Source organism: Paenibacillus vini, from assembly GCF_018403325.1.
In the GTDB taxonomy this organism is placed as follows: Bacteria; Bacillota; Bacilli; order Paenibacillales; family Paenibacillaceae; genus Fontibacillus; species Fontibacillus vini.
On sequence record NZ_BOSL01000008.1, the window covers coordinates 1 to 230,686 of the forward strand.

General features: G+C 46.1%; 224 protein-coding genes, 3 pseudogenes, 1 riboswitch and 2 other annotated features (1 of these 230 cut by a window edge). Of the genes and pseudogenes, 68 read left to right on the forward strand and 159 right to left on the reverse strand.

The features are described from left to right. Positions 1 to 147: 147 nt before the first annotated feature. A complete protein-coding gene (locus tag KJS57_RS13310) occupies positions 148 to 1,473 on the reverse strand; it encodes a phytoene desaturase family protein (protein WP_213655175.1) in 1,326 nt (441 codons plus the stop codon). A 226-nt stretch (positions 1,474 to 1,699) separates the two neighbouring features. Here KJS57_RS13310 and KJS57_RS13315 point away from each other — a divergent pair, with 226 nt between their 5' ends. The 3 genes from KJS57_RS13315 (at position 1,700) to KJS57_RS13325 (ending at position 4,282) form a co-directional block, all read left to right on the forward strand. Then, positions 1,700 to 2,122, forward strand: coding sequence for a cell wall hydrolase (locus tag KJS57_RS13315; protein WP_211020576.1), 423 nt, complete (start codon positions 1,700 to 1,702; stop codon positions 2,120 to 2,122). Positions 2,123 to 2,196: 74 nt separating this feature from the next. Further along, positions 2,197 to 2,649 (forward strand): spore coat protein GerQ, encoded by a 453-nt coding sequence (gene gerQ / locus KJS57_RS13320; RefSeq protein WP_211020575.1) that lies wholly within the window; start codon positions 2,197 to 2,199, stop codon positions 2,647 to 2,649. Positions 2,650 to 3,001: 352 nt separating this feature from the next. Continuing rightward, on the forward strand, positions 3,002 to 4,282 hold the full coding sequence (locus KJS57_RS13325) for a hemolysin family protein (RefSeq protein WP_213655176.1): 1,281 nt from the start codon (positions 3,002 to 3,004) through the stop codon (positions 4,280 to 4,282). A gap of 68 nt (positions 4,283 to 4,350) precedes the next feature. On the opposite strand, the gene KJS57_RS13330 is transcribed toward KJS57_RS13325, so the two are convergent. From KJS57_RS13330 to KJS57_RS13340, 3 genes are all read right to left on the reverse strand, one after another. After that, a complete protein-coding gene (locus KJS57_RS13330; RefSeq protein ID WP_213655177.1) occupies positions 4,351 to 5,211 on the reverse strand; it encodes a DUF4367 domain-containing protein in 861 nt (286 codons plus the stop codon). Continuing rightward, positions 5,162 to 5,770 (reverse strand): RNA polymerase sigma factor, encoded by a 609-nt coding sequence (locus KJS57_RS13335; RefSeq protein WP_213655178.1) that lies wholly within the window; start codon positions 5,768 to 5,770, stop codon positions 5,162 to 5,164. Before KJS57_RS13335 ends, KJS57_RS13330 begins: the two co-directional genes overlap by 50 nt. Positions 5,771 to 5,955: 185 nt before the next feature. Then, on the reverse strand, positions 5,956 to 6,534 hold the full coding sequence (locus tag KJS57_RS13340; RefSeq protein ID WP_213655179.1) for a TraR/DksA C4-type zinc finger protein: 579 nt from the start codon (positions 6,532 to 6,534) through the stop codon (positions 5,956 to 5,958). Between the two features lie 186 nt (positions 6,535 to 6,720). Between KJS57_RS13340 and KJS57_RS13345 the strand changes: the two genes are divergently transcribed. Both KJS57_RS13345 and KJS57_RS13350 read left to right on the forward strand, forming a co-directional pair. Next, positions 6,721 to 7,920, forward strand: a complete 1,200-nt coding sequence (locus KJS57_RS13345) for an MFS transporter (protein ID WP_213655180.1) — start codon at positions 6,721 to 6,723, stop codon at positions 7,918 to 7,920. Between the two features lie 38 nt (positions 7,921 to 7,958). Beyond that, on the forward strand, positions 7,959 to 8,165 hold the full coding sequence (locus KJS57_RS13350; protein WP_211020569.1) for a hypothetical protein: 207 nt from the start codon (positions 7,959 to 7,961) through the stop codon (positions 8,163 to 8,165). Positions 8,166 to 8,257: 92 nt separating this feature from the next. On the opposite strand, the gene KJS57_RS13355 is transcribed toward KJS57_RS13350, so the two are convergent. Continuing rightward, positions 8,258 to 9,490: an aminopeptidase gene (locus KJS57_RS13355; protein ID WP_213655181.1), complete on the reverse strand. Its 1,233-nt coding sequence runs from the start codon at positions 9,488 to 9,490 to the stop codon at positions 8,258 to 8,260. Between the two features lie 68 nt (positions 9,491 to 9,558). Then, complete coding sequence (locus KJS57_RS13360; protein WP_213655182.1) at positions 9,559 to 10,932, reverse strand: TrkH family potassium uptake protein; 1,374 nt, start codon at positions 10,930 to 10,932, stop codon at positions 9,559 to 9,561. Positions 10,933 to 11,094: 162 nt separating this feature from the next. On the opposite strand from KJS57_RS13360, the gene KJS57_RS13365 reads away from it, so the two are divergent. The 4 genes from KJS57_RS13365 (at position 11,095) to KJS57_RS13380 (ending at position 14,383) form a co-directional block, all read left to right on the forward strand. After that, positions 11,095 to 11,361: a hypothetical protein gene (locus tag KJS57_RS13365; protein ID WP_213655183.1), complete on the forward strand. Its 267-nt coding sequence runs from the start codon at positions 11,095 to 11,097 to the stop codon at positions 11,359 to 11,361. Between the two features lie 38 nt (positions 11,362 to 11,399). Continuing rightward, on the forward strand, positions 11,400 to 12,479 hold the full coding sequence (locus tag KJS57_RS13370) for an AI-2E family transporter (protein WP_244861543.1): 1,080 nt from the start codon (positions 11,400 to 11,402) through the stop codon (positions 12,477 to 12,479). A gap of 118 nt (positions 12,480 to 12,597) precedes the next feature. Next, positions 12,598 to 13,065: a hypothetical protein gene (locus KJS57_RS13375; protein ID WP_211020564.1), complete on the forward strand. Its 468-nt coding sequence runs from the start codon at positions 12,598 to 12,600 to the stop codon at positions 13,063 to 13,065. A 181-nt stretch (positions 13,066 to 13,246) separates the two neighbouring features. Then, the gene (locus KJS57_RS13380) at positions 13,247 to 14,383 is read left to right on the forward strand and encodes a zinc-dependent alcohol dehydrogenase (RefSeq protein WP_213655185.1); all 1,137 of its coding nucleotides are present in this window, start codon (positions 13,247 to 13,249) and stop codon (positions 14,381 to 14,383) included. A gap of 65 nt (positions 14,384 to 14,448) precedes the next feature. Here KJS57_RS13380 and KJS57_RS13385 read toward each other — a convergent pair whose 3' ends face one another. Together KJS57_RS13385 and KJS57_RS13390 are read right to left on the reverse strand one after the other, a co-directional pair. Continuing rightward, positions 14,449 to 14,778, reverse strand: coding sequence for a thioredoxin family protein (locus tag KJS57_RS13385; RefSeq protein ID WP_211020563.1), 330 nt, complete (start codon positions 14,776 to 14,778; stop codon positions 14,449 to 14,451). Beyond that, on the reverse strand, positions 14,768 to 15,151 hold the full coding sequence (locus KJS57_RS13390) for a MerR family transcriptional regulator (protein WP_211020562.1): 384 nt from the start codon (positions 15,149 to 15,151) through the stop codon (positions 14,768 to 14,770). The genes KJS57_RS13385 and KJS57_RS13390 overlap by 11 nt, the downstream gene beginning before the upstream one ends. 178 nt (positions 15,152 to 15,329) lie before the next feature. Here KJS57_RS13390 and KJS57_RS13395 point away from each other — a divergent pair, with 178 nt between their 5' ends. The 7 genes from KJS57_RS13395 to KJS57_RS13425 all read left to right on the forward strand — a co-directional run bounded on the left by KJS57_RS13395 (position 15,330) and on the right by KJS57_RS13425 (position 21,062). Beyond that, complete coding sequence (locus KJS57_RS13395) at positions 15,330 to 15,833, forward strand: hypothetical protein (protein ID WP_211020561.1); 504 nt, start codon at positions 15,330 to 15,332, stop codon at positions 15,831 to 15,833. Positions 15,834 to 15,888: 55 nt separating this feature from the next. After that, positions 15,889 to 16,668 carry a TIGR00266 family protein gene (locus KJS57_RS13400; RefSeq protein WP_211020560.1) on the forward strand — a complete coding sequence of 260 codons (780 nt, stop codon included), beginning with the start codon at positions 15,889 to 15,891 and terminating at the stop codon, positions 16,666 to 16,668. A gap of 93 nt (positions 16,669 to 16,761) precedes the next feature. Continuing rightward, entirely contained in the window at positions 16,762 to 17,199 is a 438-nt protein-coding gene (locus KJS57_RS13405; protein ID WP_213655186.1) for an Rrf2 family transcriptional regulator, read from the forward strand. A 197-nt stretch (positions 17,200 to 17,396) separates the two neighbouring features. Beyond that, positions 17,397 to 18,278: a VOC family protein gene (locus tag KJS57_RS13410; RefSeq protein ID WP_213655187.1), complete on the forward strand. Its 882-nt coding sequence runs from the start codon at positions 17,397 to 17,399 to the stop codon at positions 18,276 to 18,278. 3 nt (positions 18,279 to 18,281) lie between these two features. Further along, a complete protein-coding gene (locus tag KJS57_RS13415; RefSeq protein ID WP_213655188.1) occupies positions 18,282 to 18,920 on the forward strand; it encodes an NAD(P)-dependent oxidoreductase in 639 nt (212 codons plus the stop codon). A gap of 80 nt (positions 18,921 to 19,000) precedes the next feature. Next, on the forward strand, positions 19,001 to 19,555 hold the full coding sequence (locus tag KJS57_RS13420) for a GNAT family N-acetyltransferase (protein WP_213655189.1): 555 nt from the start codon (positions 19,001 to 19,003) through the stop codon (positions 19,553 to 19,555). A gap of 48 nt (positions 19,556 to 19,603) precedes the next feature. After that, positions 19,604 to 19,663: riboswitch (Fluoride riboswitch) on the forward strand. 70 nt (positions 19,664 to 19,733) lie between these two features. Beyond that, complete coding sequence (locus KJS57_RS13425) at positions 19,734 to 21,062, forward strand: voltage-gated chloride channel family protein (protein WP_213655190.1); 1,329 nt, start codon at positions 19,734 to 19,736, stop codon at positions 21,060 to 21,062. 55 nt (positions 21,063 to 21,117) lie between these two features. On the opposite strand, the pseudogene KJS57_RS26845 reads toward KJS57_RS13425, so the two are convergent. Further along, a pseudogene (locus tag KJS57_RS26845) lies at positions 21,118 to 21,246 on the reverse strand (DUF3231 family protein); the annotation flags it as partial. Positions 21,247 to 21,385: 139 nt separating this feature from the next. Between KJS57_RS26845 and KJS57_RS13430 the strand changes: the two are divergent. The 4 genes from KJS57_RS13430 to KJS57_RS13445 all read left to right on the forward strand — a co-directional run bounded on the left by KJS57_RS13430 (position 21,386) and on the right by KJS57_RS13445 (position 25,878). After that, positions 21,386 to 22,078 (forward strand): response regulator transcription factor, encoded by a 693-nt coding sequence (locus KJS57_RS13430; protein ID WP_211020554.1) that lies wholly within the window; start codon positions 21,386 to 21,388, stop codon positions 22,076 to 22,078. Further along, complete coding sequence (locus KJS57_RS13435) at positions 22,075 to 23,079, forward strand: sensor histidine kinase (RefSeq protein ID WP_213655191.1); 1,005 nt, start codon at positions 22,075 to 22,077, stop codon at positions 23,077 to 23,079. Before KJS57_RS13430 ends, KJS57_RS13435 begins: the two co-directional genes overlap by 4 nt. Positions 23,080 to 23,188: 109 nt before the next feature. Then, positions 23,189 to 23,944: an ABC transporter ATP-binding protein gene (locus tag KJS57_RS13440; protein WP_213655192.1), complete on the forward strand. Its 756-nt coding sequence runs from the start codon at positions 23,189 to 23,191 to the stop codon at positions 23,942 to 23,944. Beyond that, the gene (locus KJS57_RS13445) at positions 23,941 to 25,878 is read left to right on the forward strand and encodes an FtsX-like permease family protein (RefSeq protein ID WP_213655193.1); all 1,938 of its coding nucleotides are present in this window, start codon (positions 23,941 to 23,943) and stop codon (positions 25,876 to 25,878) included. The genes KJS57_RS13440 and KJS57_RS13445 overlap by 4 nt, the downstream gene beginning before the upstream one ends. A 62-nt stretch (positions 25,879 to 25,940) precedes the next feature. On the opposite strand, the gene sleB is transcribed toward KJS57_RS13445, so the two are convergent. Then, positions 25,941 to 26,588 (reverse strand): spore cortex-lytic enzyme, encoded by a 648-nt coding sequence (gene sleB / locus KJS57_RS13450; protein WP_213655194.1) that lies wholly within the window; start codon positions 26,586 to 26,588, stop codon positions 25,941 to 25,943. A 251-nt stretch (positions 26,589 to 26,839) separates the two neighbouring features. Between sleB and KJS57_RS13455 the strand changes: the two genes are divergently transcribed. The 4 genes from KJS57_RS13455 (at position 26,840) to KJS57_RS13470 (ending at position 32,246) form a co-directional block, all read left to right on the forward strand. After that, the gene (locus tag KJS57_RS13455) at positions 26,840 to 27,655 is read left to right on the forward strand and encodes a ZIP family metal transporter (protein ID WP_211020549.1); all 816 of its coding nucleotides are present in this window, start codon (positions 26,840 to 26,842) and stop codon (positions 27,653 to 27,655) included. Between the two features lie 142 nt (positions 27,656 to 27,797). Then, positions 27,798 to 29,354: an ABC-F family ATP-binding cassette domain-containing protein gene (locus tag KJS57_RS13460; RefSeq protein ID WP_213655195.1), complete on the forward strand. Its 1,557-nt coding sequence runs from the start codon at positions 27,798 to 27,800 to the stop codon at positions 29,352 to 29,354. Between the two features lie 165 nt (positions 29,355 to 29,519). After that, entirely contained in the window at positions 29,520 to 30,320 is an 801-nt protein-coding gene (locus tag KJS57_RS13465; RefSeq protein ID WP_213655196.1) for a VOC family protein, read from the forward strand. Positions 30,321 to 30,338: 18 nt separating this feature from the next. Beyond that, positions 30,339 to 32,246 carry an effector binding domain-containing protein gene (locus tag KJS57_RS13470; protein WP_213655197.1) on the forward strand — a complete coding sequence of 636 codons (1,908 nt, stop codon included), beginning with the start codon at positions 30,339 to 30,341 and terminating at the stop codon, positions 32,244 to 32,246. A gap of 82 nt (positions 32,247 to 32,328) precedes the next feature. Here the strand turns inward: KJS57_RS13470 and KJS57_RS13475 are convergent, their stop codons facing one another. After that, positions 32,329 to 32,748, reverse strand: coding sequence for a MerR family transcriptional regulator (locus tag KJS57_RS13475; protein ID WP_211020545.1), 420 nt, complete (start codon positions 32,746 to 32,748; stop codon positions 32,329 to 32,331). A gap of 190 nt (positions 32,749 to 32,938) precedes the next feature. Here KJS57_RS13475 and KJS57_RS13480 point away from each other — a divergent pair, with 190 nt between their 5' ends. The 8 genes from KJS57_RS13480 (at position 32,939) to xerS (ending at position 41,127) form a co-directional block, all read left to right on the forward strand. Further along, a complete protein-coding gene (locus KJS57_RS13480) occupies positions 32,939 to 33,979 on the forward strand; it encodes an NAD(P)-dependent alcohol dehydrogenase (RefSeq protein ID WP_211020544.1) in 1,041 nt (346 codons plus the stop codon). A gap of 20 nt (positions 33,980 to 33,999) precedes the next feature. Then, positions 34,000 to 34,566, forward strand: a complete 567-nt coding sequence (locus tag KJS57_RS13485; RefSeq protein ID WP_211020543.1) for a sugar O-acetyltransferase — start codon at positions 34,000 to 34,002, stop codon at positions 34,564 to 34,566. A gap of 50 nt (positions 34,567 to 34,616) precedes the next feature. Then, entirely contained in the window at positions 34,617 to 35,597 is a 981-nt protein-coding gene (locus tag KJS57_RS13490; RefSeq protein WP_211020542.1) for an aldo/keto reductase, read from the forward strand. A 33-nt stretch (positions 35,598 to 35,630) separates the two neighbouring features. Beyond that, positions 35,631 to 36,488, forward strand: coding sequence for an aldo/keto reductase (locus KJS57_RS13495; protein WP_211020541.1), 858 nt, complete (start codon positions 35,631 to 35,633; stop codon positions 36,486 to 36,488). Positions 36,489 to 36,768: 280 nt separating this feature from the next. After that, the gene (locus KJS57_RS13500) at positions 36,769 to 37,779 is read left to right on the forward strand and encodes a Gfo/Idh/MocA family protein (protein ID WP_211020540.1); all 1,011 of its coding nucleotides are present in this window, start codon (positions 36,769 to 36,771) and stop codon (positions 37,777 to 37,779) included. Further along, positions 37,776 to 38,714, forward strand: coding sequence for an AraC family transcriptional regulator (locus KJS57_RS13505; protein WP_211020539.1), 939 nt, complete (start codon positions 37,776 to 37,778; stop codon positions 38,712 to 38,714). The genes KJS57_RS13500 and KJS57_RS13505 overlap by 4 nt, the downstream gene beginning before the upstream one ends. 24 nt (positions 38,715 to 38,738) lie before the next feature. Continuing rightward, complete coding sequence (locus KJS57_RS13510) at positions 38,739 to 39,824, forward strand: Gfo/Idh/MocA family protein (RefSeq protein WP_211020538.1); 1,086 nt, start codon at positions 38,739 to 38,741, stop codon at positions 39,822 to 39,824. A gap of 232 nt (positions 39,825 to 40,056) precedes the next feature. Continuing rightward, complete coding sequence (xerS, locus tag KJS57_RS13515; protein WP_213655198.1) at positions 40,057 to 41,127, forward strand: tyrosine recombinase XerS; 1,071 nt, start codon at positions 40,057 to 40,059, stop codon at positions 41,125 to 41,127. A gap of 327 nt (positions 41,128 to 41,454) precedes the next feature. Here the strand turns inward: xerS and KJS57_RS13520 are convergent, their stop codons facing one another. Further along, the gene (locus KJS57_RS13520) at positions 41,455 to 41,811 is read right to left on the reverse strand and encodes an antibiotic biosynthesis monooxygenase family protein (protein WP_211020536.1); all 357 of its coding nucleotides are present in this window, start codon (positions 41,809 to 41,811) and stop codon (positions 41,455 to 41,457) included. Positions 41,812 to 42,070: 259 nt separating this feature from the next. Then, positions 42,071 to 42,817 (reverse strand): SDR family NAD(P)-dependent oxidoreductase, encoded by a 747-nt coding sequence (locus tag KJS57_RS13525; RefSeq protein WP_211020535.1) that lies wholly within the window; start codon positions 42,815 to 42,817, stop codon positions 42,071 to 42,073. A gap of 190 nt (positions 42,818 to 43,007) precedes the next feature. Here KJS57_RS13525 and KJS57_RS13530 point away from each other — a divergent pair, with 190 nt between their 5' ends. Beyond that, a complete protein-coding gene (locus KJS57_RS13530; RefSeq protein WP_211020534.1) occupies positions 43,008 to 43,355 on the forward strand; it encodes a winged helix-turn-helix transcriptional regulator in 348 nt (115 codons plus the stop codon). Positions 43,356 to 44,174: 819 nt separating this feature from the next. Here KJS57_RS13530 and KJS57_RS13535 read toward each other — a convergent pair. Together KJS57_RS13535 and KJS57_RS13540 are read right to left on the reverse strand one after the other, a co-directional pair. Beyond that, positions 44,175 to 44,627 carry a universal stress protein gene (locus KJS57_RS13535; protein ID WP_213655347.1) on the reverse strand — a complete coding sequence of 151 codons (453 nt, stop codon included), beginning with the start codon at positions 44,625 to 44,627 and terminating at the stop codon, positions 44,175 to 44,177. A gap of 189 nt (positions 44,628 to 44,816) precedes the next feature. Further along, positions 44,817 to 45,737 (reverse strand): alpha/beta hydrolase family protein, encoded by a 921-nt coding sequence (locus KJS57_RS13540; RefSeq protein WP_213655199.1) that lies wholly within the window; start codon positions 45,735 to 45,737, stop codon positions 44,817 to 44,819. Positions 45,738 to 45,807: 70 nt separating this feature from the next. Here KJS57_RS13540 and KJS57_RS13545 point away from each other — a divergent pair, with 70 nt between their 5' ends. Further along, positions 45,808 to 46,317 (forward strand): MarR family winged helix-turn-helix transcriptional regulator, encoded by a 510-nt coding sequence (locus tag KJS57_RS13545; RefSeq protein WP_244861531.1) that lies wholly within the window; start codon positions 45,808 to 45,810, stop codon positions 46,315 to 46,317. Positions 46,318 to 46,501: 184 nt separating this feature from the next. Here KJS57_RS13545 and KJS57_RS13550 read toward each other — a convergent pair whose 3' ends face one another. The 12 genes from KJS57_RS13550 to KJS57_RS13605 all read right to left on the reverse strand — a co-directional run bounded on the left by KJS57_RS13550 (position 46,502) and on the right by KJS57_RS13605 (position 60,490). Beyond that, the gene (locus tag KJS57_RS13550; protein WP_213655200.1) at positions 46,502 to 47,335 is read right to left on the reverse strand and encodes a uroporphyrinogen-III synthase; all 834 of its coding nucleotides are present in this window, start codon (positions 47,333 to 47,335) and stop codon (positions 46,502 to 46,504) included. Then, positions 47,328 to 47,693, reverse strand: a complete 366-nt coding sequence (locus tag KJS57_RS13555) for a nitrite reductase (NAD(P)H) small subunit (RefSeq protein WP_213655201.1) — start codon at positions 47,691 to 47,693, stop codon at positions 47,328 to 47,330. Before KJS57_RS13555 ends, KJS57_RS13550 begins: the two co-directional genes overlap by 8 nt. 19 nt (positions 47,694 to 47,712) lie before the next feature. Continuing rightward, positions 47,713 to 50,154 (reverse strand): nitrite reductase large subunit NirB, encoded by a 2,442-nt coding sequence (gene nirB / locus KJS57_RS13560; protein WP_213655202.1) that lies wholly within the window; start codon positions 50,152 to 50,154, stop codon positions 47,713 to 47,715. Positions 50,155 to 50,489: 335 nt separating this feature from the next. After that, positions 50,490 to 52,559 carry a serine hydrolase domain-containing protein gene (locus tag KJS57_RS13565; RefSeq protein WP_213655203.1) on the reverse strand — a complete coding sequence of 690 codons (2,070 nt, stop codon included), beginning with the start codon at positions 52,557 to 52,559 and terminating at the stop codon, positions 50,490 to 50,492. Between the two features lie 568 nt (positions 52,560 to 53,127). Next, the gene (locus KJS57_RS13570) at positions 53,128 to 53,523 is read right to left on the reverse strand and encodes a VOC family protein (RefSeq protein WP_213655204.1); all 396 of its coding nucleotides are present in this window, start codon (positions 53,521 to 53,523) and stop codon (positions 53,128 to 53,130) included. 29 nt (positions 53,524 to 53,552) lie between these two features. Next, positions 53,553 to 54,053, reverse strand: coding sequence for a DinB family protein (locus tag KJS57_RS13575; RefSeq protein ID WP_213655205.1), 501 nt, complete (start codon positions 54,051 to 54,053; stop codon positions 53,553 to 53,555). Positions 54,054 to 54,251: 198 nt separating this feature from the next. After that, a complete protein-coding gene (locus KJS57_RS13580; RefSeq protein ID WP_213655206.1) occupies positions 54,252 to 55,649 on the reverse strand; it encodes a catalase in 1,398 nt (465 codons plus the stop codon). A gap of 117 nt (positions 55,650 to 55,766) precedes the next feature. Further along, positions 55,767 to 56,633, reverse strand: a complete 867-nt coding sequence (locus tag KJS57_RS13585; protein ID WP_213655207.1) for a GNAT family N-acetyltransferase — start codon at positions 56,631 to 56,633, stop codon at positions 55,767 to 55,769. A 153-nt stretch (positions 56,634 to 56,786) separates the two neighbouring features. Continuing rightward, positions 56,787 to 57,021, reverse strand: a binding site (T-box leader). Between the two features lie 187 nt (positions 57,022 to 57,208). Next, the gene (locus KJS57_RS13590; protein ID WP_213655208.1) at positions 57,209 to 57,730 is read right to left on the reverse strand and encodes a TetR/AcrR family transcriptional regulator; all 522 of its coding nucleotides are present in this window, start codon (positions 57,728 to 57,730) and stop codon (positions 57,209 to 57,211) included. Between the two features lie 117 nt (positions 57,731 to 57,847). Continuing rightward, positions 57,848 to 58,414, reverse strand: coding sequence for an NAD(P)H-dependent oxidoreductase (locus KJS57_RS13595; protein ID WP_213655209.1), 567 nt, complete (start codon positions 58,412 to 58,414; stop codon positions 57,848 to 57,850). Positions 58,415 to 58,859: 445 nt separating this feature from the next. Then, a complete protein-coding gene (rarD, locus tag KJS57_RS13600) occupies positions 58,860 to 59,738 on the reverse strand; it encodes an EamA family transporter RarD (RefSeq protein ID WP_213655210.1) in 879 nt (292 codons plus the stop codon). 524 nt (positions 59,739 to 60,262) lie between these two features. Then, positions 60,263 to 60,490: a hypothetical protein gene (locus KJS57_RS13605; RefSeq protein ID WP_213655211.1), complete on the reverse strand. Its 228-nt coding sequence runs from the start codon at positions 60,488 to 60,490 to the stop codon at positions 60,263 to 60,265. 115 nt (positions 60,491 to 60,605) lie between these two features. Between KJS57_RS13605 and KJS57_RS13610 the strand changes: the two genes are divergently transcribed. Beyond that, positions 60,606 to 61,061 carry a hypothetical protein gene (locus KJS57_RS13610; protein ID WP_213655212.1) on the forward strand — a complete coding sequence of 152 codons (456 nt, stop codon included), beginning with the start codon at positions 60,606 to 60,608 and terminating at the stop codon, positions 61,059 to 61,061. A gap of 103 nt (positions 61,062 to 61,164) precedes the next feature. On the opposite strand, the pseudogene KJS57_RS13615 reads toward KJS57_RS13610, so the two are convergent. The 8 genes and pseudogenes from KJS57_RS13615 to KJS57_RS13650 form a co-directional block, all read right to left on the reverse strand. Continuing rightward, positions 61,165 to 62,075: pseudogene (locus KJS57_RS13615) on the reverse strand (suppressor of fused domain protein). A gap of 104 nt (positions 62,076 to 62,179) precedes the next feature. After that, the gene (gene gshAB / locus KJS57_RS13620; RefSeq protein ID WP_213655213.1) at positions 62,180 to 64,513 is read right to left on the reverse strand and encodes a bifunctional glutamate--cysteine ligase GshA/glutathione synthetase GshB; all 2,334 of its coding nucleotides are present in this window, start codon (positions 64,511 to 64,513) and stop codon (positions 62,180 to 62,182) included. Between the two features lie 88 nt (positions 64,514 to 64,601). Further along, positions 64,602 to 64,880: an ArsR/SmtB family transcription factor gene (locus KJS57_RS13625; RefSeq protein WP_213655349.1), complete on the reverse strand. Its 279-nt coding sequence runs from the start codon at positions 64,878 to 64,880 to the stop codon at positions 64,602 to 64,604. 118 nt (positions 64,881 to 64,998) lie between these two features. Continuing rightward, positions 64,999 to 65,418, reverse strand: coding sequence for an arsenate reductase (thioredoxin) (gene arsC / locus KJS57_RS13630; protein ID WP_213655214.1), 420 nt, complete (start codon positions 65,416 to 65,418; stop codon positions 64,999 to 65,001). Positions 65,419 to 65,424: 6 nt separating this feature from the next. Next, a complete protein-coding gene (gene arsB / locus KJS57_RS13635; protein WP_213655215.1) occupies positions 65,425 to 66,495 on the reverse strand; it encodes an ACR3 family arsenite efflux transporter in 1,071 nt (356 codons plus the stop codon). Between the two features lie 211 nt (positions 66,496 to 66,706). Next, the gene (locus tag KJS57_RS13640) at positions 66,707 to 67,027 is read right to left on the reverse strand and encodes an ArsR/SmtB family transcription factor (protein ID WP_211020508.1); all 321 of its coding nucleotides are present in this window, start codon (positions 67,025 to 67,027) and stop codon (positions 66,707 to 66,709) included. A 94-nt stretch (positions 67,028 to 67,121) separates the two neighbouring features. Beyond that, positions 67,122 to 67,343: an XRE family transcriptional regulator gene (locus KJS57_RS13645; protein WP_213655216.1), complete on the reverse strand. Its 222-nt coding sequence runs from the start codon at positions 67,341 to 67,343 to the stop codon at positions 67,122 to 67,124. Between the two features lie 158 nt (positions 67,344 to 67,501). Then, positions 67,502 to 68,134 carry a chloramphenicol acetyltransferase gene (locus KJS57_RS13650; RefSeq protein WP_213655217.1) on the reverse strand — a complete coding sequence of 211 codons (633 nt, stop codon included), beginning with the start codon at positions 68,132 to 68,134 and terminating at the stop codon, positions 67,502 to 67,504. Positions 68,135 to 68,314: 180 nt separating this feature from the next. On the opposite strand from KJS57_RS13650, the gene KJS57_RS13655 reads away from it, so the two are divergent. Then, the gene (locus KJS57_RS13655) at positions 68,315 to 69,385 is read left to right on the forward strand and encodes a hypothetical protein (protein WP_213655218.1); all 1,071 of its coding nucleotides are present in this window, start codon (positions 68,315 to 68,317) and stop codon (positions 69,383 to 69,385) included. Between the two features lie 60 nt (positions 69,386 to 69,445). Here the strand turns inward: KJS57_RS13655 and KJS57_RS13660 are convergent, their stop codons facing one another. The 21 genes from KJS57_RS13660 to KJS57_RS13760 form a co-directional block, all read right to left on the reverse strand. Further along, positions 69,446 to 69,850: a hypothetical protein gene (locus KJS57_RS13660; RefSeq protein ID WP_213655219.1), complete on the reverse strand. Its 405-nt coding sequence runs from the start codon at positions 69,848 to 69,850 to the stop codon at positions 69,446 to 69,448. A gap of 485 nt (positions 69,851 to 70,335) precedes the next feature. Then, on the reverse strand, positions 70,336 to 70,737 hold the full coding sequence (locus KJS57_RS13665) for a hypothetical protein (protein ID WP_213655220.1): 402 nt from the start codon (positions 70,735 to 70,737) through the stop codon (positions 70,336 to 70,338). Beyond that, positions 70,734 to 71,627 carry an ADP-ribosylglycohydrolase family protein gene (locus KJS57_RS13670; protein WP_213655221.1) on the reverse strand — a complete coding sequence of 298 codons (894 nt, stop codon included), beginning with the start codon at positions 71,625 to 71,627 and terminating at the stop codon, positions 70,734 to 70,736. The genes KJS57_RS13665 and KJS57_RS13670 overlap by 4 nt, the downstream gene beginning before the upstream one ends. 13 nt (positions 71,628 to 71,640) lie before the next feature. Further along, positions 71,641 to 72,225 (reverse strand): hypothetical protein, encoded by a 585-nt coding sequence (locus KJS57_RS13675; RefSeq protein ID WP_244861533.1) that lies wholly within the window; start codon positions 72,223 to 72,225, stop codon positions 71,641 to 71,643. Continuing rightward, positions 72,182 to 72,748: a hypothetical protein gene (locus KJS57_RS13680; protein WP_244861535.1), complete on the reverse strand. Its 567-nt coding sequence runs from the start codon at positions 72,746 to 72,748 to the stop codon at positions 72,182 to 72,184. The genes KJS57_RS13675 and KJS57_RS13680 overlap by 44 nt, the downstream gene beginning before the upstream one ends. Further along, a complete protein-coding gene (locus tag KJS57_RS13685; protein WP_213655222.1) occupies positions 72,745 to 73,128 on the reverse strand; it encodes an Imm10 family immunity protein in 384 nt (127 codons plus the stop codon). The genes KJS57_RS13680 and KJS57_RS13685 overlap by 4 nt, the downstream gene beginning before the upstream one ends. A gap of 39 nt (positions 73,129 to 73,167) precedes the next feature. Further along, on the reverse strand, positions 73,168 to 74,052 hold the full coding sequence (locus KJS57_RS13690; RefSeq protein ID WP_244861536.1) for a YwqG family protein: 885 nt from the start codon (positions 74,050 to 74,052) through the stop codon (positions 73,168 to 73,170). 372 nt (positions 74,053 to 74,424) lie between these two features. After that, entirely contained in the window at positions 74,425 to 75,183 is a 759-nt protein-coding gene (locus KJS57_RS13695; RefSeq protein ID WP_213655223.1) for an ABC transporter permease, read from the reverse strand. After that, positions 75,180 to 75,929, reverse strand: coding sequence for an ABC transporter permease (locus tag KJS57_RS13700; protein ID WP_213655224.1), 750 nt, complete (start codon positions 75,927 to 75,929; stop codon positions 75,180 to 75,182). Before KJS57_RS13700 ends, KJS57_RS13695 begins: the two co-directional genes overlap by 4 nt. Continuing rightward, positions 75,926 to 76,639 (reverse strand): ABC transporter ATP-binding protein, encoded by a 714-nt coding sequence (locus tag KJS57_RS13705; protein WP_213655225.1) that lies wholly within the window; start codon positions 76,637 to 76,639, stop codon positions 75,926 to 75,928. The genes KJS57_RS13700 and KJS57_RS13705 overlap by 4 nt, the downstream gene beginning before the upstream one ends. A gap of 92 nt (positions 76,640 to 76,731) precedes the next feature. Then, positions 76,732 to 77,742, reverse strand: coding sequence for a HAMP domain-containing sensor histidine kinase (locus KJS57_RS13710; RefSeq protein ID WP_213655226.1), 1,011 nt, complete (start codon positions 77,740 to 77,742; stop codon positions 76,732 to 76,734). Then, positions 77,739 to 78,416 (reverse strand): response regulator transcription factor, encoded by a 678-nt coding sequence (locus KJS57_RS13715; RefSeq protein ID WP_213655227.1) that lies wholly within the window; start codon positions 78,414 to 78,416, stop codon positions 77,739 to 77,741. The genes KJS57_RS13710 and KJS57_RS13715 overlap by 4 nt, the downstream gene beginning before the upstream one ends. Before the next feature lie 176 nt (positions 78,417 to 78,592). Beyond that, positions 78,593 to 78,964 carry a rhodanese-like domain-containing protein gene (locus tag KJS57_RS13720; protein ID WP_213655228.1) on the reverse strand — a complete coding sequence of 124 codons (372 nt, stop codon included), beginning with the start codon at positions 78,962 to 78,964 and terminating at the stop codon, positions 78,593 to 78,595. A gap of 13 nt (positions 78,965 to 78,977) precedes the next feature. Next, positions 78,978 to 79,286 (reverse strand): rhodanese-like domain-containing protein, encoded by a 309-nt coding sequence (locus tag KJS57_RS13725; protein ID WP_213655229.1) that lies wholly within the window; start codon positions 79,284 to 79,286, stop codon positions 78,978 to 78,980. Between the two features lie 45 nt (positions 79,287 to 79,331). Continuing rightward, on the reverse strand, positions 79,332 to 79,601 hold the full coding sequence (locus KJS57_RS13730) for a metal-sensitive transcriptional regulator (protein WP_213655230.1): 270 nt from the start codon (positions 79,599 to 79,601) through the stop codon (positions 79,332 to 79,334). A gap of 73 nt (positions 79,602 to 79,674) precedes the next feature. Further along, positions 79,675 to 80,475 (reverse strand): sulfite exporter TauE/SafE family protein, encoded by an 801-nt coding sequence (locus tag KJS57_RS13735; protein ID WP_213655231.1) that lies wholly within the window; start codon positions 80,473 to 80,475, stop codon positions 79,675 to 79,677. A gap of 44 nt (positions 80,476 to 80,519) precedes the next feature. Then, positions 80,520 to 80,747: a sulfurtransferase TusA family protein gene (locus tag KJS57_RS13740; protein WP_211020492.1), complete on the reverse strand. Its 228-nt coding sequence runs from the start codon at positions 80,745 to 80,747 to the stop codon at positions 80,520 to 80,522. Positions 80,748 to 80,766: 19 nt separating this feature from the next. Then, complete coding sequence (locus KJS57_RS13745) at positions 80,767 to 81,897, reverse strand: MBL fold metallo-hydrolase (protein WP_211020951.1); 1,131 nt, start codon at positions 81,895 to 81,897, stop codon at positions 80,767 to 80,769. A gap of 38 nt (positions 81,898 to 81,935) precedes the next feature. After that, entirely contained in the window at positions 81,936 to 82,331 is a 396-nt protein-coding gene (locus KJS57_RS13750; RefSeq protein WP_213655232.1) for a DsrE/DsrF/DrsH-like family protein, read from the reverse strand. 26 nt (positions 82,332 to 82,357) lie between these two features. Then, positions 82,358 to 82,921: a sulfurtransferase TusA family protein gene (locus KJS57_RS13755; protein ID WP_213655352.1), complete on the reverse strand. Its 564-nt coding sequence runs from the start codon at positions 82,919 to 82,921 to the stop codon at positions 82,358 to 82,360. A gap of 273 nt (positions 82,922 to 83,194) precedes the next feature. After that, entirely contained in the window at positions 83,195 to 83,638 is a 444-nt protein-coding gene (locus KJS57_RS13760) for a ferritin-like domain-containing protein (protein WP_211020490.1), read from the reverse strand. 403 nt (positions 83,639 to 84,041) lie between these two features. Between KJS57_RS13760 and xynA the strand changes: the two genes are divergently transcribed. After that, positions 84,042 to 84,674: an endo-1,4-beta-xylanase XynA gene (xynA, locus tag KJS57_RS13765; protein WP_211020489.1), complete on the forward strand. Its 633-nt coding sequence runs from the start codon at positions 84,042 to 84,044 to the stop codon at positions 84,672 to 84,674. Positions 84,675 to 84,802: 128 nt separating this feature from the next. Beyond that, positions 84,803 to 85,645, forward strand: coding sequence for a formylglycine-generating enzyme family protein (locus KJS57_RS13770; protein ID WP_213655233.1), 843 nt, complete (start codon positions 84,803 to 84,805; stop codon positions 85,643 to 85,645). Positions 85,646 to 85,821: 176 nt separating this feature from the next. Here KJS57_RS13770 and KJS57_RS13775 read toward each other — a convergent pair whose 3' ends face one another. From KJS57_RS13775 to KJS57_RS13790, 4 genes are all read right to left on the reverse strand, one after another. Then, positions 85,822 to 87,768, reverse strand: coding sequence for an ATP-dependent DNA helicase (locus tag KJS57_RS13775; RefSeq protein ID WP_213655234.1), 1,947 nt, complete (start codon positions 87,766 to 87,768; stop codon positions 85,822 to 85,824). A 182-nt stretch (positions 87,769 to 87,950) separates the two neighbouring features. Next, the gene (locus KJS57_RS13780) at positions 87,951 to 88,247 is read right to left on the reverse strand and encodes a putative quinol monooxygenase (protein ID WP_213655235.1); all 297 of its coding nucleotides are present in this window, start codon (positions 88,245 to 88,247) and stop codon (positions 87,951 to 87,953) included. Positions 88,248 to 88,260: 13 nt separating this feature from the next. Beyond that, on the reverse strand, positions 88,261 to 88,899 hold the full coding sequence (locus KJS57_RS13785; protein ID WP_211020485.1) for a nitroreductase family protein: 639 nt from the start codon (positions 88,897 to 88,899) through the stop codon (positions 88,261 to 88,263). Between the two features lie 41 nt (positions 88,900 to 88,940). Next, positions 88,941 to 89,324, reverse strand: coding sequence for a MarR family winged helix-turn-helix transcriptional regulator (locus KJS57_RS13790; protein ID WP_213655353.1), 384 nt, complete (start codon positions 89,322 to 89,324; stop codon positions 88,941 to 88,943). Positions 89,325 to 89,587: 263 nt separating this feature from the next. Between KJS57_RS13790 and KJS57_RS13795 the strand changes: the two genes are divergently transcribed. Beyond that, positions 89,588 to 90,343: a YheC/YheD family protein gene (locus KJS57_RS13795; protein ID WP_213655236.1), complete on the forward strand. Its 756-nt coding sequence runs from the start codon at positions 89,588 to 89,590 to the stop codon at positions 90,341 to 90,343. Positions 90,344 to 90,409: 66 nt separating this feature from the next. Here the strand turns inward: KJS57_RS13795 and KJS57_RS13800 are convergent, their stop codons facing one another. From KJS57_RS13800 to KJS57_RS13945, 30 genes are all read right to left on the reverse strand, one after another. Then, a complete protein-coding gene (locus tag KJS57_RS13800) occupies positions 90,410 to 91,063 on the reverse strand; it encodes a response regulator (RefSeq protein ID WP_211020483.1) in 654 nt (217 codons plus the stop codon). Further along, entirely contained in the window at positions 91,060 to 91,899 is an 840-nt protein-coding gene (locus KJS57_RS13805) for a sensor histidine kinase (RefSeq protein ID WP_211020482.1), read from the reverse strand. Before KJS57_RS13805 ends, KJS57_RS13800 begins: the two co-directional genes overlap by 4 nt. 87 nt (positions 91,900 to 91,986) lie before the next feature. Continuing rightward, a complete protein-coding gene (locus KJS57_RS13810; RefSeq protein WP_213655237.1) occupies positions 91,987 to 92,535 on the reverse strand; it encodes a TlpA family protein disulfide reductase in 549 nt (182 codons plus the stop codon). Beyond that, complete coding sequence (locus KJS57_RS13815; RefSeq protein ID WP_213655238.1) at positions 92,519 to 93,274, reverse strand: ABC transporter ATP-binding protein; 756 nt, start codon at positions 93,272 to 93,274, stop codon at positions 92,519 to 92,521. The genes KJS57_RS13810 and KJS57_RS13815 overlap by 17 nt, the downstream gene beginning before the upstream one ends. Next, positions 93,267 to 94,088 carry an ABC transporter permease gene (locus tag KJS57_RS13820; protein WP_213655239.1) on the reverse strand — a complete coding sequence of 274 codons (822 nt, stop codon included), beginning with the start codon at positions 94,086 to 94,088 and terminating at the stop codon, positions 93,267 to 93,269. The genes KJS57_RS13815 and KJS57_RS13820 overlap by 8 nt, the downstream gene beginning before the upstream one ends. Before the next feature lie 5 nt (positions 94,089 to 94,093). Next, a complete protein-coding gene (locus KJS57_RS13825) occupies positions 94,094 to 94,639 on the reverse strand; it encodes a nitrous oxide reductase accessory protein NosL (protein WP_213655240.1) in 546 nt (181 codons plus the stop codon). Continuing rightward, the gene (locus KJS57_RS13830; protein ID WP_244861537.1) at positions 94,636 to 96,066 is read right to left on the reverse strand and encodes a right-handed parallel beta-helix repeat-containing protein; all 1,431 of its coding nucleotides are present in this window, start codon (positions 96,064 to 96,066) and stop codon (positions 94,636 to 94,638) included. The genes KJS57_RS13825 and KJS57_RS13830 overlap by 4 nt, the downstream gene beginning before the upstream one ends. A gap of 220 nt (positions 96,067 to 96,286) precedes the next feature. Continuing rightward, the gene (locus tag KJS57_RS13835; protein ID WP_213655241.1) at positions 96,287 to 97,279 is read right to left on the reverse strand and encodes a BtrH N-terminal domain-containing protein; all 993 of its coding nucleotides are present in this window, start codon (positions 97,277 to 97,279) and stop codon (positions 96,287 to 96,289) included. Then, positions 97,276 to 97,845 (reverse strand): PadR family transcriptional regulator, encoded by a 570-nt coding sequence (locus KJS57_RS13840; RefSeq protein WP_213655242.1) that lies wholly within the window; start codon positions 97,843 to 97,845, stop codon positions 97,276 to 97,278. Before KJS57_RS13840 ends, KJS57_RS13835 begins: the two co-directional genes overlap by 4 nt. Before the next feature lie 128 nt (positions 97,846 to 97,973). Next, positions 97,974 to 99,299: an aminoglycoside phosphotransferase family protein gene (locus tag KJS57_RS13845; RefSeq protein WP_306434229.1), complete on the reverse strand. Its 1,326-nt coding sequence runs from the start codon at positions 99,297 to 99,299 to the stop codon at positions 97,974 to 97,976. Then, positions 99,230 to 100,387 carry an NAD(P)/FAD-dependent oxidoreductase gene (locus tag KJS57_RS13850; RefSeq protein WP_213655243.1) on the reverse strand — a complete coding sequence of 386 codons (1,158 nt, stop codon included), beginning with the start codon at positions 100,385 to 100,387 and terminating at the stop codon, positions 99,230 to 99,232. Before KJS57_RS13850 ends, KJS57_RS13845 begins: the two co-directional genes overlap by 70 nt. A gap of 5 nt (positions 100,388 to 100,392) precedes the next feature. Beyond that, positions 100,393 to 101,124 (reverse strand): methyltransferase domain-containing protein, encoded by a 732-nt coding sequence (locus KJS57_RS13855; RefSeq protein ID WP_213655244.1) that lies wholly within the window; start codon positions 101,122 to 101,124, stop codon positions 100,393 to 100,395. Beyond that, positions 101,114 to 102,268: a type III polyketide synthase gene (locus KJS57_RS13860; RefSeq protein ID WP_213655245.1), complete on the reverse strand. Its 1,155-nt coding sequence runs from the start codon at positions 102,266 to 102,268 to the stop codon at positions 101,114 to 101,116. Before KJS57_RS13860 ends, KJS57_RS13855 begins: the two co-directional genes overlap by 11 nt. Positions 102,269 to 102,448: 180 nt before the next feature. Continuing rightward, on the reverse strand, positions 102,449 to 102,907 hold the full coding sequence (locus tag KJS57_RS13865; RefSeq protein ID WP_213655246.1) for a DUF2269 family protein: 459 nt from the start codon (positions 102,905 to 102,907) through the stop codon (positions 102,449 to 102,451). Positions 102,908 to 103,141: 234 nt separating this feature from the next. Beyond that, a complete protein-coding gene (locus tag KJS57_RS13870; RefSeq protein WP_244861538.1) occupies positions 103,142 to 103,654 on the reverse strand; it encodes an NAD(P)-dependent oxidoreductase in 513 nt (170 codons plus the stop codon). A gap of 227 nt (positions 103,655 to 103,881) precedes the next feature. After that, complete coding sequence (locus KJS57_RS13875; protein ID WP_211020471.1) at positions 103,882 to 104,214, reverse strand: winged helix-turn-helix transcriptional regulator; 333 nt, start codon at positions 104,212 to 104,214, stop codon at positions 103,882 to 103,884. A gap of 104 nt (positions 104,215 to 104,318) precedes the next feature. Continuing rightward, on the reverse strand, positions 104,319 to 108,794 hold the full coding sequence (locus KJS57_RS13880; protein ID WP_213655247.1) for a beta-L-arabinofuranosidase domain-containing protein: 4,476 nt from the start codon (positions 108,792 to 108,794) through the stop codon (positions 104,319 to 104,321). Between the two features lie 111 nt (positions 108,795 to 108,905). Further along, complete coding sequence (locus KJS57_RS13885; RefSeq protein ID WP_213655248.1) at positions 108,906 to 112,196, reverse strand: family 43 glycosylhydrolase; 3,291 nt, start codon at positions 112,194 to 112,196, stop codon at positions 108,906 to 108,908. A gap of 91 nt (positions 112,197 to 112,287) precedes the next feature. Further along, on the reverse strand, positions 112,288 to 115,782 hold the full coding sequence (locus tag KJS57_RS26620; RefSeq protein ID WP_213655249.1) for a carbohydrate-binding protein: 3,495 nt from the start codon (positions 115,780 to 115,782) through the stop codon (positions 112,288 to 112,290). A gap of 140 nt (positions 115,783 to 115,922) precedes the next feature. Further along, a complete protein-coding gene (locus tag KJS57_RS13895; RefSeq protein ID WP_213655250.1) occupies positions 115,923 to 116,915 on the reverse strand; it encodes an S-layer homology domain-containing protein in 993 nt (330 codons plus the stop codon). 87 nt (positions 116,916 to 117,002) lie between these two features. Continuing rightward, positions 117,003 to 120,251 (reverse strand): family 43 glycosylhydrolase, encoded by a 3,249-nt coding sequence (locus KJS57_RS26705; protein WP_213655251.1) that lies wholly within the window; start codon positions 120,249 to 120,251, stop codon positions 117,003 to 117,005. Between the two features lie 348 nt (positions 120,252 to 120,599). Next, positions 120,600 to 122,882 (reverse strand): glycoside hydrolase family 3 N-terminal domain-containing protein, encoded by a 2,283-nt coding sequence (locus tag KJS57_RS13905; protein WP_213655252.1) that lies wholly within the window; start codon positions 122,880 to 122,882, stop codon positions 120,600 to 120,602. Between the two features lie 202 nt (positions 122,883 to 123,084). Beyond that, entirely contained in the window at positions 123,085 to 123,852 is a 768-nt protein-coding gene (locus KJS57_RS13910; protein WP_213655253.1) for an ABC transporter permease, read from the reverse strand. Then, the gene (locus KJS57_RS13915; RefSeq protein ID WP_213655254.1) at positions 123,853 to 124,614 is read right to left on the reverse strand and encodes an ABC transporter ATP-binding protein; all 762 of its coding nucleotides are present in this window, start codon (positions 124,612 to 124,614) and stop codon (positions 123,853 to 123,855) included. It abuts the gene before it with no gap. Between the two features lie 129 nt (positions 124,615 to 124,743). Beyond that, positions 124,744 to 125,097: a DUF1048 domain-containing protein gene (locus tag KJS57_RS13920; RefSeq protein WP_211020463.1), complete on the reverse strand. Its 354-nt coding sequence runs from the start codon at positions 125,095 to 125,097 to the stop codon at positions 124,744 to 124,746. 10 nt (positions 125,098 to 125,107) lie between these two features. Continuing rightward, on the reverse strand, positions 125,108 to 125,455 hold the full coding sequence (locus tag KJS57_RS13925; RefSeq protein WP_213655255.1) for a DUF1048 domain-containing protein: 348 nt from the start codon (positions 125,453 to 125,455) through the stop codon (positions 125,108 to 125,110). A gap of 2 nt (positions 125,456 to 125,457) precedes the next feature. After that, positions 125,458 to 125,760: a PadR family transcriptional regulator gene (locus KJS57_RS13930; RefSeq protein ID WP_280520384.1), complete on the reverse strand. Its 303-nt coding sequence runs from the start codon at positions 125,758 to 125,760 to the stop codon at positions 125,458 to 125,460. A 202-nt stretch (positions 125,761 to 125,962) separates the two neighbouring features. Further along, positions 125,963 to 126,859 (reverse strand): RCC1 domain-containing protein, encoded by an 897-nt coding sequence (locus KJS57_RS13935; protein WP_213655256.1) that lies wholly within the window; start codon positions 126,857 to 126,859, stop codon positions 125,963 to 125,965. A 48-nt stretch (positions 126,860 to 126,907) separates the two neighbouring features. Further along, on the reverse strand, positions 126,908 to 128,215 hold the full coding sequence (locus tag KJS57_RS13940; protein ID WP_213655257.1) for an MFS transporter: 1,308 nt from the start codon (positions 128,213 to 128,215) through the stop codon (positions 126,908 to 126,910). A gap of 244 nt (positions 128,216 to 128,459) precedes the next feature. Then, positions 128,460 to 129,278: a DUF2935 domain-containing protein gene (locus KJS57_RS13945; protein ID WP_280520380.1), complete on the reverse strand. Its 819-nt coding sequence runs from the start codon at positions 129,276 to 129,278 to the stop codon at positions 128,460 to 128,462. A gap of 199 nt (positions 129,279 to 129,477) precedes the next feature. Between KJS57_RS13945 and KJS57_RS13950 the strand changes: the two genes are divergently transcribed. The 4 genes from KJS57_RS13950 to KJS57_RS13970 all read left to right on the forward strand — a co-directional run bounded on the left by KJS57_RS13950 (position 129,478) and on the right by KJS57_RS13970 (position 132,818). Then, on the forward strand, positions 129,478 to 130,491 hold the full coding sequence (locus KJS57_RS13950; RefSeq protein WP_213655259.1) for a copper amine oxidase N-terminal domain-containing protein: 1,014 nt from the start codon (positions 129,478 to 129,480) through the stop codon (positions 130,489 to 130,491). Positions 130,492 to 130,837: 346 nt separating this feature from the next. Next, on the forward strand, positions 130,838 to 131,497 hold the full coding sequence (locus KJS57_RS13960) for a peptidylprolyl isomerase (RefSeq protein WP_211020456.1): 660 nt from the start codon (positions 130,838 to 130,840) through the stop codon (positions 131,495 to 131,497). 134 nt (positions 131,498 to 131,631) lie between these two features. Continuing rightward, positions 131,632 to 132,018, forward strand: a complete 387-nt coding sequence (locus KJS57_RS13965; protein ID WP_213655260.1) for a YmaF family protein — start codon at positions 131,632 to 131,634, stop codon at positions 132,016 to 132,018. A 146-nt stretch (positions 132,019 to 132,164) separates the two neighbouring features. Beyond that, positions 132,165 to 132,818 carry a glycosyltransferase gene (locus KJS57_RS13970; RefSeq protein WP_213655261.1) on the forward strand — a complete coding sequence of 218 codons (654 nt, stop codon included), beginning with the start codon at positions 132,165 to 132,167 and terminating at the stop codon, positions 132,816 to 132,818. A gap of 101 nt (positions 132,819 to 132,919) precedes the next feature. On the opposite strand, the gene KJS57_RS13975 is transcribed toward KJS57_RS13970, so the two are convergent. Together KJS57_RS13975 and KJS57_RS13980 are read right to left on the reverse strand one after the other, a co-directional pair. Then, positions 132,920 to 133,384, reverse strand: coding sequence for a DUF8821 family protein (locus KJS57_RS13975; protein ID WP_213655262.1), 465 nt, complete (start codon positions 133,382 to 133,384; stop codon positions 132,920 to 132,922). 23 nt (positions 133,385 to 133,407) lie between these two features. Further along, a complete protein-coding gene (locus KJS57_RS13980) occupies positions 133,408 to 133,887 on the reverse strand; it encodes a GyrI-like domain-containing protein (RefSeq protein WP_213655263.1) in 480 nt (159 codons plus the stop codon). Between the two features lie 108 nt (positions 133,888 to 133,995). Here KJS57_RS13980 and KJS57_RS13985 point away from each other — a divergent pair, with 108 nt between their 5' ends. After that, the gene (locus KJS57_RS13985) at positions 133,996 to 134,961 is read left to right on the forward strand and encodes a helix-turn-helix transcriptional regulator (protein ID WP_213655264.1); all 966 of its coding nucleotides are present in this window, start codon (positions 133,996 to 133,998) and stop codon (positions 134,959 to 134,961) included. A gap of 33 nt (positions 134,962 to 134,994) precedes the next feature. On the opposite strand, the pseudogene ppsA reads toward KJS57_RS13985, so the two are convergent. Beyond that, positions 134,995 to 137,597, reverse strand: a pseudogene (gene ppsA, locus KJS57_RS13990) (phosphoenolpyruvate synthase). Positions 137,598 to 137,793: 196 nt separating this feature from the next. Then, positions 137,794 to 138,423 (reverse strand): DUF8580 domain-containing lipoprotein, encoded by a 630-nt coding sequence (locus KJS57_RS13995; protein ID WP_213655265.1) that lies wholly within the window; start codon positions 138,421 to 138,423, stop codon positions 137,794 to 137,796. 290 nt (positions 138,424 to 138,713) lie between these two features. On the opposite strand from KJS57_RS13995, the gene KJS57_RS14000 reads away from it, so the two are divergent. Together KJS57_RS14000 and KJS57_RS14005 are read left to right on the forward strand one after the other, a co-directional pair. Beyond that, positions 138,714 to 139,811 carry a winged helix DNA-binding domain-containing protein gene (locus tag KJS57_RS14000; RefSeq protein ID WP_213655266.1) on the forward strand — a complete coding sequence of 366 codons (1,098 nt, stop codon included), beginning with the start codon at positions 138,714 to 138,716 and terminating at the stop codon, positions 139,809 to 139,811. A 164-nt stretch (positions 139,812 to 139,975) separates the two neighbouring features. After that, positions 139,976 to 140,722 carry an EcsC family protein gene (locus KJS57_RS14005; protein WP_213655267.1) on the forward strand — a complete coding sequence of 249 codons (747 nt, stop codon included), beginning with the start codon at positions 139,976 to 139,978 and terminating at the stop codon, positions 140,720 to 140,722. 52 nt (positions 140,723 to 140,774) lie between these two features. Here the strand turns inward: KJS57_RS14005 and KJS57_RS14010 are convergent, their stop codons facing one another. After that, the gene (locus tag KJS57_RS14010; RefSeq protein WP_213655268.1) at positions 140,775 to 141,278 is read right to left on the reverse strand and encodes a DinB family protein; all 504 of its coding nucleotides are present in this window, start codon (positions 141,276 to 141,278) and stop codon (positions 140,775 to 140,777) included. Between the two features lie 191 nt (positions 141,279 to 141,469). On the opposite strand from KJS57_RS14010, the gene KJS57_RS14015 reads away from it, so the two are divergent. Continuing rightward, positions 141,470 to 142,753, forward strand: coding sequence for a glycoside hydrolase family 27 protein (locus tag KJS57_RS14015; RefSeq protein ID WP_213655269.1), 1,284 nt, complete (start codon positions 141,470 to 141,472; stop codon positions 142,751 to 142,753). Between the two features lie 57 nt (positions 142,754 to 142,810). Then, positions 142,811 to 143,704, forward strand: coding sequence for an AraC family transcriptional regulator (locus KJS57_RS14020; protein ID WP_213655270.1), 894 nt, complete (start codon positions 142,811 to 142,813; stop codon positions 143,702 to 143,704). A gap of 12 nt (positions 143,705 to 143,716) precedes the next feature. Here KJS57_RS14020 and KJS57_RS14025 read toward each other — a convergent pair whose 3' ends face one another. Then, positions 143,717 to 145,972 carry an ATP-binding cassette domain-containing protein gene (locus KJS57_RS14025; RefSeq protein ID WP_213655271.1) on the reverse strand — a complete coding sequence of 752 codons (2,256 nt, stop codon included), beginning with the start codon at positions 145,970 to 145,972 and terminating at the stop codon, positions 143,717 to 143,719. A gap of 69 nt (positions 145,973 to 146,041) precedes the next feature. After that, on the reverse strand, positions 146,042 to 146,950 hold the full coding sequence (locus tag KJS57_RS14030) for an ArsR/SmtB family transcription factor (protein WP_213655272.1): 909 nt from the start codon (positions 146,948 to 146,950) through the stop codon (positions 146,042 to 146,044). A 183-nt stretch (positions 146,951 to 147,133) separates the two neighbouring features. Here KJS57_RS14030 and KJS57_RS14035 point away from each other — a divergent pair, with 183 nt between their 5' ends. After that, positions 147,134 to 148,633 carry a glycoside hydrolase family 43 protein gene (locus KJS57_RS14035; RefSeq protein WP_213655273.1) on the forward strand — a complete coding sequence of 500 codons (1,500 nt, stop codon included), beginning with the start codon at positions 147,134 to 147,136 and terminating at the stop codon, positions 148,631 to 148,633. A 92-nt stretch (positions 148,634 to 148,725) separates the two neighbouring features. On the opposite strand, the gene KJS57_RS14040 is transcribed toward KJS57_RS14035, so the two are convergent. The 16 genes from KJS57_RS14040 to KJS57_RS14115 form a co-directional block, all read right to left on the reverse strand. Then, entirely contained in the window at positions 148,726 to 149,331 is a 606-nt protein-coding gene (locus KJS57_RS14040) for a DUF1349 domain-containing protein (protein WP_213655274.1), read from the reverse strand. Between the two features lie 28 nt (positions 149,332 to 149,359). Then, a complete protein-coding gene (locus tag KJS57_RS14045; protein WP_213655356.1) occupies positions 149,360 to 150,559 on the reverse strand; it encodes an MFS transporter in 1,200 nt (399 codons plus the stop codon). A gap of 83 nt (positions 150,560 to 150,642) precedes the next feature. After that, complete coding sequence (locus tag KJS57_RS14050) at positions 150,643 to 151,671, reverse strand: ROK family protein (RefSeq protein ID WP_213655357.1); 1,029 nt, start codon at positions 151,669 to 151,671, stop codon at positions 150,643 to 150,645. 155 nt (positions 151,672 to 151,826) lie between these two features. Beyond that, the gene (locus tag KJS57_RS14055) at positions 151,827 to 152,306 is read right to left on the reverse strand and encodes a DinB family protein (RefSeq protein WP_213655275.1); all 480 of its coding nucleotides are present in this window, start codon (positions 152,304 to 152,306) and stop codon (positions 151,827 to 151,829) included. Positions 152,307 to 152,380: 74 nt separating this feature from the next. Beyond that, on the reverse strand, positions 152,381 to 153,937 hold the full coding sequence (locus tag KJS57_RS14060) for a hypothetical protein (protein WP_213655276.1): 1,557 nt from the start codon (positions 153,935 to 153,937) through the stop codon (positions 152,381 to 152,383). Between the two features lie 70 nt (positions 153,938 to 154,007). Then, the gene (locus KJS57_RS14065; protein WP_213655358.1) at positions 154,008 to 155,111 is read right to left on the reverse strand and encodes a metallophosphoesterase; all 1,104 of its coding nucleotides are present in this window, start codon (positions 155,109 to 155,111) and stop codon (positions 154,008 to 154,010) included. 95 nt (positions 155,112 to 155,206) lie between these two features. Beyond that, positions 155,207 to 155,914: a DNA alkylation repair protein gene (locus KJS57_RS14070; protein ID WP_213655277.1), complete on the reverse strand. Its 708-nt coding sequence runs from the start codon at positions 155,912 to 155,914 to the stop codon at positions 155,207 to 155,209. 107 nt (positions 155,915 to 156,021) lie between these two features. After that, entirely contained in the window at positions 156,022 to 156,816 is a 795-nt protein-coding gene (locus KJS57_RS14075; RefSeq protein WP_213655278.1) for an SDR family NAD(P)-dependent oxidoreductase, read from the reverse strand. Positions 156,817 to 156,950: 134 nt separating this feature from the next. After that, positions 156,951 to 157,961 (reverse strand): AraC family transcriptional regulator, encoded by a 1,011-nt coding sequence (locus KJS57_RS14080; protein ID WP_213655279.1) that lies wholly within the window; start codon positions 157,959 to 157,961, stop codon positions 156,951 to 156,953. 87 nt (positions 157,962 to 158,048) lie between these two features. Then, the gene (locus KJS57_RS14085; protein ID WP_213655280.1) at positions 158,049 to 158,573 is read right to left on the reverse strand and encodes a cysteine hydrolase family protein; all 525 of its coding nucleotides are present in this window, start codon (positions 158,571 to 158,573) and stop codon (positions 158,049 to 158,051) included. Between the two features lie 31 nt (positions 158,574 to 158,604). Then, positions 158,605 to 159,315: an alpha/beta hydrolase gene (locus KJS57_RS14090; RefSeq protein ID WP_213655281.1), complete on the reverse strand. Its 711-nt coding sequence runs from the start codon at positions 159,313 to 159,315 to the stop codon at positions 158,605 to 158,607. Between the two features lie 17 nt (positions 159,316 to 159,332). Then, positions 159,333 to 160,202 (reverse strand): SPL family radical SAM protein, encoded by an 870-nt coding sequence (locus KJS57_RS14095; RefSeq protein ID WP_213655282.1) that lies wholly within the window; start codon positions 160,200 to 160,202, stop codon positions 159,333 to 159,335. Between the two features lie 205 nt (positions 160,203 to 160,407). Beyond that, the gene (locus tag KJS57_RS14100) at positions 160,408 to 160,938 is read right to left on the reverse strand and encodes a DinB family protein (RefSeq protein WP_213655283.1); all 531 of its coding nucleotides are present in this window, start codon (positions 160,936 to 160,938) and stop codon (positions 160,408 to 160,410) included. A 69-nt stretch (positions 160,939 to 161,007) separates the two neighbouring features. Then, positions 161,008 to 161,955, reverse strand: a complete 948-nt coding sequence (locus KJS57_RS14105) for a helix-turn-helix transcriptional regulator (RefSeq protein WP_213655284.1) — start codon at positions 161,953 to 161,955, stop codon at positions 161,008 to 161,010. A gap of 20 nt (positions 161,956 to 161,975) precedes the next feature. Further along, on the reverse strand, positions 161,976 to 163,307 hold the full coding sequence (locus tag KJS57_RS14110; RefSeq protein WP_213655285.1) for a sensor histidine kinase: 1,332 nt from the start codon (positions 163,305 to 163,307) through the stop codon (positions 161,976 to 161,978). Position 163,308: 1 nt separating this feature from the next. Continuing rightward, the gene (locus KJS57_RS14115; protein WP_213655286.1) at positions 163,309 to 163,995 is read right to left on the reverse strand and encodes a response regulator transcription factor; all 687 of its coding nucleotides are present in this window, start codon (positions 163,993 to 163,995) and stop codon (positions 163,309 to 163,311) included. Positions 163,996 to 164,202: 207 nt separating this feature from the next. Between KJS57_RS14115 and KJS57_RS14120 the strand changes: the two genes are divergently transcribed. The 5 genes from KJS57_RS14120 to KJS57_RS14140 all read left to right on the forward strand — a co-directional run bounded on the left by KJS57_RS14120 (position 164,203) and on the right by KJS57_RS14140 (position 170,074). Continuing rightward, complete coding sequence (locus tag KJS57_RS14120; protein WP_213655287.1) at positions 164,203 to 165,237, forward strand: DJ-1/PfpI family protein; 1,035 nt, start codon at positions 164,203 to 164,205, stop codon at positions 165,235 to 165,237. Positions 165,238 to 165,271: 34 nt separating this feature from the next. Continuing rightward, on the forward strand, positions 165,272 to 165,898 hold the full coding sequence (locus tag KJS57_RS14125; protein WP_213655288.1) for a DUF2306 domain-containing protein: 627 nt from the start codon (positions 165,272 to 165,274) through the stop codon (positions 165,896 to 165,898). A gap of 183 nt (positions 165,899 to 166,081) precedes the next feature. Beyond that, positions 166,082 to 167,737, forward strand: coding sequence for a spore germination protein (locus KJS57_RS14130; RefSeq protein ID WP_213655289.1), 1,656 nt, complete (start codon positions 166,082 to 166,084; stop codon positions 167,735 to 167,737). 34 nt (positions 167,738 to 167,771) lie between these two features. Then, on the forward strand, positions 167,772 to 168,878 hold the full coding sequence (locus tag KJS57_RS14135) for a GerAB/ArcD/ProY family transporter (RefSeq protein ID WP_213655290.1): 1,107 nt from the start codon (positions 167,772 to 167,774) through the stop codon (positions 168,876 to 168,878). Beyond that, on the forward strand, positions 168,875 to 170,074 hold the full coding sequence (locus KJS57_RS14140) for a Ger(x)C family spore germination protein (RefSeq protein ID WP_213655291.1): 1,200 nt from the start codon (positions 168,875 to 168,877) through the stop codon (positions 170,072 to 170,074). The genes KJS57_RS14135 and KJS57_RS14140 overlap by 4 nt, the downstream gene beginning before the upstream one ends. Before the next feature lie 37 nt (positions 170,075 to 170,111). Here KJS57_RS14140 and KJS57_RS14145 read toward each other — a convergent pair whose 3' ends face one another. Next, positions 170,112 to 171,026 carry a tyrosine-type recombinase/integrase gene (locus KJS57_RS14145; protein WP_211020424.1) on the reverse strand — a complete coding sequence of 305 codons (915 nt, stop codon included), beginning with the start codon at positions 171,024 to 171,026 and terminating at the stop codon, positions 170,112 to 170,114. 234 nt (positions 171,027 to 171,260) lie between these two features. On the opposite strand from KJS57_RS14145, the gene KJS57_RS14150 reads away from it, so the two are divergent. Further along, positions 171,261 to 171,356: a winged helix-turn-helix transcriptional regulator gene (locus tag KJS57_RS14150; protein ID WP_306434230.1), complete on the forward strand. Its 96-nt coding sequence runs from the start codon at positions 171,261 to 171,263 to the stop codon at positions 171,354 to 171,356. 92 nt (positions 171,357 to 171,448) lie between these two features. Here KJS57_RS14150 and KJS57_RS14155 read toward each other — a convergent pair whose 3' ends face one another. The 3 genes from KJS57_RS14155 to KJS57_RS14165 all read right to left on the reverse strand — a co-directional run bounded on the left by KJS57_RS14155 (position 171,449) and on the right by KJS57_RS14165 (position 174,429). Then, positions 171,449 to 172,684 carry a hypothetical protein gene (locus KJS57_RS14155; protein WP_213655292.1) on the reverse strand — a complete coding sequence of 412 codons (1,236 nt, stop codon included), beginning with the start codon at positions 172,682 to 172,684 and terminating at the stop codon, positions 171,449 to 171,451. A gap of 471 nt (positions 172,685 to 173,155) precedes the next feature. Further along, the gene (locus KJS57_RS14160; protein ID WP_211020422.1) at positions 173,156 to 173,557 is read right to left on the reverse strand and encodes an Rrf2 family transcriptional regulator; all 402 of its coding nucleotides are present in this window, start codon (positions 173,555 to 173,557) and stop codon (positions 173,156 to 173,158) included. Positions 173,558 to 173,637: 80 nt separating this feature from the next. Next, positions 173,638 to 174,429 (reverse strand): AraC family transcriptional regulator, encoded by a 792-nt coding sequence (locus tag KJS57_RS14165; RefSeq protein WP_213655293.1) that lies wholly within the window; start codon positions 174,427 to 174,429, stop codon positions 173,638 to 173,640. A 345-nt stretch (positions 174,430 to 174,774) separates the two neighbouring features. Here KJS57_RS14165 and KJS57_RS14170 point away from each other — a divergent pair, with 345 nt between their 5' ends. Further along, positions 174,775 to 177,219 (forward strand): Ig-like domain-containing protein, encoded by a 2,445-nt coding sequence (locus tag KJS57_RS14170; RefSeq protein WP_213655294.1) that lies wholly within the window; start codon positions 174,775 to 174,777, stop codon positions 177,217 to 177,219. Between the two features lie 96 nt (positions 177,220 to 177,315). Here KJS57_RS14170 and KJS57_RS14175 read toward each other — a convergent pair whose 3' ends face one another. Then, positions 177,316 to 178,209 carry a hypothetical protein gene (locus KJS57_RS14175; protein WP_213655295.1) on the reverse strand — a complete coding sequence of 298 codons (894 nt, stop codon included), beginning with the start codon at positions 178,207 to 178,209 and terminating at the stop codon, positions 177,316 to 177,318. Positions 178,210 to 178,302: 93 nt separating this feature from the next. Then, entirely contained in the window at positions 178,303 to 179,082 is a 780-nt protein-coding gene (locus KJS57_RS14180; RefSeq protein WP_211020418.1) for a hypothetical protein, read from the reverse strand. 127 nt (positions 179,083 to 179,209) lie between these two features. Here KJS57_RS14180 and KJS57_RS14185 point away from each other — a divergent pair, with 127 nt between their 5' ends. Continuing rightward, on the forward strand, positions 179,210 to 179,869 hold the full coding sequence (locus tag KJS57_RS14185) for a hypothetical protein (protein WP_213655296.1): 660 nt from the start codon (positions 179,210 to 179,212) through the stop codon (positions 179,867 to 179,869). Positions 179,870 to 179,880: 11 nt separating this feature from the next. On the opposite strand, the gene KJS57_RS14190 is transcribed toward KJS57_RS14185, so the two are convergent. From KJS57_RS14190 to KJS57_RS14200, 3 genes are read right to left on the reverse strand one after another with little or no spacing between them, the layout of a single operon-like run. Further along, the gene (locus KJS57_RS14190; protein WP_213655297.1) at positions 179,881 to 181,080 is read right to left on the reverse strand and encodes a chromate transporter; all 1,200 of its coding nucleotides are present in this window, start codon (positions 181,078 to 181,080) and stop codon (positions 179,881 to 179,883) included. Between the two features lie 19 nt (positions 181,081 to 181,099). Next, positions 181,100 to 181,627 carry a spermidine/spermine N(1)-acetyltransferase gene (paiA, locus tag KJS57_RS14195; protein ID WP_213655298.1) on the reverse strand — a complete coding sequence of 176 codons (528 nt, stop codon included), beginning with the start codon at positions 181,625 to 181,627 and terminating at the stop codon, positions 181,100 to 181,102. A 34-nt stretch (positions 181,628 to 181,661) separates the two neighbouring features. Further along, entirely contained in the window at positions 181,662 to 182,114 is a 453-nt protein-coding gene (locus KJS57_RS14200; protein WP_213655299.1) for a MarR family winged helix-turn-helix transcriptional regulator, read from the reverse strand. A 188-nt stretch (positions 182,115 to 182,302) separates the two neighbouring features. Here KJS57_RS14200 and KJS57_RS14205 point away from each other — a divergent pair, with 188 nt between their 5' ends. Beyond that, a complete protein-coding gene (locus KJS57_RS14205; protein WP_211020413.1) occupies positions 182,303 to 183,175 on the forward strand; it encodes a YitT family protein in 873 nt (290 codons plus the stop codon). Between the two features lie 203 nt (positions 183,176 to 183,378). Next, complete coding sequence (locus tag KJS57_RS14210; RefSeq protein ID WP_213655300.1) at positions 183,379 to 184,788, forward strand: glycoside hydrolase family 1 protein; 1,410 nt, start codon at positions 183,379 to 183,381, stop codon at positions 184,786 to 184,788. Between the two features lie 79 nt (positions 184,789 to 184,867). On the opposite strand, the gene KJS57_RS14215 is transcribed toward KJS57_RS14210, so the two are convergent. Further along, on the reverse strand, positions 184,868 to 185,722 hold the full coding sequence (locus KJS57_RS14215; protein WP_244861539.1) for a copper amine oxidase N-terminal domain-containing protein: 855 nt from the start codon (positions 185,720 to 185,722) through the stop codon (positions 184,868 to 184,870). Between the two features lie 106 nt (positions 185,723 to 185,828). Here KJS57_RS14215 and KJS57_RS14220 point away from each other — a divergent pair, with 106 nt between their 5' ends. Beyond that, positions 185,829 to 185,990, forward strand: a complete 162-nt coding sequence (locus KJS57_RS14220; protein WP_213655301.1) for a hypothetical protein — start codon at positions 185,829 to 185,831, stop codon at positions 185,988 to 185,990. Between the two features lie 49 nt (positions 185,991 to 186,039). Here KJS57_RS14220 and KJS57_RS14225 read toward each other — a convergent pair whose 3' ends face one another. The 3 genes from KJS57_RS14225 to KJS57_RS14235 form a co-directional block, all read right to left on the reverse strand. Then, positions 186,040 to 187,707, reverse strand: coding sequence for a DUF6138 family protein (locus KJS57_RS14225; RefSeq protein WP_213655302.1), 1,668 nt, complete (start codon positions 187,705 to 187,707; stop codon positions 186,040 to 186,042). A 167-nt stretch (positions 187,708 to 187,874) separates the two neighbouring features. After that, a complete protein-coding gene (locus tag KJS57_RS14230) occupies positions 187,875 to 190,145 on the reverse strand; it encodes a hypothetical protein (protein WP_213655303.1) in 2,271 nt (756 codons plus the stop codon). A 78-nt stretch (positions 190,146 to 190,223) separates the two neighbouring features. Beyond that, entirely contained in the window at positions 190,224 to 191,021 is a 798-nt protein-coding gene (locus tag KJS57_RS14235) for a hypothetical protein (RefSeq protein ID WP_213655304.1), read from the reverse strand. Between the two features lie 112 nt (positions 191,022 to 191,133). Here KJS57_RS14235 and KJS57_RS14240 point away from each other — a divergent pair, with 112 nt between their 5' ends. After that, positions 191,134 to 191,799 carry a DUF2625 family protein gene (locus tag KJS57_RS14240; RefSeq protein WP_213655305.1) on the forward strand — a complete coding sequence of 222 codons (666 nt, stop codon included), beginning with the start codon at positions 191,134 to 191,136 and terminating at the stop codon, positions 191,797 to 191,799. 76 nt (positions 191,800 to 191,875) lie between these two features. Here the strand turns inward: KJS57_RS14240 and KJS57_RS14245 are convergent, their stop codons facing one another. The 8 genes from KJS57_RS14245 to KJS57_RS14280 all read right to left on the reverse strand — a co-directional run bounded on the left by KJS57_RS14245 (position 191,876) and on the right by KJS57_RS14280 (position 202,543). Continuing rightward, positions 191,876 to 194,695, reverse strand: coding sequence for a DUF8487 domain-containing protein (locus tag KJS57_RS14245; RefSeq protein ID WP_444544265.1), 2,820 nt, complete (start codon positions 194,693 to 194,695; stop codon positions 191,876 to 191,878). A 167-nt stretch (positions 194,696 to 194,862) separates the two neighbouring features. Next, positions 194,863 to 195,606, reverse strand: coding sequence for a class I SAM-dependent methyltransferase (locus KJS57_RS14250; RefSeq protein ID WP_213655307.1), 744 nt, complete (start codon positions 195,604 to 195,606; stop codon positions 194,863 to 194,865). Positions 195,607 to 195,609: 3 nt separating this feature from the next. Next, on the reverse strand, positions 195,610 to 196,512 hold the full coding sequence (locus KJS57_RS14255; RefSeq protein ID WP_213655308.1) for an NAD(P)/FAD-dependent oxidoreductase: 903 nt from the start codon (positions 196,510 to 196,512) through the stop codon (positions 195,610 to 195,612). A gap of 254 nt (positions 196,513 to 196,766) precedes the next feature. Continuing rightward, positions 196,767 to 197,588 carry a hypothetical protein gene (locus tag KJS57_RS14260; protein WP_213655309.1) on the reverse strand — a complete coding sequence of 274 codons (822 nt, stop codon included), beginning with the start codon at positions 197,586 to 197,588 and terminating at the stop codon, positions 196,767 to 196,769. Positions 197,589 to 197,616: 28 nt separating this feature from the next. Then, positions 197,617 to 198,273, reverse strand: coding sequence for a PspA/IM30 family protein (locus tag KJS57_RS14265; RefSeq protein WP_213655310.1), 657 nt, complete (start codon positions 198,271 to 198,273; stop codon positions 197,617 to 197,619). A 5-nt stretch (positions 198,274 to 198,278) separates the two neighbouring features. Next, on the reverse strand, positions 198,279 to 198,791 hold the full coding sequence (locus KJS57_RS14270) for a hypothetical protein (RefSeq protein WP_213655311.1): 513 nt from the start codon (positions 198,789 to 198,791) through the stop codon (positions 198,279 to 198,281). Positions 198,792 to 198,942: 151 nt separating this feature from the next. Continuing rightward, complete coding sequence (locus tag KJS57_RS14275) at positions 198,943 to 200,814, reverse strand: ABC transporter ATP-binding protein (RefSeq protein ID WP_213655312.1); 1,872 nt, start codon at positions 200,812 to 200,814, stop codon at positions 198,943 to 198,945. Continuing rightward, positions 200,807 to 202,543, reverse strand: a complete 1,737-nt coding sequence (locus tag KJS57_RS14280) for an ABC transporter ATP-binding protein (protein WP_213655313.1) — start codon at positions 202,541 to 202,543, stop codon at positions 200,807 to 200,809. Before KJS57_RS14280 ends, KJS57_RS14275 begins: the two co-directional genes overlap by 8 nt. 314 nt (positions 202,544 to 202,857) lie before the next feature. Between KJS57_RS14280 and KJS57_RS14285 the strand changes: the two genes are divergently transcribed. After that, positions 202,858 to 204,087 carry an NCS2 family permease gene (locus KJS57_RS14285; RefSeq protein WP_244861540.1) on the forward strand — a complete coding sequence of 410 codons (1,230 nt, stop codon included), beginning with the start codon at positions 202,858 to 202,860 and terminating at the stop codon, positions 204,085 to 204,087. 69 nt (positions 204,088 to 204,156) lie between these two features. Here KJS57_RS14285 and KJS57_RS14290 read toward each other — a convergent pair whose 3' ends face one another. The 5 genes from KJS57_RS14290 to KJS57_RS14310 form a co-directional block, all read right to left on the reverse strand. Further along, positions 204,157 to 204,642 (reverse strand): nitroreductase family protein, encoded by a 486-nt coding sequence (locus KJS57_RS14290; protein ID WP_211020394.1) that lies wholly within the window; start codon positions 204,640 to 204,642, stop codon positions 204,157 to 204,159. Then, positions 204,629 to 204,979 carry a hypothetical protein gene (locus KJS57_RS14295; RefSeq protein ID WP_211020393.1) on the reverse strand — a complete coding sequence of 117 codons (351 nt, stop codon included), beginning with the start codon at positions 204,977 to 204,979 and terminating at the stop codon, positions 204,629 to 204,631. The genes KJS57_RS14290 and KJS57_RS14295 overlap by 14 nt, the downstream gene beginning before the upstream one ends. Positions 204,980 to 205,140: 161 nt before the next feature. Beyond that, positions 205,141 to 205,590 (reverse strand): flavodoxin domain-containing protein, encoded by a 450-nt coding sequence (locus KJS57_RS14300; RefSeq protein WP_213655315.1) that lies wholly within the window; start codon positions 205,588 to 205,590, stop codon positions 205,141 to 205,143. 45 nt (positions 205,591 to 205,635) lie between these two features. Next, a complete protein-coding gene (locus KJS57_RS14305; RefSeq protein ID WP_373316823.1) occupies positions 205,636 to 206,130 on the reverse strand; it encodes a MarR family transcriptional regulator in 495 nt (164 codons plus the stop codon). A 176-nt stretch (positions 206,131 to 206,306) separates the two neighbouring features. Continuing rightward, the gene (locus KJS57_RS14310; RefSeq protein WP_213655316.1) at positions 206,307 to 207,785 is read right to left on the reverse strand and encodes an Lsa family ABC-F type ribosomal protection protein; all 1,479 of its coding nucleotides are present in this window, start codon (positions 207,783 to 207,785) and stop codon (positions 206,307 to 206,309) included. A gap of 359 nt (positions 207,786 to 208,144) precedes the next feature. Between KJS57_RS14310 and KJS57_RS14315 the strand changes: the two genes are divergently transcribed. The 4 genes from KJS57_RS14315 to KJS57_RS14330 are packed head-to-tail and all read left to right on the forward strand — an operon-like array spanning position 208,145 to position 212,118. Beyond that, positions 208,145 to 209,596, forward strand: coding sequence for a spore germination protein (locus KJS57_RS14315; protein WP_213655317.1), 1,452 nt, complete (start codon positions 208,145 to 208,147; stop codon positions 209,594 to 209,596). Then, on the forward strand, positions 209,593 to 210,741 hold the full coding sequence (locus KJS57_RS14320; RefSeq protein ID WP_213655318.1) for a Ger(x)C family spore germination protein: 1,149 nt from the start codon (positions 209,593 to 209,595) through the stop codon (positions 210,739 to 210,741). The genes KJS57_RS14315 and KJS57_RS14320 overlap by 4 nt, the downstream gene beginning before the upstream one ends. Positions 210,742 to 210,784: 43 nt before the next feature. After that, positions 210,785 to 210,973, forward strand: a complete 189-nt coding sequence (locus KJS57_RS14325) for a hypothetical protein (RefSeq protein ID WP_211020386.1) — start codon at positions 210,785 to 210,787, stop codon at positions 210,971 to 210,973. A gap of 44 nt (positions 210,974 to 211,017) precedes the next feature. Next, positions 211,018 to 212,118, forward strand: a complete 1,101-nt coding sequence (locus tag KJS57_RS14330; RefSeq protein WP_213655319.1) for a GerAB/ArcD/ProY family transporter — start codon at positions 211,018 to 211,020, stop codon at positions 212,116 to 212,118. On the opposite strand, the gene KJS57_RS14335 is transcribed toward KJS57_RS14330, so the two are convergent. The 13 genes from KJS57_RS14335 to KJS57_RS14395 all read right to left on the reverse strand — a co-directional run bounded on the left by KJS57_RS14335 (position 212,110) and on the right by KJS57_RS14395 (position 222,766). Beyond that, on the reverse strand, positions 212,110 to 212,646 hold the full coding sequence (locus KJS57_RS14335; protein ID WP_213655320.1) for a CueP family metal-binding protein: 537 nt from the start codon (positions 212,644 to 212,646) through the stop codon (positions 212,110 to 212,112). The two genes, KJS57_RS14330 and KJS57_RS14335, sit on opposite strands and share 9 nt — an antisense overlap. Before the next feature lie 114 nt (positions 212,647 to 212,760). Further along, positions 212,761 to 215,145: a polyprenyl synthetase family protein gene (locus tag KJS57_RS14340; protein ID WP_213655321.1), complete on the reverse strand. Its 2,385-nt coding sequence runs from the start codon at positions 215,143 to 215,145 to the stop codon at positions 212,761 to 212,763. 230 nt (positions 215,146 to 215,375) lie between these two features. Continuing rightward, a complete protein-coding gene (gene asd / locus KJS57_RS14345; protein ID WP_211020381.1) occupies positions 215,376 to 216,464 on the reverse strand; it encodes an aspartate-semialdehyde dehydrogenase in 1,089 nt (362 codons plus the stop codon). A gap of 111 nt (positions 216,465 to 216,575) precedes the next feature. Further along, positions 216,576 to 216,843: a binding site (T-box leader), on the reverse strand. An 84-nt stretch (positions 216,844 to 216,927) separates the two neighbouring features. Continuing rightward, on the reverse strand, positions 216,928 to 217,395 hold the full coding sequence (locus tag KJS57_RS14350; RefSeq protein WP_244861541.1) for a heme-degrading domain-containing protein: 468 nt from the start codon (positions 217,393 to 217,395) through the stop codon (positions 216,928 to 216,930). Positions 217,396 to 217,442: 47 nt separating this feature from the next. Further along, positions 217,443 to 217,946: a DinB family protein gene (locus KJS57_RS14355; RefSeq protein ID WP_213655323.1), complete on the reverse strand. Its 504-nt coding sequence runs from the start codon at positions 217,944 to 217,946 to the stop codon at positions 217,443 to 217,445. A 70-nt stretch (positions 217,947 to 218,016) separates the two neighbouring features. Further along, the gene (locus tag KJS57_RS14360) at positions 218,017 to 218,637 is read right to left on the reverse strand and encodes a class I SAM-dependent methyltransferase (RefSeq protein ID WP_213655324.1); all 621 of its coding nucleotides are present in this window, start codon (positions 218,635 to 218,637) and stop codon (positions 218,017 to 218,019) included. A 121-nt stretch (positions 218,638 to 218,758) separates the two neighbouring features. After that, complete coding sequence (locus KJS57_RS14365) at positions 218,759 to 219,538, reverse strand: TetR/AcrR family transcriptional regulator (protein ID WP_213655325.1); 780 nt, start codon at positions 219,536 to 219,538, stop codon at positions 218,759 to 218,761. 185 nt (positions 219,539 to 219,723) lie between these two features. Then, positions 219,724 to 219,906, reverse strand: coding sequence for a transcriptional regulator (locus KJS57_RS14370; protein ID WP_211020371.1), 183 nt, complete (start codon positions 219,904 to 219,906; stop codon positions 219,724 to 219,726). Positions 219,907 to 220,041: 135 nt separating this feature from the next. Continuing rightward, positions 220,042 to 220,587 carry a GNAT family N-acetyltransferase gene (locus KJS57_RS14375; protein WP_213655326.1) on the reverse strand — a complete coding sequence of 182 codons (546 nt, stop codon included), beginning with the start codon at positions 220,585 to 220,587 and terminating at the stop codon, positions 220,042 to 220,044. 47 nt (positions 220,588 to 220,634) lie between these two features. Further along, complete coding sequence (locus KJS57_RS14380; RefSeq protein ID WP_213655327.1) at positions 220,635 to 221,090, reverse strand: GNAT family N-acetyltransferase; 456 nt, start codon at positions 221,088 to 221,090, stop codon at positions 220,635 to 220,637. Between the two features lie 48 nt (positions 221,091 to 221,138). Further along, positions 221,139 to 221,609, reverse strand: coding sequence for a DMT family transporter (locus KJS57_RS14385; protein WP_213655328.1), 471 nt, complete (start codon positions 221,607 to 221,609; stop codon positions 221,139 to 221,141). 19 nt (positions 221,610 to 221,628) lie between these two features. Then, positions 221,629 to 222,327, reverse strand: coding sequence for a Crp/Fnr family transcriptional regulator (locus KJS57_RS14390; protein WP_213655329.1), 699 nt, complete (start codon positions 222,325 to 222,327; stop codon positions 221,629 to 221,631). Positions 222,328 to 222,340: 13 nt separating this feature from the next. Next, positions 222,341 to 222,766 (reverse strand): DMT family transporter, encoded by a 426-nt coding sequence (locus KJS57_RS14395; protein WP_211020361.1) that lies wholly within the window; start codon positions 222,764 to 222,766, stop codon positions 222,341 to 222,343. A 157-nt stretch (positions 222,767 to 222,923) separates the two neighbouring features. Between KJS57_RS14395 and KJS57_RS14400 the strand changes: the two genes are divergently transcribed. Beyond that, positions 222,924 to 223,373 (forward strand): MarR family winged helix-turn-helix transcriptional regulator, encoded by a 450-nt coding sequence (locus KJS57_RS14400; protein WP_213655330.1) that lies wholly within the window; start codon positions 222,924 to 222,926, stop codon positions 223,371 to 223,373. An 88-nt stretch (positions 223,374 to 223,461) separates the two neighbouring features. Here the strand turns inward: KJS57_RS14400 and KJS57_RS14405 are convergent, their stop codons facing one another. The 4 genes from KJS57_RS14405 to KJS57_RS14420 all read right to left on the reverse strand — a co-directional run bounded on the left by KJS57_RS14405 (position 223,462) and on the right by KJS57_RS14420 (position 227,623). After that, entirely contained in the window at positions 223,462 to 224,649 is a 1,188-nt protein-coding gene (locus tag KJS57_RS14405) for an aminotransferase class I/II-fold pyridoxal phosphate-dependent enzyme (RefSeq protein WP_213655331.1), read from the reverse strand. Further along, positions 224,639 to 225,601, reverse strand: coding sequence for a D-alanine--D-alanine ligase (locus KJS57_RS14410; protein WP_213655332.1), 963 nt, complete (start codon positions 225,599 to 225,601; stop codon positions 224,639 to 224,641). The genes KJS57_RS14405 and KJS57_RS14410 overlap by 11 nt, the downstream gene beginning before the upstream one ends. Positions 225,602 to 225,614: 13 nt before the next feature. After that, a complete protein-coding gene (locus tag KJS57_RS14415; protein ID WP_213655333.1) occupies positions 225,615 to 227,078 on the reverse strand; it encodes an aminotransferase-like domain-containing protein in 1,464 nt (487 codons plus the stop codon). A 140-nt stretch (positions 227,079 to 227,218) separates the two neighbouring features. Further along, complete coding sequence (locus KJS57_RS14420; protein WP_213655334.1) at positions 227,219 to 227,623, reverse strand: GNAT family N-acetyltransferase; 405 nt, start codon at positions 227,621 to 227,623, stop codon at positions 227,219 to 227,221. Positions 227,624 to 227,844: 221 nt separating this feature from the next. Here KJS57_RS14420 and KJS57_RS14425 point away from each other — a divergent pair, with 221 nt between their 5' ends. Then, on the forward strand, positions 227,845 to 228,555 hold the full coding sequence (locus KJS57_RS14425; RefSeq protein ID WP_213655335.1) for a TioE family transcriptional regulator: 711 nt from the start codon (positions 227,845 to 227,847) through the stop codon (positions 228,553 to 228,555). Between the two features lie 85 nt (positions 228,556 to 228,640). Here the strand turns inward: KJS57_RS14425 and KJS57_RS14430 are convergent, their stop codons facing one another. The 3 genes in view from KJS57_RS14430 to KJS57_RS14440 are tightly spaced (at most 59 nt apart) and all read right to left on the reverse strand, a layout consistent with a single transcriptional unit that may run on beyond the window. After that, positions 228,641 to 228,886, reverse strand: a complete 246-nt coding sequence (locus KJS57_RS14430; protein ID WP_213655336.1) for a glutaredoxin family protein — start codon at positions 228,884 to 228,886, stop codon at positions 228,641 to 228,643. 33 nt (positions 228,887 to 228,919) lie between these two features. After that, complete coding sequence (locus KJS57_RS14435) at positions 228,920 to 229,540, reverse strand: nitrite/sulfite reductase domain-containing protein (RefSeq protein ID WP_213655337.1); 621 nt, start codon at positions 229,538 to 229,540, stop codon at positions 228,920 to 228,922. Between the two features lie 59 nt (positions 229,541 to 229,599). Next, positions 229,600 to 230,686, reverse strand: partial view of a heavy metal translocating P-type ATPase gene (locus KJS57_RS14440; RefSeq protein WP_280520381.1) — the 3' end only. Its footprint extends 1,355 nt past the window's final position; 1,087 of the gene's 2,442 nt are visible here — the last part of the coding sequence; its start codon lies off the right edge, out of view; it ends in the stop codon at positions 229,600 to 229,602.

Genomic DNA, 230,686 nt, shown 5'->3' on the forward strand with positions numbered 1-230,686 from the left:
AAGTGAAAGTGACAAAAACACTGAGCCTGAACAATTTTATTGTCAGGCTAGCGTCTTTAGGCGCAGTTTGGCAACAGGGGGTTATACCCCAAGAGCAAACCACCCGTTGGACGGGTGGTTATGATTTGAAATATTATGATTGCTTCATCAATGCGTCAGTGCCTTAGTCTTCGCTTTATCGGACAGCATCATTTGAGCGGCGGCACGTCCGCTGGAGAAGGCTCGTTCAGCGAGCTCGCCTTTGCCTTCGCAGCCGTCCCCGCAGAAGAGGAACGGAACGCCCGGCAGTTTGCTTGGAAGCAGCTTGTTGGTGTGGATGTTCTTGACACTCGACACCATGGCTTTCTTGGAAACGCGTTTTACAGCCGTATGTTCCCGCCAATCCGGATAATAAGTATCGAATAGTGCTTCCATTTGCTGAGTTTTACTCTCCAGATATTCTTTCTTCTGATCCTCATCCTGGAAATCGTCGTTCAAATAGGCGATGCCTTGCAGAAGCTGTCCGCCGACCGGAACGACCGTATAGTCGGTAGCCGACACGTCGCTGATAAATACTTTGTTGTCCATATCGCTGATATAGTGGAATGGACGGGCTACTACTTTGGAGAAGCCTACGTCATAGACGAGGACCTCCGTGCATGAATTGTCCTTAAACGGTTCAAGAGCCCCGGCCCAAGGGGAGGATTCCAGCAATTTGTATACCTGTTGGACAGGCATTGCAAATATAACCTGATCATACTCCAGGGCTTCCCGGGTTTTGGTCTTCAAAATAAACTTCCCATTCTCCATTACAATCGATTCAACCGGTTCTTTAACCGCAATATCCCATTTCTCATTGTCATTGATCTTTTGAACCAGCTGTTCCGTAATCGTCGCCCAGCTGCCGAGAATATAGTTGACCGGTTTGCTGGAGAGAAACAGATTGTGGTAGTAATCGGCGATCACTTCACCTGACACCTTGCGAGCGTCATCCGGCGTAATAAAGAAGTTCGAGCTCACCAGATGCTCCCATAATTCCTTGACATCGGAGGAGGCATTGGATTTATCCAAATATTCTCCGAGTGTCCGGTAGTGCTTCAGTTGGTGAATGTTTCCGATTACTGCGGCAATTTCCGCTACGAATCTTACTTTTTCCATCGTGGTCAGCACATCGGTCTTCATAATATTCACGAAATCTAGAGGAGCGGGTGTCAAATTACCATGCTTGGCATATACGACCTTCCGTTTATCCACTTGCTTACTCTGGAATTTAAGCTCAAGCTCTTCCTCCATATGCTGCAAGGTATGTCTGTCGATGCCGTAAACCGCATGTGCCCCATAATTGAGCGTAAAACCGGATTTCTCATAAGTAAATGCGCGTCCGCCCAGCTGCGGACTGCGTTCAAACACCGTACCTTCGGTGTCCGGGCTGTCGGAAAGATATGCGGCAGCCGTCAAGCCGGCCAAACCGCCGCCAATGATTGCGATTTTCATGGGAGAACCTCCTAAAAGGAAAATCCTTATTCTTTATCAGTATATGCTATTCATGTAAGCGCGTCCATAGAAATGGTCACTAAATATTCAAAATTGCAACCGCCTTCATAGCCGGAATGCGATTTCTTCCTTGACAGCCTGGTCAAATTGATAAGTGTTTGCACCAATATAGGCATTAGCACATAGGATATAGCGTTGAGAAGAGAGGAAAGGGGGGAAACGGAATTTGGCTGTTATTAGAACTAATTCCGAGGATGTCAAACTTCTTGCACGGCTCATGCGGGCGGAAGCCGAGGGAGAAGGCGAGCAAGGCATGCTGATGGTCGGCAACGTCGGAGTCAACCGGATTCTCGGTGGTTGTCTTGATTTCAAGAACGTACGAAACATGAACGACATGGTGTTCCAATCGCCGGGCGGCTTTGAAGCTACGCAGAAGGGTTATTTTTATCAAAAGGCCCGGGACCGCGATATTCGACTGGCCCAGCGCGTAATCAACGGCGAAAAAATATGGCCTGCATCCAATGCTCTATGGTTCTTCAGACCGGCTGGGGATTGCCCTGACACCTGGTATGACCAGACCAACACCGGACGATGGAAGGCGCATTGCTTCTTTGCCCCGAGTGGGGAAGATTGCCCGGCCGTATATTGAGGAAACAGCGACGCTCCGCCCTTCAGGATATTCAAAGAACATAAGTAAGATCATTTTGAGGAGGAATTATTTCCATGTTTAATCAACCTTATCGGCCGGTCACATACACTATCGGAGGAGGAACTCCATCCGGGACTTATCCTTCAGGGACTTATCCATCGGGAACTGGAACCACGGGCGGCCAACCCCCTCAAGTTCCGAGCGGCAGTCCGATGACACCATCCGGAACCGTGGTGCCGGTACAATTCCCGACGAATGAGCAGTCGTTTATCGAGAACATACTTCGTTTGAACCTGGGCAAAGTTGGCACTTTCTACATGACATATGAGAACAATTCTGAGTGGAACGCTAAAATCTTCAAGGGCGTACTCGAAGCGGCCGGCCGTGACCACATCATTATCAGCGACCCTAATACGGGCGTGCGCACCATTCTGCTGATGGTCAACTTGGATTTTGCTACGTTCGATCAGCCGCTGGTGTATCAATACCCGGGCACGATCGGGAACCCGCCGACAACCCGGAGATAATTGTAATATGAAGGGGCCTCCTTACTGGAGGCCCTATTTCGCGTCAAATCAAAAAAAGTGCGTAACCCAGCCTGTTTCCTTGGCATATGCCGGGGTTTGACTGTGTAGTGTATAATTATATAATTAATAGTAATACACTCACCAAAGATGTTTCATTTGTTGAGGTTGTTTAGAGGCTTAATTATTGATCTGACAAGGAGATGAATCCATTGGGAAGTTGACGATATATTACGAAATCAGACATCAATATCATTTCAAACCGCGAAGGAGGTGCACCTATTCACCGCACTGATTGCGGCGAATAGGAAACGTATTGACTGACCCTTTACCGAGTCTTTTTTCTATAGGACTGATGCTGTTACTGGTCCTGCTGAACGGATTTTTCGTATCTGCTGAATTTGCAATCGTAAAAATCAGAAGCGGCCGAATCGATGCCTTAGTCGAAGAAGGACGAAAAAACGCTGTTATCGTGAAGAGCTTGCTGAATCACCTTGACGGTTACTTATCCGCTTGTCAGGTTGGAATCACTCTTTGTTCCCTTGGCCTGGGATGGCTTGGCGAACCGGTCGTAGCCCGGCTCCTGAATCCGTTGTTCGAGTTTGCGGGTTTTGGCGATAAACCGGTGCATATTGTATCGCTGTTTGTTTCCTTCTTGCTGATTGCCGTATTGCATATCGTTCTCGGCGAACTCGCGCCCAAAACGATTGCCGTACGCAAAGCGGAGCAAATTACTCTCTTGTCGGCAAGACCGATGAGGATGTTCTATAAGCTGATGTTCCCCTTCATATGGACGCTAAATCGACTGTCGTCCGGACTGCTGAGATTGTTCGGCATTGCTCCGGTGTCCGAGCAGGATTCCCTGCATACCGAGGAAGAAATCCGTGTAATGATGAAGGAGAGCACAGAAAGCGGCCTTATCGATAGTACGGAAATGTCGCTCGTTGACAATATTTTCGAATTCGCCGACACGACCGCGAGGGAGATTATGATCCCACGGACGGAAATGATCTGCCTTTATACTCAGAATTCATTGGACGAAAACCTGACGATCGCTTTGGAAGGCACCCGGACGAGGTATCCCGTTTGCAACAACGATAAGGACCATATTATTGGATTCATTCATATTAAAGATTTAATCCGTTCGAATACCTCGGATTACCTCGATCTATTGCGTCCCATCATGGCGGTGCCCGAATCGATCCAGATCAGCGATTTGATGAAGCGGATGCAGCGTGGGAAAACCCAAATCGCCATCTTGATCGATGAATACGGAGGCACTTCCGGCATGGTCACCCTGGAAGATATCGTCGAAGAGATCGTTGGCGAAATCCAGGATGAATTCGATGAGGAGCGACCGGGTATCGAGCAAGTGGATGAAAATGCCTATTCCATCGACGGGCTGATGCTGATCGAATCCGTCAACGACCGGTTCGGTTTTGAACTGGATTCCGACGATTACGACACGATCGGCGGTTGGCTGTATTCCCGAATTGAAATTCTTCCGCCGCAAGTCGGGCAAACCGTGGAATACGATGGCTATTTATATATTGTGGAAGAGACGGACAACAAGAGAATTTCACGCGTCAAGCTGCTGAAACAGCAGTTTATTCCGATCGAGGAAGCCGGCGCATAAACATAAAAGAACATGCAAGGCGGGCAGTCCTTTGAAGGACTGCCCGCCTTTTTGCAAACAATGTTTACTTATTGGTTCAACCCGTTAGCGATCGCAAGAATTTCTTCCTTGTCCACATTGCCGATCACATTAAAATATACATTTCCGAGCATCATATTGATTTCGCTCATAGTTCCGCTGCTGATATACGCTATATTTCCATTATCCAATTCAACCTCTTCGGTATTTTCTTTACTCATCGTTGAAAGGATTTCATTATTCATCAACAGATCAAACGTTAATCTGAGTATATTGCCATCTTCCGTTCGGTAGAGCAGGTGAGCGCTCTTTCCGAAGGTATTCGGGTCCTCCGGTGTTCCGGACGGAATGACGACCTCGAGCGTTTCTAAAGTGAATCTTTCCGGAATGTTCGTAATTCGGGGAAGAGAGAAGGCGAGTGTATCGCGGGCTTCCTCCATGTCCATTTTTACCGTTTCATAAGTCCCCGCATCGACAAGGTGTACCTCTTTGTTCATTTCTCTGAGCTCATCCTCAGTGAAATCTTCAGGCGGGGGAGGCGTTTTGGCCATTGATGGATCCGCTTGCGGCTGTCCATTGCCGAATACCATTTGCGACATCCCGCTGCCCAGATTTTTGAGCTCCTGAAAAATAGGGGAGATGGCCTTCGTTACTAAAGGAGGACTGAACAGTGCGGCCCCCAAAAGCATGGATGCAGCTACAATGCCGAACAACTGAGCTTTACGGCGTCTATTAAAACGAGTCCGTTTCCGGTTAAGCTTCTTCTGAACTTGTTCCCAGGATTTGCGGCGATCGGATTCGGAATAAGAGGGAAGCGACTCAATGGCGTTATCAAATGCATCATTAAATAGGGCTTCAAACTCATCGGGATACTTTTGATGTTCCATCTTCTCGTTTTTGATAGTCGCCACCCCACTCTCTGTATAGCATTTTCTTGATCCCTTCCCGGGTACGGAATAGACGCTGTCTGACGATATTCTCGCAAAGATCCAGCTGCTCTGCAATCTCCTTATAACTTAAGCCTTGCTTCCAACGCAATTCCATCAATTGGCGGTATTCCGGCTTTAACTTACTCAGATGAGAGAGGATAGCTTCCTCCATCATCTTGATTTCAACCGTCTGCTCCACGGATGGGACCATAGGACCAATAGGCTCTATATCCATATAAACACGTTCCACGTCCAAGTGGTTACGAAATTTTTTATTTTTTCTAAAATAATTAATCGTCGTGTTGCGTGCTACGGTTTTCATCCATGATTTCATTCCGCTGACACTTTCAAATTCAGGTTTTTTCGTGACAACTTTAATAAATGCCTCTTGAATTATATCCTCGGCAGCCTGATGATCCTTTACCAGGTAAAAAATCGCCCCATAAACGAGATCGTAAAATGCATAGTAGACATCTTCCTGAATGGTCTCAGACAGGTGATGATAGTCGGCTCCGAGCAGCCATTCTAACCGTTCCGGCATGGTTCTCCCCTCTCTAGCCGTTAAGGCGCATCGATCTAAAAAACCAATATCTTAGATTTTACTATAAGCCGAGCACGAAAGGAATGATTTTCCATGATAACGAGAAATAAGGGCGTCCCCCCGGAGGAGGACACCCTTGATATTTAACGTTCAATTATTAGTGCAGGAATAGAGCTTAAAGATGATCAGTCGTCTTCAACCGTCAAGGAATCGTAATCGGTAGGGTTACGTTTAGCGGCCATGGCGGGGGAATCGGAATTCCCGTACTTCTCCAAAGTATGCCAGGCTTCCGCATCATCGAAATTCCCGGCATCCCGCTGCCTGTTTTCCCCGGCTCCTTTAGGGGGCGGAGTGATGACATCCTCTTCTACAGGCCGATAGTCGGATACGTTCCGTTCCGGAGTATGCTCTACACAATAAGCGGTATAGGGTACCGCCTCCAGACGCTCGTAAGGAATGTCCCTGCCGCATACGGCGCATTGTCCGTAGCTGGAATCCTCGATCCGGTCCAATGCCGAATTTATTTCCTCAAGCCGTCTTTCCAAATTATCATCAACAGCCATATCGCGGCTTCGCTCAAATGTTTCCGTACCGACATCGGCAGGATGGTTGTCGTAAGCAGACAATTCTCCCGTCGAAACCCGCAGCGACTCTTCCTGACCTTGGGCATTGCCGTCCGCACTAAAATGTCTCTCGAGATCGCTCTTCTCATGTTGAAGAGATTCCTTTAATTTCGTCAGCTGTTCGTTTGTCAGATGGCTCATGAACTTTCCCTCCTTCTGAAAATAGGCCAAGTTCCTTAAATCGCCTATGTATGCTTTACCCCGGAATGAAGTGGGGTGACGCAATGTCGACTTTATCTTACAATGGAGTTAATACTTAAAACTGTAATTACTTCAAGTAAGGATGCTTGAATGAAAGACGCGTTTTGCATCATGAGAGGAGTTTTAATGAAGAGGTTGATGTGGTTCGGTTGCTGGGCCTATTTATTGATCGGACTGGCGCATGTGGTCGTAGGATCGATTATGCCCAATCTGCTTGAGCATTACGGCAAGGATTACAGCGCAGGAGGGACCCTGATTTTTGCGCAGTTTGCCGGCTTTTTGATCGGAGTGCTACTGTCTCCCTTGCTTATTGGAAAATTCGGCAAGCGAAACGGGCTGCTGATTGCCACAGGCATGTTATTGGTTGCCGAACTGGTATACACTCTGCTCCCGCCATGGGAATGGATGTACGCGGTAGGCGCGGTAGCCGGCTTCGGCTTCGGAATGATTGAGGCTGTCATCGGAACGCTTATTCTGGTAGCCGTTACGGAAGGAACGGCAGTGGCAATGAGTCGGCTTGAGGTTTTTTTCGGGGTTGGAGCGCTTATGATGCCGCTTGTAGCCGGGTGGCTCATCCGGGCGGAAATGTGGCGGTATTCCTTTCTGTTGGTCAGCACGCTCGCTTTCGTGATGCTGCTGGCGTGGGGGAAAGGAAATTTCAAAGAATTGAACGCCGTATTAAATGCCAGGGAAGAGAGACGCAAAGAAAAAGGAAGCCTGCTTCGCCAGTATAAAGGCAGCCGAGGGTTGATGCTCCTAGTTTTCATCCTGTTCTTCTTCCTCTATGTGGGGACAGAGATGAGCTTCGTCAATTTCCTTCCATCGATGCTGATTGAGAAGGTAGGGACGGATAAAGCAACGGCCGCGCTCAGCGTCACTTTGTTCTGGATCGCCATGACGGTGGGCAGACTGTTCGCGGGAATTATCGCGGAAAAAATATCCTACAGCAGATATGTCATTAGCGGGAGTTTGATCAGTTTCTTCCTGATTTCGTGCTTTGCGCTCGTTGGCGGATTAACCGGCCTCATTGCTTTGATTCTGCTGCTTGGATTGTTTATGTCCGGATTGTTCTCCATCGCTTTGGTGTTCGCCAACAAGATGCTGCCGGGTTCGGAGGAAGCGACACCGAGTCTACTGATCGCATCCGGCGGCATAGGGGGCGCGGTACTCCCGCTGTTGATGGGGAAGAGCATGGACCTGGGAGGAGCCGGCGCTTCGTCTTGGCTTCTCGCGGGGTTTATTGGGGCGCTGGTGATTTTCAGCACGGCTGCTGTACTGATCAAGCGGGTAAATTCGAATCCGCTGGGATTGCCGGAGAAGGAATAAAGGCAGGGATGAAATGAAATGAAGGGGGAGAAGCAGGAATGTGGCTGTATATCGTTATTGTGGCGCTTGTGGCTATTGCCGCGGCAGGTACGCTAATTATCGGAAATTCCAAGGAGAATCGAACTGGCAATCCCGACTATGACAAGCGGACGAAAAAGAATCTGATTAAACTGACGCTCATTTATGGCGGTTCTATTTTAATTATAGCTTTGCTCCTGGTTGGCTTATTGGATTTATCTTCATAAGCACAACTAAATGCTTCATCTGAACAAAAGAGCACCTCGCCAATTTCCGGCGGGGTGCTCTTATTTGTTAATAAACGATTAGTCAAAGCTTATTAAAACGCCCAGTTTCCTTTTTTGAAAATTTGCTCTTCCTTGCCGTCGCCCGTTACCCCGAAAATGTCCATTTCCGCGGAACCGACCATAAAGTCCTCGTGCGCAAAGCTGGCATTCAATCCATGCTTGTTCAATTCTTCGCGAGTCATGGACTTGCCGCCTTCCAGGTTAAAGGCGTAAGCATTGCCGATCGCCAGATGGTTGGATGCATTCTCATCGAACAAAGTATTGTAGAACAAGATGCCGGATTGCGAAATCGGCGATCCGTGCGGTACGAGGGCAACCTCGCCCAAATAATGCGAGCCTTCGTCCAGCTCAACGAGCTGTTTAAGGGTGGATTCTCCCACTTCTGCAGAGAAGTCAATGATACGGCCGTTTTCAAACGTAAGCTTGAACTTATCGATGATGTTTCCGTTATAGCTAAGCGGCTTCGTGCTGGATACGGTACCGTTGACACCGGTTTTTAGCGGAGCCGTAAACACTTCTTCGGTCGGGAGGTTCGCCAGGAACGTGTTGCCTTGGGCATTGATGCTCTCAGCGGCGACCCAGATATGCCCTTCAGGCAGTTCGATCGTCAAATCGGTTCCTGGTGCAAGATAATGAAGCTTCTTATACTTTTTGGAATTCAGGTATTCGGATTTCTCATTCAGATTTGCAATATGATCGCGCCATGCGCCGATCGGATCAGGCTGATCGATGCGTACGGTACGGAAAATCGCTTCCCACAGAGCATTCACCTGTTCGGCTTCCGGAAGATCCGGGAACACTTTGGCCGCCCAAGTTTTTGACGGAACGGCGACGATAGACCAGCTGAACTTATCCGACATTTGGAGCTCGCGATATTTGCTCATAGCTTTGCCGTATGTTTTCTGATGATTGGTGATCCGCTGCGGATCAATACCGGTCAGCAAGTCGGGGTCCGAGGAAATGACGTGAAGAACAGCCGCGCCGCCTTCTACATATTCGAGCATCTCTCCGGCGTACCATTTTGGATCATCCAGGAAGGATTCATCCGCCGCATGCTCATAACGCAACCGGGTGACGGTGTCATCGCTCCAGTTGACTTTTACAAATCTTGCTCCGGCTTCATAGGCTTGCTTAACGATCAAACGTACAAGTTCCACCGAATCTACTGTAGCGACTACGATCAGGTTTTGACCGGGCTGAACATTGGCGCCTACTTTAACGGCCAACTCAGCATATTTCTGTAGCTTTTCTTGAAAATCAGACATTGTCATACCTCCGTAATCTAAAAAATGGTTATTGATATATCATACTACGATTTTTTTAGACTATCCAATTAACCGATGGTTATTTTTCCTTCCGGATACTTGAACAGCTCTTTTTCCGATTTCGGTGCCAGGGCATACGCCAATGTAACCGGGCCGACCCGGCCCAGGAACATGACCAGGCAAAGCACGCCTTTGCTCGTGTCCGTCAGCCGCGGAGTCAGGTCAAGACTGAACCCTGCCGTTGCAAACGCCGAAGTGGTTTCGAAGAGCAGGGGGAGGAATTCTCTGTCCTCAATGGCAGACAGCACCATGGCCACGAAAATGACGAGAAACAAGGCGAGCCAGGTTTGTGTGATCGCACGCATAATCGCTCCCTTGGAAAGACGTCTGCGGAACAAGACGATATCTTCCCGGCCGCGGAGCATGGAATACATCGCACCGAGAAGTACGGCGAATACCGTTACTTTGATTCCCCCGCCAGTAGAGCCGGGAGCCGCTCCAATGAACATGAGCAGGATGAACATAAACTGGGTGGAATGCTGCATATCCGCCATACTAAGTGTACTCACGCCGCCTGATCTGGAACTGATCGAATGGAAGAAGGAGGTCATGATTTGATTCCCCCAGCCTAACGGCTTCAGCGTAGCTGGATTTCCCATTTCCAGGACGAACATCATCAGGGCCCCGCCAACGATCAGGAACGCGGACATGGTAAGGACGACTTTAGAATGAAGGGAGAGCTTCCGGGTACGGGAATAGTGCAGCAGATCTGATATCACGATAAACCCGATGCCGCCCAGAACGATCAGAATCATTAAGACGACGTTGACGAAAGGGTCGTTGGAATACTCGGAGAGCCCGCTGAATTCACCGTGAAGGGGTCCGAATAAATCAAAGCCCGCGTTATTAAAGATCGATATACTGTGGAAAATGCCGTAATACAACGCCTTGTGCCAAGGCATGTCCAGCATCCATCTGGCGGCCAGCAGGAGTGCGCCCGTTCCTTCGATCACAACGGCGTATGTAATGACCCGGCGGATCAGGGTAACTAGCCCTTCCATGGAGTTATAGTTCATCGCCTCCTGGAGCACCAGCTTCTCCCGCAGTGAAATTCGGCGGTTGAACGCCAGCGCGATCAGTGTGCCGAAGGTCATGAAGCCGAGCCCTCCGAGCTGGGTCAATGTCAGAATTACGATTTCACCGAAGAGGGAAAAATGGGTGCCCGTATCAACGACGGCAAGCCCGGTCACACAGGTAGCCGATGTTGCCATGAAGAAGGCGTCGATCAATTTCATCGGGCGCCCGTCGGCTGACGCCGGGCCAAGGGACAACAGAAATGTACCCAGAATAATGATGATGCCGAAGCCAAATGATAGTGTTTTTGCCGGAGTAAGCGGATTGGATTTCCTCTTCTTGCTGGTTTTACTGCGATGCTTTGACAATGATTATTCACCTCATACATGATCTTGCTATTGACGTAAAACATGGTACGATATTTCAATAAAGGTTGGCTACATCTTTCCTCAATAACAACCATTATAGTAGAAACCTTAAATTAGATCGACATTTAAAGAGAAATTACAGGAAAAGGAGTTATGGCTGATATGAAGTTGAACATTTTGCAAGCGGACATGCATAAAGATGATGAGGGAGCTTTTTTGGGTAAAACAATATTTGAAGTGGAGGGACATAAAGCCGCCTATGAAATCACGTTTTTCAGCAAAAAAGGCAAGGAATGGGACTACAGCCTGAATTATGCCCGGGAATCCGGGATTGAGGCGGAATTTATGGCTGTCGACGAATGGATCGAGCAGGACGATGACGAATTTGACGAACTGTTGGACGCTGCCCGGAACACGCTCGCAGAGTAAGGCAGACCTATATTTAAATAAAGGGGGGATCGCTATTGATGGAAAAACCATTCTACAGAAGATGCCTTGGAGCCATTATGGTCCTGACCATCATCTATTTGGTTCACAAGGTTCATTTTATTTTTAACCCGATCTCCACGCTCGTCCAGATTTTGATTGTGCCTTTGACGATTTCGGGCTTCTTATATTATTTGCTGAGGCCGATCGTCCAGTTTCTTGAAAGTAAAAAAATGAACCGGATCCTATCTATCTTGTTTATTTATTTGCTGTTTGCCGGAGTTGTCACTATATTTCTGATGGTCGTGTGGCCTCCGCTGCAGAAGCAGATCACGGAATTCATTAACAACGTGCCGCAGCTGATCGACGGTTTGCAAAGTCAGATGAACGAAATTCGAAACAATCGTTATTTTTCAATGTTTGACAATAAAGATACGCAGCTGATGGATAAAATTACGGAATACGTGAACGCGGGAATTGAAAGTGCTACCGGTTACATCTCGCATGTGTTCAACTTCCTGAATGATTTCTTCATCGTCGTCGGTACGGTTCCGATCATGTTGTACTATATGTTGAAGGAAGATCATCGGGTAACTCCGTCTCTGGTACGCATGGTACCGAAGAACTTCCGCCGTGAAGGGGAAATTACGATCCATGATATCGACACGATGCTGAAGGGCTTCATCGCCGGAAGAATGATCAGCGCCGTGGTGCTGGCCGTAATGAGTTTCCTCGGTTTTTGGCTGATCGGTCTGCCGTATCCTTTGCTATTGGCGATTGTCGGAGCATTGTTCAACTTTATCCCGTATTTCGGATCTCTGCTCGGAGCCATTCCTTGCGTAATCGTCGCGTTTACGGTATCTCCGTCCATGGTCCTGTGGGTCATCATTATCGTGTTTATCGCACAGCAGATTGAAGGAAACCTGATCTCTCCTTATATTTACGGAAAGACGATCAACATTCACCCGTTGACCACGATTGTTCTGCTCTTGATCGCCGGTGATTTCGGCGGAATTTTAGGCATGATCTTAGCGATTCCCGTATATATGATGCTTAAAATTATAGTGGTAAAGATATATCAGATTTATTTGTCCCAGAAGACCGAGGATTTAAACATATAATCCAAAATATTTCCATTTCTGATGGAATGGTGACGAATATCATATCACCAATTCCACTCCTTGAGTGATGATTAACCTAATAAATTGGTTAGTAAAAATTCTCGGGGGATGATAAGAAATGGCAGTAACCGCCAAAAACGGGAAGTATTTTTACGCATGGAGCAAAATACTTCCTGATGGATCCTTTTACCTGCCGGATCAAGCCCTGCAGGAGTATCACATCCAAACGAATTCGAACGTCATTCTCATGTCAGGGCGCAATACCGCGAAGGGATTCAGCGTCGTTTGCAAGGAACTGATCGACAATTCTCCTTTGGCGAAGGTGTTCGCAAGCTTGCCTCAGCTGCAAAGCTTCTCGATCCCAGCAGGGGAAACGCTTACCTTCAAAGAGCGGGTGTTCTGCTGGACCTATCTGGCCAGTGATCATTACATCCGTTTGCCTTTGCAGACATGGGAGCAATTCGGGGTACGTCCCGGGGAACAGCTTCTAAGCTTAAGAGCCACACATTTGGCTTTTAACAATCTGGCTGACGGGCCCTACATTGAACTGGCAAAGCAAGTAAAAGGAATGCCGACCTACGAGTAAGTGATAGATGGGATGAGGCTAAACCCATTGAAATAACTTAAAGGCTGCTTGCGATATGATCGCGGGGGCCTTTTTTATTTCTTTCTTGTACTTAGGTCGTTTCAATATGGTTTAGGGTAATAATAAATAATTCCCATGAAACCTGCGTACAATGAACGCGAATCAAGAAGGGAGCGAGTTCATGAAAGCGATAACCTATCAAGGCAAGAAGAGCATTCGCGTGAAAGAAGTGGAGGATGCCAGGCTTCAAAAGAAAGACGATATTGTTGTTCGAGTCTCCTCGACCGCCATTTGCGGTTCTGACCTGCATATTTATAACGGGGAAATTCTCGGCATGTACGATGATTACGTAATCGGCCATGAGCCGATGGGAATTGTAGAGGACGTAGGTCCTGAAGTGACACGAGTGAAGAAAGGAGATCGGGTCATTATTCCTTTCAACGTTGCTTGCGGGGAATGTTTTTTCTGCAAAAACCAACTTGAAAGTCAATGCGACAATGCGAATGAGAACCGGGATACCGGTGGATATTTCGGGTATTCGTCCCGTTATGGGGATTATGCCGGCGGCCAGGCGGAATTGATGCGCGTACCTTTTGGGAACTTTGTTCCTTTCGTCATTCCCGAGAATGCCGAAATGGAAGACGAGAAGCTGCTGTTCCTGTCCGACATCGTTCCAACGGCTTATTGGAGCGTAATCAACGGCGGTGTAAATGCCGGGGATACCGTCATCATTCTCGGCTGCGGCCCCGTCGGACTGCTTACGCAAAAATTCGCCTGGCAAAAAGGGGCGAAACGTGTAATCGCCGTCGATCATCTGGATTATCGCCTAGAACACGCCAAGCGGACCAACGGAGTGGAGATTTTCAATTTCGAGAAGGTCGATCATCTGGAAGAGCATTTAAAAGAGATCACGCGGGGCGGGGCAGATGTGGTCATTGACTGTGTGGGCCTCGACGCCAAGAAATCGGTGGCTGAAAAGGTCGAGACCGCGCTCATGCTTCAAGGCGGTTCGCTCAGCGCATTCAATCTGGCAACCAAGGTGGTCCGCAAAGGGGGGACCATTCAGGTGACGGGCGTATACGGCTTGAAATACAACCTGTTTCCTTTCGGCGATCTGTTCGAACGGAATATCAACATTAGAACCGGACAAGCGCCGGTGATTCATTTGATTCCCGAGCTGTATGAACAAATCCGGTCCGGCCGGTTTGATCCGACCGATATCATAACGCACCGTTTGCCGCTGGATCAGGGGGAACATGGTTATAAAATATTCAATGACAAGGAAGAAAACTGTATCAAGGTTGTTTTAAAGCCTTAGCTTAACCATCGAATATAGAACAACGGGCGGCCCATTAGGGACAGCCCGTTGTTTGCTTTAATCATTTAGGCATTAATGTGATATTTTTCGATGATTCTGTCATATGCTTCTCTAGGTCTTAATCCTACCAGCTTCTCTACGGGCTCACCGTGATGGAACATAATGACGGTCGGCAGAGACATGATCCCATAAGTCGAAGCCAGTTCCGGCGATTCATCGCAGTTTACTTTGACCAGGTTGAGGGCTCCCTTATAATCTTCATGCAGTTGATCCAAAAGCGGGCCGAGCACTTTGCAAGGCGGGCACCAAGGGGCATCGAAATCTACCAACGTAATACCTTGAGGCAGCAGCTCTTGACCGAACTCGGCAGGTGTGGACACTCTTTTAACGCTCATGATTCATTTCCTCCTTCAATTTCGGATTTTCCTCCAAAAGATAGGTAATCCGTTCTTCCAGGTTTGACTTTATCGACGACAACAGAGCAATTTGTTCTTCAATTTCTTTGAGTTTGGTGCGGTAGACGGGCATGATTTGTTCGCAAAACGCTTCCTTGCTGGCCATGACACAGTTCAGGAAGCCTGAAATCTGTTCGGTCGTCAACCCGAGCTGCAGATAAAACTGTATGGTCTTGACCGTATCGACCGATAATCCGCTATAGTCCCGGTATCCGTTATCCATTCGCCGTGAAGCAATCAAACCTTGCTGTTCATAGTATCGCAGCGAGCGGATGCTGGCTCCGGTTGCCTTGGATAATTCGCCGATTTTCATAAATGGGCTTCACCTGCCTTCAGTTACTGATTCTGTATTGTAATGCCATTATAAACCCTGACATTAGTGTGAGGGTCAATCCCATTTTTCTCCTGCTGCCGAACCGTGTATAATAAAGTGAAGTGAGCTCAGGTAATCAGTCAATCCATCCTGAAAACGGTAAGGAGGGAGTATCGGCTTGTTCGATCCAACGGTATTTGATAATTTAAAAGTCGTTCTTGAAGGCGCTGTCTATGATTCGGACCTGCATGGGCAGCTTCAGATCATTGGACGAAGCGACCGGGTCGAGTTGTCGGCCATGTCCCGTTATTACGCCATTCAGTTCTGTTTGCCGGGGAAACCGGAGACTTGGGCGGAACTCCGGCTATGGGCGGACACGGAAGATTTGGCCGGAGAAATTATGGAGCTGGATTCAGTGACGCTCGGCTGCCAGATGCAACCTGTCTTTTACAAGCACCTGAAGGATCCGGACAGCGAGTGTCCCGCCATCGAAAGGCTCACCACCGAGATATGGGGAAGCCATGTTCACCAGATCCAAAAGATCACTTCCGTTTACGGCGACAGCAACGCACCCCCGCTGAACGAAATAACGGTACAATTTCATAGAAGATTCGGGGAAGAGGTCATTCCCGATCTGCCTCAAATGTTAGAACATATGCTTTACATGCTGGAGCGGTTATAAGCACAATTATTTTACATAAATTAATATGATTAATTATTATTGGAGGCGGAACTGAATGAATGCTCATGAAATCGATTATCGGATTATCGGCGAGGAAATGCAGTGCGTGGAGGTCGCGCTTGATCAAGGGGAGAGCGTCGTAGCGGAAGCCGGGAGCTTCATGATGATGGATCCGGATATCCGGATGGAGACGATCTTTGGCGACGGAAGCAATCAAGGCGGCGGCTTAATGGGCAAATTGATGGGGGCCGGCAAACGCCTGATTACAGGTGAAGGGCTGTTTATGACGGTATTCACGAATGCCGGATATGGGCGGCAAAGCGTGACGTTCGCTTCTCCTTATCCCGGGAAAATCGTTCCGCTGGACCTGCAAATGCTCGGCGGTAAAATTATTTGCCAGAAGGACTCCTTCCTTTGCGCAGCCAAAGGCGTGTCGGTCGGTATCGAGTTCCAGCGCCGGCTTGGAACCGGATTTTTTGGCGGGGAAGGATTCATTATGCAAAAAATTGAGGGCGACGGTCTTGCATTCGTGCATTCCGGCGGTCTGGTCATCGAACGCGATCTTGCGCCGGGCGAAGTGCTTCGCCTGGATACCGGCTGTCTAGTGGCTATGACCGCTTCGGTCGATTACAACATCGAAATGGTCAAAGGCGTGAAATCCGCATTGTTCGGAGGAGAAGGCCTGTTCTTCGCAACGCTGCGCGGACCCGGCAAGGTATGGGTACAATCGCTTCCGTTCAGCCGTTTGGCTGACCGTGTTCTTTCCGCAGCGCGTGTCGGAGGCAAAGACGAAGGCAGCCTGCTTGGAGGCCTCGGTAATTTGTTCGAACGTTAAGAGACGTTCGGCAGCGATGCTGTGGCAATTGACGTTGACATTTCCCCCTTTGTGTAACTATTATTGTTACAGTGAGATAAGGGAGGGATAGCCATGACGATCAGTTCGCGTTTTTCCGTTGCCATTCATGTCTTGTCCCTGCTTGAACTGAACAAGGATGGCGTCAATACCTCAGAGTATATCGCTGACAGCGTAAATACAAACCCGGTGGTCATCCGCCGGATTATGGGCATGCTGAATAAGGCGGGGATGGTGAAGGTCCGCTCCGGTGTTGCCGGAACGAAGCTGCTCCGGCCGGTATCGGAAATTACTCTGCTGGATATATATCGCGCAGTTCAAGTTGTGGAAGAGGACGCGTTATTTTCTATTCATGATAAGCCAAATCCGAAATGTCCGGTCGGCCGTAATATTCAATCCTCGATCGAACCGATTTTCTCTTCGGCCCAGGCGGCATTGGAATTAACTTTAGAGCGGGTAACGCTTCAGGATATCGTAAATTCGATTCAGGAGACGGAAACCAAATGTGAATAATCAAAATGATTGATTTAAAATGCCCCTTTTAGGGGCATTTTTTTATATAGGCGGAAGCTGCTCATGGTTGACAGGATTCTTAACTGTAACTATACTAGTTACATCGACGTGCTGTAACCACTTAAGTTACACAAACGCGATTCAAAATAAAATATTCTGTTTGATTATAATTTTATGAAACTAAGGAGGATGAGGTCGTGCCCACATCTATTCATCCGGAAACTGTAATTGGCGCCGTGCGCTTGAAAATTACGAATATGGAGATTTCGCTCCGCTTCTATGAGGAAGTCATCGGCTTCCGTCTATTGAAGAAGGACGGCGCTGTCGCCGAGCTTACCGCTGATGGACATACTCCGTTACTTATCCTGGAGGAAAACAATCAATTCCGCCGGATGCCGGAGCGCTCCGTGTCGGGCCTATACCATTTTGCCATTCTGGTTCCCGATCGTATTAGTCTTGGAGCTGCACTGCGCAATATGGCCTACCACAAGATCCCGCTGGGTCAAGGCGATCATTTGGTCAGCGAAGCTCTCTACTTGAACGATCCCGACGGCAACGGCATCGAGGTGTATGCGGACCGTCCACGGGATACTTGGCAAAAAAATGAGCAAGGCGAAATTTTGATGACCACCGATCCGGTAGATATCGACGGGCTGTTGGCCGTTTCTGAAGGTGCGGAGTGGAACGGATTGCCGCCGGAAACCAAAATCGGACATGTGCATTTTCATGTCGGGGATTTGCAAGCCGCTAAGCATTTTTATTGCGATGTGCTCGGTTTCGACGTGATCGCCCGATACGGCAGCGCCGCGCTGTTCATATCCGCAGGAGGCTATCACCATCATATCGGCTTGAACCTGTGGGCCGGCGCCGGTGCTCCTCCTACCCCTGAAGATGCCGTCGGTCTGCGTTATTTTACGATAAATGTACCTGACCGGGACGCCTTGCTTGAGATTGAGCAGCGGCTCACCGCTGAAGGGACGGCATTTGAGCGTCAAGCCGACGGGAATGACATCTCATTGAGTGATCCCTTCGGAATCGGGATGAAAATTACAGTAACTAAGAATGAGAAGGGAGAATAAATCATGGCAAATATCGCAGTCATTGGAGCAACAGGTAAAGCAGGAAGCAGAATAGTGGAGGAAGCATTACAACGGGGTCATGAAGTGACCGCCATTGTGCGGAATGCCTCCAAACTGGATAACAAGCATGTTTCCGTCGTGGAAAAGGATATTTTCGATTTGAAGGCAGAGGACTTGCAGCAGTTTGATGTAGTAGTGAACGCGTTTGCCGCTCCTTTCGGCCAGGAGCAGCTGCATGTCGATGCCGGCAATGTCCTCATTGAAGCCTTGAAGGGGGCGAAGGCTACCCGATTGATCGTAGTTGGCGGTGCGGGAAGTTTGTATGTGGACGAGGCAAAGACGGTTCGGGTCATGGATACGCCGGATTTCCCCGCCCTATTTCTGCCGACGGCTTCAAATCAAGGCAAGAATCTGGACATACTGCTTGGAACCGAAGGAGTAAACTGGACGTTCCTGAGCCCTTCGGCAAACTTCGCGCTTGGTAAACGTACGGGATCCTATCAGACCGGAACAGACCAATTGCTGATCAATTCCAAAGGGGAGAGCTATGTCAGTTACGAGGACTTTGCAGTAGCTGTTGTAGACGAAATCGAGCATCCCCGTCATCTCAATCAGCGCTTTACCGTCGTGTCCGAATCGTAAGTTACTAGAAAACCCTTTCACTGCTTCGGCCTTTCGCCTATAATATAGAGTACTATTTCAGTACGAAAGGACCGAACGCCATGCAACTGTTCCCTCAATTGGAGACGGAAAGATTCATATTACGTAAGCTGACCTCCGCGGATGCCGGCGATTTGTTTCATTATTTCTCTAATGATGAAGTAACCAAGTACTATGATTTGAACAGTTTTGTGGAGTTACGTCAGGCGGAGGACCTGATCCAATCCTGGAACAGCCGATACTTGGAAAACAAGGGATTCCGTTGGGCCATCACGGTCAAGCCCGACAACAAGGTAATCGGGACTTGCGGATATCACAATTGGGCCAAGGAGCATTATAAAGCAGAGATCGGTTACGAGCTGAATCCTTCTTATTGGCGCCAAGGTGTCATGACCGAGGTGCTTCAAGAAATTTTGCGCTTCGGGTTCGAAGATCTCGGTCTTAACCGGATTGTAGCCTTCATCGACCCGGACAATATCCGGTCCCGGTATCTGCTTGAAAAAACAGGCTTTCATGAAGAGGGCTATTTAAAACAATGCTTCTATGAAAAGGATCAATTCGTGGATGCCGTAATATTTTCCCTGCTAAAGAGTCAATACTTAATTAACCGGGAATAGTACGAAATGAAGTTGACTGATATTTCCCGTTATATTAAAATGCATATATCCTTTATAGGCGATGGAGTTCGCCATAACCGCTGAGAAGCTGATGACTCCTACCAGAGAATTTGCAACACTTCCCTGGTAGGAGTCTGTTTTTTTGTTCCATTACGATCGGAGAGGAAGAGAGAAAGAGATGAACGAATTTAGACAAGCCTGGGCCAAATGGTCCGAAAAGTGGACTCTGCTGGCACTGGCCGGTACGCTGCTCAAGTGGATTATTCTAGGGAGCGGGGTAGGGATTCTTACCGGTACGGCTTCCGCGTTATTCTTAAAAAGCCTGGATGCCGTAACTAATCTTCGTTTAGAACATTCATGGCTCTTATTTCTCTTGCCTGCAGGCGGAGCATTGGTCAGTTATCTGTATTGGAAGTTCGGTAAAAACAGTTCCAAGGGGAACAATCTCATTCTGGAGCAGATTAACGACGGACAGGAGACGATACCGCTTCGGATGGCGCCGCTGGTCCTGTTTGGCACGTTGGTCACCCATTTGTTCGGCGGCTCCGCCGGGCGGGAAGGAACGGCGGTGCAAATGGGCGGAAGTTTGGCCGAATGGTTCGGGAAACTCCTGCGCGTCGGACCTGTCGACCGTAAAATCCTGTTGATCTGCGGAATCAGCGGCGGATTCGGATCGATATTCGGGACGCCTTTGGCCGGCACGGTGTTTGGTCTGGAAGTGCTGGCTATCGGCCTGATCAGCCACGAGGCGCTCATCCCCGCATTCGTAGCGAGCTTTGTCGGCAATCTCGTTACCTCCTCCTTCTGGGGCGTCTCGCATCTTCACTATTCCATCGGAGAGGTTCCCGCCTTGGATTGGCTCGTAGTGCTCAAGGTTGTGTTTGCATCTATCCTGTTCGGACTAACGAGTATTTTGTTTAGTGAATTAACTCATTTTTTGAAGAAATGGTACACCCGGCTATTTAAGAATCCCATGCTAAAAAGTGCTGTCGGGGGATTTATCATCATTGGACTTGTATATATGATCGGGAGTCGTGACTACCTTGGGTTGGGAATTCCGTTAATCCAAAGCTCCTTTACGGAAAACGTGTCCCCGTTCGCATTTTTATTTAAGCTGATCTTTACGTCTCTGACGCTGGGCGCCGGATTCCAAGGAGGCGAGGTTACGCCTTTATTTGCGATCGGAGCTACGCTCGGGAACGCGCTCTCCGGGTTCCTTCATTTATATGCTCCCTTTCTGGCGGGACTGGGTTTTATCGCGGTATTTAGCGGTGCGACCAACACGCCTATTGCCTGCTTTTTGATGGGGATTGAACTTTTTGGCTCTGAAGCAGCTATTTACTTATTTATAGCCAGTATCGTAAGCTACCTGTTTTCCGGGCACACGGGCATATATACATCGCAGCGGATCGGTATTTCCAAAAGCCACTTTATTTCGTTGCCAGGAGGAACTACATTGTCTAGCGTGAAAGGGATACGGAAAAAAATTAAGGACGGAGACCGTTAAGGTGGGGAATAATCGAGGCTAAATTTCGGATTGCGAAATGAAGTATAAATAAACGCCCCCGCTTCAACAACGGGGCCTTGTAACAGGAAACCATTCCCTTGGCCATCATGGAAGCTTCCCATACACTAAAGATCTCTCCATAATGCATGGGTTCATTTTTTGGATTGCCACTTAAAATTCCCATATCATCTCTCCTAAGTTTCGATTCATCCGATATTGTTACCCGAGTTCTTGAAACTCATCCTTTGGCTTTAATGGCATATCCCCTAATTATGCTATAATCTTAGATTGTACATATGAATTCATAAAGTGTGGTGACCGCCTTGTTTAAAATCATGCTCATTGAAGACGATATCACCTTGTTTCATGAGGTAAAAGAACGGCTCTCGCAGTGGTCCTACGACGTGCATGGAGTCCAGGACTTCAGTAAAGTTACCGAGGAATTTACGGAATTGCGGCCGGATCTGGTCATTATCGATATTCAACTGCCCAAATTTGACGGCTTTCACTGGTGCCGAATGATCCGTTCGCATTCCAATGTACCGATTATTTTCCTGTCGTCCCGGGATCATCCGACAGATATGGTGATGTCCATGCAGCTGGGTGCGGATGATTTTATCCAGAAGCCGTTTCACTTTGAAGTGCTGATCGCGAAAATTCAGGCGACTCTCCGCCGGGTTTATAACTACAACACGGAGCGCGTCGAGCTGCGAACCTGGCGCGGGGCGACTGTGGAATATGTGAAGAATACGATTACGAGTAGCGCGGGATCCGTGGAACTGACCAAAAATGAGATGTTCATCCTCAAACTGCTCATCGAGCGGAAAAACCAGATCGTAAGCCGGGAAGACCTGATCAAGAGTTTATGGGACAACGAGCATTTTGTCAGCGATAACACCCTGACCGTGAACGTCAACCGTCTCCGCAAAAAGCTGGAGAACCTTGGATTGGATCCCTATATCGAAACGAAGGTTGGCCAGGGGTATATGGCAACGGAGGAGGCGGCTCCTCTGTGATTGGGAAGTATTTGAGGGAACGACTGAGCTGGATCCTGCTGTTTCTGTGCCTGCAGCTGCTCATTCTGTTTGTCGCCGCTATCGATGCCACCATACCTTTTATGCCGATTCTATACATTGTCTTTTTGTCATTCCTAATTTTCATAGCATTCCTGGTGATCAGGTATCCACGGGAAACCCGGTTTTACGCCAGCCTGGAATCCTGGGACGACATGTATGATCTAGCCTCCGTCGCAGATCCGGAGAGTCCGTTCGAGACAATAACTACGGAGGTGCTCACCCGGCAGACGGAACGGTATAAGAAGGAAGCCTCGCTCTATATGATCGAATTGGAACAAGAGAAGGATGACCTTCTGTCCTGGATTCATGAAGTTAAAACCCCGCTGACCACGCTGAGGTTAATGATCGAACGGCTGGATAACGAGACTCTGAAATCGCAGATGATGTACGAGTGGCTGCGGATTCATTTGCTGCTGGACCAGCAACTGCACCAGAAACGGATATCTTTTATCAAGAATGATTTGTTTATTGAGCAGACGGCTCTCGAACCGATCATTTATACCGAGATCAAATCTCTGAAATCATGGTGTCTGCAAAAAAACATCGGCTTCGACGTCTCCCTACCCGCTGCGGAGGTGCTCACGGATGTGAAATGGTTGGGTTTTATTATCCGGCAGCTGCTGACGAATGCTGTTAAATACAGTGATGCTTCGGATATTGTAATCGAAAGCAGGGTTAAGGACGGACAAGTGCATCTTCGGATTCAAGATTTCGGGCGAGGGATTGACCCGAAGGATTTACCCCGTATTTTTGATAAAGGCTTTACTTCGACGACCTTACACAAGGACAGCGCAGCTACCGGAATGGGGCTGTATCTGGCACAAAAGGCCGCCGATTCCTTGCTGATCCGCATCGATGTTGTATCCAAGCCGGGTGAGGGCACGGTCTTCACGTTGTATTTTCCGAAAAAGAATGAATTTCTGAGCCTGACAGGCATGTGACAACAATGTCACATGCTTTTGTGCTTTGTTCGGGGAATCGAAGGAAAAGGGTCCGCCTTAGGCATTATGATAAATGCATGAGGTAAAGATAAGTTTAGGAGTGATTAAAGTGGCGATTTTGGAAGCTAGCAAAATTCATAAAAGTTATGGCAACAAGTTCAATAAACAGGAAGTACTTAAGGGAATCGATCTTCAGGTGGAAAAAGGGGAGTTCGTCAGCATCATGGGCGCTTCGGGCTCCGGGAAAACGACGCTTCTGAACGTGTTGTCTTCCATCGACAAGGTCAGTAACGGCAGCATCAAAATTGAAGGCAAGGAATTTACGGGGCTAAAAGAAAGAGAATTGGCCGAATTCCGGAAGCACCATTTGGGCTTTATTTTCCAAGAATACAATCTGCTCGATACGCTGACGGTCAAAGAAAACGTACTGCTGCCGCTATCGATCAAGAAAGTGTCCAAAAAAGAAGCCGATCAAAAGTTTCAAATGGTGGCCGCCGAGCTCGGCATCTTTGACCTAAAAGATAAATATCCGAACGAAATATCCGGCGGACAGAAACAGCGGACCTCGGCGGCCCGTGCGTTTATTCATGATCCGAGCATTATTTTTGCGGATGAGCCGACAGGGGCACTGGACTCCAAATCCGCTTCAGACCTGCTCAACAAGTTAAGCGATCTGAATCAGAAAATTTCATCGACCATCGTTATGGTTACGCACGATCCGGGTGCTGCGAGTTATTGCAGCAGAGTCGTCTTTATTAAAGACGGTCAAATCTATACCCAGTTAAATAAGGGCGAAGAATCCAGACAATCGTTCTTTAACGACATTATCAAGACTCAAGGCGTATTGGGCGGTGTTCAGGGATGAATATCAACTACCTGATTTACCGTAATTTGAAGAAGAATATCAAAAACTATTATCTGTATGTATTTGCGCTTATTTTTAGCGTGGCTCTGTATTTCGCCTTCGTGACTCTGCAATATGATCCGGCACTGGATGAAATGAAAGATACCGTGAAGGGGGCCGCGGGCATTGGTACCGCATCCGTCCTGCTCGTAGCGATCGTAGCTATTTTTCTTCTATATGCCAACACGATATTTATTAAGCGACGCAGTAAAGAAATCGGTCTGTTTCAATTAATTGGATTAACAAAAGGGAAAATATTCAGAATTCTAAGCAGTGAAAACCTGATCTTATACTTCGGCTCGATGCTGATAGGGATCTTCATCGGATTCTCCTGTTCGCGACTGCTGTTGATGGTTCTGTTCAAGGTGATCGATGTGGAAGCCCAAGCTTCCCTGAATTTTTCAACTCAGGCTTTGATTCAAACCGTGATTGTGTTTGCGGCCATTTACTTGCTTATTATGGTTATGAACTTCACGTTCATTAAGAGACAGAGTATTCTGTCCTTATTCCGCGTCGTATCAACTACCGAGAATAACGTCCGGAGAAAGCCCCTGATCGAAATCATTTTGGGTATACTCGGAATCGGACTTATTCTGTACGGGTATTACGTATCAACGAAGCTGTTCAGTGGGGATTTCTTGGAAATGACCGAGCTGTTTATGGCGATGATCCTGATTCTGGGTTCCGTCATTATCGGGACATACTTGTTCTACAAAGGCTCTGTCAGCTTTATTTTCAACGTGATCCGAAAGAGCAAGGGCGGTTATTTATCACTGGGCGAGGTGCTGTCACTCTCATCGATCATGTTTCGCATGAAATCAAACGCCTTGCTGCTAACGATTATCACAACCGTTTCGGCGCTAGCGATCGGATTGTTGTCTTTAAGCTATATTTCTTACTATTCGGCGGAAAAGTCCGCCGAGCAAAGTGTGCCGAACCACTTTTCCGTCCTGTATGAAGAGGATGCAGCGAAATTTACCGAGGCGCTTCAGAAAAACAATATCGGGTTCAAGGAAACCCGGCGGGAAGTCACGATGGTGGATATGGACGCTTCTAAAATTATCAGTTCCGATATTGGCAAACAAGACAACAACATCATAACCCTGGCCATCGTCAGCGATGCTACCGTTGAGGGAGTGGACGTCAGTCCGGGAGAGGCTCTGTTTGCCGGCACCAATGATGCCCTGACTCAATTTATGGGTCTACGCGATAAAGGCGAAATCGAGCTCCTGGGACAGACCGACTCGGTAAAGCTGAATCTGATCGGTACGGATAAAGAAGGTGTAGTGTCCTGGTATTATTCGGGCAGCTTGTCGGCGGCCATCGTGGACCAGACGGTCTATGAGCGGCTAGCAAAAGATTTCAATCCGGAGTTACAGAGAGATAGCCGGATGTATCTTGGGATCGATATCGTTGATTCCTCGAAGCTTACACAGGCCAACGAGCTTTACACGGAGATGGGATTCGCGGACAAACCCGGCTATTTGTCGCAGCCGCAGCTCGTTATGAATCAGAAGAGCAATATGGGCTTGATCATGTTTATCGTTGCCTTTCTGGGCTTGACCTTCCTGATCACCTCGGGCTGTATCCTGTATTTCAAACAAATGGATGAAGGGGAAGAGGAACGGCCGAATTATACGATCTTGCGGAAGCTCGGGTTTACACAAGGGAATTTACTACGCGGAATTCAGTTCAAGCAATTGTTCAATTTCGGTATTCCGCTGATCGTCGGGCTAAGTCACAGTTATTTTGCAGTAAAATCGGGATGGTTCTTCTTCGGTACGGAATTATGGATGCCCATGATTTTGGTAATGCTGCTGTATACGGCTTTGTATTCGATCTTTGCACTATTGTCGATCCTGTTCTATAAACGGGTCATTAAAGAATCGTTATAAAACCAAAGATAAAGATATAGATAAAGACAGGATCGCCAGTTCAGCGGTCCTGTCTTTGTATTTTAGCCGGCAAATATATGATTACCTATCTTGATCTTCTGTGGACGAGACCAAATCCATTCGCTTGTTGCGGTTTCCGGATTAAAATAATATAGCGATCCATACGTCGGGTCCCATCCTCGTACAGCATCCTGTGCTGCCAGATAGGCCGTTCTGTCGGGTGTCAAATAGTATTGTCCGTCATCCACGGCCGTGAACGCACGAGGCTGAAAAACAACATCCTTAATCGTGTCCGGGAATTGATCGGATTGGAGCCGATTCAAGACGACGGCACCGACAGCTACCTGTCCTTTGTAAGACTCTCCACGCGCCTCGCTATAGATCACTTTTGCCAGAATATCCATTTCACTCTGATTCAGTGAGTATTTTTTTAAGGCCTGCCAGGTTTGGGGACCGCTTACCCCGTCAACTTGCAGTCCATAAGTCTTCTGAAAATTTTGTACGGAGCTTTTGGTGGAGGTTCCGTAATAACCGGTAAGCTCCAGGTTGAATAAACCAAGCGCTTTAAGCCTGTATTGCAGATCCCATACATCGCCGCCGTTACTGCCCACATTTAATTTACCCGGAGCTGCCGCTTGCGTGGAGCCGCCGAACAATCCTATTGTAAATGTTGCAATAATAAGTATGATGAACGTACGGAAAATTTTCATTTGCGAATCACTTCCTTTCCTGACTGATTTTATGTTGGAAAAGGAGAGAGAGCAACCCACAACATTTGGCACTGTGGCAATTTGTGGAGTTTAAAATTACTAGGCACAGCTCAATACTAAAGCGAATATGGTAAAGTGGGCGCATAAAAAAGTAAATTAAGTAATTGACGGTTCTGCAGAATAAGCTAAGATGTTTACTGGGGGAAACAATTTTTTCTTACGTCATCTTTTCGGCAAAAGGAGTTGTTCAATTGCTAGATTTTTTTCAGAATCTTAATCCGATCTTACAAGCTTTACTGGCAACTTTGTTTACATGGGGAATGACAGCGCTGGGTGCCGCTCTCGTGTTTGCCACAAAAACCTTAAACCAGCGACTGTTGGATAGCATGCTGGGTTTCGCCGGCGGGGTCATGATTGCCGCCAGTTACTGGTCCTTATTGGCTCCCGCCATTGAGATGTCGGGGAACAATGCCATAGGTACCTGGTTTCCGGCAGCATTTGGATTTTTGTTAGGCGGCGTGTTTATCTGGGGAATCGATAAAATATTACCTCACCTTCATCCGAATACGTCGATCGGCAAAGCGGAAGGTTTACTTCCGAATAAAAGAAAGCGAAGCACCTTGCTGGTGCTTGCCATCACGCTTCATAATATTCCGGAGGGCTTGGCTGTAGGGATTGCCTTTGGCGCCCTTGCTAACGGCGGGACCGAAGGGGCGCTCATCGGAGCCGTGACTTTGGCGCTCGGAATTGGTATCCAGAACTTTCCTGAGGGAGTTGCCGTGTCCATGCCGCTGAGAGGCGAAGGAATGTCGCGCAGAAAGAGCTTTTTCTACGGACAATTCTCAGGCATGGTTGAACCGATCGCCGCGGTCATTGGGGCATTTGCCGTTGCTTTTGTCGAACCTTTATTGCCTTACGCGTTAAGCTTTGCAGCTGGGGCCATGATCTTCGTCGTAGTTGAAGAAGTAATTCCAAGCTCACAGGAAAAGGGCAATAAAGATCTGGCATCCATGAGCTTGATGTTCGGTTTTATTTTAATGATGATTCTCGATGTGGCTTTGGGATAGAGGTAAAAGCTCCGGTCATAGGGACGGGAGCTTCTATTTTTGTTGAACCTTTATACATTTCCTGTCGATGAGGACTTGTTGTATGCCGCGGATTACATATATAATATGACGAGTATATCTAAACAGAAAAGGTGTTAAATTCATGAGTATATTAAATGTAGAAAAACTTAGCCACGGTTTTGGGGACCGTGCGATTTTTAACGATGTATCTTTCCGTCTCCTTAAGGGGGAGCATATCGGTCTGATCGGGGCCAACGGTGAAGGGAAATCCACCTTCATGAACATCATTACCGGCAAGCTTCAGCCGGATGAAGGAAAAGTCGAATGGGCCAGACGTACCCGTGTCGGTTACTTGGATCAGCATGCGGTGCTTAGCAAAGGAATGACGATTCGGGATGTCCTGCGCGGCGCCTTCCAATACTTGTTCGATATGGAACAGGAAATGAACGACATGTACGGCAAAATGGGCGATGTAACACCGGAAGAACTGGAGCAGCTGCTGGAGGATGTTGGAACGATCCAGGATACGCTGACGAACCAAGACTTCTATTTGATCGATTCCAAGGTGGATGAAACTGCACGCGGTTTGGGTTTGACGGATATCGGACTCGACAAGGACGTCAACGATTTGAGCGGCGGGCAGCGGACGAAGGTACTGCTAGCGAAGCTGCTGCTTGAGAAGCCGGATATTCTGCTCCTCGATGAGCCCACCAACTATTTGGACGAGCAGCATATCGAATGGTTAAAACGGTATTTGCAGGAATATGAGAATGCCTTCATTCTGATCTCGCATGATATTCCGTTCCTTAATAGCGTAATTAACCTGATCTATCACATGGAAAATCAGGAACTGAACCGTTATGTAGGCGACTACGACTATTTCCAGCAGGTTTACGAAGCGAAGAAGCAGCAATTGGAATCCGCTTATAAACGTCAACAGCAGGAAATCGCGGATCTGAAGGACTTCGTGGCCCGGAATAAGGCGAGTGTGGCTACCCGTAACATGGCGATGTCCAGACAGAAGAAGCTCGATAAGATGGATGTCATTGAACTGGCCAAGGAAAAGCCGAAGCCGCAGTTCAATTTCAAGGACGGCAGAACATCCGGGAAGATGATCTTTGAAACGACGGATTTGGTCATCGGTTACGATTCGCCGTTGTCCCGCCCGCTGAGCCTCCGTATGGAACGCGGTCAGAAGATCGCGCTCGTCGGCGCAAACGGAATCGGTAAGACAACGCTCTTGCGCAGCATTTTGGGTCAAATCCAGCCTTTGGAAGGCTCTGTTCGTCTGGGTGAGAACCTGGAGATTGGGTATTTCGAGCAGGAAATGAAAGAAGCGAATTACAATACTTGCATCGAAGAAATTTGGACCGAGTTTCCATCCTTTACGCAATTTGAAGTACGGGCGGCGCTTGCCAAATGCGGTTTGACTACGAAGCATATCGAGAGTAAAGTTGCGGTATTAAGCGGGGGCGAGAAGGCAAAGGTACGTCTTTGCAAGCTCATCAACCGTGAATCCAATCTGCTCGTACTCGACGAGCCTACTAACCACTTGGATGTAGACGCCAAGGACGAACTGAAGCGTGCGCTCAAAGCATACAAGGGAAGCATTCTGCTCATCTCCCACGAACCGGAATTCTATCGTGATGTCGTGACGGAGACTTGGAACTGTGAGTCCTGGACAACAAAAGTGTTCTAATTGTAGATATAGATACAACGCGGCCGTTTAAGGGGTCGCGTTGTTTTTTTATAGTAGAACTCCTACCCGTTGAAGGAATTTCATGGAAAGTGTCAAATTCAATATATTAAAATCATTTCATTTATGAATTGGAACACATCATTTATTCGAATGGAGGAAATTCCTTTGTCTAATCATGAAAGCGTATTCCCGACGACCTCGTCGATTCCGCTTGAAAACCGGGTTGCCAGCGTATTTGTTCATGTCACGGATTTGCGTAAATCAGCGGAGTGGTACAGCAGTTTAATTGGACTGCCAATCAAGGAAGAGCGTTTGAACGGAGGCCCTGTATATTGGTTCGATTTTCAAGGCACGCACTTAATTCTTGATTCTAATGCAGCCAACCACCAAAACCCGGACTGGAATGAGGGAATGAAGCCACGGATGATGTTCCCGGCTCGGGATATTGATCAAGCGTACCGTTATATCCAGGACAGTGGGGAGACCTGTTTCGAACCGGAAAGACATGGAACGATGGCGTACTTCAATTTCCGGGATCCTGAAGGCAATTGTCATATGGCCTGCTGGACTGCGGTTCAAGAAGACGGTCCGGAGATTACGGCAAATAGTCCGATCATTCCGAGTATTGGCGGAGTTTTTGTCGATGTAAAAAATATGCCGGAAGCGGCGAAGTGGTATACCGACCTGCTCGGGGTGCCGTTGGATGAAGCGGCTGCATCACAGAATATTTACTCGGTGCCGGTTACTTCCGGAGCCGCTCTTTTACTGGACCAACACCGCCATTTAAACCAGGACTCGTTCACGGAGCTATTCTTTTTTGAAACGGAAGATTTCGAAGGCGCGCTTGAGTTTGTGCGAAATCATGGGTTTCAACTCGCAGGGGAGCCTAACTACTTCCCCGATCTGCGTGAATTTTCCCTGATCGATCCCGATGGAAATCGAATTGTGGTTGCTCAAATGAATTAAAGAGGAGAATCGGACAAGATGCCTAAGCAAATCAGCAGTTCATTGAGCGTGTTATCCGTATCGGATTTGGAACGCTCAAGAGCCTATTACCGGGATGTACTCGGCTTTGAAGTGACAGACTGGTGGGCACAGCGAGACGGCTTGACCGGCCTTGCGCTCAAGCTTCATCAAGCACCGGATCCTTCTCGGGTATTTCCAAACGCTCCAGAGCCCGGTTCGTCCATTGGCATCGATGTCTCCGCATATGTTGATAATTGGACCGGATTGGACAGCCTGTATCAAGAATTCAAATCCAAAGGGGCCATTATCGCCATGGAGCCTGTCGTCTATGCGGACGGCGGACCATGGAAAGAATTCGTAATTGAAGATCCGGACGGGTATCATTTGGCTTTCGGCGGGATCGACGGATCTCGTGAGCATGCCGATGATTTCCCGGAAGCGCTCGAAGATGGAGAAATGAACGTTGAAATCATAGAGAGGCCGGAAATGAAAGCGGCCGTGCTGCGTATTCCGAGGGACGGCCATCAAGTTCGCGAAGTCTGGAAGAAGGTAGATTCATTGCTGGAGCATCACCCCGCAGTAACCGACCGGGAGCATGGATACGTCTTTATTCCGGAATGGCAATGGTCCTCGGAAGTAACCACGTTATGGGTTGGCATGGCCGTAGAGCATTTTGACGGGTTGCCGGATGAGCTTGAGCAGATCACCATTCCCGCCAAACGCTTTGCCCGTCTGAGGGTTGATGGAGACCGGACCCGCATGGAACAAGCTTATGGGTATCTGTTCAAATGGTTTGAGCAAGGGCCTTACGAGAGGGACATGCAGGAAGGTTCCTTCGGGTATGAGATGAACCGGCTTCAGCCGATAAATCCCTTCGAAATTCCGGCGGACGAGATCAACTACTTTGATTACGATATTTACGCGCCGATTAAGGAAGATTCAAAGTTTCTTGCTTCGGATCGCTATCCCGGAGTCATCAATGTGGAGATTCGACAGGGGAGAACCCGCAAAATTATCGGAGTAAAAATGTTCGTTGATCGTAAACAGACGATTCCGGAGCAGGCGATTCCGAAAATGTGGGGGGAATTCATGCCGCGGATCGGGGAGATTACGGATGTTAGACAGCCGCTAAGCACGGTTGGATTGTACCTATATGAACCTCCTTTTGGACCGCATCAAGATTTCAGTTATGTTGCAGCAGTTGAAGTGGAGGGTGAGTCTCAAACTCCTGTACCGGAAGGCTTGACGGAACTATCTATTCCTGATCATGACTTTGTGGTGATCACTTATCGCGGAACTAGCGATGGACTTGGTCAGGTATGGGATTATTTCCATGGTTATTGGTTCCCGCAGCAGACGGAATATGATGCTGTTCATGATTTTGAATTTGAGTGTTATGATCAAAGCTACCTTGGAGCGGATAATGGAAACTCGGTGTTCGAGATGCATTTCCCGGTTCGCAAGCGGTTGGCGGATAAACGCCTGACAGATAAAACAGTCGTCGATGAAAAGGGCGGACATGTACTGCAGGATCTGCGGGGAGAGAATGTCAGAATGGTAAGCTTCCAGGATGCCGTTCTCCACGGGATCGATATGAGAAATGCCCGGTTAAAGCATGTGAATTTTGTGGGCTCGAATTGGGAGCATATTTACTTCTCAAACGTACACATCAACGAAACTCAGTTGGGCGGTACGATCTTCGAACATATCCGCCGGCCTGATGCTGTAAAAAGCCATCTTGACGGGGAGCCGGGTACCGAAGGTTGGGTAAATGTAGAGCCGGTCATTTTCCGCAACAGTGATCTAAGTACAGCGAAGTTTGAAAACTGCAATTTGAGTGATGTTGATATCCAAAACTGTCAACTTGATGGAATGCGGATTAATGGAATACCAGTTACAGCTCTTCTGGAGCATTATTTAAAATAGATGTTGCAGAACGAGTACAAATAAAACAAAAAACAAAACCACCTGTAATTCATATCGAACAATATGAACTACAGGTGGTTTTCTATTCGTGAGTAAGGGTGTTTCCAATGTTAATGTCTTTATGGATATTCTCCGTGCCGGCTTCCAGGGCCGTCTTGTAGTAAAAGCATTTATGATCGATTATTTCCATTGTTTTTCTTAGATCAGCTATCTGTGCTTCTACGACTGCTTTCCTTTCCAGGAACATTTCATATCTTTGTTGTAAGCTGGCGTCTCCCTCCGAACACCAATCAATAAAGTTTTTTATTTCCTTGATCGGCATCCCTGTGGATTTTAGACATTCAATAATTTTCAAAGCTTCGATATCGGATTGTTTAAACAACCGTATTCCACTGGAGGTCCGTTCTACAAAGGGGATTAGTCCTTCTTTATCATAGTAACGTAAGGTAAATGTCGTTAGATCCAATTCTTTTGCAACTTCGCTGATCGAATATGTTTTCATCGTGGTATCTCCTGGTTTTAGACTTAGAGCAAACTCTATACTATGAAAATTTATCACTGTATGATGTACAGCGTCAAATCTAAATTTAAATCAAGCACTTGACTTAGAGTTAACTATAAGGATTAACATAGTTCTGCAAGAGGGTTCTAGTACATTTTTGATACAACATTTATTCTAGGAGGTTTCTATTATGATAATTGCTAAAGCACGTGCTGTTGACGGTCCGGATCAGTCGTTCCGAGCTGCTGAGATTAAACGGCGGGATCTGGATTCGCAGGATGTTCTGATCGAAATTAAATATGCCGGTATTTGCCATTCTGATATCCACACCGCCCATGGCGAATGGGGGCCAGTGAATTACCCTCTCGTTCCTGGACATGAGATTGCGGGAATTGTTACGGCAGTCGGACCTCATGTTACAAAATACAAGATCGGTGATCGAGTAGGGGTTGGATGTATGGTGGACTCCTGCGGCGAGTGTGCGAATTGCCTAAAAGGGGAAGAACAGTACTGCCTCAAAGGAAATATACCAACTTACGCGGGTGTTGATAAATATGGCGAACCTACACAAGGCGGATACTCTACCCATATTGTCGTAACAGAGGATTTTGTAGTCAGAATTCCGGATTCTATAGGTCTCGACGCGGCGGCTCCGTTACTTTGCGCAGGGATTACGACTTATTCTCCGCTTCATCACTGGGGAGCCGGTCCGGGCAAAAAAGTGGCTGTTGTCGGCATGGGCGGACTTGGCCATATGGCAGTCCAAATTGCATATGCGATGGGGGCCGAGGTCACCGTTCTGTCTCAGACCCTGAACAAAAAGGAAGACGGTCTAAAACTAGGAGCAGACCACTACTATGCCACTAGCGAACAGGAAACTTTCGAGAAATTGGCCGGAAGCTTTGATCTAATAATAAATACGGTAAGTGCAAAGATTAATATGGATGCTTACTTAGGGCTGCTAGCGCTTGACGGTACGCTGGTAAACGTAGGGGCTCCTGCAGAAGCATTGTCACTGTACGCGATCAATCTGATCGGACATCGTCGTTCATTTGCTGGTTCCATGATCGGCGGCATTCGCGAGACCCAAGAAATGCTTGATTTTTGTGCAGAATACGATATTGTCCCTATGATTGAAGTGATATCCGCCGACCGGATCGACGAAGCATATAAACGCGTTTTAGCCTCCAATGTTAAATATAGATTCGTGATTGATATCAGCACGATGTGATTTTGAAAGGATGATCTTTCTTGGAGATGATAGATTTTATTAATTACTGTAGAGAAGGAAATCCTATTTCGGGCGAAGAAAAAGAATTGCATCGACTATTGGTTCAGTGTAGTTTTGAAGCTCAAAAGATCACGATGGCTCTGAACACATCTTTCCATTCACAAGAAGAAATAGTAACGATTTTTGGTGAGTTGACAGGTCGTCAAGTCGATCCGTCTTTTATGTGTTTCCCGCCGTTCTATACCGATTTCGGCAAAAATATCACAATTGGAAAAAACGTGTTTCTGAATACCGGGTGTTCCTTCCAGGATCGCGGCGGAATTGTCATAGGAGACGGTTCGTTGATCGGTATGAATGTCACGATTGCTACGTTAAATCACGGTTTAGATTTAGAAACTAGGAGTACAACTTTCCCGTCTCCAGTTACCATTGGCAAAAATGTCTGGATTGGGTCGAACGCTACAATTCTCCCTGGAGTAACGATCGGAGACAATTCCGTCGTTGCGGCAGGGGCTGTCGTAAATAAAAATGTTCCTGATAATAGTGTTGTTGCCGGCGTTCCGGCAAAAGTCATAAAGAATTTATAATGTTCGTTAATCCTAAGCTTCATATTTTCGTGGAAATGGAGGTTTGATGAATGGAGTATATCAAATTTGGAAACACGGGGATGGACGTCTCCAGAATTTGCCTTGGCTGCATGAGCTTTGGAGAGGTGTTGCCGGGAGGTCATCAATGGGTACTTGATGAGGCTCGAAGCCGCACGATTATTAAAAGGGCTCTTGAGCTCGGCATCAACTTTTTTGATACAGCGAATGTCTACGCAGGCGGAACCAGTGAAGAGATTACCGGAAGAGCTTTAAAGGAATATGCGAACAGGGATGAAATTGTTCTGGCTACGAAAGTCTGGGGGCGCATGCATGATGGCCCTAATGGTGCCGGTCTATCCAGAAAATCCATTATGAGCGAAATCGATAAGAGCTTAAAAAGACTGGGGACCGATTATGTGGACCTTTACATCATCCACAGATGGGATTATAGCACACCTATTGAAGAAACAATGGAAGCCTTGCACGATGTTGTGAAGGCCGGAAAAGCCAGATATATCGGTGCATCCGCCATGTATGCTTGGCAATTTCAAAAGGCATTGCATGTAGCTGAGAAAAATGGCTGGACACGATTTGTTTCCATGCAAAATCATCTTAATCTCATCTACCGTGAAGAGGAAAGAGAAATGATGCCGCTTTGCAAAGATCAGAAAATTGCAGTGACTCCTTATAGTCCTCTTGCCTCAGGAAGGCTGATCCGTGATTGGTCTGAAGCCACGCTTAGATCAGAAACCGACCAAATACAGAAATCCAAATATGAGGCGACTGCAGATGTGGATAGAGTAATCGTTGAACGAGTGGCATCCATAGCAAAAGAACGTAATGTTCCGCGTATTCATATCGCACTCGCATGGCTGTTACAGAAGGAAGCGGTTGCAGCTCCGATTATCGGGGCTACTAAAGTCGAACAGCTTGAAGATGCTATTGGAGCTCTAACGGTGAAATTAAGCCCTGACGAAATCGCATTTCTGGAAGAGCCTTATGTCCCACATCCTGTAGTGGGGGCACAGTAGAAGATCAACATGATAAATAAGGAGGATAAGCTGATGGAATATGTAACTTTGAACAACGGAATTAAAATGCCCATTTTAGGATATGGCGTTTACCAGATTCCTGATCAGGCGGAATGCGAAAGATGTGTACTTGACGCCATCAGCGTAGGGTACCGTTCCATTGATACCGCGCAGGCTTACGGAAATGAAGAAGCAGTAGGTCGAGCGATTAAGAAAAGTGGAGTATCCCGAGAAGAGTTCTTTATCACCACTAAAGTTTGGATATCCAATGCAGGATATGAAAAAGCAAAAGCTTCAATTGAGGAATCACTAAACAAACTTCAACTCGACTACTTAGATTTACTCCTGATTCATCAACCATTCAATGACTATTATGGAACGTACCGTGCGATGGAAGAATTCTATAAAGCGGGTAAAATTAAAGCGATCGGTGTCAGTAACTTCTACCCGGACCGGTATATCGACCTTGTTCAGTTTAGTGAAGTTGTTCCGGCTGTCAACCAGGTGGAAACCCATGTCTTCAATCAGCAGGTAAAAGCACATGAAATTATGAAGAAATACAATACGCAAATCGAATCCTGGGGCCCATTTGCTGAAGGTAAGAATGATTTGTTTATCAACCCTACCTTGCAAGAAGTGGGCGCCACATATAACAAATCGACGGCTCAAGTAGCCCTACGCTTCTTAATCCAAAGAGGTGTTGTAGTAATTCCAAAAACGGTCAACAAAAATCGTATGGAGGAAAACTTCAACGTTTTTGATTTTGAACTCACAGAGGAGGATTTGAACAAGATAGCAGCACTCGACACCGGAGAAAGTTCATTCTTCTCTCACTACGATCCGCAAACTGTTGAGTTTTTAACCGAGTACGGCAAGAAAGGTTTAGTTTAAGAATCATTAGTGCGAATGCTTTTAGTATAGTAGTACATCTTTTTGTTTGTATGTGCCTCCTATCCGTTAGCCGGAAAGGAGGCTTTTTTGTGGGTAAAATTGACTTTAAAATGAGTGATGCCCGATGAATTGTGGTGGTAAAAGTTATGACTCATGTGTTCTTTGAATGTCGTAATTTTATATAGATAGTTGTCGCATAAATTCACTATATTAATCGCAATGAATGTGTTACTTTAATCAACAGATGTCAGAATTTTATACAGATGAAGGAGGCAATGAAATGAGTACAAGAATCGGCAAAATCAGCTTCTGGCATGTTCATGCTTGGGAATATACCGAACAGGCGCTGGAGCACCCGGATACCGAAATGGCGGCTGTGTGGGATGAAGATCGTGTGCGGGGAGAAGCGGCGGCGGGGAAGCTGGGCGTTCCTTTTTACGAATCGCTCGACGACATGCTGTCTCAGGCCAATCTGGACGCTGTGATCGTGGATGCGCCAACAAACCGGCATAAAGAAGTGATATTAAAAGCTGCGCAAGCGGGTAAGCATATTTTCACGGAAAAGGTAATCGCGCCGACGGCGGATGAGGTTCAAGAAATCATGACTGCCGTGGAGGAGAACGGGGTTACTCTTACTGTGTCGCTCCCAAGGCTGAATGCGGGATCTACGCTTGCGATTGAGGATATTTTGGAAAAAGGGCTGCTCGGCCAAGTGACATACGCAAGAGTGCGTTTGGCCCATAACGGGGCGCTGGCGGGATGGCTGCCTGAGCATTTTTACAATAAAGAGCAGTGCGGCGGCGGAGCGATGATCGATCTTGGCTGCCATCCGATGTATTTAACAAGCTTGTTCCTCGGCGAGAAGGTTACCGGTGTCAGTGCCAACTTTGGCTATGTGACCGGCAAGGAAGTGGAGGATAACGCTATCGTGACGTTGTTTACCGGTTCAGGAGCAATTGGCGTCGTAGAAGCCGGCTTCGTGAACAGTCATTCACCTTTTACGATCGAGATTCACGGCACGGAAGGCACGCTGCTGTTCGGAACTCCGGAGGAGAAGCTTCTACTGAAGTCCAACAAGGATGAGAGTGGAGGAATAGGCTGGGTGGAATGGCCGCTGCGAAGCCATCGGGAAAGCGCTTTCGATCAATGGGTGGGCCATATCCAGAACGGCACGACAGCCCGTACGAATTTGCAAATCGCGGTGGAATTGACCCGTCTGATGGAAGCCGCTAATATTTCGGCCCGCGAAGGACGCGTGATTTCCTTGGAAGGAAGCGCTCAACATCCATGACCGGTCCTAGGGTGAAGCCGCCGTTTCCGTATGAAGTGATGTTTGAGAAGCAGGATTTGTTGGAGCGGCTAGATATCCAGATCGTCTGGGGCCACTACAAGATTAAAGTGCTGCGGTTTCATTTAACTTCGTTTGAGCCGGGACGAATCATCGATTTTCACAATCATTCCGAATTTGAGTTCCATTTCATCCCGAGGGGGAAGGGGCTTGTCATTCTTGAAGATCAGACGTATGCACTGTCGGAGGGGATGTTCTATCTGACCGGCCCTGGCGTTATGCACTATCAGGCTGCATCTTCGGAAGAAGCCATGGACGAGTTGTGCCTGCATGTCGACATCATCCCTTGGGAGCGGACGGAATGCGATCCGTGGGAAGCGGCGGAAGCGGAGGAATGCATCGGGAAGCTGTGCAGTCTGCCGCTTCGGCCGAAGAAAGACCAGCATGGTGCGATGGCGTGCTTCTTGGAAGCTTATCAGGTGTGCGATGGCAAGTACTCAGGATATTACACTTCGATAAAGCAACTGGTGCTCAGTATTCTGATGAAGGCGGTAAGGGCTTACGATGCCGGCGTTATCACCGCCGAAGCGCCCATCCGGAACATGATGACATACCGTTACCAATATGCGGTTCAGTACATGGAAGCCAATTCTTCGGCAAACTTGACCTTGGAAAATGTGGCGGAAAAGCTGAATATCAGCGCCAGACAGCTGCAGCGAACGTTCCAGCAGATGGATGCGAACAAGCCCTTCAGCAAATTGTTGGAGGAGATCCGGTTGAATGCGGTCTGCAGCCGGCTGGAAGAGAGTGATCTGTCCATCGAGCAAATCGCCCAGTCGGAAGGCTTCGCGAACGCCACTTATCTGCACGCTGTGTTTCGCCGACGAATCGGCATGACCCCGACAGAGTATAGAAAGACCAAATCGCTGGAGCGATGAATCATAATTTAGGAGGAATCATCTATGAGCAAGATGTATCGAATCGGAATTATCGGCTGCGGCGGAATCGCTAATGGGAAGCACTTACCAAGCTTAAAGAAACTCGGTAACGTGGAGCTTGTCGCCTTCTGTGACATCGTCCCGGAGCGCGCGGAGATAGCTGCAGCCGAGTACGGCTGTGAAGGTGCACAGGTCTACTCCGATTATCGTGAACTGCTGAAGGACGAATCGCTCGATATCGTCCATGTGTTGACCCCGAATGATATGCATGCGGAAATTACAATTGCCGCCCTGGAGGCCGATAAGCATGTCATGTGCGAGAAGCCGATGGCCAAGACGGCCGCCGATGCGCGCAGAATGGTTGAAGCCGCCAAACGTACGGGCAAAAAGCTGACCATCGGCTATAACAACCGGTTCCGTCCGGACAGCCTGCATTTGAAAAAGATTTGCGAATCCGGGGATCTCGGCCATATTTATTTTGCAAAGGCCCATGCCATACGCAGAAGAGCCGTACCGACCTGGGGCGTGTTCCTGGATGAGGAGAAGCAAGGAGGAGGTCCGCTCATCGACATCGGTACGCATGCCCTCGATTTGACGCTGTGGATGATGAACAACTACAAGCCGAAAGTAGTTCTGGGGACGAAATATCACGAGCTTTCACAAACGGAGAATGCAGCTAATGCCTGGGGGCCTTGGGACCCGGCGAAGTTTACGGTTGAGGATTCCGCTTTCGGTATGATCATCATGGAAAATGGGGCTACCGTCATGCTTGAATCGAGCTGGGCTCTGAACACGCTGGATGTGCATGAGGCAAAATGCACTTTGAGCGGCTCAAAAGCCGGAGCCGACATGAAGAACGGGCTGCGCATCAACGGTGAGGAGTTTGGACTTCTATACACCAAAGAGGCAGAGCTTGGAGCCGGCGGTGTTGCCTTTTATGAAGGGAAAGCCGAGAACGATGCGGATTTAGAAATGAAAAGCTGGATTGAAGCCGTGGATAATGATCTGGAACCAGTAGTCACACCTGAGCAAGCCTGCGTCGTCTCCGAAATTCTGGAGGCCATTTACGAATCGTCGAAGACGGGCAAAGCCGTATACATGAATTCGTGATTCACATTTAAGAGGCCGCTGATTAGCGGCTTCTTTTTTTACAATGAGATAAGAATGGAATCAACAGAATCCATGTAACTAATCGATATAACTTAATGAAAGATATATTGATGTCTGTAAACAGGGGGAAGCGGCTGGTCAGTTTTGGAGTTGATTCTTATAATTACGTAAAATAATAATTTGACGAAATAATAACAATGGATTAATCTAGAAACATGAGGTGAATGCTGAAATGGATAAAATCACGAGATCGCATTATATGAGCCGAATCGATGAGAAACTAATGGAACTGCCGTGGTACGTCACCGAATACATAGACACGCGCAAACGCAGATTATCACATACTACGTTGTTGAATTATTGCCACGACTACATTATATTTTTTGATTGGCTGGTGTCCGAGAAGTTTGCAGCTCCCACGCGTAAAGAAATCGAATTATCGATTCTGGAGAAACTGACCGTACGGGAAATCGAAAGTTTCTTGACGTTCCTTGAGTATCAATTAGGCAACACGAAATTGACAATCAACCGGAAACTGTCCGCTTTAAAGTCGTTATTCGATTATTTGCAAAATAAAGCTGAAACCTCAGATCTGAAACCATATCTCGAACGAAATGTGATGGCCAAAATCGAATTTAACGCAATAAAAGAAAGCCAGGAAACGATCGCCAATCGAATTGAAGGTAAAATCCTTCGGGCCGATGATTTTGAACTGTTCAGGCAATTTATCGCGCATGATTTCGGTGTTCAAAATCGGGATAACAAGCGTTTGTATCAATTCCATGAGTTTAATCGCGAACGCGATACAGCAATCGTATCTTTGATCTTGGGCTCCGGATTGCGTTTATCGGAGGTCTCCGGCATCAATATCGAGGATTTGGATATGAACAAAGGTTTAGTACGGGTCATCCGTAAAGGTAATAAGGAACAATATGTCTATTTTAGCGAACAAGCAAAAACGGACCTGGAGAATTACGTTCAGATCCGCAGTGACCGATATAAACCGGAAAAATCAGAAACTTACTTATTTATGGCAGCACCGATCGGACGCAAAGGCAAAAACCGGCGATTAACACCGAGATCGATTCAAAAGCTGATCGAAAAATACGCTAAAGCATACGGTAAACCGGCACTAACGGTTCACTCATTGAGACATTCTTTCGCTACACGTTACCATCAGGAAAACAACGATGTCCCGCGACTTAAAAATCAGTTAGGGCATTCATCAATCCAAACGACAATGATCTACACGCATTTAACAGATGAAGAGATGCAGAAAGCCGTAAACAATATGGATAAATAATGGACTGGGAACAAGACCGAAAATCTGCTGAAACCTTGTTCCTGTCTTGTTTTTATTATACTTATTCACAAAACCCGTATTTTGTACATATGTAGTAGCGAAAGAAATAACCTTGTGGCTGACACTTCTTCCAAGCATTAATACTATTCAATTTTTGCCTATAACTAAAACTAAAACGCGAGACAAAACTTCAAGTTTTGTCTCGCGATTGGCTTCATCTCATTACTATGCAAATCACGGTTGGTTGATCAGTACATGAGCTTCTCGTTTGCTGATTATTATGATCCGAGTACCACAAACTTGGAAATATTTGAAACATGTAGTCACCTACTTTAAGGATTGTTTTTTAGATACTCCAGTTAAGTTGCTTCCCCATTCAGCAACTGGGATTAACCAGCTAACCATTCTATCATTCAGCAATTCGGAGAGAACTCCTTCATACTCCTTGCGGTAGGGCTTAGGAAACTCTTCTTGCAGCCAGCTTTCTTGTGTGCCTTTCCATATCTCGTAAATGACGATGTCTTCCGATTGATCCATGTCATCATGAATAATGGCGTTCACAAAGTTAGTTTCATTTGACATAATGTCAACCAGTGAGGATAATTGCTTGCGAAAATCATCTTTCTTACCGGGTTTTACTTTGAAGCGTATGTTAAGGATAATTTGATTATTATTGTTTGTCATAGTTGATACACCTCTTCTTTAGTTTATTAGCACTGTTTTTGTTTCTTCGAAAATTCAATACATTTTGTATATTGTATCCATCGGTTAAACTGGTTATTATTCTGACTTTTCAATAAAGACACCTAAAATTAACCCATTCTCAATGACTATGAAGTCGTGACCAGAGATTGTTTGTGGGTTGTCAGAAGGTCCGAAATACCAGCTAAACTTTACTTGACCATGGTGTTCTTCTAAGGAACTTTCGTGGAATATCTCCGAACTAAACTTGTGCAGTTCCGCCATCCACGAACAATTCAATTCCATTTATATAGTTGCTTTCATTCGAGGCAAGAAACATTACAGCATTTGCAATTTCTTCAGATGTTCCCACTCTGCCTAGTGGAATTACGGTCTTGGCATGTTCAAGGACATTTTCGACCTCGGCTCCAAATAAGTAATTATAAGCCGGTGTATGAACGGATCCAGGACTAACGACGTTTACACGAATTTCAGTTCCTTTTAGATCAAGAATCCAGTTGCGAATTAACTGTCTTATTGCTGCCTTTGATGCGCCATAGACACTGAATGCTGGATCACCCACGGAACCAGCCGTGGACCCGGTTATGATAATCGAACCTACATTGTTCGGAAACAAGGGCAACGCCTTTTGAACCGTGAATATCGTTCCTTTTACGTTAACGTCGAATGTTTTGTAATAATGTTCTTCTGTAATCTCACCCAATGGAAGGAATGACCCAAGACCAGCATTTGCAAAGAGAATGTCCAAATGTCCTTTCTCTTGCTTCACTGCTTCGAACAGTCTGTCTAAATCCGCCAGATTGGAAACGTCACCTTGAATACCAGTTACATTATCTCCAATCAGCTTCACCGCTGAATCAAGTTCACTTTGTCTGCGTCCTGTAATAAAAACATGTGCACCTTCTTTTGCAAACTTCTGCGCTGTTGCAAGACCGATGCCGCTAGTACCCCCTGTTACAACCGCTACTTTTCCATTAAACTTTCCCATGTTATGACTCTCCTTGTAAGGTTAATTTTTGTTCTGAGTATATTATCTCTTGACTGCCGTTTTTTCAAAAAAACTGTTAATAACATCCCACAAATGATATTATGTATCAAAAGTAATAATTATAGAAGTACCCACTTTTTTGTTATATAGTAACTAAAAAGTAATAATTGACACTGGAGGAGTTTTCTACATGAAAGTTTATTATTGTAACCTTGAAGTTACATTGGAGGTAATTGGGGGGAAATGGAAAGGGCTAGTTTTATATTATTTGATACATGGTCCAAAACGAACGAGTGAGTTAAAGCGACTTGTACACAATATAACTCAAAAAATGCTTATCCAAACGCTTAGAGAATTAGAAGCTGATGGACTTGTAAGCAGAAAAATGTTTAATCAGGTCCCTCCGAAGGTCGAATATTCGACCACAGAGCTTGGGCAATCGCTTGAACCAATTCTAAGAGCGCTTTGTGAATGGGGTGACGGTTATGCCGATAAAACATTCACTGAAGGAGAAGTGCAAATTTTGAAAGTTGATTAAAAATCACTAGCATGCAAAGCGGATTTACGAATGTGACCGTTGAGCCGAAGGATGAATCTAGGACGTAATCATACAGGTCTTCTCCCTTCATCCCTTAACGTTTTGTGCATATTTGTTTCGACGTGGTCATTAATTAAGCAGACTTGTGTCTCACAAAAACGACATAAGTCTGCTTAATTACATTTAAAGATATACTGTTTTCGATTGATTATTCCAATATTGATAAGCAATTACTATTGAACAAAACGAATACTGTTGTTAAATTCATACGTCGAGACTTATTCTGATCTTGCCCTTATAGGGTTCATTAGGTCCTTTAGTTCTTCTCGGGTAGCCCCGAGTGATTGATTGATCCAAGTGATCGTGCCATACTTAGTTTCATGGTTAAGATCGCACTCAAAGCCAAACTTACTGTAAAATCGCTCCGAGCGGTTGATATGATCCCAGTCGACACTCGAAATCCAACCGGTGATAAACCGGATATTCATCTGGTCTACAAGCTTCAAAATGGCATTCATTGTGATTGATCCGTAGCCGCGACTAACTCTGTCACCTTCAATTCGTATGTCCGCAATCTCCATCCTAACGTATCATTCTCAAAGGAATGCAAAGCTGTATATAGATGTGCTGGCCGCCTCCTGCAGGACCGTTCGTACAGGTCGGAATTATCTGGAGAAGATCAGAATGCTCGAGACACTAAAATGGAGAATCACTCCCACTCCTGTTGCGTTGTTTCGAGTTTGCGCTGTCTCACTTACCTAAAGCAATCATGTTATTCCGTACAGGGGTCCCTTGACTTTTATATTGGGATCCAATTATCTAATCGGCTATGAATGCAAGTTCTTGTCCATTTCGGCTAACGATATAAGTTCTTGTCCTCAGCTCGGGACAAGAACTTATATCGTTAAAACAAAAAAGCCGCGATTTCCGCGACTCCTTAAGAGTATATGTTCTTGTCCTCCAACACCTCATTCCTTTTACGCCCCTTAGCCCACGGCTTCCGATAATAATAAGTTGCTGCTCGGTTTCCCTTGCATAATTCAATATTTCATATCCAGGATCTCCCTTAAGATGAACAGTTTCCGGGTTAATCCCCGCAGACTTTAATTTAGACTTGGCTTGGTGCAACTGTTCCAAACTCGCTTTTTCCATTTCGTTCAGTATGTCTTCCAAAAAATTCTCTGGTACATATGTCATTCCGTTCGACACATAATCCTGGCTGACATTAACCAAGGTAATGTTCTTGTCCTCAGCAGCTGTTTTAAGTCCAATATTTCGCCTTTTTAATACCTAGCAACCGTGATTAACCTCTCATCTTATCAATTTTCACATAACAATGTGAACGCACTAGGTGCGGGTTCTTTTGGGACTATGTTCTTATCCACCGACACACCTTTAGGGCCATTCTTTTGAGGAATGGCCCTTTCTTTTTGATTCGCTTTGATCACGCCTTTTAGGTTCTTACTTAGATTCGATGCGACCTAATGTATTGGCCCTCTCCTCCAGATCCTTCCGGGCTGCTAACCAGCTTGAATCGTCGAGATTGAGCGCATCGCGAAGGTAAGACCACGTGAGCTGCTGGAGCAAAGCAACTCGTTCGGGGTTCTCGTCCGTCGTCTCAGCGACGTTGTATCCGGAGATTCCGCCAAGTATATGCTCTGCCCCGAAGAGGATGAGCAGGCTCTTTCTGCCCGGGCTCAGGAAGTAGGGATCTGTGAACCAGTCCGGCCCCCGAGTGGACAGGTGAGATTGGTCATGATCTCCTGCGACCACGAGAGTCGGCGTCCTCATATCGGAAAAGCTCGGGTTCATAAATGGGAAGTGCTCTGCCGCGAACGGACTCAAGTCAGCTCCACCAAGGCCAGTCGTGGAAAGCAATATGCCCGCCTTGATCCGCGAATCGGACATGTCCTCTCCTGGTTCGCCATTGGTATCGAGAACTCGCGCGCCAAGCAGCATACTCACCGTTTGGCCTCCCCAGGAGTGTCCGGCTGCGGCGATGCGGCTGCGGTCGAGACGTCCGCTGAGGCCTGGAATGGATGCTTCAATAAGATCAAGTTGGTCAAGGATGTGCTTCAGGTCTTGGACGCGAAAACGCCAGATCAGTGGTGTACGGGGATCGTCAGGAGGAAGGTTCAGTGTCCTCGAGTCGAGATGGGTGGGTTGAATGACCACGAAGCCATGAGCAGCCCAGTAATCGACTAACGGACCGTAGCTGTCCATCGACCAACCAAATCCATGCGAGAAAATAATAATAGGCAATTGACTACCCGTCGCTGGCACTGATACCCGCACTTGCAAATCCTCCCCGCGGCCCGGGGCTGACAGCACTATCGGCTTTACTGAGAGGACTGGAGTAGACGTACTTACGTGCATTTTCATAATAGATATTCCTTTCTTGGTCTTCTCAATTTAAACACAGGTTGACGTGTCAACCTTTAGTGATGATATCATGTTGAAGTTGTCACGTCAACCGTGTTATTATATTCCCATGGATAAGAGCAAACTGAACGATGAAGAAATTCAATTATGGTATAAGTGGAAAGGATCCTTTCATAGCATCTTCGGCCGAGTAATTAAAGAGATGTCCGAGCGCACCGGACTATCCGAGGGTGATTATGGGGTATTGGATCGGTTAGACCTTTTGGGGAACGGCTGCCTTCGCCAACAAGAGCTGGCCGAATCTATGGACTGGGATAAGAGCCGATTGTCACATCATCTGACGCGTATGGAAAAACGAAGCCTTGTAATGAGGAAGCCATTAGACGCAGATCGAGGTGTTCAAGTCATTATCACCCCAATAGGAAAGTCAGCATTAGATGATGCCCGGCCCATTGTCTCTATGGCCATACGCAAACATTTCCTAGATCAGTTAACCGACTTAGACATTGAATCGATTATGAGGCTGGCGGAAAGAACAAAAAAAGGGCCTTCAGCGTCTAGTAATCCCTCGAAGCAGTGACCGCGCTTTTTGAAACAAATTTGTTGAACGTTAATTGAACTGGGCCCTGTCATCAAATAACGGAGGGGGCTTTTGCTTCAGCAAGCTTATAGAAAAAAAGCAAAGACTGTCACCACTCGCTAACACCCCGAGTGGGACAGCCCTTATATTACAACCTTAACTCCAGATATTATGTTCTCCGCTTTTAATCTGCCTTTACTCCACTTTGCTGAGCTTCATAATAATGCGAGATCTCCACAATTAAAGCACCCATTCGTTCTATCTCCGGCACGATAATCCGGCTGATCCCTCTATCTCGAAGCGCCTCAGCCGTTACTTTGCCGACAGCGGCAGCCAGCACATCCTGTTCAAAGACGGATTTCACCTCTTCCTCACGTCCATGTTCTCTCGCATAATCAAATAAATATCCGACTTGAACTCTTGTCGTAAAACAAACGGCATCCACTTCTCGCTGAATCAGTTCATTCATAAGCGATGCAAGCGTCTCCTGCTCAGGAGCATGATAACGATAAGGCAGTACAGCTTGAACATCCATGCTGCCTTTGCTTTGGATAAACTGATATAACTGCGACGACAACTCGCCATGAAGCTGAATCCACACCTTTTGATCGGTAAAATCAAACACCTCAAGCTTTTCGATCATACTGGCAACCGTTCCATCATCATCACAGACAACCGGATGAATACCGGATTTCTTTAAAAAGGCGTTTGTTTTATAACCGCGGCAGGCTATCTTAGTTTCTTTCAATCTCTCTTCGAATTCAGTTACGGCGTTAAGCCTCTCCGCAGCCTGAATCATGGCTTCAAATCCAATACCTGTCGTGAAAATAAACCAGTCTGCCCCCTGCCGGGTAAAACGCTTTACATCCTCTTCCACTTCAATCGGATCACAATCCGTTAGCCCCTGAAGTGAACGGATAAGGGGAATTCCACCTCTTCGTTCAATAATTTCAGCCATTTCTTCTGTTTTTTGCGACCCGGCAATGACAATTTTTTTGTTCTGAAGTTCTTTACTCATGGAACAGCCCTCCCTCTTTCGTAAGTAATCCAATCCGTACCTCGTTCCCGAGAACTTGAACCGGATAGGCCCGAACCTGTCCCGTATCGGGATCTAGCACTTGACCATCCGTCAACGAAATTTTCCAGTCACAGATCGGGTCGAACAGGACCTCTCCGGATATCATTCCTTCCGCAATTGTGCCTCCGCGCGGCCCAGGGCTTTTATTCTCAAGCGCATAGATTTGTCCGTCCGTTGTTTTGAATACCGCAATCACTTCCTTACCCAAGCGAACAACTCTTCCCAGTCTCTCCGGGAAATCATCCACATGGCCAACTAGGTAATACGTATATTCATTGCTGTTCAATATTGGTTCCATCTTGCAGCCCCTTCCTATTTCAGTCCTGGTTCGTGGAGACAGTGATTTCATCAAACATCCGTTCTCGCAAATTTGAATTGTTCAGGATTTCACTCCAAGGTTCCTTCACCTGAGCCAGGGCGACCTCCATTCGCTCAGCCAAAGCCCGGCGGTTATCCCGATCATGGACTACAGCTTCTGTGACGGACTCTAGTCCCACCCGTTCGATCCAATCCGAGGTCCGCTCCAGATATTTACCTGTCTCACGGTAGTACTGCATGAACGCGGAGACAATCTCCAGAAGTTCTTCATCTGTTCGCACCTTGCACAGCAGTTCAGCAAGTCGGGCTTTAATCCCGCCATTACCGCCAACATAAATTTCCCAAGCCCCCTCATTGCCGACGATCCCAATATCCTTGGTTGATGACTCCGCGCAGTTCCGCGGACAGCCGTTTACGGCAAGCTTGAACTTGGCTGGCATATCTAACCGCTCGAACTTCTTCTCAAGTAATATTCCCATTCCCATCGAATCTTTCGTGCCAAAACGGCAGAATTGTGATCCCACGCAGGTCTTGACCGTGCGCAGCGCCTTCGCATACGCATAACCGGAAGGCATGCCAAGGTCCTTCCAGATCTTCGGCAAGTCCTCCTTTTTGACCCCAAGCAAGTCAAGCCGTTGACCACCGGTTACCTTAACCAACTTGACATTGTATTTTACCGCTATATCAGCAATCAGTCTGAGATCCTCCGGAGTGGTTACCCCGCCGTACATCCGCGGCACAACGCCAAATGTTCCGTCCTTCTGGATGTTCGCATGCATACGTTCATTTACAAAACGTGAATCCTTCTCGTCCACATGCTCAGTCGGCCAGATCATACCCAAATAGTAATTCAGCGCCGGACGACATTTGGAGCAGCCCTCCGGGTTATCCCATTCCAGCGCATACCTTACTTCTTTAGAGGTGATCAGCCCCTTTTCTTTAATCGCCGTCACGACTTCATCTTTGCTCAATGTGGTACAGGAACAGATTGCTTCCTGTTTCGCTGCTGCTGAATCATATTTGTCCCCGAGCACATATTGCAGAATCTGCTCTACAACAGGCCGGCAGCCTCCACAAGAACGCGATGCGCTTGTCGCTACCTTGATCTCTTCCACTGTGGTTAATCCTTTTTCGTTAATGGCATCCACAATGTGTTTTTTCGTCACACCATTACAACCGCATACGATTTCCTCATCCGCCAGTTCTGCGGCCGTATTCCCGGTTTCGACCGAGGCTTGTCCCACAATCGCATCATGGATGGCTTCCGTCATAACCGTGCCCGTTCGAATCCACTGCTGCAGTCTGGAGGATTCCTTTCCGTCACCAATCAGAACACCGCCAACGATCCGTCCACCGCGCAGTAACACTTTTTTGTAAATACGTCGCCAGTCATCATGCATCCGCACAATGGACAGCCCTTCTGCATCCATAAACTCACCAGCGGAGAACACGTCTACACCAGATATTTTGAGCTGAGTAGATACCACAGATCCTTCATACGGCTTCGTATCCACTCCGCACAGATGCTTCGCAAGTACAGCCCCCTGTTCAAACAGCGGAGCTACGAGCCCATATGTAATGCCCCGATGCTCGTTACATTCTCCGACCGCATATACATCCGGTACCGAAGTACGCATATAATCATTCACGAGAATACCCTTATTTACAGCTATACCGCTTTCCTTAGCTAACGCAATATTCGGGCGAATTCCTACCGCCATGACTACGAATTCCGCATCCAATGTCGTTCCGTCGGAGAAACGAATGCCGCTGACTCGCTTGTCCCCCAGAAACTCCTCGGTCTGCTTGCCTGTAGCGAATTTCAAGCCTTGGCTTTCCAGCTCTGCCTGAAGCATCAGCGAGGCGGTATGGTCCAGCTGACGCTCCATGATCTCCTCAAACAGATGGACCACTGTCACATCCATTCCCAGTTTAAGCAGCCCCTTAGCTGCCTCTAGTCCAAGTAAGCCTCCGCCAATTACGGCAGCCTTCTTGTACTGATCAGCCGCACGCAGCATATTCTCGCAGTCCGCTATGTCCCTGAAACCTACAATTCCTTCTTTATCTGCTCCCGGAACCGGAAGGATAAACGGGTTGGAGCCGGTTGCAATGATCAGTGTGTCATACGGAACTTCCATACCGTTGTCTGCCTTCACGGTTTTTTGCTCCGTATCAATATGCGTTACAGTCGTTCCCGTATACAGCTCTATTCCGTTCTCAAGGTACCATTCCCTGTCGTTTAAAATGATGTCTTCTACCGCTTTACTCTTCTCTAGCACATACGATAATTGAATACGATTGTAGTTGGGATAAGGCTCGCTCCCAAAAACGGTGATCCTGTAAGCGCCGGGTGCCAGTTTTAATATCTGTTCCACCGTGTTGATCCCGGCCATCCCGTTACCAATCAAGACTAGATGCCGATGTTCTTGTGCTTCCACCATGCTGAAACCTCCTAAATATATAGTCCTATCCATGCAAAAGTGAACTTGTAACCTTCTAAACATCATACGTAGAAGCGAACCAGTTTTAGCAGATTTTCTCTGTTTCCATCATAAGAAAAAATGGGTGTGAAGGGAACTGTTTATTTTAATTTTTAACTAAATGATTCATCATATGGTCCCCCGACATCGACAAAATACTATTTTAATTAATAAATAGCTTACTCAACTTAATAATCGTATTAAGCGCGTGAAAATAACAAGCACACCGGTTAGCTTTGAGTAAGCTCAAATTAACGGTGTGCTTGTTAAAAAAACTTTGTAACGAATCCTATCTATTATTTCAACGAAATGTTAAATGTTGATCCCACATTGCCTGCAAATACGATTGTTCCGTTTTCTGGGAGAACAACTTCATTATTTCCGCTGATTACGGTGTAATTCACGCATGTTCCATTTTTGTCATACACCGCATAGGATCCTTGTTCTGGCATCGATACGATCATCTTCTTACCAGCTATTTCTTGAGGTATACTATACCATTTCGAGTATCCATCTGTTTGCACAGTAACCTTAGATTGTTTTCCTTTATAGAGAGGCACTACATTATCTTCACTTATATACAAACTTCCAGCCGATTCAAAGTATTCGATACCTTCTTGAGTATAAAAACGATACTCAGCACTATCCCGGCTTCCCGTTCCAGGGACTTGATGTTGACTCACTGCAGTATTCGGTCCTGTAATTTTCTTATCCCCCAAATAATCCGGCAATTCTTTGTTACGGGAAATCTTGAGGGTTGGATTTATCATGTAAACTAATGAGCTATACTTCTCGTTCACAGCGTAATAGGCTTTGCCTTCTCTTTTTGCCCATATATCTTCCGTCTCTTTAGAGAGAGGCTGACTCTCCAGCTTCTCGACTACGTACTGTGATATTGCCAGTTGCCCTAACCCCGGAACGGTTGCATATTCTCTACTCCACACGTAGGTGCGTCCATGATCGCTTACGATACTAACCTTTGAAGTTCCCTCTTGGTTAACAAAGGACCCCTCCGAAGTATATACAAATTTTTGCTCTGGATACCCTGGGACAAGCGGCACCGATAATGTTAGCTCTCCATCCTGTATAGCAATTTTAATCTGTTGGCCGGTTGAGCCATAATAGCCTGAGTATTTTGAAATATCGTCCGGCATGTCAGCCTTAACAGGAGTACCGAATGATTTCTCCGGTTTAATGTCTTTGATTGCGCCCTTCTCTTTCAAGGCCTGAAGAAGCAGCTCGTGTGCCAGAAGTTCGTTTGTCGAACTGCTTCCGCCTGATGACAAAACAGCAGCAGCCATGTTCTGCTCAGGGAGCACCACGAGTGAAGCATGATAAAGAATTGTGTCTCCGCCCTTGCTGAGGCCCTTTATTTTATAATCACTGAAAGGAAATAATCTAACACTATCCCAACCGAGTCCGTAGTCAATTATATTATCCGCTTCTTCTGGCCAGATTCCCTTCTTGAATTCCTCTTGCTCCATCGCCAGTACCGCGCTGTCCGAGAGAATATCTTCTCCTTGTCTCATAAAGATTTGCGCAAATTGTACCAAATCCTCTGCTGTGGAGTAGATCCCGCCTGTTCCAATCACATTAACGGTTTCATTTGGAAGCTGCTTTTGATAGGTTGGATAATAAAGTCCAGGAAAATCGCTTGCTTCCAATTCGTCTTGAGTAGTCTTCGTATGTTCCATATCCAGCGGTCCAATGATATGTTTTTGAAGGAATGCGGTAAATTTCATCCCACTGACTCTCTCTACAAGAATCTCGGCCAAAGTAAATCCATCGTTACAGTAAACCGAGTATGCCCCCGGATCGGCTTTCAAACTTTGTGTAGACAATTGCTCCAGCAGATTATCATGAGCGTAGGTGTCATTGTCATTGAACAGAAATGCATTACCCAGGCTTGACCCTTGAAGTCCGGAAGAATGATTCAGCAGCATACGCGGCGTAATTTGCTTATAGCGTTCATCTGCCATTGTGAAATCAGTTAAGTACTTTGCAACCGGGGTATCCAGATTGATTTTCCCTTCATCCACCAATTTCATGACCGCAACCGTCGTAAACATTTTACTCGTTGATCCTATCCCATACATGGTTTCCGAGGTCAAAGGGATTTTCCCTTCTTGGTCGTTTAATCCCGTCTGTCCTGACACTGTAATCTTGCCGTTGTCGATCAGGGCATACTGTACGCTGGTCGTACCATACTGCTCGGTCAGCAATGCCGCTTTCTCAGAGGCACTTGCCGCCTGTGTCTGACCAGAAGTTGAGGTTGCAACAGTCTCATTAGATGCCAGTGCCGCTGTCGGGACAACCGGTGTTAGTGCAACAGCAGCACTAAGAATCCAGACCAACCTTTTTTTCATGCAAAAACCTCCCTATTTTAGAAACTATGATGTATTACGATTCACCAGATAAAATGGTTCATATTTCCACAAAAAAAGCCTACTCCTCCACCCTACCAAGACGGTTTAAGCCTTGAACCTCTTATTTTTCAATTCGTTCCTCTCTTAGAATGGCCTACTCGACTTCCCTTCGATCTGACCGTTGACCGATGAGCATAGGCTTAAAAACGCCATTATTTCTAGGTAGTACGATGAATGGAGCAAACTTTTTCTCTAATTCCGCACTCCTGTCTTTGTAACCGAGCAAATATTCATCATACCCCGGCAGAAAATAGATTCGTTACCTTTTCTGTTTAGCATTTTCTGCTGATACAAGGTAATCGGTTCATGTTCTTGTCCACTACGTCAATCGGTTCTTGTCCTTCACTCGGGACAAGAACCGATTGACGTTAAAATAAAAAAGCCGCTAAAATAGCGACTTTCAATGAAACTATGTTCTTGTCCCCCGACAAGGTTCTTACCTTCCTCCTATCCGGCCCGTTATCATATGAAGGGCATATGATCAATCTGACCGGCTGCTCATCTTATCTTATGTTAATTGTTGCGCAATCTCCCAAATATGCCCGCCCGGATCGACGAAGCTTGCAGTCCGCACTCCCCATGGCCGGTTCATTGGACCGTTGAGTAGAGTAATACCGCGCGAATTAAGCTCGGCGCAGACAGCATCCACGTCGTCTATCCGAATGGTGAATTGAAACCGCGACCCATCCTTTTGATTTGCGACCTCTTCAGGAGCTATAAGACCCCGCGCAGCAGTAACTTCAAGCAAGTTAATACTCATGTTTGCGAAGTCAAACACAGCAGAGTTCTCATCCTCATAAGCGGCGGAAAGACCGAAGATCTCATGGTAAAAAGACTTCGCGGCGTGTAAATTCTCTACAAACAATGTTATGACGTTAATACTCATGGACCCTAGAGTAATCATCGCTTCACTTCCTCATGATTTTTGGAAATTCAGGTAAAGATCCCGCCTAATCGATCATCGGCAGGAGGCGGGAAACCCAGACTTCTCGCCATCGAGACGATTTGACCTTTGTGATGAAATTCGTGAGTCTCCACATGAGTTAAAAGTAGCAATGGAGTCGGTGCCTTCGGGTAACCTTGCCAGCTCTCGTCTTGCTCGACCGGTTCAGACCAACGATCGCTATATTCGTTTAAGAACCGTTCCACGATTTCATCCACTTCCGTAAATCGTTCACGGATGAATTTAACATCGGCGCGTTCAACCTCATGTACAGGAGTATCCCTATGTTCGTTTATCTTGTGAAACGCAAAAGATCCTAACCAGAACGTATAACTGTCAACAACATGAGCATAGGTTCGAATAATCGTTCCACGCCCGAAAACGGGAGCCTCCTGATTTAATATGTGGGGGGGCAGTTCTTCCAAGAACGCAAACAAGTTTTGTCTAGCGGATCTGATCAAATCGTATTGTTGCTGCAATATTTTCAACATCTGAAATCACTCCTATACGCTTCTCTATTTCATCATCGCTCGTAAAATTCCTGCCAGAAAAAAACAAAAAAGCCGCTAAATTAGCGACTATGATGGGGATAATGTTCTTGTCCCACAATGAATTGCGGAGGCGTAACAGTTATCATCTATTTTGATTGGTTGACCTCCTTCTCCTTCTACTTCATGTGATTTCGTGAATCATCCCTTGTTCGATGCGGCGATCTGAAGTGCTACCCTTTCGGCTAATGTTGCATCAGCCTGGTATAAATAGCCTAACACAACCCTCTGTATCTCTGGAGAAGCCGCCGATAAATCACCGGCGAGGTTCTGAACAAGATGATCCTGCTGAACCTGTGTGAGTGATTGGTAGAATTGTCCCGCTTGCGTGAAATTATCGGCCTTCGGTATTTCGGATCGAACGAGCCGGCCGGCAACATAGCGCCCTGCCCCGCTCGTTACCTGATCAGTCGGTGACCAGTTTGCTTGATGGTTAATCGGAATTTTGCGGAAATCCGATCCAAGGCGATGCCGCTGTGAATCCCAATAAATATTACTGCGGCCTTGCAGCATTTTATCATCGGACAGCTCGGCACCATCCAGAAGATTTGACGGGGAGAATGCCAGCTTCTCGACCTGCTCCTGATAATTAGTGGGGTTCTTATCCAATACGAGTCGACCAACTGGCAGCAGCGGGTATTGACGCACATCCCACACTTTCGTGTCATCCAGCGGATCGAACGACAGCGTTGCCTCATCCTGTGGGTTCATCAACTGCACATATAGCCCGTATTGGACGGGTGTGCCTTTAGCAATCGTGTCATACAGATCTTTACCCGAATAATCCGGGTTCTCGCAGGCCAAGCGAGCCGCTTCTTGCGCATCGATATATTGCTCCCCAGCCAACGGAATCCAGTGATATTTGACGTAGAAACGGGCGTTCTGTGCATTTTTCCAAACATAGGTGTTAACACTGTGTCCTGGCATATGGCGGAAACTTTTGAGCGTCCCTTCGTCCGAATATAGACGTACAACGAAATGGGTTGCCTCTGGTGCTGTAGCAATGAAACCCCAAAATCGATTCGGATCGATGAGATTGTTGACCGGTGATGGTAGAAAAGCATGAATTGACTCAGGGAACCGGATCGGGTCTCGTACGAGGAACACAGGGATATGATTACAGAGCAGATCAAAGACGCCATGCTCGGTATAAAATTTCGTCGAGAAACCACGCACATTACGGGATGTATCTGGTGTCCCTTTGTTACTGACCGCAAATGAGAAACGAACTGTAACAGGTACCCTTTGTCCCGGCTGCTGCAAAAAGCACAGGTTCGTATAATTGGCCATCGAGTGAAGGGTTTCAAAATAACCCAAGGCACCAAACCCCTTCACGTGGACCGGACGCTCTAAAATCTTTTCGTGGACAAAGGTTTCAAGCGTTTCATGCAGCATGCTGTCCTGTTCCAGAATCGGTCCCCGTTCCCCTACCGTCTGCGAATGGTGTTCCGGCGACTGCTTTGCATTCCATTGTGATTGAGCATTGCCTCCCTGCCAGCTTCGACCGTTTGCCTGATTGTTAGCTTTGTTACCGTCCATTGATCCGCCTCCCATACCTACATTCACGGGGATATATATGCATGGCTACGTACGGTTATGACAGCATGTCAAATTGTACCGAAATGAGTCAATGTGCATTCTGTCCGCATCATTCTACTATTCAAATTTTAGCTGGAGCGAATCGCAAATCGGCATATAGCCTATCTTTTGATAGATGCTATTTGATGTGGGATTTGCTAAGTCCGTATATAAGACGCACTTAGTAAATCCTCTATCCAATGCAAGTTGGCTTATTTGCGCCACAATTGAAGTAGCGTAACCCTTCCTGCGCTCATATGGAGGAGTATATACAAACGCAACGCCAATAGCCGTCTGCATTTCCCTTGTATATCCTGCCATAGAAACGGGTATCCCGTTGTCCTCTAAAATATAGAGTTTTTTCGATGCTATTCGGTAGAGGTATGGGTCTGCATGTTGCGGGATGGACATTTCTGTTTTGCCATAACTCCCCGCTGCATAAAATGCTTCAGCCCAGTATGGGAAAAAGTGAATATCCTTTTCATCCAGCAATCGAACGATACCAACCTTTGGAATGTCCGGGTTTACTGCCGTAAGTTCATATATACGTTGGCTCATGGTTGTTTTAAAGGTTATTCCCTTACGCAAGGTATAATCTTTGGCAAAATACTCTGCCAAGGTTTTTTCCGTTATCACACCTGGAATTTCACGGTCCTTCATCCGATCTATCAGACAGTTTATAGCTTCCGGGTTAATTATGTTGTCTGTTGCATAAAGCGTAATGTTGTGTGGCGGTGTCATTATGGCGGTAAGTTGTATGCCGTTTGCATCCGAAATAGTTGCCATAAGCCAATTTACAGGGTCACGCCAGTCTGTTTTGTCTTTTCCTTCATGCCCAATTATGATATTGCCAAGAGGAATCAAATTTTGTGCTTCATGACGCATCAGCACATCGTAGGTATCATTGTAAAATTCATGCACATTCGAATACAACTTGAATTGCATTGCAATATCACCCTTTCATTCTCTAGAGTTTACTTCTGAAATTTAACCAAGCCTGTTGAACTGCACTAATTCCTACCCAAAGATCAATTTTCTCATTCGATAACCCCCCAATTAAATATTACATTTATGAAGACGCAAAAAAGCCCCATCCCATTAAGGGACGGAGCTGCTCCGCGTTACCACCCTGATTGACGTTTATAATAAACGCCCTCTTAGCCATCGTCCAACAACGATGCTTCTTTGTAACGGTAGAATCCCGGGCCCATCTACTATAATTCGGGGGCCAGCTCTGAGGTGATTTTTTGATTCGGATATCCGCTGCCTCGCACCAACCGGCAGTTCTCTGAACGGCGTTTCCGGATCTACTTGTCCTCTTCATCGCATTTGGTAATTAATAATTAAGTTAAATATATAGATATGCGCAATATTCTATCAATAACTCAAATAACAACAGCTCCTAGGGTATATTGCTGCCGAATATAATTGAACCAGTTCTTTACCATAATCCGTATACCTAGAATTAATCGATCAATCACTAACTAGGAATTATTAATCATCTAAAACTAATTTCTGCCTCAACGTTTCATCAATTCCGGCATTTCGATAGCCACTGCGACATTGCACAGCATTCCACGGGCAAGGAACAGCATGGTGCGCTCTTCGGGGTTTGCTATGCCGGCGTTGTAAAAAGCCTTAAGGACCATCTCTCGTACTTGTTTAAACCCTTCACGCATCGCCTCTTGAATGGCTTCCTCCCGAATGCACTGCGCTTGTAACTGCAAAAACATCTCATTTTGGTGTTTCATCTGAATGCCCTCGTACTCTTGGATTAATAGCTGCTCAAGCGTTTCGGAAGGCGCCGTCTCCACTATTTTACGGAACGATTCAATGACCCGAGTCCAGGACACCTCAATCGCTGTCAACAGTAGCTGCTCCTTTGTCGCGAAGAATCGGAACACATAAGGCTGGGAGATGTTCGCCCTTTTCGCCACCTGTGCTGTCGTCGCCCGGTAATAGCCTAATTCCGAGAATACTTCGATCGCTGCGGAAACAATATCCGCTTTTCGATTGACCGCTGTAGTTTCGGATTTTCCCATTTTATGTTCCTCCCTGTCGAAGGTGAATTGGTCAATAAAAGACTATTATACTAAGGACGAAGAATCAATTCAACGTGCACAATTGGTGAAACTAGCGTCAGTCAATAATACTATTACTTACGCTTTACCTATTAACTCCTCGAGCTGCTTCAACCAAGCCGTTCGTGTCATCTCGTCCGAGCTCGGTACAGACTCGAAAAATATATGGTGCAAAACTTCTAAGCCGCAATATTCAAAGATGCCTTTATCGGAAGTTAATAGTAGCGCCTTATCCATGCCAATGGCTGCATACTGGTCATGCGATTTCCCTTGCGTGTTAATAATGGCGACTTTTTTGCCCTTCAGCAATCCCTTCTGCTCCCCATTCACGTAACGGTAGGCAAATCCGTAAGTAAAGACACGCTCAATATAGCCTTTGACGATAGCAGGTAATCCGGTCCACCATATTGGATAGATGAAAGTGATGACGTCCGCCCACTTCAAATATTCTTGCTCCTGTTCAATGTCCTCGCCGATTCCACCCAAAATTTCACTGCTACTGATGACGGCTTGAAACTCCATCGCGTACAAATCGCGCACGACCACTTCATGCCCTTTTTCCTGAAGGCTACGGACTGTGGTCTCTAGAATGGCATGGTTAAAGCTTTCTTTTCTCGGATGGGCATACACAATCAAATGGTTCATAGGGATGTCTCCTTTCAATTTGCAAGCTTAGTAAATTGGTTATTGATTGATCAATCACAATTATTGATAATGATAATCTGTAGTGAGCCTCAACCTTAATTTATGGTTAAAACACTTTTCTCCATTGATGCGTTCTTAACGGATAACATCAGTAAACCTGAGTCAGTGAAAAAAATGAATGGTCCACAACAAGGATCAAAGGGAATCGTTTGACCTTATTCAAGGTGAGGTAGTCTCTACAATCAGTTAGTGATTGATCAATCACTAACATGTTGATATTGTATGTTATCTTTTCCAATAATGCAACCCATATTCCATCAGAACGTATTTTCAAGTTAGCCATTTAGTTAGTTTGACCTCAAAAAGAAAACAGCCACCTCCTCCCCAGTGGGCGGAAATGGCTGATATGTCGATACTGACGAACTTGCTTACCTCTTGCTTACCCTCAGCTCGCCTTCGCGAGTTTCGTGGCGCGAACCGATGCCGCGGCGTATACGACAAGCGCTGTCCAGATAAGTGCAAAGCCGATGAGAAGAACCGGCGAGACCGATTCCTTGAACACGAAAACGCTCAGTAACAGCATGATCGTCGGCCCGATGTATTGTACGAAGCCGAGCGTGGACAGAGACATCCGGGCTGCCGCTCGCGCGAAGAAAAGCAGCGGCAGCGCTGTTACTACGCCTGATAGAAGCAGTTCAATGAATGTGGACGCAGGTAGCGTCCATGCCGTCGTCCTTCCCGCGGCGGCCAAGTAGATCCAGTAGCCGAGTGCAATTGGCAGGACTACAGCCGTCTCCGACAGCAAGCCTACAGAAGCGTCTTGTCCGATTTTCTTCTTCGCGAGGCCGTACAAGCCAAACGTTGCGGCTAGTGAGATCGAGATCCACGGGAATCTTCCGTAGTCGATGGCGATGATGAGCACCGCGGCGCCGGCGATGGCAATCGCGAGCCATTGGCCACGGTTTGGCTTCTCACGAAGGAAGACAACCGCAAGCAGCACGTTCAGTAACGGGTTCAAATAATAGCCGAGACTTGTCTCGACGACATGGTCGTTGTTGACAGCCCAAATGAAGATGAGCCAATTGGCAGCGATCAGCAGTCCGCTGGCGGTGAGCGACAGCAGGAGCGAGCGGCTAGACGCAATCCGCTTCATGTCACCCCAGCGTCGCTGGATTGCGACGAGAATCCCCATAAAGACGAACGACCAGACAACCCGATGCGACAGAATCTCGCCTGCTGGCACATCGTTAAACAACTTCCAATAAAGCGGGAGAATCCCCCACATGATATACGCGATAATAGCATTGATCAATCCGTTATTCATAATCACATTCCCTCTTCTCACTTCGATGTCTTAACGGATTATACGCCTCGATCATTGTCTAAGTAAAGAGATTCATATTTTTACCGGACAAATCCTACAGATTTTTTATTGGAATAACATCTATTAATAATGTTCAGGACTTTTATTACGAACCAAGGAATCTAAGTAATTCTTATATTGGTCCCAGTCCATAACGTCAGTGCTAATACCGAGTATTTGATAAATTAACATTCAACGGTCCATTAACTTTTTATCCATGGTGACAAAAAGATCCGTCCCCGCTGGTATAGCTCATATGCTCGATATCGTGTGCACTGCTTTTTATTGCACGTTTCTTATCTGTCTCCAATAACAGTTGGATGGTTAAATACCTGATCAAAGGTTAATTTGCTCAGGTAGACTTCATCAGTACGTTCGGGATGAAATATTTTACGATCATCCGTAGTAATAATTCGATAAGCTTCGACGTCCGATGCGAATTCACTTAACTGTCCATATCCCATTCGACGGCTAATATTTTTCAACTATTTATTCTTCTGCTTTGCAACTTGCATACCGCCGATGATCAGCATGATAATCCCAATTACTGCCAGAATAATCCGCACTAAGAATGGACTCAGTGAAAACAAAGTTTCACCTTGCAAATGCAATCCGAACAAACTTTCATCCAGCCCCACAATCGCCAATAGTGGATGGAGAAACAAACTCAGGATTAATAACACTGTCCCCCAAATAACAAAGCTATTGTTCATTGATTTTAAACCTCTTTTCCAATTAAGATAAATGAAGACAAGTTGTCTATTATTCTCTGTAATAAAATCCTTCCCCTAGGTGTCATATTATTTTTATATCGGAGGAGCCGTCGAGATGCTATCAGAAAAAGTAGTCAATTACTGTAAAAGCAAAAACTGGTGGTTTGAAGACATATTAGAAGAGTATAAAAATGCTTTAATAAAGTTAGGCATCGATTTGGAATCAGATTTTGCTGCATTCTATTTGCATGCAGAGGACGGGCCGACTTTCATTCATAGACGACGTGAAATCTATCAGATTTGTTGGTTTATGGTCAACTCTTCAGATTATAGGTTAGGCATGGAGCGAACTCACGCGGTTTTAAAATTACCTGAAGAATATATTCCTTTGGATAATTTTGAAGGGGAGTTCGGCTTTTTCTATAATAAGTACACAGACGAAGTGTTAGGCTTAGGATTGGGTCAGCAGTTAGAAGATTTTTTTGCCGGAAAATTGAATTCGCAATGGAAAAGCTTTAACTCTTTTCTAGAATGGTATTTCGAACTAACAGATTCGTCAGTGACAATATAGTATTGCGAATCAAGTCCAAGACTAACAAGGAAAAAGGCTCACTTTCAAAGTGGGCTTTTTTTCCTTGTTATTTTTAGAATTGTTAATCATATCGATCGTTTTTTTATCCGATTGTAGATACCACATTTCCATCTTGATCCTTGATGTATGTTTTGAGGACTCGTAGAATTATACTTTTATTAGAAGACAAAGTAAGTTCTCCTTCTTTCGACTGAAGTTTGTGTATCAGCTCGTTGACAACCGTTTCATCAAGTTTCACAGTGATCTTGTTCTCGTCTATTTCAAAACCGGTCGATGAAGCGGTCACTAAGGTTATGCATAACTCTCTGCTCATAAGAATCAAATCTTTACCTTTAAGCAAACGGCCGTGCAGCAGCTTTCCAATCGTACCGGCTTGCTTCGCTCCTAATGTGAGTACAGACGGCTTCTTACTGAAGATACCACTCTTCCCCGATTCCCATGCCAATTGATCCACAAATAAAAATCCGGTGCCCGATCCATCACGATCTATTCCTACTTGAACACTTTCCTAAACAGCTGGAACTTGGAGAACAGAATTACGGGATAAATCCGTAATATAACCCGGAAGTTCTTCTTCTGCGGCTTCAAGGCTCCCAAACATATAGGTCCATTTGCATCAAAAAAATCACCTGCAGAAAATATATTACCGCTGTTAAATACATATCGCGCCATATTTTGAAGCAGGTTTATCGCCCATGCCGGAGGCTCCTCCTCGTCCTTACCGCGGACAACGCGAAAAGTAAGTTCAAATCCATAACCGCTAAAGTTAAGATCTTTCGATTCCTTCTCATAGAGCTCGGAGAAACCAAAGGTTACAATATGCCAGTGCGGTAGAGGCTTTTCCGCTTTATAAGCACTTAGACCAGCTAAGGGATCTTGACCTCCAAGAAAATAAGGAAGTGAGTTAATATAATGCTTCGGTTTCTGTTCCCCGTATAGTTTTGTTACCGCTTCTTCAATTGCATCCCATCCTGTCGTGTTTTCTTCGCTCATGATTATCCCTCAATCTCGTCTTGTATTAAATCCACCTAAATCTATTATCTTAAAATTTAACAATATAAATAAAATAGCCACCGATTTAATGTCGGTGGCATAACTTACGATCTATTTCCGAAAAGCAAATCGAGTATTTTATCATCCGCTTTTCGATTAACACCTTGATGTGGGTAACAATGAATGTGAATGGCCGGATTAAAATTAATCTCGATGATGCTGTAATTCTGATCCGTTGCTTCAACGTTAATATCTTTTATCATCATGTCTACGCCACAAAATGTAGCACCGGAAGCCTTGGCGGCGAGAACTGCGATCCGCTTATAACTTGCATCGATTTCGTCCGTAAAATCAATGCTGTCCCCACCGGTACTAATATTGGAGTTTTCTCTTAAATACACGGTCTCTCCTTTGTCAGGAACCTCGACAATACTCTTGGATTGATTTTTTAGAAACATCTTCTCGGCTTCGCCTAACTGAATCTTTTCAAGTGGAGTTTTATAGCCCTTCCCTCTTAACGGATCTTTGTTCTTATCATGGATTAACTGCTCAATTGTATGGATTCCGTCACCAACGATGTTAGCAGGTACCCGATGTAGAATACCGACGACTTCATTACCCATGACCAGGAATCGATACTCCTTCCCCAGCACGAATTCTTCAAGCAGTACGGTTCGATCATGTTCAAACGCTATTTTAAATGCTTGCTCGAAATCTTCCTTAGTGAACTGGTTAGTGAAAATCGTGATGCCAAGTCCGAAGTTCGTCGACTTTGGTTTTATTACAATTTGTTTCTCCCGGTACAATTCATAATCATGAATTGCATCGTCAATATTTCGGTATGAAGTACCTTCAGGCACTTGAATCCCTTGCCCCCTCAAAACTTGTTTAGTAACGATTTTATTCTCCATAATCAGTACTGTACTGAACGAGTCTAACGATGTCTTGGTTGCTTGCTTAACGTACTCCTTATGGTCTCCTTTTTGCAGAAGGATGAAGTTTTCATCGCGATCCATGATCTCAAAACGGATTCCACGTTTGACCGCTGCTTTTAATAATAACTGTGTTGACAGTTCCAAGTCTTCAAATCCGGCAAACTTATATCCTGTTTCTATGCTTTGTTTTGCATATTCCTTAGCTTTAGTTAGATGATATTGTAAGAAATTTGACCCATTGATTTCAGATTTCAAGATAGACGCAAAACTAAGATCAGGATTGAATATAACTTTTCTTTGATCCTCGATCAAATCGATTTGTTGCTGACTTTCCGGAAATATCGTCTTCATCATTTCTTGCATGTTATTAAGGAGTTCCAGCGCCTTTTCCTGCATTGTTGCTGAAGAATCGCTCCCGCCCCATTTACCGTAAATCCCCTGGATCATAAGGGTATCCACATTGAGATTCGCCTGGAGTTGTTCTTCCTTGTTAAACGGCTCATCTTCTTTAAGCAACATATATATCAGGAATAAGTGAATGAATTTCATGGATTGAAGACTTATCCCATTTTTATAAAGTGGATTTAGATCGAACATGCGAAGTTCAAGATAATCAATTCCGTTTTCAAGAAGGCTTTGCAGTTGATTATCCCCTTTTGCCGACTTGATTCGAACGGGACTATAATACTCTTTCGCACTCAGCAGATCCTTGGATTGAACCAAATATTGCAGATCCTGAATATATTCATGAATGGAGTTAAATGAAACATAGTACGGTTTTTCGTTCCGATATCCGCACACACTGTTTCGAAGTGAATTCATATTAGGAAAAAAACGGCTCTCGGTATCTAAATGATCGCTTAAGGATACGCATTGTTCAATGTAAGACTTACTGAATACCGGGCTAGCGCCTGTTAGAAAAATGAGCAGCCAGCGGTATTTCAACGTATTTCTCGCTACTTTTAGATATAATTGATCTTTGAACGTCTTGAATTCATCATGGCTTTTGGATACTTCATATAACTTTCGTAGAAATCCATCATCAAACGAAAAATTGAAATGAATCCCGCTGAGCAATTGTCTTTTTCGGCCATATTTTTTAGCTAACTCGATTCGGTATTGGTCTTCGAACGGATCGTTCATATGAGCGATAGGAATTTCTTCTTCGCAAGGCAATGCCGGCGGATTGCTGCTGGGCCATAAATATTCATCCGTCAATTCCTGAGTCACAATATCTTGTAGCGCTTCAAGGAAAGAGAACGCTTCTTCTATAGTATTGAATGGCGGAGTAATCAGTTCAACTTGGCTTTCAGAAAAGTCGGTTTTGATGTAAGGATTTTCGTTTTTGTCGCCAAACACCGCAGGGTGAGGGGTTAAGGCAAGGTTGCCGTCTTGGTCAACTCTTACGTTCTCCTTTTCTAACCCAAATTGACCTTTAAGAATTTCACGATTCAAATGTTGTTCGATGATCAAGTTCACAAATTCCTGATTTAATGAAGCCATCTCCGGACCCTTCTTTCATACATTTTAAACAGCTTTTAGCATTTCATCGCATCAATTTTTTTTGATGTATATGTTAAAAAACAGAATATTATTGTTGTAAAAATACACAGCAGAGCTTTCCAGAAATTAAATTCTGGATTTCATTATTGTTTAATTTATAGTAATTCCACTTACCGATTCGATCCATTAAAATCAACTCTGCATCTAATAGTATTTTCAAATGGTAAGAAAGCTTAGATTGAGGCAAATCAAGAAGGTCAGTCAATTCACAAACGCAAACCTTCCCTTTTTTGTTTAATTCATGGATTATTTTTAACCGATTCTTATCGGAGAGAGCATTGAATTTTTGCTCGTATTTACTGAGCATTGCATCATCAATAGTTGAATGGTTCAATGATTTCACCTTCTCATACAAATCAATTTTATTTGATGGTAAAATTGTAGCATTTAAAAGCCGAGAAGCAAACTCTCGGCTTAGCATATATTTATTCTCCAGTTTCAGCGAACTTCTTGATGCGTTCTCCAATTTGATCCCGGACATTTTGAAATACAGCCCATTTTTCAGTATCCGTTCCTTGTGCTTTTGCCGGATCATCAAATCCCCAATGTTCACGACGCACGGTTGGAGGAGTAATTGGACATTTATCTGCCGCATCCCCACACAAGGTAACTACTAAATCTGCACTGTTTAGTATTGGGTGGTCGATTATATCGGATGTTTGTTGGGAAATATCTATCCCTACTTCATTCATAGCTTTGACGGCATTCGGATTCAGCCCATGGGCTTCAATGCCAGCGCTATAGACATTCCAGTTGTCTCCTAAGTGTTTTTTTGCCCATCCTTCGGCCATTTGGCTGCGGCATGAGTTTCCTGTGCATAAGAAATAAATCGTCTTTTTTTCCATTGTCATCTAGTCTCCTTTATTCTCTGATAATGATGAATCAAAATATTTTCTTTTGATATGTAGCGAAACATTAACCAGTGCGATTAAGACTGGAACTTCAACTAAGGGCCCAATAACCGCGGCAAATGCTACACCTGATTCCAATCCAAACACGCCAATCGTAACTGCAATTGCTAGTTCAAAGTTATTACTAGCTGCGGTAAATGACAGAGACGAAGCTACCGGATAAGATGTGCCTGATTTTTTTGATATCAAGAATGACAACAAAAACATCACGACAAAATATATGACCATGGGAATTGCTATTCTAACGACATCAAGTGGCAAGGTAATAATCAGATCGGCTTTAAGTGAAAACATTAAGACGATAGTAAATAACAATGCAATTAAGGCTAATGGGCTGATTTTTGGAATGAACACCTTCTCATACCACTCTTTTCCCTTGACTTTGATACCTATAATTCGCGACAACAATCCGGCAAGAAATGGAATACCCAGATAAACCAAAACACTTTCGGCTATTTGCCCCATGGATATATCCACTTCAGCGCCTTGAACACCAAACCACCCAGGTAGGACAGTAATAAAAACATAAGTAAATACAGAGTAAAACAAAATTTGAAAGATGGAATTAAAAGCGACAAGACCTGCAGTATATTCAGGATCCCCTTTTGCTAAGTCACTCCATACCAGTACCATTGCAATACATCTCGCAAGGCCGATCATGATCAATCCGATCATATATTCAGGCATATCACTCAAAAAAAGAATGGCTAACAAAAACATTAAAATCGGTCCAATAATCCAGTTTTGGACTAGGGACAGCAAAAGAACTTTCCAATCCTTGAAAACTCGCCCTAGTTTTTCGTACTTTACTTTAGCTAGGGGTGGATACATCATTACGATTAGTCCGATGGCTATTGGGATTGAGGTTGTTCCGACCTGCATTTTAGATAAAACTTCGGAGAAATTAGGAATTAAAGTACCCAGTATCAGGCCAACACCCATGGCTCCAAAAATCCAAAAAGTCAAATAACGATCCAGAAAGGATAACCTTTTTGTTGATCCTTGACTCATTTCGCTACGCTCCCCATCATTCAGTATCATTGTTGCATTATAATTAAATTATACATACATTATTATATAAGTAAATAATTATATGTTTATGTAACTTTCATCAACGATTCATCATTGCATCCTTAACGACATATAAGCCCCGTTCGAAAAACGACGGGGATCTTAGACGAGTAATTAAATTTTGGACCAATTTAACGCGTAAAAAGCAACATTAATCGCAAACTGATTCCTGATTATCAAGCCATTCAATTTTAGAAGATTGGGACGGTATGTGACTAAGAATTTCATTTACAAATGGCTTATCATCGATTGTTAAGGCATAGTAAGTCCACTTACCTCTTCGACTTTCACTCACCAGTCCCCCAGCTTTCATTTTACGAAGGTGCTGACTTATACTTGGTTGAGACATTTGCAGCATATCTACAATATTACAGACGCATAATTCTCTCTCTTTTAGTAACGAAAGAATGGTAAGTCTTGTTTTATCGCTAAGAAGTTTAAATGTCTCTGCCATAGTGTCCAATGTATCCATCTGGTCACCTCCAATTATGTAATTATATGCTTATATAATTGATTATAATATAACCTTATTATTTTATACAATTTCCCCAATTGAGTCATCGTTCTTATGCATTATCGTTCGGAATTAGCTCATAAAGGTCACGAATTTCACAACCAATGGAGTCGGCAATCGATATGGCCATTTTGAGCGGCATCACTCTTTTGTTTTCAATAAAGTCGTAAACTCGTTCCGGTTTTATTAGTAAGTCTTTTGCCAGACATTCCGCTGACTTTCCGGATTCCATTAATCGTTCATTCAGTAAGCAACGTCCAAGTTCGAATTTCATGAAGCGCTGACCTCCCATATAGGAAACTTAACCTAAAGCTTTGTCCATTGCCGGCATGAATATACTTCATAACTAACGATGAAGTTCCCCATACGTCTCTCCACCGTTTCTTAAATTGCAATCTTCTGTTTATTCACGAGTTACTACATACATAAAATTTAGCAATTATATAGCTGTTTCTGTATATGCTCAACAAATTTCCCTACATGAAAGCCATCTATAAAAGAGTGGTGCACTTGAATAGAAAATGGAAGTGATATTTTCCCGTCTTTCTCATAGAATTTCCCCCAATCAAACATAGGATTGGATTTATCACTTTTCCCTGCAAATGTATGAGAAAAATGTGTAAACTGGATCCATGGTAAGGATGAAAATTGGTATACATCATTTGCAACTGGTCCTGTAATATACTCCTTTTGATTTGCTATGGTTTCTTTTGCAAGTTCAATATAATCTTCTATGTCATCAATCATTGGAACATTTACGACCTTAAACAGTTCTGTTTCCGTATTTAAGTAAGTAAAAGAAGTGTGAATAGTATCATATATAACAACCTCATCATTTAGAAAACGATATCGAAATTCTTCAATATCACTGGCGCACTTCGTTACAGTATGTATAAAGGCCAAAGAAAAAGACCATTTATTCTCCTTTACCTTTTTTATGAAATCAGTAATGTCCAGTTCCAGACACACATTATATTGTGGTTGGAGTGCATTCCTAAATATCTCACAATGAAGTTTTCGTTTCCAAGTAGATGTATCGATTATTTTGTATAAGTTATCTGTCATAATGAATTCGCTCCCGTTTCTATAAACTTTATTCAAATTATATGTAAGCTATCTCTGCATATCAATAATGAACGTTACTTACACCAGAATGAATATAGTAGCAGGTCCGCGGCAGAGTTGATGTATAATTTCAATAGCGTGTTATTTGCTTCTATTTATCAATGAATCGAGGGATCAGATATGAAGCTTCAGTCGCTGTATGATGAATATATTAATATAAAATTCAATAGAAAATTAGCACCCGTTCACACGGACTGCTTCGAGTATGGCTTATGTGAAGATGAGAGTTCAGAGCTGTTCTTGATCGGCAATGAGAAAGAATCGTTTAGCGGGTGGATCTCTGAATTACAACCGAGGGACCCCAATTACACGGCAAATCCTGACTGGAAACCCGTACTAACGAAGAGCTTTACTCAGTTAAATGTATACGATGAGCTAATCTTCTACTACCTGTTGTTTACGATGAATGCGACAACGTCAATTATGAAGATCAACCCATACAATGCTATGAATGACTTTATGAAGAGTTATTCTTTTTTTCAGTTATCCCAATTGACTGGTGTCACCGCATTAAATGAAGAACAACAAGCTGAGCTTAGAGACTTTTTCTTCTTTTTCTATCTCTATACGCATCCGGTTAATGAGGAAACCCTCAACTCCTTTTCATTTCGTGAGCAGGGCTTAATTCATACGAGCACAGGGATCAGGGTGAAACACTATTTTTCTGAATTTCATGATTACTACCGAGACCATTTCGACAAGTATAAGGATCAGATCGGCATTTCCCCTCGGGAAATCGTTTTGTGCAAAAGTTTAACGATGGAGCTGCTACGAATTATCGAGGGAAAATCCAAGCTGGTCATGCCGCCGGAAGAAGGTTTGGAGGATGTATTACAGCTCATCAACAACGTTGATCAACTGATATATAAGAATCTGGATAATAAATCAGAGGTTTATAAAATAATGGAGGATTATTTATCTGTTAAGCGACCTAGCCCTTATCAAGATCATTGCTTTAGAATGCTGTTGCAGAATTATGTCACGTATATCCTTTTCTTTAACTTTGATGAACTTAATGAGCTGGTGGATTACTTCAACCATACTCCGTCCTTTTGCGAAAAAATCATCAATACCATTTTTACCGATGCCATCTTTATTCAGAAGATTCTACGGCAACGTCGTATCGGCATAACCAAGTATAAAAAGATAACTGATTATTTCAACGAGGAAGCAAAGAGTATTTATTTGTAGTCAGGCATGGCGGGACTCGTAAACCTCTTGGCCAAAATCCGAACAGAACTTCATAGTGCGCTACTGATAATAGATCTCTTTCTGCTTCCACATACCATTTTCGTATTCTATAACGGCTCTTAATTCCACGTTTACATGTTCTCCCCAATACCCCATTGTGATAGAGTTTTCAAGAATTGAAATCCACTCGAGCGTCACCATATATTTTTCTATTCCGTAATTACTTTTTTCATAAGTTTCCTTACAAAAAAGCTGCACTTCATTATCAAAATCGTCCAGTTTAGATAAAAAAGTTTCAAATATTTGGTGTGAGATACTTTGGATCCCGTCAACTTCTATAGACCAATCCGAAGTTGCGGATTCCAATACTATTACCTCTTTTGATTTATCGGCTTTTTCCCATTCCGCCAAAACTTCATTAATGGAGAATCTATTGAATTTAATCAACAGGTTTCGATTTGTCATTGTGCTGATGCCACTTCCTTTATCTTGACGACTTAAACTTCTCTTTATCTTATTGAACCATTAGGTTTAAACCGTCAATCCTCGGATATAGTTATGATTCAGAAAGTATTCATACGGGGAGATTTCTTTAATAAGTTTCGAAGGTTTATCATTACAATTCTTGCAGCCCGATCTATACCCTCCTGAACAACTACATCTGAGGATTTCGCTTTCATCATAATACGATCTAAACAAAACATCTTTACAGTGATCGCAAACAAGACCGACTGCATCCAAAAAACCACTCATTCCAGTTAATGATTTGATTTGAACCCTTGTAGAGGAGGTTTCTGGTTCATCTAGTTGTAATTGAAGTAAATGGATTAGCTCTGAGATTGGATCTTGGATCATAAATCCCCCACCACTTTTTATAACAGCTTCTGTAAATCATACTCTTTCAATTTTGATTCAACGTATTCCCAAGCACTCGAAAGGTCCCTAAATACCTAACCAATTTCATTTAAAGCTTTAGTACTGTTAATCCCTACAATTAGGGTTCTAATCGCTTCCTCAGATTTATCACCGACTATTAATGCAACGGGAAAGGGTTTATCTCTGTATTTGTAGCTGCCAATATAAAATACATCTTCCAGTTGATCTCCCCACTCGTAAGACAAATCACTTAAATCCAGTATTAGTCCGCCAGGATTCCAAGCTTCTAAAACTGCTTCACCCATGGCTCTCATATATTTTGCGTCTGAATTACCTGCCGAACCAAATCCATACTCCCCAATAAACTTAAGTATCATAATTTTGAGATAATTGACTTCATTAGAGCTACCAATATGAACTTCGTATTCAATTTCGCTCAAATCTTCTAACTTTTTTTGATTTGTGGATATATTCATGATACTCCTCCAAATGATGTCCTCATTTCATATAATTGCGAAATCGTTTCGTCAAGTCTGTCTTTAATGAGAATTGCATTAGCATATCGAGCTGGAACACCTTCGTAGCCGTAATAAATACCTGCCAACCCTCCGGCAATAGCACCAATGGTATCAGAGTCTCCCCCTAGATTTGCCGCCTTCTGCACGACTTCTTCGAAACTGGAAGTATGAAGCAGGATATGCAGCACCCACCGAAAAGTATGTACGATGAAACCGCTTGGCGGACAATCCGGCAGCGCTTCTAAATGTTCTTCGTATTCACTTCTTGCAACCTCTGCCTTTATTGACGTTCTTAAATCCTCCCCTTGCAGTAGACGGTGAGCGATTCGGTTGTACATGACGCAGACTCCGGCACATCTGGGATCATAATGCGTCATTCTGGACTGCATGGTCGTCACTCGTTCAACGTCAGCCAGCTCCTCATAAGCCAGCGCCACCGGCAGGCATCGCATGAGCGAGCCATTCCCGCCGCTTTGTCCCATGTCCATGTGAGCAATAAAAGCGGCTTCAAACCAGTCTCCTTGATATTTTTCAAAAACATGGCGAATGATGTTTCCGATATCTTTAGGCCGGGATTGGTACCATTCCATAAAATAATGCCCGATCGCTTCCCGAAGGTCCTCCGGATTTTCGAGGATCCCGTCGGCTACGCAAAGCGTCATCATCGTATCATCGGTTACTTCTCCCGGTTCCAGGTTCCATACCCCGCCGCCGATGATTTCCGTCAAATAGCCATACTGGGCCTTAATCTCCCATTCGTTCATAAATTCAGTTGTTCCGCCAAGCGCGTCTCCTACAGCGACACCATACATTCCGCCCTTGATGCGGTCCATCAACTTATTGTCCATTCCAATCCCTCCATCAACTTCCAATAACTTCAACACGGGCAAGAAGTACCCACTGATTTACTTCATCGTATCCGGAAACTTCGGCGATCACACGAGAGCGTGGATACATCAACTCAGCAGGGGTTACAGATTTCAGAGCGGATGTGTCCGTTATACCTACGGCCTGAGGTTCCAGTAAGTTAATCAAGGTACCTTGTGGAAAAAAGGCTTCTATACATCCTTCCACCCGAGTTCCAACCGGAAACAGACTCTGGGTTCGATGCCAGTCTTCCATACCGATTTGAAGCTGCTCGTTCCAAAGTTCCTCGAATTCCGCCTGGCTTATTTCCTTGTAATAGGATTCCTGCGCATCTAGTGGATGTTCTGCCAGCATGAAATGATAGTGATCATGTCTTCGATTCGATGTGATACAGCTATCGTCATCCTGATAAACCATCTGTCTGTATGCTACACCGTTGTCATCAATTTCAAAATACCAGGTTCCCATTCCAGGCTCCTGGATATCTTTTAAATATTTCAAAACAGTCACTCCAATCAGATGAGAAAATTCTGCTTCAGTAGGTGGAACTTTCAATCCTGAAATCTGAATGGATATCAAATTCCGCTGACCCCTTACTCTCTGTTTTTCGCAAAACAAACTCAAAGGTGGGTTCATAATATGAATCCTGCAAAGTTTCTCCGCCTAATATCTCTATGCTGTACCAGCCGTTTTCAATTTCAATCATTGGCTTATTGTATTGTCGGTAATGATTAAGTAAAGCGTTGACTCTTTCGTTCGTGAATTGTTCTAATATTCGCCAAGTAAATAGTATGAGGATGTTGTTTTCAACTTGAAGCGAATAGCCGTCTCGTCTGAATTGTAAACGACTGTCTTTTTTCAACAATTCCGGGGTATCCCCGGAAAGATTAAATATAATGGTATATGGATAGTTCTCAATCCCTACCATGGGAAGGATAATACCATCAAGCACAACCTGGTCGCCGCTCTCGTTAGTTGTAAACTCCATTGCTAAATCATCTGAAAGACTATGGGCTTGTTTCCAGCTTTCCAGCCGCAAAATATCTCCGACAATGAAATAATTGATAAGGTCATTCAGCACTTCGTTAAATTTGTAGATCATAATTTTACCTCAATTTCAATCTCTTGATCTGCATTCAACCTATTAAAATGACTTATTAAGGAGTTATATCCTTTTTCATCGATACCATATTCAATGTCTATTGAATCATTTACGCCATGTGATCTTGCGGTCTCTTCCGATAAAAAGATGGAAATTAATTTTCGACGAATTATGATCCTTAATATCCCCCCGTACTGGGATCTATTTTCACTATTAAGCGTAATATGAATTTTATTTAGGAGGGGGTTGTCCTCTATATATAAAGATTTTTGAAATAAAACATATTCTTTGGTTTCAAATTCATCATCTGCAAATCCAATTAGTATAGTCTCATCCTCAATACCACAATATACAAATGATGCTTTTAGTAAGATTGACATTTATTACTCCTTTCTCATTGATGAATTCCTGGTGACCCCTTAACTCGAATATAGGGAGCAATACGTGTTTGCAAAGTTGCCTGCGAGGAGATCCTCTTTTCGAATAAAAAACTGCAATTCTCCAGCGTCCCACCAGCAGAATCCCACGTCCTGATCGGAATCTAGCGCTAGCAATAACAACGTATCCTGCACTTCCTGCTTCGCTCGATCGGAATCTCCCTTGAAATGATCCGTGATCGTCTTCAACGCCGATTCCATGGAATAGTTATACTTTTGGCCGGTCAACAGATGAAGTGCCGCTTCGTATTCGCAATCTCCGTGCTGGGTTGAGGGATAACCGAACATCAGGGCCAGATCGTTTGAATTCTCATCGTTCAATTCGAAGCATAGCTCCTCATATAGTTCATAGTCATGCTCATCGTCTTCTATGATGTCATAATCTACATAACCATAATTAGGAGGTTCCATCGTGGATCTGGCACTTACCCGATAACCGGTAAACTCACCCTCAAGAGCTGTCTCTTCTGGTGAATGGTAACGTTTAGCTTCCTGAAGCTTCTCTTCCGGCAAAAATATTACCTTGTGCTCGATTCCATAGGCGGGTTCATCCACCCCTACGAAAAAGTACAGCATGCCTTTTGCTGGCAATAGTGTTGATACATCATGAGGTACCAATTCATTTAAACGAAGCTGAGCCAAGAACGTCATCGGAGTACCGTCAGAATTCACCGGCCATTCTACGATAGCAGGCAAATCCGGATCGCCTCCTATACGGGAAAGGCATGTTTCGTTGTAGGTTTCAATCTCTTTCTTGGATAAGCGAATACCTTGGCGTATAGACTCTTTAAAATAATCCATGGCATGTTCGAACTGGTATTCGTGAACGACCCGCTCAAGTTTATTCTGATGATTTTCAGTTAGCAATTCTTACACTCTCCTTTTACGACCCAATATAAAGTTTGTTTTCCGCAAAGACGGCTGAGTATCCTAATCGATACAACTCAAAATATGGTGCGAACGGATCTCCTTTGAGCCCATAACGATGCCATTGGAGATAATAGGAAATCCAGTAATCGCAGGCAATCGAGTAATACGCCTCGTCCAATATTTCGATGGATCCATGAGGCAGCATTTGAACCATTTCATAAATACGTAAACAAGAATCTTGCATAAGAAGGTTTATTCATATGTACCTCTCCTCTTTCGCTGATCGAGTCATTTCTAATCATATCCTAAGCAGGCATCATTTCTCAAATCAGCAAATAAAACAAAAAGAACCGCGTTGTTCGCGGCTCTTCAGGCATCTCGCCTCCGGTAAAATATACTAGCTACTATAATAAAGAGCAGGGTCCATAACATTAAAATACCTGTACCTTGCAACGCTGTAAGGACATTTACTTCTTCAGATGAAAGCGGCATATACATATAAGATCCTGCCGTATCCGGAAGATACCTTTTCAACCCAGGCAGAAGGTCTCTCGTCAAAGGACTGACCACAAAATAATAACCAAGCAATATCACTAAAGCAGGTGTAGTTCGTCTGATTAAAGCTCCCATAGCTGCACTGAGAAGTGTGGTTAAGGTTAGATAGCCTGTCGCACCTGCTATTGCTGCTAACATGGTGTCTATTTCAAGCCCTGTTGCTGTGTCTCTCATTCTTATAAAAGTATAAAACACACCGGATGCAGCGATTATAAACGCAGCGGGAATGGTTACGATTGCCAAGGCTAAATGCTTCAAGGATAATTGCAGCCCACGCCAAGGTACGGTAGTTAAAGTTGTTCGAATCTGTCCGCCGGTATACTCCGAACAAGCAGCTAAGATTCCCAGAATAATAAATCCTGCTTGAAGATATCCCATAGAAGCAAGACCTATATTCAATATACTTTGCGTCCCTGCTGTCTCTTGCAGACCAACCGAAGTAAATGCTGCGGCTAAAAATAAATTGAGAATGAAAGTGCCTATAAGCGTGAGCCACGTCAAAGGTAGTGTAATTAATTTGCCTAGTTCAGCACCAAGAATTAGAGTTATCTTTTTACTTGAAGGAACCCTCATGCCGCAACGTCCCTCCTATGAAATACAATAGCTGCAACAATGAAAAGGACAAATACCCAGGCAAACATGACTAAACCGCCTGTGAAGGGGGTGAGAAACCTGTCGCTAGTAAACATAAACATTTCAATACCAACCCGATCCGGTAAGTATAACGCCAACTTCGTAACCTTAGAAAGCAGGAAACTGAATGATACAACGGAGGTATTTATGATCAGCACAGCAAGTGGAATAATGCCGTTCCTAGTCAGAACAGTAATCCCAAATGCCAAAAGTGCGGTAAATGTCCAGTAACAAACTGCACCGATCAGTTTGGACACTTCAAATGCAGGGGTGTACTCACCAAGAACGAAATGAGTGGCTGAAATAGTGGTCATAATAGCAACAACACTAAGCAGTATGCTGGTCACGGTCACAGCGCAAGCTTTGGCCAGCAATAAATGAAACCTTGATGAAACAACCGTTAAGCTTGTTGTAATCTGTTGTCCTCCACCTGATTCACTGCTCTCTGTCAAATACTCACTGCTGACGGCAAGCACTCCGAGAATAATGACACCTTGCACACCAAGAGCTAATCCGATATATCCAACTTCCGATAGCCGTGTGCTGACTCCAGCAAGGATCTCTTCTTTTTGTGCCATACTTTCCAAGGCAGATATAGCCGCCGGGGCAATTGCTCCAATAAGATAGGCAAGCCAAATGCCCGGCAGAGAGAACAATTTAGATAGTTCCGCGTTGAACGCCCTCATACCGTGTCACCCGCTTTCTCAGATGTCAGGGCAAAAAAGGCTTCCTCCAGCGAAGAATGGTTACCTATTACTTGTTCCAGGGTTCCGTCGGCAACGATTTTTCCATGCTTAATAATCACCACGTCATCAACCGTCTCCGCAAGCTCTCCCATTAGATGACTGGATAGTAACACCGTATTCCCGGATTCGGCACGTTCACGTAAAAATGTCCGAATAAATCGAATTCCTTCCGGGTCGAGTCCATTTACGGGTTCATCTAAAACCAGTATTTGGGGATCACCCAGAAGCGCAGCCGCCATTCCAAGTCTCTTCCCCATACCCAGGGAATACTTCCCTACTTTTTGACCCGCTGCATCAGTAAGACCTACGATTTCCAAAACTTCCTCGACACGTGAGTTAGGCAAACCTGCGGCACGAGCAATCCATCGTAAATGAGCTCGTCCTGTCCGCTTACGATGTGCTCCTGATCCATCAAGTGAGGCGCCTACGGTAGCTAGAGGATTATGTAATTCTGCGAATGGCTTGCCATTAATGAGTGCACTCCCTGAGGTGGCGCGATCCAATCCAAGCAGGATGCGAAGCGTAGAGCTTTTACCTGCCCCATTCGGACCTAAAAAACCAGTCACTCTACCAGGTCTAGCCTTAAAGCTGATGCCCGATAAGATTTCATGAGTTCCGCGATGTTTGACCAAGTTATTAATTTCAAGCAACCATAACACTTCCTTTCTGTTATGGTTCCAATTATAGAGATGCAAAGTAACATTACAGCTATCCTGTCGTTTACTTCTGGTTTACCTTTAGGTTAAGCTCTGCCGATAGCTACGTTTGTGCCATCTTCATTGGATGTAAAGTCAGCATTCAGATTCATTTTATTTAACATATAATCGCAAGTTGATAAACCAATCCCCGCTCCACCCCCATGGGAAGATTTGTTCAGACCAGGACCTCGGTCCGCAATAATAACTAGTTCTCTTTTTACATCCACCGCAATGTGTGCGTATTTCCCCTCTGCTGCATGGCGAACAATATTCTGAAACAAATTATCCAGAACCCTTGTCATCCATTTCGGATCTGCTTCCCAATAAAAAGTTTCGTCAGCCGGTAAATCCACATCAAGCTGAATTCCATGTTCTTCAAATACGGGATACCACGCAGCAACGGCTGCCCTTACTAAACGTCCAATATCCGTTGAAACGGGCTCAAAAGGATGTTTCCCTGAGGTAAGCAAGGTATAGGAAAGTAGATCATCCATTAGGTCTCCGACCCTTGTGATCGTATGGTTGATCTCTGTTAATGAGTGTTGACCTTCTACACTTATGGGTTCTTTGTTTAATCTGGTGACATGTCCTCTCATAATAGTAAGCGGCGTTCGCAGGTCGTGAGATAAATTTGCAATGAGTCGATGTCTCAGTAATTCCTCTTCATATGCTTGCTTGCGGCTTCCCTCCAACTGCTGAATCATCCAATTAAAAGAGCTCCCTAACTGGTCTATCTCATCCATGCGATCCGCTTGAACAGATATGGGTTTAGGAAAGGAGTTAGTTATTGCTGAAGATGACATGACTTCCTGCAAACTGGCGAGACGCTTTTGAAGTTTCAAGAAAAACAGCCAAGATAAGACCACAAATGCAACAATAATAAAAACAAACAATAGAACAGTAACGTAAAACAAATGTAACGTATTTACATTATTTTCATGGATATCAGAAACCCCAAAAAATGCACTGATGAAAATAAGCAGAATAGGAGGAAGAAAGATAAATAGAAAATGTACTTTTAGGAAACGGTGAAATAAGGATCTGTTTTGCTTCATATTTTCACCCGATAGCCTATTCCCTTCAACGTTTCAATGATCTCCGGGGAATCGGGATGACGTTCCAGCTTTTGACGCAGCCGGTGGATGTGCACCATTAATGTCTTATCACCGGTTATGTATGCTTCTTCCCAAATGGCTTCATAGATTTGTTCTTTTGTTAAAACTTGATTCGGGTGGCGCAGGAAATACATTAGTATTTGATGCTGTTTCCCCGTCAATATAATTTCTTCTCCTGTCTCTTTGTCAAATATCATTTGACCTTCCGGATCTACTTCAATCTGATTTCCTAATGAAATTCGTTCGGAATGTGTACCACCTTTTCTACGGATTAATACTTCTAATCTTGCAACCAATTCATCCGTATGGAAGGGTTTCGTTACATAGTCATCAGCAAATTGTAATCCGTCTACCTTATCATCGATCGATGTTCGAGCAGATAACAGCAAGATAGGAACATCTGGAGCCGCCTTTTTTAAACGTTTTCCCACCGTAAAACCGTCTAATCCAGGTAACATGATATCCAAAATAACGACTTCATGACGATTTACTTCTCTTTCGGCACCTTCACCGGTAAGCAGCCATTGTACTGAAAACCCTCGCTGTTCCAATTCTTCTTTTAGCAGGCTGCCTATCTTCTCATTATCTTCAATATATAACACGCTTCTTTTCAAGTAACATCCCTCTCTCTAAATCGGGTTCTCTATTAGACAGAGTAACACATACAACTTAAAAAATGGTTTGCCTCTAAGATTATTTTAATTTGAGCCAACCTCAGCTTTATACAATAAAAAACCAATGAGCTTGAACTCATTGGTTTTAATTTGGATAGCATAATGCTTATAAGTGCTTATCTTTGAATCGAACCCTTCCATGACATAATTCCGCCTCGTAAATCTGCTACATTGGAATAACCATGTCGCCCAAGAACCTTTGCGGCCTGTTTGCTTCGCATGCCGCTCTGACAGTAGACCAAAACCGCCCGATCTTTGGGAATTTCGCTCATACGCTGCTGTAGCTGACTCAGTGGGATATTGACCGCGCCTTTAATATGACCGCGCTTATATTCATGAGCCTCCCGGACGTCGATCACCTTACTCCCCTTTGTTTCACTTTGAAACTGATCCGCAGTCAGGGTTCGCAAACCTTTCACTGGAGCAAACTGTTTATAGAGCATCCAAATTACAAATATCAATAGTACTGAATAAAGTAGATAATTCATTCTTCCTTCACCTCTAATCCCGAACCAATTTGTCAGTCCAGGCAAGGAGTCCTCCAGTCATATTGACGACTTTAAGTCCTTTATTACTTAATAGCTCGCATGCCATTCCGCTGCGATTTCCGCTTCGGCAAATTACGATAAATTCATGATCAGGATCCAGCTCGTCCAGTCTCATATCCAGTTGTCCTAAGGGGATATGTTTGGCTCCGGCAACATGACCTTCATTCCATTCGTCCTGTTCACGGACATCGAGAAGGTTCAATGCCTCACCCTTGTTGAGGCGACCCGCCACTTCTTCTGGTGTTGTTTCCTTGATAGTCATACTATATCCATCCTCCTGCTCATCTTATATATTTAATGCTATAAATTATCTGCTCTTAACAAGCAGTTCCACGGCTTCTTTGACTAGTTTAGCTGGATCAGGATTTCCGTTTGCTTGATCAGCCAAAATACATTGCTGGAGATTATCCGCCACGATTTGAGCAAGCGCTCTGTCGGAGGCGTTCCTGATGGCAGAGAGCTGGGCAACTACCTCCTTGCAGGGCTTACCTTCATCCATCAATCTAAGTACCCCTCGAACTTGTCCCTCTATTCTCCGTAAACGTGTTTTGATTTCATCCGGATAATTATATTCCATTGATACCATCTCCCCATTTTCGCAATACCTGTCTAGGGATAGTATAGAGTAAACAGATGAATTTTACACTTAGTCAGATAAACAGGATAGATGACCAGACCTTGATAGCTGTCAGGGCAATAAGGACAACCAGACCGTATCTCAGGAAAACCACATTCATTTTCGTGCTGATTTTAGATCCTAATGGAGCCCCGATCAAACTCCCGATGACGGTAAAAATCGTGGGCCAAATGGGGATGGCTCCCCCGGAAATTTTGCCTATCACACCGCCGGCAGCAGAAATAAATACTATAGCAAGCGATGAAGCAATTGTTGTACGTGTTGGAATATGGAGGACTGTCAGCATAATCGGTATAAGAATAAAAGCTCCCCCTGCGCCGACGATCCCGGATACAATTCCTACGAGAAATGCTGATATGACCGCAATAAAAGTGTTGAACTGAAGGTTTTCCCTAATTTCATCTGTTCCTTTACTTGGTATGAGCATCAGGATTACTGCAATTACGGCCAAAACCCCATATATCAAGTTAATAAGGTCCCCATCCAGCATACCCGACACAAACCCACCAATCAGGCTGCCTGTCAGGATACCGGCTCCCATATAAAGTACGAGTCTTTTATTAACTAAAGACAAAGACGTCTCTGTTTTGCTCTTTTTTCGGAATGCCAGTACTCCTGCAAGCGATGCGAAAAAAACCTGAATCATGCTGATTGACGAAACTTCGTGTGCGCTAAATTGAGCGGCGCCCAGCATAGGTGGTACATAAAGCAGCAGAGGAAAATTAATGATGGCTCCTCCAATTCCAAGCAATCCGGAAAAGAATGAACCGACCAAACCAAGCGCGATCATCGTGATCATTAGCAAGGTTTCCATCCTCCTCCTCCTTTCAGTTCAGCTCAGCTCGCTTTATTGGATTTCTAAACTTTTTTTACAAAGAACTTAAATACATTATTTTCTTCCTCATGTTTTAAGAGTTCATGCTTCGTTTGCTTCACCCATGCTTGAAAATCATTAACGGAGCCTTTATCTGTCGAATGAACTTCCATCACTTGACCTGGAAGGAGTCCGTCCAGCGCTTTTTTTGCTTTCACAATAGGCATCGGGCAGGCCATTCCTTTTGTATCTACTAAAATGTCTGTTTTCATAGTAATTCGGTTCCTCCTGTCATTTGTCGTGCACGGCGCAGCGATTAGGACCGATCTCCATCTCCCGCTGCTCCTCTTCGCTAGGCGTTATTTTTCCCATATTCGTTTGGCGTATTTCTTGATAAGCATTCGGCTGGGGCGGCAAGTTCTCGGTGACAGCGCTCCGAAAGTCCTTCTCTTGCTGAATATTCAATCCGGGATTATGAAGGAACAAATCGGATAGCTTGGCCATGACCCGGCCTCCTTCACCTAACTCAGTCACTTTACCGAAGTGGGCCGGCAAGACAATCAAATCCTGTGAAAGCTCTTTATACCGGTTATAGAGCGTATTTCGCAAATCTCCCACCCAATCCTCCGCCTTACCGGCCAAATCAGGACGTCCGATCGACTCAATGAAAAGGATATCCCCGGTTAGCAGATATTGATCATCTATAATAAAAGAGGTGCTTCCGATCGTATGCCCAGGCGAGTAAATCGGTTGGATTCGGAGTGTCGTAGACCCTATCGTGATGCCTTGGCCTTCTTCGAGCTTTTCATAATCGAATGTCACTTCAGTCGCATCTTTTGGCGGAAGCCAATAAGTTGCGCCGGATTGTTCCGCCAGTTTCCTTCCGCCGGAGATGTGGTCGGCATGCAAATGAGTATCCAGGGTATGTTTTATTTGTACCCCCTGCTCCTTGGCAAACTGCTCGAAAACATCCGTCATCCGAAGCGTATCAATAACCGCGGCTTCCCCTTTGGATAGGACCATGTATGACAGGCAACCTTTACCGATTCGGACGAACTGATACAAGGAGCCCCCGTCTTTTAAGTCGCCAATCTTGACAGGTTCCAAATATTCGCTCCATGCCTTCATTCCGCCTTCCAGATAATGCACATCGGTTCGGCCGGCATCAACAATTTGTTCAGCAACAAATTTGGAAGAGCCTTCTTTTGCACAGACAACGAGCAGCTTTTTCCCATCAGGTAGTTTATCAAGAGCTTCGTCCACGCCGTCCAGGAGATCAAAATATGGAATGTTGATTATCTCGACACTCTCACCTTCGATTTTCCAGTCGTTATAGTCATTTTCGTTGCGAACATCCAGAATAAAAATCTCTTCTTTCGCCAAAATGATCCGCGTCAGTTCCTTGGCCGTCATCATATTCATACGATTGGCATCTGTATTCAAGATGGTTCCTCCTTTAGTTAAAATGTCAGGCTGACGTTTGCATCCTTTGCAAAATCCAGGAAAGTGACGGCTCCGCCGACCTCGATTCCTTCAATAAAATCCTCTTTCTTCAGATTCATGACATCCATCGTCATTTGACAAGCAATGATCTTTACTCCCATCTCCTGAGCCATTTCTACTAGCTGGGGAATGGTCGGTATATTCGCTTTCTGAAAGCCTTCCGCCAAATGTTCGGCACCTGCCGGCAATGGTAATTGATGGTGCGCCTCCTTATGGATCAAATTCAAACCTTCAAATGTGAAGAAAATGGCTACTTCAGCATCCGTTGCCGCCGAAGCTGTCGCGATATTAAAAACTTTATAAGCATCAAACAAACCACCGTTACTTGCAATAATTGCTACCTTTGTATTCATATAAATGACCTCCATATTATTTAAATTTAATTTTGTGAATCGTAATTTATCGTGGACCCATTCCAACCCGACATGCCTGATTCCAAATTCTTCACATGCTTAAAGCCTTTTCCGGCAAGCAATTGGCATGCCATATCGCTGCGGTTTCCTGTGCGGCAGACAACAACAATTTCATCGTCCGGGTTAAGCTTGCTTATCCGGTGCTCTAGCTCACCTAAAGGAATAGATACGGCACCTGCAATTCGGTTGAATGCAAATTCAGCCGTTTCCCGTACATCAATTACGGTAACCTTTTCGTTTTCGCTCAACTTTTTTTGCAGCTCATCACTTGAAATGATTAAGGGGTATTTCTTTTCTTCATTCACTTCATTGGGGTTGGCTTTGCGAATGTAATGCTTTAGCACCTCACATTCTTCAACAGTACCGAGATAATGATGGCCTGTATTTTTGGCCCAACCTTGAATATCTGCAATTGAACCTTGATCGGTAGCTTGTACTTCTATGACTTGACCGGCATCAAGCTGATCGATTGCTTTTTTGGTTTTTACAATCGGCATGGGACAGGCAAGTCCTTTACAATCAAGTGTCATATCGGCTGTAATTTCCGGCAATATAAAGAACCTCCTTTTAAATGATGATGTCTTTCGTAAAGAATTTAAATTATATAATACGTATACCCCTATGGGTATAATACAAAGATAAAAAACTATTGTCAATCTAAGACCCCATAGCAAAAAATACCAACTTTAATTTCACTAAAGAGAAATTTAAAAACAGGTGGCGTTGAAAAAGACCTGCATTTGATTGCAGGTCTTTTGTTACAATTTAAAAAATGAGCTTGTTATTGAAGGAAACTTCATCAGCTACTTGAGATTTAATGTAATCAAATAATTGTATTTGGCAGCGTGCTTAAGCTCATCCAATATGATTCCGTATACCGTGTCTTTATAAATGCCGACAGGTAAACCAAACCAAATGTTTCGATACCGTTCCACTGCGCCCAGCTCGCCCATCAAAGCACGCTGTAGCCCTTCCTTATAAGATTGGACTTTCACATATTGCTCATTGCTAATGCCTGTAATTTCTTGTCCTGTGAGAGCCCGGTACATCTCCCTGAACATTTTATTATGGCCTCGCTCATCGTTACGAATGCTTTCGATAATAGCCACTTGTTCTTTGGTAGGAGCCAAATTGATCAATTCATCATAAAACAATTCATCGTTACGCTCCCCCTGTACCGCTTCCTTGATCATTTGTAATGCTTGCGGAAATCCGGTGTTCCAGATTGGAACGAATTCGGACCTCATATAATAGTATCTTCCCCAACCAGAAGGAAATGGATACAAGTTTAATACCTCCCAACATTTATTTGTTGGAAGTATATGCACATAAGCCCAGGTCGGTTCCTCAAACGACTATTTCAAGGCTGTAACAAGCCTCTCCTCTTCCCATATCGCTTCCAGACTTGAAAGCGAATTTCAAGTTCATAAATGTGTATTTATGTAAAATTTAGAAGGTAAAACCTTTAATTTGAGAAGTTAAAATGTATGCGTTTTCATTCTATAATTTTCTATGAAAGGAGGTAAAAGGAAAGATAGAATCATAGTTTCACAGAATTAGTTTGGGCCTCATGAAAACACATGCCAAGAAGGATCAGGTAGGTAAAAGGTAGGTAAAAAGTAGGGACAAAAAAATTCAGGAGGTAATGACATGATCAAGTTTAATAGGAAAGTCTTGACGCTAGTATTAACGGTTGCAATGAGTTTCAGTATGTTTGCAATAACCGCAAGTGCGAACACCTATTGGCAAAATTGGACCGACGGCGGCGGGACGGTAAATGCGGTCAACGGGTCCGGCGGCAATTACAGTGTTTCATGGCAAAATACCGGGAATTTTGTTGTCGGCAAAGGTTGGGCTACCGGATCTCCAACCAGAACCATTAACTACAATGCCGGTGTCTGGGCACCGTCAGGCAATGCGTATTTAACACTCTATGGGTGGACGAGAAACTCGCTCATCGAATACTACGTTGTCGATAGCTGGGGCACCTATAGACCTACCGGAACGTATAAAGGCACCGTGACTAGCGATGGAGGCACCTATGACATATATACCACGATGCGGTACAACGCTCCTTCTATTGACGGCACGCAAACCTTCCAACAGTTCTGGAGTGTAAGACAATCGAAAAGAGCGACCGGAAGTAACGTCGCCATCACTTTCAGCAACCATGTGAACGCCTGGAAGAGTAAAGGAATGAATTTGGGAAGCAGTTGGTCTTACCAAGTATTGGCGACTGAGGGATATCAGAGCAGCGGGAGTTCAAACGTAACGGTGTGGTAACGGGTTAATCTTTGATTTTGCTGGGGCCGTTCGGTCTCACGGCCAACGGCCTCCATTCATTTCAAAAGCCCCTCCCCTTCTTACTACCGGAATATTGCTGTTCCCATCATTTTAAAGGAGATCTGTCGATGAGAAAGCTACTCTTTTTACTGCTGATCGCTATAACGCTTGTTGCCACCGCTTGTTCCCAGGAAAAACAGGATAAGAACAATTCCCTAGTATTCGTCGAGGGCGGAACCTTCAAAAACACTAAGTCTAACTTCTATGGAAAAAGCATCAGTTTATCGAATTTTTATATCGGAAAATACGAGGTGACCCAAAAAGAATGGGTTGAGGTCATGGGAAGCAATCCATCCCAATTCATCGGCGATGATTTGCCGGTAGAAATGGTAAGTTGGTATGACGTTGTGGAGTACTGTAATGCGAGGAGCATAAAAGAAGGTTTAAAACCTTATTACAATATAGATAAGAGTACTAAAGACCCGAATAATATGAGTGAGAACGATAATATAAAATGGACCGTAACGATCAATGCGGAAGCTGATGGATACCGCTTGCCGACGGAAGCGGAATGGGAATATGCCGCAGCCGGAGGCCAAAGAAGCAAAAGTTACACTTACAGCGGAAGCAATAAGGCGGATGATGTGACATGGTTCTGGAGAAATACCGGTGATAAATACCTGAAGGGAGATTGGAATTGGCCCGTCATAGAAAACAACCATAACCAGACAAAATCCGTCGGGCTCAAGAAACCCAATGAATTAGGACTTTACGATATGTCAGGCAATGTCAGGGAGTGGTGTTGGAGCTGGTACGGAGAGAATTTGGATAATGACACCGGTTCCTTCCGAAGTGTTAAAGGCGGTGGTTGGATCGGCGACATCGGAAGCAGCGAGATATCATTTCGGGGCAAGTTTGAAGCAAACGGCTTTGGTCCCGATCAGGGCTTTCGCGTGAGCCGCAATGGGTAAACGGAAACGATGCAGTTCCAGATTGAATACTCGTTTTTGACCGCAGACGGATTGCACTAAAAGAAAAAGGCTCATGACGTTTAATGCCACGAACCTTTATGGAACCAATGATTTTGTATTCTGCTGATCACATCTATCGTTGTACTCTCAATTGCCGCCCTTCCGTGTTGCATGGATCATGACTTCAGCTCAACGCCCTTGGGAAGAACGGATTTCACTTTGTCCCTTACCTCAGGATTGGTCCGCAATTCTTCGCCCAGTAGTACGACGATACCGGAGTCGTCCCGCGAACGGATCAGACGGCCGATGCCTTGGCGAAGCCGCAACAGCATGTATGGCATGTCCACCTCATTAAAGGGGTCGGCAACAGCTTTTCGCCGGGCGTTAAATACTGGGTCATGCGGCGGGAATGGCAGCGACCAGATAATCACGTTCATAAGCGACGGCCCCGGAACATCGAGCCCCTCCCATAGGCTGACCGCGCACAAGACGCTTTCTTCCTCCTGCTGGAATGCCGAGATCAGATGGCTGATTTCTCCGTCGCCTTCATAATAGATCGACATCCCGCCCAGCTTCGGTTCGGCCTTCACGTGTTCCTTGAACAAACGAAGCTCTTCTCGGGTCCGGAAAAGAATGAGTGCTCTGCCACCCGTTTGCTGAAGAAGCCGTACCGCCTCCTTCATCTTCCCATCGAAGCCTTCGGAAAGAGGCCATGTCGGTGCCAGTACCTCCATTTGCTCCTGATAGGCATAAGGTGAATCCACTGAAAAGGACAGGAAGCTTTCAACGCCAAGACTGTCCGCCATATAACGGAAAGAGCTGTCCACCGACATGGTCGCCGAAGAAAAAATGACCGGCATTTTAAGATGAAAAACCTGCGTTTTCAACAACTCTTTAACCGTACCCGGCATGACAGAGAGCATAAGCCCTTCCGGGCTGTCCTCCACCCAACAGATCACCGTTGATTCCGATTGCTCAAACAGAAGGAGCGCTTTTTGCATCATTTCCATATGTTCCTCGACGATACGAAGCTGATAATGGTCCAGCGTATACAGCTCACCTTCAAAGACAAGCTCCTCTTCTATCGCCGAAAGCAAGTCACGGAACCGTCGCACTTCACTAAGCAGCGTTTCGTTCAAGATGATTTCTCTGCGGTCCGATCCCGCAACGGAATGATTGTATCGTCCGAACGCATGAAACATAACTTCGCTCTGCACGATTGAATCATCAATTAGCACGGCCAGGGATTCGCGGATTTCATTTTGCAGGAGGCGCGTAATTAATTCTTCAAAGGTCGCATGCTTCATTTTATAGCCGAACGCCTTCATGGCCGCCGATTCCAACAGATGACCCTCATCGAATACAACGGAGGAATGCTCCGGCAAGAGCGGCAGCTGTCCCTCCCGTTTGCGGCCATCATAGGTCCACACATGCTCCAGATAATAATCATGCGAGCAGATGATGACATCGGTAGAGCGCCGGTAATGATCTCGGGACAATGTCTGTCCGCAGCGGTGACGGCGGTCGCAGGTGAAGCAGTCCTGGAAGGAATCCCAATTGACCGTATTCCACTGTTCGTCGTTTAACTGCGGATAATTTCTTCGGTCTCCGTAAGCATGAAATGCCTGCATTGGTGCAGAGGAATAGACAAAACCGGGCAGGCTAGCCGCAATTTCTTCCCAATTCACATCCGCCTTGGCATGAATTCTCGCCTGATCCAGTTTCTTAAGGCACAGATATTGATCCGGAGATTTACCCAGCCGCGCATCGATGTTCAAATCCAGGTGTCTGGCCAGCTTCGCGATATCGCCCTCCGGTTTGACCAACTGCTCAATCAAAGACTCGTCCGCACAGGCAATGATCGCGGGCTTTCGCGTGTATCGTGCGTAACATACCGCATACAGAAGATACGCCAGCGTTTTCCCTGTGCCTACCCCCGCTTCGGCGAAAATCGTCTTTTTGTCGGCGAATGCTTTTTCCAATTGAAACGCCATATAGATCTGCTCATCCCGAACTTCAAAACCCGCTTCCGGCAACAGCTCGTAAAATACGTCCGCAATCCAGTCCGCAGCTTGCTGAATAAATGGTGTTCCGGGATCATAAGTAAATGGGTAAGATTCCACGTGTTTAACTACCTCTGCTTTCTTGCTCCTAAGGTTCAATTAGTTTCTAATACATAGTCTTTCGAATTTTCAAAATTCCAGCATATCATTGTCATTGATCTCGCGCAACACTGGCATAAAAAAAAGGCAACCGTTGCCGGCTGCCTCCCTTATTTTATTCAGCTATCCCTTTTGACCTTGTATTATTTACTGATGGGCTGACCTGCAAAAGCTTGAGCCTGTAACGGAGCTGTCAGGAATTGTGCTGCTGGAGCAACGAACGCCTGAAAATGGCTGCTTGCATTGTGAGCCGCTACTGCTTCTTGGTCTTTCCACTGTTCGATCATGAGATAGGTATCATCCTGATCCGTATCCTTCAGAAGCTTATACGATACATTCCCTGCTTCCGCGCGGGATGCTTCAATAAGTTCTTGTACGGACTCCAGAAATTCCGCTTCTACTTCGCGATTAACTTTCATTTCTGCATGAATAATAATCATCGTAGTTAGAGCCTCACTTCCACTGCGCAATTCGGTCAATAGGAAGACGACTGGTCTTGCGCGGCTCTTTAGCCGCTTTACCTACGGAAATGAGCATAACCGGTACATAGCGGTCCTTTTCCATACCAAAGGCTTCAGCAATACGGGATTTGTCATATCCGCCAATCGGGTTTGTATCATATCCGTGGGCACGAGCGGAAAGCATAAGCTGCATGGATACCAGGCCGCCGTCAATAAGAATCATTTCGCGAAAAGCCTGGGCCGGGATACGGCCGAAAAGATCAGTATAGTTAGCCATGATTTGTTCTTTAATCTCTTGTGGCATAAAGCCCTTTTCCACATCAGTACTCATAATATAGTCAGCATTGTCAAATGCGTTCATATCGCCGAACACAGCAATGACTGCAGATGAGGTTGTAACTTGGTTTTTGTTGCCTGGCGCAAGCTCTTCAAGCGTTGATTTACCTTCCGGGCTATCAATGACAAGGAATCTCCATGGTTGAAGATTAACGGACGACGGGGCCAAAGTCGCTTCTTCCAACATTTCGGTCATTTCCTCGCGGCTAATTTTGACCGATGGATCGTATACGCGCACAGAGTGCCGGGTAGAAATAATTTCTTTAAAATCATTGCTTAGGGTAGTTGCAGTCATGTTATTCTCTCCTAATCTCTATAGTTAATTGGTTTTACGGTTTATTTCATTTGTTGAATCTGGCTGTTCAGCTTCTGCAGACCTTGAATTAATCCAAGTCGTTCCGATTCCGTGAGGTCTGCCTGCAATTCCTCCAGAAACCGCTCTTTCTCCTCTTTAAACTTCACTACCTTACTCCTGCCTTCCTCGGTCAGCTGAACTAACGTAATCCGGTTGTCGCTCTCCGACCTAGTCCGCAGAAGAATCCCTTCCGCTTCCAATTGCTGAACATGGCGGGTCACTGCAGCTGGATCTATAGACACGGCTTTCTGCAGATCCGACTGGCTAATTTGGCCAACCGTCAGCTTGCAAAGGAGTTCGAGCCGGTTGGGACTAACTCCAGCACATCTTTCAAACCGGGTCGCAATATGCTTGTTTAAATGCATAAGCAAGTAAAGCAGATCATCCGTATGACATGTAGAGATGATATTAACCTCCTTCGACTCATTGACCCGTCAATGGTTGATGGGTCAATGATAAATCATTCTTTTCAGAAAATCAAGAACTTTTCTGGAAAAGTTCCTAATAATAATTTCTACTTTTTATATAAAAATGGTCGTAGGCTTATATACTGGTTCAATGCCATCAGGGTGACTCGTTCGATTTTTCGGCATATGCTAATCAAAAACAAGAGGTGATACTCTTCATAATGAAATACAAAAGCAGCACGATCAAGAGTAAGTGGACGAAAACCCAATGGTTGCTTAAAGATAGCTATATTAAAAAGTATATCCCCATCACCTTACCCTTTAACAAAAAAAATCTTTCCAGCATGCTTGCCGACCACACCACCGTCTTCTTTAAACCCACAAATGGATCGGGCGGAAATAACATTATTCGTATCAGTAAAACCGCCGGTGGCTACCAAACCCAGTTGAACACAACTAAAAGATCGTACTCAACTACAACGCAGTTGTATCGTGATCTGAACCGCTTTGCGGGGACCAGACCTTATCTTTTGCAAAAAGGAATTCGCTTAGCCAAAAGTAACGGAAAGCCATTCGATGTCCGGGTTATGGTTCAGAAAACCAAACAAGGAACTTGGACCAGCACCGCCCTCTTCACCAAAGTCGGCAATCCGAAAAAGGTAGCCACCAATTATAATCAAGGCGGCACTATCGGAACATTCCACAATACAATGAATGGTGCCAAATTCAGTTCCGCCTTCACTCCACAGCTCGAGTCGGATCTCAAAAGACTTGGCGTTGCCGTTGGCAAAAATTTTGATCGAAATTATAAAGGATTCAAAGAACTCGGTCTGGATGTGGCAATTGACTCCAAAGGTAAAGCCTGGATTCTGGAAGTGAACACTCGGCCGCAAATATACCCGCTTAAAGCATTAAAAGATAAGAGCATTTATAAAAAAATTCTGTCTTACGGGAAGCAATATGGACGTTATAAATAGCGAAAGCTATCCGGATTAGGAAATAGGAAGCCGCATTTTCCTGCGGCTTCCTGATAAGAAGTCTAACTATTCCTTTTTATCTCTACGGGAGAGGAGCCCCTGTTCAAACGCATAGCGTGTTAACTGGACTCTATTTTGAAGTTGCAGCTTTTGAAGTATGTTCTTCAAGTGATTTTTGACGGTATGCTCCGAAATCACCAGTTTTTCTGCAATTTCTTTATTGGTCAGGCCATCCGCAACATTACTTAATATTTCTTGTTCTCTAAACGTCAAAGATTCATCAACTTCTTTATTATTAGCAAGTGATACATCCTTTAAAATTTCAAAAGCAAGCTCCCGGCTTAAAGGAGTTTCTTCATTCACGATGGAGTTTAAGTACTTGATCCAGGTTGAGGGTGCCAGATTTTTGAGCAGATAACCTTGCGCTCCTCGTTTTAAAGCTTCCAAAAGATGAAACATGTCATCCGAAACGGTGATCATGACAATTTTCACGTAAGGAAAACGCAGCTTGATGCGCTGCGTTGTTTCCAACCCATCCATGTCAGGCATTTGAATATCCATTAATATCAAATCAGGCATCCATTGTTCCGTGAAATCTATAGCTTCTTGGCCGCTTGCGACAACGCCTACAATTTCATACCTGTCGTCCGTAGCAATGATTTCACATATTGCTTCCCTTGCATGGGCATGGTCATCAACGACTAATACTCGTGTCTTCAATCCTCCCCTCCTCCTTTTTGTATCTCAAGTGTTGTCAACGCATGATGATTAAAAATTCGAAGCTGCCATTTCATATCTTCTGCACGATCCTTCATAATGTTCAAACCGTAACTTTCTTTTGAATCTATAATTTCTTCTCGAAATCCATCTCCATTATCTTTAATGGTTACTACCCACCCCGCTTCATCTCCTTGTGCAACAATCCAGCCCTTCGATGCACGAGCGTGCTTCTGGATATTTACAACAGCTTCACGAATACAGGCTAATATTTCAATTTTTTCCTTCGGAGTCATAACATTCTCTTTAATGTTCCAATCTAATTCGATTGGAATAAGTACTTCATCAGCAATTTGCTTGACTTTATCTTCTAAAGTTTCCTTCAGAACAACTTCACTATTGGTATTGGTCGAATATTTAAGGTTCGCTATGGCTTGTCTTACATATCTGTTCACTTCATGAACAGTCTTTCGAACTGCATAGACTGCGTCTTCATGCTTATTTCGATCTGTTGTAAATTCAAGTTGATCAACCTTAACGGATAGTAAAAAAAGCGACTGGGCTATTCCGTCGTGAAGCTCTTTGGCCAGCTGTTCACGCGCCTGGAGCGCTGCCTTTTGTGCCCGCTCAGCCTGAAGTTCTTGTTGAATCTTTTCCAGTTGAGAGAACAATTGGTTGAGAAGAGTCACACTAACAAGGTATACTAAAATTGGCGTAAGCCAGTTCCCCAAATCCATGGAAATGTACGGCATTAGAAATTGGTGTCGGACATATTCCCATAATCCTACTATCAAAGTCGGTACGAATAAAATCATCCACTTGATTTGTTTATAAGTCACGCCCGAACACTCCTCAAACATCTAATCTATATTTATATTTATATCAAAGCATATCGTAATCTCAAGGAAAAGAGGATTAAATTAAATTTAATCCTCTTTTGCGGTTTCAAGATAATTATACAGTTGATTTTCGCTGCTTATTTCACCAATAATCGAGTGCGCGATGTTACCTTCCTTTTCAAGGATATAAGTAACCGGCAAGCCTGTAACTGCGTACATTCCTGATATTTTACCGGTAACGTCAATAATGACAGGGAAATCGAATTGATGCTGGGTCAAAAACTCATTCACGGTTCCTTTGGATTCCCCAACATTTACAAACAAGGTTACGACATCGGAATCGCTATCTTGGAATACACGATTAATGAGCGGCATTTCGTTCACGCAGGGTCCACACCAGGACGCCCAAAAATTGATCACAACGGACTTTCCGCGAAAATCTGAGAGTGTGACCTTTTCTCCAAGTGTATTTGTAGCTTGAAAATCAGGTGCGGTCGCTCCGATACTCAGACGTTCGGTTGATGCTTTGTCCTCATTCTTTTGACTTGTGGGTACAACAACCCAAATAACTGCTAATAATGCAAATAGGCCGATGAAAAAGGTCAATCCAAATCGAAAATTAATCTTCATTTTCATCTTTTACTTTCTCTTTCTTTGTGATGAGCTCCATACTATAATGAAATGCTTTATGTAAAGGAAATTCACCAAACAACTGACTATACTCCTCTACTGAACCCTCACCGCAGTTTTGTCCTTCATTCAAAAAGATGACATAGTCCGCCAGTTCTTCGGCAATATCCAGTTGGTGGGTGGAAAAGAGAACCGTCTGCCCTTCCGTTTTAACGACTTTCACAAGGTTCACAAATTCCTTCATCCAATAAGGGTCAAGGCCATTGGTCGGCTCGTCCATGATCAGCAATGCGGGCTTGGACAAAATCGCTTGGGCAAAGAGGACACGCTGCCGCATCCCTTTGGAAAATGTGCTGACGAGTTTGTTCTTTTTATCAGCCAAACCAACAAGGCTTAATACTTCATGCACTCTTTGTTCAGGCATTTCACGTAATGAGGCCCAGAAGGACAAAATCTCTTGGGCCGTCATTCCTTGCGGAAACTGAAAATCATCGGGCATATATCCAATTTGTTCAGCGAACTTCTTTCTGTCGTTCTTCCATTGTAACCCGCTAACGACGATATTTCCGGAGGTGGGCTGAAGAATCCCAGCAACCATGCGCAGAACGGTGCTTTTTCCCGCCCCATTACCGCCGCATAATCCAACAATACTACCTTTTTCAAGCTCAAAGGAAATATCCTGAACAATCTTTTGACTTTTAATTGTTTTATTAATATTTGATGCGATAACAAAGGGTTCAGGCACGGGGCCTCCTCCTTTCCCAGATCCAGCAAACACATGTTAAGCTAAAAAGCAACCAGATTAAGAAGAGAACGAAAAATGAAAAACTGCCGTTAGAACTGTGAATCCAGCTTACCCATTTGTAATATTCAGGTCCAAGAACAGCGCCGCCCCCAAGCTTGATCACAACAAACAGTCTTACGAATTCCGCCGGATTCAAGAACGTGAATATAATGAGAAGCGGTTTGATCCATAAGTATGGAAGCAGCCCCAGGACAGCGATTAATATCGTCGGCCAAGCAATGACCGTAAAGAACCAGATCATGACGGATATCGTCAATGCTTGCCAACGATTTTTTGCCAAAGAGCCGATCCATAGCGCGATCGTTAAGAATAGTAGAATCAGTCCGCATGAAAATGATAAAAAGAGCAGATATGTATTAATATCGAACATTTTACCAATCAATGCGGTAATTAATCCCATTAATCCATAACCAAAGGAAATGATAGTCAACAATACGACGGACAAACCGATGTACTTTCCCAACATAAAGGAAATCGTTCCAAGTGGATAGGTAGATAGCAACTGCCAGCTTCCCTCTTCTTTTTCGGCAGTTAATGAGAAGGATCCCAGAAATAGTGACATTAAGGGAAGTAAATATAATGTTAAACTTAACATCGAACCGGTAACACCGGAGTAGCCGCTGATCTCATTTTGAGAATTGACTAATAATAAACTCAGGCTGAACACGGAGAACAATATTAAGAATGAGTACGCCCAAGGGTTTCGAAATCCAATCTTGATTTCTTTTTTTGCAACCTGCAGCATATCCGACATGGCGATCAATGTCCTGATTTGTCTTCGCTCATATTACCATCATGGGTGTGGGAATGATCATGGCCTTCTCCGTCGCTATGCATGTCCATCATGTCATTACTTTGTTCCCATGTATGGTTAGCGAGTTCCTCCGAGCTCAGCATTTGGCCCACACCCTGCTCCTGAATAAATTGTTCCGCGGATTTTTGGTCTTTAAAACTTATAAGCCCATATGCCATAGGCGTACGAATGGAGGCGTCATAGACATAAGCTGCTTTGCCGTATTCGATCCATTCTTTATCATTGTAGTCACGGACATACGCCATTCCGATTTCACTGGTGCCATTTTTCGATTTCCATTCATTCATGCATCCGATATCGTCAAACTTGAGGCTCTTGCCTTCCTTCGTTACGATTTGGGTTGCAAAAGCATCATCCTTGACCTGCATGTTACAGATTACGCATACATCGACATCCTCATTGATAGCTTGAGGTTGATACGTTTTCTTTCCACAGCCGGTGATGGCAATTAAGACTAAAACTAAACTCAAAGCAAAGATTCCCTTTTTCATGTTTTTTGCCCCCTTGAATAGAGTATGGTTAATATGGATATCAACAACAGCATTGAAGAAACTATCATCAAGAAAACTTTATCTGGAAGCGGTTTGTCCTCAACGATAGAGTTCGATGTCAGTACGGGTTGATTCAGTTTCAGTCTCGGCGAACTGTCCGTGGTCCAGCTATGCTGATTATCTTGCTCATACATTCCGCTTAAGAAACTGATTCCAGGCGATTGAAAAAAAAGTTGAAAGGCCGGAGTTTCAGAAATTAAATTGCGGTAGAACGGGTTGATTGAATATTGGATATCGCTATTCCCATCATTGTTCATATCGAGAACCTGGGCAGTATCCCAAAAGTTTTGCTCAATTTGATTTGATTCGCTATCCATTGCTTCCGCCTCAATAACATTGGCAACAAAATCATTGTCATGAATGAAGTTTTTCTCTGCGTTTACAAATTGGATGCCTACAAAATTTCTGTAAATGGAGTTGTTTCTCAGTTCGTTTTGACTGGAACGTTCAAGATAGATTCCGACACGGTTCCCTTCAATATCATTCTTTTCAACGATAGATCTTTGAACGTCATAAAGCAGAATGCCTTGCGAATTTACATTGTTCCTTTGCTTGACGAAGGAGTTGTCCGAAACTACTACATCGCGTACACCCATAATCATTGCTCCGGTGACATTGTATTCGCCGATATTTCCGATAATTTTTGTTCCATCATTATACATGCAATGAATGCCATAACGTGATCCCAATATTTTGTTTTTAAAGATGTTCAAATCCTTGCTGTTATCCAGATAAATTCCGTCCCGCATATTCACGATCCTATTGTTTTCGATTCGGGTATCACTTGAGTTGAAAAGGTCAATTCCATTTCCCTTCTCTCCTAAGGTGGAAGGTCCTTGACTACTATCCCAAGAGATCAAGTTATCTTCCAATACGCCATCGACGGAATCGCGTAAAAGAATTCCATATCCGCGTGTTGTGATCTTTAAATTTCTTAAAACGACTCCATTTGCTTGAACAGAAACGGCTGTGGATTCTTCGCCTGATTGCTTTTGTAAGACTCGGATTCCCTGAACGGTTACCCCTTCAGCTTGTATGGTTATTGCAGGTTCAAGAGATTCGTTGATTAGCGAAACACCCTCCAAGGCCTGAATAGTTAATTTCTTATTAATCAAGATTGGTCCGGAAAACTCCGCATCCGATAACACAATGCTTTCCCCAGGCTTCGCCCTGTCGACAATTTCTTGAAGTGAAGGAATAGATCCTTCATCAGCATCTACTTCTGTTAAATCCCAAGATAGATTAATTAATATAGCTGCAAAAGCAATGCAAATGAATGGGCTCTTTCTTATAAATGTATATTTTAGGTTAGTGAAATGGATAGTTATCCTCCTTTCCAGTAGAGTATTTTTAATAATTCTCTCCACAAAAAGAATAAATCAAACCAATACGGTATGATATAGCTCATTCGAGTGATATTTTTCATAGATATTAAATTTATTGTGAATGTTATGTGACATGACTAACATGCGAAGTTACAAGCTTAATCATGCTCGCAAAAAAGAAAAAGCAACCGTTACCGGCTGCTATTTCAGTAATATCCCAGTTATTATTTTTTTGCAAAATACACGCAGTGGAATAGCTACTTTAACTGATTCTTGATAGTTGTTTCATCGCCTCATATTCCTTGCTTGATAATTCCATAAGAAGATCTGATGCCTGATTTAGGCATCTTATTTCTTGTCTTTCCCCAGCTTTTCTGATCAGTTCAGATACCTCCCCCCACATCGGTGCAATCTCGGAAAAGAGATCATATGCATTTTGTAGAGGAGCATAATCAAATATAGTCAAACACTCCTTTAAGAAGTCTCTGTACATATTTCTGAAGAGAGAACCCCCGGTTCCTCCGCGTTCCATTAAAGTAGCTGTTAGTACTAAATCATCTTCGATATTTTTACTTCTCACAAACCACTTATTTATCTCAACACTTGTTTTCTTAATACCTTTATAGCCCAAATTTTTGATAGGCGGGTTAATATAATCAATAGCGTTCTCTTGGATCGCTTTTATAATCACATTTCTTAAATCAGGTACGACCTCTATTTTCCGGATAGTATAAGATAGATTTTTTGACGACATTTGGCCTTTTTCATTTCTTGCTAATGCTAAATTCTCAAGACTTGTTTTTACCAAACCCTCCATTCCGCCCTGTTGTCTGGTGTCGACTAAATACGCATAATGATCGTCATATCCATACATAGCGACATAATGGCCGGCAAAATGCACCTTGTTCGTGAAATAATCCAAGTGGTAACAGTCAAGCTTTAATCCAACTATATTTCCTTGGTCTACGTTCTCCTTAACATTCTCCCATGCCTTTTTAGGGGATGAAGTCTCTTTTACTTCCATCTGAAGATTTAAGTGGTTGACAATATTACGGGTCAGCAGATCAGGCTTAATCCTTCCCCCGATAAACGGAAAGTCCATATTTTTCATGTCCCAATAGATAAAGCCCAACCCACCGCCAATTCCAAATAACATCACCTCAGACAGTTCAATTCCTAATCTTTTTAGCAAGGTTCCAGTAGCTGTGGTTTCACAGTGTTCACCGGAAAAAGGAGAAAAATTGTTTATGATCATTCATCCATTCTCCTATCATCATTTTTTTCTAATAAATCCTTGATTAAGACTTCCATAAACTCAATTTCATGTTTTATTAGTAAAAGAGGATGTCTGAATAATGCTTGAACGTGCAAAGGCAGTCTTACTCCGCCTTGGGATTCAAACTTTTCATTAATGTTGCTAGCCACATGAGTAAGGAAATTATTTCTCTTTTGAAGTGCTGTCACAACTTCATTAGTGGTCAAGAACGGAATGGCTGCAAGAGCTAAATCGAATTTATTATCTCTTTCACGTGAAGTAGATAAGTACTCCAAGGTAATTTGTTTAAGTAATGCCACACCATGATTGGTTACTTCAAATTTCTTTGGCATGGGCCCTTTTCCTTGTTTGGTTGTATCTAAATAGGAATTAACAAGTTGCTTGTTGCTTAATTTTTTTAGACCGACATAAATAGAAGTAGTACCCATATCTACCCATTCCCTGTAACCCCGTTCTTTGATTAACTGATTGATTTCATAACCGGAAGCCTCCTTCCGCTCACAGATAATCTGTAAAAGCATAAATTCAACATTAGTAATGTCCATAAAAGTATCCTTCCATAATTATCCTATATCGATATATTACACCGGTGTAATATTACAGTCAATAAAATCATACAAAAACAACGACAGCCACCAGGCTGCCGCTGCTACATGTTCTTATTAAGTATCAATCATTGTTCATTCCGCATCTCAAAGATTTTCTGCAAGGTAAGAAGATGCAGTGTTCTTTCGTCATTCGTTTCTTGAAGTTTGTTTCCCGATGCTGCGTCCATAAACCACTCTACAAGCCTGTATCCGAACATAAGTAAAATCATCTCATAAATGCAGTTATCCGCTATGTGTGAAATATCCGCATATTCCGAAAAGCCTTTGTAATACGCCGGGATACATCTATGGTAGTATTCAACCATGTGTTCAATATCCGCTTCGTCCGCGATAAGACTTGCCATATCTTCGCCTAGATAGCCCAAACCAGTAGTATCCCAATCGATGAGTGTAATTTTACCGTCCGAATAGATTAAGTTCGTTACCCAAAAATCTCTGTGGCACAGCACGATGGGTAACTTTTCTATACGATTGATTATTTCGTCTGCGCTTGCATCAATCTCGATGAGCATATTACATATGTGTTTCGGAATTTCACAATCGTCGGAGCGTATATAATCATACACTCTATTCCATGACCGATAATGAAAATAGAAGTTCTTCATATAATCCACTTTGCTCAGGTTGGTCATGTTCTGCAAAAAAGCAGGCTGTTCGGCATATAACTGACCTTGGAACCGTCCTAATCCCTCGGCTGCATGTTCATACATATCGCCAGTCAAGTCTAAGCCCGATATGCCCTCGATATATTCCATCCAAATCTGGGTTTCGTTTTCTTCTTCGCTCATTTCAGCATGATAACATTGAGGCCAACGGAACGATTCAGAGAACAGAGCACCGAAATTGGATATATAAAAATCATATTCCCTGCGCCAAGATTGGGGATCGCCGTAACGTTCCCACTTCTTTTGCGTTTTTACTACAATTTTATAGGGCAATGTCCCGCCGTCAGCGGTTTTTGCATTGCCTGATACAAGTTGTACATCACCCACTGTTCCGCCATGTAACTGTTTGGTCTGGAAATCAGCGTGAGCTATTTCTGTATTAAGCATTTTGCTTAATACCTGTGTTAGAGTTTCGGCTTTTATTTCGTTAATGATGAATTCCCCCGATCCATTTATCAATGTGAAATCTGCATGTGCCGTTAGCATGAATATGATCTGATTATATAAATCATAGCTGACATGCAGACCATGATGAAAGGCCGACAATGGTTTAAATCGTTTAATACCTTTTTCGTGAGCCCGTGATATAAAAAGGAAAGCTGTCGAGAAAATCTCGACAGCCTGACAACTCCGAAAACTTGATGTTATATTTTTCTTCATTCCAGCGGTTCCATCGGCTTCAATCTTGTCGCTCGGAATAAACCATTCTCCAGCAGTGGCGCCAATCGGGCCGCGCTTGGCACAAGCTGATGAACGACAGGCTTGCTCACAAGCCATTGCAGCAGGCTGCCCCATCTTAATGGACTGGCGAACTCCTGCTGGATCACTTCCGTATATCGTTGTTCCCATTCCAGAAGTGAAATGCTTCCCCGCAAATAACTGTCGGCGAGCGGAGCGCATAATGCAGCCGAGCGCAGCGCCATCGACATGCCGTCACCGCACAGCGGAGCGATCGTCGCGGCAGCGTCGCCTATTCGGGGAAGCCCGTTCCATGGCGATGGTTTATGCTGGAGATAGACGGGAGCAATGGCAGCTTGCGAATCGGGGACAGGAACTGCTGGCGCAAGCCGCTCGGCGAGTCTCCGGTTGCGCTGAATCGCTATTTCCAGAATTGACATCACCGATTTGCCCGTCTTCACAAATTCACTTCGGTTCAACAGCGCCGCAGCATTCACACGGCCATCCTCAACCGGACATAACCCTAAATAACCACCTTGGAAGAAGTACATTTCAATCACCGGCCCCATCCTTATACCGGTATAATGAGTTTTAACGCCAAGGTAAGCTTGCTGGATCGAAGCGGCTGCATCGGGACGATGTCCTGGATTCGCAACCCGAGAATTCGTTCCCCAAGCTGTAATGACAGCTCTGGCATGGAACAGGTTCGTATCCGATCCCCGTTTCGTTCGGACGATATAACCTTCTCCATGCTGTTCAATTCCAGTAACCGTGGTTGATAGGTGCAGCTGTGCTCCAGCCTGCAACGCGGCTGAATGCAACGTCTCATCCATTCTGTATCGGCTAAGACCCCAGGCAGCGCCAGGGATCGGAAACTCAAATTCACGGCCCTGCTCGAAGATAAGCTGTGCCCGTTCAATCCTCGTTGGATATAGAGATTTGAGCGGCTCGGTTAATCCTAAAGCGTTCAGCGTACTCTGCGCTTCGGGCGAGAGGAATTCCCCGCACACCTTATGACGCGGAAAATTTCGCCGGTCAATCAAGGCCGTCTCCCACTGTTTATCCGCGAGCGCCTTAGCGATACAGCTTCCCGAGATACCTCCCCCGAGAACGACGACATCTACAGAATGCTTCATTTCGATCAATCCCGTCCGCTTAAGAATGAATCAGGCTTACCGATTACGACGGCATAACGAAACAACGGCCGCCAGGAATACAACATCTGGTTGATTCCCATCGTTTGCTTAAGACGCTTCCAATCCTGAGAGCGGAAGCCTTTCGCCACGGACAAAGGTCCGTCGTTTAAAATATACTTGTTCGATGAGATAACCCGGGTCGCAAGCCATACCGCCGTCCAGGCGATCCAGTGCCGATGGATATCATTTACGACAACACCAAGCCGGGCCGCCCGCAACATGCTTGCAACAGCACGAGGCAGTTCTTCCTCCGAAAAATGATGCAAAAGCTGTGTGCCAGTCACGATATCCGTTCTCGCCTCAGGGAGTGTAAACAAATTGCCGCGAACGACCTGAACGCGAGGCTCATCCATATACACTTGACGCGCTTCTGCGCAGGCTTCTTCCGTCATATCGACCAGTGTAATCATCACCGTAACGCCTTGCTTCGATGCCCATTGCAGAACGCGCCGATTCACATCACCGGAGCCGGCACCGACGTCTGTAATGGACAGCTGCTTCGGTTCGCCCGCATCCCGCCACAGCTGTTTTACTCCATATAGTGTTGGCGCGCTGGCCGCGAACAGCCTATTTAAACGGCGAAGTTCGCGTAATGCCTCACGAAGCTCCTCCCCGCCGCTTGTGAAATCGTCCATGAGTTCAGCCGCCAATGCCCGCTGATGCAGCTTAGGAAACATATTCCGTATTCTCCGAACTGTGCTTGGATGCCACGCTGGAAGCAACGTAAGTAATTTGGATCATCTCCGCCGTCAAACCTGGTCCGAAGGCTAACGCAAGACCGGATGCACGCTCGGTACCTTGTTCCTGCAGCTGTTCCCTCATCTTCTTCAATACAAATAAAATCGTTGCGGATGACACATTTCCAATCTCTCGCAGGACACCGAGACTTGGCGCAACCTGTTCATCCCTTAGACCATAATTCGATTGCAACGCTTCAATAATGCCTTTGCCTCCCGGATGAATCGCCCATAATTCGGGTGGCTCGTCCCCACCGAGATGAGCTACTTCGGCTGGAACATGATTGCCAATCAATCTCGGAATATTCGGGGACAGATATAGGTCGAACCCATCATTCCCGATCTCCCAAATCATTTCATCGGCGCTTTCAGGAAGCAGCACCGAACGCTCATCACCCAGTTGGTAAACATGCTGATGCTGCGAAGAGGACGCGCCGATTACGCAAGCCGAAGCTCCATCGCCGAAGAAAGATGCTCCGAACAAAGCTTCCCGATCCCCGGAAGGCTGAATATGTAAGGTGCATAGTTCCACGCACACAATCAGTACGTTCGCCTTCGGATCTCCGGACACCAGCTGCTTCGACAAACATATCGCCTTCATCCCGGCTGCGCATCCGATGAAAGTAAGTGGAATTCGCATGACCGAAGGCACAAGCCCTAGCTCTCGAATCAAGGCCGCATCGATACCCGGAAGAAATTGCCCGGTGCAGCTAACCGTGATCAGATGTGTGATCTGCACTGGATCCATCTTTGCATCCGCTAAGGCCGCTCTCGCGGCAGTTGTAGCGAGAGGGACAGATTCCCGTTTATAAACTGCCATCCGTTCTGCTGTCGACGGTACCATCGAAGAATCTTCTTGGGGCAAATAACGGCATACCGATGCTTCCAGCAAAAGATCAGGCTCGCATGTATATCGGCTTTCAACACCGCACTGCTTGAATATTCTTCTGGCCCAACGGCCTGAATCCGGGTTATTACTCAGCGCGTCAACGATCCGTCGTGCCGTATCAGCCTGGTCCATCCGATAAGGCGGCAACGCGGTGCCGATTCCAGTGATAGCAATCATAGAACTTACATCTGCCATAGCAACATTACCTCCTTAAAATACATTAGCGGCTTTAACTTCAATTCAGTGGCACGTCAATTTTATTCCAAGCCGTTCTCATCAGCTTGCCCATCTTATGAACATGACAAAACCAAAACCAATAGCCCGTGCTGGGCACGGGCTCTATAGGCGGAATGATCTTGAATAACTTCGGCATCATTAAAATGGCTTGATGACCATAAGCAATAATATGGCAATCATCAGCAGCTGTGCTGCTGTCTCGACAGGTATAATCTTTTTTAGCACCAGTCCGAACTCGGTGGGTATTTCACGGCCCTTATCTTGAGTTTCAGATATAATCTTAACGATCTTTTTCATACGCGGCGCGATCCAGCCGTCGATGATGACGACCATAAGCAGCGATAAAAGAATTGATACATTTAACCACATTTGGGATAACCCCATCTTGGTGATGATCATAAGCCCAACCCCGGTTATACCAAGGACAACTCCGCCAATTTTAGGCAGGATCGCAAGTTTGGTCGTTATACCTAATGTAAATTGCATCTGGCCGACAGTTCTAGCGGATCTTCGAATAAAAGGCATCAGAAATGCGGGTCCAATGATAGCGATCGAAGCCGATATATGCAAAACGAGCAGTACACTAAACAAACCCATGATCCCCATTCTCCTTAGCGCACCGGAATATTATTTTGATAGGCTAGACCGACCCTTTTTCTTTTAAATGGTCCTCCGAGATCAATGTGGTCCAACATACACTTTGCGACATCATCATAAACAACATTTAACTCCTGAAATCGGCTGAACAGGTAGCCGGCTATTTCTGCCTCGGAATATTCCTTGATTACCTCAGGAACCGGAACGGGAAGGATTTCCGTTGTTACATGTAGATTAACTGGACCAGGAAGGATGCTCTATTGAATCGATCATGGTTCCCGGACACATCACGGACCAATCGAGTTCAGATCTTTGCAGCCTTTCGAAGTTCCGGTTATGATTTTTGTACTCGGGAGGGAAGCCGGGTAAATTGTTGCCGATCAGCTCCGTATGCGGAATATTCAAGAGACCGGCGCCCCCCATCATCCATACCCGGCCGGAGAAACTGCGCTGGGATTCGCATTGGCTTACAATATTATCGACGATACGGACAAACTCTTCTCCTTGGCCCGCATGACCGGCTGCATTAATAGCGGCGTCTTGATGCGCAAGTGCCTCACTGACGCTGACCGGATCCAAAATATCATCTTCAATCACTCTCACCCGACTTGAGGCGAGTTCTCCCAGTTGATCATAAAGCTTCTCGGCATTTCGCACGAAAGCGGTCATTTCATGTCCTCTATTTATTCCTTGTACCAGCACTCTTCTCCCTGTATTCCCCGTAGCTCCGAAAACAATAATTTTCATTGTTTTTCCTCCTCTTTAGTAGCCCCTAATATTTGGTTATTGCTAGCTTAGCACCGCTTTATAATGATGTTAAGAACCCACTAATAAGTGGGATACTTACTTAAAAGTAAGTTTTACGGGGCATAAGGGATGATCAGGAAAAAAAGGAAACCAAACAAAGCTGCCCGACATCTCCTGGCAGCTTGTTTGGTATTGTTTTAAATTCGTGAAGAGTTTACATACCAGCTTTAAGAGGCCGGCTCTTCATATTTCCGCTTATTGTGATTTTCTCCCCAAGCGCACATCACTTCAGCTACTGGAATTAAAGTTCTTCCATACTCACTGAGCGAATATTCGACTTTTGGAGGAATCGAAGGGTAGACTGTTCTATCAACAATGCCTTCCCGTTCCAAGTCCCGGAGATGTTGGGAAAGCATTTTTTGTGAAACATTAGGAATAAGCTTCTCAAGATCGTTGAATCGCTTCGTTGATTCTATTAAATTCCATAAAATCATGGGCTTCCATTTGCCGCCTAAAACATGGATGAGCGTCTCCACGGGACATTCACGCTGATGAATCATCGATAAATCATCCCCTAAGTTAAGATAGGTGCAATTCCTATAATTCACTTAACAAAATTTTACAATGGTTATACAGTCAATATAACCTAACGATCAACTGTAAATCAATCCAATATTTTGGTAGCGACGAACGCAAGATCCGTAATGTCGATCTTGTTGTCGCCGTTCAGATCGGCGATCTTCGCTTTCGCCCAATCCGGGCTGGCGGAATCCTTGCCGTAATGGTAAGCAACGATCGCAAGGTCGCCCACATTGATGACTCCGTCTTTGTTAAGGTCCGCGGATACTTCCTTAATGACTGCGGACTTGAAGATGTCAATTGCACGCAGCAGATCAGTGACGGCGCCGTCAACCTGAGACTGCGTCGCGCCCGAGTTGTCTTTAACCGCTTTGGCCGTGTTAATAACAATGCCGAAGGCATCTTTGGCCGCTTGCGGATATTGACCAGGCAGCGTGCCTACGACTGCGGCGTTATACAAGTTCTCTGCATTCGTAATCGCTCCGTTCAGCGCGGTCTTGTCAACGCCCGTATCTGCGCTTCCTACGGAAATGACCTTCCGGTCTGTACCCGCCTGGACCACGGCTCCCTCGGATGTTCCCAATTCCGCCCGGGTTACTGCAATCGCACCGCTTGTGTTCTGAACACCGGATTTCACCTTAAAAGTCAGATCCAGAACTGGCGTGCTCGCTCCTGAAATGCCTCCGATATTGGCGGAGATCAGTCGAAGTTCCCCGGCATTCGCCTTATCCTCTTTTACAACTTGGATGTTGTTGTTCGCACCTGCCGCAATTACATAGTCAAAAACTTTGGCGTCATAGGTCAGAGTGAAGTCCTGAGCATAAACACTTTGGGTTACGCTGTTCAGATGAACTGCTACTTTAAAGCTGCTACCGGCCTTCACACTGCTGTCTGCTGAAAGTGCAGCCGCGACTCCCTCTTGTGCTTCCTTATTGATGCTAACGGTATAAGCTTTTTCTGTGACTCCATCTTCAGCTACCACTCTAACGTTCAAAGTAGTCTTATCGGTTGGTAAAGATACTTTTCTCTCCGCGGTATCGTCAATTAATACATCATTAACATATACCAAAGCATTTGCGTTCTCAGGAGTGAATTTGACGAATGACTCGGCAGCATTTTTGGGAACAGAAACGGAATAATGGTTATCCTTTAATGTCGCCGGTGTTCCATCGGCTGTGACACTTTGGAGGTTCGTGCTATTGTTATAATCCTTCAAAATGGAAACTGTACCGAATAATCTGCCGACGTAGCTCGAGCCTCTATTGGCAAACTTTACGGTTACTTTAGATTTTCCCGCCAACAAATTTGCCGGGATTTGATATCTAACATCATAGAATTGATCAGGGGTTTTACCTTCTATGGTTTCTTCCTTAATAAGACTACCGTCCACATAAACATTAAAGGTTCTTCCTTTATCACCGCTATGGAATCTGGTAGCTATATAATTCGTTACGGAAGGATCGACGGCCATATCATAACTAAGCCAGGCGGCTCCGGATGTCCCGCTCCAAGCTTGCCGGTATTGTTCGCCCCCGAAGGAACCTCCTCCCGTATTTCCTTGCAGATTATGTGCCAATTCGTGCTGATCATTCGTAATTTGTACCTCATCGATCTTGGCAATCGCCTTTTTCGCGGCCGTCTTTTTATTCAAAATGTTTTTCTGGAAAGTCGGTGAATCCAATGCGGATAAATAGAAGTAAATCCCGTATCTTTCCTTGTACAAAGTATAGTAGGGCGTAAATTTCAAGTGGTTATCTTCATCTGTATTCCGCAGTGTGAATTCCAGTTTACCTTCCGTCTTAACCAAATTATTGTTAATATCACGGACCCAATCATTAACATTGCCATCCTTAATAAGGATGTAATCCTTGAAGGTAACGCCCGCAGGTAAATTTGCTTTCTGTGAAGCAAGATGCGGAATGGCGACCATTTGCTCTGTTCCAAGTCCCGCGCTTAAAACAAGAGGACCATAAGTAAATGCTGCCGCTTCAGGATTATCTTGAAGAGTTGAGACTTGGACTTCTAAAGGAAACGTCAATTCAACAACATCCCCTGTCTTCCATACTCGGTGGATATCCATATATCCTTCGGATGCTTCCGCACTCATTGTTTCTCCGTTGATCTTCATAGCTACTTTTTGGCCTTTTGCAACCCACTCCGGCGATTTGAATTTAATCGTAACGGCTTCGGAAGGTGCGGCATTAATTGTAAACGTTGCTTTGTCGCTTTGGGGAATATCCGTTGCCTGAGTCAATTGAAGACCCTTTTCGGTCCAGTTCAATTTCGAACTCAAGTACATGTTGACATAAAGTTCTTGTTCGGTGTGAAAATAGATACTGTCATCCAGTTTCGTAAAATTCTCCATCCCGCTTCCCGTATCGCACCAGAAACTATCGAACTCGGTAGAGAATACTTTAAAATAACCTGTACCCATCGGTTTAAAATACGTACTCATGCCGGTTTCCGGATTAATGGAGGACATAATCTCATTTTGCAATGTTTTCTCGTAATAATTTGCATATTTAATATCTCCGGTAAGTCTGAACAACTCTCTAGTCAGCTTTAACATGTTATAAGCGTTACAAGTTTCATCGTTAATGTTATTCCTGTAATTATCCAACTGCCCGGGTTCTCTAAAATGCTCATTTTCGCTATTTCCGCCGGTTACATAGGTATGGTCGTTGACCACCATATCCCAGAAATTCTCCGCTGCTTCAAGGTAGAACGATTCTGCCTCACCTAAAGTACGATAGCGATTCAGGGCGCCAATAAACTTAGGGATTTGTGTATTCGCGTGCTTATTCGCCAATACGTCTTGCCCATTGACAATGGACTTAAACAGGGAATCTTCGTCAAACATATGGGCTGCAGTTAAATGATTCTGATTAATGGAGTATTTATATAATTCATACAATGCGTCGTTTATACCGCCATATTCAATATTCAATACTCTTGTATGCGTTGAATCGTTCCATGTTTGAGTTCTGTTATACGACCAATCTCCCAATTTACTCGCAATATCCAAGGCGTCTCCATTTCCTTCGTATTTATAAACATCCACAAGCCCCATAATTATTTTATGCATGGTGTACCATGGTACCCAACTTTGTCCCTCGATCTTTCCTTCAATCACATCAAAATGGGTTTCCGGTGTTGCAAAAACATACCCGTTACTGCTTGCATTTTGACATGCTTTCAGCTCACTGATCACGTAATCAATTCTGCTCTTGATTTGTGCATGCTGTGCCGGATTCTCTTTCGTTTGTTTGTAGGCCTGTGATAGCGCTGTCAAATAATGTCCCAAGGTGTGCCCTCTAAGATAGCTCCAGTTGCCTTCCCAACCGTTGTAAAGCTCCGCTTTCTTAGGTAAACCCGCTACGGTTCTAAATCCCGACAAAAGACGGTCCGGATCAAGCTTTAATAAATACTCAACATCTTTATTGAAGGCATTCACATAAAACGGGTCGGTAACCTCTTCCTGATCCATGTCGAAATTTTTGATCTTGGCCGAATCACCTAAATATATACTTGTTTTTACGACAACAGAAAATGTTTTTGTTAAGGTGACTGAACCATACGTTACAGTGGCTTGTATAGTGACCGGAGTATCTACCCCTGGATCTGTAAGCACTCCTGTGTTTGATATCACGTCCGTATTCGATGAGTTCCACGAAATGGTACTTCCGTTTATGCCTTTAGTCGGGAAAGTAAGATTGCCCCTTGTTGTTTCCGGCAGAGAAATCGCATCCAAGTCTTGTTGTGCAATCCTCTTTTCGTCTATTATGCCGCCTTCCGCTTTATAAACGCCTCGGATAGCTTCATCTGTCGCTGCTACACTATATATTTTGAATTCGTCCACGTTCAGTTTGGAGTAGCCTCCGCCATATAGCGGAGAGTTGAATCCTAAATATTTGTGATCCGTATTATTTGCTGCAATGCTGCCGCCCTGTTTATTATATAAAACCTTTTGAGCTAGACCGTTACGATAAATCCCAACATTTTTTGTTGCATTGTCATAGGTGACCGCAATATGCGTCCACTCTCCAACGGGAAAGAAGGTACTTCGATCCCCTGTAACATACGATTCCTGTACGCCAGTTCCCGTTGAAAGCTTTAACGGAACTGTATCACTCAAGATGCTTAAATACCATCCCTCTCCCATCCAGTTTCCGCTCGGCTTGTTCCACATGATCATGTGTTCGCCTTTTAACGTAGAGTCGGGTTTCACCCAGAAAGAAACCGTCAGGTTCTGTGGTTGTAATGCTGCTGAAGTGCCTAAATCAATATAATTATTGGTTCCGTTTAGTTGTAATGCCTTACCGACCTTGCCATCCACATAATTTGCCGTCCCATTTAATATTCCTTGAATTCTGTTACTGGAGGAATCTGAAATATTATTTTCAAACTTTAATTCCAGCTGTTTTGAATCATCCAACCCTGCAGCATATGCCGGAATTGTGGAGCCTAAAAAACCGGACATCAGATTCGCCGCCAATGTTACCGATACGATATGAATTACCGTTTTTTTCCTCGACTCTTTTTTACCTTTTAGCCGTTTCATTGATATACATCTCTCCTTGCGTTTTATATGAGGAATTGAGCGTAATCAAAGCTGGTGTGAGAACGAGGGATGGCATGCAAAACACCCCATCCCTCCTCACTTATGGTAGTTTTAGTCGGTTATTTTAGTGGCAACATACGCCAAATCCGTAATGTCGATCTTCTGGTCGCCGTTCAGATCGGCGATCTTCGCTTTCTCCCAATCCGGGCTGGTGGAATCCTTGCCGTAATGGTAAGCAACGATCGCAAGGTCGCCCACATTGATGATTCCGTCTTTGTTCAGATCCGCGGATACTTCCTTGATTACTGCGGACTTGAAGGTATCGACCGCACGGAGCAGGTCGGTGACAGCGCTGTCGACTTGAGACTGCGTCGCACTCGAGTTGTCTTTAACCGCCTTGGCCGCGTTAATTGCAATGCCGAAGGCATCTTTAGCCGCTTGCGGATATTGACCAGGCAGTGTGCCTACGACTGCGGCGTCATACAAGTTCTGTGCATTCGTAATCGCGGCGTTCAGTGCCGTCTTGTCAACGCCCACATCGATGCTTCCTACGGAAATGACCTTCCGGTCCGTGGCCGCTTGAATCACGGCTCCTTCCGACGTTCCAAGCTCCGCCCGGGTTACGGCAATTGCACCGCTCGTGTTCTGAACCCCGGATTTCACCTTGAAGGTCAAATCCAGAACCGGCGTGCTATCTCCAGAGATGCCACCGATATTGGCGGAGATCAATCGGATTTCACCTTGGGTGTCTTTGTCCTCCGTGATCAGCTCCACATTATACGTTGCGGATGTTGCGCTCATATAGTCGAATACGCCGGCATCATAAGTCAACGTGATGTCCTGGGCATATATGCTTTCTTCCAGGTTGTTCAGGTTCACTCCGACGGTAAAGCTGCTTCCCGGCTTCACGCTGTCCGTTGCCGACAGGATAGCTGCAGGTTCCGTCGGTTCCGGCTCTTCCGTGGACGGCCAGACAGGATCCGCCGTGGAGGTGCTCGTCGTCAAATAAATCCGGTCGATCGTCAGTCCGTCTTCTCTGCCCCAGAAATTTAATTCATGCTCGCCGGCGTTGAAATTTAATGGACTTCCTCCAGGCACGACGGAGCCGCCGTTACTGAGATTCACCCATTTGAATTGTCCGCCGCTGATTCCCTCAATGCCGTTAGATGTAAATTTATACTGCTGATCCACTCCGACATGGAGAGAATCGGAATTGAAATCCACACTCTTGGCGAGGATCCAAAGCTGATAAGCCCCAGCTTTCGGGATATTGATCTTATATCCAAGCCTGGAGCCTGTTGCGAGGGTCGCTGCATCCGTTCCGGACATATTGAAGCCGGTATCGGGTCCGAAGAACATCGCCTTCGAGGACTGCCCGTCGACAAGCGACCAAGTGTGGCCATCAATGGTGCCGTGCACGTAAGCTTCCTCCGAGTTGTCCGCCGCTTTTTCGGCCTCAATGGCTACGAAAGCGGGAGTATCGACAGATACGCTAATTTGAGTTGTTGCAGCTTCACCCAATTCTCCCCGATAACTGACGACGACCTGGGTCGTTCCGCTGGCTTTTGCGGTGATTTTTCCGTTCGAAACTTCTGCGATATTCGGACTAGGGTTGTTGTAAGTTGCTTTTTGGGTTACGTCTTCCTTGTGCCCGTCAAGATACTCAGCGGTAATTTTAAAAGCAGCGGTTTGACCGGAATCCAAAGCAACTGAAGGATTATCAACGGTAATCTTCTTCACCGTCAGTTCGCTGTTCAAGTCTTTTACCAGCATATTTAGGGTATCTGTCTTTCCGCCATAGCTTACATGGATGCGGGTTGAACCATAGCCTACTCCCGTTACAATTCCTTTATTAATACTTACGATGCCGCTTTGGGCAGCCGTTGCAACAGCCTGAGCAGTAACGTCGGCACTTGTGCCATCGGTATATACTGCTGTAACTTTCATGCTCGCCTGGTTGGCGCCGGACACCGTGTCGATTTTATATTTATCGATGGATGCGTTGATCGCAGCGAGTTCGTGAGCAGCGCTCTTATGGCCGAACTGCCAATAATCTATCTTGAAGAGATTGCCTGTCGCTGCACCTTTGAACACTAAATAAACGTCATGGACCCCGGAAGCGCCGGATATACTTGTTGTTTTTGTCTGCCAGACCTGATCTCCGCCTGTGTTGGAAATAGGAAGCGTTCCGATCAATGTCCCTTCAGCACTATCAAGATGAAGTTCCAAGGTGCCGCCGTTAGAAGCGCTGGATACATTTGCAGAAAACAAACCGGCCCCGGTAGACCCAAAGTCCACATTTTTTACCTTTATATAGTCTCCGTTGTCAATTTGGTAAACGTTCATTCCATCTTGATGGGATGGCTCCGTTTTGATGCCCGATGCCCATGACATAGTTTCAGCTTCATTTCTGACATACGGATTTAAATTCATAAGCCCGGATGGACCCTGAGTTGTCATATTAATCGCCGGGAATGTGCCATCAGAATTAAAATTAAATTCCTCAACCGCTACGGAACGAGTGAAGCCTCCTCCTCCCGGTAATGCGCCATTATGATAAAAAAGATAAGAATGTCCTTTGAAATCTATGACTCCCGGATGGTTTGTAAAGCTTTTTCCTTGTGTAGTCATAATGACGCCTCTATAGGTCCAGGGCCCGGTAGGGCTATTGCTGGTAGAGTACGAAATAAATTCAGGTATACCTCCGGCAGCATATACCATGTAATATAGATCTCCGCGTTTATAGAGCCACGGCCCCTCTTCGTATAATGTCGGCCTGGAGGCATTCCCTGAACGTTCCCCAAACCCTTCTTTAGTCAAAGGTACCGTTACAATACCAACGTTTTGGTCATAGGAAATCATGTCGGGATTTAACTTTACATATTTTAATTCGGGATTTCCCCAATAAAGATAGGCCTGACCGTCGTCATCAATATAGGCAGCCGGGTCAATATCGCCCCAAGCGCTGGAGACTAACGGATGGCCAAGAGCATCTACAAACGGGCCGGTAGGACTGTCAGATACGGCCACCCCGATCGCCGGCCGCCCAAGCGAACTACTTGTAACAGTTGAGTAGAAATAGAACTTACCATTTCTTTCGATAGCGTGGCCCGCCCATGCGTCGCCTTTTGCCCAACTAAACGTTTTGTAAGACAAGGGCGATCCATGATCCGTCCAGTTGACCATGTCTTTTGAAGAATAAACTCTCCACTCATTCATCGTAAAATAGGTCGAGCCATCTTCATCGTGTCCGGTATATAGATAGACTGTATCACCAACCACTAATGGAGCAGGATCAGCGGTATAAATCGTTTGGACTACGGGGTTATCTGCAAAAGAAATTGTCGTGAACACCATCATGCTAATTAGAAAAGAAATGACGAGGCTAAAAGCCTTTTTCATTAACAAATCCCCTCCACATTACATTTGATCATTGGATGTAAGGAATATGGACAGGGATAACAATAATCCCCGTCCATTTCTTTACCTGTGTTTAGTCAGTTATTTTAGTGGCTACATACGCCAGATCCGTAATGTCGATCTTCTGGTCGCCGTTCAGATCGGCGATCTTCGCTTTCGCCCAATCCGGGCTGGTGGAATCCTTGCCGTAATGGTAAGCGACAATCGCAAGGTCGCCCACATTGATGATTCCGTCTTTGTTCAGATCCGCGGATACTTCCTTAATGACTGCGGACTTGAAGGTATCGACCGCACGGAGCAGGTCGGTGACGGCGCTGTCGACTTGAGACTGCGTCGCGCCCGAGTTGTCTTTAACCGCTTTGGCCGCGTTAATTGCAATGCCGAAGGCATCTTTAGCCGCTTGCGGATATTGACCAGGCAGGGTGCCTACGACTGCGGCGTCATACAAGTTCTGTGCATTCGTAATCGCGGCGTTCAGTGCCGTCTTGTCAACGCCCACATCGATGCTTCCTACGGAAATGACCTTCCGGTCCGTGGCCGCCTGGATCACGGCTCCCTCGGATGTGCCCAATTCCGCCCGGGTTACTGCAATCGCACCGCTCGTGTTCTGAACCCCGGATTTCACCTTGAAGGTCAGATCCAGAACCGGCGTGCTATCTCCCGAGATGCCTCCGATATTGGCGGAGATCAGTCTGACTTCACCTAAGGTGTCTTTGTCCTCTGTAATCAGCTCCACATTATACGTTGCGGATGTTGCGCTCATATAGTCGAATACGCCGGCATCATAGCTCAGAGTAATGTCCTGAGCATATATGCTTTCTTCCAGGTTGTTCAGGTTCACCCCGACGGTAAAGCTGCTTCCCGGCTTCACGCTGTCCGTTGCCGACAGTGTAGCCGCAGGTTCCGTCGGTTCCGGCTCTTCCGTGGACGGCCAGACAGGATCCGCCGTGGAGGTGCTCGTCGTCAAATAAATCCGGTCGATCGTCAGTCCGTCTTCCCTGCCCCAGAAATTTAATTCATGCTCGCCGGTGTTGAAATTTAATGGACTTCCCCCAGGCACGACGGAGCCGCCGTTACTGAGATTCACCCATTTGAATTGTCCGCCGCTGATTCCCTCAATCCCGTTGGAAGTGAATTTATACTGCTGATCCACTCCGACATGGAGAGAATCGGAATTGAAATCCACACTCTTGGCGAGGATCCAAAGCTGATAAGCCCCAGCTTTCGGGATATTGATCTTATATCCAAGCCTGGAGCCTGTTGCGAGGGTCGCTGCATCCGTTCCGGACATATTGAAGCCGGTATCGGGTCCGAAGAACATCGCCTTCGAGGACTGCCCGTCGACAAGCGACCAAGTGTGGCCTTCGATCGTGCCGTGCACGTAAGCTTTCTCCGTATTGTCCGCCGCTTTTTCGGCCTCAATGGCTACGAAAGCGGGAGTATCGACAGATACGCTAATTTGAGTTGTTGCAGCTTCACCCAATTCTCCCCGATAACTGACGACGACCTGGGTCGTTCCGCTGGCTTTTGCGGTGATTTTTCCGTTCGAAACTTCTGCGATATTCGGACTGGGGTTGTTGTAAGTTGCTTTTTGGGTTACGTCTTCCTTGTGTCCGTCTTGATACTCGGCGATGATTTTAAAAGTAGCCTTTTGGCCGGAATCCAGAGCAAATGAAGGATTGTCGACAGATATCTGTTTGACCGACAGTTCACTGTTCAGGTCTTTAACGAGTATATTTATCGAATCCGTCTTTCCGCCGAAGCTGATATCAACCGTTGTTGACCCATACCCCACTCCGGTGATTACTCCGTTCTTAATGTCGACAATACCGCTTTGGGCAGGTGTTGCGTTTGCCTGGGCAGTAACATCTTCACTTGTTCCATCGCTATAAACGGCTACAACCTCCAGTTTTGCCGTGTTGGTTCCGGAAACCAGATCGATTTTGTTTTTATCGACGGATGCATTGATGGCTACAAGATCGCGAACCGCATTCTTCTTTCCGAACTGCCAATAATCTACCTTGAAGAGGTTACCTGTAGATGCGCCTTTGTAAACCATGTATAAATCGTGAACTCCCGTTGCGCCGGAAATACTGGCTGTCTTCGTTTTCCAGGCGGTTTCGCCGCCCGTACTGGAAATCGACAGAACTCCTATCAGCGGACCATCCGCACGATCGATATGCAGTTCGATCGTCCCGCCGCTGGAATCGCTAGCCACATTTGCCGTAAATGTTCCTGCACCCTCCGTGCCAAAATCAACCTTGGAAACGGCCGCCCAGTCCCCATTGTTGATGCTGCTTACAGCCAGATTAATGCTGTTCACCATTCCTCCCGGCTGGGTCGTAGTTTCGGTGGATATTCCCCCGTTCCAACCGATCGTTTCTGCCTCAACTCTTTTATAAGGATCCAAATTTTTCAGTTGAGGAACCCCGGCGTAATCGCCCGTGATTGTTTCGATCACTCCGTTTGCATCAAAACTGACCTTATTAATATGTGCATTACGATACCCATGCGGCTGGCCGCCCAATTCCGGTACCAGACCGCTCTCCGCCATGGCCTTAGCCACGGTCTGGGCATGATAAGTCATGTACCATTGGCCGTTAAATTCAAACATGGCATGGTGATTGTTGCCTCCGACTCCGAAGAAAACAGCAGGATTCGGCAATATAGTTTTCACGTAGGTGAATGGACCGAGCGGATGATCACTCACCATGTATGCGATCGTTCCGGTTGGAATATCCGGCGGATGTTGACCGGAAAAGTTTGTGCTGTAGGAGTAGTAGTATTTTCCGTTGTACTTGTTAATTCCCGAATCTTCAAACAGCCATGGCGGATTAATCGGTTTAGCCTTCCCGCCGCTGGCTGCCAAATCCAGGCTGATCATGTCATCGCCTAGCTTTGCAACCCGCGCGGTTCCCGGGTCTTCATCCTTCCCGGCCGGAATTCCCCCGCCAAAATAAATGTATCCGCTTCCATCATCATCCATAAGCACGGCAGGGTCGAACAACCATGTAACGTTTTCTACGCCTGGAGTGCTTCTGCTGATCAGAGCTTTACCGATCGGATCCGTAAACGGTCCAATCGGACTGTCCGCGGTAAGAACACCGATCCCGTTTGCGCTATCCGCAAAGTACAGGAAAAACTTCTCTTTCCCGTTTATCGTTTTATGAGCGGCGGCAGGAGCCCATGAATTGTTTGCCCATTTGGCCGCCCCTTGCTGGCCCGCTACAGGAATTTCTCCGTGGTCTGTCCAGTTCACCATATCATCAGATGAAACCACCGTAATCTTGTTAATACGACTATATCCGTTATCCTTAATCGTTCCGTTCGCATTGTATTCAAAAATATCATTGGTCATGTAAATATAAACTCTGCCGTCATAAACCATGGCATAGGGATCAGCCCCAAACTTGTGCGAAAATAGCGGATTAGCGTTGCCAGGAGTCTTGGCAAAAGCCGGGGTAAGCGGAGTTCCTTCCGCCGCCTGAACCTTTGGATTTATCGGGCTTGACGCGATGGCAAGCGTTAGAACCATAATCATGGACAGCAGTTTACTCCATACTCGCATTTTATTAATTCCACCCTTTCATAAATAGGTTAAAAGACGCTTAACTTTTATGTAGGAGCTTCATGCTGCTTAGCTTGAACGTTGACACCTCATTTCCCGGCAGTTCAGTAGTCTGAACAACCTCATGAAAGGTTTGACGTTTAGATGTTCAATAACCGGTAAATAATGACGGCGGCCTCCGCCCGGATCGCTGTATCTTTAGGCATAATCATTCCGTTATAGCCCTCAATGATCCCTTTCTTGACCAATTGCGCTAAGGCATTTACCGCGTAAGCGGATACATCTCCGGAGTCACTGAAACTGCTCAAATCCGAGTCATTCTCATCGAGCATTCTTCCCGCAATTTTCATAGCGCGTTCGGCCGTCACCATCATATCTTGCCGGGAAATACTTTTCTTCGGCTCAAATTTGTCGTCGCCTGTCCCCAGAGCAATTCCGAGTTTTTTGGCGATCCCAACTTCCTTGTAATAATAGTCGTTCTGTTTGACATCTTTAAAGTTACCTGCGACTTCGGCATCCAACTCCAACGCCCTGACCAGCAAGCTAACGAAGTCCGCTCTGGTAATCTTCGCTCCCGGGCTAAAAGTGGTTGATGAAGATCCCTTGATGATTCCCGATGTGGCTAGAGCCTCGATCTCCATCCTTGCCCATTCATAGCCAGCAAGATCGTCGAAAGTCGTCTTGTTTTGGTAAACGGTTTCTTTCAATGCCGGGTCCAATGCCTTTACGGATACCAGTTTAATGCCGGCATCTCCCTTGGTTTTCCCTTTAAATTGAATAGAAGCTAAGGCTGTATTCCCTTGCTCGCCTGCCTTTTTTCCGATTTTCGTGAACGCGATCGTCACGGTTCCGTCTTCGGCCTTCGGAGTGATGAAGTAACCATCTAACTTCGACTCGGCTTTATCCAACTCAACGATTTTAGGGTCGAACTTGATGGAAGCTTCATAAGCATAGAGTCCATTCAGGTTATCTCCATTCAATGTTACCGTCAGAGTTTTGTCAGGAAGAGCTTGATCTGAGCTTTTCGTTAGTGAAAACCCAGTCTCCGCTTTTGTATATCCCTTAACGGGCATGAAAGCCGTTGTTATAACTGCAATAAAACAAATCAAGATGGTTAGTTTTCTTTTTCTCATAGGGCTCTCCTTATTTCAGCACGCCCCGTCCCTTCGCCACTCTTTGCGGAACAGGGCGTACTGAGAGAAAATTTTATAATGAATTAACTAATTCAGGATTTTGGTAGCTACGAACGCGAGGTCCGTAATGTCGATCTTCTGATCCCCGTTCAGATCGGCAATCTTCGCTTTCGTCCAATCCGGGCTGTTGGAATTCTTGCCGTAATGGTAAGCGACGATCGCAAGGTCACCCACATTGATGATTCCGTCTTTGTTCAGGTCCGCGGATACTTCCTTAATGACTGCGGACTTGAAGGTATCGACCGCACGGAGCAGATCGGTGACGGCGCCGTCAACCTGCGACTGGGTCGCACTCGAGTTGTCTTTAACCGCTTTGGCCGCGTTAATCGCAATGCCGAAGGCATCTTTAGCCGCTTGCGGATATTGACCAGGCAGTGTGCCGACGACTGAGGCGTCATACAAGTTCTGTGCATTCGTAATCGCAGTGTTCAGTGCCGTCTTGTCTACGCCCACATCAATGCTTCCTACGGAAATGACCTTCCGGTCCGTGGCCGCCTGGATCACGGCTCCTTCCGACGTTCCAAGCTCCGCCCGGGTCACGGCAATCGCTCCGCTCGTGTTCTGAACCCCGGATTTCACCTTGAAGGTCAGATCCAGAACCGGCGTGCTCGCTCCCGTGATGCCTCCGATATTGGCGGAGATCAATCGGACTTCACCCAAGGTGTCTTTCTCCTCTGTCATCAGCTCCACATTGTACGTTGCGGATGTTGCACTCATATAGTCAAATACGCCGGCATCATAAGTCAACGTGATGACTTGAGCATATATGCTTTCTTCCAGGTTGTTCAGGTTCACCCCGACGGTAAAGCTGCTTCCGGGCTTCACACTGTCCGTTGCCGACAGGACAACTGCAGGTTCCGTCGGTTCTGGCTCTTCCGTGGACGGCCAGACAGGATCCGCCGTGGAGGTGCTTGTTGTCAAATAAATCCGGTCAATCGCCAATCCGTCCTCCCTGCCCCAGAAATTTAATTCATGCTCGCCGGCCGTTAAATTCAATGGCGCTCCCCCAGGCACGACAGAACCGCCGTTACTGAGATTCACCCATTTGAATTGTCCGCCGCTGATTCCCTCAATCCCGTTGGAAGTGAATTTATACTGCTGATCCACTCCGACATGGAGAGAATCGGAATTGAAATCCACACTCTTGGCGAGGATCCAAAGCTGGTAAGCTCCTGCTTCCGGAATGTTGATCTTATATCCAAGCCTGGAGCCTGAGGCGAGGGTCGCAGCATCCGTTCCGGACATATTGAAGCCGGTATCGGGTCCAAACCACATCGCTTCTGTGGATTGTCCGTCGACAAGCGACCAGGTATGGCCGTCGATCGTACCGTGCACGTAAGCTTCCTCCGAGTTGTCCGCCGCTTTTTCGGCCTCAATCGCTACGAAGACCGGCGAACTGAAACGAAGAGTATAGACAGCTGCTTCAACTCCGTCCCTTAAGACTTTCACCCTCGCTTCTCCGGGGATTGTCGTAGCTTGGGTGATGTTCACCGTAGCCTTGGGATCGTTTGCCGCCGCGGAAACTTGAGGCGGAGAGGATCCTTCCGGAACATCTATATCATAGGAATATATATTTGGACTGAAGCCCTTCAAAGGAACGCCGTCCAGACGAAGTTCTTTTAAATTCGCATCATCATTAGGACCTTCCAACTTGTCGCCGATTAAAAAATAGTCAAAGTCAACATAACCGCCTGCGGTTTTTGTTGCATAATTGAATAAAGCGAATCGGTAGCCCATAAAATGCGGCAAGGTATATGACATTTGCAGTGTGTTCCCGATCGCCGCCCAGCGGTCTCCATCCAGACTGTAATAGAAGGACGCTTTGTCCGTCCGGTTCTTATAATCGAGCTCAGTCCGTAAATAGACGATGTCCTGATTGATCGGAATAATAGCCGCTTCTACAGCCGACCCGGAGCTTCCATTTACCATCACAATCGATTTTTCAGAACCTGACATTTTAACGCCGACATAACCGTAGTTTTTCTGGAATGCGGAAATTCCGGCCACGTCGCCGTCTTTCATATGGCTGACATCAATAGCGACGGTCCCTGAACTTTCCGGACCGAACGTTCTTTGAGTAAGCGTATTTCTGGCATCCAGGATGCCGGTGCTTGTTCTCCCCGTCGTTAATCTTAAATAGCCGGGACGGTCAGTCAGTGACCAATATCTGTTGTCGGGATTATGGTTCCATTGCCAAACGTAATCAAGGTTGGAGCCGTTATAGTCATTTTCTCCACCGGCTACCTCGGTATGATAGGCACCAACTCTCTCTGTACTCTGATCAAAGTTGTCGGAGGACACCCAGGATTTCGAAAGCTCTGCAGGAATCCCCGTATCATTAACATCACTGAAAACAGGCCAGTCATCCTCGCTCCAAGTCATGGGAACAATGTAAGGAATACGTCCTACCGAGCCATAATCCTGGAACAGCATTCCGTACCATTGCCCGTCAACCGCTTGAACTATGCCGCCTTGGGCCACGCCGGCTCCACTTGTGTTACTCCCGGATTTTAACGCAATTTTGCCTTCATAGGGACCGTCGATCTGATCCGCCTTGTGGACCAGTTGAGTCCGAATTCCCCCGGTCGGCCATGAAATATTAAAGATATAATACTTGCCGTTCACTTTATAAATGTGCGACCCTTCGGCACCTAAACCGCCCGAACCTCCGGGAGCGCTTGCATTTTGAATAATGACTTTGTTCATTCCTCCCGGTTTGACCGCCGTGGCATCCGAAGTAAGCTCGATAACCCGAATGGTTCCATTGCCGTAAACGAGATATACACGTCCGTCGTCGTCAAACAACAGGGACATATCATGATAGACCCCGCCGGCCAGCTCATACTTTTCCCAAGGGCCTTTTTCAATGTTGGTGGTTTGGAAGATATACGTCTTGCCGATATCATTGGAAGCAAATACGACATAAAACATGCCGTTATGATATCTGATATTACTGGCCCATGAGCCTTGCCCATATATGTTTTGCCCATTGGTAAGCGTCTGTTTGTCATTTGCTGCCAGGATGTCATATACATAATTGACGATTTCCCAGTTTACGAGATCCTTGGATTTCATAACGGGAACACCCGGATTCATATGCATCGTTGTACTGGTCATGTAATAGGTATCTTCAACCCTGATTACACTAACATCCGGAACATCCGCCCAAATAATCGGGTTCTTGGCGGTTTCACCCGCAGCATAGATAGATTTACCTGGTAGAAAGCTTATGAAGAAAGAACAAACCAAAACGAGTACCAAACACTTTTTATACATCGTATTTAATTCCTCCCATTCAGGCTTTGACCAATTACGACATAATTCCTATTTTTACTATAGTTACAAATGATAGCGCTTTAATTTTTGCGCGTAATAAATTTTCAAATGATATAAATTCCCCCCTCTTCGCCCGTAATATCCCTTCTGCTAACCTGTTCTCCTGAATTTCTGCACTCATTATAACTGCGTCTTTTCATAATCACGATGTAATTTCTTATGAAGAAAGTAGACTTTTTGGTGTTCAAGTTTACTTCTGAATTAAAAATAGGCCCCTGATCCTGGAAAGGAATCGAGAGGCCTGCTTATTAATAGATACATATGACTATCATCTTCTACCCGGAATATTTATTTAACGCTGACCAAGCTTTGAGCCGTTGTCACAGGCAATACGCCCCCGGCTTTTAATTGTCCAAGCAGTACTTTGATCCCGGCGGCCGTATTAGGTTCCTGCTTTCCGTAAACCGCGAGTCCCGACTGCACGTTCTGCAAAAAGATCATCTCATACGGGTTGCCAAGCGATAAAAGAGTGTATCGTTTATTACTCTTGTTTATCTCATTGATCAACGTTTGAACTTCGCTCCATCCGAATTGACTGGCCACGTTACGGAATTGGTAATTAGCCAGAATCACATAATCCGCCTGATTCACAGCTTTGAGCGCCTCCGTCGTTTTGCCTGGACCGAATACGGAAATATTCGTCTTAAGCGACAGGTTGCCTTGGGCTTGGATCAGCTGTTTCTCAAGCTGCTTGGCCTGCTCCTGCTCGGCTGCGACAATAACGACACGGTCCCCTTGATGAATCTGATCCGGAAGCGCACCATCACGGCTGGCCAATACGGTAACCGCTTCTTCTGCAATTTGTTGTTCCACCGCGCGATGCTCCTTGTTACCGATGACGCTGTTAAGTGTGTTCAACTTATGAGTCAGGCTTTCGCTGCGGTCAAACAAGCCATATTCCGATTTAAGTTCCAAGATTTTTTTCACCGAATTATGAATGGTTTCAGTCGGAATTGTTCCGTTCTTCACCGCGTTTACCAGTGTTTGATGTGCAGCTGCCGGATCTTGCGGCATAAGGATGATATCCACGCCTGCGGAGACCGCACGTTCCACCGCTTTATTCTCCCCAAAATGCTCTGCGATCGCATTCATAGTGAAAGCATCGGAAATGATGATGCCTTTATAGCCCAGCTCTTCCCGGAGCAGCCCGGTCAGCACCTTTTTTGATAACGTGGCAGGGATCGGTACGCTGCTTCCGTCCTTCAGTGAAGTAACATGCTCGTCGTCTATTGCAGGGAAAGCAATATGAGCAGTCATGATCATCTCCACGCCGTTCTCAATCGCAGCGCGAAACGGTTTCAGTTCGACCGCATCGAGGCGTTCACGGTTGTGGTTCAACACCGGCATTCCCAGATGAGAGTCTACTGTCGTATCACCATGCCCCGGAAAATGCTTCACTGCCGCGATGACTCCGGATTGACGCAGCCCTTTAATGGTGGCGGTTCCCAGCCGTGATACCAGATCCGCATCGGAACTGAACGAGCGCATCCCGATGATCGGATTGTCCGGGTTGCTGTTAATATCGAGAACCGGGGCAAAATTGACCTGCAGCCCGAGCGCCTTCAGTTCTTCTCCTGTTAGCTTTCCTGCAGCTTCAGCCAGTGCCGTGTCACCGGATGCGCCGAGCGCCATTTGACCCGGTAGATTCGTCCCGCCTGGGATTCGCTTAACAACGCCTCCCTCCTGGTCGATGCCGAGAAAGAGCGGAATGTCCCCTGCTTCCAGTTGCAGATTATGCGTTAGTGTTGTTACCTGTCGTGCGTCTACAATATTTTTGTCAAACAGAATAAGTCCGCCCAAATCCTGATCGTGGATGCTGCTTTTTATACCTTCATTGACGGTCGTTGTCACTTGACCATTCCATTGCCTAATATCAGGCATCAGCATTTGACCGACCTGCTCGCTGACCGTCATATAGGATATCAGCTTATCCCAATCGTGCGCCTGAACGGCTGATTCGCGCTCGAATCGAATCACCCGGGTCATAAATACGGAAAACTCCGCCCGTGTTACAGATTGATTCGGACGATAGCTGCCATCCGTATAACCGCCGATCAAACCGTTGGAGCTCATGATGAGAATAGGCTCTGCCGCCCAATGATCTTTCGTATCTTTCAAATTGACAGATTGATTGCCTGTCACAAGCGAATAAGCGCGTGTTAGGAATGCCGCCGTCTCCGCGCGGCTCATCGCTGTATCCGGATGAAAAGTGCCGTCCGGAAATCCGCTGGCCAGCCCGTGTTTCGCCGCAATAGCAATTTCACGATAAAAAGGATGGGTTGCCGGAACATCGGAATAATTGGAAGCTCCCGCACCGGATTGCAGCTCCTGAGGATACAGCTCCCGGACCATGAAAGTCACGGCCTGAGCTCTGGTTACCTGCTTCTCGGGCATAAACTTGCCATTGCCGTATCCGGCAACGGTACCTCTTTTGGCCATATAGTTGATGCTGTCCTCGGCCCATTTGGAATGCTGCAGATCGGAAAAACGTTCGCTCGCTGCCGCACTTCCTGCCGAAATAAGCATGGAACCGAGCACGGCACCTAAAATCGTCACCATTTTTACATTCATCAGTTGTACCTCACTTGTTGTTGTATGAAGGATTAGACGCTATGAATGTGCGATTTGTTGCTATTTCAGCTCTTCTCCAGATATCGCCAGTCACAAAACTACCGGAGAAATCGGTAAAAAAAAGAGCCTCCAACAGTGGTTTCACTCACGGTTATAGGCTCTGCGTTTTGCGTCCGGATGGAGGACGTTATGCCTGCAAACATTACACTTTCCGTTTAAAAGCGCGCATCGCAAACAGATATGACACAATCAGGATCCCAAAGCACCAGGCGAGCGCAATCCAAATCTCACTTCCGACAGGCTGCTTCGACAGAAGCGCGCGGATGGCTTCCACAATGGAGGTCACCGGCTGATTCTCGGCAAAAGCACGAACAACCGTTGGCATCGAGTCTGTCGGCACAAACGCCGAGCTGATAAATGGGAGGAAGATTAGCGGATAAGAAAAGGCGGTTGCACCTTCCACCGATTTGGCGGTCAATCCGACAATGGCCGCGACCCAAGTCAAAGCCAGCGTAAACAAGACGAGGATACCGACAACGGCAAGCCAAGACAGAACATCTGCAGATGAGCGAAAGCCCATAATGAGCGCTACAAGAATGATGATGACAACAGAAATGACGTTCGATACTACCGAGGTCAACACATGCCCCCACAGCACAGCGGAACGGGCAATCGGCATGGAATGGAACCGCTCAATGATGCCCCGTTGTTTATCCAAGAATAGTCGGTATGCCGTATAAGAAATTCCGCTTGCTATCGCAATTAGCAGGATCCCAGGCAATAGATAATTCACATAGTTATCCGTTCCGGTTTGGATTGCACCGCCAAACACATAGACGAACAACAGCATCATGGCAATCGGAGTGAAGCAGACGGTGATGATGGTATCCATACTGCGCATAATATGGCGCATGGAACGTCCAAGCATAACCCCCATATCGCTGAAAAAATGTTTCTTTACGGTTTCCATTTATTTGTCCTCCTTCTTGCCGATGATGGCAAGGAATATGTCTTCTAAACTTGGCTGTTTTTCCACATACTCCACCTTAGCGGGTGGAAACAGCTTTTTCAGATCGTCCAGCGTACCATTAGCAATAATTATACCTTCATGCAAAATGGCGATTCGATCTGCAAGTTGTTCGGCTTCATCCAAATACTGCGTGGTCAGGAATACCGTCGTTCCCCCATCAGCAAGCTCCTTAACAACCTTCCAAGCCTCAATTCGTACCTCAGGGTCAAGCCCGGTTGTTGGCTCATCAAGAAAAATAAGCTGCGGTTTTCCGATCAGGCTCATGGCAATGTCGAGTCTTCGACGCATCCCGCCCGAATAGGTGGACGCCCTGCGGTCGGCAGCGTCGGTTAAACCGAAGCGTTTTAGCAAATCATCAGCCACTTGACGCGGATTGGCGAGGTGTCGTAATTTGGCGATCATGATCAGATTCTCCCGCCCAGTCAAAATCTCGTCCACCGCGGCAAATTGTCCGGTCAGGCTGATCGACTGCCGTACGCCTTCCGGCTTTGACGCAACGTCAAAGCCGTTTACGATAGCGGTGCCTCCGTCTTGTTTGAGCAGCGTGCTGAGGATTCTCACAATCGTCGTCTTACCTGCACCGTTGGAGCCAAGCAAGGCGAAAATGCTGCCTTTTTCCACCTCTAACTCCACGCTCTTTAGGACTTCCTTGTCTTTATAAGATTTTTTTAGCCCTTTTACGGAAATCGCTGCATTGCCCATTCTTTTCTCCCCCTATAATTAACTATTTAGTGTGACTGGTAACCTGTATAACTTACTACCGGGTTAAAAATAAAACTGAATAGCGAAAGGGCAATCCACATTCGTAATCAGCTATTCAGTCGGTAGGTTCTACGGCTTTTGCTTATCTATATCCTTTTTTATAGCCTTGCTAACTGCCTGTTTGACAGATTCTTGATAAAGGTCCGTATAAGTTTTGGAGTCTTTGATTAATTCGTCGCAGAAAGCCGCTACATCTCTTCCCGTCACCTCGAGAACGCCTTTCTTCATGGCCGCGCCCTCTTCAAAAAGATCAACGATTCCCGTCAGTAAACCCGTACTTTCATTTAATTCAACAGGGCCGACCTTAAAGAGATATTTCTGAATCTCTTTATAAACGATCTGATAATCTTGCGGGAGAGCTTTAACACGGGCCATGTGCGCCCGCCATTCTTTTTTGCCTTGCATGATATCTTGCAGTTTCATTTTATCCCTCCTATTTACCTAGTTTTTTAGCGATCGTATTGTTGAGCTGCTCGCGCCACTTGTCGCGATAAGACTTTGCCCCTTCTTCGCCGGCCAATGCTGCACAGAAGCCATTGATATCGTCACCCAGCACCTCATGGATACTCTGACCCTCCGCCGCCGATTCTTCGAGAAGGCCAACCACTCCTGCAAGGATTGGCATGAGATTGCGACCTGTGAAATCCGAATGCATCCAAAGGTTGGCTTTGATTTTATCCCATGCCGCTTGATAATCAGCCGGCAATTTTTTGACTCGGGATTCAAAAGCTTTCATTTCTCGGGTCATATCGCTTCCGGTGATTTTCTCCCAAAGATTCATGCTCATTTCTCCTTTAACTCGTTAAGTTTTGATGATACAAACTCCCACTTTTCCCAGAACCTTTGCAGTTCCTCACGGCCGGCATCGTTAAGCGCGAAAAATTTTCGCGGAGGCCCCATATCGGAGGGTTTTTTGGTTATTTCTACAAGCTTGTTTTTTTCCAATCGGACCAAGATCGTGTACACCGTTCCCTCTACAACGTCCGGAAAGCCGAGAGCGTTCAACTGCCGTGTGATTTCGTAACCGTAGGTTTCGTTGCGGCTAATAATTTCTAGTACGCAGCCCTCAAGCACGCCTTTGAGCATTTCTGTTAAGTTTTCCAACACAACCACCACCTTGCTATTCTGTATAACCGATATTCAGTATTACTTACTACCACTACATAGTAACACGTATTAGTGGAGCGCACAATAGGTTTTGTAAAAAAAATGAAATTAAACCGATTGTAGAACTAAAAAGAGGGAAACCTGCTCAGATTGCAGATTTCCCTCGTATGTTTCTGTACCTCTAATTGCCTGGCAGCTGGATGCAATGCCAGCCGCTTACATCGCATTGGCCATATGCATTGTCACCCACAGCTACCAACGTACCGTCGGATTTAAGACCGAGAGTATGAGCGCAGCCTGCAGCTATCGCCACGATATCGTGCCAATCACTTACATTGCACTGGCCATATTCATTCAAACCTACTGCTTCTATCGTTCCGTCCGATTTAAGGCCAATGGTATGATAACTCCCCGCCGCTATACCAACAATACTGCGCCAATGGCTGACTTCGCCTTGACCATGCTTATTCAATCCTGCCGCTACCACCGTGCCGTCCGATTTAAGCCCAACCGTATGAAGGTACCCTGCCGACACCTCCACTATGGTTCGCCAGCCGTCAACATGGCATTGACCATATCGATTATTACCGGAAGCTATCACCGTCCCGTCCGATTGAAGACCGGCGGTATGCCAGTCGCCTGCCGTCACCGCTACCATATCGCGCCAACTGCTGACATTGCATTCATCTGCATTATTGCGGCCCACGGCAACCACCGTCCCATCCGCTTGAAGACCGACAGTATGACACCAACCTGCCGCCACCGATATCATATCCCGCCAGCTGTCTACGTTACATTGTCCATGCTTGTTCCACCCTACAGCCTTCACTGTTCCGTCGGATTTAAGACCGATAGTATGAGCATTGCCTGTGTTTGCAGCCATATGGACATTCCCTGCGGTTATAGCTATCATATCGCACCAGTCGGTGACATCGCATTGGCCATATTTATTATCCCCCGAAGCAATCACCGTTCCGTCCGATTTAAGTCCAACAGTATGACGACGGCCCGCCGCTATAGTATATTTGGGCCACCGTTTCAGTTGCGAAGCCGCAACTTTGGACGAAAAGTAGTCCATGCCTTACCTCCTTGTAAACCACTTAATAATTCGAGTCGCTCTTCTATATTATAATTGAGCTTGCTTTGCACTCTTCTGTTTATTAGGCCAAAACATTACCGGTATAAGCAACAAGGAGATAACGCTCCCGGCAAAGGAAAGCGTGGCATAGCTCGAATGAGCAACTACCAAACCCGATAGTGCTCCTCCCGATGCTCCGGCGAGAGCGATGAGAACGTCGACAGATCCTTGTACTTTTGCTCGGTTGGTTGGAGTAGTTGAATCCACGATTAAAGCGGTACCGCTGATTAAACCAAAATTCCAACCCAATCCCAATAGAGACAGAGCTAAAATCAATTGGACCATCGAATCTGCCGAAGCCAGCGCAGCCACAATTCCTGCCAGGAGCAACGTAACTCCTGAAGCGATCGCCATCGCGGTGCGCCCTATTTTATCTACAAGGACACCGGTAATCAGAGATGGAAGATACATCGCTCCGATATGAAAACCAATAACAAGCCCAACTTCGCTTAATCCATGTCCGTGGTGCTTCATATGTACAGGTGTCATTGTCATGATGGCTACCATCACAATTTGCGTTAATATCATGACTGTTGCCCCAATCAAGACTCCCCGTTTTCCCGACTCCATATCCACCGCTTCATTGGCTGAGGAATCAAATCGATCTCTTGCTCTCTGTTCCGCAATTGCATTTGCTATCAACAAAGGATCGGGGCGTAGAAAAACAAGTAGGACCATTCCCGAGAGCGCATATGCCGCTGCAGCCAATAAAAAAGGACCTGCCAAACTTGGCACTCCGATCGATAGCGCAAATTTTCCTGTGACATTCACTAAATTGGGACCTGCCACTGCACCGAATGTCGTGAACATCATAGCCATACTGGCCGCTGTTGCCCGCTGTTTGGCATTGGCCAAGTCCGTACCTGCATAACGAGCCTGTAAATTCGTTGCCGAGCCGGCTCCATAAATGAGTAGTGATATTAACAGCAGCGTAATACTGCCAGTTATTGCTGCTATTACGACTCCAATTGCGCCTAAAGCTCCGGCCAGAAATCCCAGCCCCAATCCAAAGCTGCGTCCAAAACGTTGAGAAAGCCGCCCAACCAGCAATGCTGCCCCTGCCGAACCTAAAGTAAACAAGGCAGTTGGAATACCTGTGAAGTTATCGGTTCCGAGCATATCCTGAGCCAATAGAGCACCTACGGTGATACCGGCCGCATGTCCGGCGCCTCCGAAAATTTGCGAAAGGATGACGGTGAACAAGGTTCTTCGGTATAATTTACGTTGCTTCTCCGGAGAATTCACATAGCTATACAAAGAGTCCGGCAGCTTGTTTGAATCTATTCTTGAAGTCATCTAATCACGACACCCCTCCACGATGGATGAAAACCACAGTTCCAAAAATATAATTAATTTAATGAAGAGATTAAATCCTATGTTCCTGTGTGTCAATGAATATCTGCGGAGGTAGCACCGCTCAGCTCACGCCCTGTCCTAACTAATCGTTATCTGGTTTGGTTCTAATCGTAAAATGAATAAAAGCCACCCGGAACGGGTGACTTCAACTTGACTTGCATACCTACCTTTTCGCTAGTCATTTTTAAAATAAAATCTCTCGCTTGTTCACCTTCATACCGGACAATGACCGCTCAAACATATCAAGAATAAACAGGAATCTTTCGGCTTCACGAAAAACATGGTCGGCTAACAAAGGATGAATAATACTCTTTATTCGGCACTCTTCAATCAAATCACGCGCTGTTTTCTTAAAATCACGCAATGATTTCACGGAAACCCGATTTTCATCAACAAATTGACTGAGAAGCGGATGCGTTTGCGACTGAGGACGCATTGAGCTTAAATCGATAGCCTGATACATTAGAGTGTCGAATTCCTGGCTAAATTCTCTTGCCTGCTCTACCAGTTTTCGTTCAGACGGATCAAGTAAATGACCAATAAATTTGGCGTGATCGGCCATGATTTTCAGGAAAAATACATTTTCATCGATGATGGCATCAGCCAATGGTTCAAGCCTTCCATTATTAAGTTCATCCAGGCGGTTCGTGAAGTACCTTGCTTCCCGGCTAATATGATCTACGAGTAAAGGGAAGTTGTTGCCTCCGGGAAGCTGGCAACGCAAGATCAGCCCAAGTACCTTTCTCTTAAACGCCCAGATCTGTGCTGCCGCATTGTGAACTTCCGAGTTGAATTGTCTGATGGTTTGAGGATCCGTATTCTCTGAATAAGCATGAGCTCTTCGTTCAATGTCTTCAAAGATTGCCTGAAATTGATTGGCCTCATTTATTAATTGAGTGTCTTCACATCTAAAACCCAAGCGAAGAAAGAATGAATGTTCCTTCATAATACGTGACCAAAATCGGATTTCATCTAAAGAGCGAATCACAAAAGGATCTGACAACCCTATCCCTCCCATTCAATTATTGACTCTTATCAGATATTATGGGAATGGCTTGTTCCAATATGATAACCCCTCCATCAGGATCATAAATATCAGGAGTTTGTTGGTCAGTCCCTTTATATTGGTTTAATTAATCTTGGATTGATATAATTAATAATTAAACTCATTAATAATAAATATTTGTTTAAGGAGTAGAGATATGTACAAAAAAATTAATTTCATAATAATCACTTTCATGGCTGCAGCTCTTTTCTCTACAGCTAATAATACGGCCCGCGCCAATGACCCCCTTAAATTATTCGTAAACACTAAAGAAATAGCATTGGATCAGAGACCTGGTATTCAACATGGGCGCACGCTGGTGCCGGTACGATTTATATCTGAGTATTTAGGTAATGAAGTCAAATGGGATTCGAAAAAGAAAGAAGTTACTATTGTTTACTCCAATGAACACACCAACTACTCGGTTTCCTTGCCAATTGGTCAAAAAACGGCAACTAAAACTACCAGCTCTTATTTGCACAACTACACGAAAGAAGACATAGTGCAACTTCAATCCGATGTACCTAGCCAGATTATTAACGGAAGAACGGTTGTCCCCTTAAGATTTGTAGGTGAACTGCTAGGTATTGATGTACGCTGGGATTCCAAAAACAAAGATATCTATGTATCCAGTTTAGGCGTGAATTTCATTCCATCTGATTTTGAGAAAGATGTTTATGATGAGGAATTGCGTAAGGTGAAAGATTTTGGTAAACCTACCGTCACTTATGAGAAATTTCTGGCCTTTGATGCGGATCATTTCAACTCCGCCGATCTTGATTATCTGTTTGCCAGAAAGCCTAGCGTTGACTTGTTCGGAGCCCCCGAAGCTTATCGCGATGGCTTCAATGAAATTGTAATCTCAGGCCCCATTCAACCTAATTATCTAACTATGATGATATATAAGGGTAAGGATCTGCCGAAATTAAGCTACCCTGAAGTTTCTGCCGAAAGCACGACTACTATTAAAGAGGGCATGACCTATGATGAAGTAGTCAACATCTTTGGCGGTCCTGGTGTACTATCTGGGAAAGGCACCCTTCGCGAGGAATACAAATGGAGTTCGTCCTTGGAAAAGGGTGAAGCCTACATTACATTTGTGAAAAAAGACGGGGCTCTATATGTAACTCCTTCCCCATTTAGATCGTATTCATGGGAAAACATATATTAAAGTTATATTAGTGAGAATCAGACTTTCGTTGCTGTTGTCCATACAAACCGGCCAATGCTGCGGCAATCGCCATAAAGATTGCACTGGATGCTACCCCGAATTGCAAGCCGTACAGTTCGACCACCACGCCTCCAATGACAGGTCCGATAATCTGCCCAGTGGCAAAGAAGGCCGTGGCAATGCTCAGACATGCCGCATATGCGTGGTGAGGGACATGCCTGCGAAGAAGCGAAGTCGTCATCAAGGGTGGGGTTAAAAAGGACGCATAAGAACAAGCTGGCATTTCTATTAGAAAATCGGTATTATAAAAAAATGATTTGTAAGATAAGGAGATGGACGAGCACTAATGAAAAAGACACAGGTTATACGATCGCTTATTCTGCTGATTTCCGCTGTATTGATCCTTGGCGGATGCGGCAAAACCAAAGAGACCCCGCAAGAATCGGAATCTGCGCCAGAGTCCGTGAAAGAAACCATGAGCTGGGACAGCCCTCCTGCCATGGAGATCGATACAAACAAATCCTACACAGCGAAATTCACGACAAATAAGGGAGACTTCACCATTGAGCTGTTTGCTAAAGATGCTCCTAAAACCGTGAATAACTTCGTTTTTCTTTCCCGGCAAGGCTTCTATAATGACGTCATCTTCCACCGGATTATCGAGTCCTTCATGATCCAAACCGGTGACCCTGAGGGAAATGGAAGCGGCGGCCCGGGATACAGCTTTGAAGATGAACAAACGGATTATGAATATGAACCTGGCATTGTTGCGATGGCTAACGCAGGGCCGGATACAAACGGCAGTCAATTCTTTATCTGTACGGGTGAAAATAGCGTCGGACTAAACAACACACCGAATTATACCATCTTCGGTAAAGTCACCGATGGTATGGATGTCGTTAAAAATATCGCTGCCACCCCCGTCGAACCAGGCGGCCCTATGGGTGAACTAAGCTCGCCGACTGAAACTGTTCAAATTAAAGAAATTCAGATCACAGAGCAATAAAAACCCAAATAGAACAACTCAATAAAGAGGCCTCGCATTCAGAATAATGCGAGGCCTCTTTATGTTCAGAACCACCTAATATTACTCAGCATAAAATTTAAGAACACAAATTTAATGAAGAAGGGAAGTTTGGAATGGAAATACCAGTTACAGGTTTTATCGTTCACTCCGAAGGTCCGGATTCGTCCCACTCTCATAAACTTTATATAACCTCCTGGGATGGCCGCCCCACTACGCATACGCATCATTTTTCTGGAAACACATCCTTTGATGTAGGACACAATCATCATTATGCCGGCATGACTGAACCCGCTCCATCAGGTGTCCAGCACGTGCACAATTACCGAACCGAAACGTCCTTTAACGATGGTCATACTCACACCATCATCGGAACGACAGGTCCGGCTATTCCCTTACAGTCAGGTGGTCATTATCATTACTTCCAAGGGTACACCACTATAAATGGAAGAACACCACACAGACATATGTATAATGGAACTACAGGTAATGAAGTGAATTAGGTAACTATAAGAAAGGCTCTTCCACTGTATTGCCGGAAGAGCCTTTCTATGATGTCTCTCTCTAAATACGGTTTGAATAATTTCAGGATCATCAACCATAATAAGACTGCCTAATTTATTCCAACCGTACAAAGGAGAAGAACAGTTTGAAAAATAAACAATTAGTGACGTTGATGTTAGCCGTGGCGCTTGTTTTTAGTGTGACGCCATTGGCAGTATTTGCACAAGCAAACAAGGCTGATAAAAAGGATACGGTTTGCCTGAGTCCCAAAATGGTGAAGCTCAGAAGCGACATGCAGAAGGTTTGGATTGACCATACGATTTGGACAAGAAGCTATATTGTCAGCGCCATCTCTGATCGTGCGGATCAGAAGGATGTGTTGGACCGGCTTCTGCGGAACCAGCAGGACATCGGCAATGTGTTCAAGCCTTATTATGGGGAAGCCTTCGGCAATAAGCTGGCCGATCTCCTGAGAGAACATATTCTGATTGCAGGCAAAATTGTTGCGGCTGCCAAGGCGGGCAATCAAGAGGAAGTTAAAAAGTTAGAGGTCGATTGGCATAAAAACGCGGATGAAATCGCCAAATTTCTAAGCGCAGCGAATCCGAACTGGCAGTTTAAAGAGCTGCAAGACATGCTGTACACGCACCTTCAGCTAATTACTGATATCGTCCTCAGCTGCCTCAAGGGAGATTGGAAGGCGGACATTGCAGCTACCGACAAAAATGAGATTCATATGATCCATTTTGCAGATATTTTGACAGAAGGCATTGTGAAACAGTTTCCCGATAAATTTTAGGAAACAACTTCTACCGTAATGATATACGCCAAAGCCTCGATCTGTTTGGATCGAGGCTTTGATAATATTATGTGTTTCTATGCTGCTTTGCGGGGACTATTCTAATACTCTTTTTTAATTACAAAGAACGAGCCCCGGATGGTTCCGGCCAATTTGGACTTCTGTCTGGCAAACTTAAACTTCCCTTCTAATTCCTGCGGTACCTCCATCCCCTCGGAAAGTTTAAAACCGACGGCCCGCTTCTTAGGGTCATCCACCGTATACATGACATTGAGCCCAAGCCCATCTTCATAAAAAACGTAGGAAAATTGAATGTTTTCCACTTGAAATTGCGACGTTTCCAAAGGTTTGGCCGCAAATTCAATACCACGCTCTTCATTCAATATCCGGTTCACATAATCCAGAGTCTCCTGGCTTTCCTCAGCCGGTACAACCGTAAATTCATGACTGTATTTGTTCATAAAGTAACGGGCTTCATTCGCTCGCATACCAGCAAGTGCCTCCGCTACAGGCGAAGATTCCAAACCTGCCGTGGACACATTTTTAAAATCAACGATATGTGGCATGTTCATTGCTCCTTTGGTTTCTTTTATTTCCCAACGACTGGAATCCATACCTCACCGATTACGCGGCCGTTTTCCTGCCCAATCTCCACCGTCGCATTCGGCCCGCCGACATAGGCGAAATCCGTCACTTCAGGCAAGACTTGACCAAAGGCAATCCCGGTAAGTGTGTTGCTTAACTCTTCAGCCGAATTCCCCTCCCCTTTTACAACCAGATAATCCCCTTTTGGAAACTGAATTACCCGGGTTGCCTCCGGTAACGTTGCATCTGTCATTACGCCGGCATAATACATCATCTTGTTATTCACGGCTTCGTTCACGGCAAAGATATAGTCGTTAGATGCTACACTCTTTAAAGTGTCGAGCCTTCCGTCTTGTTTCACGGTCTCCCAAAACTCCGCCTTTTCCTTGTTAATTCCGGCATAGTCGGTGTAATGGCTTTGAAGCTCCGTACCGATTCCCAAAACGATAAAGCTTTCTTTTTTCTCAAGGTTATAGTTCGCCATATTCAATCCCATCCTCTTATTATTTTTTCAAATGATTTGTGTTTCCACTTGATAGGTTTATAATAACTTTAAATCATGTCAAAAAATGATACTGTTTAGAGGTGCCCCATGAAAAAAGTTGAACGGATTAATATCATTATGCGATATATCAACAACCGCGCCCATTTTACCATTTCGGAAATTATGCGTGAATTTAACATTTCCCGCTCGACAGCGATTCGGGATATCCGGGAAATTGAAGCCATGGGGATGCCGCTTGTCGCTGAAGTCGGAAGAGATGGAGGTTATTTTGTCATGAATAACTCTGTTCTCCCTACGGTCCGTTTCACCGATAATGAGATTAAAGCTCTATTCATCGCCTTTATGGCCACAAGAAACCAGCAACTTCCTTATCTAAAGAGTCGCCAGTCTCTGGCGGAGAAATTACTGGGCCTCATTTCGGAAAACCAGCAGGATGACCTTGTTTTATTAAATCAGATATTGCTATTTGAAGGGACCAACCCCCATAACCCCGACCTGCTTGATCTTTCGGACCTGCCCCATCCGATCTTAGAAAGGCTCATCCAAATCCTGCTTTCGGACAGCTATTTACTCATCACCGTTAAAGAAGGAAAGGAAATGAAGACTTACCCTATCTATCTTTTGCACCTTTACCGTGAAAAAAGCTTCTGGCAAATTGAAGGTTATGATCTGGAGGAAGAGAAGAGGCGGATTATTTCCGTCGATAATCTCACCCAAATAGAACGATACCCTGCGAAAAAGAGAGTCAGTAAGAAAAAGATTCTGGAACAGCTAAGCAGCCAGGAAGAAATCATCAACCTTGTCCTTGAACTTGGTCCTAAGGCAATTGCCCAGTTCAAAAAGTATCATCCCTTACATCTATCTATTTCCTACACGAATCCATATCAAACCACTGCAAACCTGAAGACTTTTGTCCATGTCGATAATGCCGAAGAATTGGCCGAAATATCAAATTGGCTGCTCTTCCTGGGGGAGGATATTCAGGTCAAGGAGATGCCGGAAGAAGTCTTGGACCAAATACAGGGACGGATAATATTATTTCCCCTTACTTAATCCAAGTTTGAAGAAGGATACGTCGATCGTAATTCATTGTAAAATTTCAATGTACCCCTCCGTTCCATGCACGCGAATCCTTTGTCCGTCTTTGATCAGTGTGGTCGCGTTCTCCACTCCGACAACGGCGGGAATGCCATATTCACGTGCGATAACGGCTCCATGGGTCATCAGGCCGCCCACCTCGGTGACCAGACCTTTTATGGATACAAACAGTGGAGTCCAGCTAGGATCTGTAAAGGGGGTGACCAAGATATCTCCGTCTTCCAGATCGGCCTCTTCCATGTTTATGATGACGCACGCTCGACCCTCAATGACTCCGGAAGAAACAGCCAGACCTGCAATGGCTTCGGCGGGTAATGATCTCTTTTGTACTTGCCGGATATAATTTCGCCATCGGACGTGATAACGCGTGGGGGAGTCAGTTTTTCATATAGTTTGTACTCGTCTTTTCGTTTGCCGATTATCTTGTAATCCAGTTTATTGGTGCGTACGACCTCATGAAGCTCCTCAAAAGTCAGGTAGTAGATATCTTCCTTTTCCTGAATAACGCCAGCCTGCAGTAGTCGCTCGGCTTCTTGAAGTAAAGCACCCTTATAAACGAAATAGCGGCTGACATAGCCGTATTTGGGATACTCCCTGTAACCGATGAAATTCCGGATTCGATCGATCATTACTTTAGTCTCTTCTGCCTTTTGTTCGCCATCCGGCAACAACTTCAATCGATCCAATAACTCTTGTTCTTTTGCCAATGCTTCCTGCCGCCCTTGTTCAAATTTTCGGCTGCTGGCATTAGGTTCAAAGTTTTTGATGTTGCCAAGGATCAACGGGACAAGCGTGATTGGCCTTTCGCTCCATCGGGTTCTCGTAATATCGATTTCTCCGGTGCACCGCATTCCATATTTGCCTAGAAAATCATGGAACGCATCACGAGTCTCCTGTCCGCCCTTAAACTTCAACAGCCCATCCAAAAAATCATCTTCTTTTGCATGCTGCAAATAATCAATGATTTCCGGATACGGGCGAATCACATCCGCGACATCTAACAACGCCAAGCCCATTTCCGAAGTAATATTGTTCGGTACGGATTGAGAAATTGGATCTGCCGCATTCTTTTCACCGAGCCATTGGAACATGTTTTCATTGATCCATGACGAAGCCTCCATCCCAGACATAATCACAGCGGAACTTTGCGGATCAAATAAAATCTTCTTCAATTGCTCCACGATATCTTCCAGAATAAAATCAAACAAATCCGATCCCGATTTGACTTGAATGTTATGTTTTAACTCTTCAATCGAGGCTTGACTACGCTTAATCAAATCAGATACGATCGCCGGATTACTCTCGATTTGCGCCATCAACTCTGTATTATTCCTCCGCGGAACCGGTGCGGTTTGATCATCAGGCACCAATTTTATGAAATCCCGCTCTAATATAGTCATGAGGGCTCCACGGATAAGCGGATCGGATTGTCCGAGGGTATTTACTAAAGTTTCTCGTCCGACAGGTGAAGCCAGCATAGATGTAATGTCAACAAATAACCTGCCACCGGCTGTACGCATAGGCGCGTTAGTAATTAACTGGTAAAAGGATAATCCTAGTGGTTTCATGGGATCCGTCATCATCTGTTGATGAGCGACGGATATATAGACGTGATTGTCTTGATCATTACTTTGAGGGATGGGATATAGGGTTGTGATCGGGCGGCTCTGAACCATATAAAAAGTGCCATCGGCCAAACACCATTCAATATCTTGCGGCTGGCCGAAATAGTCTTCGACTTGCCTTCCGATGCTTGCCAGTCTTAAAATTTGCTCATCCGTAACAGCTTGCTTCTTTTGCAGATCAGGATCGATCTGCCTGGTTTCTGTTCCCCCTTCCTTCCGTCCAAAGATCGCCAATGTTTTGGTTGCGATTCGCTTCTCGACGATTTCACCTTCCCGTACTTTATAACCATCAGCGGATACCAAACCGGACACCAGCGCTTCCCCAAGCCCAAATCCGGCATCGATGGATAGCAGCTTCCGGTTTCCGCTCATCGGATCCGCGGTAAATATAATCCCCGAAGCCTGTGGGAAAACCATTCTTTGAACGATAACGGATAAATAAACATGTCTGTGGTCGAATCCGTTATGGATACGATAGATGACCGCGCGATCCGTAAATAGGGATGCCCAGCATTTGCTAATATGCCGTAAGACGTCATCGACGCCGATGATATTTAAATAGGTGTCTTGTTGACCTGCAAAGGAAGCATGCGGCAAATCTTCGGCAGTCGCACTGGAACGCACCGCATAAGCCTGTTCTTCATCAGTCCGGGTGAGATAATCAGTAACCGCTTCGACAACCTCGGAAGGAATTTCGGACTCCGTTATAGTCTGACGAATCTTTCCGCTGATTTCGCCGATTTGTTCCCGGTCTTCCGCTTTTAGCATGGTTAGTTGATCCAGCAAAGCATGATATGATTCGTTGTGTTCGATGGCTTTTTGAAACCCTGTAGTTGTCACACAAAACCCTTCGGGAACATGTATTCCTTCCATTTTTGATAATTCCCCTAAATTCAGCCCTTTTCCGCCAACAAGCCATAGCTGCTCCTTTCCTATTTCCTCAAAACCGAGAACCAATGAACTCATTCCACATCTCTCCTAACCAGTCATTTTGAAAAAAACATTTGACAAGAGTTTAGCGACATGATAAAGTTAAAGTATAAGATGAGATAATTATGTCTACATAATAAAGACAGTCGTGATCTGATTATAGCATCATGTCTGTTCATAGGCAATATAAAAGAACCTGATAATAATATCCAGGTTCTTTTTTTATTTCTGTCTACTTTTGTACCGTAGATAACGAAACAAGAACCGGACCGGCAAAATCCGATGCTTCCTCACCCTTTGGATTGCGGAGACGAAACAGGTAAGCGTCTCCCGATTCAGACTTCCACACCATGTAATCCCTAATCCCTTCCCCACTCGACACTTGAAGATAGACCTCGGCGTAACCCAATGGATGTTCAACAAGCTCGCCGCTATAATCGGATACTTCCCCGAACGCTTCCAATTCTTCATTTCCTGCTGTTTTAAGCTGCGTCAGATCATAATCCGCCGGAAGCGGTTCGATCTCGACATTGTATTCCGGATTGCTGGTAAGAAACAGACGTCCTTCGGAAGCGTCAAAATCAAACTTTTCGAATACGTATAAAGAAAAACCGTCCCCTTGTTGCAAGGCAGCCGTAAGCGGCTGATCCCCCTCACCCGTCATCAAATCAAAACTTTCGGTCTGTGGCCGCGTCGGCTCGGGAGCTTTGTTGTTCTCCGGCTCCGGAGTCGTGACCGTTTCATTAGCCGGTGTTACAGTTTCAGAACCGGCGGAAGGCTCGGTTGCTTCTGAGCAAGCGGTAAACGATAGAACCATAACTAAAATCGGGATTGTTATAAATGATACATATTTTCTATTCATATTTGGTCACACCTTTCTGTCGGCAATTCGATACACAAATTAATACTAGTGTTACCAGTTTATTACCCTTATGAAAAACTTAAGAACAATCATCATTATTAGGCCGTATTGCAATGAAGCGATGTCTGTTCTATGCCGAGTTCCATCGGTATATGAACTGGGAGATGCGCCGAGCTGCCGAATCCCCCTACATTCTCAGTAAATGCCCGACTGTGGTACAATGTTTTCAAAATACTTCCAGAAAGAAAAACACGATGACGGTATGAGGCGGAAATTATAGGAGGAACAACGTGATAAAATCAGAAATCGGTTATCGACGATTACAGAATCAGCGAATTGCTGGCGACAAGTGCGAGAAGCCGGATGATGTAGTACGCTATCTCGGCGCTATACAGGCTCAGGATTATCATCAAATGCTTTGGGCGATCGGCTGTCGAATGCAGCATGGAGTGGCCGCGGATATTGAGCGAAGTATTGAAGACCGCAATATTGTGCTGACCTGGCCGATGCGCGGAACGATTCACGCAGTACCTCCGGAATCCATAAGAGGGATGCTCCAGTTATTGACTCCGCGCATACTGGCAAGCGACAAGCGCAGGCTCAAAGAGTTGGAATTGACACCGGAAATTATCGAGCAAAGCAAGGAAATCCTGATCCATGCTTTGAAAGGGAATAAAAGAATCTCGCGTCCGGTCCTGATGGAACTGTTTGAGGAAGCGGGTATTCGTACGACGGGTCAACGGGGTTATCATCTGCTTTGGCATTCGGCGCAAATCGGTTTGATTTGTATGGGGCCGCGGGAAGGCAAGCAGCAGACATTCGTCCTTCTTGATGAATGGGTGCCGCCGGGAGATGACATTTCGCGGGAGGAAGTTTTGTCGCAGCTCACCAAACGATATTATATCTCGCATGGTCCCGCGAGCGTTCATGACTTCGCCTGGTGGACTGGATTAACACTAAGAGATGCCCGCAAGGGATTAGAATTGGCTGGGAATCAGTTCGAACCCGCGAAGATCGACGACCGGGAGCTTTGGTATCATTCGTCACTGTCAGCCGGCAACAAAGAGATCACCCCTGGTGTCTATCTGCTTCCGGGTTTTGATGAATACGTGCTCGGCTATAAGGACCGTTCCGATGTATTACGTGCAGAGTACGCAAAGTACATCATTCCCGGTGGGAACGGCGTATTCATGCCAACCATCGTCATCGATGGACAAGTTGCCGGCATATGGAAGCGCAAGATCAAAGCCAAAGGGCTGGACATCGTGCTGGAGTTATTTTCTGCACATGATGACCGCGAGAACGACCTGATGGCCGCCGCCTCAAAGTATGTTGAATTCATGGAACTTCCTCTGCTCTCTGTAGATATACAAGTTAAAATTCACTGATATCCTCCCTCCTTATGAATAAGTTATTATCGATTTCAGGAATTAGGAACCCAATTGCAGATGATACTGGACTTTAGTCGAGCTCTGATACCTGCCGCAGTCCGGTCCGGATCCTGGAGACCTTCGATACAATATAGCTAAGACTGCTGGAGGAGCGATTATTGATGAATTACGAACATAAAGTACGGAAAGAAGTTGCCGACTGGGAACAAAAAATGTTCAAATCTCCAGGATGGCTGGAAAAAACTTCGAAAACAATCAGCAACCAAATCAATCACTTAATTCCTGCCAAGGTGAACAACATCATTACGACCACCATACGATCGATTGTGCGCACGGCGCTATTCGGTGCGGAATATACGCCAAGCCGTCCAGTACACCGTACACTGAATTTGGAGACTTCCGATCAAGATGCGAAAGAGTTGTTTGCGCTGTATCAAAAAATCGCGGTCGCCGAAGGCGCAGGTACCGGTGCTGGCGGTATTATATTTAGCATGGTAGATTTCCCGGCTCTCATTGCGATCAAGATGAAATTTATGTTTGAGCTGGCGCATGTTTATGGTTATGACACCAATCATTTTTCCGAGCGGGTTTTCATTTTAAAGGTATTTCAAATGACATACTCAGGGCCGGAGAATCGAGCCAAGCTGCTCAGTTCCCTCAAGCATTGGCATATCGAGAAGGAACAATGGCTCTCCGACACTGAATACTATCGGGAAATGGATTGGGAGACTTTTCAGATCGAGTATCGTGACGCTTTGGACTTCCGGAAAATGCTGCAGATGATGCCCGGAATCGGCGCTTTCGCTGGCGCCTGGGCAAACTACACGATTCTTGAGGAGCTCCGTGAATACGCCATGAACGCTTATCGCCTACGCAGATTGCATGATGATTTCGAGGTAATGAGTTAAATTGAAATAACAAAGGCCGCCTCTTCACCAGAGACGGCTTGTTGTCATGTAACTATGAGAAGCTAACCATTTCATCGGCCGAGGGCCCATAGAAACCGGGTATCGGAATATCGAGAAGCCTCAGATAAACCCCGAGCTGTGCCCGGTGGTGGACCATGTGGCTTATTCCGAAGGAGCGAAGCGCATTCGCCCGCGGTTGACTCAGGATGACGTAATCGCCATTCCGCAGCGTCCATTTCTCGCTGAGTGTGATCTCGTCGCTTTCACCAAGCAGCTGTTGAAGCTTCACGACATTTGCGTCGAATTCCGCCAACAGATCTTCCCGTCTCGTCAATGCTTCCCGTTTCTGCGGCAGGGTCGAAAGATCTAATTCCGAGCTATCAAAAATTGCCACTTGCCAGTTCAACAGATTGACCAGATGGGTGGCCAGTCCGCTCAAAGCCATCGATTTCGGATGCGGCTTCCACGACATATGATCTTCGGGCAGAACCTCCAGGATGCGGCGCGTATTGGCCAGTTCATGCATGAAGTCTCCGAGTATCAGTTGTTTCCCCATAAATTACCTCTCCTCCCTTTTATGGTTAGCATACTATAAGCCTGGCCCAGTGAAAAGACTTGCCTACAACAGACTTCCTCAATAAGAGCAATATTTTACAACCTACGCAATACTTTATGATTGCCGCCATCATCGCGGTCTTTTAAGATAGAGCCAGAACCTACTTTAAGACGAAGGATGGGATGTATGACATGAATCATCATCTGTTTGCAACACACCCTCCAATGGGTTGGAATAGCTGGGATTGCTACGGTGCTGCCGTGCGTGAAGAAGAAATTAGAGGGAATGCTGAATATATGGCCAAACACCTCAAGGATTATGGATGGGATTACATAGTAGTAGATATCCAATGGTATGAACCGGGAGCAATATCCTCTCAATATCGCCCCTTCGTTCCTTTAGAAATGGATTCCTATTCCCGGTTAATGCCCGCCGTTAATCGGTTCCCCTCTGCTGCGGACGGCAAGGGATTCAAGCCTCTTGCGGATTACGTCCACAGTCTGGGCCTGAAATTCGGTATCCACATCATGCGAGGCATTCCCCGCCAGGCCGTTCATGCAGCTACGCCGATACTTGGTACTTCGGTCACGGCCCGGGACATTGCGCATCCGAATTCCATCTGTCCATGGAACACCGACATGTACGGGGTAGATGCGTCCAAGGAAGGTGCTCAAGCTTACTACAACTCCTTGTTCGAATTGTATGCTTCCTGGGGTGTTGATTTTGTGAAGGTAGATGATATAGCGGCATCTCGCCTATATCAGATTCATGTTCCTGAAATCGAAATGATCCGAAAAGCGATAGACCGCTGCGGAAGAGACATGGTCCTCAGTCTGTCACCTGGACCCGCACCGCTTGAACATGCGGAGGAATTGAAGGCCAACGCCAATATGTGGCGTATGACGGACGATTTCTGGGATCTTTGGCCTTTATTGCATGGTATGTTTGAGCGCTGCTACAAATGGGCCGAACATGTGGCACCCGGTCAATGGCCGGACTGCGATATGCTACCCCTCGGACATTTGGGTATCCGTTCCGTTGACGGAGGAGGCAGCGATCGTTGGACACGTTTCACAAAGGACGAGCAACTGACGATGATGACCTTATGGTCGATCTTCCGTTCCCCCCTCATGTTTGGCGGAGAAATGCGGGACAACGATGAATGGACGCTTTCTCTACTGACCAACCGTGACGTGCTGCATCTGCATAGAAACGGTTCCGGTGCTCATCAAGTATCACGGGAGACGGATAAGATCGTATGGAAGGCACAAGATGATAACGGAGCCGTTTATGCAGCTCTATTTAATGCGGGTGACGAGGAGGCCATCGTATCCGTTTCCATGGAGCAGCTTGGATTGACTCCTAGCCCTAGGGGAAAAGAACTCTGGACTGGCGAGGTTATAACTTTAACAGACGGGCAACTTTCCGCGAAGCTGCCTCCTCACGGCGCTGCCTTGTATAGACTTGAACCCTAATTTGAAATATTCTGTTTAAAGAAGATGTACTAAACCACTTAAGGAGGAGATCCAATTATGAGCAAACCCAAATCCAATACTCCAGACTATTCCACCATCGGATTCCGGTTCTCTGAAGCTTCTTCCATGGGTTTATACGAATTATTTGCCGTAGGCAGGGATTTGATATCCTCCCCCTCTTACCGATGGGAAGGCCAACAGCGGTCCGATGGACCGCTGTTTCTTTTCCAATATACAATATCCGGGAACGGGCGCCTTCGAATCGGCAGCAAGGAGCATCTTCTTTCAGCGGAAACCGCGTTTCTGGTAGAAATCCCGGGTGACCATTGTTATTACTTTGCGGAGAAGGATGAGCCATGGGAATTCATCTTTCTGCTGTTCCGTCCTAACGGCTTATCGGACCACTGGAATGCCATCAAGAGCCGATGCGGCACTATTGTCGCCATCCCGCGGGAGCATTCTGTCATCCGGACACTGGAACTGATCTACCTGGATGCCAGGGACGGACAACTCCCCGATGCTTTCCGGGCTTCCTCCTCCGTATATCGTTTTATGATGGAGTTAAGGCGCTTTGCCGACGAATTAGACGGAACCGGGACTCAGCCGGAAGCGATTCGTAAGGCCTTGGATTGGATGGAAAAGCACTACGCATCCGTATCCGGAATAGAAGCCATCGCGGAGGCTTCGGGATTGTCCAAGTTCCATTTCATCCGCCGGTTTACCTCTACGGTAGGAATAACCCCTCTTCAATACCTGACAAAAGTCCGCATCGGTCATGCGATCCGTCTGCTGCGCGAAACCGACCATAGCATAGAGGACATTGCATGTAATGTCGGTTTTTCCGGGGGCAGTTATTTTATTAAAGTTTTCCATGGTATTGTAGGGTGTTCCCCGGGAGAGTTCAGGAAAGAAAAAAGTCACTTGGCCTTTCACAGGCTTTTCTTCGATTGATTTGCGAGATGATTATGCCAAGTATTTCCCCGTAATCGACTGTTCCGCATGGATGATCTGCGAAGGGGTGCCTTCGAATACCACCTGCCCCCCTTTGCTTCCCCCGTCCGGCCCCATATCGATAATCCAATCCGCTTGGCAGATCACATCCAGGTTATGCTCAATTACGATGACCGTATTGCCTGCATCCACGAGACGGTTCATGATCTCCAGAAGGTGGCCGATATCCGACATATGCAGGCCGGTGGTCGGCTCGTCCATCACATAAATGCTGCCCTTCTTATGCAGCTCGCTGGCCAGCTTGATGCGTTGGCATTCCCCTCCCGATAACGTGCTGAGCGGCTGTCCAAGCGTAATATAGTTCAACCCCACATCACTCATGGCTTGGAGTTTACGCACAACCTCTTTGAGCTGGAAAAATTCCAACGCCTGCTCCACCGTCATCTCCAGTACTTCCGCAATGGACTTGCCGTTCAACTTGTACTCGAGCACCTCTTCCTTGAATCGTCTGCCTCCGCATACTTCACATGGCAGCTTCACGCTGTCGAGGAACGCAAGGTCCGTATATACGACGCCAAGCCCTTGGCAATTCTCGCAAGCCCCCTTGGAGTTGAAGCTGAACAAGCCTTGATTCACCTTGTTTGCGGCAGCAAACGCCTTACGTACGTCATCCATAATCCCTGTGTAGGTCGCAGGATTCGAACGTGTTGATACGCCCACTGCCGACTGATCGATGACGATCGCATCCGGATGGCTGCCGAGAAATACTTCGTTAATCAGCGTGCTCTTGCCTGAGCCGGCGACACCCGTCACGACGGTCAATACGCCGGTTGGAATATCTACACTCACATTCTGTAAATTGTGTAATGTGGCATCCTTGATGGACAGCTTGCCGGACGGCTGCCTGCAGTCTTCTTTCAACTGGATCGGCCGCTTCATATAGTTGCCTGTCAGCGTACCCGAATCCAGTAAGTCTTCGTAGCTTCCTTCAAACACAATAGTACCGCCGCGGCTGCCGGCGAGAGGCCCGACATCGACGATATGGTCCGCCACTTTGATTACATCCGGATCATGCTCGACGACAATTACGGTATTACCCTTGTCACGCAGCTTTTGCAGCAATTCATTTAACCGGTGCACATCGCGGGGATGCAATCCGACACTGGGTTCATCAAAGATGTAAGTGACATCCACCAGACTGCCGCTCAGGTGCTTCACCATCTTGACGCGCTGTGACTCGCCGCCGGACAAGGTGTCCGTCTCCCGGTCCAGCGTCAGGTAGTCGAGCCCGATATCGACCAAATGTTGCAGCCGTTCCCCCAGGGACTTAACGATTGGCGCAGCGACAGCGTCGTCAATCTCCCGAATGACGCGAAGCAGCTCGCCGATCTCCATGGACGCCATCTCCGCAATGTTCCGCCCATGGATTCTGCTGCTCAGCGCGGCCTGACTGAGTCTCGCGCCGCGGCAGCCCGAACAAGGTCCTTCGGAAATGTACGGTGCAACCGTTTTTTGCGTTCGCTCCGACTTCGCTTTTAAATCTTGCTTGATATATTTATTGGTGAATTTCTCAATAACGCCTTCTACCGTAATATTCGTGGCCTTACCGGCAAAATCCATCTTAACTTTTCTGGCTTTGGAGTATAACAGGTGATCCAATTCTTCATCCGTATAATCGCTGAGCTTCTTGTCGAGATCGAAGTCTCCCGACTGCACGATCATGTTCCACTCCCATCCGCTTACGGAATAGTCCGGCAGCATTAGAGCCCCATCATTCAGCGACTTGGACATGTCAACGGCCTTGCTCATATCAACGCCTAATTTGCGGCCGATTCCGTTACATTCGGGACACATGCCTTGAGGATCGTTAAATGAGAACATGTGCGCTTGTCCGACATAAGGTTTACCCACTCGGGAAAAGAGAAGCCGGAGAATAGGAGAAATATCGGTAATGGTGCCCATTGTGGAATGAGAGCCGCCGCCCAGGCGCTTCTGATCCACGATCACAGCCATGCTCAGGTTTTCGATCGCATCCGTATCCGGCTGCGGAACCCGAGGCAGGAATGTACGCACGAACATGCTGAAATTCTCATTCAGGAGTCGCGTTGATTCCGCGGCGATCGTATCGAATACGATCGAAGACTTGCCGGATCCTGATACTCCCGTAAAAATCGTGATTTTCCGTTTAGGAACTCGCAAGGATACATTCTTGAGATTGTTCTCCCGGGCACCCGAGATTACGATATACTCCTGATTGGATTGGCTCATGCTAACATCCTTCCGATTGGTTATTAACTACTTTACTTAACTACACCAATCCATAATATACCATAAATTTTATCCTTTTAGGTGCACTCGAATCAGAATATCCTGGTCATGATTTCCGAAACCGGCCCCATAAATACTCAAACCGCCTATATTGACGGCCTGCTCATCCACTGCGAAACGAAGCGTCCAGAACGGTTCCGATAACTTGATATCCGCTACAGTCACATCCGACATCCGTTCCCCATCTATAAAGGTTCCTGAAGCATCAATGCGGATCGTCTTCAATAACCCGTATTGATTTACATTTCTGTGCCACCACTTCGGCGTATATTTGCCGCGCGCCGCCCTTCCGAAGTCTGCCGGGCTTGTCCATGTTCCTAGGGATATGCCGTTAAACTCGAACCGAATATCCGAAGGCCAGTGATCTCTCAAGCCGGGCGCTTCCGAAGCAATTTCCATCGAGATTTCAATAGCGTCAGCGACTTCGTCAGGAAGCAAATAATTGGGCGTTTTGTACTCAACATAGCCTCTTCCGAACCACAGGATCGAAGCGTGAACCCGCTCAGGATCCAGAAAATAGCGCGGATCGTCCCAAACGCCGATTTCCTTCTCAAGCGTGCCTAGCCCGCAGGTAGGATGAACTTCAAAGGCGGTATAATGACCGACTGAAATGCTCTGTTCCCTGATCTTTGCGTTTCGGCCGGCAGTGGGCAGCTCGATTTCAATCGTTTTTTGCTTTAGAAAACACAATTTGTGCGTGCCTCCGTTTTGGCGAACCCTGCGGCTGCCAATGAGACCGGCGTCTTCGAGTTTTCGGATGTGCATGGTAACAATGGATGGGCTTAGCTCCAACTTTCCCGCAATCTCTTTCACATTCATTTCCCTATCGGCAATGAGGTTCATAATTTTCCATCGGACTTCGCTTGCCAGCGCCTCATATAAGGCCATGAATTGGGGGTCTCCGTTCGCTTTTATCATATTGACCATCAAACTCCTTAACGCGCATGCACATATTGAAATCACATATATATTAATTTAACTGATTTAATATAGAGCATCAACACTGGATTATTGAAATAATCAACCCGTTGGTGTTTAATTTTCTTATCTCACATGCAAACTGAATTCATATATATGTAATTTTAAAGAAGAGGTGTACAAATGAAGTACAATAACCCTGTCATTAAAGGCTTTTACCCTGACCCAAGTGTTTGCAAAGTAAACGATACCTATTATCTGGTTTGCAGTACTTTTCAGTATTTCCCCGGCGTACCGATTTTTGAAAGTAAAGACCTGTTGAACTGGACTCAAATCGGGCATTGCTTGACTCGAAAAAGCCAGATTCAGCTTGAGACGGTGGGCAGTTCCGGTGGCGTGTTTGCTCCTACCATCCGTTACAATAACGGTCGTTTCTACATGACGACAACCAATGATACGACCCGTCAGAACTTCTATGTCTGGACTGATAATATTTACGGCGAATGGTCGGATCCGATCCCTGTCGATCAGGGAGGAATCGATCCGGATTTATATTTTGAGGACGGCAGAACGTATTTCATGAGCAACGGAACAGACGATTTCGGAGTCAACGGAATCGTTCAGTGCGAAATCGAAATTGAAACCGGAAGCAAATTGACACCTAGCCGTTCCATATGGCAAGGAACCGGCGGGCGTTATTTGGAAAGCCCTCATATGTATAAAATCAACGGCCGATATTACCTGCTGGCAGCCGAAGGCGGCACCGAATACGGCCATATGGTGACTTATGCCCGGGGAGAATCTCTTTCCGGCCCGTTCGAACCTTATCCGAACAATCCCGTACTGACCAATCGTAATTTAGGCGGTTATGAGCTGCAAGGGGTTGGTCACAGTGATCTGATTCAGGACTACGAAGGGAATTGGTGGCTCCTTCATCTCGGCTTCCGGCAAACCGGCCAGTATCTTACGTATCATCACTTGGGTCGCGAGGTTTTCCTTACCCCGGTTACCTTCGGGGAAGATGGCTGGTTTACGGCAGGCCATAACGGCACTACATTGATGAGCTTCGAAACGGATCGGTTCCCTGACGGTATCATCCAACAGGAGAAGAAGTCTTTTACATTCGAGAACACGGATTGGAATCTGGACTGGTGCTATCTGCGTCATCCGGCTCCGGAAAACTATCTGCTCGAACCCGATAAAGTGACGCTGAAAGGAACCAAATTGACGCTGGATGTTCCTTTGTCCCCCACATTTATAGGGATTCGTCAAAAAGACTTCAACGCAGTCATTTCATGCGACATCAGCCTAAAGGGCGGCGAAGCCGGAATTACGGTCTATATGGACGAAAACCACCATTATGATTTGGCCTTGCACAACGGCCCACAAGGATACGAGGTCATCGAGCGGCTTAATGTAGGAGATATCAAATCCGTGGAAAGAGCGATCGACCTCGGACAGTGCAATCATGCCACATTGGTAATTAAATCAAACCCTACTCATTATCATTTCTATGTCCGAACGGATGATGGTACGGAGACCTTGCTCGGAGCTGCACAATCGAGATATCTCTCCTCGGAAGTTGCGGGCGGATTTACAGGGGTCCTTATCGGTTTGTATGCCACGGGAAAAGAACGAGATTGCCATGCGGCGTTCACACAATTTAGCATCGTGTATTCCTGATTCAATATTTAATGTGGTGAATTAACATCATTTATAATAAGCAGGTAAAGCAAAAAGCCGCGGATATCGCGGCTTTTGTTCGTCTTGTTCATTTATTCTTCTGTCGGATCGGTACGGAGGTCTTGATCCGGTTCTGTAAAATCCCAACGGGTAAAGGTAACCTCGAGTCCATCCCGGGTTGGAGAGCAGGCAAACGGTCCCGCCTGATTCCCTGCTGGATAAGGGAACCGGGCTACGCGAATGGTGCGCCAGGCATGAAGCCGCGTACGTGCGCGGATGATCACCGCGTCCTTCATAATCGAAGCGCGAAGCGTAACCTCTTCCCCGGCCCATTCCGGCACGGCGGCAAGCGACCAATCGGAATAACCGTCGGTTACGACGGCGGAAAGCTGCGGAATTCCGTCATTGATTTCAATGCCCGCTTTAATCCATTGGCCCGGGCCATGATACAAGAGGATGCCTGCCTGATCATACAACTCCGTGAAGGAAGAGAGTTGGAACGAGACTTCCACTGCCTTGTCTTTACTCCAATCCGCCAACAAAGCGGCCCCATCCTCATACTCAAAACCATAAAAAGTCTTTTTCCAGAAGTCTCTTCCCTTTTCGGGCACCACCTTCAAGAATTGATCTTCTATCCGGGCAGACAAGGGCTTATTGAGCCATTCCCCCGCCTCCCAATCCATTTTCTTAATCATCATAGTTTTGAACTCCTTAATCAAAGATAGATTAAATTAATTCCCCGCGCTTTTTCAAATAACGATATAAAATACAACCGCAGACGGAACATAAAAGAGCACATAAGGCAATAAATCCGTACCCCGCCTGCAGCCCTCGCAGCAATCCGTTGGCATTACCCACCCCATACATTTTTTTCACAATTTCGATGACAAATCCGATAACGTAGTTGCCGATCACACTGCCCAGTCCCATTAACGTGACCGTAAAAGTAATCGCGGTGTCGCTTCCGCGCGGGTAACGTTTTGCAATAAAGGCCATAACGGTCGGATAAATCATGGCAATCCCAATCCCTGCCGCCGCAAACAGGAAAGACCACGATTCTCCCCCGACAATAGCGGCAAATGTACAAAGCGCAGACAGGCCGGAGAATATAATTAGGGAAAACGTAAATCCGATTTTATCGGTTACAGGCCCCAAGAAGAGTCTGGCAAGAGCGAATAGAAGGAAAAAGGCGGACAGCATACCCGAGGCTTTTACGGTGTCCCAGTGGTATGCTTTTTCCAGGAAATTGACCAGCCAGCCCCCTACAGCCAATTCGGATACAACGCCAAACGAGAGAATGAGCACCATCCACCACAATGCAGGATCTCTCATCAATTCCTTTAGGGGAGTCCGGCTCTCATTCGCAAGATCATCTCCAGGAAAAGTACTGCGCAGGGCAGTCAGGATCGGAAGCAAAGATAATGAAAGCATGACCAGATACATTCCGCGCCAATCCAGCGCATGACCGAATACTTGAACCGACATGACTCCTGTTGCAATCAAAGGCGCGACCGTGGAACTTAATCCGTAGAAGGCATGAGATAAATTCATCATGGTTCCCGTATTCTTGACAAAGATCCGTGCTCCCAGAATAGCCAATGCAATTTCGAGCATCCCGTTTCCGATATACATCAAAAAATAGGAAGCGGAAAACAGCGGGTACGTATGCGATATGAAGATAAATACGCCTGAAATCAGCATGGAGGCAAAAGACAGAATACTTGCGGCTTTGATCCCCCATTTTCTAACCAATACAGCGGTAAACGAGCAGGCTATCAGATAACCCAATGCGTTCAAAGATAACAGACTGCCCAATTGCTCTTCATTTAAATGGAAATCAAATTGAATCCTTGGAATGGCAGGTCCTTTAATATTCTCCGAGATCCCAAAAATGATAAATCCCAGAAAGATGGTAGCCAGTTGCATAGCATAGATCTTATTAAATTTTTTGGATGTTTGCTTCAAACTGTAATCCTCCTAAATCAATCAGCGGGTTACAAAAATCTACACTATCTTCTCTCCACCAATTGCAAACGAAAAGTTAAACTTTCCAAAGTAATGGCTATAATTCCGGTTAAATACTCGTCTTGCGTATTGTTCTTTATTAAGAGACTCGGCATATGCTCTTCTGGAATATATTGAAGACAACCCTTTATCAATTCCTCCGACATGGAAGGATGCGTTAAATCCCCGGTGATGGCAACAGAAACCGGGTTGATGATCGTGATAATCGAACTTAACAGTTTGGCTGCCAATGCAATAAAGTCATCTTTATTATGCAGTCGTTCCAATTGCTCTTCCCGCGTAATTCCAAAGGGGAAATAGGAAATTTCGCCTGCAAAGTTGGTATTCCCGGTGACCATACGTCCGTTTACAATAAAACCTGCGCCGGGATAATGATTCTTGGGAAAAGTGACAATAGCAAACGTCTTATCTTCCTCAAAATTTTGCAGATTATAGAACCCATAAACCGTCAGATTCATGTCATTTTCTATAATGACGTCTATGTTGTATTTTTCTTCAAGCCGCGGACCCAAAGGTTCACCTGCCAGAGGAGCCACATCGCAAATTCCGATGATTCCTTGATGGGCAACTCCCGGGATACCAATCCCGATCGCTTTTATGTTGTGATATTTAACCGTGAATTCCTCGATCAACTGATCAATGGTTTCAACATCAATGAAATCCAAGCTTCTTGTCCCCTCTTCCATTTTCTCGCCAAGTAAATTGACGAGCGCATAAACTATTGAATGAAGGCCTCCTTCCGTTTTTACCAATAAACAAAGAACATACGCATAATCGGCGTTGAACATGTACTGTCTGGCCGGACGTCCGCCGCTCGATTCTTCCAGTTCTCTCTCCAGAACCTCCCCGCTTTGCACCAGTTCATTAAGGATCGTGCCGCAAGTAGCGACACTTAATCGCGTCATATTCGCAATGGAAGCCTTCGTCCCCGTACCAACGGCCTTCAATGTGTTCTTCACTAACTCAACATTGATCTTTTTCACTTGCAGCGTATTATGGGTTGTCGGATTCACGGCGGCATGTCCTTTCTTCACGAGTTATTAAAACACTTATAATAAGTGTGATTTTAAAGGAAAATGAGCAAATGTCAAGCAAAAATCCCCTTCGAAAAGGGGATTTTCATTGGAACTGTATGGAGCTAAATTTGTAAAGGCTGTCTCTTAGCTAACTAATTCCGGGATAATATGACTTTATAAAGTTTAATAACGCTGAGATGCATGCCTTCATGGTATAAATTGAAACTGAGGAATTGTTCGGGCGTTTCCAGAACCATTCCCGCAGATGTAGTATATGGCGGGACAATCTTGTCTTGCAAACGATGACCCAGAGCAGTTCGTATCCGCTCTTGCTGTTCTTTCAGCAGAGTCTCAAGCTCCGGCAATGTAGGCACTTGAAAGGATGCGGGCCAATTTAACGGTGAAGACCCGTTTTCGAATTGTTCGCTGAATCCATTCGGCAGTTGTTGCGGAAGATTCAATTGTTTAAATGCAAACCGTTCACATACGACATAAATGTGCCCTAAATTCCACCTTATATTATTTCGGAATCCTTCGGGGATCCGGTCTGCGAGTTCCTCCGTAACTCCCTCCATCAATTTTAAGGTTTGGCCTCTTACAAAGGCTAATTGATTGAACAAGAACTGCTCCATTACTATCACTCCTTATATTGGGTATAATCGGATCAATCTTTGATTCGTGGGATTCTTAATACTCACTTTAATCGTTATTCAATGATCTCAAACTCTCTCCAATTGTCCGATGCCAATTCACTTTTTTTGTCTACAAGCTTCAATCCCAATGCAGTTAAAACCTCTCTCAATGGATAGAAGGTTTGCCCTTTCCAATGTATTTGTTTTTTTGAGTCCAAGACATAGGATTTTTCTTGATTAGCGACGGTAATCTTTCCGTTCTCTTCAAGCATTGTTCCGCCCAGCAAAGTCATTAACTCGCCAACAGGGGTGTAAGTTGTCAGATTCGAAATTCTAAACGTTCCTTGACCGGAATATTGCATATAGTCTCCCTTGAAGCTGACAGGAATCGGATCATTCGTGGACAAATACCCGCTTAAAGAAAATGTATAGTAAGGCGTAAAATAAGCATCAACTACATTTCCGTAGTTCCAAGGTGTCTTGACTTCGGGATCAATGGTTCTATACGTTGCAGGATTTAACATACCGGATTGAATGATATGGTCAGTGTTTGCAATCCAATTGATTTTATAATCTATCGACGATGGCAACCCGACTGAATTAACAAGGATACTTCTGATAAGAACTCCCGTCTTCGTATCATAAATTCGGTATTCTACTTTGTCCATCACTCTTCTCTTGTTCTCGAAGAAACTGAGATAAAGAACTAGCGTTTCCCCCTTCGGACTAATCTGCGCAACAGCATTAGAATAGCTCGAACGTTTAAAATTTGCTTCATGTAACGTAAGAATCTTTCCGTTAATGATAAGTTCATGCTTTACGATATCTCCGGCTTTTGATTCTTTGAAGATAGTGGAACCGCTCAATTTTTTCTTGTATACATAATCTTCCGAACGATTTTTTCTGTAAGAGTGAAGTTTTACAACGGTACCGTCCGCCTTGATCTCATAGGGATATTCACCAGGATTGGTTTTATAACTAGAGGTCTTGGTATCAAAATAAATAGGTGGGTCAAAATAGATCGCTCCCAATGCAGGCGCGGGGTCGAAGTAATTTCCGTTAAGCCCACTAATCATAAACGAATTTCTGTTTTCTATGGGCCATTGTTTGGTCTTATGTATCAGCTTGTTTGTCAATAAAGAATAAATTAAGAATTCATTATCGGAGCTCCTTTTAACGATATACATTCCGGCATCTGGATATACCCCATCAATGACTTCTCCCGGTACGCTTCGCTCAGCTAAAAAGGCTATCGATTCTTTTCGGCTATCATAACTGATGATCTTCTCCGTTATTCCGCTCTTTAAAATAGTGTACGAAATATGAGGACTCTTCGAATTCATGCCCTGAACGGAACGGAAACTATATTCTTTAGACGTATCAATAAAATCAAGCTCGACATTTTCGACAGTAAACAATCCCGTTTTGTAATCAACACTTGTCGTTCGAAACACAGGAGATCCTGTTTTGTTTCGCCAATAGGTATGGCCCATCCATTCGAAATACACTTTCGCTTTATCAAGGGTATCTGTGTTGTTTGAGCTTCCATAAACCGGGTTCCATGACGATGCGAGAATTTCAAAGGATAGCAGAAGAATCAAGAACAAAGCTAAGGGACGCAATCTTTTCATATTGACCTCCAATGAATACCATGGTTTCTCCTATCCTTCGACAAAAAGGTAGCATTTTCCTGTTCCGAAATTATTCGAACTCCACCATTATATTGACTATTTCAGACCTCGTACCGATCCGAATCGGGGGTCCCCAGAAACCGAAACCGGATGTAACTATGGATTGCATGTTTCCTTTTTTGAGATAACCCCAATCATTCTCGAAAAGCGCATTTGTAATCAAGTTACCGAGAAATACCTGACCGCGGTGAGTATGGCCTGAAACGACAAGGTCCACTCCCGCTTGTTCGGAGAGCCCTAATTTCGTAGGCTGATGATCCAATAGAATTATCGGCTTCTCCGGGTCAGTATCGGTCATCAGCTTGTCTACCGTGAGCCGGTCGGGATCGCTCATGTCTTTGCGCCCAACAATCGTAAGCTGGTCATTGATCGTTATCGTTTCGTCATATAGAACATTAATTCCGCTGTGTTCTAAAGTATCAATCAATTCCTGCATCGTGCCCTTATGTTTATCATGATTGCCCAGCGTAGCGTAAACACCGTATGGCGGAGCATCAAGTTTAGCCAATATCACATCGATCTTCTGATCGATAAAAGGTTGAATATCGTCGTCGAACATGTCACCCGGCAGCAAAATGAGATCCGGCTTGAGCGCATTCATTTCCTTGACCAACCGCTCCGCATGATCTTTGCCCGATAACAACCCAAAATGCGTATCCGCCGCCATCGCAATGTTAAGTGAAGAGAGCGATGATGAACCTTTTTCCATCTTAATTCTATATGTAGTTATGATCGGGCTGTAGGCATTGAAAGTACCGTAGCCCATTAAAGAAATCACCAATACCAGTGTCGCCATTCCCGCCCAGAACTGAGTTCTCTGCCGGGGCAACCGGGTGAGACGTAACAGAATGACCGTTATATGAGCAAGCGGTACCAGCAATAGCAGCAAATAAAATATGGCCATCCAATAAGCCCCGACAATCCCCAAGATCTTTAGTCCAGGAATTCGTCCGATGATGAACGAACAAGCGGCCAGTCCGACCACGAGGATGTAGAGAGTCTTGAATTTCCAGGACGAACTAGTCGGTCGAAGCCAGCGGTACCCGCGCCAACCGATATAATAAACTAACCCGCCGTAAATTAAGATGGCGAAGATTCCGATAACGATAAGCATGTCCATTCCCCTTCGTCGTTTCTCAACTAAACCTATCATATCTTTGATGGAAACAAAAATAAACAACAGCCGGTCGTTATGACCGGCTGCTGATTTTAACATCTTACATGTCTCCGTTTGAAACCCAGTTGCTGTTTGTCTACTGCTTTTTGAATGTTGTCGGAAGCATTTAGGAATTTACTTTTCGATTTATCCTTGTTGACTTCGACAGGGCCGACTGCTTTTGCCGTCTCGACGGCCTGATCGTGCAGCGGCATATAGGAAACCGCCACGGTGTAAATAAAGTTATTCATCGCATATTTGGTTCGCTCAGGAGCATCGTGAATCCGGCTTTTCACCATGTCGAGCATCGCGGAAATTTTATCTTCGGCAAATTCGCTGTCAGGCCGGTTGCCCAAAAGCCAGCAATAACAACTCCAACCCCCGGACATCCTCAGCTCTTCCCCGCTCGCGATCCATTTATCGGCTACTTCTTGGGCAATATCGCTTTCGGACAAGGTTACCGCAACGACATAATCGGATAACATATAAAAATACGCCGCATCCATCCAACGATCATAATCGTCTTCCGTCATAGCTTTGGGGTCGGCAATGATCCCGGCAAAGTACATGGCGTCGTAGTTGCCGGTAGCGTAAAGCTCCTCAGCTAATGGCTGATTTATTTTGGTTTTCTTGAAGATGGGTTTCATGTGACCCGTAGCCACGCCAAATAACGGTTCATGCGCGCCATTGGATAAATATATTTTCTTCGTACGTTCCTTACCAAGCGACTCAAGCTCCTGCATGACCATGTCCAAATTCATGAAATAGCACTTCCCTTAACTTTTAAATACTTTCATCCAGTTTATTATAACCCATACCGTCAAAGGAAGTATCCTTACTGAATTAATAGACACGCAGCTTGTAGTGGTCAATAAATAGTCGGTACCATGCCCCCATCCATGCGAATCGGTGAACCTTTAAATGCAGATGCATAAGGGCTGCAAATAAATGCAGCTAGCCTGCCTATTTCACTTGGACGGATAAATCGCTGAATTTCGGATTGAGGCAGGTTTGAAGCCATAAACTGTTTCTCTTTTTCTGCAAAAGTCATATTGCCATCAGCAAAGATACCTTCAATGATTTGCTGTACATTTTCGGAGAGCGTCGGTCCCGGCATAATCGTGTTGACGGTAACTTCCGTTCCGATTGTTAATTTGGACAAGCTCTTCGACAGAGACAATAACATGGATTTAGTCATGCAATATTGAGGCATTTGTCCCGAAGGCATTACGGCTTCTTCACTCGCAATAAAGATAATGCGGCCAAAATTGTTGTTCAGCATGTGAGGCAAATAATATTTTGACAACCCATTCGCCGCAAGAACATTGGTCTGGAAATATTTATTCCATACTTCATCGTCGACATCTTCATATGACATGATTTCGTATATGCCCGCATTGTTAATCAAAATATCAACACTCGGGAATTTAGCGAATAAAGCCTCTCTTTGCCCGATATCCACGATATCAGCAGCAGCATTTTGAGGATTGGTTTCCGGAAATGCCAGTTTTATTTCATTAACGGTTCGCTGCACTTCCTCCTCATTTCGCCCATTGATCAGGACATTGACCCCTTCTTTGGCGAGCTCCAAGGCAATGGCTTTACCTATACCTTTGGATGATCCTGTAATTAACGCTGTTTTATTCTTTAATCCCATATCCATCCTGCATTTCTCCTATATCAGTAAATTTCAAAGCAGTCTTATGCTTCGGATAGGGATTATCTTACCTTGTCTTAATCATTAGGTAACTAGCGCCATACGCCAATCTTCTTGTTTAACACGCCACATCCAATAAATCAGTTTATCCCCAAGTGCTCCGTACGCCATTGCGATGGGGTATCCCCTTCCCATAGCCGAAAAGCACGGTAGAATGAGTTCTGATCTTCATAGCCAACCAGGAATGCTACTTCTTTAATTTCGAGTGAGGGGTCTGACAGATACTCCCGTGCCTGTTCATGTCTAGCCTCCGATAACAGCTGCTTGAAGCTTGTGTTCTCGTCTGTCAGCCGTCTTTGCAGCGTCCGATCGCTCATTCCGAGCTCTTTTGCGACAACCTGAATGTCAGGCCGTCCCCCCGTAAGACTGCGTTTCAGGATCCATTTAACCTTCTCCGTTATGGTGAGCGTTCGCTGTTGTTCACTAAGCGATTGATCCAGGGCGGGGGTCAATATTTCTAGCAGCTCTTCGTTATACGACTTAAAAGGAAGATTCAAATCTTTCCGATGCAATATCAGCCGGTTATGATCGGCGCCTATGACGATCTCACAACCAAAGAATTCCTCCAGAGCCTGGACATCGCCCATGGAATTTGTAAATTCAACGCACTTTGCTGTCAAGTGTTCCCCCGTTCCCCTTCGCCCTAGCTCCAGCAAAAATGCCAGCGTGATACCAACCAGTAAAGGCGGACCGGATTGATCGGGATTTAGCCACTCCAGCTCAATGGTGCAATTCTCTGCTTCATCGGTAATTCGCAAGCTTTCGGGAGGACACAATCGCTTGTACCTTGCCATTCGATAAAGGGCATCGCGGTAATCACGAGCGTGGTAAGTCGCTAAAACGTTGGGCGGATACTTGGACGTTTCAAAGGCGGTTGCAAGCTCAATGATTCCTCTGGCCGTGTCGCCAATGAGATCGGAATAGGCCTGCCAGATATCAAAATATTGGGCGGTGGAAACTTCCGTTTCAGTAATAATGGTCAGGGGCAGTCCCGCTTTGCGAGCTACGTCTTGAGCGGAGATCCCTAAGGTTCGCAATCCGTCCCAAAATCCTGGCGGGAATTTTATTCGTTCAAAAGGTTGAGACTTCATCTCTATATCCCTCCTTTCTTAGCAATTTCTAGAAAACAGCAGACGATTCTACTGGAGCCCATCACGCGCTTTGATGCGATCTGTTCCTTAGAACAGAAGCGTCTCCGCGGGCCTAACCTCAGCAACTGAACGGAATTTATCGTTATATTCCTGAATGATTTCTGAAGCTGTCCGGTCAACTTGGTTATTGGTGGTGTGTGCGTCTTCGACGACAATGACTTCATAACCCAACTGACTTGCCCTCATACTGGTTGCATGTACGCACATATCGGTTTGAATGCCTGTAACCACCAGCTTACGGATTCCGAGAGACTCCAGTTTTTCTTGCAGGTCGGTCTCATGAAATCCATCGGGTTTACGCTTTTGAACGATAGTATCACCCTCTTCGGGTGCAATTCTGGACTGGATCTGCCAGTCCGCACTATGAGGTACCAGCTGCTCGCCCGGCTCCTCGTTATGCTGAATGTAAATAACAGGTACCTGAGAGGCACGCGCTTTTGAAATCAACCAATCAATCTTGTCCAGTAGGACTTCCCCCTGAAACACGGGATAATCCGGATCAAACATTCCTTCCTGTACGTCAATGACCAATAAGGCGGTGTGGTTATTCATGATCATTCTCCTTAAAATAATGGGATACAACCTACTTATCCGGGCATAGCTCATGGATTTTGGAGACGAGATCCTCTACGTTGGAATGAAAAACCTGGTTAGCGTCACTCCACGCCGAATTTAGAAAATAAGACGCGTGAAACTTCCATCCCGGATGATCCGGATTGAAATTCAGTTGAATTTCCCGTCCGGGCTTTCCGCGGAACTTCCGGGACCCCGGCTTGCGCCATCTGCCGATCCGGGTGATTTTGTCCTGTTTCTGACCGGTAATATAAGTGAATTGCTTATTGAATGAGATATCCTTCAAAAAGAATTTAGGGCTGCCTACCGCAAATACTTGAACCTCCCGAAAACCGTGCTTTTCCTCCAAGTTCAGCCCTGCCCGGTAAGCAATCACGCTGCCGGCGCTATGCCCGACCAGGATGAGTTGATCTGCGGCCGCTCCATGCTCACGAATGATTTCCACTGCAGCTTTCACCCGCCGAGATTCCTCATGGATTAGATCATACCCGACTGGAGCAAGCTGCCATGCCAATAGACGGGATAATGAGGAACGATTAGTTCCGTCCGCCATCCCATAGGGAAAGATCATTACGATTTTGATATGGGGATATCGCTTGGCGAACTCGCCGGCAGCAGCTTCAAAGTTATTCCGATAGGTTAGTATACCGGCAACAAAAAACACTATTGTTCGGCACATATGCGTACACGTGCTTTTGGAGGATACGAAAGTCTCAATCATGATTCAAATCCCCTTAGTCATTTGAGGTCAACATCTTTCTTTTTCAAATTGTGATTTTTCGGAAACGCTTCGTGTTTTGAAACACGGATCATCTCTTCGGGGAAAAACTTCCTAAAATACTTTTCCACCCGCACATGGATATCCTTATCATTCCACTTCGTTAGTTGATGGTTTTCAAACAGACTTGGCATCCCCAATCGCTCCGATCTTTTACCCATAGAACCGTCTCCGATATTAAGCGTATCGATCCAGATTCGATCGACGATTCCCTCCAGCGCCTTTGGGAAATCAGGCGTAAAGGGCAGCACGGGAGAGATGGCGGCCTGGGTGGTTACTCCGGCATCATGGATTTGTTTTAGCGCTTTTAACCGCAGTTGAATGCCAGGAGCATAAGGTGCAAAGATCCGCTTTATATCTTCACGGTCGGTTTCAATCGTCATGGATACCAGAACTTCACATTTTTCCTTTAGAACTGAAATTAATTCAAGATCCCTTGTAACAAGCGGACTGCGAGTCTGGATCTGGAGAAAATCGGGCGGATGTTGTATCATTTCCTCCAATACCCGCCGAGTGACCTCCGCTTTGCGCTCAATAGGTTGGTAAGGGTCCGTAGCCGAAGACATAAAAATATGAACCGGTTTGCTTTTTTTACGAAGCTTGATGATTTCATTGCGGTAATTTTCTGCGGCATTGATTTTAATGTCGACCCATTCTCCCCAAGGAATATCCTTGAATTTTTGAATCGGCATTTCCCTCACATAACAATACTTGCAAGAAAATGCGCAGCCGCTGTAAGGATTTAATGAATGAGTGAAACCTACGTCCAAGTACCCCTTGGCTTCGCTCAATATTTTTTTTGATATGATATCTTTTATCTCAATGGACATGGCATTGTTGCTCGTTGTAGCGCTAATATACTTTACTATACTCTCTAATGGGACATTTGAAAAAGGGACTGTAAAATTTAAACAAAAAAGAAGGGAAGCCCGGCTCCCTTCCTCTCTTGATCTCAGAAGATTTATTTGGTTTACATAATTATATTTCTGTTACCATTTCGATTAATTCTACTTTCAAATGTCACAAACTCAGATTTTATAAAAGCTGAGATAAACGATCCAATTGCAGCAAATGATGCCGATAATGCATTTCGACCAGCAAAAACCACTCTTTAGCGTTTAACGCACCTAATCTGGGATGCGGGATCTTATATGCTTCAGACGCCTGACTCAAGGCAGACTCTGTACGTTTCATCCTTTCCACTACACTTCGGAGACCTTCCGCAAGCTGCTCCTTGCTCTCCGGTTGCTGCGGGGTGTATTGCGGCGAAGCCGGGACACGGATCCGAACGGGCGGAAAACTTCCAAGTTCGAATACCTCCCTGCCTTGTTCCGTCTTGATGCCCGAAACGACCACCGTTGCCTCATTTCCGGCCAAGCATTGATCAACATTATTTAGCTGCATGAATTGTGCCGATTGAATCAAATGCATATACATTTGCCCGATGGACCATTCATCCTCATCCGTTTTCCTAAGTAATTGTTCCATTTCAAGGCTATCCAGTTTAATCAAATACCGGTCCACTGTAGCTTCAAACTCATGTAATGCTTCCGCTGTGTTTCTCACTAGAACAACAACTCCTCTTTCGTCTTGGGTATAATCCCAATATAAAATAACGCTACTGACAACAGTGTGTCAGTAGCGTTTAAATATCTTTTCAGCTTCTTCCCGAACCCGGTTCCGCAGAGACTCCGGTTCTATTACCTCCACGTCCGCTCCCCATCCAAGAATATAAGGGAGCAGCTCTTCCGACTGCCAAACGCGAAAGGTGACCATGAGTCCATCGTCCAATTCCTTTGTCATTTCCATATAAAATCTTCCGGTTTCGGCGATTTTATCGGCAATTTCGGGACTCGCCTTAAGCAGCACTTCAAGGTTACGTTCGTTTTGCGGGCGATAGTCACGCAGATTAAATCCGGGCGGCATGGAATAGCTCTCCTCTAACACCGCAAGATCCGCCATCCGTGACAAACGGAAATGGCGGATATCTTGCCGAAGCTCACAGCGCGCGATCAAAGTCCAATTTCCCTGAACGAGCGCAAGTCCATATGGCGAGACATTCCGCCTGCTCTCCCGATTACCGTCGGGCTCAGGTATTTTTTTCAGATAGGTAAAGCTTAATTTACGGCGATCCAGAATGGCCCGTCGCGTTTTTTCAAGATAGTCCTTTTCTTTCCGCGCGGTTACCTGTTCGCCGGCATGAAGGAGCCGCATCGTATCCCGAATACGTACGGACTCTTTACGAATAGGCTCCGGAAGAATCGCTTCAATTTTTACTTTGGCCGTCTTGGCGACCCTATCATAATCAGCATCCAGCCGCTGCTCAATAAAATCCGCCCCCATTAACAAAGCCACAGCCTCTTCAGCCGTAAAACCTACCGGCGGCAGGAAATACCCTTCCATCAAGGAATAACCCTGACCCGGAGCCCCGACAATCGGAACCCCCGCTTCGCTAAGCGCTTGAATATCGCGGTATATCGTGCGCACGCTCGTCTCGAATCGGGCCGCCAAATCCTCTGCGCGAAGCATCTTACTGTGCTGGAGCTCAAGCGTGATTGCGAGCTGCCGTTCCGTTTTGTTCATTCCTTTCCCCCTATCGACCGTTATTCCGGGACAGCTGCAGGGATCGAGCCCGTTAGCAGCGCTCCTCCCTCCGGATGGTTACTTGCGGCAAGATCCCCTCCGTGCATTCTTACAATTCGCTGTGAAATCGTTAAACCAAGCCCGCTCCCTCCGGTCGAACGATTTCTGGATTGTTCTCCGCGATATAGCGGTTCAAACACATGCTGCATTTCCTCTTCAGTGAAGCCAGGCCCCGTATCCCTGATCTTAAACAGTACTTTGTCTTCCTCCAAATAACAATTCACTTCAATTTTCCCATAGATGGGGGTATGTCTTACAGCATTATCTAAGAGGTTGTTCATGGCACGTTCCAACAAGTGCGGATCACCGTTAAGGGAACATACGCCCTGGGAGCCCAATGAAATCGTAATTTGCTTTTGTTGGGCTTGCAGGCTCAAGCTATCTATCGATTTTCGAAATATTAGATTTAAATCCAAAGTCTCTGTGATCAGTTTTGATTCCAAATAATCCATCTTTGTAAAGGTGAACAAGTCCTCAACCAACCGGTCCAATTGCGCCGATTTTTCTTTGCAAACCGCCAAATACTTATTCATTTTCTCCGGGGACTGAGCCACGCCTTGCTCCAAGCCATCCAGGTAACCCCTCAATGCGAACAACGGTGTCCGTAAATCATGCGCTACAGCCGAAATCACGAAGCGTCGTTCCTCTTCCAGCTCCACTTGTTTTTGAATGGATTGACGGAGTCCCTTAACCATCAACTCAAATCCGTCTCGCACCTCAGCAATTTCTGTGATTTTGGTCGATGGCAGCTGCACATCCAAATCTCCAGTTGCAATTTGTCTTGCGGCATAACCCATCTTTTCGAGGGGCTTAAGAAGAAATCTGCGCATCTCAAATCCAACTATAAAGAAAGCTAACAGCAGCCCGGTTATCGCAGCAATCATTTGAACCGTTCTTGTCTTCGGCAGATAAATGACAACCTCGCCAAGCTTACGACCGTCCTCCAGAATCGATAATCGTTCAATCGGCGCAGAAGCGTCCATGCCCTTCAAAGCGGACCGAAAAATCACCTGATCCGAAGCATCCAGGATCACAGCTTCCATCTCCGTTTCGCGCAATTTGATTTGCAATTGGTCAATCCATTGAGGATCGTTCCATTTGCCAGCACCCGCTTCGATCAGTTGAGTTGTCTCGGTCAACTGTTCTTGTATTAGCTCATTATGCGCCTGACTTCTTGAAAAGCCGAGCGTATTTGTTTCCATAAAATTAGAGATTACGAAGAATATCCAGGGCGCTGATAGGATGAAAAAGAAACAAAGCAAGGTAAAAGTACGAATGCGTAATGTTCTCATCTCATCCTCCCTCAAAACGATACCCGATACCCCATACATTGACCAGATATTGCGGTTGGTTCGGATCCCCTTCAATCTTTTCACGAAGCCGGCTTAAATGAACCCGAATCGTATGTCTGTCGCCGACTCCGTCCCAGAACTTCGCAAGCAGCTGGTCATATGTAAAAACTTGTCTGGGGTGTTCAGCAAATAAGCGCAGCAGTTCATATTCTTTCGGTGTAAGTACGACGTTGTTACCTTCTACAAAAACCTCTCTCGCGGTGAGGTTTAGTTTGATACGGCCATAATCCAATATTTGCTCTGCCTTTGGCTGCCGGGTATCGGCGCGCCGCAAAACAGCCTTTACTCTAGCAACGATCTCCCCAGGTGAAGCGGTTTTAACAATATAATCATCACCGCCGAGCGTCAATCCTCGAATCTTGTCTACATCATCACTGCGGGCACTCAAGAAAAGTATAGGGACATCGCTCTCCGCACGAATTCGGCGGCACAACTCAAACCCGTTTTGTCCAGGCATCATAATGTCCAGAACAATGCAATGAATCGGCTCGCTCTGAAATGCGTCCCAGGCCTGCTCAGCGTCACAAGCGGTAATTACTTGAAAATAATCGTTCTCCAAAAAGTCTCTCAGCAGCTCGACGATACTTTGGTCATCGTCTACCACCAGGATCGTATGTAATGAACTCATGAACATCCCACCTTGCATCCTAATATACCATTTTTTTCGCATCAGCAAGCATGACCGTATGTTTTGTGATGAGTTGTTTATAGTTTTGTGACCTTTTCCTAGCTTCATTTGAGATGTTCCGTTGTTAAGATTGATGCAGTTGAGTCGGAATGTCTACATACCGGGTTAAACATCTACCTGCAAAAAATGAGTTTAGGAGGATAAATCATGATATCGGTTCAAGTCGTACTCTTTGATGGATTCGACCTATTGGATGCCATTGCGCCTTATGAGGTGTTTTGTGCAGCGACTTTGTTTACGGAAAACACGTTAAACGTGGAATTGGTCACCGCCGAAGGGCCTAGATTCGTGACTAGCGGCATTAACGGATTAAAAATTGAAGCGCACGGCAAGTTGAACCCGGAACTTGCAGGGATTATTGTCGTCCCCGGAGCTTCCGGACCTATAGATGGCCACGGCCCTGCTTCGGTCCCGTCGATTCTGGGAGCAGCAGCGAATTCGGATCTTACCGGACTGATGGAGCGAGCCCTGGGAAGGAACGATGTTATAGTCGCCACGGTATGCGGCGGCTCCCTGGTGTTAGCCATGGGAGGGTTATTGGAAGGCAGATCGGCGGTCACGAATCATCTGGGCATGGATTTGCTTGGAGCAACAGGTGCCATTCCCGTCTCAGCGCGTGTAGTGGACGACGGCAATCTGGTTACCGGCGGCGGAGTTACTTCAGGGCTCGATGTCGCGTTATATCTTCTGGAACGTGAGCTCGGGCCGCGCATCGCCCTCGCGGTTGAGCAATTGTTTGAATTTGAGCGGAGAGGAACGGTCTGGCGGGCGATGGGAATGGCACCAAACACTCAAATGACACCCGCGGATGAGAGTGCGAACATCCCCTCTATTCACGATGATTCCCTGAACAGCAAAGCTACTTTTGCCTCCGCCTTTGATGGCGATTGGGATACGACGATCGTAACGCCGGTCGGAAAGTTAGAAGTCAGACTTTCGATTTCAACGAATGACGGGATCATTCAGGGTACGGCAACCCAAGGAAACGATAAAATTCCTTTCATAAATCCCGTACTTCTTAACGATAAGCTGGCCTGGAATCTGCGAGTTACAAAACCGTTACGCTTAAATCTTAAATTCGAAGTATCCGCGGACGGTGAACTTATGACCGGAGTCGCAAAAGCGGGCTTGCTGCCTGCATCCAAATTAACGGGCAAACGCATTTCAGGGGCGTCATCCTGATTAGGTCAAAGCCCCAAGGAGTGATTACTTACCTATGAAAAAACGGAAATGGTTATACGGAGCATTAGCGGGTATCAGTTTTATATTTATCGTGTACGCCTTGGCGGATAACTTTATCTTTGATCCCGAGGCTAAAGAATTTCTAAGTCATAAAACCGGACTCAGGCGCGAACTTAAACCCGCGGTCTGGTTAAATGTGATGCGTATTCATGTGGCATTAGCCTGTATCGCGATGGCAACGGGACTGATTAACTTTTTGAAGCGAGTGCGTGATCGCAGTATTTTAGTTCATCGCATTAACGGTTATGTCTATCTGATATCCGTTCTTGTCGTCGTATTGACATCCGGATACATGGCGCCTTACGCCACAGGAGGAAAAATAGCAAGCATCGGATTCAACGCGATCAATATGATATGGCTGATCATCACCGCTACAGCGCTAGTTCAAATCAAAAAAAAGCGGATACAAGCTCACCGGAACTGGATGGTTCGCAGTTATGCCTATTGTTATACGAATCTGTCAATTCATCTCGTCACCGCTCTGTTTCATCAGGGCTTTGGATTTCAATACGTCACCAGTTACACCATAGGCGTTTATGGCACTATAGCGTTATTATTGGCAATTCCGGAAGCGATCCTCAGAAAGTTAGAACCCGCCTGACAATAGCCCGCTCTTTAGAGCGGGCTAGATTTTTGTATTCCTAAAGAAACGTTTTGCGAATAGAATAGTGCCATTTTCTCTGTATATTTGAAATCTTAGGAATTATAAATATTGATCTGGTAAAAATACATTTGATCCTCAACCATAACCCATTATTTCATCGATGCCGGGGGGTTAAGTAGAATGTGGTCCATCCTCATGACTTTCATACCGAGTTGGAAACTGATCGCTCAGGCATTTTTGCTCCTTGCCGTTCCGGTTCTAATGATTTTGATGTCAAAGGTGATCCGAAAATCGGTAGTCAACACCTTCGCCTTAAAGCCTGATTCCCCTTCCCCGCCCGAAACAGAGATTGGCTTGGCGAATGTTCCGATAACCGGAACGTACGATTCCGATATCGTAACGGTACGAAATGCGATTGGCGACCAAGCGGATGTACTGATCCGTGAAATAGTCATTAGCGGAACAGAAACCCGCGTCGCCATTGTATTTTTGGAAGGTTTGACGGACAGCGATTTGATTGACAGCCATCTGATCACTCCATTAATACACCGAGGCGTACCGGAAGAGGATCGCTCCAGCTTCCATGACTCTTTGAGCGCATATTTAACGGAACGGCTTATCCCTGCCAGCGACATCAAAAAGTCTTCCGATTTTCAAGCTCTCGTGGAAGGGATTCTGTTCGGCCAAACCGGAGTTCTCGTAGAAGGCTTGCAAGAAGTGCTCCTTATCGGCACTGCCAAGGGTAAAAGCCGAAGCCTCGAAGAGCCTATGTCCGAAGCTCTTTTACGAGGACCGCGCACAGGCTTCACGGAGCGAATCAGCGACAACACGGGTTTACTCCGTAGGCATGGCGAAAACGGAAGTCTCACACTGACCAAGTTTCAAATAGGGAGCCGCGTCAAGAAGATCTTGATCCTGGCATATATGCGGGATATCGCAGACCCGAACCTAGTGGATGAAGTAACTTCGCGTATTCAAAGAATCGATATTGACGACCCGATCGAGTCGGGCTATATCGAACAGTTAATCGAAGATAACGTGTTAAGCCCGTTTCAGCAAATGCAAAATACGGAAAGACCGGACCGGGTCATTGCGGGATTGCTGGAAGGACGAGTAGCCATATTACTCGACGGCACGCCATTTGCCCTTGTTTTGCCGGTCACCTTCAGCATGCTGCTGCAATCACCTGAAGATTATTATGAACGTTGGCTTCCCGGATCGTTTATGCGGCTATTACGTTTTTTGGCTGCTCTCCTGGCATTGCTAGCTCCGGCGTTGTATATTTCCTTCATTTCGTTTCACCCGGGACTTATCCCCACGAAATTGGCTCTTTCCATAATAGAGAACCGGCAGGGAGTTCCATTCCCTTCGTTTATCGAAGCCCTGATCATGGAGATCTCCATCGAAATTCTTCGGGAGGCCGGGATCCGGCTCCCTAAACCGATCGGGCCGGCTATGGGTATCGTCGGAGGTCTGATCATCGGCGACGCTGCGGTCAACGCCGGTATCGTCAGTCCTTTTCTCGTGATCGTCGTAGCGGTAACCGCCATATCTTCCTTTACCATTCCCGTATACAGTGCCGGACTCACGCTGCGTATCCTCCGGTTTACCGGAATGTTCTGCGCGGCCACATTGGGACTGTTTGGCGTGGTTATGTTCTTTCTGCTGATTTGCAGTCATCTTGTGCGGTTAAAGAGCTTCGGCGTCCCTTACGTAACTCCGATCGTACCTTACGGTTTTAGCGATTGGAAGGATCTGTTTGTTCGCGTTCCGTTAAAAATCATGAAAATGCGCCCTGTCATGTTTAATGCAAAGGATAAAGATCGAAGAAATTAGAGTCATTGATGTAATCGGGAAGGATGTCGGAAGCATGAGTGGTACGAGCAATAGCCAAAAAGACCAAATCACCACCTCGCAAACCGCTGTCATGGTCATTAACTATATGCTTGGTGCTGGTATCCTTACCCTTCCTAGAACGATGGTGGAAGCCGCTAAAACTCCTGATGTCTGGATATCCATTCTTATTTCCGGAACGATCATATTGGCATCCGGTTGGATCATCGTGAAGCTCTGCAGCCGATTCCAAGGACAAACTTTGTTCCAGTTCCTGCCCGAAATTACGGGAAGAGCCATCGCGATGTTGATCAGTATTCTGGTCATATCTTATTTTCTGGCGATTTCCGCCTTTGAAATCCGGATCATGGCGGAAACCGGGTTTTACCTATTGGAAGGCACGCCTTCCTGGGCAATCGTGATGACATTCATGTGGATCGGTTTGTATTTAATACTGGGTGGCGTTAGCTGTCTCTCCCGTCTCTACGAAATCATTTTACCGATCACGCTCGTATTTTTCTTGATAGCTATCCTGCTCAGCAGCCGTATATTCGATATCGATCATTTGAGGCCGGTCCTGGGCTCGGGCATTACGCCTGTGCTTAAAGGAATCAAGCCTTCGTTGTTGTCCTTTACGGGTTATGAAATCATGCTTGTCGCTTTGGCATACATGAAGAATCAGGGAAAAGCGAATAAAGCCATGATAGCCGGTGTTACGGTGCCGGTCGTCATTTATTTAATTACCGTCATTATGGTCATAGGCGGCCTCTCTATCAACGGGCTGGAGAAAAGAACCTGGCCTACCTTGGATCTTATGAGAAGCTTTGAGGTGCAGGGTCTCATTTTTGAGCGTTTCGAATCCCTTTTGCTCGTGATCTGGATTATGCAAATCTTTTCGACATTTACGGTTACGCACTATGCAGCCTCACTCGGCTGGTCGCAAATGTTCAATAGAAATTTCCGACCTTTCGTATTCGCCATGCTCCCCGTCATCTATCTGATCGCCATGGTTCCCAAAGATATTAACCAGGTGTTTAATCTCGGCGATATGTTCGGCAATGTCTCCGTCTATTTGTTCGGAGGTGTACCGCTGATATTGCTATTCGTTAGCATCCTCCGCAAAAAAGGAGCGAAACCGGAATGAAGCGATACCTCCTCTTCGTCTTGCGGATTGCCGTTGCTGTTTCGCTGGTACTGAATACCGGCTGCTGGAGCAGCAATGAAATTGAAGATCTCAGCGTCTATGTAGGCCTAGCCCTTGACGTGGCTCAGGAATCCAAATTCGAACAGGGCATCGAGAAACAAGGTGCTTCCTATCCCAAACATAACATGTTGACGGCAACGGTCCAAATCGTCCCTCCGGTCACGGGCAAAGGCCAGAAACAAGGGGGGACTTCGTCCGAGCAAGCTACGACATATATCAATGAAAAACTGACGGGAGACTCCCTCATCCAAATATTCCGCCAATTCGCGCTGCGCAGAGACCGACCGCTCATCGGACATCATCTCAAAGTGATTGTTGTCTCATCGGAATTGGCCAAGCGATATAGCCTGGAGCAAATTTTCGATTTTGTTCTCCGGGATAATGATATCCGGCCAAGTTGCCTGGTGTTAGTCAGCCATCGGAACGCCTTTGAGTCACTTAGCACAAGCGAACCGGGAGAAATCCCCGCCATCTATCTTGCCGGGCTCGTCAAAAATCGGTACCGGTCCAATAAAATCATTCCCCCGGTGTCCCTGATCAAACTGGATAGTCGAATGCAATCCGGATCAAGCTTTTTGCTGCAAAATGTCATAACCTCGGAAAATGAACATAAGTTTTCCGGAGCCGGCATTTTTAAAGGGAGCACCAAGAAATGGATCGGCGAGCTAAATGAATTCGATCTGGAAGGACTATCATGGTTCTCGTTCGACGTTATAGGCGGAGCGGTCAAGACTTATGCCCACGAAGGGTATACGATTACTTACGAGCCTAAGCGCTCCAACAGTAAGATCATCCCCAAAGTCCAGGGCGACGATATTTCCTTTCATATTAAAGTTTCGTCCGAGGGGAGTTTAATGGAAGATTGGAGTTTTCCGGAAATCCCTTCCTCAGAAGAATACATGCGCGAGTTGGAGAAACTGTTCGAAAAACAAGTCAACAAACAGATCCAACAGGTGCTGTACAAAATGCAGCATGTATACCGCGTCGACGTCGGTGGATTTAACGAGCAACTACGCATCAAATACCCTAAGGTTTGGAACCGGGTAAAGGAGGACTGGGACGAAACCTTCAGCAGCATTCCGATTACCTATGAAGTCGACATGAATATAACGGATTTCGGGTCTTCCAATGACTGAATCGGAAACGGCTGCCTTTCAAGGGCAGCCGTTCCATTTATATCACGGGTATCTCTATCGTAGTCATCGCGCTCCGCTTCTGCTCGTCATTGATATGCGTATAAATCATAGTCGTTTCGATCGATGCATGGCCCAGTAGCTCTTTGACGACGCGGATATCCACATTATTATTCAGCAGCATCGTAGCAAAGGAGTGCCTCAGCTTATGACAAGAAAGTCTCATATCGGTCATTTGCGGATGATCCTGCTTAAACGCATCGAAGACTTGAGCGGCGATCTTCTGAATCTGACGGATCGATAGCCTTCTTCCTTTTTGGGACACGAAAAATGCTTCTTCTTTGGAGCTATAAGGCTGAATACGTTCCTCCGCCACTTTTACAAGTACATCTACAACCATTTCCGGCAACGGAATCTCATTCCACTTGCGCCCTTTCCCCAACACTTCAAGCGTTCCCTTTTCCTTCTTAAAATGAGAAAGATTCAATCGATGCACTTCCCCCACCCGTAGACCGCAATACCCCATCAACAGGAAAATAGCCAAGTTCCGATCCCGAAACCGCCCCTCCACATAAGTGAGCACTTTCTTTAGTTCCTGCTCTTCCAAGTAGACGGGTATCTTGTTTTTCTCGGTCTTGGATTTCTTCACCTCTAAAGCGGGGTTTCTTGTTGCAAGCTCAAAATCGATCAGCGACGTGTAAAACGACCGGATGGCGGACAGCGTTCTGTTCCTCGTTCGATCTCCGGCCGATTCCTGTTTGGATACAAGAAAACTGACAACATGTAACTTACCAGCCTGCTGCACCGGAAGTTCATCTAAAGAAGATAGATAATCGAATACTTCCCTCTTATATTCTTTTCTAGTGGCCTCGGTATAACCGGACTGCTTCATCCAAATCGTAAAAGCCTGAATCGGCTCGGAGTAGATTTCTTCGATGTCATATTTATTCGTCAACGCAATCCCTCGCTATTTTATGTATAATATGCTAGATTCTAGCACTAATCTTAATAGGCAAGTGGCCATTCGCCTTTAAACAAATCGCTTAGAATTGAAAGTGCGCAAAATACGTGTTTGGCGTACTTATTTTAGCACATATGTTCCCTGAAGGAAACATTGCTTGGCAGGCTGGCTAAAGCCTAAACAGAAAACCCGCGCCCCGAAATTCTAGTTGATAAGTGGAAACCTGTCATTTTAGCACATCTTTTTCAAAATGGAATTATGAGATTCAGCGAACTTCAAAAAGCAATACCTGGTATAACAAAAAAATGCTCACGGCACATTTAAGGGATTTATCAAGTCACATACGAAAAAAGAGCACTCGAAGTTATCTCGAGTGCTCTTTTTTCTGCTGTCATAGTCTTATGTTCCTGTAGCTACTAATTACTTCTCTTCCATTCATCAACTACTGCTCTTACAAGTCTTTTTGCTGTATCTGCTCGAAAAGGCATGACATGACCGTGAAACATATAGTAGATTATATAGCTGTCATGAGTTTCATAGCCGCCTTTTATCCATTCTTCTCTATTCGGAAGATAGCCCGTGCAGCCATTGGTATACCCATTGAAAAATAAAAGTGGATCGTCTGTTTGTTCCGTAACCGCAAGCGAAAGCTCACAGAAAATTTCATCTGACACACCACACAGGCTGCCCTCATTCAACAATAGAAAATGGATGCTACGGTTCTGCGTTTGAGTGGTTATCCCGGCGTTTCTTAACTGTTCACATTCACTAAGCCAACCTGTCGCATCCAAGCCTGATTTTTCCGCAATTTGTCTTGCTTCATCAACTTCTGGAACATCAGAGTACATTTGAATCTCTGTTTCCACCATATGCAAACGTGTTATTTTTTTTGGGGTAAATCGAAGTTTTGTCGCAGATTGCAGAAGCTCATCTGCTATGCGATCAACATCGGATGTAGTGCCGCCATCAATTTTATCTACACCAACAGGCTTAATGTTTCCTGCAGCACCTTGTATCATCATAATTGGACAACCGTAATGTTCTGCAATTTTTTCCCGCGTCGCACCGAAATAGTCGCTTGACAGTTTGTTACTATGGCTCATTAAGATATTGGCATGAGCACAAACCCGTAATAGCATTACAATCGATTTTTGAGTAGTAGAATTAACAATTTGCAATGCTCCAAGGCGCTTATCAACAACGCTGCACCCATCCCGCCGGTTTTCACCTATATCTGTTTCGCCAACTGCCCAGGAGACGAGGCATGGCTGTAAATTTACTAGCGCATTTGTTATACAGGAAATCACTCTATCACATAAGAGCGAATAATACTTTTGTCCATTAAGCGGCGACAAAGGATCAGGTGCCGAGTGGGTATGGGAAAAATTGAGCATAACATTAGTGGCAGTAGTGCCCAATGCTTCCGCAACCCTTTCCCGCAATTCATTTGATAAAGCTGTTGTAAAGCCTAAGCTATCTATGGCAATCAAGCAATAGCGGTCATTTTGATGTTCAAACAGTACTATTTGTGCTTTCAATGGATAATGAATACCGTTTACTTTGTTCTTCTCACGCGAACGGCCAATCATTTCTACAGGAAAATCCGGGGTAATATCCGTCTGCGAAAAAGCAGCTCTATAGTTATAGTTCATTTAGCTTTTCTCCTTGATTTGAATTTTGGAAAAAGCCATGAGTAGGACAAAATTTATCGTTTCATGCACCTTGTCCTATTGGCTATGCATGAAACGGTTACAATCAATAGTTTCATATGCTTCCCTCGTTCGTTGAAATTGTATTCTTAAAGTTAATTATATATTAGTTTGTTAAGAGGGACTATCCGAAAAGAATGGTTTGTTGACCAGACCTCATACACAAAGATGTTCTACTAACTCAAAGGCAATACCTCAGAATTTTGAGATGTTGTTTGAACTAACCTGCCCGTTAGCTTAATGGGAATTGTAGTTTGATATTCATCTAATCGGTATTCGGACTATGTTCTTGTACATTCCGGCAATAGGAACAAGTTCTTGTCCTTGGCTCGGGACAAGAACTTGTTCCGATAAAAAAAAGCCGCTAAAATAGCGACTTTCAATGAGACTATCTTCTTGTCCATAGTCAGTCCTTTACAGAACGGCCGTCATTTTCTTGGCAAGCTCGGATATTTTTTGATTTCGTAAATAATCCTCCATCTTCTCTTCCGCCGTTACCATGATTTTCTGAATCATACAATCTTGACCGTGGTTTAAGTCACATTCAAATAAGGAAGCGTTGCCCTCAATGGCATGAATGATGTCCAGGAACGAGATCTCTTCCCAATTTCGCTTTAAGCGGTATCCCCCATTGGCGCCTGAAGTCGACTCGATCATTCCGGCCTTGACCAGCTTGGTCAGAATTTTGGATAAATACGTCGGTGAAACCTCTTGTCGTTCCGCCAGCTGCTGTACGCCGATGAGTTTATTCGGGGGGACGACAGCAAGAAAGAGCATGGTATGAAGAGCATAGTTCGTCGCTTTAGAAAATTTCATAGCGGAGTGTCCACCTCAATCAAAGACTTTATTTGCCCATGATAACTATTAAGCTCCTTTGTGTCAAATCAGCCTCTTCGTCATTGTGAAGATAAAGCCTGTGATTTACAACGGAATTCGTTGGGGGCCACCCCATATTGTTTTTTAAAGACCCGATAAAATGATCGCAAGCTGTTGAACCCGGAATCAAAGGCGATGTCGGTGACCGGATGGATTGTAGATAACAGCAGCATGTGCGCATAAGCTGCCCGCTGGCTATTGATGTAATCGCGAAAAGAAACTTGGAATTGCTCGGAGAAAATCCGGGAGATCATAAATTTACTAATGCCCAGTTCCTTTGAAAGCGCATCCAAGTTAATGGGTTCTAAAAAGTGCATGTCGATGTAAGCAAGGATTTTCAGAATCATATCCATGTCGTTCTTGTAGTCCACTCTCTTCATGTACATTAACGGTAGAGCGTGCCCTAAGATGGCGGAAACATAGGCTCTAAGTAATCGATCGTCGCTTTTTTCTATATAGAGTTTATACAAGGTTGCCATGAGATCCGTAATTACCTTGTTCCTGGGAACTACGGACTTGTCCGGAACATAATGAAGCAAATCCCCCGTAAAATCTCCCGGAAATGTGGCCTCGAAGAACATCAGCAAAATTTGATTGCTTTCTGTGGTTTTGTAGCTGTGAGGCTGATTGGGAAAAATGATGGCCACTTCCCCTTCGGACAATTCATAGTCTTCTCCATTAATGAAAATATTGATTTTGCCGGACATAACCATGGTTATCTCAACATTTTTATGCAGATGAAGCGGATAGGTGTTATTGGTGGAAATAAAGGAGTGAAACGCCTTGTCGCGATGCTGATATTTCATCTTCATCTCTTTCTCCCCTATCGGCCTGCCATGCAGCAAGTTAATAGAATTCTAAGAAGATAATACCGATCTGATCTCTTGCACACAAGGTCCCTAAGCAATAGTTGGCACAAAAAAGCATCCTTTTTGGCAGGAAAATACGGCCTTAAAGTTTTAAAGTAATAGCTGCAGGCATACCAACCACTTTACCCTGAAAGGAGGAAGTATAACAGGATCACTATCGGACAATAAGTCTGCATCCCTATCCATGTTATACGTCAAGCGATGAGGCTAAGAAATAAAAGATCCGGCAAGGCAGAAGCTCTTTTGTTGAGTTTTACGGTAGCGCTTTCAGTTTTAGGGGGATCTCCTTTGGATGCCTCAGGACAATCAACTGGAGACCATAGTATATCGGAAGGTGCCCCAATCCTTGCTTTTCCCGGCGCGGAAGGCGGCGGCGCTTATGCCAGCGGCGGCCGGGGCGGCGACGTTTATATCGTAACAACCTTGAAGGATTATGGAGAAAAGGATCAACCTATTGAAGGATCACTGCGGTATGGGGTCGTTTCTACCCCTAAAGAAGGACGTACGATTGTTTTTCATGTATCCGGTACGATCGAGCTCCAAAGCACCCTGCGATTCAAAGACATTAAAAATCTGACAATCGCCGGGCAAACCGCACCGGGCAACGGTATTACGATTGCGGGCTGGGATACCAACATTAGCAATTCCGAAAATATTATCCTCAGGTACCTCTCCTTCCGTCCGGGCGCAACCAATGTTTATAACGGCAGCGATTCTATGGATGCGCTTTGGGGAAGAGACAACGACAACTTTATCATTGACCATTGTTCCTTCAGCTGGAATACGGATGAGACCCTGTCCTTGTATAGAGGAGAAAACGGTACAATTCAGTGGTCCATCATTTCGGAGAGCCTGACCCTTTCCGGCCATTCCAAAGGGAGACACGGCTACGGCGGCATTGCCGGCGGAGATAAGACCACGTTCCATCACAATCTGTACGCCAACCATACATCGCGAAACCCTCGACTCGGTGGCGGATATGCCGGTGCGGCGGACGCAGACCATGTGGCAGTAGTCCAGTTCTCCAACAACGTCATTTATAACTGGGGCTTTAACGGTACTTACGGCGGTGGCTTTACCTACACGAATTATATGAACAATATCGAACTTGCCGGTCCGGGAACAAGGGATAACGTAATTAACCAAGTAATTGATGCAGGGGAATCCACGAAGCTTGGGGGATTCTACATCGACGGGAACCGGATTAACGGCAAGCTTACGGGATTGCTGGATGAATCCTCGGATTACGTGAAATTTTCCGGTGTCAATAGCGGGGATCAAATGACAACCATTGCGGCAAAGCCCTATCTTTCGGCGGACAGCACGGGAGTAAATCATGGCATCACCAATCAGGCGTTTGATAATTACATTAAATCCGGCATCAAACATGCGAATGAGCCCTTACTGAGAAGCATACTGCAACAAGCAGGCGCAACCTATCCGCGACGCGATGCGATCGATGCGAGAATTGTGGCGGAGGTTGAGCAAGGTTTGGGAAGATACATCAATACGGAACATGAGGTTGGTGGCTACATTACGGACTTTGGCGTCGCCGAGGAACAGCGTGATGACCAATTTGATACCAATCGAAACGGAATCGACGACAAATGGGAAAAGAAGAACAATATCTGGGATATCAAGGATGCTTACAAGACGGTTACTCAGAGCGGTTATACCTGGCTTGAACTTTATATAAACGGGCTTGTTGATATGGATCACAAAGCGGAAAATCCCGAAGCTGTGATCATGTCACCGGCTAACAATGCACAATTCGTTACAGGCAAAGAGATTGAAGTTAAAATCAAAGCCTCTTCCAAATTCGGGCACAAAATCAATAAAGTCGCTGTCTATAATGGATCCCAATATCTCGGAGATGCTGTGAAGAAAGGCAGTACGTACTCCTATACGATCAAAGGATTAAAAGATGCTTCCCACTATCTCTCGGCAAGAGTCACGGATACCGCGGGAAATGAGACTCAGACTACCGCAGCTAACATTCATGTCAATACCTCCTCCGCTACCCTCGCTAATGAGGGCTGGATATCCTCGGATATCGGAAACCCGGATATTAAGGGTTCCGGAAGCATGACGGATGGGGTAATCACCGTAAAGGGTAACGGGAAACTTGGTATGAGTGAAGGCAGCATGAAACAATCCGAAGCAAATAATGCAGCCAAAGACGATTTCCACTTTGTGTATAAAAAAATGGACGGTGATTTTGAGCTTACAGCGAAGTTGGAGGAGATCGGAGCCGTTGATAACCATGCCTTCACCGGGCTGATTATTCGCGATGAATTAAAGGATGACAGTGCCGCGGCAGCCCTCGGTCTCTCCTGGGTCAAGCTGTCCAAAGCAACCAGCTGGTCCGCTTATCTGGCGGGCAGAAACGAGCAAGGCGGTCCATTTGACGAATTGACGGAAACTTTAGACAGTGCTTCTGCAGCCGCTAAGGCTGGCATTCAATTACTTCCGGATGTTCCTTTTAAAACAAACGGCGTCCCGCAAGGATATTGGCTCAAACTAGGACGAAACGGGGATACCTTCTGCGCTTACGGATCAACCGACGGAAAGGATTGGACACCTATCGGCGAACGGACAATCGTCATGCAAGATTCGGTTTATATCGGATTTGCCGTTGACAGCAATGATGTCGCCAATAAGATTGAACAACTGAATTATGCTAAATTCTCTAACATAACGCTGAAGGATAGCTTTACCCCACTAGGGAAGTAGCGAGATATCAAAAGCTTCACTAACCTGAACAAGACGGCAGCCCCTTCATTGGCTGCCGTCTTGTTATGCATTAGGAGAAACTTCACATGTTCATGCTTACAAATTCAATCTCTGTTGGATGATGACGGCCAATTCTTCTGCTGTATTCCAAACAAACGGACGGACCTCTTTGATTTGTCCGGGAAGCAGATCGGCATCCCCGCTATGAACGGTCCAGATTACAGGAATGTTCAAACCTAGTGCATATCCCGCCGCCATATACACCTCAGGGGACTGACCGGTTAAATCCGCGATAATCAGTTTACTGTCCGCAATGAGCTCCAAGGAGTACTTCTCTGAGTGATTTGTCTTCGCATGGGCAACCAACTGCGGCAAATAACCGTACTGCTCAATTTTAGGAAGCAGGATCTCCGTCCATTCCGCAAGCAGCATGTTCCCATCTCCGACGAGAACGGTACAAGGTTTAAATTTCTTCCCTCCTGCGCTGGCGGCAGCGATGCTCCAACCTTTTTCCGTAAGCTTAAAGGCCGTCCCTTCCCTGATCAGCAGGTCAGCGGTGCTCAGTGTATCTATAAGATATACCAACTCTTGTAAATTAGGAGAATACGTCAAGTTATAATTGCTCGAGAGCGGATGAATGATTACCGTTTCACCCGGCGCTTCGGAATGTCTGTACAAATATTGCAACAGCCGATTTCCCTTATCCTCCATGGTTACAGGGATATCCGATGAATTTGCGATGGAATCCAAATCGTCGGCGGATATTACGACCTTTTCATCGCGATCGGTCTGCTCCCGGATATATGCCGATACCAAATGCAGCATATTCCGTTTCTTCTGGTGCGGGAAAGAACGAACCGTCTCATAACTGCCTCTCTCCAAGCTATAAAACCCGCCGGGAGAACAGGAGCAACCCATATATTTATCGAATTCGGCTTCCGTGGCTATAGGGACAATCTGATCGCAGAACAAACATTGCTTCTTCATCATAACAACTCATCACCTCTCATCAATAGCTATCCTCTACCATACCAAGATTCTATTGAAAAATTGACAAGAAGATTTATCCAGAAGACTCCAATCCTATCTTTCAGGTTTGAATCTGCGCAATAGTTTCCTTACCCAGCCTACTATGGTCGGAAGCAGAAACAGTAGAACAATTCCGGAGACAATCCCATATCCGAGCTGAGATTCCCTCTCCTCAGATAACATTCGCTCCATATTTGTTCCGATCAAAATCACGTTGTGCTCTTCCTTGCCGGGTAAGGTGAACGGCTCCAATCTTCCTTCTCTGGCGCGTCCGATGACCGTGATTTGTTCCCCTGGGGACACTGCATAGTAGCCATATGCCCTTTTCTTCGGACTCTCCACCAACAGCGGCCGGGATGTCCCTCCTTCATATATATTAGACAGTTGACTCGGATCAACGGTGCTAAAATCCAGCGGGAGCCAATTCGTGTAGAAGCGGAACCACTCCGCTTGCACGACTACGCCATTGATCACGAAGCTGCCTAAAACCTCCGGACGGCGGTCTTCGGATCTTTTGTAATCGCAATTGCTTTTGCTGCATCCCCAAAGAAATGTTTCCTTTTGCAGCAACGCATAAGTATTCCGAAGTTTGCCCTCATCAGTCACGGCAGCTATGCCTTCAACACTGCCATCAAGCCGGACAATTTCGTCGATATCGGGAGTCAACTCTAGCACCGGGCGCGCGTTAGTTATGATCTTTGTAAGTCTGGCTGAATCCCAATATAGTAACAGTAGGCCGAATAAAACAAAGAAACCAAGAAATTTTAAGAACCCGAGCCAGAATGAACCGGAGCCGTTTCGCTTATTCTTCTTTTTCTGCTGTTTTTTTGCCATAGGCCCCCTCCTCCTCTTTGCACGAAAAATCTTCTTGAGTTAGTTTATCATACTAGCTTAAGCCGCTGGAAACTTGAAATTTAATAATCTTTCTATTAAGTTATTTTAATGAGGGGGTTAGTCAACCATGATGAAAGCTAAGAGAAGTATAGTGATTATGATCTTCATAGCGCTGTTTGCCCTGCTTGCCGGCTGCAATGTGTCCCATAAACAAACGGTGCCTGAAGATACGGACCCTGATTCCGTATTGCAGTCCTTATATACGGCCGAACACATCAAGTCGGTGAAATCGGCGATCATAGAACCGTTAAATAAAAGCTCGGAAATCGAACAAGGCATCCGTATCTATTATCAATACGCTATTTTGCTTAAAGGTGCGGTCGACCAGGAAAATAAAGATATTGCAAACAAGCTGTATATTGTTACAGCAGTCGAAAATACACAGGAAAACCGGGAAATTAGTGTCCAGTACATAGGTGGATCTCTCAACGGGGAAATTCGCGAACTCAGACCGCGCCATAAAACGTTTCAAGTAAACGCATGCCGCACCGAATCCGATTCTCCTTGCGACAGCGGCGATCCGACTTCATATGAAGCATACGCGGTAATATTTTCACTGGACGAGTACTCTGCTCTTGAAGAACAAGGAAATGTTGTCGATATCACGGTGAGGTATGCCTTGGGAAAAAACAAAAAGGAACTGCGGGAACAGTTCCTCAGCGACTCCGGACTTCAAGAAACCGGAAAGGCAGCCGTCTCCTTTCAACTGCCTGCCGCATTCCATTGAACAGGTTCAAGTTATATGTAGTTGATGATCACTCCGCCTAATGCGCCTGTAATAACAACAACCCATGGTGGGGTTTTCCAGAAAACTAGCATTATAAACAAGATGGACGCGAGGGCAAAATCAGCGGGTGCAAGTATGGAACTGGTCCAGATCGGATCATATAGAGCAGCCAGCAAAATACCTACAACCGCTGCGTTAACACCTACCAGCGCACCTTGAATTATTGGCTTCCTTCGGAGTGAATCCCAAAAAGGCAGAGCTCCAATAACCAATAAAAAGGCTGGTAGGAAAATCCCTAAAGTTGCAATGATCGCACCAGTCCATCCATTCATTATAGCTCCCAGGTAGGCAGCGAATGTAAACAAAGGACCCGGAACCGCTTGGGTAGCCCCATAACCCGCCAGAAAGTCTTCTTTGGAAAGCCAACCCATGGGTACTACTTCCCTTTCCAGTAAAGGCAATACAACATGTCCTCCGCCAAACACAAGCGAACCCGATCTATAGAAACTGTCAAACATGGGAAGCCATTGGAGCGAAGTAATTCCTCGTAGGAAAGGCAAGATGATCAATAATCCAAAGAATAGGACTAGACAAATCACGGCTAACGAACGCTTTATCGGTACACGGATATCCGGCAACTCAGGTATCTTCGTGTTTTTATATAAAAATAAACCGATAATACCCGCTAATACGATGATCAACGCCTGACTAATCGCCGTTTGCCAAAGTAGTGTGACCGTTGCCGCTATAATGGCAATCGTCGCACGGTTCCGGTCCGGAGTCAGTTTCTGCCCCATACCCAGTACCGCATGAGCAACAATTGCGACAGCGACTAGCTTTAAACCGTGAATCCATCCGGCGTTCCCGATATCAAATCCCTGTAACAGATAAGCAAAAAGAACAAGAGCAATTACCGAAGGAAGAGTAAAGCCAATCCAGGCTGCAACCCCTCCCATTAATCCTGCGCGCATCACCCCGATCCCAATACCGACTTGGCTGCTGGCCGGCCCGGGCAGGAACTGACAAAGAGCAACCAAGTCTGCATAGCTGCGCTCATCCATCCACTTTCTGCGCCTTATATATTCATTATGAAAATAACCTAAATGTGCAACGGGCCCACCGAACGAGGTTAAACCAAGTTTCGTGGAAACTCTTAATACTTCAAACACAGCCTTCAGTTTATTATTTTGACTAAGCTGATTATCGGACATTACGCATCCCTTTCGCGGCTTATTTTCCTGCCATCAGTGTTTTACACATGATATAATCTCTTTGTTCTTCATCCCCCATAAAGAAAGAATGGGCACCAACTTGGACAAATCCTATTTTCTTGTAAAATTGAATCGCGTTCTCGTTCTTTTCCCAAACCCCCAGCCAGACTCTATTTTTCTTTTCTCCTAAAGCTATATCTATCGCAGTGTTAATTAAATATTTTCCAAGCCCCTGTTTCTGAAACTTATTTCTTATATAAATCCTCTCAATTTCGAGTGCATCATCCCCCATTTTTTCCGATTGGGCAGTCTGACTGTTAATTTTCAAATACCCGGCAGGTTCTTCATCTAAGAAGATCAAAAAGAATTCCGAATGGATATTGTTCAATTCCATATTCAACTGATTGGAGTTAAATGCCCGATCCATATAGTTCTTCATATTTTCAGGCGAATTCTGATCCTTGAAGGTATCGTTAAAGGTTTCAATACTTATTTCTTGGAGTAGTTCTACATCTTCGATCCCACACTTTTGTATTTTCACAGACATTTGAATAGATAGCTCCTTTAGAAAAGATTATAACTCAATACTTTCGCTTATTTCCCTTTTTTACAAACTCCCAGTCTACTTCAATATTCTTTCTAACTCTTTGAATTAACTGAAACAGAGTTTCTGCTTCTTCATCGGAAAATCCGGCTAGCGCGACATAATCGGAATGAATATGTTCACTTCTTATATAAGGATAGACACTCTCCCCTTTTTCTGTAGGAAAGAGTTTTTTGATTTTTCTGTTATATGGATCATCTTTCCTTTCAATAAATCCGTTAAGTTCAAGTTTCTTTATGGCACGAGCGGCGGTTGTCCGATCCACTTTCAATATTTCGGATAATTTCTCCTGGATGATTCCAGGGTGTTCGCAGATCCGTACCAGGTACAAATACTGTCCTTTTGTAAGCTCATATTCCTTAAACTCGATATTGCTGATGGAATCCAATGCTCTGGCAATCGTTCCGATTTCACGTAGAATTTCTTTCATAGATAACTCCTTAATTTCTTATGCTAATCGATACTCGTTATACATGTTATATTATTTTTGTTGCATTTACAACATTCTAAAAAACAAAAGCTATATCATTTGTCATAGTCGAAATTATTGATAAAAAAGATAATTTAAACCGATAATATATTTTTATAACCCATTATGTGAGAAAAGAAGGTTCGGAGATGAATCGAAATCCATACGCTGCAATCATCGGTAAACCGATCAAATCTTCACTAAAACCCGTGCAGGAGGTTGGAATTATTATCCTTTCCGCCTTGCTTGTCGCGGCTGGTCTTAATTTATTCTTGATTCCCCATCAGCTTTTATCCGGTGGACTTACGGGGGTCGCATCCATCATTGGTTATATTACCGGGTGGAATATTTCAATCGTGTATTTTTTGCTTAATGTCCCACTCATTATCTGGGGTTGGAAGGCGGTTGGACGAAGATATATCGTATATAGTTGTATCTCGGTCATCTGCACGACTTGGTTTATGGCTCTTATTCCCGTCATCCAACTAACCAAAGACCCTATTTTGGCTGCGGTATTCGGCGGCCTCATCTCAGCGGGAGGCATCGGATTCTCGCTCCGAGTAGGCGGCTCTACCGGCGGGTTCGACATACTCGGCTCCATCGTAACTCGCAGACGGGATGTTGCGATGGGAAATGTTCTGTTCATTTTAAACGGCGCTGTGATTTTAGCACTCGGCTTTTTCCGGAGCTGGGACCTGGCACTGTACTCCATGCTGTCCACGTACGTCAAAGGTAAAGTGGTCGACATGATTCATATCGGACATATCAAAGTCACTTGCTTTATTATTACGAAAGAAAAAGAGAAGATGCTTTGCCAGCTCCGCAAACTTCATCATGGAATAACATGCATCCATTCGGAGGGCGGGTACAGTGAGCAAGAAAACTATACATTAATGACGGTCACCACTCGGTATGAATTGGTAGCGGTGCGGAAAGCGGTTCTTCAAACCGACCCCCGAGCATTTATGAACGTGGTACAATCCACAGAAATTGTTGGACGTTTTGCACGACCCAAGGTATAGATATTAGATTTGGAATCAGATTTTAAGTTTATAAATAGATAACAATATATTTCCAGCCAATCAGGTCAGCCTAGGTCTCCCCCTTCGCTGACCTGATTTGTTATTTTATCTAAACGTAGGATAAGCCATTCTGGGAATAATGCTAAATGACACCGCAAGGGTACCTAGTATGCATCCAATAACATTCAAAGGCGGGATTGAACATGACCGTAATATTCCCCAAGGACTTCTTATGGGGCGGAGCCGTGGCTGCGAATCAATGCGAAGGCGCTTATCAGGAGGATGGCAAAGGCTGGTCCACTCAGGACGTTGCTCCGCAAGGTATCAGAGGCCCCATTACAGAAGTTCCTACTGACGATAATCTGAAGCTGATCGGTATCGACTTTTACCATCGTTATAAGGAAGATATCAAGTTATTTGCTGAAATGGGCTTTAAGGTATTCCGTACCTCGATAGCCTGGTCCCGGATCTTTCCGAATGGAGATGAGCTCGAGCCCAATGAGAAGGGCTTGCAATTCTACGATGATTTGTTTGACGAATGCCTTAAATATGGGATTGAACCGCTCGTGACGATATCGCATTACGAAACCCCGCTGCATTTGTCCAAGCAATATGACGGCTGGGTCAATCGGCAAATGATCGGCTTCTATGAACGTTATGCAAGAACGTTATTCACGCGTTACAAAGATAAAGTGAAGTATTGGCTGACCTTTAATGAGATCAATTCCATTCTGGAAGAGCCGTTCATGAGCGGCGGTATTTATACTCCGAAGCAGGAGTTAAGCAAACAAGATCTATATACAGCGATTCATCATGAATTCGTTGCAAGCGCGCTGGCCGTAAAAATCGGGCATGAGATTAATCCGCACGCAAAAATCGGTTGCATGGTTCTTAGTATACCAACGTACCCTCTCACACCCAAACCGGATGATGTCATCGCTGTCATGGAGGCTGAACATAAGAACTACTTCTTCGCCGACGTCCATGCCAGAGGCTATTACCCTGGCTACATGCAGCGCTTTTTCCGGGAACATAATATTGAGATTCATATGGAACCGGGAGATGCCGAAATTCTAAAACACACGGTAGATTTCATTTCCTTCAGCTATTATGTGAGCATTTGTGAATCGTCGGATAAAAGCAATCGCAAACCAACCGATTTGTTCAACGGGGTGCCTAACCCGTATCTGGAGACAAGTGACTGGGGTTGGCAAATTGATCCCCAAGGTCTGCGCTATGTACTCAATATGTTTTACGATCGGTACCAGAAGCCGCTCTTCGTAATTGAGAATGGCCTTGGAGCAAAAGATGAGTTAATTACGGGTGAAGATGGCAAGCCCACTGTTCACGATGATTACCGGATCAAGTACTTGAACGATCACCTGGTTCAGGTCGGTGAGGCGATCAAAGACGGAGTTGAAGTGATGGGGTATACTTCTTGGGGTTGTATAGACTTGGTGAGCGCCTCCTCTGCACAAATGAGCAAACGTTATGGTCTCATTTATGTAGACCGCAACGATGACCATACCGGTACTCTGGAGCGTTATCGCAAGAAGTCTTTCTTCTGGTACAAAGATGTCATCGCTTCTAATGGACTAAGTTTGCAGCGTTAGCAGTCGGTAAACATAGAGGATTAAAAGAAGCAGCGGCACACCAAGACTGGATAAATAAGTCTTGAAGATGCCGCTGCTATTATGGAACGTTATTGCTGATCTCCGTTAGAAACCCGTTCTTTGCAGCTGTATCAATTAACTTTAGAATATTTAAAAGCGCTTTGTAGTTAAACATATACCATTGGTTCTCATTCGCTTGATGAATTAAAACCTCGGGGTCACGATCACTATCCGTCGAACGAATTAAGGAATAAACATCAAACCGTAATATGCTATTCCCTTCTTGGTCTAAAAAGTCATATTGTCCAGCTTTATAGTAGTAACCAGGTGGGAGGTGACTACGCCAGGAATAATTAGGAGGTGCTTCGACTTTCTTACCTTTGTTTTCTACAAAAATATTATAGATTACTTCATTATAGGTATTCCCATGGATTTGATTGACTACGCCACCCAAAATCATGTGGTATTCCTGTTGCAATGCTTTCACCTTTACACCATCGATGATCAACGGTTTGGTTTCCACAGTTACTGCAAAGTTGCTATAACTGACTTTACACCCAAACGTTTCTGCAATAAAACGAAGCGGAACCATAACCCGATTATTCTTCAGATATGGCTTGGCATCTAAAAGTACTGCTTTTCCATTTTTCACGGCTTTATTGCTATTCTGGTGTAATATTACCTCGACATTACTATTTGTGAGTATGATTTTTGAATCCGACCACTTAACCGTAGCTCCCAAATTTTCACTGATCACACGCAGAGGTACCATGGTTCGGCTGTTCACAGTTTCGGGACTTACATCGGAGGAAATCGCAGTCGTTGCGCCATCGGTTTGATTCTTCATAAGTATTTTTACGGGTTCGGCGGCATAAACGGATGATGCAAATATCATCACACTCAACACAGCTGCTGCTGTTATCAGCTTCTTCAAAACGACCACTCCATATATAAAGGTATTTTAATAGTAATCCAGGATGTATTTATAACCCCCAAATTATACCATAATAGAGTTGCTTTCTGTAACGAAGCTGATCTTCTTGGGCGTTATACAAGGAATTTTCTCGTTCATTGCACTGAAATGGCTGCTGCCGCGTTTAATCGGGGAACTTGGTTTGGAGAAGAAGCATATCTGGGGAATTTCGATCGGATTCATCTTCACGATAACAAACGGCATTGCTGTCTGGCTTACATTAATGTGACCATCAAGCTAAAAGCCCGCGCCAAACGCGGGCTTCTTTCTATCTACGACTATTGCTTCCAAAGCGCCAAGAGTTGCTCCAATTGTTCCTTTAAAGGCGGCTTCGCCTTTCTTGCAGTTCCGGCAAGCTTATCCGCACTCTTAAACAACCGATACAGTACCAGCTCCCGCTCATAATCCTTCTTCTCTTTCAGTACATCGACAAGCGCGCCTGCAAGCTCGGGATCGTCGATCGTTGCATTTTTTACATATTTCCCTTCCTCATTGCCACCGAGTAAAATAGTAACCAACACTGGAAGATTCTCCTCTGTTAGACCGTGGGCTTCAATAAAAGCTTCAGCATAGTCATCCTGCACCATTTGATGCTCCGTATCCACCAGTTCCATATAGCGGCACACTAATGAGAAATAAGATTCACTGTATAAACCGAGGCCCATTACCGCGTAAGTACCCGGCATTACTGATTTCTCTCCAGGTTCCACGTCCCCGTACCACGCATACTCTTCCATCACAACATCTGCATATTCCGCTATTTTGGGAAAAAGTGCCGGATAGGTGAGCGCATTAGCGAAAAACTGGTGCAGCTTCGACTTCGCCAGCTTTTTCAACGGAAGAAAATGCTTTTGACTGCTCTTCAGCTTCAGGCTGTAACTCTTAGGAAACCCTTTGCGCAAAAGGTTGATGATATAATTCAAGGCTTCACCGTAAGTCGCCACTTCTTCGGATAGAATACGGACTTCGATTAGCTGCGTTACGTCGTTGTTACTGCATTCCACCCGCTCACTCCGCAAGACACTCTCAAACTTACCGCTGCCGACCTTCAGATAATTCGCTGCCCGCTGCGAACCCAGCTTGACTGCTAAATCCAGATACTTTTTCCGGGTTTCCGGTTCGGTAAATCCGACCTTCAACGCGACATAGAGGAAGAAATCCAGTTCCCCTTCGTCAACGGATCGGCGGTCCTTCTCCTCCTTTAAAATCCAATCGAATCCATAATCACCTGAAGAATCAAAATGTTGCGGCAAAAATTGTTCCTTGGCCCAGGTGTTAAAAGCTGACGTATATTGCCGGATCCACTCGTTCTTACGTTTTTGACTTATGTTCAGTTTGTCCGAAAGCCGGCCGATCAAAGGCTCAATAACTGCTTTTTCTTGTTTCATCATATCCGGATTAATCAAATGCTGAGCGAAGAAGAACATGTCATGCTCCTTCGGCAAAACCGGAAGTTCGGAAAGAATCTTGGTCTGAATAAAATTCTCCAGCGACTGCCGAAGTTGCTGCAGCTTCGCTTCATTAAACAAATTGCGGTGCAAAGTGATTATGGATTGATCGCGCTCAAATTCAAACACGACTTCAAACCTGTAATCAAAAAAACGGGGACCGAGCTCCTCCGACCTGAACAGTTGATCCACCCGCTCGCACAAAGCTGGAAATACCTCTTCCGTCAGTTGTTCATCGGTCAATTCCTCGATATACTCTCCTGCTTCAAACTTATAAGAGTCGTCGCTCCAAGAGAAAGGTTCGTAAACATCAATATGCAGCCTTCCTTGCTCCCAGTTGGTTTTTCCTTTTCTCCAGGCTACCCGAACATAGTTCATGATTCCTGCCTGCAGCTTGCTGTGGTTTTTCAGATCGCGTATTCTTTGACTCTCCTTGAAGTAAATCTCCATGATTCTATCCCATATGTCCTTTAAGAAAACTTCCGAAGTCGGGTTCATGATCGACACCTCCTGCAATCAATATAGAATTTAAATTGGATGAATTTGTTCCAGTCTTTCTTTTAGTGCTGCGGCAAGTTCCTTCCAACGCTGGCTTTCCGTCGTTCCATCGAGCGCAGGGTCGTCTTGCTGACTTCCGCCCAATTCACGTCCAGCTCCCCTTTGGATCACTTCGATTCATAATTAATAATGATTGCATCTCTGGTTACTTCGTCATAGGCAATCCACAACTCATCGCCCGGCTCGACTCCGTAAACCGGCTCGATCGTCTGGTTGATACGGTAGGCGATCCCAGCCCGCTCAACGGTGATCTCCGCCAGCGGCCGTTCGCCAAGGGTTCCGGAAAATTGGACGGACACGACCATGGCCGCTCCTTGCTTCCCTTTTTGTAAGGCAAACTCTTTCTTGAAGTCGTCCTTTCTCATGGTAACCGGGATGACCACCCCTGCTTTCACAGGCAGCCCTTTTGGTACAAACAGGCTGTTGACCTTTCGGAAGCTTACATTTCCCTCGGAAACCATAACCTCCAGGATCATAAGCTGCCGATTTACGATCGTCACCGGATATTCTTCGGTAGCAATCACTTCGCCTTCCAGCGTAATTTGCTCCGACTCCGCGAAACCGGCGTTTATCTTACCGTAGCTATGAATTCTCGTTATCCCTTGAATCTGCACCAGATTCGCTCTTTCGCCAACGCGGTATTCAAACCCGGGAGGCTGCACGACCGGAACGGCATAGTCGCGTCCTTCAGCTTTAAAATGCAGTTGCAGCGCATGGCCGCGGTTTACTGCGCCCAACGCCTCGATGCGACTCAACTCTGCGTCTTTAATGAGGTCCGGGCTCGGTTGCTCTTGGACGTTGTCCCCGGTTACAAACACGGCTTTATGCTTCTTACGATTGTAGCTGATAAGTACGGAATCGCCGACTTTAATGTCATTCAAGAATGAAATAACCTTCTTGATCTTGACTTCTTTCATCAGCCCTTCATCCTCAAAACGGACAGTAAACCGGACCAGCGGCAATTCGTTGATGTACGTGCCCGTTTCTTCCATCCGGGAGATCGTACCCGGAAGCTGCTGCCCCTGAGAGATCTTTCGGGCATTCGACCTCATCGATATCATTGGAAGCAAGACAAGCGCAAGGATGGACAGAATGGGTATCATAAGCCAAATCACCCAATTGAGGATAAGCGGTCCTCCCTCTTTGACGTAACTCCAGAAGCTTTGCAGCGATTTTACATCCTCGCCTATTCCGACCAGCCAACCTTCAACATGTTCTCCCTTCAGAAACCTCAATTCCCGGGCCTCCAAATCGAATGCGCCCGAAGCAGGTGATTCTCGTTCCGCTAAGTAGAGGATGTTACTTTCCGGTTCCTTAAAAAATGAGGTATCTTCATTTGTTAAATCCTCGTATGTAAGCTGTTCCAGAAGACTAGTAACGTCGCTGAATTTTCCGGTCTTCTCATTGTAGAGATATCCCAGCAAGGTACCGTTCATTTCATCTCCCGTCGTCGAACCTGCAATCATTACTTCTTGATCGTTCAGCAAGAATACACGCGCTTGATACACAGGTTGTGGGGTAGGGACTTCCGCTCCCCATTGATTCTCATTGGCATCATAAAACTTGGCCGTTCCCGGGTAATTGGAATCCTCCCGAATCAGCTTCGAATTATTGATTCCAAACTGCTTGGCGAACTCTGCGGCGGCCCGATCCTGAGCGGCGAAGGAACCTTCCCCCTCTTTCTTCATGACCACGGACGGCAGATTTGCCTTGTCGAAAATCCCGCTTACGAGCGCAGTTCTATCGTCTTTTAAATCTATTTCAAACATAGGAACCGCTTTGTCGTTCTCAAAGCTTCCATGGACCTCCATAACGTGGACAGGTCGGGCCGGAAGCAGTGAAGGAGAATCCAATAGTTTCGTTTCAAGCTGCCCGGCTTTCACTTGGGCTATGTACGGGACGGACTCCGCCGTCTCACCCGAAATGATCAGTCTTCCACGCCATTCATATGTACCCGAGCTCAAAAATGCAGGAATGCGAAGCTTGCCTTGAGCGAGCTCCTCCATTTCCCCTGACCGCGTAAAATAATTGAGTTGGAGTCCTAAGCTGTCGTCATAAGTCGGAAGGATCACCCCGTTCTGCTGATAAGAAACAGCCCCTAGCTCACCATGAATATTGGTGCGCAGTTTCACCTCTTTGAGCAATATCCCGTTTGTCGCATCAAACAAATAAGCCGTAGTATAGCCTCCGTCATTTTCGTCGGATACCCCGACCACCCTTTTTCCCTCGTCAATCATAAAAATGCCCGACATGGATGGTAGATGGTCATCAATATTTGTCATGTAACCACTGTAATCTTTCCAAACAAACGTGCTTAAAATGATGGCCGGAATAAAAAAGACCAAGTTAGCAATAATTGCGGATTTTATGTTTTTCATTCCCTCTCCTCCTCCTACAAAACACACAGCCGCAAACTTTCTTATGAATCAAAGAAATGCATTCTCAAGCATGGGGCCTCACAAATACTCGCCAAAATAATCCTCCGCTATTTCACGGGAATAACCGTCCTCACCTCTCCAGGTGGCCATCGAATTAAAATCGGTGCCCCGCCCGCGTTCTTTACGGTAATCGTCTTTGGACTCCAGCAAGCCTATGTATCCCCAAATTTCCATCACGACGTCTCTCTCATATTGATTGGAAGGAAGAACAAGCTTCCAGCGCTTCTCTAACTGCCTTGCCGCTTCCTTATCGCCGCAAGCATCTACCGCATCAAACATTTGCTTTAAGATCGCCACGTCTTCGCCTGTGACCTCAAACTCATCTGACTTGGCGAGAAACTCAAGGTCCATCAAGCAATAAGCTAACCAATTTAAGCGGACGCCTCCCCATTTGATCCGTTCGAAATTAAGTACGTTTAAATCTTCGTCGATATACTGTTCATCCGCCATTAGCCTACTGTCATTGCAATCACCGCAAGCACTATATCCTGGCTGCTCCGCCGGCCGCTGTGCATATGTATGTATAGGTAAATCTCGCGTAAGCGCAAAGCTGGACAAAGCGCTCCGCAAATAGACCTTGCGCGTGGAAAGACTATGTAGAAAGGATCGTACCGCCTTCTCTTTCGTGATCTGCCCCTCATGCAGCTCTTTGATCCTGCTAATGCATTCATCATGACTCCAGGTGAACGGATCAAACATGACTCCTTTACTTTTTGCATACTGGAACTCTTCTTCCGTATAATAAGCTCCGCCGTTTCTCCAACGTCCGGAGGTCCAAAAAGCGTTCATCAGTATTTTCTTGGCTTTGAGATCCATCAGTTTCTTCCTTCCATCATATATTTAAACCGCGATTCTATTCATGATACACTGGAAAAGCAAGGAAGCGAAAGGTACGAAATATGCAGAAATTAGGAAAGGAATGTTGACTTTGCATGCATTAACGTCGGCGGAACTGATCGATAAGGAACATCACGCATGGGAAGAAATTGTTGAGCTTTTGGGCAAAGGGACTAATCCATATGTCATTCTCCCCGCCGAGCGGTCATCCGCGGAGGACACGCTATATCAGCTACAAGTAAGCACAAAGTCCTATTTAGGAGCAGTTGCTTTCGAGGCGGGTGGCATATTGTGGGACGGGGGCTGGATTCATTTGCTCGGATCGGGGAGTCCGGGAATCTTCGGCAGTTTGAATACGTGGAATGGGTTGTCGGACAACATGGTAGTCGATCCGCTTGAGGGAATGCTTGTGGTCGCTTATGATGCGGCCGGCGGTTTTTTTGCGCTGGATACGGGCAAATTTGGCGGCAGCGGATTAATCCACTATTTCGCGCCGGATACGTTGGAGTGGGAATCTACGGAGCTTCCATATTCCGGGTTCCTCGGCTGGCTCGTGGAAGGCGATCTGGAGCAGTTCTATCAAACTTTTCGTTGGCAAGAATGGCGAGAGAATACAAGCCGGCTCCGGGAAGGCGAAGTATTTGCTTATTATCCTCCGCTCTGGACGGAAGAAGGCGGCGGAGACAAGAGCCGGAAAGCGCCCGTATCTGTCGTCGAAGCATGGAGCTTTGTCTTGGGAAATGATAGAAATGCATAGAAAACAGCCCGATAGATTCGTTCTACCGGGCTGTTTCTATTATCTTAGTCTGAGAGCTTAAGCAGAAGATTCCATCTTAGCGGATCAATTCGCGAAGCTCGGCAGCACTGACATTATACTGCGGATTGAATTCGTTCGAGCTCATATAACCGGCCAAACTCGACAAGAACTGTCTTCCCTCCGGCGTTTCGCCCGCCTTACTTGCATCCAGGGCGCAAACGAGGAGCTTACCTTGTCCAACCCGGCATTCAAACAGGAAGCCAAGTTTGTGATTGCGCTCAAAGTTGTCGATCGTCTGTACGATCGGGCTCCATTCACGGTCGGTTCCGTCCATGATGATTGACTTCGAGTTTTGGACGATGCTCCACCAAGGGTAAGTGGAATGTTCTTCGCACGGGAAATCACGGAACACAGGGTGATTGTTCTCAATCAACAGACCCATGGTACCTACAGGCACCGGACGGTTCATGCTTTCGGAGATGGACCGGAACATCGGATAGCACCAGAAATCCGTACAGTAAGTCCCCTCAATGGCATTCTCGAGAGATTCCGGTTTCGGCATCAGCAACACGTTCTTACCTTGCTCCAGAAGCGCCAGTGCTTCATCGGAAAGCTCCTCGAATAAGTTGATTTCGTCTTCGTCAATTCTGCTTCCGATGAGCTGCGGATAAATCCAAAGATCGTATGATTTGCGGATGTCACTTCCTTCGATCCATAAGGATAATTTCGCAGGAGTCATCCGGTGGACCACGGGCAGGTCAACCGTCAACTGGCAGATGTCGATGTAATTTGATCCCGCCTGAATGTTCGCTTCAGCGGATCCTTCCGCAAGTCTTGCGTCTTCCGCGGAGAGCTCCCAATGTAACGACAGATTGCCGGGTGTCCCGCTCCGGAACCAGCTCAGCTCGACGGCGGCAATGAAGCGTTCCCCTGCGACATAGTTGTATTTTGGGAACCTGGCCAGCAGGACGGCGTCGCTGCAGAATGTGCGCCATTCCTCCGGCGTGATCATTCCTTTGGAATCCATAAAAGCATCCAGCACGCCTACTAATGCGGTTCCTTGACCGCTAAAATCCTGTAGATCCAGCAGTTGGAACCCCGCAAGTCTCCGGGAACGGAACGCGGCCTCCAGTTCTTCCTTGTAGCAGGCAACCGCCAACTGTCCCGAGCTTTCAAAGTATTTACCGGCAAGATGGCCCAGCCCCTTGCTCTCCAGACGTTCGCGGAAGAATTTGAAATTCTCGGCTTTGAGCGAGCCTTGATATTTGTCGATCTCCTCAAAATTCGGAAACGTCGCATATTGCCCGATCTCATGAGAGACCACCGGCATTTGCGGGATCCATTCTCCGGAGACGTCTCCGGCTTCCACCGTCTTGGCTTCGGTGCCGTACTGGATCTGAATCGACCCTCCGGCCTTTTCGTCCGAGTCCGCCTCTTTTCCAAAGCTCGGTGGAACGATCTGATCGTCATAATCCTTCATCGTGCTTGGATAATCGGTTTGCACATGACCCTGCGGAGCATCGCACATCGCATAGGAGCCTCTGAACAACCGGTCCCGTGAAAAGCGCACGCCGCAGAAGAAATCGTCATGCTCCAATATCTCCGGCATGAATTGGTGGTTGTTGGAGCCTTGCGTGTACAAATGTCTGTCGTCGAATGCTTTGTATTCTTTTAGAATGGAATCGATCTTCGTTCTGCTCCCCCAGAGTTCGTTGCCCAGTGACATCATCACAAAGGATGGGTGATTGCCAAAAGCCCGCAGAATCTCATACCCTTCACTGATCAGATAATCCTGTTCCGCCTGGTTATGTCCCTCATCGGCTTCTTCGGTGATCGTTCCCCAGAACGGCAACTCCGGTTCCATGTAAATCCCGAGCATATCCGCGGCGGTAAAGGCCGCTTCCGGCGGACAGCAAGTGTGAAAACGATAATGATTCATGCCGTAAGATTTAGCGATTCCAAGGATCCTCAGCCATTCTTCTACGTCCGTAGGCGCGTATCCGGTCAATGGGAAGATCAGGCCGTCATGCTTGCCGCGAAGAAATGTCTTCTCTCCGTTAATGGTAAACTTGTCGCCAGCCGCCTTAAATTCCTTAAGACCGAAGATCAACTCATGACGGTCGGCTACTCCCGCTTCTCCATCTTTCAAGACAAGACTTACATTATAAAGGTTAGGTTCGAATTCGCTCCAAAGCAGCGCATCGGAACCCAACTCATAGACGAAGGAGAACTCCCCTTCCGATACGGCAAACTCTTGCTGCGGAGCCGAGTGTGAATTCTTGCTGTTAAAGCTTTCGGCAACAACATCAACCGTTCCCTCCGTTGCCCCTTTCAACAAACCGGTGACCCGCACAGAGCAGGCAGCCAAATCCGGAGTAAGGCGAATGTCGCTCAAAGACGAGTCACCGAAGAATTGAAGCTCCAGGCGACCGGTGATGCCGTTCCAGTTTGTTTGCGTATCCGGGGAAGTTAAGTGCCCGCCTTTGGTCGGATAATCGGTATTATCAACCCGGACGGTAATGGTGTGGCTGCCTGCTTCAAGCTTCTCCAACTCGTAAATATGTGCGGTGTTCAGACTGTTGCGGCTGCCGATCTCCCGGCCGTCCAGCCAAACCGTCGTCATCCGGGTGCGTTCCAAATACAAAGAACAGTTCTTTCCGGCAAGTTCTTCAGGAATCGTGATTTCCTTCGAATACCACGCCTGTCCTTCAAACAAGTATTCATCCGTCAAGGCGCCGATCAATACATTTTCGTTTTTCGGTCCCTTGCGGGCATGCGACGTCGTACCAGGCAGATTGATGACATCTTGAAACGGCAGATTCAGTCCCTGTTTTCTCTCATCTAATTGCAGCTTCCATTCGCCTTCAAGGCTGATCTTGGTTAGCAAAAATATCACTCCTAATATGTAGTAAACGCTTCAAAAAAACCGCGCTGAGCGCGGTTTAAAATAAGGGAACCTACCGAAAGTTCCCCACATTTCCTGAGTTCCTTAGTAGACTAGAACTTCCATTGCCGCCGTGGGGAGTTCCTTCTCCCTCATCTTACAAAGTTTTGACCGAAGGATCAAACTTTGATTGCTGATACACGCAACCGGCTTGTATCTATCATCCACTGTCCATCCAGTTCAAGACGCGGCTTTGCGGCAGATTCTATGAAGCTATAGATAGATTCTTTATCAGATGGGGTAACGTCCGGGAAAAAATAGGTGGCGAAACTGTCCAGCCAGTTCCGGATTCCTAAACTCCCCTTGAGCGGCGTGAGTTTGTCAAAGTGCTGGGCAGAGGCGACGCGAAAACCGGCCTGCTCCAGCAGGCTCGCATATTCTCCAATGGTAGGATGATACCACGGATTCCGTCCCTCCCAGGTGTAACCATGCTCCTCCAGCGCCTGCTTTATCGCGGAAGTGAGCACAGCGACGTTACCGCTGCCGGCGAATTCGGCCACAAATCGGCCGCCCTCCCGCAGTGCTAACCAGATCGTACGCACCACGGCCGGCGCATCCTGAATCCAGTGTAAGGCTGCATTCGAGAAGACGGCATCAAACTGGACATCCGTCCTGTATTGGCATGCGTTTTCGACCAAAACATCCAGCCCCGGGTACTTCAGTCTGGCTCGGCCTACCATTTCCTCGGACAGGTCAATTCCGGTAGGGATTGCGCCCGCAGCCGCGATGGCGGAGGTCAAGTCCCCTGTCCCGCAGCCCACATCCAGAATTCGTTCTCCCGGTTGGGGGCTCAGCATAGCTAATACTTCCAGCCCCGGCTTACCGGTGAGATCAGGCATCCTGAGGCGCTTTTCATAACTCATTTGCTATTTCCACTCCTCTTCCGTCATGTCCGCTATAACAGCAACTGCCGCTTTGCTGCCTGAGGCTGCGGCATAAATCAATTGCGAAGGCATCACATATGCTGAATCCCCGGCCGCGTATATGCCGGATACGGTAGTTCTGCCCATTGCATCCGTTGCAATCCCTCCATCCGGAGCAGTTTCATACCCCAGCGCTTCATGAAAATCGGCTTTAGGAAGTAATGCAGGGTCGATAAAACCTCCGCTTCGTTCAAGCTGGGATCCATCAACAAAATGCACCCTTTCCAGCAAACCATTTTCCCCGGAAAATGCGGTGATCGGAGTATCGACGACGGCAATTCCTTTTGAAGCAAGCTGTGCTCGCTGTTCGTCCGTCAAGATATCATGACCGTTCGTGCACACGACCAAATCTGAACTCCAGTTAAGCAGCAATTTTACCTTGTGAAATATTCCCGGTGTCTCCGAGACGACTACGAGCGGTTGACCCCGCAACTCCCATCCATCGCAGAAGGGGCAATTAAAAAGGCTTTTCCCGTAAAATTCGGCAACCCCCTCAATTTCGGGAAATACTTCTTTTAAGCCAGCCGCTAAAATCACTTTGTCCGCCTGAACCAATTCACCCGATGAAGTACGAAGAGCGAAACCATGATCGTTTCTTTGAATATCGGTCACCAGGGTATTCCAATGCCGGACCGAAGGGTATTTGAGCACCTCCTCGTAGGCGATCCGCCGAAACTCGGCGGGCGTAACCCCATCCCGTGTAATAAACCCGTGCGACGCATGAGTTACCCCGTTCCTCGGTTGGCTGTCATCAAACAAAACAACGTCCTTTCTTGCTCTGCCTAGCACGAGCGCTGCGTTTAATCCTGCCGGACCGCCGCCGATAATGGCACAATGATAGTTCATAACTTGAAACCTCCATTTCTTTTTATGGACATTATAGATATAAAATATCTTTAATTAGACAAACCTAATCACTCTCGAATTATTTAACGGATCAATCAAAGACTTAATATGTCTATAATAACCCCAATTACATCAATCTGTCAAAATGCAACTGATGCTATTTGTGTAGATCGAATTAGCTGCCATAATATAAAGTCCATAATCAAAAACAATCCCCCTGCCTTGTAATAAGCAGGAGGATGGAGGTTTGAGGTTCAGCCTTCCGTTGTCTTCTCAGTTTCATTCACTGTGCCTGACCGGGAACCGTGACCGTGATGACCGGCTTTATCCGAACGCGTTCCCTTCACGATTTCGAGTGCTTTTGCCGCGAGTTTGGTCTTGGCAGTATCAAATTGAGACTGCGTTATCTTGCCATCTGCCAATTGCTTATCCAGCGCCGTAGTTAGCTGGCTCGTTACGAGCTCCACGACCGATTGCAAAGCAACGCCCTTCTCCTCCGCCAATGCCGCCATCGACTTACCGGCATGCTTGGCGGTCTCATAGTCGCTGATTGATATACCAAGCAGTTCTGCGACGGCTTCCTCATCGATTCTTGCCCCGCCGTGTCCGCCAAGGCTTGCTTTACCCGTCAACTCACGGTTCACAAGCTTGTTTGCTTTCTCCGTAACGTTAGCCTTTTCGGTATCATATTGAGTCTGGGTTAAGCTTCCGTCCGCCAGCTTCTGATCAAGGCGCGCCGTAAGCTGTTTGGCTACAAGATCAATCACCGATTGAAGCGAGATCCCCTTTTCTTCGGCCACCGCTGCCAGAGATTTCCCCGAACGCTCTGCCGTCTCCAATTCAGTTTCAGTCATACCGAAAAGGGCGGCAATCGCCGTATTGTCAAGTTTTACTCCTATTCCATGATGCCCGCCTTTCCCTTTTAATGTTCCCTTATCCGCTCTTTGTGTTGCGGACGATGTTGAGCTCGTAGTGTTTGAATCCGAAGCGGCAAACGCTTGTCCGGCAAGCACCGCTCCTCCGCCTAGTGTAATAGCCAATGCCAGCGCACTTGCTGTTATCGCTTTGTTTTTCATGATAATTCCTCCTGATTTTTCAAGTTTATTATTGAGTCTGTTTCACGGCTTTAAGTCTTGCCAGCTCACTTTCCACTTCATCCTGTTCCGACCAACCTGTCAGCCGTGCATTGCTTTGATCCATACTCCGATAGGCAAGTACGCCGGATTCGAGGGTCATGATTTTTTGTTCCATGCGGTCAAATCCGCGCGAAATCTTACTAATGTTGCCGGGCGAAGCCGTTGCGACCGTTGCCCTTAAGGCGGCTGCCGCTTGACTGCGTGCCAGCAGGAAGTTCAGCTTATCACTCAGCTCTTTATGCAAATCCAATAGGCGGGCGATCTCCTCTTGTAAGGCCTGGACCTGTTTCCGAATAACTTCGCGCTGCTCCAAATAGGTTTGCATCAGTTTTGAGTGGCTTAATTTCTCCTGGATGGCCAGCCTGGCGATATCTTCTTCCTCCCGTTCTACGGCAAGCTCGGCCTGGCGGGTACGTTTATCGATCATTTGTCCGGTTCTGGCAACCAGCAGATCGTATTGTTGTTCAGCGGCGAGCTGTTTCTCCAGCGCTAATCGGGCCTGGTCGATTTGCTCCTCAAGCTGTCTAATATAGTGTTTAGCCATACTGACCGGATCTTCCACCAAATCAAGCAAGCGGTGTGTATCGGCTGCGGCGATATCTTTTATTCTTGTAAAAATACCCATGAAATTCATTCCTCCTTATGTTGTTTGCGTTCCCACTCATCCAAAAACCGGCCCCGGCTTTCCGTGGTTTCCACGAAAGACGGGTATACGTTTATAGCTTGAGGGGATATATATTTACGGTTGTTTTCGATCCTTCTGAACAGTAAGAAAGCGATGATCAACACAACCAAGCCCCAAAGGGGCGTAAGTAAACTCATCGTACTCAGAACGGCGAATACAGCGCCTGTCCATTTAAGCCCTCCTTTCCCCTTGAGGAAAAGTGCGACCCCGCCGAGCAAAACAGCGATTTGAAGCACAAAGTGCCAAACCGGTTTCGCACCTGAAGCTGGAGTTGCAGCATTGTTGGAATTCATGTGTAAGGGAACACCATGGTGTCCATACCTCATAGGTTCATGCCATGCTTGACGATGCTGCATGCCTTCATTCATAGGAACTATGTTCACTTTTAACAATGCCGCAAGGAGAAGGATGGAACCAAGACCAACTGCGATTGAGATTAGAATTGAAGTACGTTTCATGTCTTTCACCTCCTTTCTTCCATCCATGTTTGTATAATAAGTCCGAAACCTTTAACCAAACTTAAATGAAGGATTAAACGCAAAAAAGGACGGAAATCGGCTGCGCGCCGTTTCCATCCTTCCTATAATTAAACTTAAGCGAGTGCGATCATTATATGGCGTCCGCCTGAATCGCCTGCTTGAACTGGCTGTTGTATAGTTCGTGATAAACTCCCGACAACGCTAGAAGCTGTTCATGGTTGCCCTGCTCAGCAATCTCTCCGTTTTGGATGACCAGAATACGGTCCGCATCACGGATCGTGCTAAGCCTGTGTGCAATTACGAAACTGGTGCGACCCTTCATCAAGGTCTTCATTGCATGCTGGATCTGCATTTCCGTCCGCGTATCTACGCTGCTCGTTGCTTCGTCCAGGATCAGGATGGCCGGATCGGAGAGAATCGCCCTAGCAATCGTCAGAAGCTGGCGCTGTCCATGGCTCAGGTTGCTGCCCTCCGATTCGAGTATCGTATCATAGCCATGCGGCAGCCTTGCGATGAATCTCTCCGCATTGGCAAGCCGGGCAGCCTCTTCCACCTCCCGGTCGGTCGCATCAAGCCGACCGAAGCGGATATTGTCGCGGATCGTTCCCGAGAATACATGCGCATCCTGAAGCACCATCCCGAGCTGTCTGCGCAGCGCGTTTTTGTCCAGATCCCGGATCTCCCGGCCATCGATAAACACATTCCCGCCATGGATTTCGTAAAACCGGGTCAACAGATTGACGATCGTCGTTTTCCCGGCTCCTGTCGGTCCGACAAGCGCGATTTTCTCGCCCGGCTTCGCTTCGAATGTCACCCTGCGCAGAATCGGCGCATCCGGCTTATAGCCGAAAGATACGTTGTCGAATTTGACTTCCCCACTCAGTCGGGGCAGTTTGCTCTCTTTGTCATCCCCGTATTCGGACGGCATATCCATGACTTCAAACACTCGCTCCGCACCGGCAATGGCAGACTGGATCAGGTTGTATTGGTTAGCCAGCTCATTGATTGGCCGGCCGAACTGCCTGGAATAGTTAAGGAAGCTGACGATGACGCCCACAGTAACTATATCGTGAAACGCCATCCACCCGCCCACTCCGGCTATGAGGGCAAAGTTCAAATTGTTGATCAGGTTCATAACCGGGCCTACAAGGCCGGATACGATTTGCGCCTTGATGCCGACCTTATTCAGCTCCCCGCTGATGCTGCGGAACCGCCGAACTTCGATCTCTTCCCTGCGGTACTGTTTCACCACTTTCTGACCGCTAATCGTCTCTTCGATAAATCCGTTAAGCTCTCCAAGATGCCGTTGCTGGTTTTTGAAATAAACCCGGCTCAAGCCCGTAATTTTTCGGCTTGCCAGCAGAACAAGCGGAATCGTAATCAAGGCCACAACCGTAAGCGGAAGGCTTAACGAGAGCATAATCACGAGTGAGCCGCTCAGCGTGATGAGGCTGTTTAGCAGCTGGGTCACGCTTTGGTTCAACGTATTCGATACGTTATCGATATCGTTGGTGGCCCGGCTCATGAGTTCCCCGCTCGAATGCGTATCAAAAAACTGCACCGGCAACTCCTGATACTTGGCAAAGAGATCGCGCCTCAGCTCAAACACCGTATTCTGCGATACGGAAGTCATGACATACGCCTGCACCCAAGCAACAACGCTCCCTAACAAATAAATGCCGATTAAGAGCAGACAAAACCGGACCAGTTTGTCCCAATCGCCGGGAATGACAGCAGTATCAATGGCCGTTCCGAGCAGATAGGGCCCGATGAGGGCAACGATCGCATTTAGCGCAGTGAACACATATACCACAATCAGTCCGGCCCGCTGACGATTTAAATAAGCCCAAATTCGCTTGATCGTAGCTCCGCGGTTTTTGGCCCTTACAATCGGTATGGCACCTCGCCCGGGACCTCCCCCAGGACCGCCATGCGGACCTCCGCCCAATCCGCCGGGACGCCCGGGAATCGGGATCTGCGCGCGGTTATTTACGCTAGACATGGGACGTCTCCTCTCCTTTCAGCTGCGACTGCCGGATATCCCGGTAAATTTCGCTGCTTTGCATCAGCTCTTCGTGAGTGCCTCGGGATACGATGCGGCCATTCTCCAGGATCAGGATGTCATCGGCGTCGATGACCGAAGAAACCCGCTGAGCGATCAGTATATTCGTGCTGTTTTGCATCTGCTCTCTCAGCAGTTGCCTGATTCGGGCCTCGGTTGCGGCATCCAGGGCACTTGTGCTGTCGTCCATGATGAGGATTCTAGGACGGATCAACAGAGCCCGCGCAAGGGACAGCCGCTGCTTTTGCCCGCCGGACAAATTGATGCCTCGCTGACCAAGCAAGGTATCGTACCCTTGAGGAAGGCCGGTGATGAAACCGTGTGCTTCGGCGGTTATAGCCGCTTGCACCACTTCCTCTTCGGTAGCGTCCGGTCGGCCATACCGGATATTGTCGCGGATGGTGCCGCTGAACAGAATACTCTGCTGCATCACAAACCCGATCTCGCTGCGGAGATGGTCCAGGCTAATATCGCGGATATCGGTTCCATCAATCATAATGGAACCGGATGAAACCTCATAGAGCCTGGGGATGAGGCTTACGAGCGTTGACTTCCCTGCCCCGGTAGCGCCAAGAATGGCCACCGTTTTGCCGGGTTCGGCCGTAAAGTGGATATCCTCCAAAACTAGATTTTCGTCCGTTGAGTTATATGCGAAAGATACATGATTGAATTGAATCCGGCCGGAACGGATCACTTCGGTCTTCGCCGACGGCGCATCGGAAATTTCGCTGACGGCGGCGAGCACTTCGTTCACCCGGTCCGCCGACACCTTCGCCCTGGACACAAAGGTAAGCGAATTGCTCAGCATCATCATCGACATCAATAGCTGTGTGACGTAATTAATGAAAGCAATCAAATCACCGACAGGAAGCTCTCCATTCCAATTCTTAAGCCCGCCGAACCACAATACCGCTACAATGCTGGCGTTCAGGACCAGCATCATAAGCGGCATATTCAGCGCCATGAGGCGGATCGCTTTGATCGCGTTGCCGGTGTAGGCCGTATTAGCCGCATTAAACCGCTTTTGTTCTTCTTTTGCCCGAACGAAGGCTTTGATCACCCGGATGCCCGACAGATTTTCCTGTAACACCGTGTTGACGCTATCTAACTTCTCCTGCATTTTTGAGAATAAAGGAAAGGAAAGCCGAATGATTGCATACAAAATGATGAATAACAACGGGACGGATACGGACAGGATAAGCGTCAACGACGGACTGATCCGTATCGCCATCACCAGGCTGCCGACAAGCAGGAGCGGTGAACGGACTAACGTGCGCAGGATCATTTGCACAAACGTCTGAAGTTGCCCCACATCGTTCGTCAATCGGGTAATCAGTGAACCCGTCTTCAGACGGTCCAGATTTCGATTCGAGAAGGTCTGGATGTGCTCAAACAGCGTGATTCGCAAATCGTTGCCGAAACTTTGGGAGGCGATGCTCGAAAACACGGTACAGCCTACCCCGCCGATCAGGCCGACAAGGGCCACACCCAGCATCATCAGTCCCGTGGATTTGATATGCTCCAAATTGTTCGTTAAGAGTCCTTGATTGACAATACTCGCCATCAACGCCGGCTGCATCAAATCCATAATCACCTCGACCACCATCAGAAGAGGCGCCAATAAGCACCACAGCCAATAAGGCTTCATAAATCGCTTAAGCTTCCACATTCATTTCACCTTCTATGTACATCATTTCGCTCCTTTATTCGGATGTATACATTTGTATACAATCGCTTATGTATACAAATGTATACGACATATCCCCGAAGTGTCAAGACTAAATTTAATATGGTATGATATATCTCATGCGGCTTTTAGCCGTCTTTCTTTCATATTTCTTGAAAGGGTTGGGTGAGGGGTTACAATGAAAGGAAGGTTTATGGTTGGTCCACCAAAAGAAACAGACACCATCGCACACAAAGGAGCCTTTATCACCTAATTCAACTCCCCGCTTTGCCCCAAGCTTTTGGCGACGGGAAGCTTTGGCAGGAACCGTTTCTTTTTTTGCGATCGTCTATATTATAATCGTCAATTCATCGATATTGGCGGATGCCGGCATCCCGCAGGAAGCGGGAATTATCGCAACAATTCTCGCATCGGCGGTTGGGTGTTTTGTAATGGCTTTATGGGGTAAAGCTCCCCTGATTATCGCTCCCGGCATGGGAATTAATGCCATGTTCACGTACACGCTTGTTCAAGGTATGGGATTAACTTGGCAGCAAGCTTTGGCGGTGTCTATGATGTCGGGCATTTGTTTTTTAGCTATTAGCTTGACCTCTCTCGTCGGGAAGTTGCGTGAAGCCATCCCCACATCGTTGCAAGAAGCAATTTCTGTAGGTATCGGACTTATGCTGGTCCTGATCGGCTTGCATAAAGGCGGCGTCATTCTACCGGATAGCGCTTCAGTGATCGCCGTGCAATCGTTCGGGAACCCCGGTGTCATCGTTACACTTGCTACTTTAGCCTTGACCTGCATTTTGTACATGCGGAAGGTGCCCGGCAATTTGCTGCTGTCCATTATCGGCGGAACAGTGCTTGCCTTTTTGTTCGGCATTAAGCCATCGGCAGGAAGCAGCCTTGGCGGCTTTACCTGGTCATCCTACGGTGAAGTTTTCGGGCATCTGACATTTAAAGGCTTGCCTGTCACCACGTTGATTGTCGCCGTCTTCTCACTCACTCTCGTTATCGTGTTCGAGAATGTAGGACTCATTAACGCTCAACTGAACATGAGCGAAAAACCTGAACGCTTTAAGCAAGCCATGCAAGCTACTTCGTTCTCCGTTTTTCTTAGCGGTATCTTTGGAACAAGTCCTACCGTCTCCACTGTTGAAGCCGCTGCAGGGATTTCATCCGGAGGTAGAACAGGCTGGACATCAGCGTTCACGGGGATTCTGTTCTTGATTTCGTTGATTGCGATGCCCGTGATCACGCTCGTTCCGGATCAGGCTGTCGCGCCGATCCTTATTTTCATCGGTGGTTTGATGATGCCTTCGGTGCGCAACATTTCCTTTGAAAGTATGGAAAAGGGATTGCCTGCCTTCTTCATCATCGCCTTCATTCCGCTCATGCATAGCATCGTGGACGGAATCGCGATCGGTTTCATTAGCTACTCGCTATTTCATGTGGCTGTCGGCAAATGGCGCGAAGTGAAGCCACTCTTCTATTTTATATCGCTTCTCTTCGTTCTTCATTTTGTACTTCAGGTCATCTGATCCACAATCATAAATCAGGCCCGCCCGAACGATTCGTTGTTCGGACGGGCCTTCTCACATGTACGGCCGTTATGCTAAATGTGTGATCTTGGAAGAGATCGGAGTTCTCGGTTTGGCCGCCGGTACTTCCGCCGGATAACCGACACCAAGAACGCCTACGACATCATAATCTTGCTCCACGCCGAGAATCTCGCGATTTTGCGGTAAGTTCCCCATCGAAGACCAATAGACGCCCGCCCCGGCTTCATGCGCGGCTAACATAAAGTTCTGCACGAAACATGAAACGGCCATAATATTTTCATCCCGTTCGAATGGAGTCCCTGCAGGCTTGGATACGATGGCAAGGACAACAGGCGCTCCGCCAAAGTCCTTTTTATGGTTCAGTTTGGATCTCGTCTCTGGACCAATGACAAGAATTCCCCACGGTTCGTTCAAGCGGTGGTTTGGCGCGTAGCTTGCCGCTTCCAACCAGGAGAGCAAATCATCCTCCGAAATGGAATCCGGTTTAAAGGCTTTGATGGTTCTGCGGTTTTTGATGGCTTCAGTTATTGTCATGGGATTCATCGGCTCCTTTATTGTTGGGATCGTTATCTGAAATAGCTTCGCGAAGCTCGAAAGTGTGGATGAATTCCTGAATAATCGCATCGGTCGCTTTCAGCTCTCCGCTGATGACCTGCTTTATGGATTCAAATTCCGGCTGCTCGAGCTGCCGCTGCAAAGTCGAACGCTTGATGTTCAGTTTTTCAAGAAAAGCTATGGCCCGGCCCCGGCGAAAAGTTTGCGCGCTATGGGGCCGTTGCTTGCCAGTCGCATCTTGATCTTGTCCACCGCGGGTTTCCGGATGCTCTCGATGTCCGTGATTCTCTCTATGTTTATGTCTTCCCTCGCGCAACTTAACAACGCCTCCTCAGAGTTTGTCTTATACATTCGTATACGAACTATCTTTGTATACAAATGTATACGATAGTTTGGCAAAATGTCAAGTTTAACAAAGAAAGCCCCGTCAAAGATTGTGAAATCTCTGATGGGGCTGTAGGTTATTACATATTCATATCATTCATCAGGAGTACTGGTAACGAATTTATCGGAAAAAGCTTTGATTCGATCCACGAAAATTCCCTTGTACAGGTCGGTGCCTTCCTTAGGTGCTGCATAGGCTTTATACCCACCAAACGAATCGATGCAGACTGCCGAATCCTTTAAGCCGACGGGAATGTTTCGCTCAATAATCGCTTCGGTTTCCTTCGGTTTCTCATTGCAAATGAAGTACCCCATTTTCTTCTTCAGCAGTTCGTCCTGATTTTTTTTGATAAAATCACGGATCGGTTTGTATATCTTGCCATCTCTAACTCCGGCACCGAGAATAATTCCATCAAATTGCCCAAGATCTGGCTTGTCCATTTCGATATTGCACATCGTACTTTGTGGAAGTTCATCCGTTAATACTTTTGCGCATCGTTCTGCCGCACCTGTTTTTGTAGCGTAAAGAACCAGCACTGCCATAAAATAACCTCCATATCCTATCTCATTTAATGTCGATGAAAACCATTAAGAAGAAGTTTCGCCGCGTGGATTCGATTGGAGATCCCGGATCTGCTCCTCCAATAAGGTACTGGCTTTGCTTAGAAACTGCGTTATGAGCTCAAGCTCTTCTACTTTGTAAGAGGAGGCCAATTTGACCATGGCGGCGTGAAGCGCAAGATACGTTTTTCGAACCTCTTCATTATTTTCGTACAATGGGACGATAATTACTTTTCTTCGGTCGTTAGGGTCTTGCTCTCTGCGAACAAACCCGTTTTTTTCGAGTCGATCGATTAATGCGGTAACGCTCCCTGTTGTAAGTCCGGTTAGTTTCGCGAGCTCCCCCGCAGTGATAGGACCTTTTTCATGCAGGATATCGATAGATAAGAAATCATTATTGTATAGCCCTAAAGAGCTGGCCACATTTTGCTGATAGAGAATGGTTCGGTTTCCTAACCCGCGCATACGAAGTGTGAAGGCTTCCTGCAATTCTGTAACATGATCTTGCCTCTCAATGGACAAAGGACAGCGCTCCTCTTTTCAATATAATATCTTGACCATCAAGATACTTTATAACCAAGATAACTGATTTTCTTATAAAAATCAAATTCTCTCCAATAAAGAAAGTCCCCTTCATCCACGTCAGGACAATAATAATTGTCTTGTTAAAGGGATGAAAGGGATTCATTTTGTACCAATTAAAGCTTTACGACCTTCGTTGCCACATTGTTGCAGAATTCAAGATCATGCTCCACAAACAGCAGTGTCGGTGAATATTCAAGCAGCAATTCTTCAATTTGCATGCGTGAAAAAATGTCGATAAAGTTAAGCGGCTCATCCCAAATATGCAGATGGGCTTTCTCGCAGAGACTTTTTGCGATTAATACCTTCTTCTTCTGGCCGCCGCTAAATGCGGACATGTCCTTTTCAAATTGAATTCTGGAGAAATCAAGCTTTCTTAGAATCGCTTTGAACAAGCTCTCATCAATATCTTGATCTCTGGCGAAGTCCGTTAGATTGCCTTGTAAATGAGAGGTATCCTGCGACACATAGGAAATCTTAAGCTGGCTTCCCTTTCTGAACGTGCCCGAATATGGGATGTCCTCACCGCAGATCAGTTTGATGATGCTGGATTTACCGGAGCCGTTTTTCCCTTCCAGCGCGATTCGCTCCCCCTGCTCAATCGTAAAGCTTATATCTTCGCAAACCGTCTTATCTCCGTAAGAAATCGAAATATGCTCAAGCTCGGCAAGCTGATTCTTATGATAAACAAGCTGCGAAATCTTCAGGTTATCGGAGCTCTCCACGTTTTTAAGAAGCTTTGACTTTTCCTCAATTGCGGAATGCTGTCGCTGTTCCATCGATTTCGAGCGCTTCATCATTTTAGCCGCTTTATGGCCTACGTACCCTTTATCCAGCTTGGAACCGGAATTTCTGGTCCCGTTCTTACTTTTCTCCACTTCATCAGACCAGTCGCTCGTTCGCTTTGCCGCTTTCGACAAACGTTTGATATCTTTTTTAAGCTTATCGTTCTCGGCTAACTCATATTGATCTTGTCTCTGTTTATTTTCCCACCAATCGGAAAAGTTCCCTTTTTGGATCTCGATGTTTGTCTTGTTGATGGACAAAATGTGATCTACGCAGTGATCGAGGAACGCTCTGTCATGAGACACCAGAATAAAGCCGCTCTTGCTGTTGAGATATTCGCTTACAAGCTTTCTTGCGTTCATGTCCAGATGGTTAGTAGGTTCATCAATTAACAAGAACCGATTTTCCTTGAGAAAAAGGGTTGCCAGCAACACCTTCGTCTGCTCTCCGTTGGATAATGATTCGAACGGCCGGTACAACACATCCTCGGTCACCTGAAGGAGAGATAATTCCCGCATGAGTTCCCAGTGAACATAGTCCGGATAAATCTCTTCGATGACATCAATGGTATGATTCTCCTTGTTCTCAACAACGTAAGGAAAATATTCGAACTGGACATCGGCCGAAATCGTTCCGCTGTATTCATGTTTACCAAGCAATAAGTTTAGAAATGTAGTTTTCCCGCGTCCGTTTCTTCCCATAAACCCTAGTTTCCAGTCGGTATCGATTTGAAAGCTAACCTTCTCAAAAATATTGTCATAACTGCCCTCATAGGCAAACGTCAGTTTCGAAACATTTATTAATGACATGAAATATAACCTCCTGTACAAAAAAATAAGAGCTACAAGAAAGTTACTTTCTTGTAGCTCAAAAATATACAGCAAATCCGCCCCCAGTACCGGAGTCAGATCAGGATATACCGTTGAGTTAAAAAGGTAAAGTAACTTTCTTGCATAACAAAATAAAACTTGCGAAAAAGATCGCTTTTTTGTTTTATTTCTTAGCAAGAAATCTACATTATCCTCTTCAACTCCAGTCATTAAAGTAGTTGTATCATAACATGAACCCATTTGTAATTTCAACGTCTCGTAACCTGAATAACTTCTAATATTTCCCGGCACCCTATAAAGAACAGAATCCCGATTTGTGTCAGGAGCAATGAAACATCATGAATAATCAAAATTCAATTCTCGAACAAATCAAGGAGCAGTTGTCGGCAAATGAGGATGTCGTGTATCAGCATTTTCTGATCCATGGCCACTCCTGCGCCCTGATTTATATCGAGTCCATCATAAATATACCTATATTACAAGACCAAGTCTCCAAGGTTTTTATCGAACAAGCCGGAAAGGCGGATAATTGGGAATCACTGGCCGCCCGGCTCGATCAGGGCACCTTATTTCCTCTTCCCTATGTTCCCGCGGCCACCCTAGAGGAAGCGATCGATCAATTGGTCCAGGGCAAAGCGCTTTTTTGTTTCAACGATGCCCGAAAAATCTATCTGTTCGACTTGGCAAAGTATGAAAAACGAGCGGTATCGGAATCCAAAAACGAATTGGTGGTCATTGGCCCACAAGAGGCCTTTATCGAGGACATAGCCACAAATCTTTCTCTGCTAAGACATAAAATCAAGCATCCGGATCTTAAAACGATCCGATACGAAGCCGGGAAATATTCGAAAACGATAATCTATATCGTGTATATCGAAGGGTTGTGCGACCCCAACATTGTAGAGGAGCTCGATAAGGAAATCCAGGCCATATCCATCGACGGTGTTCTGGGCATCAGTTACACGGCTGAGCAAATGAAAAAAGGCAATCACACGCCGTTTCCCCAGTTCCAGTATACGGAGCGTCCTGACTCCGTTGCTGCTTCCCTGCTGGAGGGAAGGGTCGGCATTTTGCAGGATGGAACGCCTTCCGCACTCCTCGTACCGGTTACGCTATTTTCGCTGATGCAATCCTCGGAAGATTATTACCAAAGCTATATGGCCGCAAGCTGGGTACGTATGGTCCGAATGTTCTTCGGCGTTATTTCCATGCTGCTTCCTTCACTCTATGTCGCGATCACCACGTTCCAGCCTGAAATGATCCCTACCGATCTTCTTCTGACCATCGCCGCGGCGCGGGAGAACATTCCCTTCTCCGCTTTGACGGAAGCCTTTATTATGGAGCTGACCTTTGAAGGCCTGCGTGAGGCGGGGACCCGGATTCCCAAACCGGTGGGCCAAACCATTTCCATCATTGGGGCAATCGTTATCGGACAAGCGGCCGTACAAGCCGGGATCGTATCTTCGCCAATGGTCATTGTCGTATCTATAACCGGTATTGCCTCCTATATCATTCCCCACTTCGAAATGGGATTGGCGCTTCGATTGCTCAGATTTCCGCTTCTGATCATCGGGGGAACGACGGGTCTCTTTGGTGTGTTTATCCTGACCTTCATTGTTTTCGGGCATCTCGTGAATCTGAATTCGTTCGGTACGCCATACATGCAACCTCTTGCCCCGCTAGTTCTTAGCGACTGGAAGGATGTTTTTGTCCGCGTTCCTTCCCCTGAAATGAAGTCCAGACCGACCTCGTATGCGAACCGGAACTTAAGGAGACAAAAATCGAAATGACACGCTTAAAGTGGCCGTTGATTCTTCTCCCCCTCTTCTTGCTCTCGGGATGCTGGTCCAAACTGGAAGTCGATGAACAAGTCTTTGTATTTGCCCTATATATCGATAAAGGAGATCAACCCGGAACCGTAGAGGTGACGATCAGCAGTCCATTGCCCAACCGGATGATGTCCGGCCAGCAAGCCGGGAGCGGATCTTCAAACGGGAGATTTTATGCCATGATTTCCAAAACCGGAGAATCGGTGCCGGACACGATACGACTAATCCAGAAGGATCTTAGCCGCCAAATCAATTTCGGACATACCAGTGTTGTGGTAATCGGCCGGGAGTATGCCGAGGCCGGCATCGGAGATTTACTGGATTGGGCGGACCGGGAGCCCACTTTCCATATCAGCTCTTTTCTCATCACGGCTCCTGGCAAAGCCAGAAAGATTGCCGAACTGGTACCCCTGTATGAACAAATGCCTTCGGAAGTTTTACGGAGAATGAGTTTGCAGCGCACCTTGTATACAACCACAGTGAAAGAGTCTCTGATCGCGCACTATTCCAAGGTCGGTTTTGCTACGAATTATATGTCGATCCAAGCCAAAGCGTTGCCCAGCGAAAATGAAAAGAAGGAAAATTGGGCAGGAATTCAGGGAACAGCTCTATACCAGGATGATAAAATGACGGGAACCCTGCCTACCAATGAAGCACGGACTATAGCATGGGCAGCGGATCGATTAAGAAAACAGGCCTACACCGTCGAATGGGACGGGGGCAGCAGCCGGGCCAGCGTGCTGTTCTATAATTTGAAAGCCGAGCGAAAAGTAAGGATGACCCGGGAAGGCCCGGTATTCACGATCCATCTAAAAGGTGTAGGTAGTTTAGTTTACAAGAAAGATGCGAAGCAGCGCAGCGATACCGAACTATCACGAATTGTTACCGAACTGCTGAATGTCAAAGTTGATAAAGAACTGAATTCCGCGCTTCATAAGTCCAAAATACTAGGCACCGATGTGCTGAGGCTTGGTTTGCTTCTCGAATGGAACTACCCCGATTATTGGAGGAAGGTCCGGGAGAATTGGCCGGAATATTATAAGGACCGTGAGCACATTCAAACGGAAAGCAAAGTCGAAATATCCGTGATTACGAACAAGCCATAACTTTTCGAAAAAGAGTTTATCGCTTGAGAAAGCGAGGTGTCCGATGCTGGCAATCTGCTTTGCGGCTATCGCCCTGTTCGAATGGAAACAGCTTCATAATAAGCCTGCTCAAGGAAAGAAAGCCTTCTGGTGGCTCTTCTCTCTTACGCTCGTCTGGAACATCGGGGCTAATTTCATTTCCTGGTGGCCGAATCCGAATCGCTTTATCTTGTACTTGTTAGGATGGATTTAACTCCGCCGTGCTAGTCAACGACAATAAATAAGGATGGTGCATAAATGCGAACGACATCATTTCAAACATTCCGGTTTTCCAGCATTTATATGCTCACCATCCCGCTCGCTTTTATGATTCCGCCGTTAATCAGTACATCCGGCTATCAGGGATGGATTGCCATGCTCATTGGAGGGGCCGTCAATGTCGTGCTTATTTCCTGCACCTACTTCGTAGGCAAATTAGCTTCAAATTCGGGGCAAAGCTGGGTCGTTTACGGGGAACAAATCGCAGGTAAGTGGGGACATAGGGCAGTTTTGCTCCTGCTCTCATTTTGGAGCATCTATTATGTATCCTTGGATATGGAACAGTTCACCTTGTTTTACGGTTCCATCTATATGAAAGATACGCCCCCATGGTTCATTCTGCTGTTGGTCGGCTTGGTGATTATGATTACGGCCCGGTGGGGGTTCTCAACCCTTATCTATATTGCGGATGGTACCTTTATCCTCATCCTCATAGGGGTTCTCTTCTTGCTGTTGCTATTCATCGGCGATGCGGACTATCAGATGCTGCCCGCCTTGCTGAACCACCGTAATTTTACCAACTTGTTTACGGATGTGCTTAGTGTCATTTCCTGGATCGGAGAATGGTTTATATTCCTTTTTCTCCTTCCCCACCTTAATTTTGACAAAAATACGCTTCGGAACCTTTTGCTGGCCAATACGATGGTCACGGTTGCCGTACTATTGACCTGGCTGCTCGTCCTGCTCAATTTTGGTGTTCATTACGGGAGTCAGGTCAAATACCCGATATTGCAATTAATCCGAGGAACTTCCTTTACCGGGCTGCTAGGCAATGCCGACCCCCTATTTATCGGGATTTGGGCTATATCCATGATCATTCACGATGCGTTCCTCGTTTATGTCGGGGTTTCTTGCCTCGGTCATCTTTTCAAGTTAAAGGAGACCCGGCCGCTAATATCCATACTAACCGGGACCGCGACCGTTGCCGCTTTTCAATATTCCCAAAATACGACGCAATATCAAAAGGATCTTTCCGAGCTCGGCTTTATCGCATTTTGGGTAATCATCAACAGTATCCCCTTATATTACTTGCTACTGGCGCTGGTACGAGGGAAATTCCGAAGAAAAAAATCAACTTAATTGCATGGTCGTAATGCAAGTGTTATCGTCTTTAAACGTGGAGACCTCGGACTTCGCCGTCTTCCCGTCATATTCGATCGTTACTTGATAGGTTTGATCCCGAGGAAGCCAAAGGTCTACAAAACCGTTGGACTGAGACTTCATCTTTTGATTCAGAACGGTCTTTCCTTTCTCATCGACAACGTTGATATCAAACTCTTGCTCAACCATTTCGCCTTGGCATCCCGTCAAACTGTGAATTTCACAAGGATGGGTATTTTCGACGAACGGAGCTATCGATACAAAAAACTCATCTTCAGGCAGGTCATACGTAGTTTTGGCTGAATTCTCGGCAGTCACGATCAGTTGCTGCGAAGTGATGGAAGCCGATTGAGCGGTGATTTTGCGCAGGCTGTAATCCTGGACCATTTGCTTGATGTCTTTCGCAGTTTCATTCTTCACTGTTTTTTCGTTGCCCCCCGTAAATAAGAAGACTCCAAGGGCCACGGCTACCAATCCAATGCCTATAATTATTGGTTTTCTCTGCATATTAAACACCCTTTCTATAAAAATGTTGTTCATAGAGTAAATTATTCCCAATGATCATACCATAATATAACGAGCTGGAAGATGACAAAATCGTGAAAGAGATTTCCGGCTGTCTCAACTGTTCCGACTTACGATATAAGTCAATAAATGCCTTAGGAAAACGGGGCTACGGGGCATCTTTTGTAACGATTCCATGGCTAGGCAGTAATGCTCCCACATTTCTTGCTTGGCTCCTTCCACGCCAAGGATGCTCACAAATGTCGAATTATTGTTTTGGGCATCCTTGCCGACAGGCTTTCCGAGCAAATTCGTATCTCCTTCAAAATCAAGCAAATCATCTCTGATCTGAAAGGCAATGCCTGCATGGTAAGCATACTTTTTCAGAATCTCAATTTCCGTCTCTTTCACCTGAGCAAGAATAGCCGGCATTACGAGAGAAGCCTCAAAGGCAATACCTGTTTTGTAAAAACACATCCGATTCAATTGCTCCAGGGTCAAAGCTTTTCCTCTTGAATGCAAATCCATCTCCTGCCCCATGCACATCTCCCCTGCTTTTTGAGAAGAATATCGGATCAGCTCCAGTACGGTTTCGGGATCGAACTTCTGCAGCGACGCTTGTTCCTGGATCGCTTTCTGGATCAGAAACAGACCTGTTAATTCAGCCGTGGCGCTATTATGCACCTGATGCAGTGTTGGACGTCCTCTACGTGAGGAGGCATTGTCCTGGGTAGGCAGATCATCAAAAATCAGAGACGCGGTATGCATATATTCCAAGGATCTTAGCAGCGGCTCGATTGCCGATGCAGAGAGTCCATATTCGTTTACACCCATGACCCAAGCCAATATCGGCCTTAATCGCTTACCGTCCCCTTCGAGACTATAATTTGCTGCATCGATTAGAGACTCTTGAATCGGGGCCATCCCGCTGGTCTTTGTAATCCGCATCAGATTGTTGATTTGCTCGCGGACATTGTTGACCGTCTCTGCAAAGTATTCTTTTTCCTTCCGGTCGTTGATTAGAACATTAACCATCTGGTCCCGAAGCAGTTTGTCTAAGAAGTCAACATCCTCCGCTTTTGTAACCATTTGCTCCACTAGACGATAGAATGCCGGGTTTCCGGAAGCGAATATATCCATAACTTCAGTATATTTTGCCAAACCGAGACGAGCCTTGCAGCGTTTTAATCCGTTAATGGCCCGGTCCAATATCACTTCTCTGGTCTTGGCGTCATTATGATAGACATTATGAATCAAATTAGAGATGACCGCCCAGTATAATTCAAACGGATTAATCAGATCAGGACGGCTATCACGGTACTTTAAATAATAGGTATAAGGGGTAACCGCACCCTCTCTCATATCTTCAAACATATCCGCAAAATCATCCGCCAGCTGATTATAGATTCCGTAATAGAACGATCGTTGATCAAACCCTTCGTCTTCGGGCGCGCTTATGACCGAGCGGACGATCAGGCGGGAAGCAGCAGATTTCAAAATGACGGGGATGTACAGCTCTTCATTGGTATAATCCGCATGGGAAAGCTCCTTATCTCGGTCCAGTTCCTGGGAATGAAAAAACATGTACGACAGCTCGAAAAATGTCTGCTGCATTTCCGGCTCCTGATAAGCCTTAATACACTCAAAAGCTTCACTAAGCTCCGAGTGGATATACTGCATCGTCTCCGAATTACTTCCGGACCATTCGCCAGGCTCGGGCACAGTCCCGGTAAGCAGCGCGCGGCGGATCAGTGAAGTATATTGCTTTTTCTCCTCGGCATCCAAGGCTCCGGAATCCAATAGATCGTCTATGAAAGGATACGTCAGGCCGTAGGAATAACCAAGCCGGATCGCGGCATCTAGTCTTCGTGCACGTTCGATAGCAGTAGTGTCCTCATCCATCTCTTCGATCGCGTGCATAATGACCCCGATCATGATTTTGATTAATTTGCGCTGGGCATGCTCAGCGTTCATTTCCTTCGGAATATGTATGGCCACTTGGTTCAGTTTATGGATCACCCAGATCGCCGCGCTCTCTACACCTTCCTTTTGAGCCCATCGGTACATCCCGGATAAACTTATAAAATCCGGTTGAAATCCGCGGCTTGCATCATTGGAACGGAGCAATAACTTCTTTACGTCGTCAATTACACGTTGAATCCGGGTCTGCGTATGCGCGGAATCCAGGGCTTTACCCAGATCCCTCATATAAATATAGGAAACGCTCCGCTCTAAGTAATCGTCCAGCTTCCCTGTATAATTTAACCAACTGATATATCTGTGGTAATCTTTAGAATCCGGCTTGTTGTTCTTCCGCGAGAAAAGTGACAGCCAGGCAGGACGGTGGATATGGTTTCGTTTCCATAAGTGGAAATCTTCCGTCAGGGCGGATACGTATGTTTTCTCCGTTACTTGCTTGTAGAGCGATGTAAAATATTCTTCAGCTTTCCGCTCAGCACGCTGGTATCCCGCATCGGCACGCTCTGTATATAACTCATTCATTCGATGAATTACCTCAACTTCTCTTTAGGATTTATTCGGCGATTTAAATTCATGTCTTATCTTATTACGCAGTTAAATCCGTTGGGTTTCTATGAGCGGGAACAACGATACTAAAAGAGCTTTCTCCGGCACCTGGATGTCCTGGAGAAAGCCCCTTTTACATATTCTGATGGATGAATTAGCCAACGATAGCTATTTCGCTAAATATTCCTTGTTCGGCATTTCAAGTTTTAAGCTTTTGGCTGGATGTATCCTTCCGCTTTAAGCAACTCGGCGATCAATACGGCACCACCGGCAGCTCCGCGCAAAGTATTGTGGGACAAACCGACAAATTTATAATCGTAAAGAGAGTCCTCACGCAATCTTCCCACAGAGACACCCATGCCGCGCTCAATGTCACGGTCCAGTTTCGTTTGAGGTCTGTTCTCTTCTTCGAAGTAGGTGATGAACTGCTTTGGCGCGCTAGGCAGTTCAAGCTCTTGCGGACGTCCTTTGAATTGCTGCCACAGCTGAAGAATTTCTTCTTTCGAAGGCTTCTTCTCAAAAGATACAAATACTGTAGCCAAATGTCCGTCCGTTACAGGAACACGGATACACTGAGTTGTAATTAAAGGCGAGCTTGCTTTAACAATCTCTCCGTTTGCAACACTTCCCCAGATACGAAGCGGTTCCTGTTCGCTCTTCTCTTCCTCTCCGCCGATATAGGGAATCACGTTATCCAGCATATCCGGCCAGTCGGTGAAGTTCTTGCCGGCGCCGGAGATCGCCTGATACGTGGAGGCAACCACAGTAGTCGGCTTGTAAGCGAGCAGCGCGTTCAACGCCGGTACGTAGCTCTGGATGGAGCAATTCGGCTTGACGGCGATAAATCCGGTCGAAGTATTCAGTCGTTTCCGTTGTGCAGCGATGACTTCAATATGGCCTGGATTCACCTCGGGAATAACCATGGGGACATCAGGTGTCCAGCGGTGTGCCGAGTTATTGGAGATAACCGGTGTACCTGTTTTGGCATAAGCCTCTTCAAGGGCCTGAATTTCATTTTTCTTCATATCAACGGCGCAGAAAATAAAATCGACCTCTCCGGCAACTTTATCTACTTGAGCAGCATCTTGGACTACGATATTCTTCACTTCTTCAGGAATCGGCCCGGCCAGCTTCCATCTGCCTTGCACGGCTTCCTCGTAAGTTTTGCCCGCAGAATTGGCGCTCGCGGCGATCGACGTTACTTGAAACCAAGGGTGCTGATCCAGAAGCTGCATAAACCGCTGGCCCACCATACCCGTTCCGCCCACAATTCCGACTTTCAGCTTTTGCGACATAACCTATTCAAATCCCTTCAAATAAGATTTAGTGTACTATATGATGCACGCTTGCTAAGTTTCCTTATCTTTACAGTAATAAAAAAAACCCACCCCCAAGACCTTATTAGTCTTAGGGACGAGATATTGTATACCCGTGGTACCACCCTAGATTCGCCAATATGTCGCCATATTGACCTCTTCAAGTACGGCATTGAATCTCAATGCTTATACTCTAGCTCTGTAACAGGAGCTCCTGGCACAGCATCCCCGATCTATTCGGTTCCGGTGTGCTGCTCTGAGTCTTTTTTCGATAAACCATTCTTTACTCCCTTTCAGCACAACAGGAGCTCTCTGAGAAAGAATTCGATTTATTTACTTCTCTCTTCATCGCATTTGATATTGCGATAATATTATCAAATTATCGGTCAGAGGTAAACCTAATTTTTGAATCTTTTTGAGGTTGTTCAAAAAGTCGTCCCGGTTAAGTTGCAGAAACCCTAATACTTCTTAACGCCGCCACAAGCAGGTCATGGTCCTCTTGGTCGGATAAACCCGATACCGTGATGGTACCAGCCAGTCCTTCCCCTTCAATGATAAGCGGAAACCCGCCGCCGGCGCCCACATAATCCTCAATCGGCAAGCCGTAATCCTGATCCAAGGACTTCCCTTCTTCCCGCAACCGCAGCGCGACGTGCCAGGAGCTCTCTCCGAAACGGTTTACCACATTGTTCTTCCGCCGAATCCAATCCTCATTGTCCTTCGACGTGCCTTCCATGGCATGAGCGAATAAACGCTGGCCCGAGCGGTATATTTCCGTCGTAATGCTCTTCCCCCGGCTCTTGGCCTCCTCAATGATTGCCAGTCCGACTTCAAGCGCCGTCTCATTCGTAAATTGACGAAATTGAAGCTCCTGCTCCTCCCGCTCCATTTCTTGAATCCGCTCTCTCATCCTTATCAACCTCTCCAATGGCCTGAATTCATTGCATTAGTCTATGATTAGCCTTTAGCAGCCCGTATCGCCGCGCTCTCTTCTTCATTAGGGCCGTAAACGCCCGGGGGTACCACGCCGGCTTGACGCATAAGAATCGTCATTTGCCCCCGGTGATGTATTTGATGACGTACCACGGTTTTCAGTACACCGCCGTAGGTCGTATCAATAAAACCGAATAACAGAATCCCCTGTGACAGCTTCTCGTCATTCCATTGCTGTTTTAGCGCATTAGTAACAGCATCGCTCATTTGGCGATAACCTTGAACGATGTCAGAAGCACATTCAGGAGTAGGCAGCTTATATTCCGGACCGGCGATGACCAGCCCTGCAGCACCAAGCATGATATCCAGACTGCCAACCAGGTGCCATCCCAAATCTCCAAGCGATCTTGGCTGTGCGGCCGAGACGGATTGTTTCAGGGAATCATCTGTAAGCGCCTCAAGCACCTTGAGCGTGAGAGCCTCCTCTTGGCTCCAGTCTTCCAAAAAGTCATTGATCGATCTATACATTTGGGTTATCGCTCCTTTATCTTTATGTATTCGTCTTGACAGCAAAAGTATATCACTTCAGGAAACGGCTTCACAACAAAACGGCTGATCCCGGTTTGCACCAGACTAAATGAAGCATCCCGGACATGTAATGCTCCGCTTTAATCACTTCGAGCGGTGACTCCGCAATTAACTTCATAATATCGCGGTTATAATGGCAACCGGCGATCCGATAAGCTAAAGGATCGGTAACCTTAAGGGCAGCAGCAAGGAATTTGTTCGAGCTAATGCCATGCTCCAGTAATAGTACTTGCCCTTCCGGCTTGCACCACCGGCTTATATGAGTCAGCACTTTACCGGGATCGCTGTAAGCACACAAAGAGAGTGTGGATACGACAGTATCGAACCCGTCTTCCTCAAGGCTTATCGCGTCGATATCTCCTTGAATATATTCCGCTTCCAGCCCGTATTGCGCTTCATTTGCCAATTTAGCTTTTTCAAGCATGGCCGGGCTGAAATCCACCGCCGTCAGCTTCACGTCTGAACGGTAAAAAGGCAAATTGCTTCCCGCCCCGATACCCAGCTCCAATACGTGACCTCTGGCAAAACCCAGCAAGCTTTTGCGGTAACTTGCGAGCTCGAGCTTCTCTCTTTTTTTATCATACATGTTGGCTTGCTTGTCGAATTTCTTAATACGCCGTTCAACTTTCATCTTATCACTCCCTTGTTTACTGTGTACTATCAAATATAACATTCGCATACCTACTGGTATGTTGTATCCAAAAATTAACCCGCAAATATGTCGAGGCTGCCGACTTTACGGGATGATTTCTCTATTTGCCGGGTGCTAGCCCCCGCCATAATACTTTCGCTGCAGTCTGCAATAATGGCTCCAGCTGACAGCTCACCGGATCGATTAACCATTCGATGACAATGCCCTTCATCAACGCATCCACCATAATGCCGAGAGACTGAGGGTCCAATCCTTGAGCGATATAGCCCTTCTGCTGCATTTGTGCCAGAAAGCCGCCTAAAGCTTCTAGACTTTGGCCGAACATCGCTTGCAGTTTGTGGCGTACTTCCGGTTCCCTGCTCGATGTGATGAATTCAAGAAATAGCTGCGGACCGCCGTCTCCGGCTTCCAGGCAATCAAACTGTGATTTGAGCCAAGCGTACAAAGCCGATTCGGGATCATCCGCTTCCAGAAGATCTTCGATCTGCACCGGCAATTGCCGGTTTTGCTGAATTAAATTCCGTTCCATAATCGCAAGGAACAAATCCTGTTTGCTTGAAAAATGCCAATAGACGGCTCCCTTGGTCATTCCAGCCTCGGCCGCAGCTTTCTCCAAAGAAGCGGTGGCATATCCCTGCTCCGCAAACACTTTGGCAGCGGCTTCTAAAATTCGGGTTCGGGTATCTGCGAGCGGTCCGTTATTGTCACTCTGTCTCTCCGCCAGCCAGCTTCGCAGGCCCTGCTTATCTCCAAAATGTCTGCGCACGGCAGTCCAATGTACTCCCGCCATTTTAGCGATTTCCGCAAACGTAATCTGATCGAACGGTTTGCTTTTCACCAATTCCTCCGCCGATTTCAATACTTGAGTTCGAACGCTCAATAGCTCACCCCTGGATCTTATGAAAAATCGATAGTTGTGTTGTGTTATATAGATACCGAATAGTATGTAGATATAATATTATATTGAAACATCCAGGTCAATATTACAATGAACGGCAAAAAGACCCGGACCCGATACAAACGGTCCAAGGTCTCCAGATATTATTATGTAGGTCAGGATAGCACTTACTTAACAGACGGCTCCCATTTGCAGCGAATCGGGGAAGTAATCGCTTCTTCCTTCTTCAGTTCTTTAAAGGCCTTGTCGACCTCCTTGCGGTCCAAGCCGGACAGCTGCTCCACTTCGCCTGCACTAACCGGCTTACCTGCCGCCTTCATCGCTTCAAGCACTTGCTCTTTTACACTCATTGCGTACACCTCCACTCCTACAAATTACCATAACATTAACAAACATTCGTTCCTATGCCTAGGCTGTTCGAAGAATGTTCATGATTAGGAGGTCATCGCGTTAATTTTGTTAAAATTGACAATGTTTCGTCACACTCAAAACGGGAAATCGTCCCAGTTAATTGGCGTGGTTTTGTTTTCCGCCCAATCTTCTCGAAGAATTGCATATCCGATAGAATCATGGAGCTTCCCGTCTTCCGACGGCCAAGACAATCGGTGTACCGCTTCTTTCACAAAACCTGCATTGTGAAAAGTTTTGCGCATTGCGTAATTGTCGACCCTTGTATGGCCTTCAAGCCGAATTTTATCGTCATGCTTCGTAAACACGTATTCGACAAGCAGCTTAACCGCTTGTAAGCCAATGCCTTGGCCGCGATACTTCGAAGAGATGCGAATATCGAACATAGGGGTCGGATCTTGAAGATCAAATACCCGCAGCAATCCGAGTTTTGTATCCTCATCGTTCAAAATCCAGAATGTTTTCTTCTCGTCGGTCGAGTTATATCTTCCTTGTGCAACTTGCTCGCGCACGTTACTTTCCGTCAACGTCGCTATTCCATGATACGGCCAGGTTTCACCCGCAAGAAACGCAATCAACGCTTCGGTCTCATCGTCGTTATAAGGCTTTAGACAAATAGACATAAATAACACCTACTCCTTGATCCTTTAATCATTAATTTGGAACCGATTCACAGTTCCTTCGTCATAAATAAACTGTACGGGTCCTCCACATACTCTGCAAAGGGACCGCAATATTGAAATCCAACACTTTCATACAATTTTCTGGCCGGAGCGAATGCTTCCATGGGGCCCGTCTCCAGACTAAGCCTGCGATAGCCTCGGCGTTTGGCTTCCTGAATTATATATTCCATCAGCTTTCTTGCAACGCCCTTTTTTAAATGCTGCGAAGAAGTGCGCATCGACTTGATCTCCCCGTGGTGAGCGTTAAGCTCTTTCAAGGCTCCGCATCCGAGCAATTCCTCCTGCTCCCAGACACTCCAGAACGTAATATCCGGTTTTTTTAACTTATCAAGATTAAGGGCGTGAATGCTTTCCGGCGGGGAATGCAATTCCATACTTTGCAGATGCTCCCCTATTAACCTGGCTACCTGATCTCCGGATAAATCATCGATTTTGATTTCCAACACAATTCCTCCGCAATCTTTAGTTTTATAACAATTATATAGTACGAATTATTCCCCTTGTACTGCCGGCTTTCGACCCTGCAGCAACCCTCCGAATTTGAAGACAAATATACCCGATACAATCACTATAACACCAATGAACTGTTTGAAGGTGAACGGCACTTGTTCCAATCCGAACCAGCCAAGAGAGTCCCATAACAGGGCGAAAACAAGCTGTGAGGTCATCGCGATCGAAATGGCATAGGTCGGTCCAAGCAGCTTGATTCCGTTTACCATGCAGACGACAACCCCTACGCCGATGATCCCGCTAAACCAGAACCATAGCTCCATATGTTGAACGGCAAACAGCTTCTTACCTTCTACAATCAATCCGATCACCAGGGAAGCTAAAAATCCCAACCCCAACACTAACGCGGTCGTCGCCCAGGAGTTCGCGCGTTCATTGACTTTACTATTGAAAATATTTTGCAGACCCACCAGCGCACCGGCGAGCAGCGCCCAAAAGATACCTATTAACATGGCTTTAATCTCCTTCCTTTTACTCGTAGATATTATGACTGGTTAGTGCCCGCAGCCCTTCACGATTCTTGACGATAATCCCGCCCTTGCTCCGCTCGACCAGACCTTCCGAACAAAACTGATACACGATCCGGTTCAAATGCCTGTAGCTGACACCGATCAGATTCGCCGCATCCTTCAGGCCCGCCGTACTTAACTGTTCATGAAGCAGTTCATCCGATTCGCCCGAAGAGACCGACAAAAGATAGCTTGCCAGCCGCACTTCTACGGGGTACATCAAATTGAAGCTGAACGAATTGGATTTGATATAAAACTTCTGAGTTATAATGTCCAGCAGAAACTGAAGAAATGGCGCATGGTCGTTTACATACTTCTTTAACTGGCGATATGGAATGCCGATCAGTTGAACCGGCGTAACTGCCTCAACGGTATTAACGATGTCCGTGTTTTTTACGTATTCTATGTCTCCTACGAGCTCAAGCGGTGTTTTGAAGCAGAGAACCAGAGTTCTTCCTTCCGCCGAGGTCGTATAAATTTTGAGTTTCCCTTTAACAAGTACGTAAAGCGTTCCCGATGGATCTCCTTGTGAGCATACGAGTTCACCTGCATCATAACTGTATAGTGCCATATGAGGTTTCAATGATTCCGTAAAGATCGGCTCCAAATCAAATTCCTGTAAATGCGAGTTCAGGACTTCCACGTCCAAAATCTCTTTCATGGTTCTTCTCACCTCAAAATCTTAAAATTATGACGCCTGCCACCATCAATAGTATGCCGATAAACTGAGGTGCCTGCATTTTTTGCTTGGCTACACCAAACCATCCTTTACTGTCTATAAGAAAAGTGAGGCTCAGTTGGGCAATCAGCAGTGCGGATATTGTAAAGGTAGCCCCCATCTGTTGAATCGCCGTTACGTTGCCGAAAATAATAATCGCCGCCAAAGCGCCTCCCGTCAAGTATAAAGGCTTGACCTGCTTAAATTCCCGCAACTTGCGGTCGCGGATAAATAGCAGGATCAGCAGTGCCGTTACAAACCCGGTCCATTGGGTAAGCGTGGCCGCCTGCCAGGTCCCGATGCTCTGACTGATTCGGGAATTGGCCACCCCCTGCAAAGTAATCAAAGCCCCTCCCAGGAACGCAAATAATAACCCTCTCATCGTTGGTTTCTCTCCCTTAATATCTCTAATGTTGTCTTAATTAAAAGATATCGCTATCGCCTTAGAGTTGGGAAGGACATATGTCCTCAAAAGAAAAGAAATGATATTTGCAACCTGCAACATAAAGAGATATAACTAATTTATGAGGTGAATGAATATGGAAAATACTCGCGAATTGTTTCAGATTATGACACGTCAGTTCGCACTGCTTAATAAAAATTGCTGCAGTGTCGGATCTCTCGACATCTCCCCGGTACAAAGCCATATTCTGTTCGAGGTCAGCCGCCAGCATAAGCCGTCGATGCAGGAAATCGCGGAAACGCTGGGCACGGACATTACGACTTTTAGCCGCCAGGTCCAGTCCTTGATGAAGCTGAACCTGCTTCAGAAGACGCCGGATTCAACAGACCGCCGGGTATACACCCTTTCTTTAACAACCGAAGGACAGATTGTCGCCGATTCGATTGAGCGACAAATGAACGATTACCTGGACGAAGTGTTTTCTCACTTGACGGTATTCGAGAAAGAGACGGTATTGCGGTCCGTCCGTTTGTTTAATGAGGCTTTGGCAAAATTGGAGATGAACTGCAATCCTGTTTCAGGTTAAAGTCCAATTGTCATTACTTGTATTTTACAAATTACCAAAAAACAGTCGATTCCCGAGAGGAAACGACTGTTTTTGTTTATCGCCAAGTTTAATGGCAAAGCGTAAACGATGTCTTTTGGATAGCTTTCTTAAATCGCTCGATTCGTTCCAACGCCTCACACAGTTTCTCCCGGGACGCTGCGTAAGAGCAGCGGATATGCCCTTCGCCGCCGACTCCAAAAACATGACCCGGTACGGTGGCAACTCCCTCTTCCTGCAATAGTCCCCTGGCGAACTGCTCGGAGCTAAGGCCGGTATCCCCGATGGAAGGAAAGGCGTAAAAAGCGCCCTCCGGGATGTGACATCTCATCCCAAGTTCATTCAGCCCTTGAACAAACATGACTCTGCGCCCGTCATATTCCGCTTTCATCCGGTCCTTGGCGTCAAGTCCGCTGCGCAGCGATTCCAGCGCCGCGATTTGGCCGAGTACCGGTGCGCACATGATCGTATACTGATGGATTTTCAGCATCCCGGCAATCAACTCCCGGTCGCCGCACGCATATCCGATGCGCCAGCCCGTCATGGCAAACGCCTTGGAGAATCCTCCGATCACAATACAACGATCTTTCATGCCCGGGAGCGCGGCGATGCTGAAATGCCGCTGGCCATATGTTAGCTCGGCGTAGACTTCATCCGAGATGACCAGGAGGTCATGCTGGGTGACAAGCTCAGCAATCGGCAGCCAGTCTTCTTCCGTCATGACTGCGCCTGTCGGATTGCACGGATAGTTCACCACCAATATCTTGGATCGCGGCGTAATCCGTGCAGCCAGCTCATCCGCCTCCAGCTTGAAGTTTCGCTCCGCGGAGGAAGGAATTTCTACGACCTCCGCCCCATGCAGGCGGGCGATCGGCGAATAAGCGATATAACCGGGCGCCGGAATCAGCACCTCGTCCCCTGGCGTCAGGAACGTTCGGAGTGCCAAATCGACCGCTTCGCTGCTCCCGACAGTGACTAGGATTTCATGTTCTGGCTCATACTTTAACCGGAAGCTCCCATTCAAATAGTATGAGATTTCTTCCCGCAGTTCAGGCAAACCCGCATTGGGCGTGTAGCTTGTTCTCCCTTCGTTCAAGGCGCGAATGCAAGCCTCACGCACATGCTCCGGCGTTACAAAATCCGGCTCCCCTACACCCAACTGGATGGTATCCTTCCGGCCGGCACCAGTCTCAAAAAAAGCGCGGATGCCGGATGGCGGAATATCGCGAACTAACGGCGCAATCCTCTCACTTCCCATAAGCGGTCACACTCTCCTTTTGCAGACTCAAGTTGTGAATCCCATTTTGCTCCCGTTCTTGCAGTGACAGCTCGATGATCCGATCCAGTAATTCGTTAAATTTGAGGCCCGCCGCTTGCGCACTTTTCGGCAGCAGACTGTTCGGCGTCATTCCCGGCAGCGTGTTCACTTCCAGAACATACGGAATCCCGTTGCGCAAAATCATATCTACGCGGGAATACACGCTGCATTTCAAAATCCGGTAACTGCTTATCGCAGCATCCTGCACACTTGTTTGAATTTCTGTCGGCAAAATGACCACCTGTTCCTCCGCTCCCCCGTCCTGATACTTGGCATGATAGTCAAACCACGCCGAGGCTTTAGAGCGGATGCCGATGACTGGCAACAATTCCTCGCCGACAATGGAGCAGGTGATCTCTTCTCCCTCCACCAATTGTTCGATGAGCACGGAAGAGTCCCAGCGCAGCGCTTCCTGAACGGCTGCTTTCAAAGAAGCTTCATCGGTAACCGGCAGCGTTCCGACGCTTGATCCGCCCGAATTCGGTTTGACAAACACCGGGTATCCCAGCTGTGCTACGGCTTCGGCGTCATATTCCTCCATTCCGCTCCAACAAAGCCAATCCGGCGTCGGGATTCCGGCAGCGCGAAGTAATTGCTTGGATCTATTTTTATCCATACAGAGAGCACTGGACTCTACGCCGCTTCCCGAATAAGGAATGCCCAACGATTCCAATGCCGCCTGGACGGTTCCGTCCTCTCCGTATGCGCCGTGGAGCGCAAGCAGCGCAAAATCGATACCTTGGACTTGCTCGCTAAGATCCTCCTCCTTCACGATCTCGATCGGAACCACCTCATACTTGCTGCGATCCAGCCACGCCAGCATTTCTTTTCCGGTCATCAACGATATTTCACGTTCCGAGGACATGCCTCCCATCACAACGCCGACCTTCATATTTTGCACCCCTCTACCCCTCAAGTTGTTTGGCGGCCAATCCGCCTATGATTCGAAGCCCTTTATCAATATCTTCATCACTCACCCGCGAGAAGCCGACCCGCATCGTATTGACTCCGCCACCGTCCGTAAAGAACAGGTCTCCCGGAGTAAAAATCACACCATTCTCAGAGCAAGCCTCCAGCAGTTGGTGCGTATCGAAGTTCTCCTCGAATTCAAGGAACAAATGAAGCCCTCCGTCCCCCGTTACACGGGCAAACGGAATGTATTTTTCGCAGCATAGCCGCGTCCATTCATATTTCCTTTTATACTCGGCCCGTGCTTTTTTTAAGTATTTCTCCAAATGACCATTATGCAGATATTGAAACAACACCGACTGGTCCAGCGTCGAAGTATGGATGTTCCGGGCCCGCTTTATGCTTTCCAAATAATCGATAAGCTCCCTGTCGGCCAGTACCCACCCGACCCGTAGACCGGGAAACAGCACTTTTGAGAAGCTGCCGATATAGATGACGCCATTGCCCCGTCCGGCCGTAGCGATCAGGGGGAGAGCATGGGAGCCCGAATAGCGCAGCTCTTCATTAAAACCGTCTTCAATCACCGGGATTTGATGCTCGGCCATCAGTTTCATGAGAGCGATTCTTTTGCCGGGGGAGGTTACAATCCCTGTCGGGTTATGATAAGACGGAACGAAATAGGCGCAATCGTAAGCCCGTTCGGACAAAGCCCGCTCCAGCTCCCTTAGGTTAATGCCGTCATGCTCCATCGGAATCCCCTTAATCTCGAAGCCGTTTAGCTTGAGGTTCTTGATGGCCGTATGATGCGTAGGATTTTCACAAAGGACAGCTCCGCCGTTGTTCTTCCCGAGCGCAGCGAGAATCATATCGAAACCTTCGGTAAACCCGCTGGTGATGAGCATATCTTTGCCTTGCAGATCTACGCCCTTTTGTTCCATATATCTCATCAGAAACTCAATCAGCGGCTTATAGCCTTTCGCATATCCGTAATTCAGCAGCACATTACCCTCGATAGCCATCCTGTCCAGAAAGGCCCGCTTCACATGGTCAAGGTCAAACAGGTGATCGTCCGGAGCGATGCTCGTAAAAGAGATCGTATTCCTGCCGGCGCGAATTCCGCTCTTCATCCGGTCCAGATCCACGGCCTGCCGCGCGTAGTCGTTCAAGCGGGAAGACCATTCGGTCTTCCAGGGAGGAACGGCATCGCCGGTTGCCGCAGACAAGGGCGCCACGTAGCTGCCTTTCCCCTGAAGGGTATATACGAAGCCTTCCTCTTCCAACCCCTCATAAGCGGCAATGACCGTGTTGCGGCTAACGCCAAGCAGCTGACCCATCTCGCGCGTGGACGCAAGCTTCTGATCTCCATGCAGTGCGCCTTTAAGGATTAATCTTTTTATATATTGCTTAACCTGAAGATGGACCGGTACGTCCTCCTCCAGAATTTCGAAGTCGTTAAACATAACAGCACTCCCTCCAACAACATCATGACACATTCGGGGAAGATATGAAAAGAACCACGGTGCTCCGTTTTTGACGGAGGCGTGGTTCCCGGGTTTGAAAATATGGCTGAACCAGAGTTAAAGATACTCTTTTTAAGGAGTCATCGAGTCAGAGACATACCGTAGAAGTCAGGATAAATCAGCTTAAATCCATGTTTTTGATACAACTTAAGGCCTGGAACATCCGAAACTGTTAAGATATGCGCCTCCAGGGGAGCGTTTTGAAAAAGGTAATCCAAAATTTCAAGCATCAGCAAATCACCTGCATCTGTATCCTTGAATGCCGGTTTAATGAGCACGTCCACAATTTGAAAGTAGCAGGCACCGTCTCCTATCACTCTTCCCATCCCGATAATTTCAGAGTCTTCTCCTCGAAGTGTCACGCAAAATAGTGAATTCGACAAGGCCGTAGCTGCAAATTCTTCAACCGGGGAAGTAAGACCGGCTTCCTGACGTAATTCCTGATATTCTTTTACTGTCGGTGTTTCATGAAATGTGTTCTTCATCTTGAATCTCTCCTTTTGGGCCAGGTTATACCACGAATATACAACATTCATGCAAGTGCGAAGATTTGAGCCTGAGAGTATCGGAAAAGCTGAACTGGATTTAGAGCAACCTTATCATGCTTCTTGAAGGTTCTTTGTGAATGTTTGTCCCGGATTGATGCTTTTGATATAGTGAGCATGATCAGACAAACAAGAGGATGCCAGGAAGGGAAGTGCGAAACGTGGATTACTACAAGCCCGTCGAGATTGCCCGGGAACTTCAAATCAGTACGAGCGCACTCCGCCATTACGAATCCTGGGGCGTTGTCCCGGCCCCCGAACGTGCTGCAAACGGTTATCGACTTTATACCAGAATCCATCTGGCCTATTTCCGATGTCTCCGCGCGATGTTTCCGGGGTTTGGAGTGAAAGTGACTTGTGAGGTGCTTCGTTTCATCCAGAAGAGGGATATCGATGCGGCCTTCTGGCTGGTCAACAAGGAGCAGGCTATTCTCCATCATGAAAAAGCCGCCGCCGACCAGACGCTGGCCATGCTGGATACACTGGAACTCCCTCCTTTGCCGAACAGGAGATTGAAGCAGCGCATGACTATCGGAGAAATTGCTGCATTTACCGGTTCAGCCCCGTCTGCGATTCGCCACTGGGAAAAGGAAGGATTAATCGCACCCGAACGTGATCCTGAAAACGGGTATCGTCTCTTCTCGCCGGTAGACGCGCGTAAAATTTTGCTCATTCGAACACTGAGAGGTACGGTTTACTTCCTGAAAAGCATGAAGGAAATCGTTCAGGCAGTAGAAAACCAGTCCATAGACAAGGCCAAAAAAATTACCGAGCAGGCCATCTTCTCAATAAATGAGCGCAACAGACAACAATATTTGGGCCTTCATCAACTGATTGAACTTTGTAAGGAGCTTAAATTAGTTACAAAATAATTATTATGTAAACTATTAGAATTGATTGAACATACTATAACCCGGATCGAAACCGATCCGGGTTATAAGAATACTGATATTCATATTATTGCTGGCTTACCAATTCATGAATTTCGGAGAAATGATCCGCAAACCCGACGAATACCTGATCGCCGATCACGATGGTTGGTACGATCTGTTTACCCGTCAGTTCCCAAACGATTTTCGGATACTCCTCGTTTTCCTCACAATTGAATTCCTCAAAAGGCACCTGCTGTTCTTTAAAAAAACGTTTGGCGTTATTACAATCACTGCAAGTCGGAATCGTATAAATCTTCACCGGTTTGGTCATTACGAATATCCCCTTTCTTGGATCATTTCTGAATTACGCTGCAGCTTGCCGCAATTCTTCCAGCGAGATGCGGTCGACAAATTTACTGAATTTCTCTTTCGGCTTCGCATGCTCTTTATAAAAATAGATGAGGGCACTAACGACCGGAATGAGCTGATTTGCGGATAGGCCGGTCATAAGCTTGCTGGCGAACTTCGGTTTGATTCCCTTAGGATCACCGCCGACATAAATGTCGAAGGTATCTCTCATCTTCACTACGCCGATATCTTTGAGCAATGGTTCGCTAGTTCCGAGTGCACAGCCGGCGTAACCGATCTTGAGCGGCGCCGGAGTCTCGATTCCCGCGATGACTTCGTTTAAAGCCCGGGCCGTATCCAGCCCGGCCTCCTCCGCCCCTCTGCAAAATTGACATGCAATCAGGCTCTTGCTTACAAAACCGGCAGGGTAAACTTCAAGACCAGATTGCTGAAGCTCCTCTTCGATGGTCCTCATGTCATTTTCGGCGATTTCGATATAGATCTGTCTGAAATTAGTCATTTCGATCATGGCATCAGGTTCTGCAACTCTACCGATCTTCATCAGTTGCTCCGGGGTAAACAGGCTGCCGCCTAATTGAACTGCCGGAGCCACTGCAATCCTTGTGTGATCTCCCATATGCGCCTCCTAGATTGATCTTAAAACAAATAGTTAATCATATTAATTCATCACATTAATTATCGAATTTTGACACGTTGCAGGCGGAGTGCATTCAGTACAACGGATACTGAGCTGAGCGCCATTGCCGCGCCTGCAACCCAAGGGGCAAGCAGACCGATGGCTGCAACAGGGATACCCAGCGTGTTATAACCAAGTGCCCAGAACAAGTTTTGCTTAATGTTTGTCATGGTTTTACGGCTCATATAGATCGCGTCAGGAATGCTGGACAGATCACCGCGCATCAGAGTCACATCCGCAGCTTCCATAGCCACGTCTGTACCGGTTCCGATGGCCATCCCAATATCTGCCGTCGCCAGTGCCGGCGCATCATTAATGCCGTCTCCCACCATGGCAACGATCTTTCCTTGCTCCTGGAGCTTCTTAACTTCTTCCGCTTTGCCTTCGGGCAGCACTTCCGCGCGGACATGATCGATACCTACTTGCGCGGCGATGGATTTGGCTGTCCGCTCATTATCTCCCGTAATCATGATGACCTGAATACCCATCTCTTTCAAACGGCTTACCGCGGCTTTGGATGTTTCCTTGATCGTATCCGCGACAGCTACCATACCTGCATAACGGTTATCGAACGCGACCAGCATAGCGGTCTTACCGTCTTCCTCCAACCGGGACATGGTGTCATAAGCCTGCTTGGCGTCTACTCCGTGTTTCTCCATCAGTTTGCGAGTCCCTACAAGAATGGTCTTTCCGTTTGCAGTCGCCTGAATGCCGTAACCCGGAATTGCTTCAAAAGTGACCGTTTCCGCCAATTCAATATTTTTCCCCCGGATTCCCGCTACGATCGCTTCGGCAAGCGGATGCTCCGAATTTTTCTCGGCCGCACCGACCAGAGCAAGGAATTCCTGCTCGTCGCCTTCCGGCAATACATCCGTAAGCTCCGGTTTCCCGTTCGTTACCGTACCGGTTTTGTCGAGAATGATTGTATCGATTTTGTGGGTTTGCTCCAGATGCTCGCCGCCTTTGAACAGGATTCCGAGTTCGGCAGCCCGACCGGATCCCGCCATAATAGAGGTTGGCGTAGCCAAGCCAAGCGCACAAGGACAGGCGATGACGAGCACGGCTATTGCTTTTTCCAATGCTTCT

Bases quoted from the DNA above. Each gene is read 5' to 3' on its own strand.
- KJS57_RS13660 (WP_213655219.1), bottom strand. From the start codon at position 69,850: ATGACAAATCGAAACCTGTTGATTAAATTCAATAGATTCTCCATTAAT.
- KJS57_RS14290 (WP_211020394.1), bottom strand. From the start codon at position 204,642: ATGACAATAACTGAAGCCATCAAAAACCGCAGAACCATCAAAGCCTTT.
- KJS57_RS14015 (WP_213655269.1), top strand. From the start codon at position 141,470: ATGAATCATCATCTGTTTGCAACACACCCTCCAATGGGTTGGAATAGC.
- KJS57_RS14075 (WP_213655278.1), bottom strand. From the start codon at position 156,816: ATGGATATGGGATTAAAGAATAAAACAGCGTTAATTACAGGATCATCC.
- KJS57_RS14120 (WP_213655287.1), top strand. From the start codon at position 164,203: ATGATATCGGTTCAAGTCGTACTCTTTGATGGATTCGACCTATTGGAT.
- KJS57_RS14300 (WP_213655315.1), bottom strand. From the start codon at position 205,590: ATGGCAGTGCTGGTTCTTTACGCTACAAAAACAGGTGCGGCAGAACGA.
- KJS57_RS14185 (WP_213655296.1), top strand. From the start codon at position 179,210: ATGATGAAAGCTAAGAGAAGTATAGTGATTATGATCTTCATAGCGCTG.
- KJS57_RS13950 (WP_213655259.1), top strand. From the start codon at position 129,478: ATGTACAAAAAAATTAATTTCATAATAATCACTTTCATGGCTGCAGCT.
- KJS57_RS13920 (WP_211020463.1), bottom strand. From the start codon at position 125,097: ATGAAACTGCAAGATATCATGCAAGGCAAAAAAGAATGGCGGGCGCAC.
- KJS57_RS13940 (WP_213655257.1), bottom strand. From the start codon at position 128,215: ATGACTTCAAGAATAGATTCAAACAAGCTGCCGGACTCTTTGTATAGC.
- KJS57_RS13310 (WP_213655175.1), bottom strand. From the start codon at position 1,473: ATGAAAATCGCAATCATTGGCGGCGGTTTGGCCGGCTTGACGGCTGCC.
- KJS57_RS13365 (WP_213655183.1), top strand. From the start codon at position 11,095: ATGAAGTTGAACATTTTGCAAGCGGACATGCATAAAGATGATGAGGGA.
- KJS57_RS13790 (WP_213655353.1), bottom strand. From the start codon at position 89,324: ATGCATTTAAACAAGCATATTGCGACCCGGTTTGAAAGATGTGCTGGA.
- KJS57_RS13370 (WP_244861543.1), top strand. From the start codon at position 11,400: ATGGAAAAACCATTCTACAGAAGATGCCTTGGAGCCATTATGGTCCTG.
- KJS57_RS13470 (WP_213655197.1), top strand. From the start codon at position 30,339: ATGCCTAAGCAAATCAGCAGTTCATTGAGCGTGTTATCCGTATCGGAT.
- KJS57_RS26620 (WP_213655249.1), bottom strand. From the start codon at position 115,782: ATGCGAGTATGGAGTAAACTGCTGTCCATGATTATGGTTCTAACGCTT.
- KJS57_RS13740 (WP_211020492.1), bottom strand. From the start codon at position 80,747: ATGAAAACAGACATTTTAGTAGATACAAAAGGAATGGCCTGCCCGATG.
- KJS57_RS14390 (WP_213655329.1), bottom strand. From the start codon at position 222,327: ATGAAAGAGATTTTGGACGTGGAAGTCCTGAACTCGCATTTACAGGAA.
- KJS57_RS13640 (WP_211020508.1), bottom strand. From the start codon at position 67,027: ATGGATACATTGGACACTATGGCAGAGACATTTAAACTTCTTAGCGAT.
- KJS57_RS13345 (WP_213655180.1), top strand. From the start codon at position 6,721: ATGAAGAGGTTGATGTGGTTCGGTTGCTGGGCCTATTTATTGATCGGA.
- KJS57_RS14070 (WP_213655277.1), bottom strand. From the start codon at position 155,914: ATGAATTTGGACATGGTCATGCAGGAGCTTGAGTCGCTTGGTAAGGAA.
- KJS57_RS14330 (WP_213655319.1), top strand. From the start codon at position 211,018: ATGCGAACGACATCATTTCAAACATTCCGGTTTTCCAGCATTTATATG.
- KJS57_RS13645 (WP_213655216.1), bottom strand. From the start codon at position 67,343: ATGAAATTCGAACTTGGACGTTGCTTACTGAATGAACGATTAATGGAA.
- KJS57_RS14410 (WP_213655332.1), bottom strand. From the start codon at position 225,601: ATGAAGGTCGGCGTTGTGATGGGAGGCATGTCCTCGGAACGTGAAATA.
- KJS57_RS14125 (WP_213655288.1), top strand. From the start codon at position 165,272: ATGAAAAAACGGAAATGGTTATACGGAGCATTAGCGGGTATCAGTTTT.
- KJS57_RS13780 (WP_213655235.1), bottom strand. From the start codon at position 88,247: ATGATTATTATTCATGCAGAAATGAAAGTTAATCGCGAAGTAGAAGCG.
- KJS57_RS13810 (WP_213655237.1), bottom strand. From the start codon at position 92,535: ATGAAAATGAAGATTAATTTTCGATTTGGATTGACCTTTTTCATCGGC.
- KJS57_RS14180 (WP_211020418.1), bottom strand. From the start codon at position 179,082: ATGGCAAAAAAACAGCAGAAAAAGAAGAATAAGCGAAACGGCTCCGGT.
- KJS57_RS14035 (WP_213655273.1), top strand. From the start codon at position 147,134: ATGAAGTACAATAACCCTGTCATTAAAGGCTTTTACCCTGACCCAAGT.
- KJS57_RS13530 (WP_211020534.1), top strand. From the start codon at position 43,008: ATGAAAGTTTATTATTGTAACCTTGAAGTTACATTGGAGGTAATTGGG.
- KJS57_RS13400 (WP_211020560.1), top strand. From the start codon at position 15,889: ATGAATGCTCATGAAATCGATTATCGGATTATCGGCGAGGAAATGCAG.
- KJS57_RS14265 (WP_213655310.1), bottom strand. From the start codon at position 198,273: ATGGGTATTTTTACAAGAATAAAAGATATCGCCGCAGCCGATACACAC.
- KJS57_RS13460 (WP_213655195.1), top strand. From the start codon at position 27,798: ATGAGTATATTAAATGTAGAAAAACTTAGCCACGGTTTTGGGGACCGT.
- gshAB (WP_213655213.1), bottom strand. From the start codon at position 64,513: ATGGCTTCATTAAATCAGGAATTTGTGAACTTGATCATCGAACAACAT.
- KJS57_RS14140 (WP_213655291.1), top strand. From the start codon at position 168,875: ATGAAGCGATACCTCCTCTTCGTCTTGCGGATTGCCGTTGCTGTTTCG.
- arsB (WP_213655215.1), bottom strand. From the start codon at position 66,495: ATGAGTCAAGGATCAACAAAAAGGTTATCCTTTCTGGATCGTTATTTG.
- KJS57_RS13490 (WP_211020542.1), top strand. From the start codon at position 34,617: ATGGAGTATATCAAATTTGGAAACACGGGGATGGACGTCTCCAGAATT.
- KJS57_RS14420 (WP_213655334.1), bottom strand. From the start codon at position 227,623: ATGAAGAACACATTTCATGAAACACCGACAGTAAAAGAATATCAGGAA.
- KJS57_RS13925 (WP_213655255.1), bottom strand. From the start codon at position 125,455: ATGAATCTTTGGGAGAAAATCACCGGAAGCGATATGACCCGAGAAATG.
- KJS57_RS14010 (WP_213655268.1), bottom strand. From the start codon at position 141,278: ATGGGGAAACAACTGATACTCGGAGACTTCATGCATGAACTGGCCAAT.
- KJS57_RS13380 (WP_213655185.1), top strand. From the start codon at position 13,247: ATGAAAGCGATAACCTATCAAGGCAAGAAGAGCATTCGCGTGAAAGAA.
- xerS (WP_213655198.1), top strand. From the start codon at position 40,057: ATGGATAAAATCACGAGATCGCATTATATGAGCCGAATCGATGAGAAA.
- KJS57_RS13575 (WP_213655205.1), bottom strand. From the start codon at position 54,053: ATGTTGAAAATATTGCAGCAACAATACGATTTGATCAGATCCGCTAGA.
- KJS57_RS13895 (WP_213655250.1), bottom strand. From the start codon at position 116,915: ATGAGAAAAAGAAAACTAACCATCTTGATTTGTTTTATTGCAGTTATA.
- KJS57_RS13820 (WP_213655239.1), bottom strand. From the start codon at position 94,088: ATGTCGGATATGCTGCAGGTTGCAAAAAAAGAAATCAAGATTGGATTT.
- KJS57_RS13880 (WP_213655247.1), bottom strand. From the start codon at position 108,794: ATGAAACGGCTAAAAGGTAAAAAAGAGTCGAGGAAAAAAACGGTAATT.
- KJS57_RS13915 (WP_213655254.1), bottom strand. From the start codon at position 124,614: ATGGGCAATGCAGCGATTTCCGTAAAAGGGCTAAAAAAATCTTATAAA.
- KJS57_RS14350 (WP_244861541.1), bottom strand. From the start codon at position 217,395: ATGAGAGAGCGGATTCAAGAAATGGAGCGGGAGGAGCAGGAGCTTCAA.
- KJS57_RS13505 (WP_211020539.1), top strand. From the start codon at position 37,776: ATGACCGGTCCTAGGGTGAAGCCGCCGTTTCCGTATGAAGTGATGTTT.
- KJS57_RS13565 (WP_213655203.1), bottom strand. From the start codon at position 52,559: ATGAAAAAAAGGTTGGTCTGGATTCTTAGTGCTGCTGTTGCACTAACA.
- KJS57_RS14095 (WP_213655282.1), bottom strand. From the start codon at position 160,202: ATGTCCATTGAGATAAAAGATATCATATCAAAAAAAATATTGAGCGAA.
- KJS57_RS13750 (WP_213655232.1), bottom strand. From the start codon at position 82,331: ATGAATACAAAGGTAGCAATTATTGCAAGTAACGGTGGTTTGTTTGAT.
- KJS57_RS14040 (WP_213655274.1), bottom strand. From the start codon at position 149,331: ATGATGATTAAGAAAATGGATTGGGAGGCGGGGGAATGGCTCAATAAG.
- KJS57_RS14370 (WP_211020371.1), bottom strand. From the start codon at position 219,906: ATGAGTGTAAAAGAGCAAGTGCTTGAAGCGATGAAGGCGGCAGGTAAG.
- KJS57_RS14355 (WP_213655323.1), bottom strand. From the start codon at position 217,946: ATGTATAGATCGATCAATGACTTTTTGGAAGACTGGAGCCAAGAGGAG.
- KJS57_RS14230 (WP_213655303.1), bottom strand. From the start codon at position 190,145: ATGAAAAACATAAAATCCGCAATTATTGCTAACTTGGTCTTTTTTATT.
- KJS57_RS13785 (WP_211020485.1), bottom strand. From the start codon at position 88,899: ATGACTGCAACTACCCTAAGCAATGATTTTAAAGAAATTATTTCTACC.
- KJS57_RS14005 (WP_213655267.1), top strand. From the start codon at position 139,976: ATGAATTACGAACATAAAGTACGGAAAGAAGTTGCCGACTGGGAACAA.
- KJS57_RS13745 (WP_211020951.1), bottom strand. From the start codon at position 81,897: ATGAATATGATGACGGCCAAGGAACTGACGCGGATCATTTTGGCGAAA.
- KJS57_RS13885 (WP_213655248.1), bottom strand. From the start codon at position 112,196: ATGAAAAAGGCTTTTAGCCTCGTCATTTCTTTTCTAATTAGCATGATG.
- KJS57_RS14155 (WP_213655292.1), bottom strand. From the start codon at position 172,684: ATGAACTATAACTATAGAGCTGCTTTTTCGCAGACGGATATTACCCCG.
- KJS57_RS13585 (WP_213655207.1), bottom strand. From the start codon at position 56,633: ATGCAATTCAAGTTGTATTCGAATGTGCATGAATTTTACAATGATACC.
- KJS57_RS13985 (WP_213655264.1), top strand. From the start codon at position 133,996: ATGAAAAAAGTTGAACGGATTAATATCATTATGCGATATATCAACAAC.
- KJS57_RS13875 (WP_211020471.1), bottom strand. From the start codon at position 104,214: ATGATTCATCAGCGTGAATGTCCCGTGGAGACGCTCATCCATGTTTTA.
- KJS57_RS14315 (WP_213655317.1), top strand. From the start codon at position 208,145: ATGAATAATCAAAATTCAATTCTCGAACAAATCAAGGAGCAGTTGTCG.
- KJS57_RS13355 (WP_213655181.1), bottom strand. From the start codon at position 9,490: ATGTCTGATTTTCAAGAAAAGCTACAGAAATATGCTGAGTTGGCCGTT.
- KJS57_RS14020 (WP_213655270.1), top strand. From the start codon at position 142,811: ATGAGCAAACCCAAATCCAATACTCCAGACTATTCCACCATCGGATTC.
- KJS57_RS13860 (WP_213655245.1), bottom strand. From the start codon at position 102,268: ATGGCAGATGTAAGTTCTATGATTGCTATCACTGGAATCGGCACCGCG.
- KJS57_RS14030 (WP_213655272.1), bottom strand. From the start codon at position 146,950: ATGATAAAAGCGAACGGAGACCCCCAATTCATGGCCTTATATGAGGCG.
- KJS57_RS14360 (WP_213655324.1), bottom strand. From the start codon at position 218,637: ATGAAAGTTGAACGGCGTATTAAGAAATTCGACAAGCAAGCCAACATG.
- KJS57_RS13825 (WP_213655240.1), bottom strand. From the start codon at position 94,639: ATGAAAAAGGGAATCTTTGCTTTGAGTTTAGTTTTAGTCTTAATTGCC.
- KJS57_RS13850 (WP_213655243.1), bottom strand. From the start codon at position 100,387: ATGAAGCATTCTGTAGATGTCGTCGTTCTCGGGGGAGGTATCTCGGGA.
- KJS57_RS14200 (WP_213655299.1), bottom strand. From the start codon at position 182,114: ATGAAAGAAATTCTACGTGAAATCGGAACGATTGCCAGAGCATTGGAT.
- KJS57_RS14280 (WP_213655313.1), bottom strand. From the start codon at position 202,543: ATGTGGAAGCTTAAGCGATTTATGAAGCCTTATTGGCTGTGGTGCTTA.
- KJS57_RS13605 (WP_213655211.1), bottom strand. From the start codon at position 60,490: ATGAACAATAGCTTTGTTATTTGGGGGACAGTGTTATTAATCCTGAGT.
- KJS57_RS13665 (WP_213655220.1), bottom strand. From the start codon at position 70,737: ATGAATATATCCACAAATCAAAAAAAGTTAGAAGATTTGAGCGAAATT.
- KJS57_RS14055 (WP_213655275.1), bottom strand. From the start codon at position 152,306: ATGGAGCAGTTCTTGTTCAATCAATTAGCCTTTGTAAGAGGCCAAACC.
- KJS57_RS13520 (WP_211020536.1), bottom strand. From the start codon at position 41,811: ATGACAAACAATAATAATCAAATTATCCTTAACATACGCTTCAAAGTA.
- KJS57_RS14045 (WP_213655356.1), bottom strand. From the start codon at position 150,559: ATGCAACTGGCTACCATCTTTCTGGGATTTATCATTTTTGGGATCTCG.
- nirB (WP_213655202.1), bottom strand. From the start codon at position 50,154: ATGGTGGAAGCACAAGAACATCGGCATCTAGTCTTGATTGGTAACGGG.
- KJS57_RS14080 (WP_213655279.1), bottom strand. From the start codon at position 157,961: ATGAAGTCTCAACCTTTTGAACGAATAAAATTCCCGCCAGGATTTTGG.
- KJS57_RS13510 (WP_211020538.1), top strand. From the start codon at position 38,739: ATGAGCAAGATGTATCGAATCGGAATTATCGGCTGCGGCGGAATCGCT.
- KJS57_RS13960 (WP_211020456.1), top strand. From the start codon at position 130,838: ATGAAAAAGACACAGGTTATACGATCGCTTATTCTGCTGATTTCCGCT.
- KJS57_RS14115 (WP_213655286.1), bottom strand. From the start codon at position 163,995: ATGAGTTCATTACATACGATCCTGGTGGTAGACGATGACCAAAGTATC.
- KJS57_RS14110 (WP_213655285.1), bottom strand. From the start codon at position 163,307: ATGAGAACATTACGCATTCGTACTTTTACCTTGCTTTGTTTCTTTTTC.
- KJS57_RS13425 (WP_213655190.1), top strand. From the start codon at position 19,734: ATGAACGAATTTAGACAAGCCTGGGCCAAATGGTCCGAAAAGTGGACT.
- KJS57_RS13700 (WP_213655224.1), bottom strand. From the start codon at position 75,929: ATGAGGGCGTTCAACGCGGAACTATCTAAATTGTTCTCTCTGCCGGGC.
- KJS57_RS14135 (WP_213655290.1), top strand. From the start codon at position 167,772: ATGAGTGGTACGAGCAATAGCCAAAAAGACCAAATCACCACCTCGCAA.
- KJS57_RS13730 (WP_213655230.1), bottom strand. From the start codon at position 79,601: ATGGAATATAATTATCCGGATGAAATCAAAACACGTTTACGGAGAATA.
- KJS57_RS14340 (WP_213655321.1), bottom strand. From the start codon at position 215,145: ATGAATGAGTTATATACAGAGCGTGCCGATGCGGGATACCAGCGTGCT.
- KJS57_RS13495 (WP_211020541.1), top strand. From the start codon at position 35,631: ATGGAATATGTAACTTTGAACAACGGAATTAAAATGCCCATTTTAGGA.
- KJS57_RS13980 (WP_213655263.1), bottom strand. From the start codon at position 133,887: ATGGCGAACTATAACCTTGAGAAAAAAGAAAGCTTTATCGTTTTGGGA.
- KJS57_RS13350 (WP_211020569.1), top strand. From the start codon at position 7,959: ATGTGGCTGTATATCGTTATTGTGGCGCTTGTGGCTATTGCCGCGGCA.
- KJS57_RS14160 (WP_211020422.1), bottom strand. From the start codon at position 173,557: ATGAAATTTTCTAAAGCGACGAACTATGCTCTTCATACCATGCTCTTT.
- KJS57_RS13725 (WP_213655229.1), bottom strand. From the start codon at position 79,286: ATGACTATCAAGGAAACAACACCAGAAGAAGTGGCGGGTCGCCTCAAC.
- KJS57_RS13930 (WP_280520384.1), bottom strand. From the start codon at position 125,760: ATGCTCAAAGGCGTGCTTGAGGGCTGCGTACTAGAAATTATTAGCCGC.
- KJS57_RS13855 (WP_213655244.1), bottom strand. From the start codon at position 101,124: ATGTTTCCTAAGCTGCATCAGCGGGCATTGGCGGCTGAACTCATGGAC.
- KJS57_RS13590 (WP_213655208.1), bottom strand. From the start codon at position 57,730: ATGGGAAAATCCGAAACTACAGCGGTCAATCGAAAAGCGGATATTGTT.
- KJS57_RS26705 (WP_213655251.1), bottom strand. From the start codon at position 120,251: ATGTATAAAAAGTGTTTGGTACTCGTTTTGGTTTGTTCTTTCTTCATA.
- KJS57_RS13720 (WP_213655228.1), bottom strand. From the start codon at position 78,964: ATGAATTATCTACTTTATTCAGTACTATTGATATTTGTAATTTGGATG.
- KJS57_RS14235 (WP_213655304.1), bottom strand. From the start codon at position 191,021: ATGGATCTCAAAGCCAAGAAAATACTGATGAACGCTTTTTGGACCTCC.
- KJS57_RS13835 (WP_213655241.1), bottom strand. From the start codon at position 97,279: ATGATCATAAACAATTTTTCTCCTTTTTCCGGTGAACACTGTGAAACC.
- KJS57_RS14320 (WP_213655318.1), top strand. From the start codon at position 209,593: ATGACACGCTTAAAGTGGCCGTTGATTCTTCTCCCCCTCTTCTTGCTC.
- KJS57_RS13685 (WP_213655222.1), bottom strand. From the start codon at position 73,128: ATGTCAATCTTACTAAAAGCATCATTTGTATATTGTGGTATTGAGGAT.
- KJS57_RS13385 (WP_211020563.1), bottom strand. From the start codon at position 14,778: ATGAGCGTTAAAAGAGTGTCCACACCTGCCGAGTTCGGTCAAGAGCTG.
- KJS57_RS13375 (WP_211020564.1), top strand. From the start codon at position 12,598: ATGGCAGTAACCGCCAAAAACGGGAAGTATTTTTACGCATGGAGCAAA.
- KJS57_RS13865 (WP_213655246.1), bottom strand. From the start codon at position 102,907: ATGGGTTTGTTTAGTGTACTGCTCGTTTTGCATATATCGGCTTCGATC.
- KJS57_RS13525 (WP_211020535.1), bottom strand. From the start codon at position 42,817: ATGGGAAAGTTTAATGGAAAAGTAGCGGTTGTAACAGGGGGTACTAGC.
- KJS57_RS14205 (WP_211020413.1), top strand. From the start codon at position 182,303: ATGAATCGAAATCCATACGCTGCAATCATCGGTAAACCGATCAAATCT.
- KJS57_RS13475 (WP_211020545.1), bottom strand. From the start codon at position 32,748: ATGAAAACATATTCGATCAGCGAAGTTGCAAAAGAATTGGATCTAACG.
- KJS57_RS13905 (WP_213655252.1), bottom strand. From the start codon at position 122,882: ATGAATGTAAAAATGGTGACGATTTTAGGTGCCGTGCTCGGTTCCATG.
- KJS57_RS14260 (WP_213655309.1), bottom strand. From the start codon at position 197,588: ATGAAAAACAAAGCGATAACAGCAAGTGCGCTGGCATTGGCTATTACA.
- KJS57_RS13935 (WP_213655256.1), bottom strand. From the start codon at position 126,859: ATGGACTACTTTTCGTCCAAAGTTGCGGCTTCGCAACTGAAACGGTGG.
- KJS57_RS13695 (WP_213655223.1), bottom strand. From the start codon at position 75,183: ATGAGGGTTCCTTCAAGTAAAAAGATAACTCTAATTCTTGGTGCTGAA.
- KJS57_RS13480 (WP_211020544.1), top strand. From the start codon at position 32,939: ATGATAATTGCTAAAGCACGTGCTGTTGACGGTCCGGATCAGTCGTTC.
- KJS57_RS14415 (WP_213655333.1), bottom strand. From the start codon at position 227,078: ATGTTTAACGACTTCGAAATTCTGGAGGAGGACGTACCGGTCCATCTT.
- sleB (WP_213655194.1), bottom strand. From the start codon at position 26,588: ATGAAAATTTTCCGTACGTTCATCATACTTATTATTGCAACATTTACA.
- KJS57_RS13910 (WP_213655253.1), bottom strand. From the start codon at position 123,852: ATGGAAACCGTAAAGAAACATTTTTTCAGCGATATGGGGGTTATGCTT.
- KJS57_RS14375 (WP_213655326.1), bottom strand. From the start codon at position 220,587: ATGTCTATTTGTCTAAAGCCTTATAACGACGATGAGACCGAAGCGTTG.
- asd (WP_211020381.1), bottom strand. From the start codon at position 216,464: ATGTCGCAAAAGCTGAAAGTCGGAATTGTGGGCGGAACGGGTATGGTG.
- KJS57_RS13335 (WP_213655178.1), bottom strand. From the start codon at position 5,770: ATGCCGGAACGGTTAGAATGGCTGCTCGGAGCCGACTATCATCACCTG.
- KJS57_RS13580 (WP_213655206.1), bottom strand. From the start codon at position 55,649: ATGGACGGTAACAAAGCTAACAATCAGGCAAACGGTCGAAGCTGGCAG.
- KJS57_RS13760 (WP_211020490.1), bottom strand. From the start codon at position 83,638: ATGAGGTCCGAATTCGTTCCAATCTGGAACACCGGATTTCCGCAAGCA.
- KJS57_RS13625 (WP_213655349.1), bottom strand. From the start codon at position 64,880: ATGCTCAGTAAATACGAGCAAAAATTCAATGCTCTCTCCGATAAGAAT.
- KJS57_RS14060 (WP_213655276.1), bottom strand. From the start codon at position 153,937: ATGAAAAGATTGCGTCCCTTAGCTTTGTTCTTGATTCTTCTGCTATCC.
- KJS57_RS14255 (WP_213655308.1), bottom strand. From the start codon at position 196,512: ATGAACTATCATTGTGCCATTATCGGCGGCGGTCCGGCAGGATTAAAC.
- KJS57_RS14165 (WP_213655293.1), bottom strand. From the start codon at position 174,429: ATGAAGATGAAATATCAGCATCGCGACAAGGCGTTTCACTCCTTTATT.
- KJS57_RS13325 (WP_213655176.1), top strand. From the start codon at position 3,002: ATGCTGTTACTGGTCCTGCTGAACGGATTTTTCGTATCTGCTGAATTT.
- KJS57_RS13670 (WP_213655221.1), bottom strand. From the start codon at position 71,627: ATGGACAATAAGTTGATGGACCGCATCAAGGGCGGAATGTATGGTGTC.
- KJS57_RS13555 (WP_213655201.1), bottom strand. From the start codon at position 47,693: ATGGAACCAATATTGAACAGCAATGAATATACGTATTACCTAGTTGGC.
- paiA (WP_213655298.1), bottom strand. From the start codon at position 181,627: ATGTCTGTGAAAATACAAAAGTGTGGGATCGAAGATGTAGAACTACTC.
- KJS57_RS14090 (WP_213655281.1), bottom strand. From the start codon at position 159,315: ATGATTGAGACTTTCGTATCCTCCAAAAGCACGTGTACGCATATGTGC.
- KJS57_RS13680 (WP_244861535.1), bottom strand. From the start codon at position 72,748: ATGATCTACAAATTTAACGAAGTGCTGAATGACCTTATCAATTATTTC.
- KJS57_RS13650 (WP_213655217.1), bottom strand. From the start codon at position 68,134: ATGACAGATAACTTATACAAAATAATCGATACATCTACTTGGAAACGA.
- xynA (WP_211020489.1), top strand. From the start codon at position 84,042: ATGATCAAGTTTAATAGGAAAGTCTTGACGCTAGTATTAACGGTTGCA.
- KJS57_RS13570 (WP_213655204.1), bottom strand. From the start codon at position 53,523: ATGATTACTCTAGGGTCCATGAGTATTAACGTCATAACATTGTTTGTA.
- KJS57_RS13995 (WP_213655265.1), bottom strand. From the start codon at position 138,423: ATGAATAGAAAATATGTATCATTTATAACAATCCCGATTTTAGTTATG.
- KJS57_RS13445 (WP_213655193.1), top strand. From the start codon at position 23,941: ATGAATATCAACTACCTGATTTACCGTAATTTGAAGAAGAATATCAAA.
- KJS57_RS14310 (WP_213655316.1), bottom strand. From the start codon at position 207,785: ATGTCATTAATAAATGTTTCGAAACTGACGTTTGCCTATGAGGGCAGT.
- KJS57_RS14065 (WP_213655358.1), bottom strand. From the start codon at position 155,111: ATGCTTATCGTTATCGGAATCTTCGCCATCTTAATTTACGGCGGGTTA.
- KJS57_RS14270 (WP_213655311.1), bottom strand. From the start codon at position 198,791: ATGAAACGTACTTCAATTCTAATCTCAATCGCAGTTGGTCTTGGTTCC.
- KJS57_RS14250 (WP_213655307.1), bottom strand. From the start codon at position 195,606: ATGAGTTATGAAAAGCGCCTCAGGATGCCTGATCTCACCGGTAAGCCG.
- KJS57_RS14400 (WP_213655330.1), top strand. From the start codon at position 222,924: ATGGAAAATACTCGCGAATTGTTTCAGATTATGACACGTCAGTTCGCA.
- KJS57_RS14435 (WP_213655337.1), bottom strand. From the start codon at position 229,540: ATGGGAGATCACACAAGGATTGCAGTGGCTCCGGCAGTTCAATTAGGC.
- KJS57_RS14210 (WP_213655300.1), top strand. From the start codon at position 183,379: ATGACCGTAATATTCCCCAAGGACTTCTTATGGGGCGGAGCCGTGGCT.
- KJS57_RS13770 (WP_213655233.1), top strand. From the start codon at position 84,803: ATGAGAAAGCTACTCTTTTTACTGCTGATCGCTATAACGCTTGTTGCC.
- KJS57_RS14405 (WP_213655331.1), bottom strand. From the start codon at position 224,649: ATGGGAAGTGAGAGGATTGCGCCGTTAGTTCGCGATATTCCGCCATCC.
- KJS57_RS13655 (WP_213655218.1), top strand. From the start codon at position 68,315: ATGAAGCTTCAGTCGCTGTATGATGAATATATTAATATAAAATTCAAT.
- KJS57_RS14105 (WP_213655284.1), bottom strand. From the start codon at position 161,955: ATGAACAAAACGGAACGGCAGCTCGCAATCACGCTTGAGCTCCAGCAC.
- gerQ (WP_211020575.1), top strand. From the start codon at position 2,197: ATGTTTAATCAACCTTATCGGCCGGTCACATACACTATCGGAGGAGGA.
- KJS57_RS13340 (WP_213655179.1), bottom strand. From the start codon at position 6,534: ATGAGCCATCTGACAAACGAACAGCTGACGAAATTAAAGGAATCTCTT.
- KJS57_RS13735 (WP_213655231.1), bottom strand. From the start codon at position 80,475: ATGGAAACCTTGCTAATGATCACGATGATCGCGCTTGGTTTGGTCGGT.
- KJS57_RS14130 (WP_213655289.1), top strand. From the start codon at position 166,082: ATGTGGTCCATCCTCATGACTTTCATACCGAGTTGGAAACTGATCGCT.
- KJS57_RS13965 (WP_213655260.1), top strand. From the start codon at position 131,632: ATGGAAATACCAGTTACAGGTTTTATCGTTCACTCCGAAGGTCCGGAT.
- KJS57_RS13795 (WP_213655236.1), top strand. From the start codon at position 89,588: ATGAAATACAAAAGCAGCACGATCAAGAGTAAGTGGACGAAAACCCAA.
- KJS57_RS14085 (WP_213655280.1), bottom strand. From the start codon at position 158,573: ATGAATAACCACACCGCCTTATTGGTCATTGACGTACAGGAAGGAATG.
- arsC (WP_213655214.1), bottom strand. From the start codon at position 65,418: ATGGAAAAAAAGACGATTTATTTCTTATGCACAGGAAACTCATGCCGC.
- KJS57_RS13840 (WP_213655242.1), bottom strand. From the start codon at position 97,845: ATGGACATTACTAATGTTGAATTTATGCTTTTACAGATTATCTGTGAG.
- KJS57_RS13545 (WP_244861531.1), top strand. From the start codon at position 45,808: ATGTTGAAGTTGTCACGTCAACCGTGTTATTATATTCCCATGGATAAG.
- KJS57_RS13975 (WP_213655262.1), bottom strand. From the start codon at position 133,384: ATGCCACATATCGTTGATTTTAAAAATGTGTCCACGGCAGGTTTGGAA.
- KJS57_RS13500 (WP_211020540.1), top strand. From the start codon at position 36,769: ATGAGTACAAGAATCGGCAAAATCAGCTTCTGGCATGTTCATGCTTGG.
- KJS57_RS14325 (WP_211020386.1), top strand. From the start codon at position 210,785: ATGCTGGCAATCTGCTTTGCGGCTATCGCCCTGTTCGAATGGAAACAG.
- KJS57_RS13405 (WP_213655186.1), top strand. From the start codon at position 16,762: ATGACGATCAGTTCGCGTTTTTCCGTTGCCATTCATGTCTTGTCCCTG.
- KJS57_RS14275 (WP_213655312.1), bottom strand. From the start codon at position 200,814: ATGTCTAGCGTAAATAACCGCGCGCAGATCCCGATTCCCGGGCGTCCC.
- KJS57_RS13390 (WP_211020562.1), bottom strand. From the start codon at position 15,151: ATGAAAATCGGCGAATTATCCAAGGCAACCGGAGCCAGCATCCGCTCG.
- KJS57_RS13610 (WP_213655212.1), top strand. From the start codon at position 60,606: ATGCTATCAGAAAAAGTAGTCAATTACTGTAAAAGCAAAAACTGGTGG.
- KJS57_RS13415 (WP_213655188.1), top strand. From the start codon at position 18,282: ATGGCAAATATCGCAGTCATTGGAGCAACAGGTAAAGCAGGAAGCAGA.
- KJS57_RS13540 (WP_213655199.1), bottom strand. From the start codon at position 45,737: ATGAAAATGCACGTAAGTACGTCTACTCCAGTCCTCTCAGTAAAGCCG.
- KJS57_RS14385 (WP_213655328.1), bottom strand. From the start codon at position 221,609: ATGTTAATAGGTATCTTTTGGGCGCTGCTCGCCGGTGCGCTGGTGGGT.
- KJS57_RS14175 (WP_213655295.1), bottom strand. From the start codon at position 178,209: ATGATGAAGAAGCAATGTTTGTTCTGCGATCAGATTGTCCCTATAGCC.
- KJS57_RS14335 (WP_213655320.1), bottom strand. From the start codon at position 212,646: ATGCAGAGAAAACCAATAATTATAGGCATTGGATTGGTAGCCGTGGCC.
- KJS57_RS14395 (WP_211020361.1), bottom strand. From the start codon at position 222,766: ATGAGAGGGTTATTATTTGCGTTCCTGGGAGGGGCTTTGATTACTTTG.
- KJS57_RS14190 (WP_213655297.1), bottom strand. From the start codon at position 181,080: ATGTCCGATAATCAGCTTAGTCAAAATAATAAACTGAAGGCTGTGTTT.
- rarD (WP_213655210.1), bottom strand. From the start codon at position 59,738: ATGAATAACGGATTGATCAATGCTATTATCGCGTATATCATGTGGGGG.
- KJS57_RS13595 (WP_213655209.1), bottom strand. From the start codon at position 58,414: ATGAACCATTTGATTGTGTATGCCCATCCGAGAAAAGAAAGCTTTAAC.
- KJS57_RS13550 (WP_213655200.1), bottom strand. From the start codon at position 47,335: ATGAGTAAAGAACTTCAGAACAAAAAAATTGTCATTGCCGGGTCGCAA.
- KJS57_RS14225 (WP_213655302.1), bottom strand. From the start codon at position 187,707: ATGAACCCGACTTCGGAAGTTTTCTTAAAGGACATATGGGATAGAATC.
- KJS57_RS13755 (WP_213655352.1), bottom strand. From the start codon at position 82,921: ATGACACTTGATTGTAAAGGACTTGCCTGTCCCATGCCGATTGTAAAA.
- KJS57_RS13710 (WP_213655226.1), bottom strand. From the start codon at position 77,742: ATGAAGCAAAACAGATCCTTATTTCACCGTTTCCTAAAAGTACATTTT.
- KJS57_RS13420 (WP_213655189.1), top strand. From the start codon at position 19,001: ATGCAACTGTTCCCTCAATTGGAGACGGAAAGATTCATATTACGTAAG.
- KJS57_RS14430 (WP_213655336.1), bottom strand. From the start codon at position 228,886: ATGACCAAACCGGTGAAGATTTATACGATTCCGACTTGCAGTGATTGT.
- KJS57_RS14025 (WP_213655271.1), bottom strand. From the start codon at position 145,972: ATGAGCCAATCCAATCAGGAGTATATCGTAATCTCGGGTGCCCGGGAG.
- KJS57_RS13870 (WP_244861538.1), bottom strand. From the start codon at position 103,654: ATGAAAATTATTGTTTTCGGAGCTACGGGGAATACAGGGAGAAGAGTG.